Origin of the sequence: Thermosipho globiformans (assembly GCF_003990895.1) — a bacterium.
In the GTDB taxonomy this organism is placed as follows: Bacteria; Thermotogota; Thermotogae; order Thermotogales; family Fervidobacteriaceae; genus Thermosipho; species Thermosipho japonicus.
This window is the reverse complement of sequence record NZ_BHXD01000003.1, coordinates 1-213,313: the sequence shown is the minus strand read 5'-3', so window position 1 is coordinate 213,313 and position 213,313 is coordinate 1. Positions and strand designations below refer to the sequence as shown.

Below are 213,313 nucleotides of genomic sequence, written 5' to 3'. Positions count from 1 at the left end.
CTCAAAAGCCATATTATATGACTAAATATTTTTGTTTTTTTCTTTATCTCTTGCTTGACTCATTACCGGAAATCTTTCAAATTAATTTTAGTGTATATTTAATTTTTTTCAAGTCTTTAATGATAAAATAGTGTTTGAAGGGAGATGAAATTATTAAATTACAAAAGTATTTACAAATGTGTGGATTTGCAAGGAGAAAGGCGGATCAATATATAATTTCAGGTAGAGTGACAGTCAATGGAAAAGTTATTGACAAACCTTGGTTTGATGTAAAAGATGATGATATTGTAATGCTTGATAATAAAAAATCAAAGATAAATCAGAAATTTGAATATTACATTCTTCATAAGCCAAAAGGTTATGCAACAACTTTGTATGATCCAAAGCAGAAAAAGACAGTTAAAGAATTGATAAAGCATATAAAAACGCCAGTCAAGCCAGCAGGAAGACTTGATAAAGATGCAACGGGAGTTTTGATTTTAACAAACGATGGTAAATTAATAGATATTCTTACAAATGCAAAGTATGGAGTAAAAAAAGAATATATAGTTAAAGTTTCTGGTAGTGTAAGTTTTAATGATTTATTGAAGTTAAAGAAAGGAATATACGATGAAGGAGACTTTTTAAAAATGGAATATTTTGATATTTTAGAAAAAGGTTTTGATTATTCTATTATAAAAGTGGTACTTATAAAAGGCAAAAAACATGAGATAAAGAGACTTTTTAAATCAATAGGTCACAAAGTACTTGAGCTAAAAAGGATAGCTCATGGACCTATATCTATTTCAGTTGTTCCAAATGAAGGAGATTTAAAAAAATTAAAGGGAAAAGATCTAGAAAGACTTTTAAAGCTAAAAAAGGGGGAGGAGAAATAAAGTGACAATACTAGTTGCTGGAGGAGCAGGCTACATAGGTTCGCACGTTTGTAAGATGTTAAAAGAAAGGGGTTATGATGTTGTAGTAATTGATAATCTCTCTCATGGACATAAAAGTTTTGCAAGGTATGGAGAATTTGTTCTTGGGGATATTTCAGATGAAAATTTGTTGGATCTTGTATTTAAGACATATAAAATAGATGCAGTAATGCATTTTTGTGCATATATTGAAGTTGGAGAGTCTGTTGTTGATCCTTATAAATATTACCAAAACAATGTTTCAAATACTCTTACTTTATTAAATTCAATGCTAAAGCACGATGTTAAGTATTTTATTTTTTCTTCTACTGCTGCTGTATATGGAATGCCTCAGAAAATACCGATTAAAGAGGATGATCCAAAAACGCCAATTAATCCATATGGTAAAAGTAAATATATGGTTGAGCAGATCTTGGATGATTTTGATAGAGCATACGGTTTAAAAAGTATAAGGTTTAGATATTTTAACGCAGCAGGTGCAGATGAATCATTGGAAATTGGAGAAGCTCATGAGCCAGAAACTCACCTGATTCCTTTGATTTTAGATGCTGCACTTTCTGTAAGAGAAAGTATAAAGATTTTTGGAACGGACTATGAAACAAAAGATGGAACTTGTATAAGGGATTTTGTTCATGTAAATGATTTGGCTGATGCACACATTAAAGGCCTTGAGTATTTGATTAGTGAAAAGAAGACCGATTATTTTAATCTTGGAAGTGGTTCTGGATTCTCGGTCCGTGAAGTTATTGAAAAAGTAAAAGAAGTTACAAAAGTGGATTTTAAAGTCGAAGAAGTTGATAGAAGACCAGGAGATCCAGCATACCTTATCGCAGACAACACAAAAGCAAGAAAAATACTTGGATGGGAACCAAAATACGATCTTGAGAAGATTATTCAAACTGCATGGAATTGGCATAAAGTTTTGAGAAAAAAGTGAGGCGATATTGATGTCTGTATTAGATGAAATTAAAAAGGATATAAATAGAAATTATTTTATATCTGCATCAGCAGGAACTGGAAAGACATTTACAATAACAAATTATTATGTAGAGATACTTAAAAAGTATGAAAAAGAAAACTATCCAGAGATAGTTGATGAAATTGTAGTTGTTACTTTTACAAGAAAAGCAGCAGCAGAAATGAAAGAAAGAATTGTGAAACTTGTCAATGAAGAATTTTCAAAGTCTAAAAATAAAGAGTATTGGTCAAAGGTGAAAAATAATTTGTCAAGAGCTATAATCTCTACAATAGATAGTTTTTGCCAGAGAATTTTAAGAGAGGAAAATATTAATGCAAAGATTGATCCAAGCTTTTCTATAATAAGCAATGCAAAGATGGAAAAATACATTGAAAGAGCTGTTTTTTTAACTTTAAGATATGTATTTCAGTTATTTGATTTTGATGAAGTTAGTATAACTTGCAATATACCTAGTGAAAGAAAAAAACAGGTAAAAAATTATCTTGAAACTTTAAAAAAATACAAAGATGAAATAAGAAAATTGTTTGTAAATGAATATAAAGATCTTAACAAATTTATGGGCACTTTAAAAGATGTTCTTAAACATTGGAGAGTTGAAATGAAGAGGGCTTCAGTGCCTGAAAAGTTATTTAACATTGATGAAATAAGATCAAAGAGTCTTGAAGTATTTAAATACATGCTTCTTATTTCAAAAGAAATATATGAAGGATATACTATAGATAATTTTGAATTTGATTTTAAGGCGGTTCTAGAAAAGACATTGGATTTTTTAAAGCAAGATGAGATGAGAAAAAAATATCAAAAGAAATTTAAGTACATCATTGTTGATGAATTTCAGGATACAAATTATCTACAAAAAGAGCTTTTTGATAAACTTCATGGGGAAGATAATTATTTATTCTATGTTGGAGATAGAAAACAATCAATTTATAGGTTTAGAAATGCAGATGTCTCTGTGTTTTTAGAAACTCAAAATGAATTTGAAAAGCGTGGAGAAAAAGTTCTCGCACTCCAGGAAAATTGGAGATCTAACCATGTCTTAGTAAAATACTTTAACTTTATATCTGAAAAAAAGATATTTAGCAAGACTATAGTAAAAAATTCTAAAAATGAGGAAGTAGATGAATTTGAAGTGTTTAAGACGATCTCTCCAGATTTGTACAACAAACTTTGGTATAACAAGGAATTTGATGAATCAATTGCTAAGAGAGAATATGATGGAGAGGTTCCAGCTTTAAAAGATAAAAATTCAAGAATAAAATACGTGTTGGTTAATAATGGTGGTAAAAATAAAAAAGAAAAGGGAGAAAGTGAAGCATTGGTTGCAGCGTATATAATAAAAAATCTTGTTGGTAAAACTATGACTGTAAAAGAAAAAGATGGATATGTAAAGAGAAAGATAAAGTATTCAGATTTTGTTATTCTTCGATCAACTCTTAGTAATCAAGAAGAGGTATACAAGAATGTTTTTAAAAAATTTAATATTCCACTTCACGTTGTTTCAAGTAAAGGTTTTTTTGAAAGGCTTGAAATAAAGGCGCTTTTAAATGCTTTGTATGCTGTACAAAATCCAAATAATGATTTTTACTTTACACAATTTTTCTTTTCACCGCTGGTTCTCGGAAAGTTTGGAGATTATGTAAAGATTATTTCAAAAAATACTCAATTAAAAAAAGAAGGAAACTTAGATGAATCTCTTTTTCAAACAGCTAAAAAGATTAAATTTGATGATGAAAAAGTAAATAAAGCAATTGAAGTGCTAGAGAAATATTCCCAGCTTAAGTACTTTATTAGACCTGCTGAAGTTTTAAAAGGGCTTGTAAGAGAGCTAAATTACTTTGAAAAACTAGTCTATTTTGAAGATTTTCAAAACGCAATATTAAATGTAAAAAAGCTTATTTTAGATGCATCAGCAATTGATCAGATGGCAGAATCTTTTTCACAACTTGTAAAGTTAATTGAAAAGCTTTCTATGGAGAATGAATCTGAAGCAGCAACGGAAGATGAAAATTCAGATAGTGTAAAACTTATGACGATACATGCATCAAAGGGTCTTGAATTTAAGATAGTTATTTTGGGGGATCTTTATTCAAGCGAGAAACAATCTAATAGAAATGTAATGTTTTCAAAGGAAAGAGAAACGACATATTACATTTTAAGAAAATTTTTTGATGATTTAAAGAAAGAAACAAAGCATGATGAAAGAATATTTGAGGCGATAAAGGAATTTTACAAAGATGGAGTATACGACAAAACCGAAGATAGAAGAAAGCTGTATGTTGCTATTACAAGAGCTTCTGAAATGTTTATACCGATTATATTTAAAGATTCTAAGGATAATACCTTGGCAGATTATCTGAAACTTTCAGATCAGGAAAAAGAAGAATTAAAGGGGTTAATTGGTGATTTTGAGGAAGTAGAAATTGATGTTGAAAAAGATATAAATTTTGATGAAGAAAGCACAAAGCAAGTATTTGAAAAGAAGGATATACCGCAAGAGCACCTTAAAGATTTAAATGGATTGTCGTATAAGTCTTATATCTCACCTACTACTTTGTATGGATATCTTGGAAATGAAAAAGAGGCAAAAGAAGAAGATATTTTACTGTTATTTGATGAAAAAACTTCTGAAGGTTCAGATATACACAGAAAACTTTCTTCGGTGAATACTATTTCTCAATTAAGATACCTTGAAGAGGAAAAGATTTTAAAAGTGAAAATTTCAGATAAGTTGGAATCACTTTTTGAGGGAGCAAATGTTATTTCTGAGTGGAGAGTTGTAAAGCCATTTTTTGTAAATGATAGAAGATACATGCTTTTTGGAATTCCTGATAAGGTCTTATTTAAATCTAATAAGATATATGTTCTTGATTTTAAGAATGTTGACTTTAAAAACTCAAAAAATATTGAAAAGTACAAATTTCAAATAATGTTTTATATGTATCTTTTAAGAGATTTTGGTGTTCCAGAAAAGGGATATATTATTTCTACAAAAACAGGAGAATTTATAGAAGTTATCTTAGAAGAAAATTTTGAAGAAAAAATAAAAGCTGCAATTGAAAATTTTGAATCTTGCAAGAAGGTGAAAGCATGAGAAAGGCTATAGTTGTTGATATAGATAAAGGTCATTTTGATTATATGGCTAATGAAATGCTAAATTATTATGATCCATTTTCATTTTTGTTCATTGGCCCTACCGGATATTATGTTAGACAGATATCAGATAAATTTTCTCAGAAATTTGGCAAGGCGCTCAACAGAGATGCTTTTAGGGTTATAAATCAATACGTTGTAGAAACTCTTCTTAGAAATAATATGGATGCAGTATTCTTTGATAGGGATTTTTTTAAAGCTTTTATAGCACAGAAGATAGAAGAGTATGGAAATTCAGCCATTGATGATGAGAGTTACAGAGAGTTTATAAAAATTGTTTCAAAGTCAAAGGGAATTTTAGAATACATTCTTGATTTATTTGAAAAGGCATGGGAAATGCGAAACTCAAGTTTTGAAAAATTACCGCCCTATTATATGGAAATTAGTGAACTTTTAAATAATGAAAGTAACGTTGCAAGACTTATTAATGAGTTGTTAAAGGACATAAGTTTAACACTTCAAAAGAGTGAGATAGTATATGACCCAATTACTTCGTATAAATGGTACGTTGAAAATGCAAAGTTTGTTGAATCAAAAAGAAAAACACTTGTTGTAAGTGGATTTTTTGATATAACACCTATCTTGAGACAGGTTTTAAAGGAAATGTTTAATTATTTTGAAGATGTTTATTTTTATGTATGGAGAAAAATAGATGATAGAGCTTTTAGTCAACTTGATATGATATATGAATTTTTAGTCGAAAGTGGATTTGAGGTTGAAGAGTCAAAAACAGAAAAATTAAATTTAAAGGAGAAAACAGAAGTAGTTGGATACAAGAATGTTATAAGTGAAATTGTTAATGTTAGTGGAAAAGTGAAAAAGCTGATTCTTTCAGGGGTAAATCCTTCTGATATTGCTATAGTTGCTCCTAATATTCAAATAGCAAAACAAATTGCAGAAAAATTAGATGAAATGAAAGTTCCTTTTAATCTTTCAATGAGTGTAAAACTTTCAGAGAGTAAAGTAATTAAGATGATTCTTCAACCTTTTAAGACAAAATATTTTGGGTATGATTTAGAAAATATCTTTGCAACTTTAGAAACACCTTTTATAGACACATTAGGGCTTACAATGGATGAAATTGAATCCTTGTTTAAGGAATTTTCTATTGAAGAAGGAGATTTTTCAAAAAGTGTAATAGAAAAAATAAATGAAAGAATTAAAGAACTAGAAAATGTTGAAGATGAAGATGTAATGCAGCAAATAGAAGAAAAGAAAGAAGAGTATTTAAAGTTTTCAAAGGTATTAGAGAATGTATTTGGTTTGTTTGAAGAGATAGATAAAAATATAAAGGATGATTTTCTTGTCTTTCTTAAAAGATTTATTAAAGAAAAATTCTTAGATAAGTTTGAGATTTTTAATAATGAAGAATATATAAACATAATTCAAGAGGAAATTAGTGCCCTGTACAAATTTTCTGAAGTTATAGATAACCTCCTGCAGTATAACATGGGAAAAACCTCCTGGAGGAATATGTTTAAAATTTTAACAAGTATTGTAAATGCTGAAAACTACAGGCTTTCACCAAGAAAGGAAAATGCAGTTGATATAGTGGATGTTCAAATTGCTAGATTTGTAGAAAAAGAATACAAATTCTTTGTAAATGCGTTGGATGGTGTTTATCCTAGCTTTAATGTTAATCCACTTATCTTGCAAACACTTTCAGATCCAAACAAGTTGAAATCTTTTAATGAAGAAGTAGAAAGACGAAATTTTGTACTTTCGCTTATATTTTCTTCTCATAACTATATTTCATATCCTAAGGCAACACTATCAGGTGATCCTGTTGTCCCATCTATATATGCAACAGAGTTTGGAAAAATTAAAGAAGAAAGCGATGAAAGCTATATTTTGCTTGATCCAGAGATGATCTTTTCTGAAGAAGATAAAAGGATATATGAGGCATATTTTGGGGAAAGTAAATTGACATTAAATGAAGAATTTAAAAGTGATGTGGAGGTAAAAAGGTTAAGTCATAGTAGAATTTCAGATTATGTAAACTGTCCATTATATTATTATTTTAAACATGTTGCAGGTATAAGGTATTATAACCAAGATAAATCGAGCCTTTATAAAGGAATATTGTATCATAGGGTGCTGAAAAATTACTTTGAAAAAGAAATATCATTTAATAAAGAAAAGATAAAAAATTATGTAGAAGAGGCATATGATGAAATATATAAAGAAGAATTTGATAGGTATAAAATTCCAAGAGAAATAAAGGTAGAAGAGTTTACTCAAAAATTAGAAGAATTTATCGAAGGACTCTTCAGTGAAAGTTATCTAAAGATTGGAAGAAAAAATTTAGAGATTAAAGCCACAAAGTCTTTGGAAGAGGTGTATAAGGTTCATAGTTTATTTAATAGAAATGTGGAGTTTGAAGCAAGGATTGATAGAATAGATGAACTTGAAGAAAATTATACAAATTTTGTTGGTAAGAAAAGTTCTGAAGTTACTGATAGTATGGAAAAAATTGACAAAAAAGCTTATGCGATAGTTGATTACAAAACAACAGTTAAGTATTATAAATTAATTGAACAGTTGCTATTGTATGATTATGTAATAAGAGAAAAAAACGAAGAAGATTTTGATACTTATCTAGTATTTTTAGGTATAGAGGATAAAAAATCTTACTTTTTAAAGAGAGAAGACAATAGTTTGTATATTAAAAGAAAAGGTAAGGCAGCTGGCTTTGATAAAGTAGATTATAGCTTTTTTAAAGAGTGGATAGAAAATATATTGGATAAGATTCTTTCTGGCGAGTTTAAACCAATTTTTGTAGAAAGAGAATTTGAACCATTTTTGAATTATTTGGCAAAGAATAATTTTGAAGTTACTAAAAGTAAAGAAAAAACATGTACAGGGGATTATAAGTGCGAATATTCCGATATTTGTGGGGGTTTTGAAGTATATAAAGATATAAAATTAGTCAAGTAATTTTTTTCTTTAATGTTAACAAAAAAGTACAAAAAAATTAAATTCTTGTTGTTTATGTCTTTTGTTGTTATAATTTAATGTAACAGTTACATATAATAGGGGGGGTATGTATGGAAGAACTTTTATGTGCGGAAAATGTTGCAAGAATCATTACAAGGCTCAAACCTATTGATTTTAAATACGAGGAGCAATATAAGAACTTTTTTGACGTAATAAACATTTATCTTACAACAAAAGATGAGGAACTTGCAAGATACATTCTTGATGAAGAATTTGAGGACTTATTTGAAATTTTTAAAAAAATTATTTGTAAAACGAAATTTTTTAATTTTATAAATCCGACAAAAAGGTTATTTTATAAAACATTTGATATTGGTGAGAGAAAGGTAAAGATATACTTGAATACTCATTTTCATGTAAAACACAGAAATAAAGTCTTTTATTATTACATATTGCCTGATATGAGAGATTGGAATGAAAAGACTTTGAAACATTTTCATAGGCTGGGGAATGATATTTTAAATAGTAATCTTCCGCCTGATCAATCAGAATTTAGGATAGTAAATGTTATTAAAGGAAAGATTATTAAGGGTTGTAATGTAAGCTATAAGTATCATAGAGCTATTTCATCAGTTGTATATGAATCTTTTTCTAATGTATGAAAAATAGAAAGTTGGTGAATTTTATGGAAAAAATAGGAATTGTAGTTGATTCTGGATGTGATGTGGGAAATGTTGATTATCCTTTAAAGAAAGTTCCATTAAGAATATTTGTAGATGGAAAAGAATATAACGATGGAGAGATTGATGAAGAATATTTGTTTGAGAACTTAGATGGAGAAGTAAAAACTTCACTTCCTAATCCAGAAGCTATAAGACAAGCTATGCTTGATTTTATAAATGAAGGATATAAAAAGATAATAACTTTTAATATTTCAAGTAATTTAAGCGGTACATTTAATCTTTTTAGATTGATTAGCCAAGAGCTAATGGAAAAATTTAATGATGTAAAAATAGTAAATATAGATACACTTAATATTTCTGTAGGTTCTAGCCTTATTGTGAGAAGATGTATTGAATACATAAATTCTGGTAGTTCATTTGATGAGGTTGTAGAAAAATCAAAAGAAGATATTGAAAAATCAAAAGTTTTTTATGTTATTCCAACTCTTAAATATCTTGCAAGAGGTGGAAGAATAGGTAAAGTAAAGGCAATGCTCGGAGAACTTTTAAAAATGAAACCAGTTATATCTGTAAATAAAGAAGGAGAATATTATACGGTTGCAAAGGCTCATGGTTTTAAGAAATCTATTAATGCAATGTACGAGGAATTTTTAAAATTTGTTTCAAACAAAAAATTCATTTCGATAGTTGCTACAACTGGTAGTAGCGAAAGTGTAAGGCGAATAAAAGAAAGTTTACTTGAAAAAATTAAAAACATTGAAAATTGTGTTAGAGCTTTTGAATCAGAAGTTTCAACGGTACTTTCAGCTCATACGGGACCTGATCTTGTTGGAATTGCGGCTTTAATATTGGATTAAAAAAGGTGCCCTTCTTGGGGCACCTTTTTTCATTATTTGTTTACTTTTTCTTTTAATTCTTTTCCAGGTTTGAATTTTGGAACTTTTCTTGCAGGAATTTTAATTTTTTCTCTTGTTCTTGGGTTGACACCCGTTCTTTCTTCTGCTTTTCTTACTTCAAATGTTCCAAATCCGATAAGTTGAACTTTTTCCCCTTTTGCTAATGCATCGGAAATTGATTCAAATACTGCATCAACAACTGCTTTGATGTCTTTTTTCTTTAATTCAGGAATCTTTTCAGCGATCATGTTAACAAGTTCCTTTTTACTCATACCTTTTCCCTCCTCTTAGTTAATAGTGATAAGTACGATAATAATATATCATTTTTGGTGTATCAATTGCAAATAGTTTATTTATAAGGCTTTATAAAACTTTATAGTAAAAAAACGAGAAATAAGACAAAATAATCATTTTTTTAAGTTTTTTCTGTAAAAATCATCAATAATCTTTGAAATATCGAATTTTGTCTTGTTCTCGGAAGAAATTACTAAATCTGCCTTTTGTGAAAATATAGAATGCATCTCTTCAAAGATGTTATCAAGGTCTTTATCACTGTATTTTTTATTTACCTTTTTTAATCTTTTAACAAATTTTTCTTTTGGAATTTTAATGTATATTATTTTTCCGTTAAAAAGATCAAGGTTTGAAATGGTTCCAAGAGTAACTACAATTTTCTCTTCAAATTTTTTAAAACGTTTTAAAAATTTTCCTTCGAGTGATTTTATTGTTTGAAAGCCATTGTTTTTAATTACATCGTTGAATGATTTTCCTGTTTCAATTTTTAATATTTCATCAAAATCAACTACATCGTATCCAAAATCTTCTTTTAAAATTCTTCCCACAGCCGATTTGCCGCTTCCTGGGAGTCCAACTATATACAAAGGCAATTAAATCCCCCCTAATCAGATAATATTTTAATAAAAACTTTTCTCCTCCTTGGACCATCAAACTCGCAGAAGTATACCCCTTGCCATGTTCCAAGAACTAATTTTCCATTTTCTATTATTAAAGTTATACTTGGAGATACAAGTGTAGATTTTATATGAGAATCAGAGTTTCCTTCAATATGGGTATAATCCCAGTTTGCAGGTATTACCTTGTTTAAAGTTTTAACTATGTCGCTTTTCACTGAAGGATCAGCATTTTCATTTATAGTAACAGCTGCAGTTGTATGTGGAACAAACACCACACAAATGCCTGATTTAACACCAGATTTACTTATCGTTTCTTCTATTTTATGAGTTATGTCTATAAATTCATTTCTTGCTTTTGTAGGAATTTCGAAGCTGTAAAGCATCTTTATTCCCCCTTTTCAAAGCCTATTATATCATAAAAACTGTTTTACTTGCAATTTTACTTGATTTTTATAATTTTTTTTATTATAATATAAATGCAAATGATTTGCATTTGCAATTACTTGGAGGGAAAAGAAGTGCTGACAAAATGGAGGAAATTGGTTTTGGATGTTATAAATTCAAGTGAGAAACCACTTAATGCTGAAGATATTTATAGGTTGAATAATTTCAAACCTAATTTGTCAACCGTATATAGAGCTTTAAATTATCTTGAGAAAAAAAGCTATATTTCTTCTGTGTCCTTTGATGGAGGAACAAAGTATTATTTTTCAAAAGATAAGCATTTTCATTTTTTATATTGCACAAATTGTGGAAAAATAGAAGTTTTTGAAGAGTGTATGGCAAGTGAACTTGAAAAGAAAATTAAGAATAAATTTGGTTATCTTATAACAGATCATGTATTTTATTTTAAAGGATTGTGTAAAAAATGTAGGAAGGAGGTAAAAGGGCATGAAAAATAAGATATTATTTACAGTCTTTTTTATTTTGATTTCATCGCTTTCATTTTCTTTGATAGTTACAACTATTAATCCATACTATTTGATTGTTAAGCAAATTGTAGGCGAAAAAGATGAGGTACATTTGCTACTTGGTCCTAATGTAAATCCCCATACTTATTCATTAAGAGTAAGTGATGTAAAAATCCTTTCAAAAGCAAATATTATTTTTGCAAATGATGGAATAGAACCAGATTTAAGTAAGTTTGATGTTGTATATTTGAGAGATTATATTCCTTCTTTGTTTGTTGAATACAACAACCCACATTTTTGGCTTGATCCTTACTTTGTCAAGTTTTATATAATTCCAACAATTGTTGAAAAATTAAGTGAAGTTTATCCTCAGTACAAGAGTGATTTTGAGGCAAATGCAAAAATTCTTTTGGGTGAAATTGATGAATTTTTGAGAGAGTATAAGGCGTTAAATTTAAGTGGAACTGTACTTGTTCATCATCCAAGTTTTTACTACTTTTTTAAAGAGTTAAATTTAAAAGTCAAGTGGGTTGAGCAGGGGCACAATGTTTCAGTTGGTATGAAGAAGTTAATAGAAACTATAAAATCTGAAAATATTGTTGCAATATTCTCTGAGGTTCAGCAATCAAAAGATGAAATAAAAATTATCTCAAAACAACTGAACAAAAAATATTACACTTTAGATCCTCTTGGAGTAAATGCTAAAAAGTTCATAGATATTTACTATCAAAATTTTAAAGAGATAAGGAAGGCGTTAAATGATGGCAAATGATATAGCTGTAGTGGTTAAAGATTTAAACTATCTAATAGGGGAAAAATATATTCTAAAAAATATAAACTTTTCAATTAAAAAAGGTGAGTTTGTTGGAATTGTAGGTCCTAATGGAGCAGGTAAATCTACATTGATAAAGATTCTAATCGGTGAAATAGATAATTATGTCGGAGAAGTTATGATAAACGGGAAAATAGGATACCTTCCACAAGTACAAACATTTAATAGGGAGGTGCCTATTAACGCTTATCAATTTGTAAAAATGGGGAGCTACAAAAATAAGAAAAATGTAAAACTTATTGAAAAGCTAATTGAAGAAGTAGGACTTTCAGGAAAAGAAAAGCAACTTGTAGGGACAATGTCAGGTGGAGAGATCCAAAGACTTTCACTTGCAAGAGCATTGATTTCTGAACCAGATATTTTAATTTTAGATGAACCAGAAGCTGGTGTCGATCAAATGGGTAAGGCAAGGTTTTATGAACTTTTAGAAGAGTTTCAAAAACGACTTAATTTAACGATTATAATGGTTTCTCACGATATAGGTATGGTTTTTGAAAAGTGTACAACAGTAATGTGTTTAAATAAAACTCTTCATTGTCATGGGCCAACAGAAAAAATAAAACCAGATGAATTAAAATTACTATTTCCTGATTTTGATTTGTGGATAAGATCTAAAAACCATTATGAAAGGGAGCATGAACATGGAGATATTTGAATTTGACTTTTTAAGAATAGCATTTTTAGCCACTATTTTAGCTTCAATATCTTCAGCACTCATATCACCAATAGTTGTTTACAAGAGGATGGAGTTTATTGGTGATGGTACCGCCCATGCTGCCTTTGCAGGTCTTGCATTTGGTCTTTTATTTGGAGTTAACTATAGACTTATGGCAGTTTTAACTGCTATAGTATTTTCAATTATAATAAGCTATTTTACTAATAAAAGTAAGATTCATGAAAATAGTGCAATAGGGATGTTGCTTCCAGTATTTATGTCTGTTGGTGTTATTTTACTTTCAAAGAGTTCTACATACGTTCAGGACATAACAAGTTATTTGTTTGGAGACATATTATTAGTTAATATATATGATTTTTATTTTCTATTGTTTATAATAACATTGATAATCGTTTTTTTAGCTATTTACAGAGAAGAAATACTGTATTTTCTTGCAGATGAAAAGATGGCTTCTTTTTATGGGGTAAAAACTTCTTTGCTTCGAGCATTGCTTTTGGGCGTAATTTCTGTAATGGTAGTAGGTATAGTAAAGATTTCTGGGGTTATTTTACTTGGAGCGCTTTTAATAATTCCAGGTCTTGTTTCAAAGAGTTTTGCAAAATCGTACAAAAGTGTGTTTTTTATTTCGATTGTCTATAATGTCCTTGTATCTATTATAGGTTTTTACATTGCATATATTCTTGATATTTCACCAGGCCCTTCAATTGTTTTAACATCTTTTATAGTTTTTGTCTTTTTACTATTTTTCAAAAAAAAGTAATATCTACTCATTAATCTTATTATTGACATCAAAAATAAATTATGATATTATATTAGACGCGGCGGCGTAGCTCAGTGGCTAGAGCAACTGATTCATAATCAGTGAGTCATGGGTTCGAGTCCCATCGCCGCCACCAAAATAAAAAAGATAAGAGAATGGAGCCAATAGGCTCCATTTTTTTTTACAATGTTGAATTTTCTTTTTCTGAATATGAATTTGGTCAAACAACTTTAGTTATTAGTAGTAATTAAATTAAAGTTAAGAAAATAAAAATTCTTCCACTGACATTTACAAATGAGATCCACCTAAAAGGATTAAAAATTATTATTATTAGGTAAGTGATGGAGAGTACAATATTGTAAAATTTGAAAAAAGACCTGGTAATTTTTTATTAGTTAGATTTTATGTGATTTTTTTAGCTTTATACTATTTAAAGCTTTCAGATGGTGATATTGACTTTTAATCTCAATCGTGAAAAATTTCATGATTTTTGATTTGATGTTAAAATATTATTGGATAAATGTTAAAAAAATCACAAATTAAAAAGGGGGAACTTGCGTTGGAATTTCAACTTACGAAACTTCAAAAGTGGATTAAAAAGGCGGCAAGAGAGATAACTGAAAAAGAATTTAAGAATCTTGCAGCAAAGGTTGATGAAGAAGGTTATTTTCCAATGGAAAATGTTGAAAAGTTAAAAAAATACGGTTTTTTAGGAATGAATATTCCAAGAGAATACGGTGGAGCAGGAGCTGATGATTTATCTTATGTTATAGCAGTTGAAGAGATTTCAAGATATTGTGCAACTACAGGGGTTATTCTCTCAGCACATAATTCTTTAGCTTGTTGGCCAATATATTACTATGGAACTGATTATCAAAAAGAAAAATTCTTGAGGCCTCTTGCAACTGGTGAAAAACTTGGTGCATTTGCATTGACTGAACCAAATGCTGGAAGTGATGCTGCAAATCAATCTACATATGCAGTTAAAGATGGTAATAATTGGGTTATAAACGGTACAAAAATATTTATAACAAACGGTGGGGTTGCAGATATTTATATAATTTTTGCTTCCACTAATAAGGAACTAGGAGCAAAGGGTATAAGTGCATTTATAGTCGAAAGAGATACACCTGGATTTAGCATAGGAAAGATTGAAGAAAAGATGGGAATTAGAGGTTCTGCAACGGCGGAATTAATTTTAGATAATGTGGTAGTTTCTGAAGAAGATATGCTTGGCAGAGAAGGGCAGGGATTTAAAATTGCTTTAAAAACTCTGGATGGTGGACGTATCGGTATAGCAGCTCAAGCCCTTGGAATTGCACAAGGTGCTTTTGATGAAACTGTAAGATATATTAAGCAAAGAGAGCAATTTGGAAGACCAATTGCAAAGTTTCAGTCTGTCCAATTCATGATTGCAGAAATGAAAACAAAGATTGAGGCAGCAAGATGTCTTGTCTATAATGCTGCTTTGAAGAAAATGAAATCTCCAGATTATTCTTTGGAAGCTGCAATGGCAAAATATTATGCTTCAGATGTTGCAATGGAAGTTACAAGAATGGCTGTCCAATTACATGGTGGTTACGGCTATACAAAAGAATATCCAGTTGAAAGAATGATGAGAGATGCAAAAATAACCGAAATATATGAAGGGACCACAGAAGTCCAAAAGATAGTAATCTCATCAAACATACTAAAGTAAGGGGGAAACAATATGAATATTGTGGTTTGCATAAAGCAAGTGCCAGATACTACAGAGTTAAAGATAGATCCAATAACCGGAACACTTATTAGAAAAGGAGTACCTTCCATTATGAACTATGATGATAAAGCTGCTCTTGAAGAAGCTTTGAAATTAAAGGATCAAATTGGAGCTAAAGTTACTGTAGTTTCTATGGGACCAGAACAAGCAAAAGAAGTACTTGAAGAAGCTTTAGCCATGGGAGCAGACAATGCAATTTTGATTAGTGATAAGGTTTTTAGCGGTTCTGATACGTGGGCTACTTCTAATGTTTTAAGTAAAGCAATCAAGAAAATTGGATTCGACGTTATATTTACTGGAAGACAAGCTATAGATGGAGATACTGCTCAAGTTGGACCTCAAATTGCACAAAAACTTGGTATACCTCAGGTAATGTATGTAAGAAAGATTACATATAAAGACGGAAAATTTTTAATTGAAAGAGAAATGGATGATTATATTGAAATTGTGGAAGCAAAGCCTCCGGTTTTATTTTCCGTTGTTAAAGAAGCTAATAATCCAAGGTATCTGGATGTAAGAAGGTTAGTTGATATTTGTCAAGGAGATCCAATACAAATCTGGAATAACGATGATTTAAAAATTGATGAAAGCATAGTTGGATTGAAAGGTTCACCTACAAAAGTAAAGAAAACATTTACTCCAGTTTTTGAAAAAGAAACTAAAATAATTGAAGGAAGTATAGATGAAAAAGTTCAAATCCTCATTAAAGAACTTAAGGAAAAGCATTTAATATAAGGAGGAAAATAAAAATGAAAGAAATTTGGGTTTATATAGAAACATTTAATAAAAAGGTGAAAAAAGTTAGTCTTGAACTTTTGACAAAAGCAAATGAACTTTCACAGAAATTAAATGCAAAGGTTGTAGCAGTTTACATTGATAAACATGATTTGGAAGATACTATTTCAAAATATGGAGCAGATAAAATAGTTCATTTGTATAATAAAGATTTGCAATTTTACAATAGCCAAATATATACAGATGCATTGTATAATTTGATAAAAGATAACAGACCTCATATATTATTAATTGGTGCAACATCAATTGGTAGAGATTTAGCTCCAAGACTTGCAGCAAAGTTAAATACCGGTCTTACTGCAGATTGCACACAGCTTGATTTAGACGAAGATGGTTTATTACTTCAAACAAGACCAGCCTTTGGTGGCAATATAATGGCAACTATTATTTGTCCTGAACATATTCCTCAGATGGCAACTGTAAGACCAGGTATTTTTAAGGCAAAAAAATTAGAAAAAATTCCAGAAATAGAAAAAATTGAATTTGAACTTGAAAAAAATTGTATAACAAAAACTTTGGAAATTATGGAAAAAAACTCTCTTTTAAAAGATATTACCGAAAGTGATGTTATAGTTGCAGGAGGAAGAGGACTTTCAAAGAAGGAAGGATTTGATCTTTTAAGAGAGCTTGCAAAAGAATTAAATGGTACAATTGCAGCTTCGCGTGCAGCAGTTGAAGCAGGTTGGGCACCTCAAGAAATCCAAGTCGGTCAAACTGGAAAAACAGTAAAACCGAAAATTTATATAGCTTGCGGTATTTCAGGTGCAATACAGCATATTGCAGGAATGAAAGATTCAAAATGTATAATAGCTATTAATAAAGATAAAAATGCGCCTATATTTAAAATAGCAGATTATGCAATAGTTGGAGATGTATACGAAGTTATTCCAAAATTAATTGAAAAATTAAGGACTTTAAAACAATAAATTTTGAAGTAGTTAGAAAAGTGTGTATAATATAAATGGAGTTGTTTGCCTCTTCAACGTGAAGAGGCTCTTTTTTTATCTTTGGGGGTGGATTTTTGTGGAAACAAAAGGTGTTAAATTACTTCAAGGTGATCCAAAAAAAGCAATAGTAAAACTTTCTATTCCTATGATATTTGCAATGTTAGTTCAAACTATGTATAACTTGGTTGATGGTATATGGGTTGCTGGACTTGGGCCTGCGGCACTTGCAGCTATAGGTGCATTTTTTCCAATATTTATGATAATAATTTCTCTTGCATCTGGACTTGGCGTTGGTGCAAGTTCAGTTATAGCAAGAAAAATTGGAGAAAAAAATAAGCATGAAGCTGATAAAGCTGCTGTAAATTCACTAGCAATAGCTGTTATCTTTGGAGCTAGCTTTATGATTATATCTTTAGCTCTTATTAGACCTGTTTTAGAAGTATTGGGGACAAGCAAAGAAGTCTTAGATGAAACTCTAAAATATGCTTATATAATTATATTTTCCATTCCGCTTTTAATGTTTAATAACGTTTCAAATGGAATTTTGCGTGGAGAAGGTGACGCAAAAAAAGCAATGTATGCAATTTCGATTGGATCGATACTTAATATCTTTTTGGACCCACTTTTTATTTATACATTTAAACTTGGAATAAAAGGTGCAGCTTATGCAACTGTCTTTTCGATACTTGTTTCAGCTATCTTAATTGTTTTTTGGTTGTTTATAAAAAAAGATACATATGTTTCTATACATATCAAAGGAATGAAACTTGAAGCAAAGATAATAAATGATATATTAAGGGTTGGAATTCCTTCTTCGATAGCCCAAATTGCAATGTCTGTTGCAATGTTTGTGTTAAACATTTTTGCGGTTAAAGCGGGAAAAGATTTAGGAATAGCCGTCTTTACTAGCGCCTGGAGGATTATAAACTTTGGGACAGTACCGTTGATTGGGATAGCAACTGCAGTTACTTCAGTAACTGGTGCAGCATATGGTCAAAGAGATGCTGAAAAATTAAAGACGGCTTATTTGTATGCTATTAGATTTGGGGAAATAATCTCGCTGGTTGTTATGAGTTCTATTCTAATTTTTGCAAATTACATTGCAAAGGCTTTTACTTATTCGGAAAATGGCGCACGGATTTACAGTGAACTTGTAAATGCGCTTAGAATTTTATCATTATTTTTGCCGGGAGTGCCATTTGGAATGTTTACTTCCTCCATGTTTCAAGGAACAGGTTATGGAATAAGGAGTATGATTGTTTCTATAAATAGGACGATAATCATGCAAGTTTTATTTTCCTATTTGTATGTTTTTGTATTTAATATTGGTTTAAATGGAGTTTGGTGGGGGATTGTAACAGGAAATGCAATTTCCGCAGCTATTACATTTACATGGGGTATTTTTACAGTTAGAAATATAAAAAAAAGTTTTGACAAAAGATAGGAGGAAGAATAATGGAAATTACAATAAGAATTGATGAATTGAATAACAAGTTAAAATCTAAGTTTTTTATTGTTATACTGTCTAATGAAGAAAATTTAAAAAAATGCATTGAAAATAACATTGCAGGTTTTCCTGAGACCGATAATGGCATATGGGCTTATTTGGATATAAATGAAGGCGATTATGTTTCTTTTTATTATAACGGAAGAATTTTCAATTTGTACAAAGTAGAAAAAAAGCTTATTCCTGAGTATTATAGAAAATCAAATAATTCTATAGGAAATGAAAAATATGATCCAGTACCACTGAATAACGGTGACAAATGGAGAGCAATAATCACTAGAAAAGGAAATATTTATTTTCCATATAGGTTAACTTTGAAACTATTGGAGAAGACAGATTTTTTAACATCACTTGTTTTTAAATCTGGTTTTGAAAGATTTGGTATAAATTTGATACCAAGAGTTAGTTTAAAAAAATCTCATTTTCAGCTATCTTTAAATGATATTAATAAAATTTTTGGAATAGAAAGTTTAAGTGTGAGTTTAAGAAGTTTTACATTGAAAGATTTTGTTGAAGTATTTTCAAAGAATAAGGATATTAATAAGGAAAAATTTTCAGTTGAAAATATTGTTGACAAAGAAATATTTCTTCAAACATTAATAAAGCGTATTCTTGAAGCATCGATTTATAAATATAAAGAAGCCATATTTGACAAAATTAGCTTTGACAACGATAGTTTTGAATTTTTTTCGGAGCAAACTGTTTATGGTGGAGAAGCAGATATAGTAATAGCAAATAATTCAGAAAATATTGCCTTTATAGAAGTAAAAAATGGCATAATTTTAAAGAAGAATGGAGAATTTACTAGGATTGGTAGCGAAGCTTACAATCAAGTAAAATCGTACCAAGATATTATAGATCCAAACAAAAAATAAGAAAAATTATTGCAGGAAAGAAAGATTTTGGATCAAGAGATGTTTTGTTAAAAATATTCGAAAAAAAGCCTGAAAAAATTTTGGTTATTGAAGTTGATTCAAGATTTGAAATTTTATGAATGTTATATAATCATTTAATTATATAATCATTTAAAAAGAAAGGGTAAGTAATAAAAACAAATCGGGACTTGAAAGCCCCGATTTACACAATAACTGGCTCCGGCGGAGGGACTCGAACCCCCAACCTAGTGGTTAACAGCCACCCGCTCTGCCTATTGAGCTACGCCGGAATCCTTCGTTATCACTATATATTATACCATATTTCCTGTTTTTTGTCAATAATCACTTTTTATGGGATATATTACTTATAACACTAATAAAAATATATCACAAGTTGTAAAAATGTCAACTTTCAATTTCCTTTTTTAATATTTTTAAGCAACACAAATTTAAAGTTTTTACTCTTTACAAAATTTTATTTTAGATTTAAAATCAAGATGTAGGAGGGGGATACATGAAAGACAAAAAACTTTTAAGAATAAAATCATTATCATTTCTTTATTATATATTCCCGGTAAGGGAGCTTTGATTGTGCAAAAATGAGGAGCATTCTGCTCCTCATTTTCATTTTAAATGTGGAGGGGTGTTATGTGCGGAATAGCTGGTGTTTGGAACGTTGAAAAATCTTATAACGTTTTACATGATTTGTTGCTTGGATTACAACACAGAGGACAAGAAAGTGTTGGAATAGTTCTTGAAGATTTTAAAATGATAAAAAGCAAGGGACTAGTTTCTCAAATTTTGAGTGAGTCAAACTTTTTGATAGGAAATAGTGGTATAGGTCATGTTAGGTATTCTACATACGGTTCCAACACAGAGATTCAACCACTTATAGGTATTACATCAAAAGGAAAATTTGCAATAGCACACAATGGAAACATTCCAGATGCAGAATCTAGAATTAACTCACTTGTGGAGAAAGGTTCTGTCTTTAGTTCAACTCTTGATACTGAAATTTTCCTCCATTATATTTCTCTTGCCCCTTATTCTGATCCGATACTTTCAATTCAATGGGCATTTTCAAGAATTCCTTCGGCTTACTCTGTTGTTATACTTGGGAAAGACAAGTTAATAGCAGCAAGAGATAGGTTTGGATTTAGACCTCTTTTTTATGGAAAGTACAAAAACGGTTATGTTATAGCATCAGAAGACTCAGTTCTTTATTCAATAGGTGCAAGTAAAATTGTTGAGGTATTGCCTGGAGAAATAGTAATTTTTTCTGATAGTGGAATTGAAAAGGTAAAGTATGCAAATACTAACGTTAAATTTTGCTCTTTTGAATATATCTATTTTTCAAGGCCAGATAGTAACTTTTTGTATGGAAATGTACACAGGGCAAGATATAGAATGGGAGAAATTTTGTTTGAAGAAAGTAATATGAGGGGAGATATAGTTATTCCAATTTTAGATTCAGGATTTTCGGGAGCACTGGGTTTTTCGGCAGCATCAAAAATACCGATAGAGCTTGGTCTTATGAGAAATAGGTATCTTGGAAGAAGCTTTATTATGCCTGAAAATCGTGAGGAAATAATAAAAAGAAAGCTTGTTCCAATACCAGAAGTCATAAAGGATAAAGAAGTAGTAATAATTGATGATTCTATTGTTCGTGGAACAACGATGAAGCAGATAGTTAAGATGTTAAAAGAAAATGGTGCAAGAAAAGTGAAAGTTGGTATACATTCACCACCTGTTGTTGGACCATGTCCTTATGGTATTGATACTTCAAGAAAAAATGAACTTATAGCAAATCAAAAGAGTATAGATGAAATTTTAAGTGAAATTAATGCTGACGAACTTCATTATTTATCTGTTGAAGGGTTGAAAAAAGCAATTGGGGGAGATAATTTATGCCTGGGATGTCTCAATCTAAATTACCCCGTATAGTTGTGCTTGCATCAGGAAATGGTTCAAATTTTGAAACAATTGTAAAGGCACAAAGAGAGGGAAAATTAAGAGCAGAGATTTTGATGTTAATAGTAAACAAAGAATGTTTTGCAATTGAGAGAGCAAAAAAATTGGGGGTTCCCTATAAAAAACTTTCAAAGGATTGGAAGGGAGAATTATTTGCGCTTTTAGAAGAATTAAGTCCGGATTTGGTTGTTCTTGCAGGATTTATGAAAATTTTGCCTCCAGATATAGTAAATAAATGGAAGATAGTTAACATACATCCATCACTTTTGCCTGCTTTTAAGGGAAAAGAAGCAATAAAGCAGGCATATGAATATGGAGTTAAAGTTACTGGAATTACAATACATTATGTAGATGAAGGAGTTGATACAGGTCCAATAATTTTTCAGCATGCAATTAATATAGATGGAATGCCTTTGGAAAAGGTTGAAGAAGAAATACATAAAATAGAGCATAAATATTATCCTATCATTATTGATAAAATTTTGAATGATTAATTCTTGAAAGGAGTGAGTGGGGGTGTATCTGGAAAAATTTGATTTGGATTTAAGATATGGGGAAAACTCACATGAAAAAGCAGAAATTTTTGGAAAACCTGAGTTTGAGATTTTACATGAGGGTAAACAACTTTCGTACAACAACATATTAGATGCCGAAGCAGCCTATGTAATTGCAAATAATCTAAAAAAACTAAAAGGTTACGCGAGTGTAGTAGTAAAACACCAAACTCCATGCGGAGCATCTATAAAGAATGATAAGGTTGAATCGATTCTTTCTGCAATAGCAGCAGATGAAGAATCAAGTTTTGGAGGAATATTAGCCGTTAACTTTGAATTTGATGAAGAATGCGCAATGGCAATTAAGAAAAAATATCTTGAAGTTGTAGTTGCAGAAAGTTTTACTCAAAAAGCAATTGAAGCTCTTTCAAAGAAAAAGGTTAGAATTTTAAAGATAAATAATTATGAACCTAAGGTAGGAAAACCTGCATTTGGAGCATTTTTAGTTGGTGAGAGAAAACTTCCAGATTTAAAATTCACCCACGTTGCAGGTCCACAATTGGATGTTGAAGAATTAAACGAATTATTATTTGCTTTTATTGTAGTTGAAGGTGTAAAATCAAATGCGATTTTAATTTCAAAAGATATGACTACCGTAGGTATAGGAACCGGTCAACCTTCCAGAAAAAGAGCTGCATGGATAGCAACAGAGCTAGCGGGTGAAAAAGCAAAAAATGCATATGCTGCCTCTGATGCTTTCTTTCCTTTTCCAGATGGGCTTGAAATTCTTGCAAAGGCTGGAGTAAAAGCTGTTGTTTCACCAATGGGTTCAATTAGAGATGAGGAAGTAATTAATGCAGCTGAAAAAATGGGATTGTCATTTTACAAGGCAGAAGGAAGAGTGTTTAGACATTGAGGTGATAATATGAAGGTTTGTATAGTAGGCTCAGGTGGAAGAGAACATGCTATGGGATATGCTTTTGAAAAAGCTGGCTTTGAAGTTTTTTATACGCCAGGTAATGGATTAACTGGAAATAATATAGATTTTGAAAGTCTTAAAGATTTTGATGGATTAATAATTCCTGGATCAGAAGAATACCTTGCAAATGGAATTGCTGAAAAGTATGCTAATGTTTTTGGACCTGACAGAAAAGCTTCAAAGCTTGAAAGCTCAAAAATCTATGCAAAACAATTTATGAGCATTTACAATTTGACTACTCCAAGGTTTGAAATAGCATCTAATAGGGAGGAACTTTTAGAAAAAATAGAAAAGTTTTATCCACCATATGTTTTAAAAGCAGATGGTCTTGCAAAAGGAAAAGGTGTATTAATTGTTGAAAATAAAGATGAAGCACTTGAGCTTGGAAGTAAGCTAATCAGCGGAGAGCTGATTGATGGAGTTTCTGGTCCAATAGTTATTGATGAATTTTTACCAGGGAGAGAGCTTTCAGCTATGGCTGTTGTTAATGGTGATGATTTTTCACTGTTTCCGTTTATACAAGATTATAAGAAAATTAATACTGGAAACACTGGTCCTAACACTGGTGGAATGGGAAGTTTTGGACCCATTAAAATTGATGACGAATTAAAAAGAAAGATAGAGGAATTGTTTGCAAAAACACTTTATGGGTTAAAAAAAGAAGGTATTTTTTATAGAGGATTTTTATACCTTGGATTAATGATATACGAAAAAACTCCATATATCCTGGAATATAACGTAAGGTTGGGTGATCCTGAAACTGAAGTTATTGTAGCGACCAACCCAGAAAATTTTGTTGAATGTGTTCTAAAGGCTTATAACAAAGAAAATATTCCTGAATTTAACCCCAAATACTTTGCTCTTGATGTTGTACTTGCAAGCAAAGGTTATCCGGGAAAATATGAAAAGGAAAAAGAGATAAAAAATCTCTTCCCACTTCAAGGTGAAGATTTTGTAATATTTGGCGCGGGAGTAAAAAAGGAAAACGATAAATATTATACAAATGGTGGAAGAGTTTTGCATTGCGTAGCCTTTTCTGAAAATAAGGAAGAAGCAAAAAAGAGAGCATATGAAGTTGCAGAAAGGATAGATTTTGAGGGGAAAATATTTAGAAAAGATATTGGGGTGATTTATGCATGAAGTATACATATAAACAGGCGGGGGTAGATGTAAAAAAAGGAGATGAATTTGCAAAAGTTATAAAAGAAAATGTAGATATTCCAGAGTGGATTTTAAAAGAACCTACTGGATACGCAACTGTTTTGCTTTTTACTACACCACCAATTGCAGTTACTGCTGATGGTATAGGAACTAAGATTTTACTTCACATTGAGAATGGAACATTTGAAGAGGCAGCAAAAGATTTAATAGCTATGAATTATAATGATTTGATATGTGTTGGGGCAAAACCAATAGCATTCCTAGATTATATAGGTACACACAAGATTGGTGAAATTGAAAAGAAATTTATTGATGCACTTATTAAAGAGCTAAAAAATTGTGATATGTATTTGGTTGCAGGCGAAACAGCTGAGATGCCAGATATGTATCAAGAAAATCATTTTGATGTTGCGGGATTTGCAATTGGCACGCTTATAAAGAAATTTGAGCATTCTCATGTAAAGCCTGGTGATTACATTATGGCTTTAGATTCATCTGGTTTTCATTCAAATGGTTGGAGTCTTATTAGAAAGATAATTAGTGAAGAAAAGATAAATATAAGAGATTTGCCTTTTGATATACTAAAAGGAACAAGAATTTATAAGGAAATTATACCTTATTTTGATAAAATAAAAGCAATGGCTCATGTTACAGGTGGAGGAATTACTAGGGCATTGAGAAGATTGCTTGGAGGTTTAGGCTATGAAATAAACATTGAAAAAAAGGATTTTATTGATTGGATTTTAAAATATGTAGAATTTGACGAGGCTATTAATACGTTTAACATGGGATATGGTTTATTATATGTCTCAGAAACTGATGATCTTCCTGGAAAAGTAGTTGGGCGGGTAAAGGAAGGCGAGAGAATAATAAAGTTTTAAATAATTACATTCAAAAAAACATGGCTCAAAACGGGCCATGTTTTTTTATGTTGAATTATAAGAACATGGTTTTATGTTTTAACTTTTGAGAGTTGTTTCTTCCTTTTTTTGATCTATCCAAAATCTTTTCCATATTAAATTCCAATGAAATTATAAGAATTATCAAAAGAATTTTTAAATTCCCCATAGGTAGATTCTAAACATTTAAAAATGTTGCTTAATTTTTTGAGGTTATATCGTTTTCATTCCTCATAGGTAGATTCTAAACGAACTTGAGGAGTTTTTAAGAAATTTAGTGGAGACCGATGTTTTCATTCCTCATAGGTAGATTCTAAACGAAATTTTAGGCCGTTTTGGCCTTAAACAACGGTCATACAGTGTTTTCATTCCTCATAGGTAGATTCTAAACGCTATTTTGTTAACAGATGCAAAAATAAACGAAAATATTGAGTTTTCATTCCTCATAGGTAGATTCTAAACGGAGACAATTTCGCACAGTAGTGAACACAGACAAAGAAGTATACGTTTTCATTCCTCATAGGTAGATTCTAAACTTTAGTTTGTGTCGAATTTTCATATCTTCGAGCGCAATTTGTTTTCATTCCTCATAGGTAGATTCTAAACAATTTGTTATGATTGCCCATTTACAAAAAATTGCCCTGCAATGTTTTCATTCCTCATAGGTAGATTCTAAACACCAATTTCATCCAGCAACATTTATTGCAACATTTGATCCAAGGTTTTCATTCCTCATAGGTAGATTCTAAACATATTTATATCTTTAATACGCCTATGAGCAACTTCTGCATTTAAGTTTTCATTCCTCATAGGTAGATTCTAAACTAATAATAAGGAGGTGAAAATAAAGGTTCAAAAAATTAGTTTTCATTCCTCATAGGTAGATTCTAAACTTTTATTTTTTTGTCTGTACGCAAAGTAGGCCTACAGACAAGACGTTTTCATTCCTCATAGGTAGATTCTAAACCTACTCCTAGATTTATTTGTTGAAACACTTGTCTTCTTGTTTTCATTCCTCATAGGTAGATTCTAAACGGGATATGATGGTGAGACTGAGCAAAATTGATTTTCTGGAGGTTTTCATTCCTCATAGGTAGATTCTAAACTGGGCCCCTTGCCTTTAAATGACGTTTTATTTTCTACTGTTTTCATTCCTCATAGGTAGATTCTAAACTGGAAAAAGTGGAAGAATTACGCACAGATACTATTTGGGGTTTTCATTCCTCATAGGTAGATTCTAAACGAAAACATATGAAATCCTTGAAAAAATTTTAAACACAAAAACAGGTTTTCATTCCTCATAGGTAGATTCTAAACGTAGCTACTATTATTGGTACCTACCTATTCAGCAAAAAAGTTTTCATTCCTCATAGGTAGATTCTAAACAAAAATTTCTTAGTTGTGTTGAAGTAGAAATTGATGAGGATGAAGTTTTCATTCCTCATAGGTAGATTCTAAACAAATGTAAGAATCTATTTAGGAACAAACAATCTGTTAAGGTTTTCATTCCTCATAGGTAGATTCTAAACATGATACAAAACCATTTAAAAAAACAGAAATATGTTTATAGTGTTTTCATTCCTCATAGGTAGATTCTAAACAAAAAGAAGACGAAGTTGAAGATATTGGAGGAACAAAAGTTTTCATTCCTCATAGGTAGATTCTAAACCCACACAATCGATCTAATAGCAGATGCACTAAAAAGTGGGAAAGTTTTCATTCCTCATAGGTAGATTCTAAACCTATTAATATTCTCATAAATAAATATAACAAAGCAAAGTAACAAAACCTTTGAGCGGAAGTAAACTGTAAGTTAAATGTAGAATTTATACGCCTTTGCGATTATTCCTACTTAAAAACATCTCCTAAAAAATTACCTAATTTCGATTTGTTAACATAAACGTTACAAATATCGGAATAAGAAATTAGTAAAAAAGGAGCTTTTTGACATTGGTTACAATAATGTTAAGATACTTTTCTGTTTTAGAAACAGCAACTATAATTTTATTAGTTAACATTAAGTTGCTGTTTAGTTAATAAATTATTTCCAAAGACATTTCGGTATCTCGAGCTAAGCCCCTGGCCAAAGTAAAAAATAGGTTAAATTAGAATATAAAAAAAGGGCTACACCTGCTAAAATTGTTTTTGTACCAAAAATAATCTTTATCAAGGAGGTGTAGCCCCTGAAAAATATTCACTTCAATATTATTTTACCACAAAAATTACTCAATAAAATATCTAATCTTGTCTTTGACAAATCTAAAAGAATGTATCTAAGAAAGTATCCTGATCATATTTTTGTTTTGATTTTATCTCTTATGTATTTAACTAATATTCAATCTATGAGAAGACTATATGCTTATCTTTTGAATGGGAGAATAAAAATAAATAATCTACCTTCTAGACAAACAATACACTATAGATTGAAAAGATTATCAAAAAAGAAAGTAAGTAAGAAACTAAAAAGACTTTTTAGTACACTGCTAGTTATTGACAGTAGTGAAATTAGAGGAAAGAAAAAGAGACTTCATCTATTATATGAAGCAAAGAAAAAAGTGTTATTAGATTTTGAGATAGGAAATAATAGAGAAGTAGAACATGCAGAAATTATGTTAGAAGAAATAGAAGGTTCGATATTGTTAGCAGATAGAGGGTACTGGCAATGGGAGTTTATTGAAAAAATGAAAGAAAAGATGAAGTTATATGTAAGACCTAGGGGAAGAAAAGGGAAAGAATTTATGGAAAGAGAAATAAATAGGTTGATATATAGCAAAAGATGGGAAATAGAATGGTATATAGAAAGGCTGAAGCAGAGGATAAAGATGAGAGGAATGAATGAAAGGACGCTAAAGGCACAGATTACATATATGTTACTGGGGCAGCAGTTAACAATGTTAATAGACACACTCTCTGCTCATCCTAAGCTGATTAGATTGATTGAAAAATAATTTTTACATTGGCCAGGGTGACTATATATTAACATATTAGTTATTTTGTCTCCTGCGTAATAAAAAAGCTTGGCTTTTTGCCAAGCTTTAAATCAAAAACTTTATTGTATTTAACAATTAACTATTAATATTGTGAAATTTCTCCTCTTTTTCTAACTACGTTTGCAAAGTAATTAAATAAGATAATACCTATGAAAATATAGAGTAAAGAAGATGATATCATATAAATCCAATCACTAAATCTAAGTGAAGATCCTTCTATCAAATTTCTTAGTATTTTCATATAACCATTTGCTGGAACAATATATTTTACTATTCCTTTATAATCACCAAGCAAAAGACCTATAATAGCAAATTGTGCGATATTCAGTAATGCTTGAGTCCTTTTGAATCTGAGAGTTATACCTGCTAAAATAAGACCTATACCATAACCTTGGAGCATCATCAAAATTAAAGCGATTATAAAACTCATTGGTATAACTAAAGGTATACCTGCTATCTTAAAAACAACTATAAGTATTAAAAACTCAAAAGGGATCATAATTAAAAAATTAGAAAACTGGTAAAAAAGGTAGATTGTTGAAGGGCCGACTGGTGAAATAAATGCCTGCTCAATTAATCCTATACTCATTTCATTTATAATCGTCCACGACAAATCTGTAATGGTCCCTAAAAAAGTGAACCATACAATATAACCTATTGCAAGTGACTGAATACTTTCTCCTAGATTTGCAGGATTTCCAAACTTTGTTACTCCTAAGACCATAAAGTAAAACAGCATTGTCATAATTGTGAAGAAAGATATAGTATTTAAATAATATCTTTTAAGTTCTGAAATTACTCTCAAAACAGTTCCTTTAAACACATTAAGATAAACCATCTTCATCACCTCTTACTATATTTACAAAAACCTCTTCAAAGTTAACCATTACACTTTCAAGTCTCTTTATCTCAATGTTTTTGCTCTTAAAATGCTCAAGAACTTCATATAATTGTTCCATGTTATCAATTTGAATGTTTAAAATCTTTTCTCCGTTTTCTTCTACAACTGTTCCAAATTTTTCAAGCTCTTTGTGGCCATTATTGCTTAAAAAACTTATTTTAAATCTTTTTTTCTTGAATGCATCCAAAAGTTTTTCTTTTTTATCACTAACAACTACCCTACCTTTATTTATAATCAACACATGATTTGCCACTTTTTCAACAAGTTGCATATCATGAGTAGATAAGAGTATGGTCTTTCCATCTTTTGCAAGTTTTTCAAGCATTTGTCTTACTTTTAATGAAGACTCAACGTCCAAACCGAGTGTTGGTTCGTCTAAAAGTATTAGCGGAGTATCGGGCAATAAAGCTATTCCAATGGCTAACCTTTGCTGCATACCTCTTGAAAGTTTTCCGGCAAGTTCGTTCTTTTTTTCAGTTAACTCTACAAATTCTAAAATTTCAGAAATCCTACTTTTTAGGTATTTTCCTCCTAAACCTCTTATATGACCAAAGTACTTGAGGTTTTCATAAACTGTCATCTTCCAATGAATATTTCTATTTCCTTCTAAAACTGCAGAAACATATTTTAGTGCATGTGAAGGATGTTTGTGAACATCTATACCGTTTATATAGATTTCACCTTCGTCTGGGATTATAAGCCTTAATATAGATTTTATAGTTGTAGTCTTTCCAGCGCCGTTTGGTCCTAAGATTGCAAAAATTTCTCCTTTTTCAGTCTCGAAAGTTATTCCTTTAACTGCTTCTACTTTTTTCCCTTTTGAAACATATGTCTTTTTTAAATTTTTAACTTGCAGCATCAAAATCCCCCCCAGCTTTTGGTTCATATACCTGTTGTGGTGCAATAATAAAGAAAATAATAGATATAGCTAAGGCTAAAAAGTTAACTATTAAAAAAAGAACATGTGCGGCCACAACATCAATTAGAAATCCATATATGACCGCACCAAGTGGTACCATAATCTGAGAAAAAATTTCAAGCGTTGAAAAAACTCTTGACCTTATTTCAGAGGGGGTCATGAGTTGCAAATTTGTTGAAATTGGAATATTTACAAGAGTATTAAATGCACCAACTATAAAGTAAATAATAGATGTGAGCCAGAAAAATTTCCATATGGAAAATTTAACAAGAACGTTTGGGAAAATCAATATTGTAAATGCAAAAATTGATAAACTTTGAATAGATATTCCAGATATCATTAATGTTTTATTTTTTGCATTTTTTAAAAGAGACATTAGAAAGACGTTTCCTGCGAGCATCCCAATTGTAAAAAATGTTTGCACAAAACCATATTGTTGAGCACTCATTTTTACTATCTGTCTTAAAACATATGGCTCAACTACCTGGAATAATGGAGACATTAAAAAGTTAATTATCATTGCAAATGTAAATAGATATTTTAACCCTTCATTTTTAAAAATAAAAGTTAAGCCTTCTTTGAATTCACTGAAAAATGAAGAAACACTTAATTTTGACTTTTTAGAAAACTTTACTTTATATACAATAAACATTTCACTAATCGCTGATAGTACAAATGAAGTACCGTTGATTAAAAATACAGCAAATATTCCAAAAAGTCCATATATAATCCCACCTAAAATTGGTCCGATTATCATAGAAAAAGAATTAACACTACCAAGTACGGAATTTGCTGACCTTAGTTTATCCTCAGAAACTATATCAGGGATCATGGCTGTAGTTGCGGCTCCAAAAAAGCCATCAAACATTGCCACAAATGCCTGGATTATAAATAAAATTAATATACTAAGGCTATTAGTATATGAAAGTAGTGCAAGAAATAGTATTAAAAATCCGCGGATAAAGTCTGTGAAAACCATTATGTTTTTTCTATTAAACCTATCTCCCAAGACCCCGGCAAAAGGGGCAACCGAGAGTCTTGGAAGAATGCTAAGTAAAGTAAATATTCCCATTGCAGCTCCTGAACCTGTAACGTCTAAAATATACAAAGGAATTGCTATCATCTGTATTCCTGAACCTATTAAAGATACTAATCTTCCAACAATATAAAGCAAAAAATTTTTTGTAAAAAGTTTATTTGTTGAGTCTGTTCTCCTCACAGCTAAGCCACCCCGTATTCAATTTTCCGGTCCCCCAGATAACTTCGCACGTAACATTTCCTGATGATATAACTCCATTTAGTTCTATATTTTCGGCGCGTACATTTCCTGAACTAATTGATCCATCCTGATAAACTGTTATATTTTCAGCTTTTATGTTCCCCGTTTTTACAGTCCCCTCAACTATTAATTCTTCCGTTTCAATATTTCCACAAGAAATTGTGCCAATAGCTCTTATTTCATCTGCTTTTAAATTCCCACAGACTAATTTTCCTTTGACGATTACTTCTTCGGCTATAATATCATCGTCGGTTTTAAATTCTTTACCTTCTTCTACAATTAATGTTTCAAATTTTTGAGTCTTTTTAGACTTTTTAAAATTTCCATTTTTAATTTCAAGCCCTGACAAAAATGGTTTTAAAAATACTTTAAACAATCCCTTTAACAATAAATTGTTTACTCTTGTAAGTCCTCCCTTAACTTTTGGAGGAGTGCCTTCTTCTTTACTTGCTACAATATTTAAACTTCCGTTTATAATTCCCCCGTTCCATCTTACCCTTGAGCCGACAATATTCATGTCTCCTTTTACTTCACCAGAAAATGTTAGTTTTCCCATAACAATCGAACAATCACCATTTACAATTCCTTTTATAACAGCTTCTCCATTTACGATACTTATATCACCTTCAAATACCTCTCCCTCTTCTATTACTGTTATTTCTCCAACTTTTGTTTCACCATTTTCATCTGAACTTTCAAAATTTTCTTCTTTATAATCTTCTCTTTGTTTTATTGCCTCAATAAGTGCTTCTGCCTCTTCAGTTGTAATTTCTCCGTTTTTAAGAGCCTCTAAAACTTTTCTAATTTCTTCATTCATTTTTCTCTCCCCCTTTTCTCTTAATAATATTTAAAGCATCTTCCACTGAAATCAATTTTTTCTTTAATTTTTCAAAAACATCATCTTGATCATCAACTTCGGAATCTCCGATTGGTTTAAGTCCCATTTTATCGAGTAGCTTTTCAAGTCTTCCACGAAGGGTAAAATATCCAATTCCTGTTACACGTTCCATTTCTTTTAAATTCCCCCTACTTCTTAAAAACAAAATTATAAAATTCATGTCCTCTTCTTCTAAAAATGCAAGTGGTGAAACTGTGAACATTCCAGAAACTGTAACATTATCATGCACACATTTTAGTTGAGTTACTTTCATTGGTTTTCCGCAAACCGGACATTTTGGTAGCATTACTCTCACCTCCAAAAATTTTGAACAACGATTCAAAATTTTAAAATAATTAAATCGGCATCTTTAGTTTCTTCACTACTATTAATATGACCTATTTTTCGATTTTCTCTTTTCAAAATTTATTATACTCTTTTCAAAATTTTTTGTCAAATGACAAAAATTTTTGATTGTTATATGAAATATTTAAAAAATATATGTATTTTAATGCAAATTGCAGTTTATTGACAATAAATGTATTTTTGATAAAATTGCTATGAGGAGTAATAGCGCCAACGTAGCTCAACCGGTAGAGCGGCGCATTCGTAATGCGTAGGTTGCGGGTTCGAGTCCCGCCGTTGGCTCCATTCCCCCGTTGAAGGGGGAATTTTTGTTTTGGTAAAATAATTGTGAGGTGATATATATGCAAAAGGCAGATTTTATTGACAGAATAGTTATATATGTAAAAGGTGGAAAAGGTGGAGATGGCTCTGCAAGTTTTAGACACGAAAAGTACGTACCAAAAGGCGGCCCTGATGGTGGAGATGGTGGGAATGGTGGCTACGTGTTTTTAAAGGCTAATCCAAATCTTTCAACTCTTTTAAGTGTTTCAGAAAAGAAAAAATACATTGCTGAAAATGGTGAAAATGGAAAAGGAAAGAAAATGCATGGAAGAAATGGAAAAGACGTTGTAATAGATGTTCCAGTTGGCACCGTTGTGAAAGACTTTGAAACAGGGGAAATAATAGCAGATCTTGACAAGCCTGGAATGGTTGTCTGTGTAGCTCGTGGAGGAAAAGGAGGTCGTGGAAACGTCCATTTTAAATCTTCTACAATGAGAGCGCCAAAAATATCAGAGAGGGGTTTTGAAGGGGAAGAGAGAAGGTTAGTTCTTGAACTAAAACTTCTTGCAGATGTAGGACTTGTTGGTTATCCAAATGTTGGGAAAAGTTCATTTATATCAAAAATAAGCAACGCAAAGCCAAAAATTGCAAATTATCCATTTACAACCATTATACCTAATCTTGGTGTTGTAACGGTAAATGAACTACAGTTTGTAGTTGCAGATATTCCAGGACTTATAAAAGGTGCAAGTAAAGGAGCAGGACTTGGAAATGTATTTTTAAGGCATGTTGAAAGATGTAGTGTAATAGCGCATATTATAGATATTTCAGGGATGGAAGGAAGAGATCCTGTTCAAGATTATTTTGACATTAGAAATGAACTTGAACATTTTAGCAACGAACTTGCTCAAAAAGAAGAAATTATAATAGCCAACAAAATAGACCTTATATCCAAAGAGGAATTAGAAAAAAGACTTGAAGAATTAAGAAAAGAAACTGGAAAGCAAATTTTTCCTACAAGTATAATAACAGGAGAAGGAATAGAAAAAGTTGTTTACAAACTTGCAGAAATAGTTAAGGAAAGTAAAAAATTCCATACTCAATCGGAAGTTGTGAACGAACAAATTAAACGTCCAAAGCCTCTCTGGAAAGAACTGCCTGAAAGGTTCAACATTGAGATTATAAAAGAAGGCAATGACTTTATTGTTACTGGTACTTATGTCGAGGAATGGGCTAAGAGATTGAATTTAAATCAAAAAGATGGCTACAGAAAATTTATGGAACTTCTAGAAAAAAATGGTCTTGAAAAGAAACTAAAAGAGGCAGGGATAAAAGATGGCGATACAGTTTGGGTTGCCCAAAGAGCTTTTGAATACAAAGAATAGTCTTGTAATATTTGGAGGATCATTTAATCCTCCTCACAATGGGCATATAATAATTTCACAATTAGTAAGAGAAATGTTTAAATATGCAGATATGCATATTGTAACAAGTTCAAATCCACCTCACAAGCATGTTGATGTTGATTTTAAAACAAGATTTCAATTAACAAAGAAAGCATTTGAAAAGGTAAAAGGCGTTGAAATAAGTGATATTGAAAATAGACTTGGTGGTATAAGTTATGCAATTAACACTATAGAATATTACGAAAAATATTACGAAAGCATCTTCTTTTTGGTCGGAGAAGATGCTCTTTTTTCTATTGAAAAATGGTATAGATATGAAGACATTTTAAAAAAAGTAAAGATGCTTGTGTATCCAAGATACAAAGACAAAACTTTATATGAAAGAGCAAATAATGTGCTAAAGGAACTTTCAAGTTCTATATATATACTAGATCTTCCTCTCATTCAAATTTCATCAACGATTGTAAGGGAAAGGGTTAAAAATAAACAAAGTATATATGGTTTTGTCCCAGAAAGCATTATTGAATTAGTTGAGGAGGTATACGGTGATAGGTAAAATTGGTCTTGCTCCAATGGCCGGAGTAACTAACTGGAGCTTTAGAAAGATTTGCTTTGAATTTGGAGCAGAGTTTGCATACACAGAAATGATAAGTGCTGAAAGTGTAATTAGAAATTTAAAAATAAACGAGTATTATTTTCCAAAACCTGAGGAGAAAGACAAAGTAGCAATCCAAATTTTTGGTTCTGACCCATTTGTTATGGCAAAAGCTGCTTCAATGCTTGAAAATATGGGAGCATGGATTGATATAAATGCAGGGTGCCCTGTAAAAAAAGTTGTAAAAAAAGGTGCTGGTAGTGCCCTATTAAAAGATCTAAATAGGTTAAAAGATATCATTAAGCAAGTAAAATCAGCCGTTAGTTGTAAAGTTTCAGTTAAGGTAAGACTAGGATTTGAAAGAGATGAATTTGAAAAAATCTACGATACAGTTGTTGATGCTGGAGCCGATATGATCGCAGTGCACGGTCGAACCGCAAAACAAATGTACTCTGGGGAAGCTACTTGGAATATAAAAAACAAAGGTTACATACCACTTTATATTAACGGAGATATACATTCACTTTCTGATGCAAGACGTGCTATGGAAATTTCAAAAGCTGATGGAGTATTGATAGCAAGAGCAAGTATTGGAAAACCCTGGGTGTTTAGTGATAAAACACCTTCATTGTCTGAAATAAAAAAGATCATTTTGTATCATATAGATCTTCTTTACAATGAAATAGAAGAGCGTGCTGCCCAAGAATTTAGAAAATTTGTAGCAGGGTATACAAAAAAATTACCAAATTCAAGACAATTTAGAGCAAAAGTCATGAAAATAAATGACGTGGAGACTTTAAAGAAAGCTTTCGAAGAATATCTTACATCTATTTCATTTTAGAGTTTCATTCTTAAAGATTTTAAATTGGAAGTGAATTGAAAATCATAATAAAATATTAGTGAGGTGAAAATTTATGAAAAAAATAGTCATTTTTCTGTTGTTATTCTCATTTATTTCTTTTTCAAACATTGTTATATTTATATACCATCGCTTTGATGATGAAAGATACCCTACAACAAATACTTGGACAAACGAGCTTGAAATGCATATAAATCTTGTCAAAAAACTTGGGTATAAAATTTGGACGCTTAAAGATTTAGAAGATTATGTATATGGAAACAAAGAAGAAGAAAATGCAGTTATTTTCACTGTAGATGATGGATATGTTACCACATATACAAAGGCATTTCCTGTTTTTAAAAAATATAATGTTCCTTTTTCTGTGTTTTTGTATTTTGGAGGAGTAGGTATTTCAAAAGAATATTTAACATGGGATATGGTAAAAGAAATGGCGGATTGGGGTGTTGAGTTTGGTCATCATTCAACGACCCACGAAAAATTTCCGCTATTACTTAAAAAGATGGATCTAGAAAGTTTTAAAAAATATTTTGAGGATGATTTAGTAAAGGGTCAGAAAATTTGGCAAGAAAAAATGAATACAACTCTAAAGTATTATGCATATCCATACGGGTACTATAACGAGGAAATGATTGAAATATTAAAAAAACATGGTTTTAGGCTTGCGTTTATACAGCTTTCTGGTCCATACAACAGGCAAATTTCACCTTTTGAAATACCAAGAGAAGCACTCCTTGAAGATTGGGCAACAGAATCGCATGTTCGATACGTTTTAAGTAGAAAGCCACTTATTTTAAAAGAAAAGCCATATTTTTGGAAGGATGGAAAACTTTATGTAAAAGCTAAATTGGATCCTTATTATTCAAATCCAGTCGTATACATTAGAGAAAAAGGAATTGTTGAAAGTACTTTCAAAGATGGATATCTTCAAGCTGGACCATTTGAAATAAATAATGAAGTAAATAGTTTAATGATTAGTGTAAGAGGAAAAGATAGGAAAGAATATGTAAGATACTATTTAATCATAAAGTAGGGAGGTCTTTCAAGTGAATATTATAGATGAAATACCGTCATCTAAAACACTGGAAATAAATGCTCTTGCATCAAAATTAAAAAGTGAAGGAAAGGATGTTATCAATCTGACAGCTGGTGAGCCAGATTTTCCAACACCTGATGTTATAAAGCAAAAAGCACATGAGGCACTAGATATTAATTTTACAAGGTACACAGATAGTAAAGGAATTGTACAACTTCGCGAAACTATTTCAAAAATTATGCTACAAAAAGGACTTAATTTTTCAAAAGATGAAATAATTGTAACAAATGGAGGAAAACAGGCACTTTTTAATGCAGTTTTATCGATTGTCGACAAAGATGAAGAAGTTATATTGATTTCTCCTTACTGGGTAAGTTATCCTCCAATGGCAATGCTAGCTGGAGCAAACATAAAAGTTTTAAACACAACTTTTGAAGAAGGTTTTGTTCCAAACATAGAAAAATTGAAAGCGTTGATTTCAGATAAAACCAAGGCGATAATTATAAACTCTCCAAATAACCCAACCGGAGTTATCTATCCTGAAGAGATATTAAAAAGGATTACTGAAATTACAAATGAAAATAAAATTTTCGTTTTGGCAGATGATGTTTACGATTCTCTTGTATACGATGGGAAATATACATCAATTGCAAATTTTGTTGACCCAGAATACCTTATATATATCAATGCATTTTCAAAGTCTCATGCTATGACAGGTTGGAGAGTTGGATATATTGCTACAAAAAACAAGAAAATATACAAAAGAATAGCAAAAATTCAAGCTCATACGACTTCATCTGTAAATTCAATTGCACAATATGCAGCATCTTTTGCACTAGAAGCTGATACTTCATATATGTTTGAAGAATTCAAAAAAAGGAGAGACTTTACAATTGAGATGGCACAAAAAATTGGTCTTGAATTTGTAAAACCAAATGGTGCGTTTTACCTTTTCTTTAAATCTCCGGTGGAAAATGATGAGGAGTTCTGTAAAAAATTACTTGAAGAAAAGCTTGTTGCACTTGTCCCCGGGAGTGCATTTATGTCTCCAGGGTTTGTTCGAATGTCCTTTGCAAACTCTCTAGAAGCCATAAATGAAGCATTTAATAGAATAAAAGAATTTTTAGGATAAGGGCCAAAGATTGGCCCTTTATTTTTTGTGGTAGAATATCATTGAGGTGATTAATTTGTTAGATGTAAGATTTGTCCCGGCAAACATTAAAGATTATCAAGCTATAGTTGTAATAGATGTTTTGCGAGCTACCACAACAATGGTTACTGCTATCTCAAATGGTGCGCAATTTTTAGTTCCAGTGGAAACAGTTGAACAAGCAAGAAGTTATAGACAGGACGGCTTTCTATTATGTGGAGAAAGGGGTGGGGTAAAACCAGAGGATTTTGACCTTGGAAATTCACCTCTTGAATACACAAAAGATGTAGTTAAAGATAAAAAATTGGTTATAACCACCACAAACGGTACAAAAGCATTAGCAAAAGCAAGGGAGCATTCAAAAAATATAATTCTTGGTGCCTTTGTAAATTTTTCAAAAACTCTTGAATACATTAAAAAGTTTGATGATATACTATTTGTATGTTCGGGAAATGACGGAGAAGAGTCCTTTGAAGATACTCAGGTAGCAGGTGCATTTATTGAAAAATTAGTATCACTTAAAGAATATGAACTATCAGATAGTGCTCTAATATCTCTAAATTTTTGGGAATCAGTTAAAATGCCCACCTTTACAGGAAAGCACTCTCGTGTACTAAAAGCGTATGGTTTTGAAGATGATATTATCTTTTCCCAACAACTAGACATTTTCAACACAGTTGTTATTTACGATGGGGAGAAGGTAATTAAAGGAGAGTAGAAAATATGAAAAAAATTATATTCTTGATATCCTTAATACCTTTAATTTTGTTTTCAAATTCGTTTACATTGTTTACTGGGGACTCTACTACGATCAAAATTTTAAGCAAAGGAAATTTTAAAATTTCGGTAATAGATGTATTGGGAGGAGTTTTACCAGAGGATATTTTAATTGATGAGCTTTCTTTTAAAGATGTTGCGACTATTACGTATATAGCGCCAATTGTTCCAATGGAGGCTTATTTAAAATTAAAAGTTGGTAATAAAACTATTGACTATAACTTTAAAGTAGTAGAGCCTTTTTTCCCTCAAGATGCTACATTTGTAACGCTGGAAGAATTCAGTGGAAATGTAGCAATTTCCAAAGACGGTCAAAACTGGATTCCAGTCTCAAAAAAGGAAAAGTTATATGAAGGTTTCATCTTAAAAACTCTTGATAACTCTTATGCAGTAATTTCTGGAAGTTGGGGTAAGTTATATGTAAAACCAAATAGCACAGTGAAAATTTTGAGAAGTAGAAGCAACAGTAAGGATTTTGACTTTATTGTTGAAGTAGAAAAAGGTGAAGTAATTGCAGATGTTTTAAAGTTTATAATGTCAAAATCAAGGTTTCAGATAAAGAAAGATTCTGTAACAGCAGGTGTTCGTGGAACAAGGTTTGGAGTTAAAGATAATAACTGGTTTGTTTTTGAAGGAACAGTTTATCTTTTCAACGGAAATAGACTAATAAGCCTTGGTGCAAAAAAATTTGTAAAGGTAATTGAAAATACGTTTGAAAATCCCCAAGATTTTGAAGAAGAATTTGAAATATACATAGATGCTTTTGACAAACTATTTGAAAATTTAGAAGAGGAAATTGACAAGCAAATGGAGGAGTGGGACATTGAACTACCAGGTATTTAAAACCTCTGGAGCTCTTGCGACCAATACATATGTCTTTGAAAATGAGGGCAAGACCTATGTTGTAGATCCTGGATTTGGTATTGGCAAATTTTTATCTGACAAAGAAGTTTATGTTCTTTTAACCCATGGACATTTTGATCACATTATGGGGCTTTCTGAATTAAATGTTAAAAAAGTCTTTATCTCTAAAGAAGATAGAGAAATGTTGACTAATCCATCTTTAAATTTTTCACAATTGTTTGGTCAGAATTTTTCTTTTAATGGCGATGTTGAAGATATAGATGAACATTTTGAAACTATTAAAGCGCCAGGGCATACAATGGGATCGAGGATAATTATAATTGATGATCTAATTTTTACAGGAGATACGGTTTTTTGTAGTACAATAGGTAGAGTTGATCTTTCAGGCTCAAGAGAAAAAATGATAGAAACGTTGAAAACTTTGAACGAAAGATTTTCTAAGATGGACAAAAATTGTAAAATTCTACCTGGTCATAATGAGCAATGTACCATTAAAACTCTTTTTAAAATAAATCCATACTTTAAAATGGGGTAATACATGAGATACGTTATAGCTTTCTTAATAGGTTTTTCATTAGTGTTTTTTTCATTACTTTTCTTATACACAAATATCACTAAGAATCTTCCTGAGCCAGAAACTAAAATTCCATCCAGCCTTATTATAGAATATGCAGATGGAACACCTTTTTATTTTCCGCGAGCCTACTGGTACAACTTAGATGAATATCCAGAAAAACTCATTACTGCGCTCATAATTTCTGAAGATGAGGATTTTTTCAATCATCCAGGTATAGACATCTTTGGAACGCTAAGGGGTATCTTTTATACCGTTGTAAAAAAAGATGTCCAGGGGGGAAGTACACTAACTCAACAGCTTGCAAGAAGTTTATATTTAACACAAGCAAGAACAATTGAAAGAAAAATAAAGGAAATATTTATTGCCATTTATCTAGAGAAGATAAGGACAAAAGAAGAATTACTTGAATTATATCTCAACAGTGCTTATATGGGAAATGGAATATATGGGTTTGGTACAGCAGCAAAGTATTATTTTAATAAAGATCCAAAAGATCTTAATCTTGCAGAAATTGCCCTGTTGGTCAATACTGTAAAATCTCCTGAAAATTTTAACCCTCAAGATTTAAAAGGAAGATACAAAAGAGCAGAAATAGTGCTAAAAAGACTCTTAAATGAAGGTGTAATTTCAAAGACTGATTATGAAAAATATGCTAAAATGCTTCCAAATGTAAAATCATATAACGTAATTGAATCAAAATATAGCGAAGATGTCTTTTGGAGAGTTATTAGTGAGTTAGAAGAAATAGGTTTTTCACTTGATACACTTAGAAAAGGTTTCACTGTTAAAACCACACTCAACAAAGACTATCAAGCTTTACTTGAAAAAAACTTGGGTAAGAACAATGCTGGAATAATTTTAAATTATAGAACTGGAGAAATATTGGCCTATTATGGTAAAGGTGTTAATAACGGAAGAAGGCAAATAGGTTCTTTAATTAAGCCATTTTATTATTACAAAGCTTTGCTAGAAGGTTTTAATCCCGACTCAAAGCTTTTTGATTTACCTATTAAAATAGGAGATTGGACTCCAAAAAATTTTGAAAAAAATTACTATGGTCAAACTACTCTCAAGCAAGCACTTATTCATTCAAGAAACATACCATCGGTTAATCTGTATTTAATGCTTGGTGATATTGTTGTGCGTGATTTTTTGAAAAACAAATTAAAAATCTATGGTTATTATCCTGATGATTTAACCCTTGCACTTGGAACAATAGAAACATCACATGAGGAAATAGCAAAGGGCTTTTCTGGAATATTTAACAGTGGAGTTGTTGTAAAGCCGCACATTGTGGACGAAGTTATAAGCTACAATGGTATTGTACAATACAAAGCAAAGCCAAAAATAGTTAATGTAATTCCTTCATCAAAAAGAAGTACTATGGAAGCAAGTTATTTAATGATAAATCTACTCAAAGACGTTGTAAAATATGGAACAGGTGTTAGAGCATACATAGATGGTAGGGAAATTGCAGGGAAAACTGGTACGGCGGAGCAATTTGCATGGTTTATGGGTGCAGATGGAGAAAAAATGATGATTATTTCACAGGATGGAAAAGATCTACTGGGTGGAAGAGATGTTGCACCTATCTGGCGTAAAATTGCATTAAAAACAGATATAGGGAAAAATCCATTTGTAATAAGCTCAACATATAGAAAATTAAATGTTATTAGAAATGATCCTATGAAATACATTGACTATGAATACCTATACAACATGATAAAAGAAGGTACTCTGACAATTGAAGAGCTGGCAGATATCCTAAAAACTTTCGATGAAGATTCACTTCTTGAATTTCTTTCGTACATGAATACAGTCTCTCAGGAACTTACAATAACTTTATGGAATATGCTTGGAGGTGGTTAAGTTGAAGTTCTTTTATAATCTAAAAAAAGCAGATTTTGGAGAGTATGTAGTAATAGAAATTACAGATGACAAAAATATTGGAATTGGTGCAATCATACCTGAAAGATCAAAAGGAGAAAATTATAAAACGATCATGGGGGCTATTGAAGAATACAGATATATTGTAGAAAAAGCTAATATAGAAGATGCATTTGAAATACCATATAAACTTGAAAAGTATTTTCCAAATCATCCAAAGGTTATCTTTGCAATAGATGCAGCATTCAAAGAGCTTTATTCTAAAACATTCAATATTCCACTTGTTAAACTAATTGGACAAGAAAACATTCAAGAATGTAAAGAAGTTCTAGAGCAAGAAAAGGTCTTTCCAGAAGAATATGGATTTATTGATATAATAAGAGTTCTTCCAAGAGTTTATCTTGAAGATTCAACATTTGTTTTAACTAAATATCCAGAAGGAGAAATGTTTGAAGTTTTAAAGGCGCTTTCAACAAATTATAAATACGTGGAAGTTTTAAGCTATAAAGATAGGTTCATATAGAAGATAAATATTAACTAAATTTTGAGCATCCAATCTTGGATGCTCTATTTTTTTAAATATATGGCTTTTTATGTTTTAACTTTTAATTTTTTTATTTTTCTTTATACTAGCTTAACATTTCAGATTTTACCGGATTATAATTGTAAACATTTACATTGGTATAATTCAAATGTAGTTCTTAAAAGTATGAATTTTAAAGCCTATATTATACTTTAAAAGGAGGGGGTAGTATGAAAAAATTTTCACACTTTTGGTAATTTTGTCAGTATTTGCATTAGTTGTTTTTGCAGATGATGTTGTTTACAAAAGGGATGAGACATTGTATGCTGGAGGAGGTCTTTGGGCACCACCATCAAACTGGAATCCAATTACTCCATGGAATGCTGTAACAGGAACTGTTGGTTTGATCTATGAAACACTTTTTGCATATGATCCTTTAAGAGACGAAATGATTCCTTGGCTAGCTGAAAGTGGAAAATGGACATCAAGTAATACCTATGAAGTCAAAATTAGAAAAGGCGTAAGATGGCACGATGGTTACCCATTCACTTCAAAAGTGTGAAATTTACATTCGAAATTGCAAAAAAATACTCCGAAATTTCCTACAGCTCAATATGGACTTGGCTTTCAAAAGTAGAAACACCTGATCCTTACACAGTTGTCTTCACATTTGACTCTCCAAGATACCATGAATGGACCTATCAACTTTATCAACTTCCTATCATTCCTGAACACATTTGGACAAACCGTACAAAAGAAGAAATATTAAGTGGTTCAAATGAAAAAGCAATTGGTACAGGATCTTATCTATTTGAAACCTACAGTGATGATAGAATGGTCTACCTTAGAAATGAAGATTGGTGGGGAATTGATGTATTTGGAAAACCAAAACCCAAAAGAGTTGTATATCTAAGAGTTTTGAGTAATAATGTAGCACTTGGAATGATAATGAAAGGTGAACTTGATATTTCAAACTTCTTCCTTCCAGGTATTCCAACCTTGAAGAAGATGTACAGTACAGTACATACTTGGTATGATAATAAGCCATATATGCTTTCAGACAATACAGCTTTCTTATTCTTAAATACAACAAAGAAGCCACTTGATGATCCAAAATTAAGAAGGGCACTTGCATTTGCAATAAATCCAACAGTTATATCAGAAAAAGTATTTGAAGGGCAAGTTCTTGAATCAAATCCTGTTGGATTCTTACCAGTTAAGAGGGGTTGAAAAATCTCCTGCATCTAAAAATAGAGAAAAAGGTATAGAAAAATTTTTAAGAAAGCATAAAGATGTACAGGTATACTTTTCAGAACATAGTGGATATAATCCAAGCGACGGATATGAAGCAGTAGAAAGTTTTTTAAAAAATCATGGTTTAAAATTTACAGCCATTTTTGCTGTAAATGACTGAGCATCTATAGGTGCTTTAAGGGCATTGTACGATCATGGTCTCAGAGTTCCAGAAGATGTTTCAATAATTGGATACGATAACGGTCCATTCTCTGAGTACCTACATCCACCCCTTACAACAATACATCAACCAAGAAGGGAAATGGGGTTAACTGCAGCGCAACTTTTAATAGAAAGAATACTTGGAAAAGGTCCTAAGATACCAAGAAATGTTGTTCTCACTACAAAATTAATAGAGCGAATGTCTGTAAAGAAGGTGGAACCATGAGGAAATTTTTTAAATTCTTTACATTAATTTTGGCGGTGATTTCTGTGATGCTTTTAGGTGAAAATAAAAAGCTTACGGCATTTGATTACAATAAAATGATAGGTATAGGAATTAACATGGGAAATGCGCTTGAAGCACCGTTTGAAGGTGCATGGGGAGTGGTTATAAAAGATGAATATTTTAAAATAATAAAAGAAAAAGAATTTGATTCGGTTAGAATACCTATTAGATGGTCTGCGCATATTTTAGATAAACCACCTTATACAATTGAAAAAGATTTTTTAGAAAGAGTAAAACATGTAGTTGACAAGGCTTTGGAAAATGATTTGGTTGTAATAATTAATTGCCATCATTTTGAGGAGTTATATGAAAACCCTGAAAAATATGGAGAAGTTCTTTTGGAAATTTGGAAACAAGTTTCAGATTTCTTTAACGATTATTCTGACAAGCTTTATTTTGAAATTTATAACGAACCTGCAAAAAATTTAACCCCAGAAAAATGGAATAACTTGTATCCAAAAGTTTTAAAAGAAATTAGAAAAACAAATCCATCGAGAATTGTAATAGTAGATGTACCTCACTGGGGAAATTACAATTACATCAATCAATTAAAACTTATAAATGATCCATATTTAATCGTATCTTTTCACTATTATGAACCATTCAATTTTACTCACCAAGGTGCCGAATGGATAAACCCACGCCTTCCGGTGGGTGTAAAATGGGGTGCAAAAAGTTATGAAATAGAACAGATAAAATCACATTTTGAATATGTAGATTCTTTTTCAAAAAAGTACAATGTTCCAATATTTTTAGGAGAATTTGGTGCTTACTCAAAGGCAGATATGGACTCTCGAATAAAATGGACAAAAGCGGTAAGTCAAATTGCTAGAGAATTTGGATTTTCAATTTGTTATTGGGAATTTTGTTCTGGTTTTGGGCTTTACAATAAAATAACAGATACTTGGAATGAAGGATTGTTGGATGCTGTTTTTGGAAAATAAATTGATTTATATTTAAACTTTTAATCCAGCCAATATGGCTGGATTATTTTGTTGTATAATATTAATGTACTTATTAAATTGGAGGTGTAAATATGGAAAGAACTTTTGTGTATTTAAAGCCAAATGCAGTAAGAAGAGGTTTAGTTGGAGAAATAATAAAAAGATTTGAACAGAGGGGAATAAAAATAGTAGCATTAAAGCTTATATGGATGAGCAAGCAACAAGCAGAAAAACTGTATGAAATGCACAAGGGTAAAAGCTTTTACAATGATTTAATAGATTTTGTAACAGGTGGACCAATCGTTGCAATGATAGTAGAAGCACCAAGAGTAATTGAAATGGTAAGACATATAATTGGAGATACAGATCCGTTGAAGGCGGGAACTGGTACAATTAGAGGAGAATTTGCACTTACAATAACTAAAAACTTAATTCATGCGAGCGATTCAAAAGAAAACTTTGAAAGGGAATACAAAATCTTCTTTTCTGATGATGAAATTATAGATTACTACCTTGATGTACAAGACGATATTTAAAATAAGTGGCCAAGTGCCACTTATTTTTTTGAAAATTCTTTTCTAATTAGCAAGAGCATAATAATAAATGTTGCGATTGATAAATATAAAAGGTATAAAAAGTCATTTTTTATATTAACGCCATTAAGTTGATAATTTCTAATTGCATAAGTTAATCTATATGCTGGAGTGAAACTGGAAAGTTTGAACATGAATTTTGGGAGTGTAGTGACTGGCGTTATACTTCCGCTTGTAAAAAAGAAAAACATTGACAGAGAAACGCCAAATATATTCGAAATTGCCCTGTTTTGAGAAAGACAAGACATTATTAATGCAAGTGATGCATGAAATACTATTCCAACAATGGATAAAGGTAAGAATATAGAAAGTTCTATCTTTATTCCCAAAAAATATCCTGCTATGTAAACAGCTATAGATACGAATAGTCCTAGCAAGAATAGAGCCAAAAATTTATTTAATCCATATACGTACCACTTTTCATTATTTACTTTGAATATTGATATCAAACCAAGATCTCTGTCATTAACAACTGTCAACACACCAATAGATAAAATTATAAAGATCACTGATAAAAATAAAATAGCTGGTGAAAACAAATATCCAAAATTAGTTTTAAAATTTTTCGTTTTAGGAACAAAGTTTGGAGCAGGTGTTTCATTACTAACAAACATATACCTTAAAACCTGTGGGTTAAAAAATGGAGAACCACTTAAATCATTAAATACAGAATTTAAAACATTATATATACCAACGGAAAGTTGTAAATCAACAGGGCTAGGGATAAAGTCAATATTTACCTTTTCTCCTTTATACAGCGCGTCTGTAAAATTTTCAGGTATAACCATTACAGCATTTAATTCACCATTCTGCAGAAGATGTGAATAGTTTTCATCTACGTAGGTTAGAGTTCCTCCTTTGAAAAATGACATAACAAGCTTAATGGTAAATTTTGATAGAGGTGAATTATCTAGATTATATACTCCTAGCTTTATACTGGTAACTCCAAATCCGTTAAAAAATATTATACTTGCTATTGTTAAAACGACCGGCAATAAAATAATTAGAATTATATTTAGAGGTTTTCCAAGAAGTCTTTTAAATTCATACCATACTCTCACAAATAACCTACCCCTTTTACTTTAAAATTACTATTGAACTCCTTCCATATATTCTTACTGCATCTTCTATGAAATCGGGATTATGCTTTGAAGATAGAACGAATAGAACTCTTCTTTTTACAACAGGTACATCAACATGACCATCTGTAAATATAATAATTCCTTCAACATTGTGAGATTGTGCTAAATCAACTGCTGGTTGTAAGTTTGTCTCTCCTCCGCCGTATATTTCTAGATCTTTCCATTTTCCTAAAGTATACTCAGTAACCATAGTCACTGCTTGGTCAACTTGTATTAAAAGAAGTTTAGAATCGTATTTTGCTATTTTTTCAATTTCAGTTAGAAACTGATTTAATTCTTCTTCAATTATACTTGCGCTTGTGTCTACAATAACGGCAAGCTTTGAGTTGTATTCATATTTCCAACCAGGTTGGTCATCATATCTTCTGTTTGGCCTTAAAGGTGTCCTATATTTGTCTCCCTTTATACTAGCATTTGAAAATCTTCTTATTAAAGTTTCCCAGTCAAGAGTTGATTTTTGAAGTGAAATGTTGATATTTTGCTTTAATCCTGATTCAAGATCTTTTCCAAACATGTTGAATGCTTTTCCTACTTTGTCTTTGGTTATTTCTATTATCATTTCTACTGGCAAATCCGATTCAAAGTTATGGTCATCTAAGGAATCAGGCAAAGCTTCTATATCAAAGTCTCCTTTTTTTTCAAATTCTTTCATCATCCAATCAAAATATTCCTCGGCAGTTTTGTTGATCATAAATGGTGGTGGTGCTGCAAACATATATTCATTGTCAACGCCATGTCCTTCTTGAATCAATACATTTAAGGGAACACTTCTTGCATCGAGCTCTGGAATATATTGATTGATAGCAGCATCCATAGCAAGATCCCATATCTTTTTTTCTCTATTATTTTTTGGTTTTATCCTAAAATGTTGATTTATAATATGCATAAGTTCGTGTAATATCAATGATTCAACAAACCAAATTGGTTTTTTGTTCATTCTTTGGTTGTATAAAAAAAGAATTTCACCATTTTTGGTGAATTTAATTGACATTGTTCTAACATTATTATCTTCTTTTAAAACAATACCTAATAGAAGGTAAGCATAAAAAGGACTTTTTTTAATTAAATTTTGAAAGGCTTTATCAATAACCATTTGCTTCTACCTCTATTCCAAAGCTAACGAGTTGATTGTTGAAAAGTGGCAAAGAAAGATAATCAATCCATCTATACTTAAAACTCATTCCTAAAAAGATTCTTATATCTTCCATAAAGTATGATACAAGTAATCCAATGTTGTACCTGAAAATATCTTCAGTGTTAAAAATAGAAGGAAAACCAGTTTCACTTCCAGGATCGTAGTATAAATATACAGCAGAATATTCAAAATTAAAATCTAATCTAATATTTTTTGTAAAATAATATGCCGGAGTCATACCAACATATATTCTTCCAGTTTCTGTAGTTTCATCGTAATTTTCTGGGGCATGGAAAGAAGTTTTTACAAAAGATTTAAAGTAAAAATTGTTAATAGAAGTGTCAAAGAATACTTCTAGTAAGCTATTTGAGTTATTTAATAAATAGCCTATATTTACACCATATTCTAAGAATTCAGAGGGAATAATCAAACCGAACTGAGAATAAGGATAGCCTATCCTTATTCTAAAATTTTCTATTTTTTCAGAAAACCATATCCCTTGATCCGTTGAAAATCCAAATTTCATCGAAAAGGAGAAAATGGAGATAGTTATAAGAATAATTATTAATAACTTTTTCAAAGAAAGCCCCTCCTTTACCAACAAAAATTATATCATAAATTATAATGCAAGAAAAACTTAAAACAAAAAATCATTTATCATAGGAATTAATTTCTATTTAACCTGATCATTTTAGGATGATCAAAGAGTGTGTTTACTAACATTGTTAACTACTATCCTAGTAGCATATTTATAATATATGCTTTTAGTGTTTTCTCGTTTGTTCCTGTCATTTTAATCCACTGATTAATCTTTTACCATTCACTTTTCAGCTTTTGTTAAGGATTAACATATTTATTTTTCTTTTCGTAAAATTTTTTCTTTCCCCTAGGCTTTACATATAATTTTGCTTTTTTAACTACTTCATATAAAATAAAGCTTTTTTTCATTCCACTTCAAAAAATATTTTTAATTAGTCTTCTGAAACTTAAGTCTTCCCATTTTTTGAAAAAATTATTTCTTTCCTTTTTTTGGAGCAAGAGTTATTTTATTACTTTATTATTTTTTTCTTATTCATTTTCCGTCATTTTTAAATAAATTTTATCTTTTCTCAAATTATTTCAAATTTGGATTTTTAATTACTTTCTCGGCATTTATCTTTCAAATTAACCCTTATATAAGGTATGGCAAAATTGCTTATTCTTGCATCCTGGATTTTTCCATTATGGAATGAATCTACTTTCTCATCTATACGATACTTATACTTTCTCTAGTTCATACCTTACTTTACTTTTAGCTAGTTTAAATATTCTTCTTACTACTTGCAATTCCACCGCTATTAATAACTAATAAGATAGATTATTTATTGTAAATTCCATTGATAAGCGTGTAAAATATTAGTTAAGTATATAAGTTTTAAAATCAAGGGAAATTTGTCAAAGATGTAATTAAATGTTTTATTAAGTAACTTTTATAATCATTTAACTTACTCTAGTTTTTTCTTTAGCTCGAGATACCGAAATGTCTTTAGAAATAATTTATTAACTAAACAGCAACTTAACATTAACTAATAAAATTATAGTTGCTGTTTCTAAAACAGAAAAGTATCTTAACATTATTGTAACCAATGTCAAAAAGCTCCTTTTTTACTAATTTCTTATTCCGATATTTGTAACGTTTATGTTAACAAATCGAAATTAGGTAATTTTTTAGGAGATGTTTTTAAGTAGGAATAATCGCAAAGGCGTATAAATTCTACATTTAACTTACAGTTTACTTCCGCTCAAAGGTTTTGTTACTTTGCTTTGTTATATTTATTTATGAGAATATTAATAGGTTTAGAATCTACCTATGAGGAATGAAAACTTAATTTGGATGTCCCGCCTGAATTTGAACCTTTAAAGAGTTTATGTTTAGAATCTACCTATGAGGAATGAAAACAATTTATATCCTACTTTAATTACGCCGTTCGCATAAACAGCAATGTTTAGAATCTACCTATGAGGAATGAAAACTTAATCTTGCTTCTAAAGTATTTGGCGTGGCAGATAAAGTTTAGAATCTACCTATGAGGAATGAAAACCTACTTTTTTGTTCTTATTAATCGCATCCAACTGCTCTTCTAAGTGTTTAGAATCTACCTATGAGGAATGAAAACTTGACGTTGCCAACCAGGTTCTGTTATTAAAGACTCTGTTTAGAATCTACCTATGAGGAATGAAAACTTCTATCTCTTCTATCTCAAAACTCAGAAATTTTTTTAAGTTTAGAATCTACCTATGAGGAATGAAAACTAATTCATCCTCATCAGTTTCTATCTCTTCTATCTCAAAACTGTTTAGAATCTACCTATGAGGAATGAAAACAATCATATATTTTGTATAAAGAATCTGTAGAAATAGTTTAGAATCTACCTATGAGGAATGAAAACTCCCCTCCTTCTGTTTTAGTTTAGACTGTCTTCTATAAGCCCAGTTTAGAATCTACCTATGAGGAATGAAAACTAATATGGTTGGCCTTTAAGGCCAAAACGTCCTAAAATTTGTTTAGAATCTACCTATGAGGAATGAAAACAAACTTCATCAAAGAAATAATTAAAAAGAGGATATAGTTTAGAATCTACCTATGAGGAATGAAAACAAATATAAATTCACTTTTAATATCGAACAAGTACCTGCAGAAGTTTAGAATCTACCTATGAGGAATGAAAACTCTCCAAAAACCAGTAACTTCATATAATGTAAAACCGTCAAAGTATTGTTTAGAATCTACCTATGAGGAATGAAAACTTCGATTATTTCCATTGTTTTTTCTCTGTTTTTAAACAAGTTTAGAATCTACCTATGAGGAATGAAAACTTTCATCTGGGTTAAACTCGATTGTGTCCCCCACTTTGTATGTGTTTAGAATCTACCTATGAGGAATGAAAACAACGACACAAGTCGTCTTCACGCAGAACCGGGCTTATTTTTGTTTAGAATCTACCTATGAGGAATGAAAACTAGTTGGTTTAATGATTTGATATTTTGTGATGAAATAGATTAGTTTAGAATCTACCTATGAGGAATGAAAACTTATTTACATTAAATTTTTGTAATCGATTTATAAGTTTAGAATCTACCTATGAGGAATGAAAACGCTCGCGGGCAATAGGGATGCATGCTGTCGGTCTTTCGTGTTTAGAATCTACCTATGAGGAATGAAAACTTGTTAGTAGTACACTCTCTTGCCAAAAATGTAACTTAAGACGGTTTAGAATCTACCTATGAGGAATGAAAACGTATTATTAATGTTAACTATTGCGGCGGTAACGTTCCTTGTTTAGAATCTACCTATGAGGAATGAAAACTTTCAGCATCAATTATCGTTCCTTCATACGATATATAATGTTTAGAATCTACCTATGAGGAATGAAAACTTTCTTATCTTCTCAATCTCGCTTTCGATTCTTTCTTGTTTAGAATCTACCTATGAGGAATGAAAACACCCTTCCCTACTCAGATACAGGATGCTGTGTCTCATAAGAAATGTTTAGAATCTACCTATGAGGAATGAAAACCAAAACCTATTACATCTATTAACTTATCAAAGACCGTGAGTTGCGTTTAGAATCTACCTATGAGGAATGAAAACTATTTTACAAATATCGGCGCTATGCCTGTTTGCGTTGTGCGAAGTTTAGAATCTACCTATGAGGAATGAAAACTGGTAATTTCTCAAATTCCGAATAATTCATGTATAAATAAGTTTAGAATCTACCTATGAGGAATGAAAACTCCTGTATCTTTTCAGGTTCGAACGGGTGCCCTATTCGAACCTGTTTAGAATCTACCTATGAGGAATGAAAACTCAAATAATACCTATCTAAAACAGCGTCACAATCAATATCGTTTAGAATCTACCTATGAGGAATGAAAACTCAATTTTCAGCATATTTAATGAAAATGAATTTGATAGATATGTTTAGAATCTACCTATGAGGAATGAAAACTGGTTAATGCAAAGATTATCCATTCAATCACTTCCTGTTTAGAATCTACCTATGAGGAATGAAAACCCCAAAGGTATATAATTGGATAGAAAAAATAGATTGTTTAGAATCTACCTATGAGGAATGAAAACTCTACTTCTTCCATTGAAATCGTTTTACTCATTTTTTTATCTTTAAGTTTAGAATCTACCTATGAGGAATGAAAACTTCCATTGCATCTTTGAATCAGGCAAACCAATTTCAGTTTAGAATCTACCTAGAGTAATAGAAGAAAACCTATTTCTAAATCTAGCTATCAAAAGCGTTGTTTATGTTTAAAGTATGTCTATGAAGAAAGGAAGAGTTTTTATATTTTACATATTTTATAAAATCTGTCTTTGAAGAATAAGGTTATTAATACTATCTTTGATTAATGAAAAAGGAGAGTTTTTAACTCTCCTTTTGTTTTTTAATTTGATTTTTTTGTTAAAACAGGGCTTTAACACAAAAAAATTGATATTAAATGCCTTTATGCTAAAAAATTCACGTATTGACATATTCGAATTATCAGGTTAAAATAATCGTGAAAATAATAACGTTATATTTTTCACGAATAAAACAGGTGATTATATGGTTATAAAAATTTGTATGGGAAGTTCTTGCCATCTAAAAGGCTCGTATGAAGTGGTAGAAAAAATCAAAGAGATGAATCTTGAAGGTATTAAATTGTATGGTTCATTATGTTTTGGAAAATGTGCTAATGGAATAAACATTGAGATAGATGGAGTATTGATTTCTAATGTTACGCCGGATAATGTTAAGGAAAAAATTGAGAAATTTTTAAAAGAAGGGAATTAGTATGGAAAAGTATATTATTTCAAATCAAGCCAATTGTAAATATTGTTATAAATGCCTTAGAAATTGCCCAGTAAAATCCATATCATTTTCTGATAATATTTCAAAAGTTATTGATAATGAATGTATATTGTGTGGTAAATGTATTGAAGTTTGTCCTCAAGATGCAAAAAATTATTTATTTGAATATGAACGTTTGAAAGATTTTTTTGGGAAGAAATTTTTGGTGTCTATTGCTCCTTCATTTTTTTCCCACTTTGATGAACCTTTCAAAGTTATTTCTTATTTAAAGAAGAATGGAGCTATTGTTAGTGAAACTTCAATTGGTGCTGAATTAGTTTCGAATGAGTATAAAAAGTTATCAGGAATAAAGATTAGTACAGCATGCCCTGTAGTGGTTGATTTAGTAGAGAAATATTATCCTGAGAAAGTTAAATATTTATCACCAGTAGTTTCTCCAGCAATTTCCCATGCAAGGTTTTTGAAACAATGTTTTGGAGATTACCCGTTAGTTTTTATAGGCCCTTGTATTGCTAAAAAGCGTGAGCTTGAGGAAGAATATGATTTGGTTTTAACATTTGAGGAACTTGAAAAATTTTTAGAATCCGAAAATGTAGATGTATTTGATTTTAAAGATGATTTTCCACAGGAGCCATACCCAAAATTAGCAAGATTTTATCCTATTTCTGGTGGAATATTAAAAACTCTTGGAGAAACTTTTGATCAAGTTTTTAATATTGAAGGAGTAAAGAATATAAAAGATTTTTTAGATAGAGTTGATGATATAGATGGAAACTATTTTGTAGAAATGTCTGCTTGTGTTGGAGGATGTATAGAAGGTCCTGCATCGAGAAAAGATATAAGTCTTCTTGAAAAAAGAGTAAAACTCTCCCAAAATATTAAAAAAATTCCAGAAGGAAAGACAATAGAAAATGTTGAGATAGATTTAAAAAGAGAGTTCAAAGATAAGAAACATTATTACAACTACACGGAGCAACAAATTCAAGAAGTTTTATTCTCGATAGGTAAAACGGACAAATCTAAAGAGTTAAATTGTAGTGCGTGTGGTTATGATACTTGCAGAGAAAAGGCAATTGCAGTTCTTGAAAAGAAGGCAGAAAAGGAAATGTGTATAACTTACCTTATAGATAAAGTTTCTACTGTCAGTAATATGGTTGTAGAAGAAACACCAAACCTTATATTAATTGTAAAAGATGGAAATATAAATTACAAAAATAAAGCAGCACGCCTTACTTTTATGAGTTTATCTAACAAAAAGTTGTGGGAATTTTTAAAAGATGTAGAGCAAAGTGGATTCAAAGAGATAGCTTTAAATAACAAAAATTTGAAGTTTTTCGTTAAAAGATTTAATTTACCAGAGGATAGTGGTGAAGTATTTATTTTGACCGATGTTACAAAAGAGCTAGAACAAGAAGAAAGGGTAAAGATAATAAAGAAGCAGACAATTGAAAAGATTGAAGAGGTTTTAAATAAACAAATGCTACTAGCTCAAGAAATTGCAAGTCTTTTAGGAGAATCGATTGCAGAAACAAAGTCCCATTTTACGGAATTTAAAAGATACATGGAGGAAGAAAATGATTACTTGTGAGATAAATTATGCATCGAAGAATAAAAAGGGAGAATGGGTCTGTGGAGATTCTATAAAGATAAGAAGAAACGAAGAAAAGTGTGTAGTTAGTGTCTCAGACGGCTTGGGAAGTGGAGTTAAAGCAAATATATTATCAACACTAACAGCTACGATGGCAACGACTATGGTTTTTAATAACGTACCTATAAAAGAAGTTTTTACATCTATCATATCTACACTTCCCACATGTAAGGTAAGAAAAATAAGTTATTCAACGCTTGCTACATGTTTGATAGATTACAAGAAAAAAAGATGTACTATTTTTGAATATGAGTTTCCTTTGATTTTTTATTTTAGGGATGGTAAGCTTTTAAATTTAAAAAAGATTGTGAAAAAAGTAGAAAATAAAAAATTAACAGTTAGTGAAATAGATATCAAAATAGGTGACTCAATATTTTTAATGACCGATGGAATATCTCAAGCAGGAATGGGAACTGATATGTATCCATTTGGATTTGGAGAAGAAAATATAATTTTTGAGTTAAAAAATCTTTTAAAAAACAAGGTAGAACATGAAAATATTGTCAAGCATATGATTAAATTAGCAGAAAAGCTCGATAGGTATTCAAAAGGTGATGATGCATTAATAGCAGGTTTGAAAATAAGAGAAAAAAGAGTTTTGACCATAATGGTGGGGCCCCCTGAAGACGAGAGTAAGGATAGATTGGTTGTTGAAAAATTTTTAAATTCAAAAGGTAAGAAGGTTATATGTGGTGGAACAACTGGTCAAATAGTTGAAAGGATAACAGGAAAAAATATAGATGTAGATGTTAGAACAATTTCAAAAAATTCACCGCCAATAGGGTATATGGATGGAGTAGATCTTGTAACAGAAGGAATAATAACTTTAACACAAGTTTTTAGATATTATGAGAACCAAATAGAAGAACTTGGTGTCGGGGCAAAAAAATTAATTGAAATGTTAGAAGAAGCAGATGTAATAAATTTTCTTGTGGGAAGGGCAATAAATCCAGCACATCAAAATCCATTATTTACACACGATATTTCTTTAAAGTTTAGGCTGATAAATGATATTTCGAAAATACTTGAAAAAAGAGGAAAAATAATTAATCTCGAATATTTTTAGGAGGTGCAATGATGGAAAGAAATTTTGAAAAAGTTGAAGAAATTTTAAAAAAGCATGGATATGAAAAAAAGAATTTGATAAAGATACTTCTTGACGTGCAAAAAGAGTACAGGCATATTCCAAAAGAAGTTGTAAATTATCTTTCAGTTGCACTTGATATACCTCCTGCAAAGATATTTGGTGTTGCAACCTTTTATGCACAATTTTCACTTAAACCAAAGGGTGAATATACTATTTTAATTTGCGATGGAACAGCATGCCATATGGAAGGTTCTATGAGCCTCATAAAAGTAATTGAAGAAGAGGTTGGGGTAAAGCCAGGAGAAGTTACCCAAGATCTTAAATTTAGTTTAGATAAAGTTGGTTGTCTTGGAGCATGTGCACTTGCACCAGCAATGGTTATTAATGGTGAAGTTTACGGAAATCTCACTCCTGAGAAAACAAAAGAAATTTTAAGAAAACTTAAAGAAGGAGATGATAGATAATATGTTTAAGACAATTCAAGAAGCATTAAGCTATATAGAAAAACAACAAGAACTTAGAGAACAAAGATTAAAAGATAAGTCAATATATGTTTGTGTTGGAACAGGTTGTACTGCAAATGGTTCAAGAAAGGTATACAAGAAGTTTGTTGAAGTTATTAGAGAGAAAGGCCTTGATGTGAAAGTTGAAACAATAGATGATGATGAAAGTGATGTAGTAAGGAAAACAGGATGTTGTGGGCTTTGTTCGCTTGGACCACTTGTAAAAATAATGCCTGAAGGAATTACATATTCACATGTAAGGTTAGATGATGTTGAAGAAATAGTTGAAAAAACAATAGAACGCGGAGAAGTAATTGAAAGGCTTCTTTTAACGGATTCAGTTACAGGTCAAAAAGTAACTAAGCTTGAAGATGCAACATTCTTTAAAAATCAAACCTTCTACATTATGGAAGGTATTGGTACAAGCGAATGTGAAAAGATAGAAGATTACATGGGACGCGGTGGGTACAAATCACTTTTAAAGGTTTTATCTTCAATGAAACCAGAAGAAGTAATCGAAACGGTTAAGGCATCTGGACTTAGAGGAAGAGGCGGCGGAGGATTTCCTACTGGATTAAAATGGGAATTTACATACAAAGCAAAGGGTGATAAAAAATTTGTCGTTTGTAACGCAGACGAGGGTGATCCAGGTGCATTCATGAACAGAACACTTCTTGAAAGGGATCCACATTCAGTTTTAGAAGGAATGATAATTGCGGCATATACAGTTGGAGCACAAAAGGGATATGCTTACATTCGTGCAGAATATCCAATTGCCGTTGAAATGTTTAATAAAGCAATAAGTGATGCAAAGAAAATGGGGTTACTTGGAGAAAATATTCTTGGAACTGGTTTTTCCTTTGATCTAGAAGTAAAAGAAGGAGCCGGTGCATTTGTATGTGGAGAAGAAACAGCACTTCTTGCTTCAATTGAAGGAAAAAGAGGGGTTCCGAGACCAAGACCACCATTTCCTGCACAAAAAGGGCTGTGGGGCTATCCAACACTCATAAATAATGTTGAAACATATGCAAATATTGCAAAGATAATTAGAGATGGTGTTGAAAATTACAGAAAACGTGGTGTGGAAAAATCACCTGGAACGAAGATGTTTTCTGTTACAGGTCCACTTAAACTGACTGGAATTATTGAAATAGAATTTGGAACAACGATAAGATATGTTTTGGAAAATATTTGTGGGGGAACAATAGAAGGTAAAAAACTAAAAGCAATTCAAATTGGTGGACCATCAGGTGCATGTTTGCCGGAAAAGTATTTTGATTTACCACTTGACTATGATACGTTGAAATCTGTTGATGCAATGGTTGGTTCAGGAGGTATTGTTGCTATAACTGAAGATAGTTGTATGGTTGAAGTTGCAAGGTTTTTCCTTGACTTTACCAAGAGAGAATCATGTGGAAAGTGTGTGCCTTGTAGGGAAGGAACAATGCAATCTTATACAATTTTAGAGAAATTTACCCAAGGAAAAGCAACATATGAAGATCTTGAAAACCTTGAGAGCCTTGCAAAAATAGTAAAAACAGCTTCTTTATGTGGACTTGGAAAAACTGCTCCAAATCCAATTTTGAGTACTTTAAAACACTTTAGAGATGAATATATAGAACATATTAACGGAAAATGTCCAAGTGGAACCTGTACAGCACTCAGAAAGTACGTTATTAATCCAGAGCTTTGTAAGAGTTGTAGCCTTTGTGCAAGAGCATGTCCACAAGGAGCAATTAGCGGCGAGAGAGGCAAACCATATGTAATAGACCAGGAAAAATGTGTAAAATGTGGTATTTGTTTTGAAAAATGTAAATTTAATGCAATAGAATTGGTTTAATGGGAGGCGATCGTAGTGAAGATAATAGTTAATGGAAAAGAAACTATAATAAAAGATGATTCAAGGAATCTTTTAGAGGCATTAAGAGATGTTGGAATAGAGATACCAAATCTTTGTTATCTTTCTGAAACTTCAATTTACGGCGCCTGTAGAATGTGTCTTGTTGAAATAGATGGTCAAATAATGACTTCTTGTTCTATAAAACCATATGAGGGTATGAATGTTAGAACACATACACCAGAAATATACGAAATGAGAAGAGGGATTCTTGAGCTTATTCTTGCATCACACAACAGGGATTGTACAACATGTGAAAGAAATGGAAATTGTAAATTACAAAGATATGCAGAAGAATTTGGAATAAGAAAAGTGAGATTTGACAAACTTGACAAGTCAAATATTATAGATTATTCATCAATAATTATAAGGGATAATTCAAAATGTATTCTTTGCGGTGACTGTGTGAGAGTTTGTGATGAAATTCAATCTATAGGTGCAATAGACTTTGCATTTAGAGGATTTGAAGCACAAGTTATGCCAGCATTTGGTGAAGAACTTTCGACAACAAATTGTGTTCTCTGTGGCCAATGTGTGGCTCACTGTCCAACCGGTGCTTTGACATTTAGAAACGACCTTCAGAATGTATATAAAGCAATGGAAGAAGGAAAATACATTATAGGTATGATGGCACCTGCAGTTCGTGCGTCGATTCAGGAAGAACTTGGAATGGAAGATGATGTTGTTGTAGCAGGAAGAATTGTTAACTTTTTAAAATCTATAGGATTTAAAAAAGTATTTGATGTTGCATTTGCTGCAGATCTTGTCGCATACGAAGAAGCTCATGAATTTAAAGAAAGACTTGAAAAAGGTGAAAAACTTCCACAATTTACATCCTGTTGTCCTGGATGGGTAAAATTTGCAGAACATAATTACCCTGAATATCTTAACAACCTTTCAACTGTAAAATCACCACAGCAGGCATTGGGAAGTATTATAAAGAAATTCTATGCAAAAGAAATAGGAGTAAACCCAGAAAATATTTATCTTGTGTCTATAATGCCATGTACTGCTAAAAAGTTTGAAGCAGAGCGTGAAGAGCTTGCAGGGGAAGTTGATGCAGTAATTACAACAAGAGAATTATCACAGTTAATAAGATCAAGTGGTTTTAACTTAAAAAATGTTCCACCAGTTCCATTTGATAGGCCATATGGATTATCCTCTCAGTCAGGTTTAAGCTTTGGAAAAACTGGTGGAGTGTTTGGAAGTGTATTGAAAGTATTGGAAAGCGAAATTGAATTTGACGATATAAAGACTGAAGAAATTGAAAAAGGTATTCGTCTTACTAAGGCTACAACAAAAGATGGTAAAGAAATAAGTGGTATAGTCGTATTTGGTCTTGGCAACACAAGAAAAGTTATTGATTCAATTAAAAACGGTAAGTTAAAAGTGGATATAGTTGAAGTAATGGCTTGTGATTATGGCTGCATCGGTGGTGGAGGACAGCCTTATCCAAATGATACGAGAGTAAGAACGAAAAGAGCAGAAATTTTAAATGAGGTAGTTGGTATAGATGTTTTGATTTCACCAAATGAAAACTATCATATGCTTTCATTGTATGAAAAATATCTTGAAAAACCATTAAGTCATATTTCACATGAAGTATTGCACACAACATACAGAAATAGAAAAAGAATAAACGATGAAGATATTGAAATATTACCTCTTCCAGTTGAGGAAGATAAAAAAACAACGGTTAAGGTATGTCTTGGAACATCTTGTTATTCAAAAGGTTCATATGATATACTTTCAGACTTAATAGATGTAGTGAACAAAGAAGAATGGGCTAAAAATGTTGAAATAAAGGGCACCTTCTGTGTTGAAAACTGTGGTAAGTCTCCAAATGTTGTGATTAATGATACAATAGTAAGTGAGGCTACCACAGAGAAAGTGAAAGAGGTGCTCAAAAAACATGTCAAATCTGAAAAAGGATAAGAAACCTTTGGAAATACCAAAACCAACTTTTGAAAGATTAAAAAAATATCTTGCATTGCTTTTACAAGAAGAAAGCGAGTATATATCGTCTGAGAGTATTGCTGAAAAATTGAATATTACACCTGAACAAGTTAGGAAGGATTTTACTTACATTAACATTAAAGGAAAACCAAAGGTTGGCTATCATATCCCTCCACTCATAAACGAGCTGAGTGAACTTTTTGGAATTGGGGTCATGGACAACATCATAATAGTTGGAGCTGGAAATCTAGGAAGTGCTCTTGCAAAGTACGCTGGATTCAAAAAAATTGGAGTTAGAGTAGTAGCTATCTTTGATAACGACCCAGTTAAGATTGGCAAATTTGTGGGAGAACTCTCCGTTCTCCCTTTTTCTGAGGAAAATTTGAAAAGAGTTATAAAACGTTTTAAAGTAAAGATAGGTGTTATATGTGTTAGTGAAGAAAGTGCTCAAGAAGTTGCAAATGTGCTTATAAGAAATGGCATAAAAGCTTTATGGAATTTCGCACCAGTTACTTTAAAAGTACCACCGGGAATAGTGTTGGAAAATCAAGATATAACCACGGGTGTTTTAACAATAAAACACCTTCTTGAAAAAAAGTGAAAAAGTGAAAAAAGCCAACATGGACACCACACCATCCCAGCCCCCCAACCTCCCATTGGGGGGATTTAATTAATTGTAATTATCTGGAAGATCATTTTCAAATAGCACTACATCACCAGGTTGTAAGAAAGTTTTAAATTTTTCTATAACCTCGTTGAGATCTTCCACTATGAATATTTTACCTTCAAAGTTTGAATCAATCAATCCTTTGTATATTTTTTCTGTTCTTTTTTCACCTATTAAAAATACAACATCTGCATATTTTGCTATTTCTTTTCCTATTTTGTAATGTTCTTCATCTTCCTTTTCGCCAAGTTCTACAAATCCTGGAGTTACAAGGATTTTTCTTCTATTTTCAAAAAGCGAGAGATATTCAAGGGCCATTTTAAATCCTTTCGGATTTGAATTAAATGTATCATCTATAACGGTAATAGTATCATTTCTTACTATTTCAAGCCTGTGTTTTGGCTTTACAACATTTTTTGCCCTTTCTATTACTTCTTCTACTGGGACTTTCAACTCAAAGCTTGCAACTATAGCAAGAAGAAGGTTTCTAATATTTTCGTAGCCATATACATTTGTTTCAAAAGAAAATTTTTGATTATTTGGTGTAGTAACTACAAATCTAGCTCCATCTTTTGAAAGCTTTAGTTCTTCTACTTTATACTGTGCATTTTTTTCATTGATTGCGCAAGTAATTATTTCTTTTTTTGTGTCTATATTTTCTAAAACCTTTTTAATATTTTCATCATCTATGTTTGCAATAATTTTTTTCCCTGAGCGCTTATCAAGAATGAAGTTTTTAAAGTTTTGAATAATATTGTCCAGACTTTCAAATTCTTCAAAATGTTGAATCCCAATTGAGGTTAGAATAGATATTTGAGGTTTTACAAGTTCTAACAATTTATCATAGCCATAATTATCATTTTCGGCAAGCTCAACGATAAAAACTTCATGGGATTTATCTAATTTTTCGCGTATTGTTTTTGTTATCCCCATTGTTGTATTGTAACTTTCCGGCGTCATTAATGACTTATAATGCTCGGATACAAGATGGTAAAGATAGTACTTTGTGCTGGTTTTTCCATAACTTCCTGTAACTGCAACTGTTAAAGGATTAAGCCTTGATATTTTTCTTTTTGCATCTTTATAGTAATACTCATTAATTAGCCTTTCAATTGGGATTAAAATTCCGTTGGTTATATAATAAAAAAGAGAATTGAATAAAACAAACGTAAATGCTATGATTTCATAGGTTATGTTATTATATATAAATGTTAAGGATAAGAAAATTGCAAATAAGGAAAATGAGGTGTACATTAACCTTCTAAGTCTTTTTGTGAATACTAATTTTTTCTTTTTCTTTTTCAAAAGAAATAGCTTTAAATCAAGAAATATTGATATTAGTAATATTAAAGAGGCAATTAGTGGGTGAAAAAAGTATAATATAAAAGACGCTATTAGAAGAATGTTAATTATGTATTTATTTATATGTGTAAAAATCCACTTTATATATTTTTTTTCTGAGTATTCTTCTAATTGCAGCATATGAAGTGAGTAAAGAGATCTAATAACAAAATTAGCAGCTAAAAGTGATAAAAATACCTTATCCATTGTTGATCTCCCCTATAAATTTTTTAAAATCATATAGAAAACTATCAAAATTTTCCAAAAATGGGAAGTGACCTGCGTTTTCATAGACTATTAATTTTGAATTTTCAATATACTGGTTGAATTTGATTCCTACCTTGAGTGGAACTGCATCATCTTTTTTCCCCCATATTATTAAAGCATCCTTTTTGATCTTTTTTAATTCTTTTGATATATCTTCGCTGATAACATTTTTTAAAATTTCTCTCATAATACCTTTTGATGTTTTATAATCTTGTGAGCCAAATTTATTTCTTAGTTTTTCAAGACTTTTTTTTAGACCAAAGGTATAAAAAAATTTTGCAAGTAATTTATAAGTAAAAATTTTGAGCCTAGTCTTAAATTTTTTCTTAGTTTTAATCCCTGGTGAGGATATTATAACAACTTTTTCAAGCCAACTTGGGTTTTTGCTTGCAATTATTGAAGCAATTTTTCCACCAAATGAATGTCCAACCAAGATTAAATTATCTAAATTTAAATCTTTTATAAAACGTTCGATTAAATTGGCATAATCATAACTTGAATAAATTGAATTTGGAAGAGAGCTTTCACCAAATCCTGGTAAATCAATTAAAAATGACCTGCACTTTAATTCTTTTGCAACAGGCAAAAAAGAATTTAAATTTGCCCCCCATCCGTGTAAGAATAGGATGTTTTTTTCGCCATTTTCTATAACTTCGTAGTTTATTGTGATATCTAAAATTTTTTTCTTCATTTTTCCACCTTTAAATTGAATAGATTGGTATCTATGGAATATATTTTAGATTTTTTATCTTTAAAAGCTTCAAAAGCAATTAAAATCATGTTATCAATTACCTGCGAGAATGTAAATCCACTCATTTGCCATAGATAATATGAAAGTGCACCAGGAATGCTATTAACTTCGTTAACGTATATTTTATTATCTTTAGATAACAAAAAGTCAATTCTTATATTTCCATGGCATTCTAGTGCATTAAATGTATCACGAGCTATAGATTTTATGGTATTTTTTAAATTTTCATCTATTGGTGCAGGAATTATATGATTTGAAAATTTTTTACCTTTTTGAACGTATTTTTCGTTGTAATCAAAAAAATCTTTTTGTTTTTTTATTTCTTCTATTTCTGATACAACTATGTTTCTATATCCCATTACCGCACAATTTAACTCTCTAGAATCTATCCACTTTTCAACTATAATCTTATCATCAAAAGAAAAAGCAACTTCAATTGCTTTTTCTAGTTCGTCTTTATCATTTACTTTTTTTACTCCAATACTTGACCCCAGCCTTGCAGGCTTAACTATCATTGGATATTCAAGAACTTCTTTACAATGATTTAAAAAGTCATTTGTGTAATTTTTTTTGCTTGTGTATAGAAAATCAACTACAGGAATATTTTTTTCTTTTAAAATAAGTTTTGTTATAACTTTATCCATTGTGTACATTGAAGAGTACATTCCACAACCTGTATAAGGAACATTTAGAAATTCGAGCATTCCCTGAATGCTACCATCTTCACCGTTGCTTCCGTGAAATGTTAAAAGACAGACATCGATAGTAATTTTTTTTATATTGCTATGTAAGATTAATTTTCCATCTTTTGCAGAGATAGATGAAATTCGTTTTGCCTTTTTTTCAAGTCTTTCAAGGCTTTTAAAATTTTCAAAGTTTTCAAGAACCTTTCCCGTTAGCCATTTTCCATCTTTAGTAATATATATGGGAATTATATTGTATTTATTTTTATCAACAAAATTCAGCACTTGATGTGCTGTTATTATAGAAATCTCGTGTTCTACACTTTTTGAACCAAAGAATAATCCAACGTTTATCATATCTACCTCCAATTAGAGAAGATGTTTTTCAAGCATTTCAGCAACTATTGCTGAAGGGAATGGGGCAAGTTTTTTAAGATTTTGCTGTATTTCAATAGTACTTCCTTCAACACTTTTGTCAAGTGCAATTTTTATTGCACAAAATTCAACGTCGTTTTCATAACATACCTTTGCAATAGCAGCACTATCCATATCAACTAATTCAGCTTTTGTTTCGTTGAATATTCTTGTCTTTTCTTCTACTGAATCGACGAATATATCTCCACTTGCAATTGGTCCAAGTATAACCTTGTTATACACATCGGATATACGTTCGATAAGTGTTTGAGAGGCTTTAATTTTTTTAATTTGCTTTTGCCTGAATTTTATATCATGTTCAATATATTCAGTCCCACAGACTATATCGCCAATTTTTCTTTCACTGTTAATTATACCGGCACCTCCGCAATGTATAAAGTATTTTGGATGAAAATTATCAATAAGTGCTTGGGCCATCATTGCAGATTCGACTTTTCCTATAAGGCCGTAGACAAGGAGAACTTCGTTGGCACCTATAAGTCCTCTCATATATGGTCTTTTGAGAATTTCACCATTTTCCAAGACTGGCATCAGCTCTCTAAACGCCCCCACTATTTCTTCGCGCAAAACGCTTGTTATTACTATCATTATTTCCCCCCGCTTCTAATTACCATATGTATTTCAAAATCTCCTTCTGAGAAAATGTTTAAAGGAAGTTTTAGTATAACACCTTCGGCCGTAATTTGTATTTCTTTTCCTGTTATAACTGTTGGAGGTGTTATGTCGACTTTATAATTGTTTTTTTCAAGGTTCATTGCTATTGAACCACTTGCCATATTTCCAAGTTCTCCTAATGCACTTAGTGCAAGCTCGTCAAGATTGTCATATGGCATTCCCATCATTTTACTTACAACGTTTTTTGCAGTTTCTTCATTAAATGAGTAAATTAAATTTCCATCTATATCTCCGTTAAAACCTATAACTGTGACTATAGGGTATTTTGGATCTATTCCTTTTGCTATCTCTGGCTTTAAGACTTTAGGTTCTACCTGTAATACCATGTTAAAAGTTGAATTAACCGCAGTTATTAAAGAATTTATTATCTTTGCATCCATAGTTGCACCTCCTTGTCAAATGTCATTCTTCCAAATTTACCTTCCGCAACAGCCTTAAAAAAGTTGTTTTTTGCCCTTTCAAAGTCTACAAGTCCACCCTTTGCTAGATATCCGCGCTTTTTTCCGAAATTTTCTATAAATTCTTCAAATGTTTCCTTAATATTTAATTCATTACTAAAAATTTCATACGCACGTGTAATTATATCATATTTATCAACCGATTCTACAGGAATACTACCAATCAAAAGTAATTTTGCAGTCACATCTTTATTAAAAAGTTTTGAATATAGTATCCCAGGAGTATCAAGTAGCTTTACTTTACCAAGGTTTATCCATTGAAGCCCCCTTGTAATTCCAGGAGCCATTCCAGTTTTTGCAAGTTTTCTTCCAGAAATTTTGTTTATTATAGATGATTTTCCAACATTCGGAACACCAGCTATTAGTATCCTCGTCTCTTTTAATTTTTCCTTTGAATAGGTTTTAATAAACTTTTTAATTTTTTCAACTGACTCTTTCTTTGAAAATGTTATAACAGGATTAGTTTTACTAATTTCTTTAACCCAGAGGTTATTGTATGTTTCATCTGAAAGATCAGCTTTGTTTAAGACAAACAAAACATCTTTATTTGAAAATATATTTTCTTCGAAGGCGGTTGTTGCAAGAGGAGCTCTTGCATCAAGAATTATCATTATAGTATCGACAGCTTTTAGGTATTCTTTTATTTTCCTTTTTGCCTTACTTATATGACCGGGATACCACATTTATTTTGGCACCACCAAAGTACCAACATTTTCTTCTCTAATTGCACGCAGTAAATTTCCCTTTTTGAAGAAGTCCATTACCAAAATTTTCATATTATATCGTCTACAAATCGAAAATGCTTCTGTATCCATAATTTTTAATTCTTTTTCAATCGCATCATCAAAAGTTAATTTATCAAATTTTATTGCATCTTCGTATTTTTTTGGATCCTTATCAAATATTCCTGAAACTTTCGTACCCTTAATTAATATATCTGCTTTCATTTCAACAGCTCTCAAAGCTGCAGCAGTATCAGTTGTAAAGAATGGATTGCTCGTACCACCCGCAAAAATGACAAGGTATCCTGCATCAAAATAAAGATTTATATCATCATAATGAATAGGTCTAATTGATGGAAGAGAGGTAACCTGTGAAACTACAACAGTTCTTAGCCCGTGTTTTTCAAATAGATCCTTAAGGTATAATGCGTTGATTACGGTTCCTAACATTCCAATTTGATCTGCAATTGTGGGAGACAATTCCTTCATTTCTCTTCCCCTGAAAAGGTTTCCGGCTCCTATTACTATCCCAATATTAGTACCGTACTCCAGGACGGACTTTAATTCATCGATAAGGTAAATAATTTTGTCAATATTAAATCCTTTTTCACCTTCACCACTAAGTACTTCACCACTTAATTTTAAAAGAACCCTTTTGTACATCTTTTATCCCTCCAATATCAAGGCTTCTTTAAATTTATCTTTGAGCCTTTCATCGCTTGTTAATAGGATTATCTGTCTTCGTTTTGATTCTTCATCTAATATTTCCAGTGTTTTTTGTAATCTAGTATTATCATATCTTATAAGCGCGTTATCTATTACAAGTGGTAAGTTGTGCTCAGACATAGTTCTATATAGTGCTATTTTGTAGGCAAACAACAACTGGTCAAATGTTGCTGCACTTAAGAATTCACTTGGATTGAGCTTTTCACCATTAATGTTCAATCTAACTGATAGATTTTCTTCAACAATTAATGGCAGAGGTTCATTTGTAATAGAAAGAAGTATTTTAGTAAATTCTTCCTTAAATTTCTTACCATATGTTTCAACGTATTCTTCAAGATTTTTTTGAAGAATTTGTTTTGATATTTCAATTTTTGAATAATATCCTTTTAAAGTTTCAAGTTTCCTTGAAAGTTCATCTCGCTTTTTTAAATTTTCAAGTATTTCACTAAATTCTGGAGCTTTTTCAACGTCTTCTTGTATATCCTTTTCATATGAATTTAGTTCATCTTGCAATTTTTCAGTTTCATAGATTTTTGACATTATGTATTCTGGATATATTTCTTCTGAAATAATATTTTCAAATTTTTCAATTTCGGAATCTAGTTTTGTTATTGTTTCTTTAATTTTTAGATATTCATTAAAGATGTTATCAAAATCTTTGATTTCATCAATTGAAATTTTAAGTTCCTCCAGCATTTTGTTTAGATTGCTAAAGCTTTCTTCTTTTTTAGATCTCATTCTTTCTAATTCTTCGTTTAATTTAGAAATTTCTCTTTCGATAGAAGATTTTGAAAGGAGTAATTTTTGGATATCATTGTATAGTTTTTCAAGATATGCGATACCTGAATCTATTATTTGTGCTGCGCTTCCCAAGTTGAAATCTTTTAACTCTCTAAGTATTTCAGATTCTAAGTTTTTAAACTCTTCACTAACTTGATTATATTCTTTTTTTCTGGTTTTCCATTCTATAAATTCATAGTATTTTTGTCTTAATTCCTTTATTGATTTTAGATTATAGTCTTTTAAAATGCTCAAGTAGGTTGGACGTATCATTTTCTTCTTTGTAAGTTCCTGAATTTCTGCTTTTACTTCATCCATTCTTGATTCTATCTTTCTCCAAAGAATTGTTTCAAATAAACCTATAAAGCCGGTGAATGCTGCTCCAAAAAATAGCCATATATTTATATTTCTCATAACAAATCCAAGAAGTAAAGATATTATGGCAGCAAAAAAGAAGACAAACGAAAAGTCTTTATGAACTTTTATAGATGAATTCAATTTTTTTAGTACTTTTTCATTTTCTTCGATTTTATTTTGGATCTTTGCTTGATTTTCTCTATAAATTGCTTCTTGCTTTTCAACTTCTTCAATTATTTCTTCATTTTCTGTAAATAACTTCCAGAGAGGATTTTCTTCTAATATATTTTCAAGTTTTGCTTTCTTTTCATCATATAGTTTCTTTAAAAGTGATAAATTTTTGATCTTTAAATTTACCTTTTCAAGGTCTTTTTCATTTTCTATATTTAAGTTTCTCATCTTTTCATTAAGGGTATTTTCTATTGAAGAAAAGTTATTTTCAAGTTCTTCAAGCTGAGAAGAAATTGATTTGATGTTGTTTTCTAAAACCTCAATTGTTTCCAAGAGTTCCTTTGCTTGAGAAACTGTATCTCTGTCAATCTTTGAAAATTTGAGATATTCTTTGAGGTTTAAGTTAAGTTTATCTCTATCAGTTTTTAAAGAGTTTATCTTTTCTGTTATTTCTTGAATATACTCTCTTTTTAAGTTTGATATTTCTTCTTCTTTTTCTTCTAATATTTGCTTTAACTGCTCACTCTTTCTTTTTAGTTCATTTTTTTTCGATATTTTATTGTTATAATTTTTTATTTTTTCTTTTACTGAATCAATGTAGCTATCAATTTCAGATATTTGTTTGCTTATATTTTCAATACATAATTGAATTTCATTTGCATACTCATCGGTTTTGCTAATTGCATCTGTTAGTTTTAAGCCCCATTCATTTTTTTGCATCCTTTTTTTCATGTAACTTATTACAAAGGTATCTTTTTCTTTGATTGTATCGAGTTTTTCATCTTCCATTATAAATCCAATAGTTTCTAAAAGTTCTCTGTCGACTAAAGAGTTAAACTCCCCATTTAAAAAGTCGACTTTAAAATCACCTTCATCGGTTGAAATTTCTCCGCCGAATTCAAAATGATTCCATGGCTCGTACTTCTTTATTTCATTACCTGGTTTTGAAAGAGAATTTAATAGAAAATATGCTAGTGTTGTTTTTCCAGATGAATTTGGTCCAAAAATAACATTTAGACCTGGCTTAAATTTTATTTCTTTATTTTTTAATTTTCCAAATCCATTGATTTTAACTTTTTTGATCAACATACTTTATCACCTCTTAAAACCTTTAACAAGAAAGATTTTGTGGTGTCATCTTGGGTAAGATCTGTCACTTTTCTTTCAAGAAGGTTTTTGTATTCTAGCTTTTCAAAATCTCCTATTACAATATAATCTTCGGCTAATTTTTCATACTTTTTTTGATCAACAATTTGTTTTAAAACAATGATATTTTTTGAGTATTTCTTTTCAGGAAGATTTGAAAGATCAGAAGGATAAAAAATTCCAATTGTTTCAGTTTCAAATTTTTGCTTTTCATTATCTATTTGTATAATTGGTATATTGTTTATAGGGGAAGAGTTAAAATCAAGTTCTTCGTCAGTTATGCTGTAGTTGTTAAAATATGCTGAAAGAATTTCATTTACCTTATCATACATTCCAAACTCACCAAGAATGTTTGAAAACACAAAATGAGCGTTTTCGTATTGCTTTGATAGTTTGTCAAGAAGATTTATTTTTGCTTGAAAAATAAGATTCCAGAGGACACTTATTCCAAATGGAACACTAAATAATTCTAGATTAGAAACCTTTATTTCCATATATCTAAAACCCCCTTAGAGAAGATTTGCTGCTTCACTAGCAAGTAGTGAACGTTCGCCTTTTTTTAGAACAACGTGTGCAGATAATTTGCTATTTAAGAATTTTGTTGCAGCGTATACAAGTCCGTTGCTATCTTTATCAAGGTAAGGTGTATCTATTTGATATGGATCACCAAGGAGAACAACTTTTGTATTTTCTCCTGCTCTTGTAAGAATAGTTTTTATCTCATGTGGTGTTAGGTTTTGTGCTTCATCAATAATGATGAATTGATTTGGTATTGATCTACCTCTAATATACGTTAAAGCTTCTATATCTATTATTTCCTTTTTCATAAATTCTTTCATATTTATGTTTGAAATTTTGAAAAGATATTCAAGATTATCGTATATTGGGGACATCCATGGTTTCATTTTTTCTTCAATATTTCCCGGCAAATATCCTATGTCTTTTCCACCCATAGCGACAAGTGGCCTTGCAACAATTATCTTTTCGTATTTTTGTTCTGTTACAGTCTTTTCAAGAGCGCAAGCCAGTGTAATAAAGGTTTTACCAGTACCAGCTATTCCAATCAACGAAACAAGTTTAATATCATCATTTAATAATGCATCCATTGCAAAAAATTGCTCTCTATTTCTTGGTTTTACATTCCAAGCATGAATATGTTTTTTCATTTCAAGTAAATTTTCCCCATCATATCTAAAATATTTATCTCTGGAAATTATATAGGAATTAGGAAATAAATTTGATTTATCAAGCATATCAACGTTGGATGTTTCAAAATAACCAGGGTTTAGAGTTTCAAGGTCTGATCTATCAGTTAGATAATCTTGAGATGGGATTCCAAGAGCATCGGCTTTGACCCTTAAATTAATATCTTTTGAAACCAAAAAGGTGGGATTTTTAGAGTTTTTCATTACATGTAGTGTGTAAACTAATATCCAATTGTCGATGTACTTTTCATATAAAAAATCTATATTTTCGTGATCGCTTTTTTTTAGAGAAATTACCTTTAAAGTCCCACCATTTTTTAGTTTTATACCTTCTGAAAGTTTTCCAAGTTTTCTTAAATTGTCTAACTCTCTTATAGCATCTCTTGCAAATTTTCCAAGCCCCCCGGAATGTCTTTTCAAGTTATCTAATTCTTCTAAAACTGGAAGAGGTATTATTACATTATTGTCTTCAAAAGAATAAATTGATTGTGGATCATGTATTAAAACGTTTGTATCTAAAATAAAATTTTTAACCATTACCTATCCCCCCATATTCTTATAAATTCGTTTATGTTATTATAGCCTATTTTTTCGGAAAGTTTTAAAAAGACCTTCGCTGTTAATATAGCATCTTCTAGGGCACGGTGCGGTACTTTATCTGCTATTTTAAATTCTTTTACAAGGCTTTCCAAGCTTCTTTTTTTATTGTACAGTACCCGTGAAATTTCAAGTGTATCTATATATCTAAAATTTATCGGGAATTCCCCTATTTCTTTTGTAGCAATGTCTATAAAAGAAAGGTCAACATATGCGTTGTGCATTACAAAAATGGTGTCTTTTGCATATGCTCTAACATTTGAAATAATAGTTTCAAGCGATGGGGCATCTGATATTGCATCATTTGATATTCCGTGTATCTTTTCAGTCAAAGCAGGAATCCTTATATTTGGGTTTACAAGAGAGTGATAAATCCATTTTCTAACAATTTTATTTTTGTATACAGGTACAATTGCAATCTCGATTATCCTATCACCAAAATAAGGGTTTAATCCTGTTGTTTCTGTATCCATGACACAGTATACATTTTCATCTAACATTAAGTTTCCTCCTAAACTATTAGTTCTTCTCCTCCACCTCTTGCGATAACAATTTCTCCAGCTTCCTCAAGTCTTCTTACAACATTAATAATTTTTTGTTGTGCTTCTTCAACATCTTTAATACGAACTGGTCCCATAAATTCTAATTCATCTTTTAATAGTTGAGCAGCCCTCTTTGACATATTGTTGAATATCTTTTCTTTTAGTTCTTCAGAAGCACCTTTTAGTGCTACAGCAAGATCTCTTGTGTCAACTTCACGTAGAACAAGTTGTACGGATCTATCATCAAGTTTAAGGAGATCTTCAAAGACAAATAGTCTTCTTCTAATTTCTTCTGCAAGTTCTGGCGATTCATACCCGAGCTTTTCCATGATAGATTTTTCAGTGGCTCTATCAATGTTATTGATAATTTCAGCAGCAGTATCTATACCGCCAACCTGGCTTAATGTTTGGACACCAAGACCGCTGAATTTCTTTTCAAGATTCTTTTCAATCTCTCTAACAATATCAGGTGAAGCTCTGTCGAGCAGAGCAATTCTTTTAACAACTTCTGCTTGAATTTTTTCTGGCAGTGCAGATAAGACTTTTGCAGCAAGCGGTGGATCTAAAAAGCTTAATACCAAAGCAATAGTTTGAGGATGTTCTGATTGTAAAAAGTTAACGACTTGCATGGGATCTGCAAGTCTCATAAACTCAAATGGTTTAACTTGCAGGTTAGAAACAAGTCTTTCTATTACTTTCATTGCTCTTTCTGGACCAAATGCCTTTATTAGCATTTCTTTTGCGTATTCAATACCACCGGATAGTAACATTTCACGAGCTTTTGATAGTTCTTTAAATTCTTGTAAAACTTCTTGCTTTTCATCATCTTTAACATTTCCTAAATTTGCAATTTCTATTGTTAACTGTTCTACATCTGATTCGTCAAGATTTTTAAGTACATTTGCAGCATTTTCAGGTCCCATTAAAACAAGTAAAATAGCGGCTTTTCTTTTTCCAGGTATACTAGATTTCTCGGCCATATGTTCACCCTCTTTCCGAAATCCAGATCTTTATTATTGATGCTACTTCTTCTGGTGACTTAACTGCAAGTTGTTGGGCATAATTTCTAAGCTCTTCAATAACTTTTTGGGCTTCTGAAAGTATCTGTTCTGCTTCTTCACCAGTTTTTTCTTCCATAACCTTTTGAACTTCTTCTTCAAGCATTTTGTACCTTTGTAAGACCAGTTTTCTTGCCTTTATTTTTCTTAATTGTATTAAGAATCCATATGTTCCAAAAAATACAAGAATAGTAGCTATTAGCAAGAGACCTGCTTTGTAAAGAAACTCTTTTTGTTTTGTTTGTTGCTCTATTATTTTTGAAAATTCTTCTTCTGTTTCTCTACTAAATGGAATGAATGCAAGAGAGTATGAAATTGCAGATGGGCTTGAATTTGCGGCTATACTTTTTTCTATAACATCTGAAACCATTTTATTTATTTCATCTTTTGAGATTTTGTTGAAAACCGTTGAGGAGGAATCTATGATAACTGAAAGTGATATATTTTCTATTTCGCCTTCATTGTTTTGAACAATATTTTCAACAATTTGGTTTAACTCATAGTTTGTAATTTGATGACTCTTTTCATATAAGGTAACGTTTGAACCTTCAATGCTTTGGTAATACGTAGTAGGTATGTTTGATTCAGTTCCAACTGGTCCACCATCTGCAGGAGCTGTAGTACTTTTTTCCGTTTCTGTTTCTTGGCTTCTGATAAGACCGCCCTTTGGTGTGCTGTATGTTGTTATTGTTTTTTCTGCCTTTTGCCAGTTTAATTTTACATCTGGAATAACTTCTACTGTTCCAAAACCAAATACCGTTTCAAGTGCAGGTTGAATCTTTTTTTGTAGTAACTTTCTAATTGCATTTTTAATTCGACTTTTGTTGAAGCTGCAACTGTATTATCATCGAAATTTACTAAATCACTTAGAGCTCTTCCATAGTTGTCAACAACCTTAACGTTTTCTGGTTTCAAACCTTCTACTGCTCCAGTTAGAAGGTAAATGATGCCCTTAATTTGCTCTTTTGAAAGACTAACGCCTGGATCAAGCACTAACTGGACAGAGGCTCTTGTTTCTGCCATTTCACCACGAACATAGTATGTATATTTTGGCAAAGTAAGGTGTACCCTTGCAAATTTTACTCCATTGATTGTTGCAATTGTTCTTTCTAATTCACCTTGTAATGCTCGCTGATAATTTACTTGTTTGTCAAAGCTTGTAGCGCCAAAACTACTTTGGTCAAGTAGTTCAAACCCTTTAGTTGAAGATCCTAGAGCTCCGCTAGATGCTAATTTCATTCTTACTTCGTATACGTTATATGATGATGGAATAAATATTCTATTTCCAGCCTCTACCTTGTAAGGTATTCCTTGTGATTCAAGTTGTTGAATAATAGTTCCAGCATCTGTTTCGTTATTGGCTGAGATTAAGAGAACATACTTTGGAGCATTTAATATAACAGTTAAAACTATGGCAATTAAAATTGCCGCTAAGAGTGAAAGTATAGTAATTTTTTGATTCTTTTTTAAGCCTTTCCAAAAATCAGGAAACTTAGAAAATGAATCTAAAAATTTTCTAAACCACTCCAAACTCATCACCTCATATTGTTATACTAATGAATAAATTATCAAACTCTGGTTCAAATCCAAAGTTTATTCTCCAATATTTATTTCCATACCCTATAGAGATAAAAAAGTTACTTAAACTAAACCCTTTTGAAAAATCGTAGTATATTTCGTAGCTTTCGCCTATAGGTCTAAAATGAGAATAGCCAATTATTGGACCAATTGATATTTCATTTTCATAATTTAAATTATACCCCAAATTATATCCAATTACAAAAGAATCAAAGTGATTTATTCTAATGTAAGATTTTGTCCCCAATTCAATTGGAAAATAACCTTTTCTAAAATGAAGAGTTGAGGAAATATCAAAATAAACTATTCCTAGATAATCAAAAATGCTACCAAAAGAAAAAGCAGTGTAAGTTTGACTGGAATTTTCTGTGAGCGTTCCTTGTAAATATAAAACGTATCTATCGTACAGATAAGATTTTCTACTTATCTTTCTTGAAGCAGCAATTACTTTGTTTGCATATGCGTTGCCTTGTTCTATATATTTTCCTTTTTTGTAATTTGATTCACCTATATTGTATATAGCTAACACTTTATAGATGTCATTATATTTTTGATAATAATATCTTATCATCCTATCTGTACCCAAAAGTGCTTGCTGAGGATTCCATGCATTGAATACTCCATAATCAATTGCAGCATCAGCTTTGAATTGAGTTATACCCATTGCTCCTACATGAGAAAGTGCATGTATATTAAAACCAGATTCGATATATGCAAGTCCTTTTACTATTTCAGGGAATCTCATAGTATCGGTAAAACTATCAAATGAAACAATTTTGTAAACAAAGGGATTATATATGGAAATTTTACCACCTTTGTTATAAAATTGTAATTGTAGACCAATGTTGGATTTTGTTATATAATTTAAAGGATCAAATAAAAAAGATAAAGTTATTGTTGAGATAAATAAAATGACCAGAAAGAATATTTTCTTCATACACTTCCCTCCCATTATATAATACCATAAAAATGAAAAGATGAGGTGAATTAAATGAAATGGAAAATAAAAATAAAGGATATAATTGCTAAAAAAAATGTTAAGATTGAGGACTATTATGAAAGTGAATACATTGAGCTACATACAGGAACGTATAAAGTAATTGATAAAAGATTTAAAGTAAAAATTTCAATAGTATATTCAGATGATACAATTGTAGTTGGAGGATATGTTTCTGGAAAAGTTGAAAGACCATGCGATAGGTGTCTTGAAATGGCTATAATGCCTTTGGAAGGAACGATAGAGGCTGTGTATGACTTAAAAAATGAACCAAATTTTAAAAATTCTGAAATAGAAAATTTGAAAAATGTGATATACTACAAAGGAGAAGAGATAGATCTTGAGGAAAGAATACTTGAAGCACTTGTTGTTAGTGCTCCTGACGTTTTTGTTTGCAAAGAAGATTGTAAAGGTTTATGCCCTTTCTGTGGGGAAAATTTAAATGAACATCCAGATCATGTTTGCAAAGAAATGGAAGTATTTAATATAGATCCAAGATTTGAAAAGCTTTTAAAATTAAAAGAAGAAATGCAAAATAAGAATTGATATAAATTAAAAGGGAGGGATTTATATGGCAGTACCAAAGCAAAAAAGGTCAAGAAGCAGAACACATCACAAGAGGGCAAAAATATATAAAGCGTTTTCAGTTCCTGTTTCCGTATGTCCAAACTGTGGTGCACCAAAACTTCCTCACAGAGTTTGTTTAAATTGTGGATATTACGGTAAAAAACAAGTATTTGAAGTTGCAGAATAATTATGAAGAAAATAGCGATTGATTTAATGGGAGGAGATTATGCGCCAGCGGAAATTTTAGCTGGCGCTCTTTCCTTTGCAAAAGAAAATGAAGATGTGGAACTTTATCTTGTAGGAATTGAAGAAAATTTTAAAGACGTACAACTACCAAAAAATTGTGTAAAGGTAGTAACCGACGATTTTTTGCCAATGGATGTAAAACCCACAGAAGCGATTAGACGAAAAAAAAGTACAATGTATGTTAGCTGTCAACTTGCTAGAGAAAAGAAAGTTGATGCGGTTGTTAGTGCAGGGAATACTGGTGCACTATTGGCATGCGCAACTTTTGTCGTAGGAAGAATTAAAGGAATTGAAAGACCTACTCTTGCAGTACCGATTCCGACTAAGAATGATTTTTGTGTTTTAGCTGATGCAGGAGCAAATATAGATGTAAAACCTTCTAACCTTCTCCAGTTTGCCATTATGGGTGTTGAATATGCTAAGTTGCTTGGCAAAGATAATCCTACTATTGGACTTTTGAATGTTGGAACAGAAGAAAATAAAGGAACACAAAAAGAAAAAGAAGCATTCCAGATTTTGAAAGAAAGATTTGGTAATCAATTTATCGGAAATGTTGAAGGTAACGATTTAAATACGGGGAAAGTAGACGTTGTTGTTGCAGATGGTTTCCATGGAAATATAGCTATGAAGACCATGGAAGGTGCAGCAAAAATGATTACAGAGCTTATAAAGTCTGAAGTAAAAAGGAATATAATATCTGCCTTGGGTGCTCTTTTAATGAAGCCTGTATTTAATTCATTGAAAAATAAACTTGATCCAAAAAAATATGGAGGAACATTCTTTATTGGTGTAGAGGGAATAGTAGTAAAGGCCCACGGTAATTCAAATAGGACGGCGATATTTAACGCGTTAAAGGTTGCAAAAAAGGGAGTAGAAGAAGAACTTCCCTTAAAAATTAAGGAGGCACTTTTAAAATGTGCGGAATAGTGGGAATAATTGGAACGGAATTTAGTATAAAAGAGCTTGTTGATGATTTGCAAAAACTTGAATATAGAGGTTATGATTCTGCAGGAATAGCTTTTTATAAAGATGGGAGCATTATTATCCAGAAGGCTACGGGAAAAATTTCAAATTTAAGGGACCAAATTACAAATTCTAACACTTCAGTTGGTATTGCGCATACAAGATGGGCGACTCATGGAGCGCCTACTGATGAAAATGCTCACCCTCATACAGATTGTACTGGTAAAATTGCAATTGTTCATAATGGAATAATAGAAAATTATGCAGAGATAAAAGAAGAGTTAAAGAGAAAGGGACATAAATTCAAATCAGAGACTGATACGGAAATTATTGCACATTTGATCGAAGAAAATTTTGAAGGGGATCTCTATAAAGCAGTCTTAAAATCTGTGAAAATGCTTAAAGGTGCATATGCTATAGTTGTTATGCATTCTGACATGAAGGATACTTTAGTTGCAGCAAGAAAAGGAAGTCCACTAGTTTTGGGCAGGGCAGAAAATAAAGTTATTTTAGCCTCAGATGTTACACCAATTATAAAGTATACAAAAGATGTAGTATTTTTAGAAGATGGAGATATTGCATTGTTGAAAAATGGAGAGTATAAAATCACAGATGTAAATGGAAATATTGTTTTAAGAAAAGTTTATCATATTGATTGGGACGAGGCTTCTGCAGAAAAAGGTGGATACAAGCATTTCATGTTAAAAGAAATAAATGAAGAACCTGAAGCAATAGAAAGTGCATTTGTAGGTAGAATTACTAGTGAAGGACCAATACTTACGGAATTAAAAGAGTTTAATTTAGAAAAGGTTGAAAAAATAAAACTTGTTGCTTGTGGAACAAGTTATCATGCTGGGCTTGTTTTTAAGTATTTTTTAGAGAAACATTCAAATATTGATGTAGAAGTCGATGTAGCATCAGAATTTAGATACAGAAACATACATATAGATGATAAGGCGTTGGTAATTGCAATTTCTCAATCTGGTGAAACTGCAGATACTCTTGAATCAGTTAGACTCGTAAAATCAAAAGGTGCAAGAGTTGTTGCAATTTCTAATGTAGTTGGGTCAACTATTACCAGAGAAAGTGATGTTACAATTTTGATGAATGCTGGCCCAGAAATTGGAGTTGCTGCTACTAAAACTTACGTAAACCAACTTGTTGTTTTATACGTTCTTGGAATGTATATTCTAAAAGAAAAAAAATTGTGGAATGAAGAGCTTGAAAAAGATTTCGAATTTTTGAAAAAAGCGCCAGAAATTTTTAGAAAATTATTGAGCAATATAAACTTAGAAGAATATGCAGCATATTACAAAAATTACCATCATTTTATGTATATAGGTCGTGGGATCAATTATCCATCTGCGTTAGAGGGTGCTTTGAAATTAAAAGAAATTAGCTATATTAATGCTACCGCATATCCAGCTGGTGAGTTGAAACATGGACCGATTGCTTTGCTAGATCCAACATTTCCTGTTTTTGCTATTGCGCCAAAAGATAGATTGTTTGAAAAAACAAAAAGTAATATTGAAGAGTCAAAGGCAAGAAAGTCAAGAATAATTTCTGTAACTAATGAATCAAATAATGATTTGGAAGGTATTTCAGACGACATAATTTATGTTCCTGATAGCCCGGAAGACATGTATCCTCTTACGATTTCCCCTGTTATACAACTTTTTGCATATTTAATTGCTGATATGAGAGGTTATGACCCTGACAAACCAAGAAATCTTGCAAAGAGTGTTACTGTCGAATAAGATATTAATATACAAGAATTTGGAATTTTCAAATAAAATCAAAAGCAAACAGGGCTCTAGTGTTAATTAGAGCCCTGTTTTTATGATTCAAAAAATTATTTGTTTAAAAATTACCTTTTCATACTCGAGGCTGTTCTTAACATTTCATCAGCAGTTTGGATTGTTCTTGAATTTAATTCGTAAGCTCTCATAGCACTAATCATGTCAACCATTTCTTTAACTATATCTACATTTGACTTTTCTACATAACCTTGCAATATTGAGCCAAAACCATCTTGTCCTGCGGTGCCTTCAACCGGAGTACCACTTGCTGGTGTTTCTAAGAAAAGATTATCGCCAATTGCTTTTAATCCTGATGGATTTATAAATCTTACCAGTGTAATTGTTCCAAGGTTTTGTAGAGTTCCATCTTGAAGTTCAGCAGTAACTATACCATCTGGGGATATGCTTAGTGATACAGCATTTTGTGGTACAACTATATTTGGTGACAATAGATTACCGTTGCTGGTTATTATTCTTCCATTACCATCAATTTTAAATTGTCCATCTCTTGTGTATGCTATTCTACCATCTTGAAGTTGGATTTGGAAAAAGCCGTCACCGGAAATAGCCAAATCAAGAGAATTTCCCGTTCTTTCTAAATTTCCTTGAGTAAAAATTCTTGTGGTTGCTGATAATTTTGTTCCGTGTCCTACATATAAACCTGTTGGATGCAAAGAATTTTGTGCGGTTGCTGCTCCAGCATTTTTTGAATAATCATAAAGAAGATCTTGAAATTCTGATTTAACTTTTTTATACCCAGCGGTATCTACGTTTGCAATATTATTTGAAAGCGTGTCGAGTTTAAATTGTTGTGCCCACATTCCTGTTGCTGCTGTATAAAGTCCATTAATCATTTACTACACCTCCTACTTTAAATTACCCGCGGAATTAATAGATTTGTTAAGCAATTCATCGTGTACAGTTACAGCTTTTGATAAAACTTCGTAATGCCTATTTGCTTCTATCATTTTTACCATTTCCTTTACAATGTTCACATTTGATTTTTCTACATATCCTTGTAAAATCCTAAAATTTTCTTTTTCAATTTCTTGACCTTTGTAGTAGGTGTAACCAATCTTTCTTGGATTATCAAGATCTACAACTTTGATATTATTAATAAGATCTGATTTATCGGATACCTTAATTCTTTGATCATTTTTATCTAATACATAATATCCTTCACTTGTAACTAAAAAACCGTCGCTACTAATTTTAAAATTTCCTGCTCTTGTGTATAGCTTTTCTCCGTTTTTTTCTACCACAAAGAAGCCAGAACCGTCAATTGCAAAATCTAACATATTTTCAGTATGTTCAATATTTCCCTGACTGAAATCAGTTTTTACTTCATCTAAAATAACTGCTTGCTCGAACTTTCCAATATCCTTAATTTCGACCTTTTTTTCTTGAGGCATTGGTTTAAAAGAGTGTAATCTTTTTTCAAGATATGTCTTAAATGCCAAATTATCAGCTTTATAGCCAATAGTTTCTGCATTAGATATATTATTTGAAAGCGTATCAAGTTTTGTAATATCAGCTAACATTCCCATAGAAGCAAGGTAAACACCTTTGTACATTTTTAATCACCTCAAATTTTTATTCGTAGGTTTCGGCTACTTCATTTAATAATTCTTCATCATCCAATAAAATTCCTGTACCTCTTGCGACACAAGTTAATGGATCTTCAGCTACCTTGCAGGGAACGCCTATTTCATCGTAAATTGCCTTATCTATTCCTCTTAGTAGTGCTCCACCACCTGTAATTACTATTCCCTTTTCCATAATATCTGCAGAAAGTTCTGGTGGAGTCTTTTCAAGAACCACCTTGATCCTGGAAATAAGACTTTCAATAATCGGTTTTAGCATACCGTATACTTGTGATGAATTTAATTTATCCGTTCGGGGAAGGCCAGTTACTGCATCACGCCCTTTTACTTCCATTTCAAAGTCTTCTATATCTGGGTGTGCTTTTCCGATTCTTTTTTTAATTTCTTCTGCTGTTGAATCACCTATTATTAAACCAAGAAGTTTTCTTATACTTTTTACTATTGCATCATCCATGGCATCACCGGCAAGCTTTACAGAATCTCCTACAACAACTCCCCCAAGGCTGATAACTGCGATATCTGTAGTTCCACCCCCGATATCTATAATTATATTGCCTTCAGGTTTTGTAACATCAATGCCTGCACCTACTGCAGCTGCTAGGGGTTCAGAAACAACAAAAACTTTTTTGGCTCCTGCGCTTGATGCAGCGTCAAAAACAGCTCTTTTTTCCACGGTGGTTGTCTTTGCAGGTATTCCTATAACCATATTTGGTTTAAATAAAAATCCTTTAGTTACTTTTTTTATAAATATTTTTAAAACTTCAGAGATTATCGTATAATCTGCAATCACTCCATCTTTCATAGGTCTTACAGCAGTAATTGTATCTTCTGGAGTTTTTCCTAGCATTTCTTTTGCTTCTTCACCTATCGCAATTATTTTTCCATTTTTTTTAGAAATTGCTACAACAGATGGTTGATAAAGAACAATTCCTTTTCCTTTCTGATAAACCAGAAAATTTGCTGTTCCAAGGTCTATTCCTAGATCATTTTTTCCCATGATTTACTCCCCTTTCTTCAAATTTTTCAAATATTAAAAGTCCTATAATCACTAATATTATACCTGAAATAAGTAATATTGATGGAATCTTTTTGAATATTAAGCTTTCAAACACTGCTGTTACAACTGGAATTATATATACAGCATTTGTAGTGGTTCTATCTCCAAGTGTTTCAATTGCTTTATTCCAAAGAAGATATCCAATTGCTGAACATAAAATTCCTAGATAAAGCAGCGAAAAAATAATATTAAGATTTAAATTGAAACTGGTTTTAAAGAAGATAGTTTCAATAATAGTAAATGGAATTAATGTTATTACACCCCAAAAAGTAATTTCAAATACAGCTGTGATTGAGGAATGATCATCAAGCTTAATAATATGATGTGTATATAACACCCAGGAAATTGCTCCAAAAAAAGCAAGTAAATCACCAATAGGGTTTAACTTTAAAATAATTCTTCCATTTAAAATTACAAGCCCCACTCCAAAAAGTGCAATTAGAGATCCAACGTATTGTAGAGAATGAGTTTTTCTTTTATGAGCAATTTGTGTAAACAAGACGTACCAAATAGGTGCTGTTGAAACTATTAGAGCAGCATTGGTTGGAGTAGTAAATTTAAGCGCAAAATTTTCTGAGACAAAATAAATTGTAATTCCCCAAAATCCTGCAAGGACTTTGTGAATATTAAACAAGTTAATTTTTCTATCTTTTGGAATGACAAGTAGTGTCAAAAGAGCTATAGAAAATCTAATAAAAGCAGCAAGTAAAGGTGAAATATTTTGAACCACAATACTTGTTGCAATAAATGAAAGTCCCCAAACTATTATTACTAAAATAAGCGATATATATTGCATCAGCTACCTCCCAAGATTTTTTCAAGAATTTTTAAAATTTTATCTATACTATCTGCTATGTATACCTCTGAATGTTTCCTATTATCAAGATATTTTCCATCAATTAAAACATTTTGTATCCTATCAGTCCAACCACCTGTACCTTTGAATAAAATTAGAGGTTTTTTGTATGCGTAAGCTCCAAATATTTCAATTGCTGTGCCACATTCTCCGGCAATTGAAATAACGGCATCAGCATTTCTTAATATAATAAACGATCTTGTAGAAAAATCAAGACCTGTTAAAATTTCTATAGTGTTAAATTCATTTCCTTTTTCATCATATGGTAAAACGCCGATAGAAGTTCCTAAATTATTTTTAACTCCTTTTGAAACAGCTTCCATCACTCCATCTCTTCCACCTGTAATTACTATATAATTTTTTGACAGCTCTTTGCCAAGTTTTACACATAATTTTTCAAGATTTTCATCTATTTTTCCTGAAGAACCTATTACTGCTACTTTTTTCATTTTTTAATTCACTCCTTATTTGCTTTTAAACAATATATATTATATCATTTTCATCTTTTTTAAATGTTTTAAAGGTTAACTCTGAGTATAGACAAACCCCATCCTCGGTTATACCAGGATGGGGTTTTGTTACAACTAAGAATGAAGATTCTTGTTTCAAACATATTAGTTTTTTATTTTCTTTCACCTTTTAAAACAGCAGCACATCTTGGACATGTATTTGGATATTCTTCATCTTTTCCTGTTTCCTCACTATATTTCCAACATCTTTGGCATTTTTCACCACTTGCCTTTTCTACACTTACATTTGCAAATTCACCTTTAACTTTTCCTTCTCCAATTTCAACTTGAGAGACAATGAAAATTTCTTCAAGGTAATCTTTATACTTTAGAAGAATGTTGTTAATCTCTTCATTTACACCCTTTAAAGTTACTTTTGCATCTAAAGAATGACCTATTACATCATTTTTCCTTGCGTTTTCTAAAGCTTTTAGTACGTCATCTCTTACCATGAATAGTATTTTAAATTCATCCATTAGTTTTTCATCTACAAACTCTTTCCTAACTTGTGGCCAATACTCAAGATGTACTGTTTCAAATTCTTTAAGTGGACTTAATTGATAAGCCTCTTCTGTAGTAAATACAAGTACTGGAGCTAGCATTTTTATTAATGCATCTAAGATGTAGAACATGACAGTTTGTGCTGAACGTCTATATATTGAATCTTTTGCTTCAACGTACAACCTATCTTTTAATATATCAAGGTAAGTTGCACTTAATTCCACGGTGCAATATCTGTTTATAAGGCTGTATACCTTTGAAAATTCGTATTTTTCATAATGTTCTGTAACTTGAGATATTACTTCTTGGAGCCTTCCAAGAGCCCATTTGTCAAGTGGTAAAAGTTTATCAAATTCAACTAAATCATTTTTTGTAAAGTCATTTAAATTACCAAGTAAGAATCTAAGTGTATTTCTAATCTTTTTGTATACTTCAACTTGTTGTTGAATGATATTTTTACCTACGCGGATATTGTCAAAAAAGTCTATACTGGAAACCCAGAGTCTTAAAATATCAGCACCGTATTTATCAACAATTTCTTTTGGATCAATTACATTTCCTAGAGATTTACTCATTTTTCTACCATGTTCGTCTTTTATAAATCCATGTGTTACAACAGATTTGTATGGTGCTTGTCCTGTATGTGCAACGGACATAAAGATAGAACTCTGGAACCAACCTCTGTGTTGATCATCGCCTTCTAAGTATAAGTCAACTGGAAATTTTTCACCCTTTGATCTTATGACAGCTTCAAATGAACAACCTGAGTCAATCCAAACATCCAAAGTATCGTATGTTTTTTCAAATTCATTATGTCCGCATTTTGGACACTTAACATCTTCTGGAATAATCTCTTTTTCAGAAAGCTTAAACCATGCATCTGTTCCTTCTTTTTCAACGATTGTTATAAAGTTATCAATTACTTTTTCATCAATAAATACTTCACCACAATGTTTACATTTTATTGCAGGGATTGGAGTTCCCCATACTCTTTGTCTTGAAATTGTCCAGTCAGGTCTTTCTTTAACCATTGCTGTAATTCTATTTTCACCCCATTTTGGGTGCCATTCAACTTTTTTGATCTCTTCTAGAACTTTTTCACGCAAGTTATTTTTATCGACAGAAATAAACCATTGAGGAGTTGCTCTAAATATAATTGGATTTTTACATCTCCAGCAGTGTGGGTAACTATGTTCGATTTTTTGTGTCTTTATAAGTGCACCTAATTTTTCTAAGTCTTCTATAATTACTTTATTTGCATCCCAAATTTTTAGACCAGCATATTTTCCTGCTTCTTCAGTAAATATTCCTTCTTCATTTACTGGTGAAAGAACTGGTAGGTTATACTTTAAACCGGTTAAATAGTCTTCAGCACCGTGTCCTGGTGCGGTATGAACACAACCTGTCCCATCTTCGAGTGTTACATAATCAGCAAGCACAATTAATGATTCCCTATCTATGAATGGATGTTTTGCCTTTTTATACTCTAAATCTTTACCTTTGAATTTTTCAACAACTTCATAATTAATTTCAGTTTCTGCTGCAAATTTATTTAATAAGCCTTCAGCTACTATCCAGTATTCACCATCAACTTTAATTTTTACATAATCATATTCTGGATGTACTGCAATAGCAACGTTTGCAGGTAGTGTCCAAGGAGTTGTTGTCCATATTACAACATATGTATTTTCTTCACTAATTAATTTAAATTTTACGTAAATTGAAGGTGAAGAATGGTCATGATATTCAACTTCTGCTTCTGCAAGAGCAGTTTTACAAGTTGGACACCAATAAACAGGTTTGTTTCCTCTATATACATTACCATTTTTAACGAGTGTTTTAAAAATATTTAATATGTGGGTTTCGTATTTTGGATCTAGTGTTAAATATGGATTATCCCAATCACCTCTTACTCCTAATCTTTTGAATTGTTCACGTTGAATATTTACAAAGTTGAGTGCAAAATCTTTACATTTTTGCCTTATTTCGACAGGAGACATTTCTTTTATCTTTTCTCCCATTTCTACAGAAACTCTATGTTCTATTGGAAGACCATGAGTGTCCCAACCTGGAACATATGGGGCATAATATCCCCTCATAGTTTTGTAGCGAATAACTATATCTTTTAATATTTTGTTTGTGGCAGTTCCAATATGAATGTTTCCATTTGCGTATGGAGGACCATCGTGAAGAACAAATTTTGGCTTTCCCTCCCTTGATTTTAAGACCAAATTATAGTCGTCCATTTCTTTCCATTTTTTAAGCATTTCTGGTTCTTTTTTTACAAGATTTGCCCTCATGGAAAATTCTGTTGAAGGCAGGTTTAACGTTTCTTTGTAATCCATATAAACACCTCCACTTGATCTATTTGCTTTTAGGTATTAAATTAACAAAAAAGGTGGCCCTCCCGCCACCTTTTTTTCTTGGGGAGGGCAATGCCTTACATATTAATTATTTTTGCAATTGTGTCTTTTAATTCAGTTAAATCTGAAGATTTTACGACATATGCATCAGCAGCCCATGAAGCAAGATCACTCTTATAATGAGAATAAGCAGTTAAAATTATTATCTTTGCATCTTTTTTTATTTCTCTGATTTTCCCCGCAACTTCCAAACCATTCATACCGGGCATTTCAATATCTACAGTAACAAGGTCATATTCTTTTTCTCTGAATTTTTTAAGTGCTTCTTCACCATTTCTTGCTTCATCAACATCGTATCCGCTTTCTTCCAACTCTTCGGTTATTAAAAGTCTCATGTTGTCCTCGTCTTCAACGACAAGAATTTTTTTCTTTGACATATTATCACCCCTTAGAGTACAAAGTACACCATTCTAAATTATATCATATTATTTATTTTTGTACAAAACATATGCAGAAGTTCCTTCAAGTTTTATCTTACCAGAAACTTTTTCTATTATTTCCGTTCCTGCTTTTTGTCCGTTTACTACAACGTTCCATGTTCCTTCTGGAAGTTCATACTCAACTGGCCCAACATTTCCGTTGTATATAACTAAAATATCTTTCCATGGATCTCCACCAGCATTATCAACAAGCATGAATGAAACTATTCTTCTAGTTCTACTTGTTAAAAGCTTGAGGTGCTTTTTGATTTCTTCTGCTGTTCTTAATCTGAATGCTGGATGTTCTTTTCTTAGCTTAATTAATCCTTTATAGTATTCAAAGACATCTAAATATTCATATTTTCTTTGATAGTCAAGACCATTAATTGAAATTGGAGCATTGTAAGAATTTTCATTGAAGTTTTTAGTTCTTGCAAAGTCCTGACCAGCATGAATGAAAGGAATTCCTTGAGAAGTAAGTAAGATTGCTCCAGCAAGCTTTTGAGCATTTCTCAACATTTCATCGGTCCATTTGTATTTTTTATCGTATTTTGCAGCTAAATAGTTTTTATCCCAAAGTGTGTGATTATCATGACATGCAACATAGTTGATGGTTTCTTCTGGATCACTGGCAAAGCTTTTAATTCTTGAATCATAATAGATGCTTCCTACAACACCTCTTTTAACTCTAGTTTCTTTTCCTATTGCTCCCATTAAGAATCCTTTAACCTTTTCATTGAAGACAGAGCCTCTCAAAGCATCTCTAAACTCATCATTAAACGCGGCAATATGTGTTCCAGCTACATCTGATTTTCCAAATCTTATAGGTGCACCCCAACCACCCCAAGGTTCACCGTACAATATTATCGTTGGATCTATTGAGTGAACAGCTTTTTCTACTTCAAGCATTGTTTTTTTATCAATAAGTCCCATTTGGTCAAATCTAAAACCATCAACGTGGTATTCGTTTATCCAGTAAAGTAAAGTATCAATTATGTATTTTCTCATCATTGGTCTTTCTGATGCAATTACATTTCCACAACCACTTTCATTGAGATATGCCCCTGTTTTATCAATTCTATAGAAATAGTAAGGTACTGTTTGGTCAAATGGTGAAAGCTCTCCAATGCCAAAAGTGTGTGGAAATACCATGTCAAGAATAACTCTAATGCCTTTTTCATGGAATTTTTGAACCATTTTCTTTACTTCATTTATCCTAACATATGGATCTCTTGGATTTGTTGAATACCTTCCTTCTGGAACTGTAAATAAGTAAGGATCATATCCCCAGTTGTAACTTTTTTCAAAATCTTTATCTTCTTCATCCCCAGTGTAGAAATCAAATATTGGAAGTATGTGAACATGTGTTATTCCAAGCTCGACAAGGTGAGAAAGCCCTGTAGAAACTCCACCAGGCCCCTTTGTATTTTCTTCAGTTAATCCTATGTATGTTGCTTTGTTTTTTACTCCAGAGTTATCAAGTCCTGTCATATCGGCAATGTGTATTTCGTATATTATAGCATCTTCTAGTGCTTTCATTGCTGGTCTAATATCATTGTTCCAACCTTCTGGATCAGTCTTTTTTAGATCTACTACAGCACTTTTTGTTCCGTTTTTGTAGACTGCTTTTGAATAGTAGTCAACAGTTTCTCTAACTTTTCCATAGCTTTCAAATCTGTATTTGTAAAATACTCCGTCAAGATCTCCTTCAACTTCTGCTTGCCAGACACCATTTCCAACATATTTCATATCAACAACCTTGTAAGGCTTTTCATCTTCGCCATTTTTGAAGAGTAAAACTTGGGCCTTTTTAGATACAGGAGACCATACTTTAAAGATAGTTTTTTCTTTGCTATATAAGTATCCAAGTTTTCCATCATGGTAAATGTTATCTAAAACATCTAACATATAAACAGTAGACGGAGAGAAGCCCTCGATAAATAATTTTACATCTTTATTTAAATCTTCTTCTGTTAGAGCATCTTTTAAAATTATTCTAATATAGTTTGTTTTTGAAAGATCTGTAGGATCTGCTTTTTCTATCTTTTCAACTTGTAATTCTTTTCCATCAACAGTTACTTTGATGTTTTTAAATGTCTTAGTGTCGATTTTGTTTGTAAGGTATGCTTCTATTACGTTGTAATCTTTTGCTGCAGCGAAAAACACTCTTGGGCTTGTGTCTGGCTTTGTTGTGTATATTTCTTCGACTCCCTGCAAGATCCACACCTCCGCTTTTCCATCTTTTATTTTGATAAATCTATCTTTTGCAACATCTTTTGCTTGCCATTCGTTTAATCTTACTATTATTCCAACTTCATCTAAATCCATATCAAGTTCTATTTTTGCAACTACACCAAAATCATCAGTTTCAGTAAATTGGTAGGCCTTTCCTTCCATTGAAACAGGTTTTGAAGGCCATATCCAGAGATTCCATCCTGCATAATTATCATCAAATCTGTGATAATGGACGGTTATAACTGTTTTTGAAAATGCAACCAAAGAAATTAATACAAAAATTAAAAATAATACCTTTTTACTCATACTATCCCTCCCAAATTTACTCATTTATGATAATTAAAGCAAAATCACCCGCATTAAGTTTTAACCTTAAAATATTACTTTTCTCTAAGAAATATTCCTCAAAACCATTCCATAACTTTACACTTTTTATTTCGATTTGTTTTCCAACAGTTTTATCAAGGTGTATTTCAAACTCTCTTTCCCATGAAAGATCAAGGTTTCCAATGATCAATATACCTTTATCATCTTTCCAATATGAATAGTTTGCCAAAAATCCGTCTTGATAATTAAAATAAACATATTTAAATTCACCTGAAAGTATAAAATCTTCGTATTTTTTTCTATAAAATAGGAGATTTTTCAAGAAAGAATATACCTTTTCATCATAACTGTTCCAATGAAGCACGTAGTGATCAAAAAATGCAAGCTTTCCATAAAATTCATCATCGGGTGGAAGAACAGTTTTTCCCCAGATTGTATTGTCTAATCCTAAATTCATTGGTTGGATTTCTCCTATTTCTTGCCCTGAGTTAATGTAGGGAAGTCCGTTAGGTATAAAATACATTAAAAATGGCGAAAGAAATTTTAATTTATCCCCAAATTCTCTTGCCTTTATTCTAGGAGTATCTGGTGTTTCAACTGAAGCAACAAATGGGATTTTTAAATTTACAGATGTTTCTTCTACCAATTTGTACATTTCTTCTCTTCTTGCAACTGAATACCAGCTGTTACCTAGTATAACGTTGTAGCCTTCTTCCATTGCCTTTTTGTCATTTTTCATTTCAAGTTCTTCAGCTATAAACATAAATTCTGGATCATTATTTTTGGCTTTTGATATGATCATTTCTTGAAGTTTTTTAGGGAGTGCATGGCCCATATCAATTCTTGCACCGTCAATTCCAAATTTCTTTTGATAGTGAGGAATTATATCAGAAATATATTCCCAAAGTTCTATGTTTTCATCTTCACCTGGGAATTTACTAGATTTGATTACGTCAAACAAAATGTAAGGTTTTTGATCAGGTGATATATATGGTTTTGCAAGTTTTGGGTTGTCTAGGTACAACCTTAGGAATGTAACATCATCCCATGTTGGCTGAGTATCATTTATCCAGTCTGAAAATCCTGGGGGTGTAACTATACCAAATTCTTTTATTATGTTTACTAGAATATTTCCTTCCATTTTTTTTACCTTTTCCCATTTTTCTGGATCGATCTTATCTGGAGAATCGACAAATTTTTTTAGATGTTTTCGAACCTCTGCGTTTCTATAAATTACAGGTATATCTTCTGCATCTGGGATTTTAAACGGTAGACTATCAATGATTGGAGGTTTATATTCAGAAAGATCATCTACCTTTATCCAGTAGAACCAATCTGGATGTTCCCTTATTAAATCAGAATCTCTTGAAGCGGTTCTTGGAATAAAGTCAAGGACAACTCTAATACCAAGGATATGAGCTGCTTCTACTAACGCTTGAAATTCTTCTTCTACGTTGAATCCTTCAAGTAGAGGATCATGATAATTTTCATCAAGTTTTAAAGGATTTTTAACTGCGTAAGGTGAACCAATACTGCCTTTTTTGAATAAATTGCTAGATTGGCTTATGGGAAGCATGTAAAGTGTATTTACATTGAAGTGTTTAAGATAAATGAGTAAAGCAATCATTTTTAAAAATGTGCCTGATTCTTTAAAGCCCAATATATCTGTTTCTTCGAAATTTGCAAATCCCTTGTGATTGTATGCAGCTGTCATTCTTGGCAAACTACCATATATTATTGCCTTTTTATGCCAATCCTTTTCACCAGTTATATTAGAAATTGATTTTGAATATTCTACTTTTTCTTTTCTTTGCGAGTTTATATATGAAACAACTTTATAGAAAAACTCGTATGGATCAACAAAAATTGTATTTCCTTTTTCTTCAAATATATTTCCAAATATTTCTTTGCTAGAGTGTATCCAAAGCTTTGGTATTGCATAATTTTTATGCCCACTTATTTTACTTTTTAAATATTTTTCTAAGTCCTTTAACATCACGTCACCTCCATAGAAACGGTTCCAATTCGACCTAAAATATTATATCACATTAGAAAAGAATATCTATATTATTTTAGTATTCCAAATTTGATTATATTTATAACTTTTTCTATTTCTTCCATGATTTTTTCAAGGTTACTTTCAAATTCATAGTAATATTTTTTTGATAAATATTCCAAAATTTCAAAGGTTATTTTAAAGGAAAAGTTTTTGTCCATGTTTTCCTTTAATTCAAGTTTTTCAAATTTTTCAAAAAAATAAGGTATATATTTTGAATAAATTTCTTGGTTTAACTTGAAAATTTTTTCTTTTAGACTCTCAGGTATAGATTCAACTGTTTTAAAAAATTGAAGGTACTCAGGTTTTTCTTTAGCTATTTCAATTTTTTTATAGCTCCATTTTATTAAAAATTCAAAAAAATCAAGATGAGGATTTTTAGAATAAAATTTCAAAAATTCTTTTTCATATTCACCTTGGATTTTTTTAAAACATTCTATGTACAGATTTTCTTTACTTTTAAAGTGGTAAAAAATTGCTCCTTTTGAAACTTTTGAAGCTTTTGAAATTGTATTTGTGGAGGCAGCAAGAAAACCTTTCTCTGCAAATTCTTTTAGGGCATATTTAATAATTTTTTCCTTTTTTGTCATTTAGATATTGACATCCTTTCTAGTAAAGATTTTGAGCCCAAAAAAGGAAATTACAAAACCTATAAGTATAAGTATTATTGAATTATTTATATACACTACACTATTATTTATAGTATCACCAATTGAAATGTATTTGAAGATTGATAAATACCTTAAAAAAGAAAATTTTTCGTTTGCACTTCCTAGAATATCAATTATATACATTAATATAAAAGTTGAGAGCGATAATGATATAGAAAGCATTGTTTTTTGAAATATTACAGATAGAAAAATTGTTAAACAGCCAAAGAAAATTTCTATGACATATAGATATAGGGAATATCCAAATAAGATGTAAGGACTGTATTCGTAACTTACATATACCTTAAAAAGTACTAACACACTTGCGCAGAATATTAGAAAAAAGAGTGTATAGAAAATAAGAATAGCAATTAGTTTTTCAAGGTATATTTTTTTTCTACTTATTGGTTTAACAAGCAAATATTCTATTGTTTTATTTTCAAATTCATTGGCAAATAAATTTGATGCAAGTATTATGGAAAAAACCCCTGCAAATATTTGAGCCATCATCATTATTTTCATTCCAAAAAATCCTTCTGGAGTTATTGAATTTTCAGAAATGTTAAAAATTTTAACCATAAATTTTGGAAGTGATTTAATAAAATTTATCATTTCCTCTGAATCTTTCATTACGGTATCTATAAAAGGGGCGATCATGTAAGAAAATAAAAATAATACGAATGCCCAAATTATAAATAATTTTATATTAGATCTCAATTCTTTTTTTAAAATTAACATTTTCTGCGCCTCCCCTTAGATTGAAATATCATTATTTTTGAATATGTAATGTGATGAAATAAATAAAATTGTTGAAATAAAGATAATTGCAGCTACTGCACTGTAATTTATGGTCAGTTCTTTAAGTATATCTATTGTTGAAAAATAATAGAAAACGCTTATTTTTCTAAGAAATTCAAAGTTTTCTACACCTTCGGTAACTGAATTTAGAAAAAACATTAAAAATACAAACGATATAGATATAGTATTTACAAGCTTTCTTTTTCTAAATATCATAGATAAAAGCGTAGAAAATGATGCAAAGAAAATGGAAGAAATAAATATGTAAATAAAAAAATAATTCATAACCACCTTACTAAAATTTTTAACATAAAGTGGGAAGAATATATGCTCTGAAAGCAAGAAAGTAAATGAGAGTATTGTTATAAATAAAATTGTTGCTGCCATTTTTGATAAAAAAGTTTTAGTTCTACTAACTGGTTTAACAAGCAAATATTCTATTGTTTTATTATCAAATTCACCTGCAAAAATTTTACTTGCGATTATTGAGGAAAATATCCCAAAGAAGATAAACATAAATGTCATACCTTCGGTTCCAAAGATACCTTCCGGTTTGGATAAAACGTCAATTTCAATATTAAATGTTTTTAATAATTTTTCTGGCATATTTTGGATTATTTTTAAAGCAGGTGTATTTTCATCTAAAAAGAATGTTGTTGCAGCCGAAAACATCCAAATAAAAAGCGATATAACTATCATCCATATTAAGATGACTATTATATTTTGATTTATTTCTTTTTTTAATATATTCATATTTTCACCACCTATTTATAAAGTTTTAAAAAGACATCTTCAAGTGCAGGATTTTTGATCTCAATATCTTTGAACTCACAATTTAAAAGATCATTTAAAAATGTTTTTAATTCTATTGATCTTATTTCGAATGTGTAACTTTTTGAGTCTTTTTTGAAGCTGTATTTTTTTATCAAATCGCATTCCTTTAAGCCGTATACATTAACTAGTTTTATTGAAAAATCTTTTAAACTTTCTATATTTCCAAATTTTACAATATTTCCATCTTTTATCATTGCAAATTTATCACATAATTTTTCAACTTCTGATAATATATGAGATGAGAACAATATTGCCGCACCATTTTTTTTATGTTCTTCTAAAAGATCGTAAAATTTTTGCTGGACTAGTGGATCAAGACCACTTGTAGGTTCGTCTAATATTAAATATTTTGGTTTGTGTACTAGTGCTTGAAGAATTGCTATTTTCTTTTTGTTTCCAAGAGAAAGTTCTTTAAATTTTTTATTTAAATCTATTCCTAATGTTTTGATAATATATTTTTCATAATCTTGATCTATATTTTGATAAAATGCCCTGTTAAATTTTAGAAAGTCTTTTATTTTCATGTCGCCATAGAAATTTACTTCTCCTGGAATATATCCAATATTTTTTTTGACTTTGTCAATTTCAAATGGCATCTTTTTATTATCAATGTATGCTTCACCATTATCGGGAGTAAGAAAACCCGTTAAAATTCTAATGGTTGTTGTTTTTCCAGCACCATTAGGACCTATTAACCCAACTATTTCACCCTCTTTTACTTCAAAACTTACATCTTCAATACCGACATTTTTTCCATAATATTTTTTCAAATTTTTAATCTTAATCATTTAAAAATCACCTCCTAACTATTTGACCACATGGTCAGTTAAGATTATATCATATATTTATGATTAAAGTCAAAATATGGTAAAATAATCAAAAGAATAATAAAAGATTGAAGGGAGGTTTGTTATGTTTAAAAATTTATTGTACTTTTTACTTGGAGGAATTGTAATTCTTTTAGTTATTTTTTCAATTAATTCGTATTTAAAAGAGGATGGCCTACAAGAATTTTTGCCAAAACTTAAAGTTGATGGAGCACTTTTAGATGAAAGTTTTTTAACATTTAATGATGAAGACTTGCATGAATTTGAAGTTGTTTTAAATCAAAAAAATAAGTATATAGCATTTACGGTTACTGCAAATCAAGAAGTAAAAGTTTATCAAGACGGAAAATTAATATTTTCTTTAACTGGACCAGATCTAAATTCATGGCATAGGTATTATTATCTTCCATTAAATGGGACAACAAAATTTTTATTTTATTCAAAAAATGTCGGTGGTGTTGAATCAAGTTGGTATATAGGTGATTTGAAAGATGTTCAGGATGTGGTTGAAAAACATAATTTTGCTAACGAAATGCTTCATCATTTTACATCAGGTTTTGCAGTCGCTATATTTATATTAATGCTCCTTATGTATTTTGGAATAAGAGATAAAAGTTTATTGTTTGGAGCAATAACAGTTTTAAGCCCAGTTTTATTGTCTTTGGATGAAATGAATTTAATAATGTCTCCACTACTATTTTGGAAAAAGATTGTAATTTTAGGAGCTGCCTTATCCATGTACTTTGCATTAGAATTTGCATATAGCTTGTTTAAAATAAAGAAAAATATATTATTCAAGATTTATGTAATAATGTATTGGATTTTGTATATAAGAGTTTTATTTGCTGCAAATCTTTCAACTGCTAGAGAATATTATTCCCAATTCTATCTATTTGCAATTTTGGCTTTATTCTATATCTCATATATCTTCGTAAAAAATTCAAAGAATTTTTCAGAAAGAATAGTAACGCTAGGATTGGGAAGCGTAGTATTTGGAATATTATTGTCTATTTTTTCAATCTTAGGAATAGTTGAGATAAACTATATGTTTTTTAATCTTGCTCAAACAGGGTTTGGAATCACCCTTGGTATGTATGCTTTTGTAAAAATAATTGAAATTAACAATGAAACAAAAATTGCAAATGAAAAGATTAACAATTTGCTAGAAAAGGAAAGAGAGAACATGAAAATTCTTGAAAAATGGTCTCAGAAAGCAAGAGAACTTTCTCATGTTGTTTTTGATACAACTAAAAAAGTTCAGGAAATAGATTTGAGTTTATATGAGAATGCAAAAATTGTTGATAGTGATATAAATAATCTTTTATTTGTACTTGAAAAATTTAACGGATTTTTAAATGAAGTAGAGGAGAAGACAAACGAAATTTCAGAAAAGATCAATAAAGTAAGTAAAATAGGTGAAAAGATTGAGCAATCTTCCAGAGAAAATTTAGCAAATCTTTCAAGTGTACTGAAAATGACTAAAGATCTTATAAAAGTAAATGAATCTCTTAATGCATCATTTGTTGAATTTTCAAAGGGGATTGATATGATTGAAGATGTTACAACAAAGATTCAAGATATTGCAGAACAAACTAATTTGTTGTCTTTAAATGCTGCAATTGAAGCAGCAAGGGCAGGAGAAGCTGGAAAAGGATTTGCTGTGGTTGCAGAAGAGATTAGAAAGTTGTCCCAGGATACGGAAAGGTTGGTAGAGTCTATAAATGAAACAGTGGGCAGTACAAGAAGTACTTTTTCAAAAGTTAATTCGATAATTGTGGAATTGTCAAATAACCTTTCAACTGTAATTGATAAAAATCAGAGTGTTTTAAATTCAATTGATGAAAATACAAATGATATATCCGATATGTTTGAAGAATTTAAGATAATTGTAGAAATGACGGAAATGCAAAATCAACTTTCTCAAAATGTTCAAGAAGAAGTTCAAAAAATAGAAGCTATATCAAAAGAAGTTGAAGAGAAGTTCAAGGAATTAAGAAGAAAACAGGAGGAAATTTCACAAATGATTAAGCAAATATCTCGAAAATCAGATGAGTTAAGTAATTTATAGGGGGATGTTTCCCCCTATTTTTTTAAAGATTAGATTTTAAGATATATTCTCTTAAAGCATCTACCGCTGCACCAAATTCTATATTGTTTTTAAGCCCTCTGTACGTTAAAGATACTGGAAAAGTAGAAATGGAATTAATTTTTCTTTCAAGCTCATTTGAAAACCATTTTGTTACACCTTCACCAGAAAGAATTATTTTTTCAGGGTTGAAAAGCTTAAAAATATTGGTAAGAAAAATAGCAAGGTATTTGAAGGATTCATTGTAAATTTCTTTGGCCTTTTTTTCATATATCTTGTGCAAATTTCTAAGTTCGTCTAAGTCATTGTTGTATAACTCCTCATTTAGTATGAAATCTTCAATTTTTAAGTTTGAAAATTTATATCTTTTAAGATTTGCATAATCAGAAGCAATGGTTTCAAGGCAGCCAGTTGCTCCACAATAACACTTTTCATTTGTTCCTGCATAGAAATGCCCAAGTTCGATTATTTTTCTTTCACTTTTTTCGTATATTCCATGTGATTCATAAAAGCATGCACCAATTCCTGTTCCATAATTTACTACCAGTATCTTTTTTCCGCCGTGCTTTACAAATTCTTCAGTTGCGATTGCTTCAACATCGTTAAGTAGACTTACAGCTGTATTAGGAAGTAATTTTTTAATTATATAGAGTGGATTAAAGTTTTCGAGTTTTAAGATCTTAGAGTTTGCTTTGTCTTTATCTATATTTCCTGAAAGAGCAATTCCGATAGCCTTTATTTTATCTAAAAATGATACTTTTTTGATAATTTTCTCTATAATTTTTGATATATTTTCATTTCCAATATCATTTTTAGTTAACTTTATTGATATTTTCTCTTCTTCCTCAAAGTATCCATTAAAAACAGTCAAATTTACACTTTCTCTACCGATTCTAATTCCAATACTTTTCCAAAAATCCTTATCCATCTTGATTATATGTTTAGGTCTTCCTACAGTTTCACTTTCGCTTTTTAATACAGTAATATACCCTTTCTTTTTTAGATTATCTAATATATACGAAAGGGTAGAAGGAGTAACTTTTAAAGATTTTTGCAGTTGATTTCTGTAGGCTTCGTTTTTAAAGAGTAGGTTTAAAAGTATTTTTTTTGAATTATTTAATTTCAACTGATGACCTCCTTTATAACTTTTAAATACCTTTTTAGATGTGAAGTAGTTAAAAATTTCTCTTTAACTACTTTTCTAGCGTTTTTGCCTAATTGTCTCCTTAGACTTTCATTTGTTATTATTTCATATATTGCATCGGCAAGTTCTTTTATATCATTTCTTAAAAAACCGTTAAATCCATCTATTACTTGTACTTTTACGCCGCCTACTGGTCTTGCTACCACAGGATTTTGTTTCCAGAGCATTTCAGATATTACAAGCCCAAACCCTTCTTTTGTTGCAGTGTGCAATCCAACTGTTGATATAGTCTGGAAAGCATTAACTTCTATATGTCCAACGCCCTTTAGATCAGTTAAAAAGTGAATATCAGGATCAGTGCCAGCATATCTTAATATATCTTCGAATAATATCCATCCTTCGGGATCGTCTTTAGCCATGGCTGAAACAATAAGTAATTGTATGTCAACTTTTTCTTTTAAAATTCTATATACATCAATAGCGCTTTTTAAATCTTTCCATGGATCAAACCTTGCAACCACTGTAATAATAGGTCTATTTAGGTCAATATTATACTTTAAAGCAATTTCTTCAATTACTTTTTTTGAAAGTTGCTTGTTTTTATCACTTAACGGATCTATACTTGGTGGAAATTCAACAGCTATTTGTTTAAACGGTTCTTGAACATATTCATTTAAGTGAAATAAAGCTTTTGAGTATTTATCTGCTGCTTTGAAACTAATTTTATTCCAAACATTAAAATTTGGATTTGAAGTATCAATATGACATCTCCATATGTACTTTCCATCTTTAAATAAAGGTATAAAGAACGGTTGAGGATCATGAATTATAACAATGTCGGCATCCAAATTTAACTTTTCTGCATTATCTTTATTAACCTTTTCAAAGAGTTCAAATTCATTATCTGAAATATCAATATCGGCTCCTTGAAAAGCATTATGAAATTTTTTTGTAACATTAAAAAATTCATTTGGTGCTTCTAAAACTTCCCAAGATGCATTTAAACCTAGATCATTCATTAATGGAACTAAAGTATAGAGTAATTCTGCAACTCCGCCTCCATATGAAGTGGCATTTACGTGGACAACTTTAAGACCTTTTAATTCTTTTGAAAGTTCTATCAACTCTTCAACCTCTTCTTTTGCCACTGTATTGTAATCACTGATTTTCCTTACGGGAAGTTTTACTCTCATACTTTCTCCTCCTTTAATTCGAATTTCGAAAAAATTATATCACATTACAAAAGAAAACAAAAGTGATTAATCAAAGAAAATAATTAGAAAATTTCAGTTAGTTAAGTTATACCTGTAATAAAAAGATATTTTGCTTGCTTTTGAAAAAATATGTGTGTTGAAATGTAAACTTTTTCATTTTTCGTTTTGGTAAAATAATTTAAATTAGAGGCTATTATTTGATGTTATTTGCAAATATTTTGTTTTATTAATGGTTTAGAAAGATGTATGCAATATGATATTATAAGTTCGAAAATCGAAAAAATATTTATGATTTATTTCTAATAAGGAGGTGTAAGTATGAAGAGGTTATTTGTTTTATTTTCTTTACTTTTAGTTTTTGCTTTATCATTTTCAATTACCACTATTACTATGACTTCTGGAGGTGTAGGAAAGGAACTAGAAGTTTTGTATGCACAATTAAAAGAGTTTATGAAGCAAAATCCTGACATTGTTGTTACGGTAATTCCAATGCCTGATTCTTCTACAGAAAGGCATGATTTGTACGTTACTTATTTGGCTGCTGGTGAAAGCGATCCAGATGTTTTAATGTTAGATGTAATTTGGCCACCAGAATTTGCTCCATTTTTAGAAGACCTAACAGATGACTATAATTATTTTGAACTTGATAAATTTTTACCAGGAACTGTAAAATCTGTTACCGTTGATGGAAAAATTGTTGCGGTGCCTTGGTTTACTGATGCAGGACTATTGTATTACAGAAAGGATTTATTAGAAAAGTATGGATATGATCATCCACCTCAAACATGGGATGAACTTGTAGAAATGGCGCAAAAGATTTCCAAGGCAGAAGGTATTGAAGGATTTGTCTGGCAAGGTGCAAGATATGAGGGACTTGTTTGTGATTTTATGGAATATGTCTGGTCATTTGGAACAGATGTTTTAGATGAAAATGGTAATGTAATTATTAATAACCCAAAAGCTGTTGACGCATTAAAATTCATGGTTGATTTAATTTACAAGTATAAAATTTCGCCTGAAGGTGTTACAACGTATATGGAAGAAGATGCAAGAAGAATATTCCAGACAGGAAATGCAGTATTTATGAGAAATTGGCCATATGCATGGTCACTTGCTAATAGTGATGATTCACCAATTAAAGGTAAGGTTGGAATTGCTCCACTTCCAAAGGGACCTGGTCCAGATGGAAAACATGCAGCAACATTGGGTGGATGGAATCTTGGAATAAATGTATATTCTTCTCCAAAAGAAAAGGAAGCAGCTAAAAAACTTATAAAGTTCTTAACAAGCTCAGAGCAACAACTTTATAAGGCAGTAAATGCAGGCCAAAATCCAACAAGAAAAGAAGTTTATGACAAACCAGAATTAAAAGAAGCTAATCCATTTATGGTTGAATTGTTTGATGTATTTATTAATGCACTTCCAAGACCAAGAACAGCAAGTTATGCAGAAGTTTCCGATGCTATCCAAAGATATGTACATGCTGCATTAACCAGGGAATTAACACCTGAACAAGCAATTTCAAGATTGGAAAAAGAGCTAAAAATGTTGCTTGGAAAATAAATTTGTGGGGGGCTTTCCCCCCACAATTTATAAAGAGGTGAGATTATGCAGAAGAAGGAGCCTTTAATTGCTTTTTGGATGATTTTGCCAGCTATATTAGTTATCTCAGTAATTGCATTTTTTCCACTTTTTAAAACATTCTATGATAGTTTTTATTCATTTAGTCTAAATCCAAGATTTCCTAGGCAATTTGTTGGATTTGGTAATTATATAAGGCTTTTCAATGATTATAGATTTTGGGATGCACTAAAAACTACAATAATTTTTACTCTCGTTTCAGTTGCACTAGAAACAATTTTGGGTTTAATGATTGCCTTGATAGTTAATCAGGATTTTAAATTTCGTGGGGCTGTAAGGGCTGCTATGCTTATTCCGTGGGCAATTCCTACAGCAATATCTTCTCAGATGTGGAGATGGATGTTTAATGATCAATTTGGGATTATGTCCAGATTTTATGAAGCACTTCATATAATAGAACCTGGAACTCCAATTCTTGGAAGGCCTAATTTAGCACTTTGGGCTATTATACAAGTAGATGTTTGGAAAACAACTCCATTTATGGCTCTTTTAATATTGGCTGGTTTGCAATTGATTCCAGAGCAGTTGTATGAAGCAGCAAAAATTGATGGGGCCAATATGATTCAAAGATTTTTTAAAATTACATTGCCACAGCTAGCTCCTACCATAGCTGTTGCTTTAATTTTTAGAACATTGGATGCGTTAAGAGTGTTTGATGTTGTTTATGTTATGACTCGTGGAAGTGTAGGTACAGAAACTTTGTCAGTTTACAATAGAGTATTGTTGATGGATAGAGCATTTACAAGTGCTTCATTTGGGTATGGTTCTTCATTGTCAGTTATAATTTTTCTATTAATCTCAATTTTTGCAATTATTTATATTAAATCTTTAAAGCTCCAGTTTGATTAAGGAGTGTGAAAAAAATGCAGGCAAAAAAGATAATTTATAGATTTATATTGTATTTCTTGGTTGCTATCATTTTGATATGGTGTATTTTTCCTTTTTATTGGGCAATAATATCATCTTTAAAACCTGATAAGGATTTGTTTGAAGTTTATCCTTCTTTGTTTCCTAAAAGAATAACCTTTGAAAATTATATTAAAGTATTTACTGAAAGACCTTTTCATATTAATATTTTAAACAGTGTAATTGTTGCTGGTGTTACAACACTTGCCTCGCTTTTGATAGGTTCTCTTGCAGCGTACGCTATTGCAAGGTTAAGATTTAAAGGTAAAGTAATAGTAATGTCTTTGATATTGGCTGTTAGCATGTTTCCTCAGGTTTCCATATTGGGTTCCCTATTTGTCCTTTTGAGAAAAATGCATTTAATAAATACATATCCTGGTTTGATATTACCGTATATAGCTATTACTTTGCCATTAACAACATGGATTTTGCAAAATTTCTTTAGGGAGTTACCAAAAGAAGTTGAAGAATCAGCAGCTATTGATGGATGTTCAAGATTAAGAACACTATGGTCAATAGTTCTTCCTATGGCGGCTCCTGGACTTGTTGCAACTGGATTGTTGACCTTTATTTCAGCATGGAATGAGTTTTTATTTGCTTTAACGTTTATGCAACGTCCTGAAAAGTACACTGTTCCTGTAGCGATTGCCCTTTTTAAGGGAGCCTCACAATATGAAATTCCTTGGGGGCAAATAATGGCTGCTGCTGTAATTGTAACTACTCCGCTGGTTATTCTAGTTTTGATTTTCCAAAAAAAGATTATTGCCGGTCTTTCTGCAGGTTCTGTGAAAGGATGATATTTTGAAAAATTTAACTGTTAAGAAATTTAATGATTTGTACGATGAGGGTAAGATAACTTCTGAAAGATTGGTGGAGTTTTATCTTGAACGTATTTCAAAAATTCATTTAAACGCAATTCTTGAAATTAATCCTGATGCCCTTTTTATTGCAAGAGCTTTAGATAGAGAGCGAAGAAACGGTATAAAAAGAAGCAATTTGCATGGAATTCCTATTGTCATCAAAGGAAATATTGATACTAATGATAAAATGCAAACTACAGCTGGTGCTAAAGCTTTGGAAGGAAATTTTGCAAATTCCGATGCTTTTATAGTTAAAAAGCTAAGAGAGGCAGGATGTGTAATTATAGGCAAGGCAAATTTAACCGAATTTGCAAATTTTGTATCTTTTAAAATGCCAAATGGGTATAGTAGATTGGGAGGGCAGACTAGAAATCCGTATGGAGATTTTGACACAGGTGGTTCAAGTTCTGGCTCAGCAGTTGCGATAGCTGCAGATTTAGCGCTCCTTTCGATAGGAACTGAAACTTCGGGCTCTATTCTTTCGCCTTCTAGCATGAATTCTTGTGTTGGTTTAAAGCCAACTGTAGGTGCAGTAAGTAGGACAGGTATTATACCAATTTCATTCACACAGGATACTGCAGGACCAATAACGAGAACGGTAGAAGATGCTTTTGAATTATTTAAAGTGATCTTTGGATATGACCATCAAGATCCTGCAACATACTCAATTGAAAATTCTTCTTTTGATAGTAAAATAGAAATCATTCACGATTTACATGGTATGAAATTTGGCTATACAGATCAAATATTTGGATGGCTCGATAAAGAGATGGTAGATATATTTTTAGAAAATTTAAAAAGAATTGAAAAATTGGGTGGAAAGGTTAAAAAAGTAGAATTTAAAAATCTTGACAAAATAAATAACATAGAAGTTTTATATTATGAGTTTAAATTGGGGATTAACAATTATCTAAAAGATAAAAATTTAAAGGTTAAAACGTTGAGTGATATTATAAAGTATAATTTTGAAAATAGAGATGCTATACCCTATGGGCAGAATATCTTGCTTCATTCAGATGCAACTAATATTAAAGATGGTAAGTACATAGAATATCTTTTAAATGATAGAAAGTATGCAAAAGGTGAGATAGATAGAATATTTGATGAAACTGATCTTGATGCATTGTTATTTCCAGCAAATTATGGAGCACACCTTACAGCAAAAGCGCAGTATCCGTCAATTGTTGTTCCGGCAGGTTATACTGAAAAAGGCCCATTTGGCCTTACTTTTTCGGCGCGTGAATTTGAGGAAAGTAAATTATTTTCCATTGCTTTATTATTTGAAAAAAGTTTCCCAGAAAGAAAACTTCCAGATATAGATTAGATTTTAAAAATAAAACTTTTCAATATATTAGTAAAAAAAGGAATGGCAAAAGCCATTCCTTTTTATTTTATATTTACTTAATTTAATAAGAAATATCTTCTAATTTACTGTAGCCCTTTCTTCCGTCCTTTTCAATGAAAACTTCAATTGTGTGGGTTGCACTTGGTGAGTCACTTTCAAATGCAATTATCCAACTCGATTGAACATATTCTAATATTCCAAGACTTGTTAAATCAACATTTCCAGAAGAATCAGTATATTTTATTATACCACCTGTTTTTTGAACTATTTCTCTAGGATCATCTGGGGATGTATAGTCTGTCGTTGATTCGCTATACCAAACAGGTACAAATGCACCATGAACGGTAACATATCCTTGAATTGCTGAGATTACTTCATTTTTATCATATAATGTCTCACCTGCGGCATTACCTGGATTTATTTCTGATTTATAGTGTGCAGATGCATCAGTAATTAATATTATAATTTTCTGAGAAGAAGATCTCCAGGAAGCATTATTCCATGCATACATTATTCCAGCATATGGATTTTCAGGAAGATCATCTCCACCCGCACCATCATTAGGTATTTCATCTACAAAATTTCTTGCAGTGTTTAGATCAGTTAAATCTTGCCATGGTTTTGTGAGAGTTATATCTTTTGCAGGCGCTGCATCATCGTATGGTACTATTCCAACTTTAACATTAAGACCGCTAGCTTCCAATGTATCAATAAAGTTTTTTATACTACTTTTCACTCCTTCAATAGCAGGCCCCATACTACCTGTTGTATCAAGTACAATCATTATATCTACATTACTTCGTGTTTCTGACTCTTTGAAAACTAAAAATCCTTGTGCTTTGCCATCTTCAAAAACTTTTAAATTTTCTTCGGTTAAATTCGACAGCTCAGGAACACTGATCTTAACTCTTACATAGTCAGGTATTGATAATGGAACTAAAAATGGGTTTTTATCGCTTGAAATATAGACTTGTAAATCATTATACAAAGCTGGATCAGGCTTGGTTACACCCTCTGGATCAGCAGGTATGATTTGTGGAAGTGTTGGAATATTTGTACAACTAAATAATATTATTAAAAGTGATACAGAAATGGATATTATTAATAAAGTTTTTTTCATTATACTCACCTCCTTTTAAATTTTTAAAATGCAAGTCCTATTCCAAAGTTTACCGTGTATATCCCCGTGCTTAAAAATTGTGTGTTAAAAGTAGTTATTGCCTCTAAAGAAAATGCAATGCCTGTTCCAGATTTTATTCCTACTTTTGCATGGAATACTTCTTGAGAATAAAGTCCGACTTCACCACTTCCAACATTGGCAATTAATATGGGAGCTGCACCAACGTAAAGCTTTGTGGTAAGTATATTTAGAACAAGCAACAGATATGGATCAATTTCGACTAGTTGAATTTCTGAAAGATTAACATTTTTAAATGTGTCAATTTCTGAACCTGGAAGAGGGTAAAATACGTTTACTGAAAGTCCTAGTAAATTTTGATAAAATCCTAATTCAGCACCTAAAATGTATCTATTTTTACCACCTAGTTCTTTTCCACCAGTTACTCCTAGAAAGAATGGAAAAACTGATACTGTTAAACTTATGACTAAGACAATAAACAAAAGCTTTTTCATACTACTCACCTCCTTTAAATTGATAAATAAAATTAATTGTACAATGGTAAAAAATAGATAAAAAATTAAGAAACAATTTTTTCAAGTTCTGGGAAAACATTTGAGTAGAAGGATTAATGTGGGAGCCATTTGGAGGAAACCCCACCTTACCTTACTTTGTTGGTAAGGTGGGAATAATTTTTAATTAATTTTGAATTCTATTTGGTTGGAGGATACTTTTAGTACTTTTATGTTTAAATTTCTAAATGAGGTTACTATACTTATAATTTCTTCATTTTTTAAATTTGTATTTAGTGATAATATTCCATAATTTTCCTCTTTTTCGATTAATTCTACTTTTCCAAACTTTTCTGACAAATAATCTTTCATAATTAATAGGTATGTTGATCTTTCAAAATAAAATTTTAGATTTATTTTTCTTACTACATTAGATTTTTCTGTCGATGAGTAAGGCCTTTTAAGCTCCTCAACTAACTTGTCTATAAAATCAGAAAATTTTTCAGAATTTAGGATTTTTGATAAAGCGGCTTCTTTTGTAGCACCTGCTGCAACATCTTCAAAGTTTTCGCTTTTTACTATTTGTCCTGTCAATGTATTTATTATTTGAACGTTTAAGAATAATCTCATTGACCATATTTTATATTCACTGGAGTAAGCTTCACCATAATTTACTTTAATATTTATTACATATTTTGCAGCACTAAGGATTGCAAGTTTTGAGAGAATATTTGGATCTGAGTATTGTGCAAGTTTTCTTGAATATTCTTTTGATACTAAGTTTATGCCAGATTCTAAGAGTTTATTTTCGAGAATTGGTTCGATATATCCATATTGATCATTATTTACAACTATTACTGCATATCCAACTGGTTTTTGACTTATAATCTTGGTAACTAAATCCTTAAATTCATCTCTGTTGAAACTTACATTGATAACAATATTATATGTTTCATTTTCATACTTTTCATTTACAATTTCATATTTTAAGACCCCAAAAAGTGCATTAACTAAATCTTTATCGACTGGAATGGATAGTAATAAGTTAACATCTTGAGAAAATACAATTCCTATTGCTTTTTTTACAGCTAGTGTTAATGCTTCTTCAATTGCTTCGTTTCTTTGGGCTGCTACACCTTGTGATGAGATTCTAATTATCTCTCCTACTTCTTGAGAAGAAACGCCAGCACCTTCGCTGGTTCCTGGAGAGTATCTTTCAAAAATGAGATTTCCAAGTGCTACCTCAACTAAAATATCTTTATCTTTTACTATACCACTTAAAGTACCTTTTCCATCTTTTATGGTTACAAATTCAGGAAATTCTGCGTTTTTAGCTTTTACGTTAAATGTATAATTTCCTTTTATTTTTGGAGAAAGCTCCACAAAGATATCTATTCTTTGACCAACTGAGACTGATTTTGGGCCATTTAAAGTAATTTTTATATTTTTGACAAATGTTTTAGCCTTTTCTTTTAGATTTTCAATTTTATCTTTTGGGAAATCGATACATTGAGAACTTATTTTGTCAATTGATTCTAATAACTTTAAAGCATCTTCTACGGTTTTAATATCTTTATTTTCTAAATCATTGTAAAGTGAAAGTATATCATTCCAGCTTTTTTTGATTTTGGAAACAGTTGAAATAAGCTCTGAAACCTTGTTAGCTGGAAGTTTATCTTTATTTTCTGAAATAAGTTTCTCATATTCTAAAGCAACTTTTTGAGCTGAATATATCATCTTGCTTTCGAGCAACGATTGCCCTATCTTGACGGCAAAGTATGTTCTATATGCAAATAACGCAGTTTCTTTGTCAAGAAGACCTAACACTTTTGTATAGTATTGACCATTGATTAATCTTTTATCGATTAAAGTAAAATCAACACCAACTATTTCTATATTAGTTGTTGTGTTAACTATATTTTCAAGCTTTGTTTCAGCTTTTTCTTTTACTTGTTTATTTTCAATAATTTGTGTTAGGTTTTCTCTTAAGGTAGAATCGCTTTTTATTTCCACATAAATCTGTTCTGCAATTTTTCTTAAAGCATTTTTTTTAGCAATTTCTTCTGATTCAACATCTGTTTTTCCATATCCTTCTCCTACTGCTCCAATGAATCCGTATGGAATAACTACATTGTTTGTTGATGTTTTAGATTCACTAGTTGTAGAGTTATTATCACAAGAAAATAAAAAGAAGAGTAGAAGAAAGAGAAATACAATAAGTATTTTTTTCATTTGTTCACCCCTAATCAGAATGACATAAAGTATCCTACACCAATTTGTAAGAATGAAGTTGTATTTATCTCAAATAGAACATCATAAATGCTTCGACTTATATCGTCTGGAAAGAGCATAGAGTACCCAGCAATTGCAATAATCCCAGATTTAGGTTCAAATTCGTATTTAATTTGTATACCTGCATTTAAACCAAATATTGGTAAAAATGAATCATTACTATCATTATTTGTGTTGTAAATAGCTAAAATTTGCAAGCCACCATGAACTCCTGCAGAAATTTGTCCTGCTTCAATAAGATCAAATTTCCCTCCCGTTGTTACATAACCTGGTATATACCCTACAAATGATGAAAGAACTATCCCACTTTCAACGTATAAATTATTTTGCCATCCCACAATTCCAAGTGCAATTTTGCCAGAGTATAATCCAGCACTTATTCCACCAAACATTGAAGATACAGGATATTCTATTGCAGGATCGTAGACTGAAGGCATAACTCCATACTTAAATTTTGCAATTACAAGATTATTATTTCTGTCAATTCCTATTACCTCAGCGTACCCAACTTCTCCAGTAGAAGTTTCTAATTTGAATATAAAACCTTTTTTTGCAATTTTTGGATCGAGTCCTGCAAGGTAAATTTTGTTTCCCTCAATTTTTGAAACATATGCTTCTAATTTGAAATATTCTCTTAGTGATAACCAGATATCGTCGGCAGCAGACATAAGTACAGAATTAATAGCTTTCTGGGGAGTTTCTTCTTCAACGTAAGTTTCTTTTGCAAATGGTGTTGAAGCAAGAAGCTCTCCGTTTTTAAGATCGTATAATTTTAAAGAAAGTCTTAAACTTGCTGTATAGCCATTTTTTTCATAATTTGATGTAAGTTCTGTGAGTGTTAGTAAAATTGCATATCTTGCCCCCAAAATTTTTCCAGCTTCAAATGTTTGCTCAACAAGTCCTAGATCTCCAAGGTTTCTTTCTTTAACTATCATGTCTAAATCATTACGGGAGAATACTCTAAATCTTCCAAGTTCTAAAGCTTTTTGTTCTAGAATTGATATGAGAAAGTCTGCTTCATCCATATTCCAACCATTTCCAACTTTTGCAGGAAGTATTACTATTCCAGTTTTTTCTGAAACTGTGACAGCAAAAAACAAGGAAACTAGACTAAAGATCATTAAAAGTATACCCAATTTTTTCATTTTTCCGCCCCCTTAGATTTAATTTAAGAATAATATTATAGGATATAACGTTGATTATAGATTTTTCACCTCCTTTTTAACTGATATTATATCATAAATTAATTCTTAAAAAAAATATTAAAATCCAAATACAATACCTGATGAAAATCCTTTTTGAGAAATATCTAGGAAAAATCCAAAAATTTCATTTGAAAACAAAGAATATTTTTTTGCGGTATTTATTCTTAAAGCTGGCAAAAATTCAAATAATTCTTCTTTAGAATATAAACGTAAAATGGTATCGAAAATCCAAAACTTCTTTGAAATTTCAAATGTGTAATAATCACTGAAAATTCCAAATCCAACTGAAAAATTGTCGTTTCCTTTAATATTAAGGTTTCTAATATTAAAAAGAAGATAATAATCTTCAAAGTTTGATAAACCTATCATTGTGCTGATTCCAACTCTTAAGGGATATTTAAATGCTTCAGAAGCAAGAGAAAATTTTTCAATCTTTTCATCAAGAAGATAGAAAATATCTCCACTTGAGTTTGTGCCAAAAACATTAGTAATTTTTAAATAACCTTCAGTCCAGTGGTCATCTGAAATCCTAAATACTTGTCCGCATTTTATTCCAATGTTTTCTCCATCGTAGAGTTCAACTTTTAATTTTTCTACTTTTTTTACCATTGAAGAAAGCGGAAAAGCTTTTTTTAGAAGATTTTTAATGTCAGAAGAGAAGCTTTTGTATAAATTAAGTAAGTTGTCTATTTTACTTTCTGTTTTATAACTTTTAAATCTATCAAGTATTCTTATTTCTGGAAAGTGCAAACTTTTTTCTAGATATTTAGAATAAATTACTCTTGCTGTTTTTGTTTCTATAACGTTAAAGAGTATTGAGAAATATATATTCGTATATTTTAATTTATCGATAGATACAACGTCGTAAAAATTGGAAAATGTAGTGTATCTGTCCTTTTTCCATATAAAGTTTAAGATCTTTACATAATTTCCATTTTCTCTGTCCGGTATGTAATTTTTACCGTCAAAAGAATAATATTTACCAACTTCAACCTTGTATCCATTTGACAAGTATTGTCCATTCATATCGTTCCTAAAAAATAATATTTCATCTTGAGTTATATTATCCTGGTAGTTGCTAATATTTTTAACGGATATTATGTATTCAGGAACTCTAAATTTTAGCTCTATTTTTTTACCTATAAGATCTCTCAGTCTTAGTTCGTCAAATATGTAATATAGATATTTTCTATCATATATATTGTATCTATTATCTTCTTGAAGTTTTCCTAAAACAAACGCTTTTAGTTTATCAGGAATTTTTTCGTCAAAATCTACGACAATATCTATTTTATCTGGGTAGAATTTGTTTAGTTTTTTGTTTAAATTCATTAGTTGTTGATTTATATCACTTAATGATTTTACTTTGAAAACAAAAGGAGTAAATGATTCTAAAAATAAATTTTGGTAACTTATTTCTAGTATATAACCTGAAATATAGTAATATTCTTCTTTTATTGTTTTTTCTATTTTTTTATAAAAACTACTTTTTATATATTTTTGCTTTTCGTTCCTGGCCCAGTAGAAATGGCTTGCATATACGTATTGTCCATATTTATTATCTACTATGAATCTATCGTATTTAGGGTTATATGTATATCTTTGATGGTTGCTGGTGTAATAATAGTCTCCATTGTAATAAATGTAATTTCCGTATCTATCAGAATAAAATTCTACTTTTTTGCTTTGCACCAATTCTTTTTCAACTGAAAAAACATTTATTACTACAAAATCATTACTTTTGTCGAATAAATCACTATTTATGTCTAGCTTAAATCCACTTTTGTTAATAATTATGACTTTTGAAAATAGTGATAGTGACAGTATTAAAATTAAGATTACTACTTTTTTTACCATGAAAAACCACCACCAAAATTAAATGCCCTGTTTTGTAATGAATAATTAAACATCAGATCAAATAAATCGTACTTTATCATACCTCCTATTGAAAAATCATTTGATAGTAGAAGGTAAGTTTTTAGTTCATAAAAATCGAATATGTTATATCCAAGTGTAATTATGTAATTTTGAGTATTTGGCAAGTAATCTACAACTAAAAATGCCTTTTTATCATTGTAAACATCTCTTTGTCTTAGACCTAAAGAAAATTTCAAACCATTACTTGTGTAGTATATGCCCAGTGATATAGGAATGAATATATTTTTACTATCTTCAACTACTTGATCTCCAATTTCTATTTTTGAATGTTTTTTTAGGTAATAAAATTCTGCTTCTGAATAATTGTTTTCAACATTTCTTATAACTATTTGGCCTTTATTTTCTGCTATTGTAAATACTGTTCCAGGTAATACCCCATCATTTTTTCCTATGTTCAATATTACTCTGCCCTTTTTTAAATCATAGATTATTCCTTCTACTCTGTATGAATTTTTGATATTTTCAAGTAGCTTTGATTTTATTACTGATGCAATATACTTCAAAATTTCTATTTGACTATTTTCTTTTTTTAAAGGCTTTAAAAGCGTTTCATTCCATTCATACCATCTTTTTTTAATTTCTTTTGAAAAACTAAAAGAACCGTTTGCATATCCAAAAAGATTGTAAGATACTTTTCCACTAACTTTATATACTATCTCTTCATGAGAAAATTTTGTGTAAAAATTATTGAAGGTATAGAATTTTCCATCGTATCCTTTTATGTAATACCCCTCTTTTGAAGGAATATATCTTGAGGTATTTACATCATATGAGTAGTAGATTCCCTTTTGAACTTTAATGTATTTTTCACCTACTCGTATATAGTCTCCAGATTCATTGTTTACAATATAGTCTTTTTTTGTTTTTTCTTCTTTTATTTGCAAATTTTTTATTACAACATCAAAGTTTATAATTGGTTGTTTGCTTTCTTTTAATATAAAATTTTTGTTTGATAGTAAATCTTGAAGTCTGAGCTCTTGATACAATTTTTTAAGTTCTTCTTGCAAATAAAGTTTGAATTTCCCACTTTCTATAATGGAATCATAAATAGTTGCATTAATAATTTCTATATAACTTGGAGCAGTAATATTTATTTTAACGATTGGAACATTAGAAAATAATGTAAGACCAACTCCAAGAAATAATAAAATTAACTTTTTCATTGATCCACCTCCTTGTATTAATGAAATTATATCAAATTAGTGATATAATTTGATATGAAAAATAAAGTAGTAAAGGGAGGGGTATCTTTGTTGTTCAAAGACATATTATTTCAAATAGCGATAGTGTTAGTAGCATTGTTTGCAAGTCCAAAATACACATATGAATTTAGTGTTCCAAAGTATGCAATATTGACACTTTTTATGTCAATAATGTTTACTTATCTTGCATTTAAATGGATTAAAGAAAAAAAGATAAGTTTTTATATAACACCTGCACATATTGTATGGTTTTTATTTTCCATATCTTCTGTGATCTCATCTTTCAATGTTTTAAGAGATAATCCTTTTTATTTTAGAAGATCTATAGATATAGCATTGTATGTTGTTTTTAATGCGTTACTTGCAATTTTTATAAGCAGTGAGTATAAAGAAAAAAAGAGAATTCACATGTTCTTGCTAACATTTATGATTACCGGCTTTGTCATTTCAATTGATGCACTTTTAAATTTTTATGGCGGATATTCTATGTTTTTAGGTAATGTTGGTGAAGCATTTTCAAGGGCAGCAATAAAATCAACAGTTGGTAATGTTATATTTACTGCAAATTACATTGATATGCTTCTTCCAATTGCTTTGTATTTTATTCTTTCAAATGACATATCTTTTAAGAAATTCTGGCAAGTAGCTTTGTTGAAAATTTTTGCGTTTATTTCATTTACAATAGGATTTGTAGCAGTTATAGTATCACAGACAAGGTCTGAGTATCTTGCAATAATAATAATGACATCACTTTATGTCTTAATGTACTTTATATGGAGAAAAGACAAAAAGATCAATGAAGAAATTCCAAAGAAGGTAAGAGCTATTACAAGATATCTATTTGTAAGTTTAATTGTCCTTTCTACTATTATAGTGATTGTTTTTAATACTGATAATCCTTTAACAAATGGTGGTAAAGTAAGTATGACAAGCAGATTTTCTGCTATGAGCTCAGTTTCAAGTAAAGATGAAAGATTTTTGTCATGGTTTACATCTCTAGAACTTTGGGAAGATCACAAAATTTTTGGAAGCGGAATAGCAACTTATCAACTTTTATCAATATCAAAAATGGGGGAATACCTTGAAAAACACCCAGAACTTTATTATGGATGGAATAACTTTAAAAGAGCCCACAATGATTATTTTCAAGTGTTAGGTGAAACTGGGATAGTTGGTTTTTCATTGCTAATAGCCCTTTTAATTATCCTAGTCTATTACTTTTTTACTATACCAAAAAAAATAGAAGACAGGGATGATTTACTACTATTTTTATCACTTTCAATATCTATAGTTGGATTTGCAATTCAAAGTTTCTTTAGTTTTCCAGGGCATCTTTTACCGAATGCTCTTGCGGCCACTTTCTTTGCAAGTGTTGCTATTGGTCCATACTTTACTAAAAAGGAGTATAAGCAAATAAAGGGTATCTCAGCTGTTGTTGTTGCAGTACTTGTTGTTTTGTTAGTTTATACAACAACTTATTTAAGATGGAACAGATTTATTTCTGAAGTCAATTTTAAAAATGGTAATACAGCATACCTTACATATGCAAAAATAATGGAGGAGTATCCTAAAATTGATGCATATATCAATCAACTTGAAGGCAGGCTTAATGATTTAAACAATTTTAGAGGAGAATTTTCACAATTAAAACCTGAAATTTGGAAAGAGCTTAAGAAAAAAGAGTATGAAAGCAAGAATTTACCGAACAATGAAATTGAAATTGAAAACCAAAGAATAGCAGCAATAAATAACGTAAGGAATCAGATACTTTCACAGATTCAACAATTGAAAGAGCAAAAAGTAAAGCTTCCAAAAATGGCAAAACAATATTATGATACTGCAAAAGAGAAGTTATTGAAAAGTGTAAGTGTAGAACATACATATGGTAAATCATATTTTTATCTTGCAACTCTTTGTGTTCAAGACTTTAGAGTGCAAGAGATGAAAAATAATATAAAGACTAGTTATGAGAAGATATTTAATCAAGAGTACGATGATTATCAAAAGATAATTGCAGAGCAATATAAGTACAAATGGCTTTCAAAACTTACTCCGTTTATTAAACAACACATGGAAATCTTAGATAAATTTGATTTTGCTACAGCTCAAGCATTAATAGATTCTATTGGTATTTATGAAACATCACTTCTTGCATTTAATGAAAGAAATACCTACAAAGCAATTGCTATGAGGTACCATAGTTTACACAATCTCTTTAAAGAATTACTTTCGTATCTACCAAAAGATTCAGAATATTATGAATATATTAAAGATCTGATTATTAAGACTTTTGATGGATATGTTAATTATTCCAAAAAAACGATAGTTAATATGCCGGGGGGTTGGAATAGATTCCCAGATTGGAAAAATCCAAATATTTCAAAAGCATCAAGAGGTCAAGATATATACAGATTTTTTGCTGGTATGGTATTTAAATTGCAACCACCTACAATTCCATCAGTAGTTGAATTTTTAGATTGGCTTTCAAAGATGGAAATAAAAGCAGCAAAATATATGTCTTTAAAAGGCATTTGGGGTGTTCCAAATGGTGTTATAGATTTTATCCATGCAACTGCATTTGAATATTACAAAAATGGACAATTTATATATACGCTTGAGAAAATAAAGAATGAGTATAAGGAATCGTATGAAATAGCAAGAAAAGATGTTGCAAAATATGTTAAAAGTTTTGAAAATCAAATGGAAAGTTTAAAGGAATCTTATAGCAGGCAAATAGAAGATGTACTTTTGTCAAAAAATGTTCATCCACAGGCAATAAAGGTTATAGTAAATAAGTTTAAAGATACAGTTGATAAAATAAAAGAAGGATTTTTAAACTATAACTATCTATCACTTGAGGCAACGTATATGAAAACTTTAATTGGAAAGAATTACATAAGTTGGTATGATACGGCAAAAGATACTATTTGGCCTTCAATATCCGTAAAGTATTTAAATGAATTTTTATCAGAACTTCAAAAATTGGGGTTAAATACGGATTCGATAATTAGTATTAAAGGAAAAATTGAAGGAATAATAAATAACCCACCTAGTTATGCAATGGTATATGAAAGCTATGCAAGATTTATCGCACATTATAAATTAGTTGAAAATGATCTTAAATATAATGCAAAACAACTACTAAATAATTATAAAGAAATGACTGATAATATGTGGGAAGCAGTAATTTCGGATTGGTCAAATACATTGTTTGAGGCTACACCACTGAATACGAAAGAAGAAATTATTGAATATCTTGAAAATATAGTAAAAGAATAAAAGCCAAAAATTAAGACTCCGAAGCTAGCTAGCTTCGGAGTTTTTTTATCAGAATATAATCAAAAAATGAATAAAATTATGGTAAAATATTATTTGAAATGAATTACTACCTAAAAGGGAGGTGTGGATTATGAGAAAAATATTAGTTATTTCAAGTTTATTTATTATTTTATTTGCATTTTTTGGTTGTTTAAACTTGTTTGAAAAGACTACGACAGTTTCGGTACTTTTAACAGATAGACCAGTTTCAGATATTGAAAAATTGACAGTTGATATTTCTTCCTTTACATATCATTACGCAGTAGGTGATGAGGAAGGAGAATGGGCAACACCTACTAATGTTGCAACTACGATAGATATATTAAGTCTTGCAGGGACAGAAGTTTCATGGCTTAATATTGAACTTCCTGAAAATGCGTCATTAACTCAGTTAAGACTAACAATTGAAGAAGCTACTGTAACAGTTGGAGGAGAAGAATACCCTGTAGAAGTTAAAAATAAAGATGTTAAAGTAATTAAATCTGCATTAAACATTCTAAGTGGTGGGGAATTAGTACTTGATTTTGATTTAGCACGTTCTCTACATCAGAAAGGATCATCAAATGTATATATTTTAAATCCAGTGTTAAAACCAACATTTAGAAGAGGAAAGTTGTATTTTATAAAGGGTGAAGTTCTTGAATCAGGAAATCCTTTAAAATCGTCTATAGTAGCTTTAATGCCTACTGATGAATCAACTGTATTAAGAATTACGATGACTAACAAGTATGGAAAATTTAATCTTGGAAAGTGGAAAGATGGAGAATATCTAATAAAAGTGTATAAGAATGTAGAATTACCAGACGAAACTGAAGATTTGGATTTGTTAATGTTTACTGAAAATGCTTCTGAAATTGTAAATGTAAGTGGAGAAGATGTGTTCAGAACCATAAGTGTTAAATAATTGGTATTAAAAAATACAACAAAAGCAGCCGCACATGCGGCTGCTTTTTATTTTGCTATTGATATATTTATCCTCTTAAATAAATTAAGTATAGTACAAACAAGAATGCAAGAATCCAATTGAGCCAGTGAACATCTTTGGTTTTACCGCTGAATGTTTTTACGATTGGATAGACAATTAAACCGAGTGCTATACCATTTGCAATTGAATATGTAAGAGGCATTATTATCATTGTGATGAAGGCAGGTAGTGCTTCTGTTATATCATCCCAGTTAACACCTTTGAGACCTTTAAGCATTAACGCACCAACAAATATAAGAGCAGGTGCGGTAGCTGCAGCTGGAATGCTCATTCCAAGAGGTGCAAAAAACAGCATTAAAAGCATTAAAATTGCAACAACTACTGCAGTGAGTCCAGTTCTTCCGCCTTCTGCTATACCTGTACTACTTTCGATATATGTGGTAACTGTAGAAGTTCCAAATAATGCACCTACAGTTGTTCCAACTGCGTCAGAAAGGTAGGCTCTATTTGCCCTTGGAAATTCACCATTTTTAATAAATCCTGCACTTTCGGCAAGTCCTGTTAATGTTCCAAGAGTATCGAAAAAGTCAACAAAGAAGAAAGTAAATACGACTATCCAGAATGTTCCGCTTACAAGATCAGCCCATGAGAACTTTTCAAATAATTTGAAAAATGTAGGTGAGATATCTGGTATTTTTCCAACTACTCCTTGAAAGTTTGTTACATTAAAAGCAGGTATCATCCCTATAAATGTTGATGCTAGAATACCTATTAAAATTGAACCAGGAACTCTAAGTGCAAACAAAATAGCTATAATAAAAAATCCAATTATTGTTACTAAAGCAGTTGGAGAAGTTAAATCACCAAGTGTTACGTAAGTCACACCATCAGCAACTACGATACCAGCACTTTTGAGTCCTATAAATGCTATGAAAAGTCCTATACCAGCACTTGTTGCAAGTTTAATTGAATTTGGAATTGCTTTAACTACAAATCCTCTAACACCGCTAACTGCAAGTAAAATGAACAATATACCTTCTACAAATACTGCAGCAAGTGCAACTCTCCAGTCAATTCCAAGTTTTCCACAAACAGTGAATGCAAAGTATGCATTAAGCCCCATTCCAGGTGCAAGTGCAAATGGATAATTTGCCCAAAGTCCCATAATTAACGTTGCAGTTGCGGCGCCCAATATAGTTGCGACCATGAATGCACCAAAGAACTGTGCGTAAAGAGGACTATCAGGAGTTGCACCGGGAATAACGTTGATCAAGATGTTTGGGTTTACGAATATGATGTAAGCCATAGTTAAAAATGTAGTAATACCTGCAATAATCTCGGTTCTGACAGAACTGCCACTTTCTTTCAGCTTAAAGAACTTTTCCATACTCTCTCCTCCCCCTTGAGAAATAAAGATAGAAAAAAGTTTTATTTTATTTGGATTTTTGTTTTTCTAGCAAATTCTACCATAACCCCATCCACTATAATGTTATCTATATCCATATGCTCTACAAATTCTACGATCATTTCTTCTAATTCCTTTTTCTCTCTGTTTAATTCCTTTATTGTTTCTTTTACCTTTAAATATCTCCTGACTAATTCTTCGAGTGTGTTGTTTTCCATTTTATTCTACCTCCTCTATAGCCTCTTTTATTTTTTGAACAATTATTTCAATTTCTTTTTCTTCTAATTCTGGGAATATTGGTAGAGCAAGAGTTGTCTTGGAAAGTTCTTCTGATACAGGTAGACTTCCTTCTTTATATCCTAAATAAGCGAAACACTTTTGAAGATGAAGTGGAACCGGATAATAAAGGCTCGTTCCTATTTTATTTTCCGATAGATATTCTCTAACCTTTTCTCTTATTTTATTACTTTTGAATTTTACTACATATTGGTGGAATACGTGGTATTTGTAAGGTTTATTAAGAATTTTCGGATATATTACTTCTAATTTGTGTTTTTCAAATTCTTCTTTGTATTTTTTCGCAATTTTAATTCTATTTTCAGTCCATGAATTTAGATATTTAAATTTAACATTTAAAATTGCAGCCTGAATTTCATCTAATCTTGAATTAAAACCTATTTCTTCATGAAAATATTTCTTTTTTGCACCATGTACTCTAAGCATTTTTGCCTTTTCATATATTTTTTCATCGTCTGTTACGATCATTCCCCCGTCACCATATGCCCCTAAATTTTTAGTTGGAAAGAATGAAAAAATAGCAGCATCTCCTATGCTTCCACTTTTTTTGACTTGACCGTTCAAAATCCCTTCTGAGCCTATTGATTGAGCACAATCCTCAAGAATTTTTATGCCATACTTTTCTTTTAGATAATATAGCCCTTCAAGATCAACGGTTTGACCAAAAAGATGAACAGGGATTATACCAAATACTTTTTCCTTTTTTAGTACGTCTTCAACCTGATTTAGATCAATGTTATAGGTTTCGCTGTCAACATCTACAAATATAGGGATACCACCGTTTCTAACTATTGCCGAAGCTGTAGCAAAAAATGTATATGGAGTTGTTATTACTTTTTCACCTTCTTTAAGTCCCATTGCTTTTAATGCAATAACAAGTGCATCACTTCCATTTGCAACACCTATTCCAAATTTAACACCAATAAAATTTGCAATATTTTGTTCTAATTTTTCAACTTCTTGTCCTAGAATTACCCTTCCTTTTGAAATAACATTGTCAATTGCTTCAATTATTTCTGATTTTATTTTTGAATATTGTCTTGTAATATCAAATAAAGGTATCATCTTTTCCCCTCCCACTTGCAGTATTTTGAAATTGGGCATATTTTACAATTTGGAGATACAGGTTTGCACACTTTTTTTCCAAACTCCACCATAGAACCATTGATAGGCCCCCAAAGATTTTTAGGGAGTATTTCCATGAGTTTGAATTCAGTTTCTTCTGGAGTTTTTGTATTTACCCACCCAAGTCTGTTTGAAATCCTATGAACGTGAGTGTCAACTGCTAATGCCGGTTTTGAAAAAGAAACGTATAAAACTATATTTGCTGTTTTTCTACCAACACCTGGAAGTTTTAAGAGTTCTTCTAAACTATTTGGTACTATTCCAGAGTATTTTTCAACTATTATTTTTGAAATTTCTATGATTCTTTTTGCTTTTTGCCTGTATAAGCCTGCTGGTTTAATTAATTCATATATATCTTCTTCTTTTGCTTTTGAAAGTTCAAACGGTGTTTTATATTTATTAAAAAGATTTTCAGCGGCAATTTCGGTGTTTTCATCTTTGCTTCTTTGACTTAGGACTGTTGTTATTAAAACCTTAAAGGGATCTTTTTCTTTATGATCCCTTGGAAAATTCTCAATTATTAACTTTGCAACTTTTTCAATTTCCATATTTTTCCTCCAATAACTTTCTTGCCGTTTTTTCATCATTTTTCATTTGCTCAATTAAAGCATCGATACTATCAAATGTTGTTTCATCTCTCAAATATTCAAGAAGTTCAACTCTAATTTCTTTTCCATATAAATCTTCGTTAAAATCAAGAATATAAACTTCATATTTAACGCTTTTTGTTTTTTCAACAGTTGGCCTTAGTCCGATATTCATTAATCCAAAATGTAATTTTGGTGTGTAGACTTTACAAAGATAAACTCCAAATTTTGGAGTAATTAACTCTTTAGATCTTCTGATATTTGCTGTTGGGAAGCCTAATTTTCGCCCAAGTTGTTTGTCCTTGTATACTTTTCCATATATAGGATAATTTCTTCCAAGAAGATAATTTACCTTTTTAATATTGCCTTCTTTCAATAGCTTTCTTATTAAAGTACTACTTACTCTCTTACCATCTATGATTAGATCATTGACTACATTGAGATTAATATTTTTTTCTTTTGAAAGTTTCTCAAGTAATTTAATATCTCCTGCAGCATTTTTTCCAAATCTAAAATCTTGACCAACTACTATTGCTTTGGTGTCTTTTGAAATAAAATCAAAAAAATCGTAAGGTGAAAGATCTTTTATTTCATGGAGATTTAATGTATAAACGTTGCCGTACATTTCAAGTAGGGTAATTCTATCTTCAAGTGAAATTAAGAGACCATCAAAATTTCCTGTATAATATTCCATTGGAAAAACTATTGTATATATTTCAGGTGATGCATTATATTCCTTTGAAAGATTTTTTAGAGAGTTTAGAATTTCTTGATGACCTCTATGTACTCCGTCAAATACACCTACCGTTACTACGCGCATATAACCACCTCAAATTGATTATATCATTCTCATTTTACACGATAATATAGTAATTATTACACTTTCTTTAGTTTTGTAAATTTTCAGAATTTCCTTTTTTCTTAAAAATTTTCCTTATTAATTTGAAAGTATAATATACAATAACTGCAAAAGTAACACCAAATATAATGCCTGATAGGTCAATAATTACATCGTTTAATGAGGAGCCACGATTGTAATACTGCTGGGTATATTCATCTAAAACTGCTATAAGATTTGGGAAGGTTATAGCAAGTAGAATCGAAAAAATATTTTTAATAAGCAAATGAAAACCAAAAAAACTAAAAAAACCTAGTATAAAATATAGGCCAAAATGTGCGGTTTTTCTTACTAACATTTCCGCAGGAACGTATTGGGTTTTAAACCATAGCTTCTTTAAAAATATTTCCATCTTTTTAAACAACGTGGTATCTGAAAAGTCTATTATCTGATCTATTTTTCTTAATACCCTAGTGACAAAAGATGATTGTTGTGATGAATAAAGAGGATTACGTGAGGAAAAATAAAATATTAGTAAGATCCAAAGTATGATTATTATGAAAATAAAGATTGCTTTTTTCTTCATTTATTATCACCGTCATATTTAAAAAGTTCTAATTTGTATATTATAAAGATTGAAAAAAGAATGGAAATAACTAAAGAAGTATATGGATTATAAAGAAAATAAAATCCATTTAGTGAAAAGATCAAATATATTATTAGAAAAAGAAATATAGCTTTTCTTCTATCTTTTACCTTTTTAAACACTTTATCAAAGATATTGTTTTTCTCATCTTTTGCCAAGTGCTTTTTGTAGATTATTTTTCTAAATATACCAAGCGCTGTATCTAGTAGGTATGGGAGAAGAACAATGATTGAAGCAAAAAAGTATAAATATCCCTTTGAAAGGGAAGAAATTACTGAAATTCCAAAAATACTTCCAATAGCATATTTTCCTGTGTTTCCCAGGGAAACTTTCCTTATTGAGAAATTATAAATTACATACGCGATTAAAGAGCCAGAAATGGAAAGTAGAAAGTATTTATTGAATGGAACTGAGATAGTTAAAGCTAAAAAAAGTGAGGAGATTAAAAATACAATAGAAAGAGGCTTTCTTTTTCCCTCTTTATTTTGTATTGAGTTAACTATAAATATAAAGAACAAAATAGCTATTATTAGATCAACTGGATTTGATAAATATTGACTTGCCGCAAGATACCCTAATAATGCTTCTATTAGAAGCTTTATTAAATAATTTATTGTTTTTAAGTCAAGGTAAATACCTAAAAATCCAAATATAATAATATAAAATTTTTGAAAAATATTAAACGGTGTACAAAGTAATAGTGAAAAAATAATAGATAATCCACCAAAATATGGCATGGAACTTTTTTTATCAATAATGTTATACTTAATAGATATTTTTCTTATTATAGGAAGTGATATAAGTGATAATAAAAACGAAAGAATAAAAGACCAGAGCATTTTTTCCTCCTATACTTCGTTTTTTTCTAATTTTTCCGTATTCTTTAAAATTTGGTTGAAAATTTCCAATTTTTCTGACGCTTTTTCTACGTGTTTTCCTTCAAGTAAATCATATCTGATAGCATTGGAAAGCGATGATAATATTTCAAGTAAATCATCAATGTCGTCTCCTAAAATCTTTTTATCTTTGGTGGCGAGGTTAAATTCTTCAATAAATTTTTCAAATATTTTTAAGACATCAATAGATGCTATTGTTGAAAGCTTTTGGTTTATGAGTTTAAGCTTTATAATATCACTTTTTGTCACCTCTTGCTTTAAAAACACTTCTTCTAAATAGCTAAATAACTCATTATAAATGCTTGCTTTTAATTCAAGGATTTTTAAATTTTCTTCTTTAAGCATTTCTACTTCAGTTTGTTTGTTTAAAAGAAGTGATGTAATTAGTATGGTTATGACGGTTCCTGTAAGAGCGGCAAGAATTTCTTGGGAATAGGGAAAGTCAGAATTAGAATAATACATTTCTCTGAATAAGAAATATGTAATTATTGATAGAGCAACTGCCAATATCATCATCAAAAGATTTTTGTTTTTTAATGACAAATAGAACACCCTTTCTTTTTAGTTTTCAAACTCTTTATTATCATATTTTAAAAGAGACAGTTTAATTGTTAAAATAGTCAGCATAAATCCTGTAAGGAAAAGTGAAAGTTTATCGTATTTTATGTATAAAATACCTAGTAGGCAAAAAATAGAACTTATCAAAGCCATTGTGAAAAACGTTTTTCTTTTATCTTTTAATCTTTTGTAAAGTTTATCATAAATGTGATCTCTGTCACCTTCAAAAGGTGATTTTCCAGCAAGAACTCTTCTAGTCATACTTGTAAATGTGTCCAGGAAAAAAGGACTTAAGATTATTAGAGTTGCTATAGTGTGTGATAAACTCTTTGAAAAAGATGAAATAACGGAAACTCCTAAAATTGCTCCAATAGTGTAGCTTCCCATATCACCCATGAAAATTTTTGCTGGTGGAAAGTTGAATATAAGATAAGCAAGTAATGAGCCAATAAGTGATATTAAATAATATTTATCATTTGGAAATGTGACGGTCCATATAAGTCCAAATGCAGCTATGGTTGAAGTTATTGCACAAACTCCATCCATTCCATCCATCATATTTACAGAGTTAATCAAAAAAGCGTAAAAAATTGTGGCAATAATTATTTCAATAGGATTTGTTAAAAATCTTGTAGATACAAGAAATCCTATTATAAATTCTATAGTTAATCTTAGCCAAGGGTTGATTGATTTTAGATCGTCATAAAGTCCCATTAAACTAAGAACTACGATATACAGTTTTCTAAATAGGCTAAATGGTGTAAAAATCAGAAATGAGAAAACAAATGCTGCACCGCCTAAATAAGGAGTTGATTTTTCATGGTTTTTAAGTTTATTATCTGGTTTGTCAACTATACCAAATTTAAAAGCTATTTTTCTCAAAAAAGGTATTAAAATAAGTGTAAATATAAAAGAACCAACGAATGCATAGAGCATATAAAACCTCCTTAAAATTTAAAATATAAAGGATGTATTTACATATGATATTTTATCATAACTAAGATAAGAAAACTATTTTCTTTAAAATTTAACATTTATACTTGACGAATGATAAATGATGTTAGATAATATAAAATGAAAATATAAAGTTACTGAAAATAAGACAGGAGGTGAGAATATGCCAATGTATAGGTATGTATGTAAGAGTTGTGGTCACGAAAAAGTGGAACTTCATTCTATTAATGATAATCCCGATATAACCTGTGATGTTTGTGGTTCAAAAATGGAAAGAGCAATTGGAAGAGTTGGTATAGTTTTTAAAGGCAGTGGTTTTTATATAACAGATAGTAGAAAATCTTCTTCAAGTGCTTCAACTGATAGTTCTTCAAAATAAATTAAAAGCCCCCATTAAATGGGGGCTGATTATTATCCTACTTTAACTTTACAAATTAAAGAGGTTTTACATTTGCTGCTTGTGGACCTTTTTGTCCATCTTGAACGTCAAATTCAACTTCTTGACCTTCTTTTAATGTTTTGAAACCATCTGTTTGGATTGCACTCCAGTGTACGAAGATATCTTCTCCGTCCTCCTTAGTAATGAATCCATAACCTTTTTTTGCATCAAACCACTTTACTGTACCTTTCATAAAAAAACGCCTCCTCGTAAATCTTTTTACATTCCCCGTTTCCTTCCGGGGTTGATTAGAGTATACACCCATTATTATTTTTTGTCAACAATTTGTTTTTAAAAACAACAGTAATTTCTCCTTTTACACCTGATGAAAAGTGTTCTAGGGCCTCTGAAATTGTTCCTTTAAAATATTCTTGATGTATTTTTGTAAGTTCTCTTGCAATAAATATTTCAACATCTCCAATTATTTCAAGAATATCTTTTAGAGTTTTTAATAACCTTTCTGGACTTTCAAAAAACACGAAAACTTCTGCAAGATTTTCTTCTTTAATCATTCTTAAAAGTCTTCTTCTTTTTTTATCACGAGGCATAAACCCCAGGAATAAAAATCTATTTCCATAGAATCCACTAGCACTTAATGCTGTAATAGGTGCATTGGGGCCAGGGATAACATCCCAGGGAATATTATTTTCAAGGCATATATTTACTAGTTCTGTACCTGGATCAGATATAACAGGCATTCCAGCGTCAGAGATATATGCTACGTTTTTATTATCTTTTAATAATTCTAAAATTTTGTTTTTCTTTTTTATCGATGAATGTTCATTAAATGAATTTACGGGCTTTTTTATATCAAAAAAATTTAAGAGCTTTAAAGCTCTTCTTGTATCTTCAGCAAAAATATAATCTATCTCTTCTCGGAGTATTCTCAGCGCTCTCAATGTAATATCTTCCAAATTTCCAATGGGTGTTCCAATTAAATATAGCATTTAAACTTCATCCTTTCATTTTCAGCTAGGGAAATTATTTCATTTACTTTTTCGAATCTTTTAAGTTGAAATCTTTTACTAAACGATTTGTAGAGAGAATTCTTTAATTCTTCTATATCAACTTCTTTTGCAAGATCCAATCCATATTGGGTTATAGGCTCATTTCCATCTTTAAAACATTTTTCAATTCCTGTAGTTGTTTTAAGTACTATTGAACCATGCTGCAATACAAAACTTTTTGTTCTCATTTGTGCGCTTCCTATGATCTTTTTCCCATTAAGTACTATTTCATACCATGATGGAGCATCAAAGCATAATTGAGTATTTCCTCTACTAGAGTGAGAAACAATCTCAGCGGGGATGCCTATATTATTTAATGCCTCAACAATAATAGTGGAAATTTCTTTATAAAGCTTTAAAACAGAGAGTCTATACAATGGGTCGGTATTTGGAATAATAAAGCTATATGTTAGTTCTTCACTGTGTAAAACAGCTCTTCCACCTGTAGGCCTTTTAACGCAGTCGATCCCATTTTCTTTCAAATATGTAGTATTTACTACATCAACTGATTGATTTTTTCCGAGGGATAAAGTAGGATTTTTCCAAGTATATAGTCTAAAGTAAGAGCTTTGACTTTTACCCAAAACATAATCAATTGCCATATTCAAATCTCCAGGCATTTTCCATGTCTCTATATAAAACATTTACAACCTCCTAAATGCTTCTAAAACACTTTCAGCAATTGCTGTATATTTATCCTTTTCTATTGGAGCAGCTCCTATAATGCTTTCTTCTACATTTTTATATTCTTTGGTAAGGTGAGTTATTAAAAAGTTTTTTCCGGCTAAAGAAACTTCAGCTATATCATCAACAGATATTACAAAATCGTGTATGTTTTCAAGAGCATTTAAAACAGCATTTCCAATTACAATAGGTATATTTCTACTTGTTTTAGGCCCGGAAAATTCACCGGACATTTTTTCCTGCCCGTGTACGATTTCAACAGAAACTTTAATATTTTTACCTTCATCTTTTACGTCTAATTTTTCAAGTCTGTAAGGTAAAACTTTAGAAGTTTCAATTTTGGAATTTAGTTGTGCTATACTTATAACTTTTCTGTCAATTTTAATACCAAGGCTTGCAAATAATACTGTTTCTATATCTCGGACAATTTGCTTTGGAAGTTTTTCATCATCTGCAACTACATGAAGCTCAACAATTTCTTCATCTTCAACAACAGCTTTTGCAGCCTGAATTCCAGGAATCTTAGTTAATACTTCCTCGATGTTTGAAACATTAATCATAAGCTATCCCCCCATTTGAGCAACGAACCTCCTAAATTTTTCAAAATCGTCTATAAATTTTTCCAAAATTTTCCACTTTTCTTCGGAAAAAATTTCTTCTAATTCAAGCTTAAACGTTCCAACAACTTTGTCTTTAATTTCCATAACAGGATAGTATTTCCCAGAAGGCAGTTTATATTTTTCCCTTAAAAATCTGAAAAATTCGGCATATAGATTTTTATGTGGATCATTAATGATTCCGAAAAAATATATACCGTCGTCGGTTAATGACATTTTTAGAAATCCTATTTTTTTACCATTTACATTCATAATTTTTTCATAAGCTTCATTGTCAATTATTTTTGCAAAATTAAGCCAAGGCTTTCCAGTAATTTCTTCTGAAAACATTTCCTTTGATACAAGTGATTTTTCACCACCAACAGCAAGAAAATGAGTTTGAAGTGGAAACCTTATAATTCCAGCTTGAATCTTAGAAATTATGTTCTTATTAAAAATAGAGTTGTATAATGCTTCAAATTCTTCGTTGACATAATCTTTTATTTTGTATAGCGATGGAGATTTTAAAAACGGACTTGTGATTGAAATACCATAAAAAAACTTACCCTCAGGATTAAAGCCAGCACTTAATGCAAAATCATTATCGCTTGAAATAGAAACCAATATTAGATGTTTATGAAAAACATCCAATTTTTCTTTATAACTATTTAGAAAATCTAAGAGTTTTTCTTTGTCTCTGGATAGTATATTTTCCAGCTTTTTGCCAATATAACTTAACTTTTGAGGGCCAAAATATACCATCTTTCTTTTAAACTCCCTCTTGCTTAATTTCAACTATTTCGTTTTTTTCATTCATTATAATTACTTTTGGACCTTTATATTCATTGCTGTCATACATACCAAACGCCATTATAATTACTCTGTCTCCTTGTTCTACTAATCTAGCTGCAGCACCATTTACCACTATCTTTTTACTTCCTTTTTCTTCGGGAATGATGTAAGTTACAAATCTTTGACCATTATTTACATCGGCAACTAAAACTAGTTCATAAGGTTTCATTCCAGCCTTTTCTAACAGTTCTGTATCGATTCCTATACTTCCCATGTAATTAATGCTTTTGTCTGTTACTTTGGCCATATGAATTTTGGATTTTAACATTATCTCTTGCATACTAATCCTCCTTGTTTTCTAAAGGTAGTTCGAATATGAATCCATTCCCATTTTCATCAGGTTCAACCCATATTTTTCCATTATGTTCATCTTCAACTATTTTCTTACAAATTGGCAAACCTAAGCCCGTACCATGTACTTTTGTAGTGAAAAATGGAGTAAATAATTTTTCAAGAATATCTTTTGATATAGGTTTTCCTTCATTCCATATTTTTACTTGTACAGATTTTAATAATTTTTTGACCTCTATTACTATTTTACCACCAATAGGTGTCTCATCAATAGCGTTTTGAATTAAGTTTATTAAAACTTGCTTGATTCTAGACTTATCCGCATAAATTTCTATATTTTCTTGATCTGTCTTAAATTCAAAGAGTATGTTTTTTTCCTTAATCCTATCTTCGTGTAGAATGTAGACTTCAGAAATCAATTCGTTTAAATTGAATTCTGAAAATTCAATAATTTTTTTATCTCTACTAAATTCTAGAATTTCAGAAACAATACTTTCAAGTCTTACAATCTCGTCAGATATAATTTTTAAATATTTAGATCTTTTGTTTTCATCGTTTGCATATTTTTCAAGACGTTTTACAAATCCTCCAAGAACAGAAATTGGATTTCTTAGTTCGTGAACAACTCTTGCAGCCATTTCACCAAGTGCAGCTAATTTCTCTTGCTTCTTTCTTTCTTTTTCTAAAATAACTCTTTCTGAGACATCTTCAAAAGTGACAATAACTCCTTTAAGAGTTATTCTTTCAGAGTCCCATAACGGAGAAAAAGATACATCAAAATATTTTTCCTGTCCCATTACTGGTATTAGGTAATTTGAAAGTTTAATTTCTTCTTTCAGTTTTAGTACTTCTAGAGCCATACTTTCTATGTCTTCAAATTCCCCACCTAAATAGGCTAATCTTTTTTCTAACATTTGTTCTTTTGTTCTACCAAAGTAATATTCTGCTCTTTCGTTCCATTCGGTTATTTTACCATCTTTTCCTAAGACAACCACTGCTGCCGAAAGATTTTGTAGAATAAGATCTGAAAACTCTTTTAAATATTCTACAAGATTTTTTTGTTTTTCAAGATTCAATGTTTTTTCTTTTAACTCTTGGTAATTTATTGAATTTTCAATTGCAAGGCCAGCACTATCTGAGATAAGTCTTAAAATTTCTATATCTACACTATCAATTTCATGCTTTGAAAATTTATTGTCTAATATTACAACCCCGATTGTGTCATTCTTACCTATTAAAGGTACAATTACAAATTCATCTACTCCAAGAAGCGGTACTAGAAAATCTACTTCTTCTAATCCGTCTAAAATTTTTTTGTTAACATGAACAATTTTTCTTCTTAGAACAGCCCTTTCAAGAAATCTACTAGCACCATATGGAATAATCTTATCTTTAATTTGCTTAGTTAATTCTCCTTCAAGATCTAAACCTAAGGATTCTTCTCGAAGGTATTGAACTACGTCTGCATATCGCATAGCACGCTGATTTGCTTTTTTCCATATTGTTTCTACTTCCTCTTCATTTGCAGGGCCAATCCATGCTTTACCGATAAGTGAGTTTTTTTCAAAATCTTTTAAAAGTAAAAGTGCTCGATTAAATCCAAGGGTTCTTCCTGATGTAAGACCTATTAGTAATATCTTCAAGACATTTTTTGGATCACTACTACTTCGCATTGCTTGACTGATATAGTGAACTATGCTCATTTTTCGTAGTTGCTCTTTTTGTTCTTCTATTAACCTTTCGTGTTCTTTTTTTAGCTCATTTAGTTTGTCAATTTCATTTTGAAGCTTTTTATAATATACAAGTCTTGAGATTGCAAGTTGGAATCTTTTTACAGAGGCGACCACAAGTTCTAGATCAAAATCTTCATAACTTTTTTCTGGGATGTATCCTTCACCGTGTAGTTTGTTTATGAAAATCAACCACCCATCTTCTGTGCCGTTTAAAGGTATACTCATTACTGACTTTATTTTTACATTAAAATTTTTAAAATCTATATTGATGCTTCTCAAAATTTGTGGTTCACTTTTAAATACATTTATTGAAAAATCAGAAAAACCTGGTATTAAGCTTTCAGAAGGTTCAACCGGGTAGGAATATTCAATAAAATAATCTTCTCCTGCTTTTTTGGCTAAAAACACAAATTCACTTGGAATGTACTTATAAAGTTCTCCGACAAAATTTTTTTTAAGCTCTCCTAGACTATCACTTTTTTCAAATATGTCTGTAAGTTGTAGTATCTTCTCTAATTTTTCTTTTCTTCTATTAATTAAGAAAAGATCATAAACTAACGCAAAAAACTTTGAAAATTCATCTATAAAAATTTGATCTTTTTCAAAGTTTTCTCCCACTATTATTGCACCTATTTTTCTACCTTCAAATTCTAAAGGTATAATCTGTTTGTTGAAATTTTCATCATTAGCTTTTATTTTTTTTCCAGCATTGATACCAGCAACTATTCTGAAAATATTTTTTCTTTCTTCAAAGATTGCTAAACTTAATTCATTGACTTTAAGATGTTTTTTTAATGAATCGACTAATTTTTCCAAACTTTCATTTGGGTATCCTTTTTCAAATAAGTTGTATACAGCCTCATATATTAATGAATATTCTATCATTAAAATCACCCCAATCTAATTTTAACATAAAATATAACCTATTAAAAAAATAAAATGGCTTCGGAAGAGTCCGAAGCCATTAGAAATTTTGTATTAGATTTTAATTATTCCTGAAATTCATATAAAACAAATTTACCATCTTTTCCCTTAATTAACATATTAATTTCATCTGTTTCCATATTTCTAAAAACGAAGAATTCATGATTCATAACTTCCATTTGTGCGATTGCTTCTTCAACACTTGTTATCATTAGATTTACTCTTTTAACTGATGATATCTTTTCTTTAGACTCTTCTACAGGCATTTCGTCTGTAAAGACCTCACCGAGCCCCTTCAAATTTGATTTATTTCTAGTTCTTGCATATTCTCTTTCCCTTTTTAATTTTTTTTCGAATGCATCTGATAGGATATCAATTAAGTTATAAATATCATCGGAAGTTTCAGTAACTACAAGATCTTTGCCAAGATAATGCATCATTGCTTTTCCAATGAAACTAGTAGCATCTTTTTCTAATTTAATATCAAGATGTACTTCGTCTTCTAAAACCCTATCAACCTTTTGAAATCTTTTTTCAATATAATTTTTTACAGCATTTGTTAAATCAAATCCTTTTGCAGATACTCTGTAATCCATAAAACCACCTCCTAAAGTTCTTCTTTCAGATTTCTAAGTCTAAAGTTTACGTCTGGTGCTAATTCTAGCAAATAAAAAGTTAACGTTAATAATATGAACATAATTTTTAAAAATATATTACTTTGATGTATCTTTTTATCTATTGCTATTATTAATGATATCACAAGTGAACCGGAAATAAGAAATAACAAGGGAAAGAAATATGATAAAAAACAAAACAAAATAGATAAAATAACATAGTTATAGAAAATTAAAACATTATTTTTAAAAAATTCTGGTAAATTTGAGCACCATTTATATGCTATTAAAAGATAACCAAGGATCCCCACCAAGAATATCGTATTAGATATATAAATATTTTTATTTGTGAAACTGAAAAAGAAATTTGCAGCAAAGCCTAGTGAGAAAAATACAGATACAAAAGCTACGAGGTCATCACCAGGAAGGCTGGTTGAAAATAATTTAGAAAGGTTTTTTTCCATAATGTGGAGGATAATTCCTCCATTCCCCCCTTTCAAATATTAACTACTGACAACAAATCCAAATACTTCTGGACCAGTATGGATTCCGACTGCTGCACTTATTTGAGTAATATCCTTTATATTGAAATGTTGCACTAATCTATCTATATATTTCTTATATTCTTTACTACCATAGGCTGCTAAGAAATACGGATCACTTATTTGATGTTCTTTTAAGAAGCTTTCACCAAGCTCAATAAGCTTATTTACAAGTGAAGAAAGTTTTCTTTCCATTGCAATTGATTCTACGGCACCCGTTTCATCAACACTCAAAATTGGTTTTATTTTTAACATCTTTCCAAGTAAAGCCTTTGCTTTTCCAATTCGTCCGCCTTTTTCAAGGTATTTTAAATCCATAACGGCAAAGTACATTTTTAAATTTTTTCTTATCTTATCAACTATATCTTGTGTGAGTTCTATATCTTTTTCCGCATATTCAACTAGTTTTCTAAAAATTGCGTATGATTCTATGCTTGCGGTTTTTAAGTCTAAAACCTTTACTTTGTCTTTAAAATTCTGACTTATCATTTGGAACATATTAAATGTTCCGCTTAATTTGCTTGATAATGAGAGCATGTATATTTTGTCATATTCATCGTACAGCTTTTTAATTAACTCTTCAGTTTCTTTAGGATTAGGCAAAGAGGTTGAAAAACTCTCTGCATTTTTAAGCATCTCGTAAAATTGATCAACTGTTAAATTAACTTTGTCTACAAACTCTTTACCGTCAATTATAACCCTTAGTGGGGAAAAAAAAATTGGATATTTTGTTTTAACATTTGGCATATCAAAGGAAGAATCAGCTATGAATGCAATCATGTAACTATCCTCCCAAATACTTATGTGGATCTATTTCTTTTTTTATATCCTCTGTTACTATTATAACATTTTCTCCATCACAATGTAAAAAACCATCATCAATAACGTATTCATAAGTTTGTGTGTTATCTTTTGCAACAACCTTGTCAACTTTTAGTTTAGCAATTATAGGTGCACGCCTTTCAAGTAATCCCATTTCCCCTTCAACAGTTCTAACAGTTACCACGGTAACATCCTTTTCAAACATTAAACCGTTTGGCGAATAGATCTTTAGCTTCAAAACAATCCCTCCCATATAAAATGCGTGAGCAACTTGCCCACGCATTATTTTTTCTGTAATTGTTTTGCTTTTTCAACAGCCTCATCAATTGTTCCAACCATATAGAAGGCCATTTCTGGTAAGTCATCATATTTTCCTTCTAATATTTCTTTAAACCCTCTAATTGTTTCATTTATAGGAACATATTTTCCAGGAATGTTACTGAACTTTTCAGCAACGTGGACTGGTTGACTTAGGAATCTTTCTATTTTTCTAGCTCTTTGAACTATTAATTTATCTTCTTCAGAAAGTTCTTCCATACCAAGAATAGCAATAATATCTTGGAGATCTTTATATCTCTGCAATATTTCTTGGACACCTCTTGCTACTTCATAGTGTTCTTGTCCAATAATGTTAGGATCGAGCATTTTTGATGTTGAATCAAGAGGATCAACAGCTGGATATAGACCAAGTGCAGCCCTTCTTCTTGACAAAACAACCGTTGCATCAAGGTGAGTGAATGTAGTTGCTGGTGCAGGGTCAGTAATATCGTCTGCAGGAACGTAAATTGCTTGAACTGAAGTAATAGACCCTTTTTTGGTGGAAGTGATTCTTTCCTGTAATTCACCCATATCGGTTGCTAGCGTTGGTTGATATCCAACAGCAGATGGCATTCTTCCGAGTAATGCCGACACCTCACTACCTGCTTGAACGAATCTGAAGATGTTGTCAATAAATAACAATACATCTCTTCCTTCTACATCTCTAAAATATTCAGCCATTGTTAATGCAGTTAATGCTACTCTAAATCTTGCTCCTGGTGGTTCATTCATTTGCCCAAAAACAAGGACTGTGTTATCTAAAACTTCTGCTTCTTGCATATCAAGATACAATTCATTTCCTTCCCTAGTTCTTTCACCAACTCCTGCAAACATTGAAAATCCGTGGTGTTCAATTGCTATATTTCTAATAAGTTCCATAACCAAGACTGTTTTTCCAACACCAGCGCCACCGAAAAATCCTATTTTTCCACCTTTTGGGAATGGAGCAAGAAGGTCAATAACTTTTATACCAGTCTCTAAAATTTCAACTGATGTTGATTGTTCAGTGATTGAAGGTGGGGCTTTATGGATTGGCCAATATTCAACGTCTTTGATTTCATCTTCTTTACCATCTATAGGTTCTCCAATAACGTTAAACATTCTTCCAAGAGAACCTTTTCCAACGGGGACTTTAATTGGTTCTCCTGTGTTTTCAACCTCTAATCCTCTCATCAAACCATCTGTTGTATCAAGTGCAACAGTTCTAACAGCGTTATCACCAATTAGTTGTTCAACTTCAAGTACTAATTTTTTTCCTGTTTGTGGATTTATGACAACAAGAGCATCATATATATCAGGTAGATCTCCTTCTTCAAATTGCACGTCAACAACGGGCCCAATTACTCTTAGGATCTTTCCTTTAGACTTTTTTGACACTTTATATCACGCTCCTTTAAAATTATTCCTCTTGCAGTGCTTGAGCGCCAGAAACTATTTCAATAAGCTCCTGGGTTATTGAAGCTTGTCTTTCTTTATTGAACTCAAGAGTAAGTTCTCTAATCACTTCATCAGCGTTTTCTGTAGCATTTCTCATCGCATTTTGTCTTGAGTATAATTCACTAACTTTTGTTTCATATGCGTAAGAGTATATACTTGTTGCTACATAAAATACCAGAGCTGAATCTACTAGATTTTCTAGTTTAGGTTCGTATTCATATCTTGAAGATTTGGTGTTTTCAATTTCAATTGGGGTAAGTTGTACAATTTCAGGCTTTTGCATAAGTCTATTTTTAAATTTTCCGTATACTACAAAAATTTTTCCAACCCCATCATTTACTAAATCATTTGTTAATGTTTTGGCAAAATCAAATGTAGGAACATCATAAATTCTTTCATAAATTCTCCTGGTACTTTTATGTTTTTTAAAGAAGGGAATTGTTTTATTTCCTATCGCATAAACGTAATCAATACCTTCTTTTTCAACAAAATTCAATGCAGCTCTTCCTATTTCAGTTGGAAAAGCACCACACAAACCCATATCGGTTGAAATTACGACTAGAGCTTTTTTCCCTTCACCGGTTATAAATGGGTGACTACCTACAAATTCTATGTTTTCAAGAATTCGTTTTGTTTCATTTAAAAATTCTCTAACACCTTTCAAATTTTTTTCTATTTTCTTTACTCTGGCAGTTGCAACCATTTCCATTGCCTTGGTAATTTTTTTTAGTGATTCGGTTGATTGAACTCTCTTTTTAATTGAAAGTAGCTTTCCTCTACTCATTTAGCATCACTTCCCATATACTTTGACAAATTCACTTTTGAATTCTTCAATTGCTTCTTTTAGCATTTTTTCAGTTTCTTCTGAAAGATCTTTCTCCTCTCTAATTTTGTTTAAAATTTCTGACTTTTTATCTTTTAGAAATTCAATTAATTTTTTTTCAAAGAGTCTTACTTTTTCCACTTCAAGATCATCCAGATAGCCATTTATACCTGCATATAGAACAGCAACTTGTTCTTCAACTTCCATAGGAGCGTATTGTTCTTGTTTCATTAATTCCATTAATCTTTGACCTCTAGTAATTTGTGCTTGAGTTGCTGGATCAAGTTCTGTAGCAAACTGAGCAAATGTTTCAAGTTCTTGGTATTGAGCAAGATCTAGCTTTAATGACCCTGCGACCTTTTTCATAGCTTTAATCTGTGCAGCTCCACCAACACGAGAAACAGAAAGCCCTATGTTTACGGCAGGTCTTTGACCTGCATAGAAAAGAGATGGTTCAAGATAAATTTGTCCATCAGTTATTGAGATAACATTTGTTGGGATATATGCGGATATGTCATTTGCTTGAGTTTCAATAATTGGTAGAGCAGTTAAAGAGCCTCCACCGTATTTTTCATCTAATCTTGCTGCTCTTTCAAGAAGTCTAGAGTGTAAATAGAAAACATCTCCTGGATAAGCTTCACGTCCAGGTGGTCTTCTAAGTAAAAGAGAAAGTTGTCTGTATGCAACAGCATGCTTTGAAAGGTCATCATAAATTACTAGTGCATCTTTTCCGTTATAGAGGAAATATTCCCCCATTGCACAGCCTGCATATGGAGCTATGTATTGCAATGCAGCATTATCTGCAGCACTTGCAACAACAACTGTGGTATATTCCATTGCTCCTGCTTCTTTTAATTTACTAACTAATCTTGCAACAGCAGACGCTTTTTGACCTATTGCAACATATACACAATATACACCTTTTCCTTTTTGATTTATTATTGTGTCAATTGCTATTGCAGTTTTACCTGTTTGCCTATCTCCGATTATTAGTTCCCTTTGACCTCTTCCAATTGGAATCAAAGCATCAATTATTTTTATACCTGTTTGAAGAGGTGTATCAACTGGTTTTCTGTAAATAACACCAGGTGCTTTTACTTCAACATCTCTAAATTCTTTTGCTTCAATTGGTCCGAGGCCATCTACAGGTTCACCAAGTGGGTTTACGACTCTACCAAGGAGTGCTTCACCGACAGGAACTTGCATTATTTTCTTTAATCTTCTTACAGTATGTCCTTCTTTAATTCCTTTATAATCACCTAGAATTATTATACCTACATTATCTTCTTCTAAGTTAAATGCAACGCCTATTGTCCCGGTTTCAACAAACTCAACCATTTCATTGGCCATAACGTTATTTAAGCCGTATGCTCTTGCAATTCCATCACCGACTTGTATAACCTTACCAACATCTTCTAAATTAATTTCTTCTTTGAACCCTTCAATTTTTGACTCAAGTACTTTTACAATTTCTCCGGGATTTATTCTCAAGATTTCACCCCTTTCTTAAGAAAAAAACTTCCTTAGCAATCTTGTCCATTCTTCCCTTTATTGACACATCTATCATTTTTCCAGCAAATTCTATAACTGCTCCTGCAATTAAAGATTCATCAATTGTTTCTTCAATTACAGGGGTTTTACCGACATATTTTTCTACAAAATCATTTATAACTTTTATCTCTTGGTCTGATAACTTTACAGCAGTTTTAACATTAACCAATATCTTATTTTCAATATCAATAGCAGCGTATTTATAAAGTGTTTGCATTTGAGGAATAAACTTTTCTCTTTTGTTCTCAAAAACGATATTAATAAAATTAAAGAAGGGTTCATCAGGTGTTTCTTTAAAAACTTCCTCAAATGCTTGTTTTATTACAAGAACCTTTTGTTCTGATTTTACAATTGGATTATTGAAAAATGTTGCAAAATTTTCATAAATATCCTTTACAAAAGATAGAAATTCACCATATTTTTCAATTTTATTTAATTTTTGTCCAACAATCAATAACGCTTTAACATATTTGCCGGCAATAACAGAATATCTCATTTTTCAGACCCCTTTAAAACTTTCACAAGATATTCTCTCTTTGCCTTTTCATCTAAAGTACCTTTGAGAACTTTCATTGCAAGAGCAACCGCGATTTCTCCAACCCTTTGTTCCACTTCCTTTATCATTTCTGCACGTTGTCTTTCAATTTCATCTTTTGCTGCAGCTATGATTTTAGAAGCTTCATCTTCTGCTTTTTTCTTGGCATCGCTTATAATATTTTCAGCTTCGTCTTTTGCCTTTTTTATTATTGAATCAGCTTCGTTTCTAATTTTCCTTAGTTCTTCTGTTGCTTCATTTTTAAGCTCTTCAGCTTCTTTTCTTAATTGTTCAGCTTTTGCTATTTCTCCCTCTATCTTTTCTTTTCTTGCGTCCATAACCTCAAAATATTTATCGTAGAGGAATTTCTTTAAGAAGTATAAAAGTAACAAAAAACTCATCAGTTGTACAACTGATGTCAAATTAATTTCAAACATATCCATAATATCGCCTCACATTATAATGTAAGAAGTATTAAGAAAGCAATCAAAAGGGAGTAAATACCTGTTGATTCAGCAACAGCGTCTGCAAGTAACATACGAGTTGTGATTGTTCCGACCATTTCAGGTTGTCTTGCCATTGCATCCATTGCGTGTGCACCAATGTTACCTTCACCGATACCAGGACCAATAGCACCTATACCCATTGCAAGACCAGCACCAATTGCTTTACCCATAATGATTAATGCATCTGCCAAGCTTTTTTCCATAAGTACCAACCTCCTCTTAAAGATTTATGATATTTTTTCTGAAATATATGCAACTGCTAACATTGAAAACACTAGTGCTTGAACCAAACCAACAAACATACCAAAGTATCCCCAAAATACAACAGGCATAAATAAATACTTAACTAGATACGAAAGCATAAACGTTAAAATTGCACCTCCACCAATATTTCCAAAAAGCCTTAATGAGTGAGAGATTGGTTTTGCAAGTTCACCAATGATGTTCATCGGAAGCATTATTGGTGTTGGCTCCATCCATGATTTAAGCCATCCGCCAAATCCCTTTGCTTTAATTGCAAACGCATGGCTTATTACAAAGACCATTAATGCATAAGTTAGATTTGTATTCAGATCAGCGGTTGGTGAAAACCAAGTATCCTGGAAGAGAGTAAATTTAACGTGACCATCTACCACACTTACATTTATACCTGGAATTGCACCACCAATTATATTAGCGATTGATATGTAGATAAACAAGGTGGTTGCAATCATAAAGGTAGGCTTTACAAACTTTGGATCATCAATAACACTTTCTACAACTTCATACATAAAGTCCATTACTGATTCAGATAGAGCTTGCTTTCTATCAGGAATAACTTTAAAATTTTTTCCAACGCGTACTGCGAAAATAATAAGGCCTATAATTATAGCCCAACTCATTATTAGAGTTAGAGGATTAATTCGTGTGTACCAAGCTTTTGTATCAGAAAATTGTACTATCCATCTGTTGGCAAGTCCTTTTGTTACCTCAGCAGTGTCTTTCGGCACAAAGTAGATGGCATTGATAATTCCAACTACAGTATAAATTATTAAAAATATTAAAAGACCTGTGCTAATCTTTTTTTTCATGCCAGCCACCTCCAAATAAAAAGCCCACAAAATACGCAGAAATTTTTACATTTATCAATCCTAAAAAAGCACTAATAATTGCTGTGAGTTTTTCTTCAAAAATGACTCCCACTAAAAGAAAAATACTGGCTGAAAAAATGTAACGAATGTAGTATCCTTTTTTGCTGATTTTTCTTTTCAAATTCAGACTAATTATATCGTAATATAGCGAAATTATGTATAAAATTGCGCCAAGTGTACCTAAAATGTAACTTACTATAAACGTCGTTTTGTTTTTTGTAATAATACTACCAATAGCTATTACAATTAAAGCTATAAATATTATAACATAAATAAATTGTTTAACTATTTTTTCGTCTTTCATTTTTATCAACCTTTTCAACTTCTTTCAGCAGTTGCCGTATAGCATTATAAATACCGGATATAGCACCGAAAAACAGAAAAATAATTACGAATAATTTGTCTTTTTCAAAAATTTTATCAAGCCATTTTCCAATAAAATAGCCTATTACGATATTACCTATTACCGTTGCTCCAAAAAGAGTTAAAAGATTTAATTTGTTTAATTCTTTTACGACATTATCCTTTTTCATACTATAAAAATATCTCTTGGAAGACTACTTAAAACTTCACAGCCGCTTTCAGTGAGTAGAATATCGTCCTCGATTCTAATACCAAACTTGTTTGGTAAATAAATTCCTGGTTCTACAGTTACAACGGAATTTGCTGGTAATTTTTCATTGTTTAAATAACTTAATCTTGGTTCTTCATGCACTTCTAAACCAATGCCGTGGCCTAGTGAGTGCCCAAAATACTCCCCGTATCCTTCATTTTTAATGTGTTCTCTAGCAGCGAGGTCAATTTCAGCACCTGTTAAAGATGCTCTAGCAATTTCTATAGCTTTTTCTTGAGCTTTGTATACAACATTGTGAACTTTTTTGACTTCTTCAGAAGGCTCACCGATACAGAATACTCTAGTTAAATCACTTGCGTATCCTTTGTAAAATGTCCCCCAGTCAACAACAACAGGCTCGCCTTTTTCTATGTTTTTTTCACTTGCTATTCCGTGTGGAAGGGAACCACGCCATCCGGACGCAACGATTGTATCAAATGAAAATTTATCTCCACCAAGCATTTTAATTTGGTATTCAAGGTAAGCTGCAAATTCTTTTTCAGTCATACCAACTTTAACGATTTCTAGAGTTTTTTTGAAAGCTTCTTCTGCAATATAAATTGCCTTCCTTATTAATTCAATTTCCTCATCTGTTTTCACTGCTCTAAGTCTCAAAAGCTCTTGCGAGACATCTATAAATTTAACACCATCAAGCTTATTGATTAAATATTCCATAACTTTTGCTGACGTTTTATCTTTTTCAATTCCAACCTTTTTTGCTTTAATATCTTTTAGGAGTTCAACCATAAGATCTAAAAATTTTTTATCACCTTTGAACTTTACAAGATCAAATTCTGATTCCAATTTTACTTGCTGCCAATATCTTGAATCAGTTGCAATTATCCTTTTATCTTTTGAAAATATTACACCAGAAAAGCTTCCACTAAAACCAGAAATAAATCTTGTAGTTGGTTTGTTAGAGCCTTCAAAATTAAGAACTAATAAGGTATCTAATCCTTTTTCGTTTAGTAAATTTACTAAATTCATCATTTTCCCCCTTTCATTTTTTACTTGGTGTGCCTGGCGGGATTTGAACCCGCAACCTCTGGATCCGGAGTCCAGGGCTCTATCCAATTGAGCTACAGGCACTTACCTAGACTAATATAATTTTACCACCACTTTTCAAAAAATTCTTTCCAGTTTTTTCAAATTCTTTTTTTGTAATAACTATATTATATTTTTTGTCCAGTGTGTCGGGATTTGAATACGTAAAATTTCCAATACTTAAATGCAAAAAAGCTATTGAATAATCTTTAGTTAATGCGTCACCTTTAACCTTTTTTGAAGGTGGAACTTCATAAAATAATACGTTTTCTTCCTTTAGATTTAAATTTAAAAATTTTTCTTTTCTAAATTTTTGAGCAACACTTGGATTTTGTGCAAAGTCCATAAAGATTTGTCTTGCACTAAAAGCGTCGTCATCTTTAATACCAAAGGAGCTTGCCATTTTTGTAGTTAGCCGTTCATCTATTAAAAAAACGTCGTAGCCTTTTTCCAATAATTTATTTGCAAATGTTAGAACTTTAAGACTTTGTGTCGAATAATTCCCACTCATTGATAGTGGTATTCCCAATATTATTTTTTGACTTTGAGTATTTAAAATAAACTTCATTATATCTTTAGTTTTTACAGTGCCACTTTTTGAAATAAAATTGTTTCCAATTGCATATCCACATTTACTATTTCCATAGTCAATTGCTATTATCATTATACACCTCTATATCTCAAGATATGTATCATACATATCCCTTTCTTCTATCATTTTATAAATATCCTTTATTGAGTTGTTTAGTAAGAACATAGTGTATCTTTCAAAATATCTAAGTTCAAATTCACGTTCAACATTTCTGAGAATTTTCTTAATTTCTTTGTAATCTTTTATTGCTTGATTTAATATTTTAGGTGAAATTGATACATTTTTGGAAAACTCCAAAAATTCTTCTTTGTTTTTTATATTATTTTCAAAGAATTCTTTTACTACATTTTCTAGGTTTTCTGGAAATAGCTTTTTTAGATGTTCCATTCTTTTTTTAGCATCCTCTTCGTTGTAATAAAGTTGCAAAATGGTATATGAATCACCTGAAACTGCGTCTATCAATTCTTTAACAGAAAGTGGGAAATCAAAAAGTCTTATTTCTGAACCATTTGGAAGCATTGATGGAAGTCCATCAGAATTTGTTGATGATACTAATTTTTTTATTCTTCCTTTTTTAATAAGTGTACTTATAGCCTTTTTTTGGAAATCCTCTAAAATAGGGCTGTAGAATACTAAATCTTTAAATTTGTACCCCTTAGTAATTAATTTTTCATAGAATTTTGTTACGTAGTTATAGTTTGAAAACAAGAATGCAATAGAATCAACGTCATAATCGATTGTCTTTTTTGAATTTCTTCTATCTTCAAGTCCAAAATTTAGTTTTCTTTCTTCGCTGTACAAAGGAATGTTAGTATCAAATTTATAAAGGCTTGTGATTATTAATTTATCTTTTTTTAATTTTTTTAAAAGCTTTTCATACATCTCAGTAGAGAGAGCTGACAAAATATGTATTTCATTTAATACAATAAAGTCGAAATCATCAACTGGAATTTGTTCTTCAACTAACATTACTGCGTTTGTAATAACGTGATTTGAAATTTTTCTATTTAAAGAATTTACAAATGAAAGATCCTTAGGTGAATGTCTTGAGAGGCTTTCATATACATGAAGTGCTTCAATGTTATTTGGATTTACTATTAAAGTTCTTCCTTTTTGCATTAATAGCATTAAAAATGCATTCCTTGTCATTGGATCCATTTGTAAAACAAAAGGTCTTTGGACATGAAGATACTTTTCAACTTTTTCATACCTTTGAGAAAGCTCATCAAAAACTCCAAAGTGTTTAAATTCTTCTTCTTTTTGTGATTTCCAGTCATTTGTAAATGAATAGATAAAGTATTTGTCGTTGTAATCTTCTTCATGGATGGAAGAAATTTTAAAATCTAAAATATTTAAAATTGGACCGACTCCATTTTTTCTTATATTTGCAACAACATCTAATGATGTAAGAAATGCTTGAATTGCAGGTATATCATAATAATTTTTTCTAAGACCAAATCCGATACCTTCCACAGTTTGTTTGTTTTTTCCTTTAAGGATCATCCTTACGTTGGAGTTGGTATTTCCAAAGAATCGTATTCTATCAACAATACTATCTTTAATTAAGAAAACAGGTTCAGGATTTCCATGGCCAAATGGTTCCAAATACCTGAGAGAATCTATGATTTCATCATTTATATCATCGACTTCTAAAATAGAATCTATCTCAATTTTTGAGTCTACTTCGAAAAAAGTATTTCCAAATTTTTCTGATATTGCTTCGATTAATTCTGGTATTTTTTCATCCTTTATACTAAAGCCAATTGCCATTGGATGACCCCCAAATTCTTCAAAATAACTTGCAAAATCTGATAAAACTTCTAAAATATTTACACCGTCCACACTTCTACCTGAACCTCTTCCAATTCCGTTTTCCAAAGATACAACTAAAGAAGGTTTGTTATATTTTTGAACTAATTTTGTAGCCACAATTCCTAAGACACCTGCATGCCAGTTGTTGCCGCTTACAATTAAAATTGGCAGATCTTTAATTTTAGAATGTTCAATTTTTTCTATTGCCTCTTTGAAGATTTTGTTTTCAATCTCTTGTCTAGTAAAATTGTACCCCATTAGCATTTCAGCAAGTTGTTCTGCAGAAGATATATTATCGGTCATTATTAGTTTGTAAGCATCTTCTGCAGAATAAAGTCTTCCTGCTGCATTCAATTTTGGTGCAAGTCGATATCCAATATCTTGACTTGATATATTTGTAATATTTAATTTTTTCATAAGTTGTAAAAGACCAATTCTGTTAGTTGCGTTTAGTCTTTTTAAACCTTCTTTTACTATATATCGATTTTCATCTACCAAATCCACCATATCGGCTATTGTTCCTAGTGCAACAATATCTAATACTTCATCGACTTTATCACCTGGAATTCCAAGTTCTTGTGCAACAGCCGAAATTAATTTATATGCTACTCCAACTCCTGCAAAATCCCTGAAAGGGTATGTTTCATCTTCTCTTTTTGGATCAACCACAGCGTGAGCTTCAGGAATTTTATCTTTGATCGTATGATGATCGGTTATAATGACGTGCATCCCTAGTTTTCTTGCTTTTTCTACTGCTTCAAAACTTGTTATTCCGCAATCAACGCTCAGTAGAACTCTGTAGCCTTTTTTAAAATATTCTTCTACAACCTGTGGTTGTATACCATAACCCTCGTCAAGGCGGTTTGGAATGTAATAATCAACTTTCCAGCCGTATTTTGAAAGGAAAGTCACAAGGGTAGCTACACCAGTGATGCCATCTACATCGTAATCACCATAAACAAACACTGGAAGCTTTTTTTCTCTTGCTTCCAATAAATACTTAACAGCCTTATCCATGTCTTTTAGCAAAAATGGAGAGCGAAGGTGTTTTTTAGATGGGTATAGGAATTTTTCAATTTCTTCAAAATCTGTATAACCTCTTGTTACCAATAACTGAGAAGTTAAAAATGGAAGATTTAACTCCTCAGAGATCTTCTGAGCAAGCTCCTTATTAAATTTTTTTAATTCCCATTTCACTATCCTACTCCTTTCTTTTTTATTTTTTCTTTTGTAATTATTTTACCACAACTAAAATTTAATTAAAAGAATTTAATTTTTTTTAAAAAATGTTGTATAATATAATTGCATTTCTAGTTTTCTCTCCGTCTTTTTCTTTTTTCTTTTTTCTTATTGTGTCCCATGTTCCACCAGCAACATTTTGTAAACAGAAACAAGCTTTACCAAAAAACTTCATAGGAGGTGGAATTATGAGGAACACCCCTTACTATTGGCTAGTTCTTCTTGGAGAAAAAGAGTACCATATTTTACCAATACTTTTTGTTCCATCTCAATCCCATGTCGATAACATTCTTGAAACGATTTACAAAAACAAACTTATTGATTTTGAAGTCAAAAGGGTAATGTTTTCAGATAATTTTGAAGCAGTTAAGAGGGTTACTGAAAAATATCTTAATTAAGAAGGGTGGTTTTATATGTTGAAAAATGGTATTGCTTACAAGGCTCTTGTTAGGTTTTCAGTTATAGATAGTACACAAATTGTTAGGACTGCAACAGAAAAACATGGACTTTCTCCAATTTCTGCGGTAGCATTAGGAAGATTGTTGACTGGAGCTGCATTAATGATTCCTTGGCTTTCTGAAAAAGAAACATTAACCTATATTATAGAAGGTTCAAATCAAATAAAGTACATAGCTTCTCAAGCAAAAAGTGATGGTACTGTAAGAGGCTATGTTATCCCAAAGATAGTTGAAACAATGACAAACGAACTTGGAAAATTTGATTTAAAAAAGGCTATAGGAAGAGGTACATTAAAGGTAGTAAGAGATCTAAATTTAAAAACTCCATATGTTACACCAGTTGAGTTAGTAAGCGGAGAAATAGCAGAGGATCTTGCGCATTATTTTGCTGTTTCAGAGCAGCTCCCAACTGCTATAGCACTTGGAGTTTTAGTTGACAAAAATGGTATTAAAAAAGCCGGTGGAATAGTTATTCAAATTTTGGATAAAAATTTACCTGAAAGTGATATACTAGAAATTGAGAAAAAATTTAAAGAAGTTACTCCGATATCAAACTTTTTAGAGAATAATACTGCTGAAGATGCTGTAAAACATATATTTGGGGATAAAATTGAAAAAATTGAAGAAAGAGAAGTAGAATTCAAATGTAATTGTTCATATCAAAAGGCTGTTGAGTCATTAAAGCTTTTAAAAGTAGATGAGCTTAAAGAAATGTTAAATGAAGGAAAAGCTGAAGTTGAGTGTAAATGGTGTAGTGCAAAATATTATATTGAAAAAGAGGATATCGAAAAGATTTTGGAGGAAAAAGAGGGAAAATGAGTATTTCATCTAAAGTGACTTATATAACCACTGTTATTACAGCTATTACAATGGCAATAGTTTTAATTCTTTTATACTCAAGTATTCGGTTTATGATCTATCAGTCGACTAAAAAAGATCTAATTGAAAGTGTTAGACCATGGCTTGTTACACCAATGGGGAGGATGCACAATCCCAAAAATGATATTTATATTTCAAAAGATGGGGTTGTTGTTGTTGATCCTTACAAAATTGGGCCAGTAAATAAAATAGGAAAGTTTGAGATTAATGGTAGAACTTACCTTTTTTTAAAAGCAGAAAATTTGATAGTTGGAAAAGATATTACTCCTATAGTAAATTACTTAAATAACATAAAGAAAATTTTTGTGTATATTTTTGTTATTTCATTGTCACTTATTAGTTTTCTTACATACTTTATAACAAAGAAATCTACAAAGCATTTAAGAAATTTTGTCAGTGAACTTTCAAAAATTAAAGGTGATAATTTAAGTTATAGATTTATAAAGCCGAATACTCATGATGAGGTAGATGAACTTGTTGAAAAATTTAACGAACTTATGGATCGTGTTGAAAAAAATTACAAGCTTCAAGAAGAATTTGTATCAAATGTATCTCATGAATTAAAAACTCCAATAGCAAACTTAATAGGTTATTCGAAAATGCTTGAAAGATGGGGCCACAAAGATGAACAAATTTTAAAAGAGGCTATAGATTCTATTTCTCAAACTTCCAAACAGATGAAAGACTTGGTTGAAAATATGATATTACTTTCAAAAAATCTGGAACTTGATATGGAACAAATTAATTTGAGAACACTAGTTGAAGGGATAGTAGTAGGATATAAAGATAGTGAAATTAAAATAATCGGAGATGGAACAATTTTGGCCAATAAAGAAGCTTTAGAGATTGTAATTAAAAATTTAATTGAGAATGCTATATATCATGGAAAAGTACCTATTGAGATAAAATTGTACCAAGACAGAATAGAAGTAACAGATCATGGAGAAGGTATAAGCAATGATTTAAAAGAAAGGATATTTGAGAAATTTCATAAGTCGAGAAAATCTAAAGGTCATGGATTAGGACTATATATAGTAAAAAAACTTTGTGATCAAATGGGGCTTAATATTTACATTAAGGATGATAAATATACCACATTTGTAGTTGAAAGGAGTGAAAAAGATGAAAACTGATATTGAAATTGCAAGAGAAGCAAAATTGGAGAAAATAACAAAAATAGCAGAAAAAATAGACATACCAGAAGAATATGTAGAACCATATGGAAAGTACATAGCAAAAGTTGATTTAAAAATATGGGAAAAAGTTAAAAATAACAAAGATGGAAAGTTAATTTTGGTAACTGCAATGACACCAACCCCAGCCGGAGAAGGTAAAACAACAACAAGTATAGGACTTTCTATGGCGTTAAATAGACTCGGAAAAAAATCAATAGTAACACTTAGAGAGCCATCACTTGGTCCGGTATTTGGAATTAAAGGAGGGGCTGCTGGTGGTGGCTATTCTCAAGTTCTCCCGATGGAGAATATAAATCTTCATTTTACCGGAGATATACACGCAGTTTCAGCGGCTCATAATTTGATATCAGCAGTAATAGATGCACATATAAAGTTTGGAAATGAGCTTGGGATTGACCCCACTCGTATATATTGGAAAAGAACCATGGATATGAATGATAGGGCTCTTAGAAATATAGTTGTAGGTCTTGGAGGAAGTGCAAATGGACAACCACGTGAAGATGGATTTATAATTACTGCTGCATCTGAAATTATGGCTATTTTGTGTCTTGCTAAAGATCTTAAGGATCTAAAAGAAAGACTTTCGAATATAGTTGTAGCTCAAAGTTATGACAAAAAGCTTATTAAAGTAAAAGATTTAAAAATTGAAGGAGCACTTGCAGTTTTATTGAAAGATGCTATTAAACCTAATCTTGTTCAAACAATTGAAAATACACCTGCATTTGTACACGGAGGGCCATTTGCAAATATTGCCCATGGAACAAATAGTATAATTGCAACAAAATTAGCATTAAAGCTTTCTGATTATGTAGTAACAGAAGCAGGATTTGCAGCAGATTTAGGTGCGGAAAAGTTTCTTGATTTTGTTTCACCGACAGCAGGTTACGATGTGAATGCAGTTGTTGTAGTTGCTACAATAAAAGCTTTAAAATACCATGGTGGTGTAAAGAAAGATGAGCTTGACAAAGAAAATGTTGAAGCTATGTTAAAAGGTATGGAAAATCTTAGAGTTCATGTTGAAAATTTGAAAAAATATAACGTTCCAGTTGTAGTGGCTCTTAATGTGTTTGGAAGTGACACACAAAGAGAATTAGATGAATTTTCAAAGAATTGTGAAATTCCTCATGCACTTGTTTATGCATTTGAAAAGGGCGGAGAAGGTGCTATTGATTTAGCAAATCTTGTTCTTGAAAACATAAAAGAAGATCAATATAAACCTTTAATAAATGCTGGAATGAATCTTGAGGAGAAAATTGAAACACTTGCAAAGGAAATTTACAGGGCAGGGAACGTGATTTATACCGATAAAGCAAAAAGTAAATTAAAATTCTTAAAAAAGCATGGATATGATACACTACCGGTAATTGTTGCAAAAACACAATCAAGTATTTCTGATGATCCAAAAAAGATTAATGCGCCATCTGGTTATACTTTTACAATAAGAGACTTTGAACTTTCAGCTGGCGCAGGATTTATAGTAGCACTTGCCGGTGACATTATGAGAATGCCAGGGCTTTCAAAAATTCCAAATGCGGTTAATATAGACATTGATGAAGAAGGAAATATAATCGGGCTATCATAAAATAAACAGCTCCCGATCGGGAGCTGTTTATTTGTAAACACAAATTCTATCTTTTCCTGATTGTTTTGCCTTATATAAAGCTTCATCAACTTTTTTAAAGGTTGCTTCAGGATCATCTTTGCCATTATAGCTTACAACTCCAAAGCTAGCTTTTAGTTTTTCATTTTTAATTTTTATTTCATTAATAATTTTTTTAAGCTCTTTAGATAGTTTTTCAGCATTTTCTAAATTAGTGTTTGGCAATATGATTAGAAATTCGTCACCACCCCATCTAAAAAAGAAGTCAGTTTTTCTAAGCCTTTTTTGGACTTTTTCTGCTACCTTAATTAAAACTTCATCACCAAAGTGGTGACCATATTTATCGTTAATTCCTTTAAAGTTGTCAAGATCAAACATTATTAGTGAAAAAGTTTTTCCTTCCCTTTTACACCTATTTATTTCCTCTGAAAGTTTTAATTCAAAATAGTTTTTGTTGTATATACCTGTTAGTGCATCAGTAATTGCCATATTTAGAATTTTTTCAATCTTTCTTACATTTGAAATGGCAAGTCCGAAGACATCTTTGATAGTTACCAAAAAGTTTACGTATGAATCAAAATACTGATAGAACAAAAATTTTCCAACTTTTAAAAATCCATATATTTCATCGTTGTATTTGATTTTTACGATTATTTCAATGTTATTGTTTATTTTATATTCATCTCCTTTTAGAATATCATTCCCTTCAAATGGGAAATATTCTATTATTTCTGGAGAAAGTAATATTTTAATCTGATCGACTATTACACTTATTAGTTCATCTTCTTTCTCAATTTTTGAACTTGATATTCCCGATAAAATATCGAAAGCTGCCATGTAATTACTTTTTTCCATAGTAAGTTCTTTTATTTTCTTTGCAGCTTTTATTTCTGCCAAAATTTTATTTATTAAAAGTTCAAAATAATCAAGTCCTATGTCTTCTATAGTGTAAGGCAATTCAAGAAAATTTGAAAAATCTTTTAATATAGCTTCGATATTCTTTTCAACTTTTGTATTTAATAAGACTATTTTATTTGTGGTTTCTTTAAAAAAGCTTTGTGCAATTTCTTTATCAAAACCATATGAGGATAAATTTTCTTTCCACCTAACAAGCCACCCTGGAGTTACAAGATATGCTCCTTCACTAAGATATTTATCTATATTTGTTTTTCCAAACATGTAAAAGCAGTTTTCAAATTTGTATAGCTTTATTTGATTTAAATATTTTTCTGGTATCTTTTTTAAGATATCACAAAACTTACAGCAAAAAATAACTAAATTCTTGCTTTCCAAAAGTTTCTTTTTTATTTTATAATTTCTATTTTCCTTTTTTAAAGTACAAAAAGAAGGGAAAGTGATAATTTCAATTTTTTCATCTAACTTTTTAGATACTGTTTCAAACTCTTTCCTAAAATTTTCACAGATAAGGAAAGTAATTTTTTCCAATTATTTCACCCTCTTATTGGATATGCCCCATATTTTTGTACTGAGTCAGAAATTGAAAGTAATACCTCTTCACTTACATACCATGGAATTTCACCATGGGTATCACCTATTATAAATCCTCCTCCTTTTGCACCTTTTAGTATTAATTTTTTAACCTTTTCTTCAGCTTCTTTAACTGTCCAATGTCTCATTGATATGCAATCAAGATTTCCAACGAATGCAATTTTTCCTTTAAAAGTTTCTTTTAGTTTTTCTATATCATCGTCTATTCCAAAACTTACTACACTTACTTTTGGATCAATAATATCTTCTACAGAATCTGATACTCTAGCAGATGCCATATGTATGGCAATAGGGCCTGCAATCCTTTTAAACATTTCTTTTGCAACTAAAAAACCAGTTTCTTTAAGAACTTTTTTGGGCATTATTTCTGTTGATAGAAGAGGATCGAAATATACAATTATATCAGCACCAGCTTTTAATTGTATGTTTGCAAAAATTGTTGAAAATTCCATATTTTTTTTCATTAATTTCCAGAAATAATCTCTTTGAAAATATATTAATTCTATATATTTATCAAATCCCATTTGCATTATTGGAAGTGAAAATGGAGAAATTATAACCCCTATAACAGGGATATCGGTGTTTTTTAATGCATTTTCAGTCTCAAAAACCTTCTTCAAGACGGAAGAATTTCTTACATCTGGGATTTTTAAGTTATCAATATCTGAAAGTTTTTTAATAATAGGTTCTCCTGCATTTGGAGGACCATTGTCAATAAATATACTTTCTCCTCCAAATGCTTCCATTTCAAGAGAAGCATAGAAAAATGCATAATAAAAATCATGATTATATTTTTCTCTTAATTTTTTTTGGGCATATACAACATTTTCTGACTTTGAAAAGTACTCTTTTATTGTTATACCAAGTTCTTTTGCACCATAAAATGTAAAAGCTAAAAAAAGTGGCACTTTATCTGGCTCTTTATATGACAATGCTTTTAATGTTCTTTCTCTAGATGTTATATTTTTCATTTTCTACCATCCTTTTTACGATTTTTACTGCATCAGTTGCTGTTTCACCAAATTCATCTGCTTTTACCTCTTTCCACAAGCTTTTGTCGATTTTAAAAGGTGCACCTCCAACAACTATTTTTATTTCTGGATTTTTTTCTTTTAATTTTTCGGTTAGATCTTTTACTTTCAAAGCAGCGGGTAACATTAATGTAGATACCAGCAAGATATCAACTTTATCTTTAGCTGAAAGATTGACAACTTCATCAACCTTTCTTCCAATACCATAATCTTTAACTACAAAACCTGCTGAATTCAAAAATGATAGAACTATTTTTCTACCAAGTCCGTGATAATCTTCCAGAGTAACGATTGCAATATTTAAATTATTTTGCTTCTTTTTATTATTTGAGTTATTGTTTTTTTTGAAATATTTATTTACCATTTCTTCTGTAATAATGCCTATCAAATAATACTGTGCAAGAGAAATTTCACCTGTTTCCCACATTATACCGACCTTGTCCATAACTTCAGTAAGGATTTTTTCAGTGAAGACAAGAGCATCTTTTTTATTAAAAATATCTTTAAACAATTTTTCAGTCATTACTTTATTTCCTTCAAGCATATATTCTAAGAGTTTTTCAGAAATATTGTTCATCATATTCCTCCAAAATATTATTTTCAAAAATTATTTTATCATATATATAATTTAAAAAACAATTGTCTTCGAATTTATTATATTGTATAATTAAAAGACATTGAAAAATATTTTTGAAAAGGAGGATTTATATGAAAAGAAAACTTTTTGTTCTAATTTTAATGGTTATATCTGTACTTTCTTTTACCAATGTAACATTTAAAGGGATTACACCATTTTTAAGTAATAGTGATTACGTTCTTTCAAATGATAAAATTGTAGCAAGTTTTACTAAAGAAGGTATATTGGAAAATCTTGCACAAAAGGATGTAATGTATGATGCGATTGATAATTTATATTACGCACTAGATAAAAAAAGAGTGTATTTTAACAACTCACAAATACTTGATGATAAGTTAATTGCATTTGGTACTAATGGGGATAAAAGTGTTAAAGCTGAATATTCACTTGCTTCAAATGGTCTACATGTGAAAATTACAACTGATTCTACTTCACAAGAATTAAGAGTATTTTTCAAAGACAGTGATGTTAATCCTGTAATTTTAAAAGGCAAAAATTATCATTTTGTTCAAGGTAGCCATGTTGCATATGCAATTTCATTCCCAAATTCAATGTCTATGTACAGAATTGGGGCACTTATGATACTAAATAGAACTCCAAAAATAGACAACGGAAAATTTTCTTTTGAGTTTGATATACTTGTTGATAAAGATGTATTTAGCTTAAAAAAAGATCTTGATCTGGTAAAAGATACTTTTAATATGAAAGTTGTTGATGAAAAGGGACGCCCAATAAATGATTTAAAAGTAGTTGTTTTGAATAATTATACTCCTTTGGATATTTCAACTACATCAAAAGATGGTGAACTTGTCTTTTCATTACCACAAGGAAATTATAAATATCAAATTTTAAATCTTGATTTAGAAATTAAGGATGTTGAAGATGGAAAGATTATAATAAGCCTTCCTGAAAATCTTGGTTTTAAATGGAAACCGTATCTTACGTCTCTTTCGACTAATAGTGTTTATGTTGCTTTTAGAACAAACAAACCTTCTACCGCATTAGTTTTATTTGATCATAGCAAAGTAATTGATAACTTGTACGATACTTTCCATATGATTAAACTTGATAACCTTAAACCTATGACTACTTATGCAGCAACTGTAATTGTGGGAAATTCATTAATTGATAATGTATATTTTAAAACAGCTGGTCAGGAGAGATATAAATTTCTAGTATATGGTGATACAAGGACAAATAATGATTGGCATAAAGTAGTTTGTGATGAAATGGCAAAAGAGAATGCATTGTTTGTTCTTCACACAGGTGATCTTGTTGAAAGTGGAATTGTTCCAATTGATTGGGATAGGTTCTTTGATGCTGTACATGATCTTTATTCAACAACTCCACTTTTCCCAACTCTTGGGAATCATGAACACAATTCTATATTGTACTATCAAGCATTTATGACAGCCGAAGGTGGAGGCGATTTTCATAAGCAGTGGTATTCTTTTGATATTGGACCTGTTCATTACATTTTTCTTGATAGTGACGTAGAACAAAATACCGTCGAAGATTCAATCCAGACTGAGTGGTTAGAAAATGATCTAAAAAATACAAATAAACCTTACATCGTTGTTTTGTTTCATCATCCATTTTTCTCAAATGTGAAAAACAGAGGGCAACAATTTAGACCAACCTGGCATGATTTATTTGTAAAATATAAAGTTTCCGTGGTATTTAATGGACACATACATCATTATGAGAGATTTTACAAAGATGGTGTTATGTATGTTACAACTGGTGGTGGAGGAGCTCCACTTGGTTTTGGTCTATACTCAAGTGATGTTTCTTTCCTTCCATTTTCAAAGGCAGCATATGCAGGTTATTTACACTATATAATTGGGAATATAGAAGATGATCATATACAATTTATAGTAAAAGCGGTTGGAAAGCAAGAAAATAACAAGCTGAAAAAAGTAAATCAAATTTTAGATGAATTTATAGTTACCCCAAGAAAATAAATTCAACCAAAATATTGCCCCAAATGTCTGGGGCAATATTTTTAGTTAGTAAAATCAAGTAAAATTCCTTTATTTTTTACAAACTCAATAAATTTTTTGTAAGTTTGATGGTTTACAAGAGTTGATGAATCACCAATACAAATTAATTTTCTTTTTGAACGTGTAAGTGATACATTTAAACGTCTCAAATCTGTTAAGAATCCTAATTCTTTTCTCTGATTTGATCTAACAAATGAAATGATTATAACTTCCTTTTCTCTTCCTTGAAATCCATCAACTGTATTAACTTCTACTCCAAGATTGAAAGATTTAATTAAATCGACTTGGTCATCGTAAGGTGTTATAACACCAATATATTCTCTATTTAATCCAAGTTTTAGAAATCTTTTAACAATATCTTTTACAATATTTGCTTCAAGCTCGTTGAAATATGAAGTTGAATCCTTTTTTTGGCTTTCTGTCTTATCTTTTCTATTTTTTGTATCAATGAAAATAATTGCATTTTCAGGTTTTGTGATTTTATCATTTCCCTCAAATCCAAGATCTTTTAAAGTTATATTTCCAACGCCTGATTTGAGTTTTCCATTGTAAAATTCTTTATTTGGAAGTTCCATTATCTTTTCATTCATTCTATATTGAATATTGAGAAGTTCTTTCATGTGTGGATATTTATCAACGAGTATTTCAAATAACGTTATAGAAAGTTCTTTTGCTTTTTCAGAGATAATAGTTGGTGGAAGCTGTTTATGATCTCCGGCTAACACGAATTTTTTACCTTTTGAAAGTGGAATTAAAATACTAGGTATAGTAGTTTGTGCTGCTTCATCTATAACAACAACATCAAATTCAAATTCCTTTAAAATTTCTGAATATGAGGATGAGTTTGTTGAAAATACAACACTTGAGTTTTCAATTATATCTTTTGAAATCTCTTCTTCAAGTTTTTCCATTTCTTCTTTGATTTTCTCTATTTTATTGTTTAAAGTTAACCATTCAGCCATGGCATTTATCATTTTTAATGGTATTCCTCGTGTTGTTTTACCTTCTTTTGAAAGCTTCAGAATTTGTTCATCCGAAAGTCCGCGTCTCCACTTTTGTATAGGCTTTTGAAATTTCTCTCTTTCTTCTATTAAATTTGAAAACTTTTCTTTTAATTTATTGAGTTCTTTATATCTTTCATGTTTTTCTATTTTGAACAAAAGAGTAGAGGATAAAAGTTTTTTTGATACTCTTGAAGGATGACCAATTCTAACATGAGAAACTTTTTCGGAGAGTCTTTCAACAAGATTATCAACAGCCATATTGCTATCTGCCGAGACAAGAACTTTTTTCCCTCTATTTACTTCCTGTAAGATATATTCAACAAGTGTTCTTGTTTTTCCGGTTCCAAAAGGACCGTGAATAAGGAAAAAATTTTTGCTTGAAAGTGCTTTAGAAATAGAAAGTTTTTGAGAATAATTAAGATTTTCATCAAAAGGTTTAAAATCCATTTTTTTAATATCATCAAATTTGATATCTTTTAGAATGTAAGAAAGAACTTTTTTACCATTTTCAGATAAGTTTTTTAAATTATCAATTTGCCTTTTATATGTTACGTCACTTGCGTAGAGATCAATTCTAACTTCTTTAAAACTTTTTGGAAGGAGTTTGTCTAACGAAACTACTATAAATCTTGAACCTTTTTCAACTACAACACCTTTAAAATCATCTCTAACTTTTCCTTTATTTTTATTTATTAATACTTCATCACCAACATTAATTTCTGTTTCAATTATTTTACTTCTTCCAAATTTAATAAGATATAATCCAAGTTCTTCTCCGATTACTTTTGGTTTTAAATTTAATATTGCTCTTCCTTTTTTTTCTCGCTCAAAGCCAGATAAATTTTTTATTTCCCACTCCATTTTTCTTATTTCTTCATTTCTTTCTAATTGGACAAGTTTAATTAATTTTTCAATGTATTTTTTCAATTTTGATCACCTCACATTTTTTATTATATCATTAGAGTTTCTAAGGATTTTTTAAGGTTAAATATATATAATAAAGATGTAAAGTGCAAGGAGGTGAGAAAATGCATTGGTTCTTTCCAGTATGGCACCACAGCTTTTATGGATGGATTATTCCAATAATTGGTCTTGCTTTATTTATCCTAGTAGTGTTCTTGTTTTATAGAATATTAAAAAGCTTAATAAAAGATTTTAATGAAAAAACGTCTTCGTCGTACAATTTTTCAAATGATGAGAGTTTGAAAATTTTAAACGAGAGATTTGCTAGAGGAGAGATTAGTGAAGATGAATATAAAAGAATCAAAAATCTAATCCTAAAAAACTAATTTTTAAATAGGAGGTGGAAGTTATGAGAAAATTGGTATTTTTACTTGTTTCAATTGTATTTATAAGTGTATTATTTGCTTTCCCTTATAATTATCAAACAGCCAAGTCAGCAGATTATAAAAATGTATGGGAGAAGTTAAAAAATGCAGAAGTAAGTGAACCTGCAACATACACAGGTACAATAAAAGAAGTTTACATAGTAGCAAATCCAGGTTTTTCAAAGTCAAAAATTATACTTGAAACAGATGAAGGAAGCGATGTTGAGATATTTGTTGGACCTATGTGGAGATTTTTTGAATTTAAACCAGGAGAAAAAGTAGAACTTGAAGTAGTAAAAATTAATTTTAGCAAAGATTCATCATTTTATTTAGCATACAAACTTACAAGTGACGGGATTACAGTAGAAATTCCCTACAGACAAATGATAAAAACAAGAATTGAAAATTTAAAAAGGCTCAAATTTCAAACTAATGTGGCTCCAAGATTTCAAAGAAGGCCAGAACGACCATTTAGATCGATGATGCCACACTATGGTATTCCTTATGGGAATGGGTATCCTCCAATGAATAGACCACAAAATGGATGGAAATAAAAAGTAGGGCGCACATTAGCGCCCTACTTATTTTTTTGTAATATTTCGTAAAGTATTTTATCACAATTTTTGAAAAAATAAACATATCCTTTTAAAAGCTTTGATTAGTATATTAAAGAATTATGTTATATTCTTCAATAATTCAGTTTTATGTTAGGATTTTCACAAAATATAAAGTTTGATAAATATACTAATATAAGTGATAATTTAAATGTATTACAACGACATAGGGAGGTATTGAAAATGAGATTAAGTGAACTTGGTAGATTAGAAGCTCCTGGACCACTTTATAGAATGGCACAGCATCAATTTTTAAGAGCCGCAAAGCTCATGGATTTAGATCCAAACATTGGTAACTTTTTACTTTGGCCACAAAAATCACTAGTTGTTCATTTTCCAGTAGTAATGGATGATGGAAGAGTTGAAATATTTGAAGGATATAGAGTTCAACATAATACAGCAAGAGGTCCTGCAAAAGGTGGTATAAGGTATCACCCAGAAACAAATTTAGATGAAGTTTCCTCACTTGCATTCTGGATGACATGGAAATGTGCTGTTGTTAACCTTCCATACGGTGGAGGTAAAGGTGGGGTTAGAGTTGACCCTAAAAAATTGTCAGAAAAAGAATTAGAAAAACTTAGCAGAAGATTTTTCTCTGAAATTCAAATGATGGTAGGACCAACAAAGGATATTCCTGCACCAGACGTAAATACAAATGCAAAAATTATGGCGTGGTTTATGGATACATACAGCATGAATTCTGGAAATACTACACTTGGTGTAGTTACCGGAAAACCATTAGACCTTGGTGGATCAGAAGGAAGACCAGAAGCAACCGGTCGTGGTGTTTCAATTGTTGCATCTGAAGCATGTAAGGCAAAAGGAATGGATATTTCAAAAGTAACAGTAGCAATTCAAGGTTTTGGAAACGTAGGTTCTTACGCAGCAAAAATTTTACATGAAGAATATGGTGCAAAAATTGTCGCAGTAAGTGATGTAAGTGGTGGTTTATACAGTGAGGAAGGTTTCGATGTAAATGATCTTATTAGATACAGAGATGAAAATGGTGGAGTTATCAAAGGATATCCAAAAGGTAAACCAATATCAAACGAGGAATTACTCACATTAGATGTTGATATCTTAGTTCCAGCAGCACTTGAAAATGCAATTACTGGAGAGATCGCAAAAGATGTTAGAGCAAAGATTATAGTTGAAGGTGCAAACGGTCCAACAACAGAAGAAGCAGAAAAAATATTAATCGAAAAAGATGTTCTTATTGTTCCTGATATTCTAGCAAACGCTGGTGGAGTTACAGTATCATACTTTGAATGGGTACAAGACTTACAAAGCTTCTTCTGGGATATAGATGATATTAGAAAGAAATTGCACAAGATAATGACAAAATCTTTCAGTGAAGTATACGCAACAAAAGGAAAATACAACACAGATATGAGAACAGCTGCATACATTGTTGCAATTTCAAGGGTAGCAGAAGCAGTCAAAAAAAGAGGATATTTCCCAATGTAATAAGATCTATAAAAAATCAAGCCCCCTTCAAATTTGTGAAGGGGGCTTTTAATTTGTCTAGTAAAAATTAAACTCTTGTGCTAATTAAATCAATAACGTCTTTTACTGTGTTAATTTTTGAAAGATCGGAATCTTCCACTTTTACTCCAAATTCGTCTTCAAAAGCCATGACTAAATCCACCATATCTAATGAATCAGCACCTAAATCCTCAGTCAAACTCTTTTCATCTGTAACTTCTTCAATATCCACACCAAGCTGATCAGCAATAATTTCCCTTATTTTTTGAATTTTTTCCATTTTAATCACCTCCTGTCATAGGAAATGATACCACAGAGAAAAGTTAGTGTCAAGTAAAAAAGTTAATGTAAATTAATTTTTAAAACAAAAATAAATCCCGCAAAAATGCGGGATTTATTATACTTATATGTTTAATATAAATTTCATTAATTTGCCAAGGAAAGTACTTTCATCTAATTCGTACTGGGTTGGTTCATAACTTAATAGTTCCAAAATTTTTAAGATAAATTCTTCTAAATCATTTGGCTCGGTATAATTTTCCCAAAAATCTTCTAAAGAAGTTCTTTCAATTTCAAGCATGTGCTGGGCTTTTTTCATTAAAGGAAAATCATAGTCTGAAAGTACTTCTAAAGATTTATCTATTAAATCTTCAAAGTTTAGTTTTTCAAAGAGCCTTCCAAAATATATAATTTGAAAAACTTTGTAGAAGCTGACTATCTTATCAATTTTAAATAAAAGCATGGAAGATTTTACAAGGTTTTTTTCTATTAATATTGGATCTGCACCGGCAATATAGGCACTTGAAATTATATATGAAAGTTTTTGATTAAAATCTCTAACTTCTATTTTTGAAAATTCATCTAGGATAATTTCTCCTTTTTCATTCGTTAGATCAAATACTTTTTCTAGCTCGTCAAATTGAAAGTTTATATTGGAAAGTTTTTCTTCTAGTTTGTCTTTTAATTTAAAGAGTACTTTTTTCAGGAACTCAACATATTCAGGATCATATTTTGTTAATTTATCAAGGATTTTATTATCGTATCCTTTAGTATAGAGCAAAATTTTTAAATAATTTTCTTCATACTCTTCTCCTGCAAGTTTAAGGTTTTCCTCTGCATCTTCATACAAACCTAAATTTTTTTGTAGTAATCCAAGTTCATTATATACTTCTGGAGTTGGGTAATTATTTGCCAATTCCTTTAGGATCTGCAAAGCTTGAAAATGTTTTCCGAGTCTAATTAACGTATATGAAAGGTTGTATGCAATTTCAGGTTTGTACTCCACAGATAATCCATCTCTAAAAACTTTTTCAGCCTTATCAAATTTTTGAAGTTCATTATATAGGACTCCTAACCTCAAATATACCTGAGGTAGTTTTTCAATTTTTAAAGCAGATTTATATGCAATTTCTGCATCTTTAAATTGACCATTTTCAAAGTATGTATCTCCAATTTTTAAAAGAGGTAATGAAAATTCTTTGTTTAATTCAAATGCCTTCATGTACATTTCTATTGCTTCATCATAATCCTTTTTTAAATAAAGAACGTTCCCTAGTTCATAGTATCCAATATAGAAATTAGGATTTAATGATACTGCTTGTTTTAATTCAATTTCTGCGTTATCATAATCACCTAGTTTTGCAAATAATAGCCCATAGTAAAAGTGATATCTGTAATCATATAATACATTTTTTGCTTTTTCGAGTATTTTTCTTGCTTCTTCATATTTTTGTTCGTTAAGTAATTTTTTAAACTTTTCATAGTAAAAATAAACAAGGTAAGTTGCCCAATAATCTGTTTTTTCAACAGAATATTGGGCTTCAAGTCCTCTTACTATGACATCCAAAGGTATTCTATCCATTTCTGTAATAAGTGGCATATCCTCAACTAAAACAGGTAATTTGATTGGCAAATTCTGCTTTTTAGCAATTTCAGGTTTTATGGGCAAATATACTATAGCTTTAATCCTATCACTCCTCCTATTTTTTATCCAATTTTTCCCAGTTTTCTTCCGGCAATTATATGAAAATGTATATGTGGAATTTCTTGTCCTGCTTGTTTTCCATTGTTTTGAACAATTCTATATTCTTTAAAATTTAGTTCTTCTGATAATTTTTTAATTATATTAAATACTTTCCAAAATCTTCTTTGATCGTCTTCTGATAATTCGTGTATTACAGGAACGTGTTTTTTATAAATTACTAAAAGATGTATTGGGGCAACAGGGTTAATGTCTTTGATAACTATAAAATCTTCATCTTCGTATAACTTTTCGGATGGTATTTCATTGTTTATTATTTTACAAAACACACAATTTTCCATGTTTTCCCTCCCTACAATTTTATTATTTCTTCAACTTTTGGACCTATAGAAATATGTGTTATTTTTCTTTTTACGTGAGATTCAATAAAGCGTAAGTATTCATCAAATTCTTTTGAAGAGTGATTTACCCAACCATCGAGAGTTTCATATATTGGCTCTGCTTTTTCCAGGTCTTCTATTGAGTTAATTCTATCTATAATATTACCATCAATTTTGTATGCCACACAAACTTTAATTTTTTTCATGCCATTTAGTATATCTCCTTTAGTCATTACAAGTTCCGTAGCTCCAGATACGGTAACTGCATACTTTAAAAGAGGAAGATCAAGCCAACCACATCTTCTAGGGCGTCCAGTGGTTGCTCCAAATTCGTGACCTCTTTTTCTTATTTCTTCCCCTTCTTCTCCAAATGCTTCTGTTGGAAATGGTCCATTTCCAACTCTTGTCAAATATGCTTTAAAGACTCCTATATAATTTTCAGTTTTTACAGGAAAGCCAACACCATTTTGGATTCCAGTTGTATTACAATTTGCTCCAGTTACGTACGGATAGGTTCCAACATCTATATCCAGTAGTACACCTTGTGTGCTTTCAAATAATATTTTGTTTTTGTTTATTAGGTTAATAATTTCTCCGTGAGGAACTATATGGCTTTTTAGTTTCTCGTATGAGTTTAAAACATTTTCAACACTTTCGATTTCAATATTATATAAATTTTTGTAGATCTTTGAAATGTTCTTTAGTTTTTCAGAGAATTTATCTTTATTTTTAAAATCACTAAGTCTTATTCCTATTCTGTGTACTTTATCAGCGTAAGCTGGACCTATTCCGCGTTTTGTGGTCCCAACAGCATTTTTTCCTTTAATTTGTTCTAATTTTTCATCTAACTTCTTGTGATGTGGCAAGACGACATGTGCAAGTTCTGAAATGTAAAGTTTAGGATACGTACCTGTTTTAGTTTTAAATTCTTCAATTTCTTCGACTAATTGCTCTAAATCTAAAACAACACCATTAGAAATAATGGCTCCAACATTTTTTTTTACGTAAAATGAAGGTAGCAGGTGATGGATCAATTTAAAATCAGTGTATTCAACTGTGTGTCCAGCGTTACTACCACCACTGTATCTTACCACATAATCATAATACTTTGAAAAATAAGTTGTTACTTTACCTTTTCCTTCGTCCCCCCACTGTAATCCAAAAATAACACTTTTCAAGAAAATTCACCTCTCTTAATAATCTTCAATAGTTGATTTTTTATCACTAACAATATTTTCTATTTCTACCAATCTTTTCAACAATTTTGATTTTAATGCTTCGACTTTCTCTATTTTTGATTTATAAAGTTTTCCAACACAAAATGTATTTAATTTTAAACTTCCAAACTTAACATCTTTTCCATGAAAGTATACTCCTCTTTCAAATGTAACTTTTTCTACTTGAGAAAATCTTATTACAATATTTGAAAAATCACTAACTGCTAAAGACTTGGATCTGAGATTATAAATATTAATATTTGTTAGACCTTCCACTCTTGAATCAGTAGAGTCAATATTATTTAATATAACTTCTCTAGTATTTGAAATATTTAAATTCGTTATTGTTGAGTTTTCTAAAACTAAAAAAGCAATGTGTTTAGCGTTTATGTTAGAAATAACAGAATTTTTTATTACAACAACGTTAGTTTTTGAAACATTTACATTTTCAAGATGTGCATTTTCTATATAGACAAGTTGTCCTCCATCTGAGGAAATTTCGCCATCAAAATTTTTTGTTTTTGAGACAAATTTTCCATTTTCTGAAACGTCAAAACTAATATATCCAGAAAACGAAACATTTTCTGGAATATAAACTGTTCCTTTTATTGTTATTCCACTTTTTCCTATACTCTTTAATTCAACACCCGGTTCAAAAAAGAGTACTGCTTTCTCAGGAATTACAACGCGTCCAACAATTTTGTATGGAGATTTTGAGCTAAGTAAAATATTCTTATTATTTATTCCTGAGATAGGAGTTTTAGAGTCAAGTGGTGTTATATTGCTTATGCTTGGTGGAACAACGGAAAATCCCCCCATATTTTTTGCTTCATCCATATTACAAAATAAGAAGGGGGCTTTTTCATCTCTTTTAAAACTTCCGGTAATTTTTTCACCAAAGAAATTTATTCTATTTTCGTAATTAATTTTTAAAACTTCATTTTCTAAAATAACAAGATTTGGATCCCTTGTGGTAAATATGGTGGAAGTTGGTGGAATAGTGTCTATAATAACTTTAAACAAAAATTCCTGGTAACTTCCTACCAATCTTAAAGAATGAACTCCTTCTTCAAAATCAAGCCCGTTTATTTTTTTATCTTTTATAGCAACTCCATTAAAATATCCATCTAGATTTTCAAATTCAATTTCAACATCACTGCTTCCTATGTACCGTGGAATACTGAAAGAAAAAATTATTAAAGAAAAAAGTACTAGGAAAATTACAATAATTTTTTTCACTTTATACCTCCACACTTTCGCTAGGGTTTAGAATAATGCACTTAACCCCTAATTGTTCAGCACCCTTTTTAAATTTTTCTTCATCAGCGTTTATAATGTCCCATGTATTATAGTGCATAGGAATTACTACCTTAGGTTTAATCATTTCAACAGCTTTTAAAGCATCCTCAACATCCATTACAAAATTTCCACCAATTGGTAATATTGCAACATCAATACCATGTAAAAGTTCCATATCTTTTGTAAGACCTGTATCTCCTGCATGATATACAGATTTTTCAGAATAAATAACAAATCCCCCAGGATTACCTCCATATATTATATTGTCTCCTTCAATTATGCCTGATCCATGTAAAGCAGGTGTCATTTTTAATTTGCCAAATTCAAAATTGAAAGAACCACCAATATGCATTGGATGAACTTTATTAACACCTTTCTTTTGAAGATAATTGCATATTTCAAAGTTTGAAACAACAGTCGCATTATATTTTTTAGAAAGTTCTACAGTATCTCCAATGTGATCTCCATGGCCATGGGTTACTAGTATGTAATCAATTTTATCAAAAGAAAAATCTTTTGGAAATGCAGGGTTCCCAGTTATAAATGGATCAATTAATATCTTTTTGTTTGTTTCAATAAGAAAAACAGCATGCCCTAAAAATGTAATTTTCATATTTTTCACCTCCCTATCCATTTTTTACAACTAAATTATACTCTATAACTTATATAACTTGCAATATATTTTTTCAACTTTCGTGTTAAAATTTAAAAAGGGGGTGAATAAATTGAAGGTTGATTTAGTTTTTGCAGAAATTGGTTCAACTACAACTGTGGTAACAGCCTTTCATAATTTGGATGGAAAAGTAAAAATTTTGGCTCAGGGAGAGCATTGGACAACTGTAAATGAAGGGGACGTAACAATTGGAATAGAGAGAGCAATTGAAAATTTAAAAGAAAAACTAGGAGTCTCTAATTTTTCATGGGATAAATTTGCTGCTTCAAGTAGTGCAGCCGGTGGACTAAAAATGACAGTTCATGGTCTAGTATATGATATGACTGTTCGAGCCGCAAAAGAAGCTGCACTTGGTGCGGGTGCTGTAATAAAATATATTACGGCAGGAAAGATGGATGAATTTCATCTTCACAAGATAAAGCAGATTTCACCAAAATTAATACTTCTTGCAGGTGGAGTTGACTATGGAGAAAAAGAGACAGTAATTCATAATGCAAAATTACTGTCAAAGCTTGATTTGGATGTTCCTATTATTTATGCAGGTAATATCGCCGCAGCTGAACAGGTTGAATTTATTTTAAAAAACTCTGGAAAAACTGTTTTTGTAACTGAAAATGTTTATCCAAAAATAGACCAATTAAATGTTGAAGCTACTAGAAACATAATAAAAGAAGTTTTTGCAAAACATATTACTAAAGCACCTGGCATGGAAAAGATTTATGATGTTGTAGATTATGAAATTCATACAACCCCGGGTGCTGTAATGAAGGCGACACAACTTTTATCCGAAATTTATGGAGATGTGTTAACAGTTGATATTGGTGGAGCTACAACAGATGTAGATTCAGTAACAGAGGGAAGTAATGAAATTCAAGAGATTACAATTTCTCCAGAACCTGTTGCAAAGCGTACTGTTGAAGGTGATCTTGGATTGTTTGTTAATGCTCACAACGTTATTGATTTAATTGGTAAAGAAAATTTAAAGCACGAATTTGAAAATTTAGATGAGTTAATTGAAAGAATTTCACCTTATCCAAAAACAGACCAGGATGAATATTTTATATCAAAACTTGCCTTATATTGCTTTCAGCAAGGAATAAGAAGACATGTTGGTAAAAAAAAGCACATATACACTGCATTGGGAAGAAAATTAATAGCGGAAGGGAAAGATTTAACTGCTGTTAGATATCTTTTTGGAACGGGAGGTTTTTTAAGTCGTTCCAAGTATGCAAAAGATGTTTTGAAAACTGTGAATAATCTGTCCAAATTACATCCGATGGAACTTTTACCACAAAGTGAAGTTAAAATATTTAGAGATAAATATTACATTTTTGCTGCAATAGGTGTAATTGCTAGTGAAATTGATAAAGAAATAGCAAAAAAGATATTATTGGAAGACTTAGAAGAATTAGGAGGTTAAAAAAATGTACGAGAATGAAAAAGTTTTGGTTGTACCGACAGAAGATGTGGAAAGACTTTGTAATAAAAGGCATGGATTAATTTTTGTTAATGAGTATGATATAATTTCGTTAATAGAAAATAAAGGTTTTTTTGTTGATAGAAATTCTGCAGAAAATGATGAAAGTATAAGACAAGTTATACCGTATATTGTATTAAGAGAAGAAAATAAATTTTTGCTTTTTAAAAGAACAAGTAAACAGGGTGAAAAAAGATTACACAATCAAATAACGATAGGTGTTGGGGGACATATTAATACAGATGATTCATTAGAACCATTGGAAGCATTTAAAAATGGGCTTATACGAGAAATAAACGAAGAAGTTGACGTTGATATAAAATCATTAAACTATGTCGGAGTTATTAATGTTGTGGATACCCCTGTAAGTAGAGTTCATGTAGGTATATGTTACGTTGCAGATGTAAAATACAAGGGATTGAAAGAAAAAGACAAATTTATAGAATTGTTCACTAAAAATCCGAAGGAATATTTTGAGGAGATGGAAGGATGGAGCAAAACGGTAGTACAGTCGTTAGAGCTTATGCAAAAATAAATCTTTCTTTGGATGTGGTAAAAAAAAGAGATGATGGATATCATGAAATTACTTCATTATTTCAAAATATATCGCTTTATGATAGATTGTCGATTGTAAAGATAGATAGAGGACTTGAAATTAAATCAAATGTTGAAATTGAGAATAATATACTTTATAAAGTATGGGACTTGTTTTGTGAAAGATACAAAGAACCAGAATTTGGTTTTAGGATAGTTCTTGAAAAAAACATTCCAATGGAAGCGGGACTAGGTGGAGGAAGTGCTGATGCTGCAGCTTTATTATTTTTTCTTGGAAAAACTTTTAAAATTCCAACTTCTGAACTTTTGAATTTAGCAATAAAAATTGGTAGCGATGTTCCTTTTTTTCTGATAGGAGGTACTGCAATAGTAAAGGGAAAAGGAGAAAAAATTGAACCACTTCCAGCTCTTAAAGGCTATTATGTAGATCTTTTGACGAGTGAAAATGGTATATCAACAAAAGAAGCATATAGTCTTTTAAATCCTTCGTTGTTTAACAGAGCACCATGCTCTCCGTATGTTTTATACGAAGCATATAAAAACAGAAATGCAGGAGAAATTAAAAGATGTACTTATAATATTTTTGAAAAGGTTGTTGCAAATAACTATAAAGAAATTATGGTGAATATAAAAAGGTTAAGAAGGACTCATATAACAGCAGCTTTAACTGGTAGTGGAAGTGCTGTTTTTGGTATTTCATTTAGAGATGGTAAGTATAAGTTTGTTTCAAGGGGGGTTGAATATGAAGAAACTAAGTTATAATGATTTAAAAATAGATAATAAATTGTTTCCAAAAATTACTACTTCAAAAAATGTAAGTCCTTGTGATACGTTCATTGGTCGTGACAATGCTTTTGATTCTATGAATTTTGGGCTTTCAATGGACAAACCAGGCTACAATATATTTATTGTAGGTCCCAGCGGAACGGGAAGAAAGTCATTTGCACTTTCTGTTACAAAGAAATTTGCAAAATCAAAGAAAAATTATTATGATCTTGTTTATACAATTGATCTTGATGATCCGTATTCTGCAAAAGCAATTATGCTTCCTTCTGGGCAGGGGCGAAAATTAAAAGAAAAGCTTGAAAATTCAGCTGAGGAAATTTTTACAAATATTCAAAAGACATTTGAAAGTGAAGAATATGAAGAAAAAAGAAAAGAACTTGAAGAGGAATATAACGAAAAACGTGAAAGTATTATTAAAGAACTCTCTAAGAAAGCTTTAAGATTAGGTTTTTTAATAAAACTTGCTCCAACAGGAATAATTTATATGCCTCAGGTTGACGGAAAGGCATTGACTCCTGAAGAGTTCGAAAAGCTTTCAGAGGAAGTAAAACAGACATTTGAAGAGAATTCCAAAAAAGTAGAACATCTTATTTCAGGAGTACTACATCAGCTAAGAAAACTTGATTTAGAATACAAAGAAAAATTTAATGATTTAGATAAATATGCTACATTATTTTCAATAGAATCTTTGTTTGAAGAATTAAAAGCAGAGTTTAAATACAGCGAGAAACTTGTAACTCATTTTGAAAAACTTAAAAACCATATTGTAAAACATATAGGTCAAATAAAAAAATCTGATGATTGGAAAAATTATATTAAACATATCCTAACTATCAATTTAATAGTTGATAATTCTCAAGAAAATAGTGCACCCGTAGTTTATGAAAATAACCCTACATACCCTAATCTTTTTGGAAAAGTAGAGTACATTTCAAAATCTGGTGTTTTATACACAGATTTTTCAATGATAAGAGGAGGATCAATACATAGAGCAAATGGTGGTTATCTTATACTCAATGCGGAGGATTTGCTAAAATTTCCTTATGTTTGGGATAAATTAAAGAAAACTTTAATATCTAAGAAAATTCAGATTGAAAATCTGGATAGTGCTTATGGAGTTAGTCCAACAATAACTTTAAAACCAGAACCTGTTGACTTAAATTTAAAGGTAATTTTAATAGGAACACCGGAATTGTACTATATTTTATATGAGTATGATGAAGACTTTAAAAAACTTTTTAAAGTAAAAGTTGAATTTGATTGGGAAATGGATGCTACGAAGGATAACATTAAGCAATATTATTCCTTTTTGTCAAATGTTGTAGAAGCAAATGAATTGAATCCTCTTGATTCTTCTGCTTTAAAGAAGATAATCTGGTATTCTATGAGACTATCAGAAAGTAAAGAAAAAATATCGATGAAGATGGGAAGTATAGCCGATTTAGTTTTAGAATCTGATTATTATTCAAAATTAAGAAATTCTGAGACTATTTCAAAGCAAGATGTTGAAAAAGCTATAGTAGCTCGTGAAAATAGAACAAAACTTATAATGGATAAATATGATGAAGCATTGAAAAAGTATGAGATAATGATAGAAACTCATGGAAAGGTTGTAGGACAGATTAATGGTTTAACTGTAAGTCAATTTGGTGATTTTTCTTTTGGAATGCCGGTAAAGATAACTGCAAAAACTTATGTTGGAAATACAGGGATTATTGATATACAAAGGGAATCTGATTTAAGTGGAAACATTCACGGGAAAGCCGTGTTAACGTTAATGGGATATTTAGGAAGTAAGTATGCAAGAGAATTTCCAATTTCAATGGGGGTATCGATTAGCTTTGAACAGGTCTATGGTATGGTGGAAGGGGACAGTGCATCTCTTGCAGAGACAATCGCAATAATTTCTGCTATCTCAAATATTCCGATTAAACAGTCAATTGCTGTTACGGGATCTATAAACCAACATGGAATAGTTCAACCTATTGGTGGAGCAATTGAAAAAGTGGAAGGATTTTATAGATTATGCAAGCACAGGGGATTAGATGGATCTCATGGTGTTATTATTCCAGAATCAAATGTAAAAAATCTAGTGTTAAAAGATGAAATTTTAAATGATATTAAAAAGGGACTATTTAACATATGGGCTGTTAAAACTGTAGATGAAGCGATTGAAATTTTGATGGAGAAACCAGCTGGTAAATTAAATTCAAAAGGTAAATATCCTCGCGGCACTGTAAATTATATCGTTGAGGAAAGATTAAAAAGTATATATGAAAAGCTGGAAGGAAAAACCAAAAGTAGGAGGTCAAAATAATGAGAGTGCTTAGTGGAATGAGACCAACAGGAAAATTACATATCGGACATCTTTTTGGTGCACTTTCATCTTGGGTAGAACTTCAAGAACAAGGCCATGACTGTTTTTATTTTGTAGCTGATTGGCATGCACTAACTACTCATTACAATGACACCAAAGAAATTGTAAATAATTCAATAGAACTTGTCAAATCTTACCTTGCAGTTGGAATTGATCCAAATAAATCTACAATTTTTATTCAATCTGAGATTAAAGAGCATGCAGAATTAACACTATTATTTTCAATGTTTGTTTCAGTTTCAAGGCTTGAGAGAGTTCCAACTTACAAAGAAATAAAACAGCAACTTTCCGATAAAGATCTTTCAAATGCTGGTTTTTTAATTTATCCGGTTCTTCAGGCTGCTGATATTTTAATTTACAGGGCAACTGGTGTTCCAGTTGGTGAAGATCAAGTCTATCATATAGAACTTACAAGGGAAATTGCAAGAAGGTTTAATTATTTATACAAAGAAGTATTTCCAGAGCCTGAACCAATATTATCAAAAGTTCCAAAACTATTGGGAACAGATGGTAGAAAAATGAGTAAAAGTTATGGAAATATAATTCCGTTAGTGGCTAATGAAGAAACACTGAAAAAAATGGTTATGCCTATGATTACTGATCCTGCAAGGCAAAGGAGAACAGATCCTGGAAATCCTGAAAAATGTCCTGTATGGGACTATCACAAGGCTTTTGGAATTTCAAAGCAAGATGCTGAGTGGGTAAAAGATGGGTGTACAAATGCAAAAATTGGTTGTGTAGATTGTAAAAAGTTGTTGTTAAAAAATATGAAGGAAAGGCTAGAGCCTATTTGGGAAAGGTATAACAGTCTGACTGATGACTATGTGAAAGACGTAATAGTTGAAGGAAATAAAAAAGCAAGACAAGTTGCAAAAGAAACAATGGAGATGGTAAGGGATGCAATGCAGCTAGATTACAATTTTTTGAGGAAGTGAAAAAATGAAGGAAATATTTCAAAATTTTTGGGATGAGGTACTATTATCAATCATCTCTGTTTTAGTTGGTTATGTAGTTTATAAGTATCTAACTAAGATTATTCAAAAATCCTTAGAAGCTTTTGGAAAAGAGTTAAAAGCTCCAAAAACTGTAAAGTTTTTTGTTGGTGTTATTATTTCTGTTTTTGTAATACTTGCCTTGTTGAGTATTTGGAAAGTCAATCTTGTACCATATATAACTGGGCTTGGGATATCGGGTATAATTGTGGGTCTTGCTCTCCAGGAACCGTTGACTAATTTTGTTTCAGGGATTCTAGTTATGTCTACTAGAAAGTTATTTGAAGGGGAGGTTGTAGACATAAATGGAATTACAGGTATTGTTGATGAGATAAAGATTAATCACAGTTATATTAGAAGTTTTGATGGAAAATTAATTTTAATTCCAAATAAATCTGTTTGGAGTGGAATAGTTACAAAATTTTGGCCAGGTCCTGTTAGAAGAGTGACAATGGATGTTGGAGTTTCATATAACACTGATTTGGAAACTGCATTTAAATTACTTCAAAAAGCAATTGAAGAAGAACCACTTGTTGTAAAAAAAGGTGTTAGTAATTTTATTGCTTTTAAACAATTTGGAGCAAGTTCAATAGATTTTACTGTTTATTTTTGGGTTGAAAGAAGTACTTATTTTGATACTGTTAATTCACTTGCATTTAGAATAAAGAAAATATTTGATGAAAACAATATTGAAATACCATTTACCCAAATTGATGTTCATTTAGATTATCAAAATCTTGGAAAAGTTTTTATCCCAGAAGATAAAAAAATATAATAACTCTGCCAAGCAAAACTTCATAAATAAGACTATACAGTAAAGAAATTTTAACAATGAAAAAGTGTTAGGCTTTAATAATTAGATTTGGCCTTTTTGTTTTCCTCGCATTTTATTTTTTAATAAATAATGACCATACATTCTTGTTTTCCTGCCATTAATATTATTATTTCCACCGTGTGCTTCTTGATTTTTTTTAAAGATAAATTTATAAGTTTTTTGGAAAATTATTTTAGTAGTTTTTTTGATATTTTTTTATGGTAGAATATTTATGTACTGTAAAAGTCGGAATAAAAAGATAAATTTTAAATTATAATTATGATACTATTTATGAAATAATAAATTTTTTATGGAGGTGAAATTATGTTTAAAAATTTGTCAATAAGGGCAAAGCTATGGTTTCTTTTGATCCTATCTGCTGTCTTACCCCTTGCTATAGTTTCAACTGTAGCAATAGTTAATTCATACAATGTTGGAAAGGAATTAGGAACAACTTCTCTTTTGTCTATTGCAACTTCGGGAACAAAAAATTTGGAAAGTTTTCTTCAAGGATATGTAAATCTTGTAGATTTTCTTTCTACAGATGCTAACGTTGTTGGTGCAAAGGAAAATAAATATGATGAGGTTACATGGATGCTAAAAACTTTTAAAAATATTAAAGAAAAGTATAAAGATGCACTTTATGTTTATCTTGGAACAACTGACAAAAAGTTTTATATTTATCCTAATGTAGACATGCCTGAAGGGTATGATCCGACAAAAAGACCATGGTATATTGATGCTGTGAAAAACAAAGGTAAAGTGATTATAACTGAGCCATATATTGATGCGTCATCAAAAGATATAGTTATAACTGTTGCAAAGACTGTTATGAATAATGGGCAGATAGTTGGTGTAGTAGCACTTGATTTTAAGGCATCCGAACTTGCAGATTCACTTCTTTCAGCAAAATTTGGTGAACATGGATATTCTTATCTTTTATCATCTGATGGAAAAACATTGTTACACGTAGATGAAGAAAAAATTGGTAAATCCGTTGCTGATATGGATTGGTTCAAAAGAGTAGTTAGTAGTAAAGATAAATCAGGTGTTGTAGAGTATGTTTACGATGGAACAAAGAGAATAGCTGGATTTTCAAAAATGGATAATGGCTGGATCTTTGTAACTGCTGCTTTTTCAAAGGATGTTAATAAAAGGGCAACTGATATTATGATCTTGCTTGTTGTTATTTCAATCATTGCAATTGCACTTTCATTTATTTTTGGAAGCTTTACAGGAAGTTCAATAGTAAAACCTATAAAGTCGCTTGTTGAGGTAATTGAAAAACTTGGAAACGGTGATTTAACTCAAAGAGTTGAAATTAATTCAAAAGATGAAATTGGACATATGTCAGAACAGCTTAATAAAGCACTTGATAATCTATCAGTTCTTATTTCTCAAGTCGATCAAAATACTTTAAAACTTAGAGAAAATTCAGAAAAACTTACAACGCTTTCTGTGGAGCAGGAAAGTGAAGTAGAAGAACTTACCAAAAACATAGAAGAGATAAACTATGAAATCCAAAATGCATCATCTGCAATAGAGGAAACTACAAGCGGTGTGGAAGAGGTTGCAGCAAGTGCTCAAAACGTTTCAAAGACATCACAAGACCTAACTGAAAAAGCTACAGAAGTTTCTAATTCTGCAAAAGATAGTGAAAAAGCTATTGATACTATAGTTCAAATTATTGAAAACATAAAGTTAAAATCTCAATCTATGTCAGAAAAAGTTGATGATCTTGCAAGCAATGCTAACAATATTGGAGAAATAGTTGAAACTATTTCAAGTATAGCAGAACAAACAAACCTTCTTGCATTAAATGCAGCAATTGAAGCTGCAAGGGCAGGAGAGGCAGGAAAAGGATTTGCAGTTGTTGCTGATGAAATTAGAAAGCTTGCTGAAGAAAGTAAATCCGCAACTGATAAAATTACGCAGATATTGAAAAATATTCAACAACGTTCTGAGGATGTTAGAACAGAAACAGGAGATATGGTAGAAATAGTTTCTAATGCAAGTAAAGAAAGTGAAAATATTGCAAGTAATTTAAGGGGAATATTAAATCAAATAACAGATATTTCTGGAATGATTGAAAATCTTGCTGCAATCGCACAAGAACAGAGTGCGGCTGCAGAAGAGATGGCAAGTGCTATGGACGTTGCAAGTAGAAATGTAACAAGTGTTGCAGAAAAAATGGAATCAGTTGTTGATTCAACAAAGGTTCAAAAAGAAAGATCAGTTGAAGTTAAGAATGCGGGAGATGAAGTATCACAAATTGCTAACAAACTTTATGAAGAAGTTCAAAAATTTAAGTTTTAGTTGATTTTTATATATAACAAATTCCCTCCACAATGTGGAGGGAATTTTTAATTTTTTTACTTTTTTCCGATAAGTAATATTGGAGGTGAAAATGTATGGAAATTAAAAAAATAGGTGGATATGGGTATATTCAAGGAATAAATAGTAAGAATGCAGAAAAAATAAATAGGAAAAAAAATGGTAAAGATAAAGTTGATTTTTCAGCAACACTCGAAATCAAAAAACTTTTGTATGAATCAAAAAATATTCCTGAGGTTAGAGAAAAGTTAGTAGATGAATTAAAACAAGCGATTGAAAATGGAACGTTCAAAATTGATCCCGAAAAAATTGCAAGATCAATACTAGGAGGTTAAAAAATGAAAGATTTATTGAAAAATCAAATTAATTTGTTAAAAAGCATTATTGAATCTTTTAAGCTTGCAGAAAGAGCATTAATAGAGAAAGATGTACAAAATCTTTCAAGACATATTTCAAAAGTTGAAGAGTACTCTTTTAACTTTGAAAGACTTGAAGAAGAGCTAAATAAGGAAATAAATAAGAGGGGTTATACGTCAATAAAAGAATATATTGAAAAAACTAATGACAGTGAAGTTGCGTATTTGCTTGCTACTTTAGTTGAGAATCTTAATGAGTTGACTATTGTTATGTCAAACTTTAAGAATTTAGTAGATTTTGAAAATAAGTATTTTGAATTTATAAAATCATTGTTTTCTAATACTTCCACTACTTCAACTTATACAAAAAAAGGATATGGAGTGAATCAAAAATCATTAATTGATAGAGCATATTAATATAGAGGAGTGATTAAATGCCAGATATTAGCCTTTTTGGGGCTTTAAATACAGGATTATTAGGAGTTTATACTAGTAAACTTGCAATGAACGTTGTTTCACATAATATAGCAAATGCAAATACGCCAGGATTTTCAAGGCAGGTTCCAATTATTAGGACAATGCCTCCTATACCTGCTACAACGCTTACTCAACCTTCCATTCCTTTACAAATTGGTACAGGTTCAAAGGTGAAAGATATTCAAAGAATAAGAGATGAATTTTTAGATATACAATACAGACAAGTGAATAACAAATACAATTATTGGGATTCAATTACTGCAAATATGCATTTTGTCGAGCAGCTTTTTGCTGAGCCTGGAGATTCAGGTATTAGGTACCTTTTTGATTCAATGTGGTCTGGAATAGAAGAAATCATTACTGATCCAACAAATAGTGCAGCAAAGCGGGAACTTGTGAGTAGAGCAGAGGAATTAGTTAAAAATGTAAAAGATCTATATTCAAGACTCGAACAATTAAGAGAAGATCTAGATTATGAAATATCTCAAAGAGTTGAGCAGATAAATGGAATGGTAAAAAGACTTGCTGATATAAATTCAAAGGTTAGACTTTCTATGGCGTTGAAATCTACTCCAAATGATCTTTTGGACGAAAGAGATAGAATTTTAGATGATTTATCAAAATTTGCTGATATTTTTTATACCGAAGATGCATCGGGACAAATATCTTTGAGAATAGGAGATCAAATTGTATTGACCGGTAGTGATGTTAATGAGTTAAGAGCACTTGAAAGACCGTATGGAAAAGGATTTAAAGAAATTTTTGTAGGAAATTCAAAGGTTGATATACATGATGGAAGTTTAAAGGCAGCTATGGACTTGAGGGATGATATTATAGTCAAATATATGAATAGGCTTGATGAATTTGTTCTTTACTTAACTGATAAATTTAATTTGATTCACAAAGATGGATTTAACTCTGATGGAAGTGTAACAGGGTTGAATTTCTTTAATGAAATGACAGCTGATAATATAGAAAATTCTGTGTTATTTAGAATAGCAGGATCAAAGAGGGTTGAGGGTGGACCTATAAAGTATATCTCGGGGATGTCAAATAGGGATAATTTGAGCGATATAACAACAAAACAATTTATCGATCAGGGTGCAATTGTATTTTTTGATGGTTCAAGCAATGCCCAAACAATTTCGGTAAATGCTGGAGATACCATCCAGGATTTTATGAATACTGTCTCATCAAGTGGCTTGTGGTTTAACTTTGAAACAGCACTTCATAATGATTCTACTTATTTACTTAGGATGACAAGTAACACAACCGATTTGAAAGACACACTCGCGCTAGATTTTAACGGAAATATGTTCAATACTATGGGATTTAATACCAAAGATGTTGATATTTACGTGATAAACCAATCAGAGTTTAATATTCAAGAAGGTACTTACAAGATAAAAATTAACGGCACTGAGGCTAATATAAATGTAACAAGTGGATATACGATTAATGACCTTGCAAACGATATTAATTCCAACTTTTCATCCGATGTAAAAGCAGTTGTATATAATAATAAGCTTTTGATAATTCCTACAAAAAATAATAATTTTGATAGAAATTTAGTTAATATAGAGGATTCAAATGGGCTGTTTACTCAAGCAAATCTTCATGTCGAAACATATAAGGCATTAGATACGAGCAGAGAAACTTTGGATAATATTCTAGATCACACTTCACCATTTAAGATAACAATAGGTGCTACAAGTATTGAGATTGATCCGACTCAAACTACATTAAAAGAACTTGCAGATAAATTGAATGAGGTTGGAACAGGTATTTTGTTTGATGTTACACCTCACAATAAATTTGTAATTAGAGGGACAAGGTCTATGGATTTTAAAATTGATAAAACAATAAAAGGGCCAGAGGCATTATTTGTAAAATTAGGATTTATTGATCCAGACTCTGATCCAACAAACGATTGGGATGAGGATTATGTATTTTTAAATCCTTTTGACGAGCCAAAGTCTTTAAGAGAAAGATTTGCAAAAGCTGATACTCTGTTTGTTGATAAAATAACTACAAATGAGCCTTTTAGGTTTGTTGAAAAGTTTAATGTAAATTCAACCGTAAGTGTTAATCCTGAAACTATTGCAGTTGATTATGGTAAAATAGAGGATAACACAAATTGGGATGCAAAAGTATTTAGTCCAACTGGACAAGCAAATACAACAATTATGGAAATTCTTTCAAAAATGCGTTTTGAAAAGATCTTAAATGATGGAAGAGAGAGTTTTGCAGAGTATTTAGGTGGAATTGTTGCAGAGATGGGAGTTGAAGGTGAAACAGCGATGAAGATGAAAGATAATACGGATATAATAATGAAGGATATAAGTAATGAGAGAGAAAGAGTTAAAGGTGTTTCATTAGATGAAGAAATGGCAAATATGATAAAGTTTCAACATGCATTTAATGCTTCGGCAAGGGTAATGACTGCTGTTGATGAGATGATAGGTAGAGTGATTGATAGACTAGGAGTTGTAGGAAGATAGGGAGGGATTTAAATGAGAATAACTAATGGAATGATCAATGAAAGAACATTATTTAATATACAACATAGTTTGTATAGAATTTCAAAGCTTCATGATAAGCTTTCTTCAGGAAAGGAAGTCTCCTATCCTAGTGATGACGCAGTAGTTGCTACAAGAGCTTCTAATATTTCCAGCCGTATGAGGGAATTAAAGCAATTTAAAAGAAACGTTGAACATACACAAAATTTTGTGAATATATATGACTCTACGATACAAGAGCTTACAAATGTGTATCATAGAATAAAAGAACTTATTGTTAGAGGAGCTAATGGGACGAATGATGCTGCTGAAAGAGAAGCAATAGCTTCGGAACTTGAAAAATTAAAAGAACATCTTGAAGATATTGCAAATACGCAACTTGGCGGTGAGTATATATTTGGTGGTGCAAGAAGTGATCTAAAGCCTGTTGAAAACGGAAAAATTCAAACTCCTCCTGATGCAAATATAAAAAGAAAAGTAAATGCTATGGGGTTTACAATTGAGTATGGAGTAACCGTTTACGATGTTTTCAAGCTAGAAAATGGAAAGGACGCATTTACAGTTATAGATGATGCAATAAATGCATTAAGAGAAGGAGATAGTTTAAAGCTTTCAAATATTACTTTAAAGGAAGTAAATTTATTAGAAAATTCTACGATGGAAGTATTTGCTCAAATAGGTGCAAATTCGCGTACTTTAGAGCTTGTAAGTTCAAGGTTAACAGATATTGATACGTTTATGACTGAATATCTTTCAAAGGAGCAAGATGCAGATCTTACAAAGGTTTTAACAGATCTTTCTATGCAACAATCTGTTCTTCAAGCTGCTTTAAAATCAGCTGCACAGGTATTACAAAAAACTTTGGTTGATTTTGTATCATGATTAAATTACCACCATTTGATAAAAATCTTGGAAGGGATATTAAAACTATTGATATTGATGGACATAAGCCGACGCATGCGTCGGTATTTCTTTTGTGGTATTCATTACCAACAAGTGACATTAAAAGTGTTTGTGAATTAGGTAGTGGAACTGGATTTGTAAGTTTTGGGCTTTCAAAGTATTATAACTTAAAAGTTGCGGGAATTGAAGTACAAAAAGAACTTTTTAATGCTTCAGTAAGGGCTATAGAGTTAAATAATGTTTCTAATGTAGACTTTTTTAACTTAGATCTTAAAGATGTAAAAAAGAATTTTTCAGCGGAAAGTTTTGATATGGTAGTTTTTAATCCACCATACCATTTTTCTTCTAGCTCTGAAAATAAAATAAGGGAGATTTCGAGAAAATCAAATCAAGAACTTTTAGAAATTTTTATATCATCAGCTTCTTTTTTGCTGAGAAATAGAGGAACTTTTGTGACAGTTATTGCTCCTTATATTTTCCCTTTGTTTAACAACATCCTTTTAAAATATAGATTAACACCTCAGCAGATGTGTATCGCATATGGCAAAAAAGCTGAGCTAATTGCACTAAGAGGGCGCAAAAATGGAGGAATGCATTTTGAAATTGATGTACCGGTATATTTTTGATCAATTTGTGGTAGAATTGTAGTATGAAAATATTATATTATTTATCAGCGATTCTTCTTTTTGTTTATGGTTTATTTTTGTTGTTTCAAGTACCATTTATAGATTTTTTTGAGTTAAAAATTATGGATCTGTTTTATCGAATAAGGGGTTCAGTTAATATATCTCCTGACATTGTAGTTGTTGGAATTGATGAGTATTCTTTAACTTCCCTTGAAGCAGAAAAGGATGTATGGCCGTGGTCTAGACATCACTTTGGAAAGGTTGTTAAGAATTTATTTAATGCTGGGGCAAAAGTTGTTGTATTTGATGTGTCTTTTACAGAAGAAGATGAGACAAATCCAATGTATGATAACTATTTTGCAAGTATTATTTCAAAATACAAGAACGTGATTCTAGGAACCTATCTGATAAATGAAAAAGATACATATCAAAAGTACAATGAAAAGATCAAAGAAAAACTTGAAAATAATATTACATATCTAAATTATACCTACAAAATGAAAAACTTTAAAAGCCTAGATTTCATACAACCTATTGAAATTTATAAAGTTCGCCCTCCTATATTGAAGTTTTCATCACTTGTTCCTTCTGCAACATATGAAATTGGTGAAATAGATGTAGATGGAGTAGTAAGAAGTTTACCATTGTTTTTTAAGGAATTGTGGGCTAATGAAATGGGGATTTCTTCAGGATTTTTACCTCACATGGATGTTTTGGCGGTTGCAATGTTTAAAAATGCAGATTTAACAAATTTAATAGTTGACTTTGATAAAAGAGTAGTTGAAATAAGAGATCTAAAAATTCCTTTTGATTCAAATGGCCTTTTTAAGATTTTCTATTATGGAAATAATATATTTAAAGAAATTTCTTTTTATGATATTGAAACTGGGAATTTTAATAAAGATATTTTTAAAAATAAAATTGTGATTATTGGTTATACTGCAACTGCCAAAGGATTGTATGACCTTAGAATAACTCCATTTTCAAATAATACGCCTGGAGTTTATATTCATGCAACTGCTATTCAAAATATGCTATTAGGTGACACTTTAATTAGAGCATCGACTTGGTTAAGGTTATTATTTACTACATTAGCAATTATTTATGTTCTTTTGTTTTCAAGATCAAAAAATATAAAAATAAATATTTTGGCTCTTCTTTCTGTACCATTAATTTTCCTTGTTTCATATATGTTATTCTTAAATCAGATATATTTAGATAGCTTTTTTCCGGTAGTTTCCTGTATTATTTTAAGTACTACAAACATTTCAAAGAATCTTATTCAAGAGAATAAAGAAAAAAAGAAAATCAAAGAATATCTATATAGATATGTTCCAGATAATGTAGCTGATTATTTGATAAAAAGTGGAAAGTTAACCCTTGGTGGAGAAACAAGAAATATTGTTGTACTTTTTTCAGATATAAAGGGCTTTACAAGCCTTTCTGAAAAACTTGATGCAAAAGAATTAGTTGAGTTGTTAAATAGCTATTTAACCAGAATGAGTGACATTATAAAAAATAAATATAATGGAACAATTGATAAATTTGTTGGTGATGCTATAATGGCTGTTTTTGGTGCACCAATTAGTTTTGAGGATGATATTGAAAGGGCTTTAAAATGTGCACTTGAGATGCGCCAAGAATTAAGAAAATTTAACAGTGAGAATAATATAGATTTGGATAGCGGTATAGGAATTCATTATGGGCCAGCAATTGTAGGCAACATTGGAGCACCTTTTAGAATGGATTATACAAGCATAGGAGATACTGTTAATACTTGCTCAAGGATAGAACACTTAACGCGAGAATTGCCAGCAAATATAATTGTTTCTGAAAGTATTTATAAACTTGCAAAAGAAAAATTTGAATTTATCTTTCTTGGAGAATATCGTGTTAAAGGAAAGAGTATGCCATTAAAATTATATGAATTAAAGGGTGAGAAGAATGTTTGAATTTAAAAACTTAGTTATAGACAATTTTGGAAAAGCAGGCAAAAAAGTTATTTTAAAACTCGACATAAAAAATCATACTATAGAAATATATGATCTTCTTCCTGATTCTGAAACGCTTTATTTTCTTGCAAATTTTTTTGAAATTTTTGATCCAAAATTTTCAGAAAATATAATTTCGAAAATAATAAATTCCAACAATTTAGATGATGTTCTAAATGCTATGAAAAAAGCATGGGATCTTGATGATGTATTATATGATGAAAATAATTTTGAAATTGAATTTAGTAATAATACATTTTACTTTCCAATATATAGTAAAACTGCCGGTAGCCTTGGAACTGTTATTTTAAAAGGAAATTTAAATTCTGAGTTTATTATAAATTTTCTTGCAATTTCTGATGCTATAACTTCAATACTAGAAGGTTTTATATTAAAAATGAGAGTTTCTGAACTTTTATATAGTACTTTAGAGGCTTTATCTAAAGCACTTACTAAGAAAATAAACGTAGATGAAAAATTGCAAAAAGAGATAGAAAATAAGATTATAAGCCTCGGCGAAAAATTTAATATTCCAAAAGATATATTAAAGATTGCAAGTAAGATTTATGATTTAGGGAAAATAGGTATACCTGATTATGTATTTTCTAAAAAGGAGCTTAGTAAAGAAGATTTAGAAATTTTAAATAAACATGTGGAATATGGATATGAAATATTGAGTAAGATAGAAGATATTCCTGATCAAATTTTAAAAGCAGTTTTGTATCATCATGAAAAAAAAGACGGAAGTGGTCCATTAAAAGTTAAAGACGTTCCCCTTTTAGCCCAAATTATTGGAATAGTTTTGGAAGTTGTTGAAAACAAAACTCCAATTGATGCTTTGCAAGGGAAATATGATGAAAAGCTCATTGAGGAGATGAAAAAGAATGGATAGGTTCATACATTTGTTTCTTGGACATCTTGTTGGAGATTATGTACTTCAAAATAAATTTATAGCATCTCACAAGCAAAAAAATTTAAAAGTTCTTTTGATACACATTATTTTAATTTTCTTTAGTCAGGTTGCTTTTTTTGCAGGAAAAGACTTTAATATTAATTCAATATACATAATTTCTTTTGTAACACTTGCTCATTTTTTTATTGACTTTGTCAAATATAAAAATAATGACAAAACATTTTTTAAGAGTCCAAAGTACTATTTGATAGATCAATTGATGCATATTTTAGTACTTTTCATAGCTTCTATTTTTTCAACTCAAACCTTTTTTTATATTCCTGATAAACTTGCAGTAATTTTAATTTCTGTTATTTTTAACGCCTATTTTCTTGGAATTTACACTTTTATTCTCAAAAATAATGTTAAAGAATATAAGCGTGATATTGTAGGCTACATTGTTAGAGGACTTTGCCCTGTCTTTTATATTTTTGGCCCCATAGTCTATTCAGTATATACTTTATTGACAGGATTTTTTTCACTTTACTTTTTAAAAAGTTATCAGGTAATTTCCTGGGCGCTTTCAATTATATCAACCATAATTTTTTTGGAGGTGTTATTATGAAAAAAATACTTTTTCTCCTTATAGTTTTATTTTCAATTTCAATTTTTGCAAACCTTAAAGTTATACCTGATGCAACAGTTGTAGAAGTAGGAAGTTCGTTGGGATTAAAGGTGATTTCTGATAAAACAGTATATGTTGATTTTAATCTTGGTGGTTTTGAACCGGCTGATATAGTATTTGATGGAATTGTTGGAGAGTCATATGTTTATTACATTGCTCCTTTAGTTGAAGCAAGTGATACTATTACTTTTAAAACGTCAGATGAGTCAACATCGATAACTATATATTTTGTTAAAAGTAGCGAAGAGGTGAAAAATAAATCGTTTGCAAAGGTCAAAAGTTTTTCTGGGCACGTTGCAGTTAAGAGGGGAGACCTTTGGAATCCGATAACATCTGAGACTGTAATTGAAGAAGGAGACGAAATATTAACAATGGAAAATTCCTTTGTTGAAGTAGAGTTTGAAGATGGTAGTGTATCAAAAATACTAGGAAATTCTCAGGTATTATTTGAAAGAGTTAGATACGACAAAGGTGTAGTTGACATAGTAATGAACCTAAAAAAAGGAAAAAGTTATAATATAGTTCAAAAGCTTTTAAATAAGTTTTCAAAGTTTAGAATAAAAACCAAGAGTGTCACTGCAGGTGTTAGAGGAACAAGATTTGCTGTTTTTGAAAATGGAAAGATATTAACGTACGAAGGAAGAGTATTTGCTTATTTTTCAGACGGGAAGGTTTTACCGGTTACAGAAGGATACGCTTTAGAATCTTTTGAAAAACCGAAAAAGGTTGATGTACCAGAAGAGGAATTTGTTAAAGTGATGCCCGAAAAGCCAACAACTAAAAAAGAAGAAGTTAAGGAAAAAGAGAAAACAATGTCTGTACAACCGAGCGTTCCTCCAGTTTCTGTTGGACCTGTTAGAAAAGGTAATGATTATTATATGGTTTATTCGATAGCTCCTGAGTTTGATTTTGGTTTAGTAAGAGTTGGACTTGGATTTACTGCCTATTCTACTGATGTTTCGGGTAATTTGTATTATGGACTTCCTTCGGATAATCCAAGTACAAATATAATCAATGGACTTACGTTAAACTCTTTGGCTTTTAAAATTTTTAATGTAGATTTTAGATACGGTAATATGTTTCCAAAATCGCTTGGACTTGGATTTACAACAAGAAATTATTACAACCCATTTTCAAAGAGTTTTGATATTGAATATGATAGTGATAAATTTTTATTGTATGCTCGATTACCGTATGAACTTTCAAAGATTTATCCAATTGAACTTTTAACGTCTGATTCTATTTTCTTAGCAGAGGCTAGTATAAAATTTGATTTACCATTTATTGGAGAATCAAGCATTGGTTTAGGTATTACTATTGATACGCAGGCAAGTTCAGCTTTCCTAGAAGATATTTCTGCAACGCCGATTGAATCTGCATATTCACTGTTTTTGAAAAAGGAAATTTTTAAGAACTTTGATTTTGGAATAGAATTGTCTATGGAAAATGGCTTAAATGACTATTCATTAGGAAGTTTTGCAGGCTTTTATGGTAATTTTTCATTTGTCAATCTAACTGCTGGTGTATATTATTACCTGGATGGATTTGTACCTTTTTATTTTAATAATAATTACTCTTATTTAAAGAGTGCAAATAAATTACCGGCTATGGATAGTGAAGGTTCATCAGGATATCTTTCTGGCTTTGACTTTGATACAAGTTTTGCTAAGGGTAAATTATATCTATATGGAACATTAACCAATTTTTCAAGCCCTACTCTTGAAGGGCAAATTGAGATATCAATTCCTCAAATTGGAACTTTTAGTGGCTTGTCTATAGCTGGATATTACTTTGATAAAACACCATTTGAAGGAAGTTTGTTCAGTTTAGATACAACATCTTATCTGAAAATTATTTATCCTTTAGCTGGAGAATCGTTCTCGGCAGGAGTGATATTTATATGGGACGGAGAAAAGTGGAACGAAAATGTAATTATCGGAGTGGATCTATGGAGGTGATAGATTGTATGCACCTTACTGGGTATCTGGATACATAGTTGATAAGGAAATAATTGGAAAAAAAAGTAAAATAAAGGTTAATATAGATGATGTTGATTTTTATCTTTTAGAGAGAGAAATTAACTATTCGATTTTAAAGATGCTTGTGAGGCATGCAAAGAAAAAAAGTCTAAAAATATTGAATGATGTTGAGAAAGTTTCATTTATGGCTGCAAAACTTAATAGTTCATTGCGACTTTCTACTTTGCTAAAAAATATTCAGGAAAGTATATGCAATATTTTAGATGCAGAAGCTGCTTCTGTGTTACTTTTAAAAGATGATCACTTGCAATTTCTTGTTACTGTTGGAAAGGCAAGTGGCAAAATAGAAAGTATACCAGTTCCTATGGAATCAATTGCTGGAACGATTTATAAAAGTGGAAAAGCTATGGTTTTTAATGACCTTTCTAAGGCTCCACATTTTAAGAAAGTTGATAAGGTTTCAAAGTTTAAAACTAAAAATATTGTAGGTGCACCAATATATTCAGATCAAGAAAAAGTTGGAGTAATTGAGGTTTTGAATAAAGAAGGAGGATTTAATGAGAGAGATGCAAAGATAGTTGAATTATTTGCAAAGTTAATTGGAAAGAAATTGTTAAGCACATGGGAACATGAAAGATTTAGTAAACTGTTTAAAAACATAATTCTTGCGTTTTCTACAATGATAGATAAAAGAGATAAATATACACATATGCATTCTAAAAATGTAGCGTATATCTCAAGGTTAATAGGAGAAGAACTTGGTTTTTCTGAACATACTCTTGAACAATTGGAATATTCTGCAATTTTACATGATGTAGGAAAAATTGGAATTCCAGACAGCTTGTTGTTAAAAAAGGGGAAATTAACAGATGAAGAATACAAAATTATTCAATCACATACTATTATGGGTGCAGAAATTTTAGAAAAAATAAAGCATACAACTTATGACATTATTTCCGGAGCTTTAGAGCACCATGAAAGGCTTGATGGATCTGGTTATCCTTTTGGGAAAAAAAATGGTGAAATAAGTCTTTTTGGAAGAATAATTGCTATTGCTGATGTCTACGATGCTTTAACTGCAAAAAGGCCTTATAAAGAACCGTGGCCAAAAGAAAAAGTATTGAAAATTTTAAGGCAAGACAGTGAAAATGGAAAATTTGATATTAAACTTATTGAAATACTAGAAAAAATTGCCCCTTAATAGGGGCAATTTCTGGCTGGGAGGGGTGGATTCGAACCACCACTGGCGGATCCAGAGTCCGCAGTCCTGCCATTAGACGACCTCCCAATTACATATTTAATTTTATCATATAAAATGATAAAATCAAGATATAAAAAGTGAGGTGATGGATATGAGCCTTTTAAAAATTCTTGGCCCAGTGATGGTAGGGCCATCAAGTTCTCATACTTTGGGTGCATTAAAAATTTCAAGATTTGCTTATAAATTAGTTGGGAAGACTCCTGATAAAGTTACATTTTTACTTCATGGTTCGTTTTCAAAAACATACAAAGGCCATGGAACGGATAGGGCTCTTCTTGCTGGAATAATGGGATTCAAACAGGACGATCCAAGAATAAAGGATGCATTTAAAATTGCAAAAGAAAGAGGTCTTGAGTATTCTTTTGAAATTCAAGATTTGGGAGAAGTACATCCAAATACTGTGAGAATAAAGTTCGAAGTTGAAGGTATTGCTCATGAAATAGAGGGCTCATCAATAGGTGGTGGAGATATAAAAATTACAAATATAGATTCTGTCCCCTGTGATTTGTCATGGGACTACGACACACTTGTTATTGTTAACAAAGATATTCCAAAGGCACTTGAGAAAATTCTTGATGCGATAAATGTTAATGTGGCAAATCTATATTTAAGAAGGATAAATGCCTTGCTTGAGAGAGCGCTAACAATCGTAGAACTTGATGAACCTATTGATAATCTAGAAGAAATTAAAAAAATTCCATACGTTTATGAATGCTATTTTATTGGGAGGGACTATTAATGACCTGGAAAGAAATAAGTGAAATGTCAAAAAATATGGAGCTTCATGAAGTTATATTAACGCTTGAAATGCTTGAGAATGGTGAAGATCCAGTAAATCTTAAGAATATGCTAGGGGATATTTTAAAAGTAATTTTGGAAGAATCAGAAAAACAGTATGGTAAAAAACAAAAAACTTTAACGGGTCTTACCGGGGAAAATGCATTTAAATTTAGTAATTATTCTCCAAAATTAATGGGCGAGTTTAATTATATTGCTACTACAACAGCGCTTTCAATTGCAGAAAGTAACGCTTCAATGGGAAGAATAGCTGCGTGTCCTACAGCGGGTTCTTCGGGAATTATTCCAGGAGTATATTATTCCTTGTATAAATTGTTTAATCCAAGCTTTGAAGAACTTTTAAATTCATTTATAGTTTCAGGTGGTGTAGGAAACGTTATTGCAAAAAAAGCAACACTTTCCGGTGCGGCTGGAGGCTGTCAAGCAGAAATAGGTGCTGCTGCTGCAATGGCGGCTGCAGGACTTTCATATTTTTTTATAAAATCTGCTGATGTTGCAGGTAATGCAGCAGCACTTGCACTTAAATCACTTATGGGACTTGTTTGTGATCCAGTAGGTGGATTTGTAGAAGTTCCATGTGTAAAAAGAAATGGAAATATAGTTAATTTGGCAATTTCTTCTGCAGAACTTGCCATGTCAGGAATAAAAAGTGTAATTCCATTGGATGAAGTTATTGATGCAATGTATAAAGTAGGAAAAAGTCTTCCTGAATCTTTACGTGAAACTGGTGAGGGTGGAATTGCTGCTACTCCAACTGCAAGAAAATTAATTGATAATATTAAAAATAAGCTTTTTTAGCATGTTTATACGATATTATAATAAAATATTTTAAAATATAACGTTTTTACTCCTCCATACAACAGTTTACAACATTCTTTTATAATGTTATAATTTTTATTGAAAAAATATTTACTAAAAGTTTACAAAATTCTTAGTAAAAGGGGGGAGTAAGATGGTTGATGGAAATATAGAAAAGTTAAAAAAATGGTTAGATTCAAATCCGACCATTCAGGAGTTAAAATCTCAGGCAAGAATTTTGGGTTTAAAGGTAAAAAGGATGATGAAAAAAAGAGAAGTAATTAAACTAATAGAAGGCTATATTAATCAAATGCAAGAGCTTCAGGAAATTCAGAGACCTAGCTCAGCAAATTCTGCAAATAATGTTAAAGAAGATCAAGAAATTAAGCAAGAAGGGGATATTAAACTTCCAGAAAGTTACAATAAAAACAAACTTGTTGTTTTGCCAGTAAATCCAAATTGGTTACATGTTTATTGGGACTTTTCTGAGAAAACTAGAGAATCTTTAATGAATCTTCCAAATGGTTTTAGAACCGTATTAAGAATATATGATGTAACTTTCATAGATTTCAATGGTAATAATGCACATCGAACCTTTGAAATTTCGCTTGATTTAAGAACAATGAAAAATTACTATGTTAATGTTCCTATGCCGAATGCAGATTATCTTGCAGAGTTAGGATATGTATCCCCCGATGGAGAATTTCACCCAATTATGCGTTCCAATCTTTGTAAAACTCCTCCAAATTCTCCAAGTCAAAGTACCCGTGAAAGATGGCTGGATATAAGGAAAAAGAGAAAAATAGTTACTCCTTCAGATGGTGTTTTAGTAAAAGAAGTTGAAACCATTCCAGGATCTATTTTTAACAACAATCCTTTGTCCAAGGAAGAATCTATTTGGCAGCTCTTTAGCAGGCTCAGAAGCGGAAGGGGGATGTGATTATGCCAAAAGGGAATGTAGTATTTGTTTTACATGCACATCTGCCATATGTTCATCATCCAGAGTATAAATTCTTTCTTGAAGAAAATTGGTTGTTTGAAGCTATAACGGAGACGTATGTTCCACTACTTAGAATGTTTAAGCGACTTGAAAATGAAGGAATAAAATTTAATCTAACGATGTCAATTACTCCCCCTTTGATGGAAATGCTAGCAAATAAATCTTTACAAGAAAAGTACATAAATAGGATGACAAAGTTAATAGAACTTGCTGGAAAAGAAATAGAAAGAACAAAAAGTGAAAATCCAAAAAAACATAAAATGGCAAAGTATTATTATGAGGATTTAAAAGAAATATTGTATATATTTAAAGATGTATACAATGGAAACATATTGAACGGATTCAAAGAATACATGGAAAAAGATAGATTGGATATAATAACTTGTAATGCAACACATGGTTTTCTGCCATTAATGGAAATGTATCCTCAAGCAATTAGAGCTCAAATTGAACAAGGAATTAAAACGTATGAGAAACATATGGGGAGAAAACCTAGAGGAATATGGCTTGCAGAATCTGCTTATTTTTCTGGACTTGATAAGTATCTTAGTGAATATGGAATAGAATATTTCTTTGTGGATTCTCACGGTTTTTGGTATGCTGATGAAAGACCTAAATATGGTGTTTACAGACCTATAATTACTCCAAATAATGTCTTTGTATTTGCTAGAGATCCAGAAAGTAGTGAACAAGTTTGGAGTGCTGAAATAGGTTATCCTGGTGATGGGCGATATAGAGAATTTTATAGAGATATAGGCTTTGATAGAGAATTTGAATACATAAAACCCTATATTGATCCAAGTGGAGTTAGAATGAATACAGGAATTAAATATCATAAAATAACCAGTAAACAAACTCCTCAAAATCAAAAGGATTTTTACGATATAGATGAAGCAATTCAGGTAGCTAAAGAGCATGCCATGGATTTTTTAAGAAAGAAAGAGCAACAATCTAAAAAATTGATTAGCTTGTTTAATGGAATTGAACCAGTTATAGTCGCTCCTTTTGATGCAGAACTTTTTGGCCATTGGTGGTATGAAGGCCCAATCTTCCTTGAAGAATTTATGCGACAGGCTTCAAAAAGTTCTTTGGTAAGAACATTAAAGGCTTCTGATGTTGTAGATATAGTAGAAAAAGTACAGATTGCAACTCCTGCCACCTCTACATGGGGAGCAAATGGATACAATGAAGTGTGGTTAAATGGAACTAACGATTGGATTTATCCTCACCTTCATGAAATGGTAGAAAAAATGACTGAACTTGCACAAAAGTATCCTAACAAGGAAGAAGTTAAACCTGAAATAAGAAGAACCTTAAATCAAATGGCCAGGGAATTATTGCTTGCTCAATCAAGTGATTGGGCATTTATAATGACAACTAGAACAAGTGTAGAATATGCTGTTAATAGGACTAAAACTCATATAAAACGCTTTTTGGAGTTATATGACATGGTTAATAGCGGGAAAGTAGATACAAAAAAACTTTCATATTATGAATGGACAGATGATATTTTCTCTGATATTGATTATACAATGTATTTGAAAACAGAAAAGTATAATTAATTATGCTTTAGTTGTTAACAGAACAAAAACACATTTGAAACTTTTTTACGTTTGTAGAATATACTTTTAGGTGGTAAAATAGACATGGGAATACTTTCACATTATTGATATTTAGATGCAAACTATACTTGTTTTAGTGTTTAAAAATCTTTTTTGTAAGGAGGGAGATAACAGTGCCCGCAAAATATTTTGAGATTAGATGGCATGCAAGAGCAGGGCAAGGTGCAAAGAGTGCCTCCCAGATGCTTGCAGAGGCAGCTCTTGAAATGGGAAAATACGTTCAATCTTTCCCAGAATATGGTGCAGAAAGAACAGGAGCGCCAATGAAGGCTTTTAATCGTGTTGCCGATGAACCAATTTTGGTCCACAGTTCAGTTGAAAATCCAGATGTTGTAGTTATAATTGATGATACGATGTTAGGGCAACCAATGCTTACCGAAGGAACAGATGAAAACACTGTATTTATTGTAAATACCGTTAAAGATGTTGAAGCAGTTAGACAAAAACTTGGAGCAAAAGGGAAAGTTTGTACAATTGCTGCAACAGATATTGCACTTGAAGAAATTAAAAGAGGTATTCCAAATACCGTTATGTTGGGTGCTATTGCAAAGGTTACAGGAATAATAACACTTGAGAGTGTAGAGCAGAGAATAAGAAAAGCATTTGGTAAGAAATTTTCTGAAGAAATTGTAGAAGCAAATGTTAGAGCTCTTCGCCGTGGATTCGAGGAGGTGAAATGCAATGGCTGAACTCAAAGGATGGAAAGATATTCCAATTGGTGGAGTTATAGATAAACCTGCTACTGCAAAAGAATATCAAACAGGTACATGGAGAGTTATTAGACCAGTTCACCAACCAGAAAATTGTATTCACTGTATGATGTGTTGGCTTTATTGTCCTGATCAAGCAATTGTAATTGAAGTTGTAGATGGAAAGCCAAAAATGAAAGGATACAATTATTATTACTGTAAAGGTTGCGGACTTTGTGCAAATGTATGTCCAAAAACAAATGATAACCTTCCTGAAGAAAAAAGAGCAATTGTTATGAAACCTGAAACGGAATTCCAAGACTAAGGAGGTGCCTGAAATGCCAGAAGTAAAAAATAGACAAGCAGTTACTGGCGCGCAAGCAGTTGCAAATGCTATGCGTCAAATAAATCCTGATGTTGTTGCAGCTTACCCAATTACCCCTCAAACGCCTGTTGTCGAATATTTTGCGCAATATGTTGCAGATGGTGTTGTAGAAACTGAAATGATTCCAGTTGAAAGTGAACACAGTGCAATGAGTGCTGTTGTCGGTGCAGCAGCAGCTGGTGCTCGTGCAATGACAGCAACAGCAGCAAACGGTCTTGCTTTGATGCATGAAATTGTATACATAGCAGCATCTTCAAGACTTCCAATTGTTATGGCTGTTGCAAATAGGGCTCTTTCTGGACCAATAAACATTCACTGTGACCACAGTGATGCTATGGCAGAAAGAGATTCTGGATGGATTCAACTTTGGGCAGAAAATGCTCAAGAGGCATATGATCTTACATTAATGGCAATAAGAATTGCTGAACATGAAGATGTTAGATTGCCTGTTATGGTAAATTTTGATGGTTTTATTATTTCACATGGTGTTGAGGTAGTAGACTTTTTAGATGATGAGGTTGCAAAAAAATTTGTTGGCGAGCCAAAAGTTATGTATCCACTTCTTGATACAGAGCATCCAGTAACACATGGTCCACTAGATCTATATGACTATTATTTCGAACATAAAAGACAACAAATTGAAGCAATGAAACATGTTGAAAAAGTATTTAAAGAGGTTGCAGAAGAATTTGCAAAGATTTCAGGAAGAAAATATGATCTTCTTGATAAATATAAAGTTGATGATGCAGAGTATATAATGATTGCACTTGGTTCAACGGCAGGAACGATTAAATATACTGTTGATCTTTTAAGAGAAGAAGGCCACAAAGTAGGAGTAGTAAAGCCACAAATCTTTAGACCATTCCCAAAGAATGAATTGCAGGAATTGCTAAATGGTAGAAAAGGCGTTATTGTATTGGATAGAGCAGCATCATTTGGTGCAGAAGCACCTCTATATGAGGCTGTAAAGAGTGCACTTTATGAAGTAGCTGTAAGACCGCAAATTGGAAGTTATGTCTATGGACTTGGTGGAAGGGATATTAAGATTGAACATATTAGAAAAGCATTTGAAGATGCATTTAGTGGTAACTTAATAGCTGATGAAGAAAGATACCTAGGACTCAGGGAATAAGGAGGTGTAATTGATGGCTTTAAATATAATGCAACTTGCAACAATGTTTGCAGATAAACACCCTGGTATAACATCCGGTCACAGACTTTGTCCAGGTTGTGCTGCTCCAAATGTAGCAAAATTTGCCCTTATGACAGCAGAGGCACTTGGCTATACACCAATTGTTGGATTTGCAACGGGATGTATGGAAGTTTCAACTACAATTTATCCATACACAGCATGGAATATTCCATATATTCACAATGCATTTGAAAATGCCGCAGCAACAGTTAGTGGTGTAGAAACTGCATATAGGGCCCTTTTGAAAAAAGGAAGACTTGTTGATCCAAACAAAAAATATGCATTCTTTGCATTCGGTGGAGATGGAGGAACATACGATATTGGTCTTCAATCACTTTCTGGTGCAGTTGAGAGAGGACACAAATTTATTTATATAGTATACGATAATGAGGGTTATATGAATACTGGAAACCAGAGATCAGGTGCTACACCTCCAGGCTCTCAAACAACAACACAACCAGTAGGTAAAAAATTATCTGGTAAAATTCAACTTAAAAAGAACATTGTAGAAATTATGGCTGCTCACGAAAATGTATACGTTGCAACAGTATCTACTTCTGAACCAATGGATTTCTTCAAAAAAATTGAAAAAGCATTAAACTTTGATGGACCCTCATTTATAGCTGCGATGTCTCCATGTGTAAGATTCTGGAGAGTTAATGATGATAAAGCAGTTGAGATTTCAAAACTTGCAGTAGAAACTGGTTATTGGCCATTATATGAAGTAGAAAGAGGAGTATATAGAGTAACAAAGAAAGTAAAAGAATTAAAACCAGTTAGAGAATTTATTGAAAAGCAAGGAAGGTTCAGACCTCTCTTGAAGAGACCGGATGCAGATGAAATAATTAATGAATTGCAAGAATATGTAACAAGTAGATGGGAAAGACTTCTTGCACTTGAAGAAGCAACAAAAGATAAACCAATTAGATAATTTATCGAAAAAGTAATAAAAAGCAAGGCGTTATGCCTTGCTTTTTTTTGATATAATTGAATAGGATAATTATTGAGAGAGGTGGAAAGATGGGTGATTTATTTACTATTATTTTTCAAATTTTTTGGATGGTATTGATTATTTCAAGTTTTGCACCATTATTTAAAAGTATGTCTCTGCATTCTTCAAGAGATGGGTTAATAAGAGCTATTGAGAAAAAAAGAGGAAGTAGAGTTATAACATTGATACATAGGGAAGAGTCTATCAATTTCTTTGGTCTTCCTATTCGAAGGTATATAGATATAGAAGATTCCGAAGAATTGATAAGGGCTATTAAGATGACTCCAAATGATATGCCAATAGATTTAATCATTCATACTCCAGGTGGTCTAGTATTAGCTGCTGAGCAAATTGCAAATGCTTTGAAAAAACATAAAGGGAAAGTAACTGTATTTGTTCCACATTATGCCATGTCAGGTGGGACTTTAATAGCTTTGGCGGCTGATGAAATTGTAATGGATGAAAATGCAGTTCTTGGACCAATTGATCCACAGCTTGGGCAGTACCCGGCTGCTTCTATTTTGTCTGTTGTTGAGAAGAAAGATATAAACGAAATAGATGATCAAACGTTAATTTTAGCAGATGTAGCAGAAAAAGCAATGAAGCAAATGAAAGAATATGCAACTAATCTTTTAAAAGAAAAATATGAAGAAAATGCTGAAGAGTTAGCTGATAAACTTGTAAGCGGTTATTGGACACATGATTATCCAATTACAGTGGAAAAAGCTAGAGAACTTGGATTAAAGGTTTCTACAGATATGCCAAATGAGATTTATTTGCTTATGAGTCTTTATAAACAATCAGGGAAGAGAAGACCTTCAGTAAATTATGTGCCTGTTGATTATAGGGTGTTTAAAGACAATCAAAAGTGATATAATTTCTGATAAAAAAGTGGCTTCTTTAAAAAATGGAAGCCACTTTTTTTGTATGATAAAATAAACATAGAATCAAAAAATAATGAGGTGGTTTTTCTGTTATATCAAGTAGCTTTGTCAAATTCCTCTTTAAAGAAAACTTTTTACTGTCAATCAAACATACCATTGGAAAAAGGAGAAAGAATTATAGTAAAGTTTAAAGGGAAAAAAACAATAGGATATGTTTTGGGGAAAGTTAATAACAGTTTCAATAAAGATAAAGATACATTAGTTTTTCAATCAAGGTTAGATGGAAAAAGCTTTTTAAGAAGCTGGTTAGTTGATGCGTTAAAAGATGCAGCGTATTATTATAACACGCCTGTTGGAAAGCTTTTTGATTTATGTTTTCCAAAAGGTATAGAAAACTACTTTGTTCAAAAGGTAAGATTTAATAACCCTCTTTATGGTTTTGAAGAGTTTACATTGAATGAATTTATAAATAAATTTGGTGAAAGAAAATTACAGCAATTTTTAAAAGATGGAACAATATCTGTGTTTAAGGATTTTAAATTGAAAGTCCCCACTCCAAGGAAAGAAATTTATTTGGAGTTAAAGGCAGATTTAAAAGAGGTTAGCACTAAAAGATTGACAGAGAAACAGAAAAAAGTAATTGACTACCTTTTCTTGAATAAAATCGTTTCATATAAAGAATTAAAAGAGCTTTTAGATATTAATAAAGATGTAATTTTGCAACTTAAAAGGAAAGAATTAATTAAAATATATGAGAATATTCCAGAAAAGATTAAAAAAGTTGTTCTTAATGAGGAACAAGAGAAAGCTGTTGAAGAGGTTGTTAAGAGTAAGTCCAAAGTATTGTTACATGGTGTTACAGGTAGTGGTAAAACAGAAGTATATCTTTCAGTTATAGAAAGGCTAAATACAAAAGTTTTATATCTTGTTCCAGAAGTATCACTAATAGAACAAACACTTTCTAGAATTTATTCTAGATTCCCAGATTTGAAAGTAGAAGTTTATCATAGCTATTTAACAAAAAGCCAAAAGGTAGATGTTTGGCTAAAGGCTATAAAGGGTCAAATTGATGTTTTGATTGGTACAAGAAGTGCATTTTTTATACCTCATAATTATGAATTAATAATCGTCGATGAAGCGCATGATGAAAGTTATTATCAAGATGGTGAAGTAGTGTACGATATAAATTATCTTGCCGATAAGTTCCCTGGTCCAGTTATTTTTGGAAGTGCAACACCAAGGCTTGATCATTATTTAAAGGCAAAAGATAATAAGATGAAAATTTGTAAGTTAACAAAGAGATATGGAGCACATCTTCCTGATGTTGAAATTATAAATATGAAGAAAGAGGAAAAACTAACATATCATCTTTCTAAAAAGCTTGTAGATGAAATGAAAAATGAATTGGATAATTCAAAGAGTGTAATGTTATTTGTAAGGAGAAAGGGCTACTCACTTATTATGTGTACAAATTGTGGTCACGTAGTAAAGTGTCCAAGTTGTGAAGTTGCCTTAACTTATCATAAATCTAATGAAAAGTTGAAATGTCATATATGTGGTTATGAGACAGAAGTTATATCGACTTGCCCAGTATGTGGTTCAATAATGCTTTTAGAAAAGGGCGCCGGAACTGAAAGAATAGAAAAGGAGATTCAAAATCTTTTTCCTGCAAGAAATATTTCGCGAGTTGATACTGAAGTTATTCAAGATTATAGATTATTTCAAAAAATTTTGAAGGGCCTATACAATGGAGAGCTTAATATTTTAGTAGGAACGAAGATGATAACAAAAGGTTTGGATGTTCCTACTGTTAATTTAATTGGAGTAATTGATATTGATGCGATTCAAAGCTTGCCAGATTATAATTCTGCTCTTAATTTGTTTAGGCTTATTGTACAAGTTGTTGGCCGTTCAGGGAGAAAGGAAAAAGGTAAAGCGCTAATTCAGACATATGATCCTGAAAGTCTGGTATTGAAATATGCCGTTAAACAAGATGTAGAAGGTTATTATGACTATGAATTAAACCAAAGGAGGGCTCTCAATTACCCTCCATTTGTTGATATTATTCAAGTTGTTGTTTATTCTAATGAAAAGGAAAGTGGATTTAAAAATGCAGAGAAAATAGTTGAAGAGCTAAAAAATCACAGTATACAAATCCTTGGACCAACTGAATTTTTTATTCCAAAAATAAGAAATTTATATCTACATCATTTTATAATCAAAACAAATGAAGTGTTAAAGGTAAATCAGACTTTAAACGATATATTGGTTAAATTTCCAGCGAAAGTTAGTATAAGAGTCAATCCACCATCATTGTATTTTATTTGATCATATTTTCAATGGCAAGTTTTTCTTCTTTTTTCAGTACTTTTTCAACATCTAAAATTAAGATCATCCTATTTTCGAGTTTTGCAATTCCAAGCAAGAATTCAGCAGATACTCCGCTGTATTCCGGTGTTTGATCTATTTGATCACCGCTTAATGTAATAACTTCTTTTACATCGTCAACTAGAAAGCCCATCTTTTTGCCATTTTCTTCAAATCTAATAACTATTATTTTTGATTTTTCCTTATCTTGGAAATCTTCTAACATGAACTTTTTACGAAGGTTTATAATGGGGATAACTTCACCCATGAGGTTGATGATTCCTTCAACATAATCTTTGGAATTTGGCAGTTTAGTGGTTTTTTCATATTCTTTTACCCTATCTACTTTCATAATATCAATAGCAAATTCTTCATCTCCTAAAACAAAAGTTAAAACTTTTAATTCCATACTGTCACCTCCTCTGTATTTGATTATATCATATTAATTTAACTTTTATATGCCTTAATTGTTGATCTAAATCGATTATTTCAATATCTACAATATCATTAATATTTAGCTCTCTAGTTATAAGTTTTTTGTATAAGAATGCAGATTCTTTGAGCCCTATATCAATAAATGCTCCAAAGTCTGTTATATTTGTAACTTTTCCTTGTAACTTTAATCCAATTCTTAAATCTTCAAAGGTCAAGATATCATCAAATAATTTTGGTTTTGGCATAGACTCTCTTGGGTCTAATCCAGGATTTTTAATCTCATTTATTATGTCCTTTAAAGTTAATATTCCAACATTTAATTCTTTAGAAAGTTTTTCAATGTCAATATTGTCTAAATTAAGACTAATTATTTTATTTGCTATTTCATATTGTTCAGGGTGAATTCTGCTCTTTTCAAGTGGATTTTTTCCATCAATTATTCTTAAAAAACCAGCACATTGTTCAAATGTTTTTTCTCCGATCCCCTCTATGTTTAGTAATTGCTTTCTTTCTATAAATTTACCATGTTTTTCCCTGTATTTTACTATTTTTTTGGCGATTGAAGGTGTAATTCCTGATACGTATTCAAGAAGTTTGGCAGAGGCCGTGTTTAGATTAACACCTACCATATTAACGACATCTTTTGTAACGTTGTTTAGTTCTTCTTTCAACCTTTTTTGATTTACATCGTGCTGGTATTGTCCTACACCAAGTGATTTTGGATCTATTTTTACAAATTCTGAAAGTGGGTCTTGCACGCGCCTACCAATACTTATTGCACTTCTTATTGTAGGGTCTAGGTCTGGGAATTCTTCTATAGCTATTTTTGAGACAGAATATACTGAAGCTCCAGCTTCATTTGCAAAGATATACTTTACATCCAGATTAAATTTTTTTATTGTATTTACTATAAACTTCTGGGTTTCTCTAGATGCCGTGCCATTACCTATAACTATTAGGTTTAAATTGAATTTCTTTATCAATTCTATAACTATTTTTTCCGAATTTTCAATATCATTGTGTGGTGGTGTTGGGAAAATAATTGCTTTTTCAAGGAATTTTCCATTTTCATCAAGAACTGCAATTTTGCATCCAGTTTTATTTCCAGGATCTATAGCAAGGATTCTTTTATCTTTTAATGGTGGTGTGAGTAATAGTTGTTTTAGGTTTTTTGAGAAAATTGCAATGGCTCTATTTTCTGCCTTTTGGGTAAGTTGGTTTCTAATTCTTTTTTTTATAGAATCAAATAATTTTTTCCAACCCATCTCAAGCCCTTTTAATATAATTTCGTTTTTAAGGTCAAGCTTTGTGAGCTTGAATATTTCATTTTTGAATTTATCATCAAGTGCAATTTGGACTTTTAAAATATTTTCCTTTTCTCCTCTGTTTATAGATAGTACACTGTATCCTTTTAGGTTTTTAATTTTTTGAAAAAAATTTTCATAGGCGTCATATTTTGTTTTGTAATCAACTTTTTTAGTACATTTTAAATATCCATATTCAGACATAAGAAATTCTAATCTTTTCCTTATTCTCTCATCATGAGAAAAATTTTGAGCAATAATATTTTTCAAACCTTCTATTACTTTATCTTTTGTATCAAAGGTTTTGCTAAAATATTTTGGAATTTCTTTTTCAAAGCTTTCAGGATTATTTATTAGTTTATTGTAAAGCTCTAAAAGACCATTTTCAATTGCAATATCAGCCTTAGATTTCTTTTTCTTTTTGTACGGTAAATATATCTGTTCAAGTTCATCTAAATCGTACGAATTTTCTATTTTCTTTTTCAACTCTATTGTTAGTTTATTTTCTTTTTCAAGTGCTTTTAAGATTTTCTTTTTTTCTTTTTCTACTTTTTCGTAGTAATGAAGTAGGTTTTGTATTTTTCTTAATTGTTCTTCGTTTAATCCACCGGTTTGGTCTTTTCTATACCTTGCTACAAAATGAATAGTATTTTCTTTTAAAAGTAATAGTGCATTTTTAACTTGCCAGTTTTTTAGGTTCATTTTTTTTGAAATTAGTTTTTCCAAAATTTCACGCTCCTTTTCAGAAGAATTATATCAGAAAATAGATTTATTATTGAGTTATTACTTTTTAATTCCGACTCAATTATGATACAATTAAAATATATATAGAAAATTTATTATATTTTATGAAAGGGGTCGATATTGTGAGAGATAAACTTTTGGTGAAGTTGTTAATTCCATTGATTATTTTTGCAATTTTAATTGTAAGTATTTATATTTCCACTTTATTTATTACGGATCACCAAAAGTCTGATTCTGTTGTAATTAATCTTGCAGGAAGACAAAGAATGTTAACTCAAAGAATATCTAAAGATATTCTCATATATTCTATTTATGAGGACAAAAATATTAAGGAAGATTTACTAATATGTAAAAAAGCATTTGATGTTACTTTAAGTGCTTTGATAAACGGCGGAGAGGCTCCTTTTGATTTGAAAGGTACTGTGAAGGTAACACTTCCGCCGGCATCAGGTGATGTTAAAAATCAGCTTGAGAAAGTCAAAAAAATTTGGACATCATTTAAGGAACACATTGAAAAGTTTTTGTCCCTTGGAAAAGAAGATGATTTAAAATATATAATTGGCAATAATCTTGCTTTGTTGAGTGAGATGAACAAAGCTGTCACTTTATTGCAAAAAGATGCAGAGAAAAATGTTATTATGATGAAAAATATACAATTATTATCACTTGTTTTTGGTATAGGTGTTATAATTATTACATTGGTTCTTTACCACAAACAAATTTTGAAGCCAGTTAAGTATCTATTAGAGAGTGTGAAACAGCTTGCAAAAAGCAATGGTGATCTTACTAAAAAAATTCCAAGTTTTACGAATGATGAAATTGGTAAAACTTCTAGATATTTTAACGAATTTATTGATATGTTACGAAAATCTTTGCTAGTAATTTCTGATACATTTGGTAATGGAATAATTTCTTTAGGAAGTTTTGAGAGAATAATTGGGAAGTTTGATAGGGAATTTCAAGAATCTTTAGGAATGTTAGATTCAATTAAGACTAACTCTGAAAATGTTATTTCTTCAGTTAAAGATGCAAGTTATGGTATTGAAGAAATAGCTACAACTGGTCAGAAGTTAGCTGAAATTAGTCAAGAATTAAGTAGTTTGACATCGGAAATGTCGGATATGGCTCAAAATGGTCAAAATACAATTAGGTATGTTGGAGAAGCAATAGGATCAATTAGAAGTGAGATGGAAAAAGTATCACATGATATGGAAATGCTTAATAAAAATGCTGGAACTGTGAATATGGTTGTTGAGACAATTGCCAATATTGCCGAACAAACAAACTTACTCGCTTTAAATGCAGCGATTGAAGCGGCCCGAGCAGGAGAGGCAGGAAAAGGGTTTGCAGTTGTTGCTGATGAAATTAGGAAGCTTGCTGAAGAAAGTAAAAAGGCAACTGAAAGAATTTCGGATAATCTTTCAGAAATTGTTAGAGGTATAAATGATACTTCAAGAAATATTTTGGATATTTCAGGAAGTGTGAATGAAGCTACTCAAAAGATAGATCAGTCTATTGAAGAAATAGAAAAGGTTTTAGAGAAAACAAAGGATGTGGATGAAATAGCGATGAATGTTGCAGCTAGTGCCCAGGAGCAAAATGCAGCTACTGAAGAAATGACTTCAATTTCACAAAATATTACGAGTTTAATAACAGAGTTTTTCAATACTATGAATGTATTAGAAAAAACATTTGAAAATTTGGGAGATGAAAATAAAAAAATTGATGAACAAGTTTCTGGATTAAGCGAGAGATTTTTTAAGAGTTTTGAGGAATTTTTAAAACTTAATTTTTATTCTAAAGAAGATATAATTGAAAGGATTGAAAGAGCGATTGAAGATCATAACAATTGGATTAAAAAGCTTGAATTAGTAATTACTGAAAAAGAATATGATATAGGAGTTGATCCAGAAAAATGTGCTTTTGGAATGTTTTATAATATTTTAAAACCACCAGTGGAAATTCAAGAGGTTTGGGAAAAAATTGGTGAATTACATGTAAAACTTCATAATGAAGCGTCTGTTATATTAGAATTAGTTGAAAATGGAAATATAGAAGAGTCATGGAAAAAATTTGAAGAGGCTAGAAACATTTCAAACGAATTAAAAGAACTATTGAAAAAAGTTCGAGAAATGATTAATTCACTTTTATGAATAGTTTTTAAAATTATTCAATTATAGAAGTTGTTTGCAAAAAAAAGTCGAAAAGTGTTATAATAAATGTTGCTTGAAGGGTAAAATAAAAGTGTTAAAGTTTAACAATCATATTTTTTGTAAAATTCATTATGAAGGAGGGGAAAGTATATGAAAAAACTATTGGTAATTTTATTGTCACTTGTTGTTATTTTTTCGTTTGCAAAGACTAAAGTTGTATTTTGGCATGCTATGGGTGGAAATCATGGAAAAACATTAGAGCAGATTGTAAATTCATTTAATGAATCACATCCTGATATTGAAGTAGAAGCTATTTACGTTGGAAATTACGGTGCTTTAGCTCAAAAACTTCTTGCTGGTGCACAAGCTGGGGAACTTCCAACAATTGCACAAGCTTATTCAAACTGGACTGCAAAATTAATTCAAAGTGGTGTTGTCCAAAAGCTAAATGACTTTTTAAACGATCCGAAAATAGGACTTACAAGAGAAGAATGGGAAGATGTATACGAACCATTGAGAAAAAATTGTATGTGGGGCAATGACATTTACGCTGTTCCTTTCAACAAGAGTCTTTACATATTGTACTACAATGCAGATCTTCTAACACTTTACGGTGTTGATGTTCCAAAGTCAATTAATGAACTTTACTATGCCGCAAAAGTTTTAACTGAGGATGTTGATGGTGATGGTAAACCTGATCAATATGGATTTGGATTTAGAACAACTGCAGACTTGTTCCAAATTCTTCTTTCACTTAGAGGCGGTTCAGTTTTAAGGATGGAAAATGGAAAATGGGTATCAAATATAGATAGCCAAGAAACAAGAGATGTTTTAAGCTTTGTTAGAAAATTAGTTGATGAGGGTATTGCATATTATCAAGGTGGATACATGAATGATCCATTTGGTCAACAAAAGGTTGTTATGTACATAGATACAATTGCAGGAAGAAAATATGTTGAAAGCTCTGTAAAAGGTAAATTCAATTGGGGTTGGGCACCTGTACCAGTTTGGAAGACAAGACATGTTCCATTTGCAGGAACTGACGTTATTATGTTTGCAAATGCAACTGATGAAGAGAAAAAAGCAGCTTGGGAATTTATGAAATACCTTATTTCACCAGATGTTACAGCATTCTGGTCAGTAAATACTGGTTATATCCCAGTAAGGAAGAGTGCTCTTGAAACAAATATTTGGAAGGAAAATGTAAAATCAGATCCTCTTGCAGAGATTCCACTTTCTCAGATTAACAATGCAATATTTGATCCACAAATTGGAGTATGGTATGAAATTAGGAATGTTGTTGGAAACATGTTCTCAGATTTTGTAAATGGAAAAGTTGATATGGAAACAGCAATTAAAACGGCAGATGATCAAATTAAGAAATATTTGGCAGAAGAATACGGAGAATAATTTTATTCTGTAGAAATTGAAAGCAAAGCGTGGTCCTACCACGCTTTGCTTATTTTTTAATGAATCTACTTCCTGGTTTTTCAAGGGGAATATTTTTTTTACAGAGCGGGCATTCATTTGGAGAGTAAATTGGAAGTTCTAGTTTTATTAAATATTCATATGGAACATCGAATAGATTTGAACTAGATCTGTTAATGATTGAACCAATGCAGCAAAGATTTCCTTCACTCTCATTTACAATTTCGATTACTTCTTTTACTGATTTTCCTGTAGTTATTACATCTTCAACTATTGCAACGCGCTCGCCTTTATTTATTTTAAATCCACGTCTGAGAGTCATAATACCGTTTTCTCTTTCAGCAAAGATATTTCTAATATTAAGATATTTTGCGACCGAGTATGCAAGATGTATTCCTCCCATTGCAGGGCCAATTATTAAATCTGGTTTGTATTTTTCTAGCTTTTCGGCAAGCATTTTTGCCACCATATCACCGTATGTAGGGAATTCAAAGAGCCGTGCGCATTGGACATATTTTTCAGAGTGATTTCCCGATGAAAGTAAAAAATGTCCCGTCAAAAGTGCGCCAGTTTTTTCAAGGATTTCTTTTATTTCCATTTTAATTCCTCCTTGATTTTTTCAATTTTTTCTTTAGGATTTTCACTGAGGTAGATTTCTCTACCTAAAACTGCAAAGTCTGCAATATCTTTTATTTGTTCCAATGTAATGATATCTTTTTGATCATCTGCTTTGACTTGCATTCTTATACCGGGAACTAGAAATTTTCCATCGAGCTCTTTTCTTAAATTTATAGCCCAACGCCCAGGAAGAACAAATGAACTGTTGATGTTTTCTAGCTCTTCTATTGTCTTTAGATAGTCTGATAATTCTCCAACTTGAGAAGTTAGTTTGACTACTGAGAAAATGATTTTTTCTGTTGAATCAAGCGCTGCCTTAACACTTTCAATTCCCGCGGCACTATGGACTGTAAAACCTATTATAGCCGGATGTTCCCAGCTTTTAATTGATCTAGAAACTGTTGAAGGAATATCGCAAAATTTTAAATCTAATATTACTTTGACATTTCTCTTTTCAAGTTCATCTAGAATTTTTTTGCCATAAATAGCCAAGTTATGCCCTACCTTTACAACATTAAAACTTCCATATTTATCAATGAATTCTAAGGGTTTTTCCATATCTAAGCTCAATACAGGTATCATTTTCCCACTCCTTTCAAATAATTTCCAAGTTCTTCAACAACTTGAGGATCTTTAAATAATGCGCTTCCTACTGAAATAGCATCTGCTCCTACTAAAAGAAAATCATCTACATCTTTTTTTGTATATATTCCACCTGATGCTATTATATATATATCTTTTAGAACTTTTCTAACCTCATATATTGCTCGTAATGCTATAGGTTTTAAAATTGGGCCAGAAAGTCCTCCTGTAACTATTTTCCCATCTTTTATTAGAAGACCTCTAACACAGTTTATTAGTGTAAGGCCGTTCCATCCAAATTCTTTCACTTTTTTTGATAAAACTTCTACAAAATTTCCTTCAATACTTAATTTTGCTATTAAAAATGAATCCGGAAGTATTTTTCGAACATTTTCAAGAATTTCTTCCCATTCAGTTATATCTGAAAGAATTGAAAGTCCACCTTTTTTTACATTTGGGCAAGAAAAATTAAATTCAATTGCTTCAAATTTTTTAGCATGCGGTGCAATTTTTTCTGCAATTTTTATGTATTCATCTTTGCTATCTCCTCCAAGGCTGAGAATTGTTTTTGTTTCTTTAAGCACAAATTTTTCAATGTTTGATATAACGTATTCTATTCCAGGATTTTCAAGTCCGATGCTATTAATTATATAGTTTTCCGAATTTTCCATTCTTTTTGTTTTGTTCCCTGGCTTTGGATTTAAAGTTATGGTTTTTAATGTATATGCACCTACATATTTTGGGTTTATAAGGTTTAGATATTCTCCACTTCCCCCAGGTCCAGAAGCTATAACTAGAGGTGGGTTTAGATTCATAGTATATCCCTCCTAAATATTGGTCCGTCTGTACAGACGTGCTTAACACCATCTTTTGTAAAAACGGCACAGCTTTTACAAGCACCAATGCCACATCCCATATATTCTTCAAGTGATACAAAAACATTTTTGGATTCAATGTTTGAAAGAACAAATTCTTCCATTTGTTTTGAACCACTTACTAGATACCAATCATATGGCTTTAATGTTTTTATTTTTTTGGAAAAATTTTCATTTCCAACTACGCTTTCAAAAGGAAGTTCGAAATTTATTTTACTTTTGCTTCCAATAAGGACATCACAAGAATATTTTTCATGTAGAAGATTTGCTAAAGTAATACATGTTGGAGATGCTATAACTATGCCCTTGCCTGTAGGTGGTATGAATTTATTGCCTAACGGAAAGTGTGCTTTAAACTTTTTTTCTTCAAAGACGATATATTTTGTTCCTTCCCCTTTTATTTGAACTGATACAGCTATGTTGCCTTCCCATTTTCCAAGTATAAAAGGCTTTCTTGTTAGCGAAGGAGTTTGAATCATTATAAATTGACCTTCATCAAATTTAAATTTTTCATTGAAGGAAACTATGAATGTATCTTCATTTATTTGAATTACATCTTTCTTAGTCAAGTAAGTATTCTCCATTCCAAAACCCCCATTTTCCATTTATTTTTACTCCAACAATTTTTCCTTTTAATTTCATACCATCAAAAGCACAATTTTTGCCTTTACTGTAAAATTTTGTACTATCAACTATAAATTCTTGGTTTAGATCCACAACCACAAAATTTTCTGAATCAAATTTTGGTTTTATTTTTAATCGTCTTCTAGGAGAGTCACAAAGTTTATTGATTACGATCATAAGGTCTTCAATGGCAGTATAAAAAGCAGAAAAAGCGATTTCAATATTTGAAGTACCATATGGATCTTTTTCAAAGTCATTTTTTTTGTCAGGATGTGGGGCATGGTCAGTAGCAAGAATATCTATATCATTGTTTTTTACGGCCTCAATTAAAAATTCTCTTGTTTGTTGGTTGGCAAGGGGTGGGTTGATTTTAAAGTTTGAATTTTTGATATGCTCATTTGTTAATAAAAGGTGGTGTGGAGTTACTTCACAGGTTATATTTGCATATTTTTTTAAAAAGTTTATCATTTCCAATGTATAAATTGATGAAATGTGCTGAATATGAAAGTCTCTAAAACCAAATTCAATCCCTGTTAAGATAGTTCTAGCTACTGCAACTGCTTCATTAGTTATTGGCCGTTTAGGCAGATTTTCTATTTTTTTGTAAAAAATTCCCGGATGTTCAAACATTTGACTGTGATCAAGAAGAAGGTGTGGTTTTTTCTTTGAAAAATTTTCTACTAAATCATTGTAATTGTATTCAATGCCATCAGTGGAATAACATAGAATATCTATGTTGTTTGGTTCTTGGGAGCCAAAAAATGATGTTGTTCTGTAGAATCTAACGTATGGATTTTCAGAAAGTTTTTTGTGCCTTTCATGGACTTTACTATTTTCTAGTCTTGGTTTTGTGTTTGGTTGAATTAGAACTTCAGAAAATCCACCAGCTATACAAGCTTTTTTTAAAGATTCATAATCTTCTTGACCTTCTAATAATCTTACATGGGTGTGAAAATCAAAAAATGTTGGAACAACAACTAATTTCTCAGAACGTATGTTTTTTGGCAAAGAAATTTCCTCATAGAAAAGCTTTTTTTGGTAAGGATCATACACTTTTATTGAAATAAATCTCACCTCCCCCACAGCTAAAGAAAAAGGGGCCCAATAGTGAGCCCCTTTTTCAAGGATTTATGTGAAAAATATTAATTTTTAATTTTTGTTCGAAAGTTTTCATTTTTATACCCCCCATTGAACTTACCTTATAATTTTATATCATATTTGTGGAGATTAATCAAGTTGTTGAGTTTTTAAATAAATGATGTAGAATTAAATAGAGGTGAATTTATGAGGGTATTTTTAAACGTGGAAGAGTTAAAAAGAGTGTTAAAGTTAATAGATAAAACAGTAGGAACAGTTGAAAAAACAAATAGAATAGTTGGATTTAAATATGAAAACGGATTTTTAAATCTTTATGGTAGTGATGGCTGTCTAAGTTTAAAGGCAAAAGTTTCAGAAATGAATCCGACAACTCTTTCTTTTTCTGTTCCATTGGATATATTGAAATTTTTTGTATTTGAGCTCTCAGGTAACATCTCAATTTATTCTGATGGAAATTATGTTGTATTAAAAGCAAAAGACGAAAATTTGAAATTAAAGACAGAACGTTTTTCTTTCAAGAATTTTGAAGAAAGATATGAAGAATTAATTAATATTCCTATAAATGTATTTGTAAATGATCTAGATTTTGTATCAAGTCACTTAGAAGAAGGAAATTATGTGGATTTTTACTTTGGAAGTAAAGTAAGAATGGTAGCAGAAAATGGCGGAATTATTAATTATGTTGTAAGAGATAAGAAAAGTAAAGAATATTCTTGGAGAATTCCTTATTATTCAGCACGGCATTTAATAAAGGCTTTGTCTGAAATAAAAAGTGGAGAATTAAGTGTTGGTGAAGGACTTAATAAATTGGTTTTGTCATCAGATTATTTGTTTAATGTGTGTGGTGAAGAGCTTGATCACTTGGATCTTGTGCCATTAGAAAATGAAATTGAAAAGTCTGAAGAATTTTTAAGGGTTAGTTTAAAAAGTATAAGACGATTTTTAAGAAGAGCTATGATTTCTGGAAGATACTCAAGACTAAAAATATTTGGTAATGAAAAAGGGCTTTATTTTTATGCTTTTTCTGAAAATATGGAATATAGAGGGCATATAGATATTAGTAGTAAATATATTTTCCAAACAACAACAAACGCCTATTTTTTAAGAAGCGCTTTAAATAGAATAGGTAGCGAAACATTATTGTTCTTTAAAGGTGAAAAGTATTTAATAATATCAACTATGCAAAAAAGAAGATTTATTCTTCTTCCGCTTTTATAATATATTCTTCTAGAACTTGAAAAATTTCTTCTTTTTTGAAAGTTCCTACTATCTTTCCTTTATAGAATAGCAAAAATCCATTTTGAACTCCTGCAATTCCAATATCAGCATCTTTTCCTTCTCCAATACCATTTACAACGCACCCTAGAACTGCTATTTTTATGTTTTTTTCAACCTTTGAAAATCTTTTTTCAATAATACTAGCCCATTTTTCAACATCTATTGTGGTTCTAGCACAAGTAGGGCATGCTATTATTTGTATTCCTTTTCTGAGATTTAAAGATATTAAAAGTTTTTTTGCAGCCAGTACTTCTTTTACAGGGTCTCCTGCAATGGAAATCCTTATTGTATCACCTATGCCTTTATATAAAAGATAGCCCAAAGCAGTAGAAGATTTTATAATTGCCCATTCGTATGTTCCTGCTTCTGTAACTCCAATATGAAGTGGATAGTCCGTCATTTTTGAAATTTTTTCGTATGCTTTTATTGTTTCAATAACATCTGAGCTTTTTACGGAAATTACAATGTTTTCAAAGCCAAATTTTTCGAGTAACCTAACTTCTTTTAGTGCTGCTTGGCATAGCGCATCAATTTTAGGAAGCTTTTCAAATTCTTTTGGAATGGATCCTGAATTTGCACCTACTCTTATAGGAACATTATATTCTTTTGCGACTTTAATAATTTCTTTTACTTTTTCATCATTTCCAATATTTCCAGGGTTTATTCTAACTTTACTGGCTCCATTTTTAATGCTTTCTATTGCAAGCTTATAGTCAAAATGTATATCAGCTATAATTGGGATTGGAGATTCTTCGGTTATTGTTTTTAAAGCTTTAGCAGCTTCAAAAGTGGGGACTGAAACTCTAACTAATTCACAACCTGAGTTGTATAAATTTTGAATCTGTTTCAATGTGTTTTTTGTGTCTTCTGTTTTTGTATTTGTCATAGATTGTATAACAACCGGATTTTTCCCGCCAATTTTAACGTTTTTAATATTTATTTCTTTAGTCATTTTAATGCCTCCTTGTGATAAAATAATAGTTAAGAGGGTGATAATATGAGGTTAAAAGATGAATTAATATTATTGCTGAGAAAAGGTTTCTATGTTTTATTGATAGTATTTATTTTGATGTTTGTTACTATAACAATTTTACTATTTAATTTTGAAAAAAACAATCTAATTAACTTTGCAAATTTTGTAAAATCAGCGGTAGAAGAAAAAAGTTTTGATAGTAGTGAGTCGGTTATAGATTATACAAATAAGTTGATAGCAAATAAAGAGGAATGCCTGTTTTTTTCTCCTGTCAAGAAAAATAGATTGTTCTATGTTAGTGTTCCAATAAAGGTTTTAGATTATAATTTTGTAATTTGCAAAGATTTAAGATCAAGTTTTTTTAAACTTTTTATTGTTTTTGGAGTATTTTTATTGATGTTTTTGATTATATATTATAGATTGAAAAATTCGTATGTAAAATTTGCAAAAGAACTTGAAGAAGGACTTAAAATTCTTAAAAATTCTATGGACCATTTTCAAAATTATCTTGAGCTTAGTACTGTTAATAGAGAATTGAGAATTGTTGAATTAGATGAACTCAAAGAAAGGTTTAATTATCTTCAAAAGGTTGTATTGGACAATGAAAAAGAGCTACAGGAAATGTTTTATTCGGAAGAAAGATTAAGAAAAGAAGTTGAACAATTAAATAACTTACTTGTATCAGTTTATGATATACTCTCTAATATTATTCCTGAAGAAGATTTAGAGGAGATTGCTTATAAAATACTTAAAAAGTTGATTTCTATAATACCAGATGTAAATGCTGGAAGTATTATTTTAAAGGATGGTGGAAAGTACAGGTTTTATGCACAAATAGGTTATAGTGATGCTTTAAAAAATATAGTTTTTACAGATGAAGATGATGTGGTTGGTGTAAGGTATGAGGGATTTGTTAATGGGAAAATATTTAAGGAAATAAATGAAAAAAGCGTATTTAAAGACAAATTTGAAAAATTAGGTAGTAATAAAATAAAATCTTCGTATATAATTCCGATTTATGTTAATAACGAAAAGTTTGGTGGTATTTGTTTGGATTCATTTGTAAATGAAAAACTAGTTATACCAGAATATGCAACTGAAATATTTGGAAAACTATTTGGGAACTTTTTGTATCTAAAGTTATATGGAAAGAGAATGGAGAAATTATTTGAAGAAATTTTAACAATGCTTGTAGAAGTTGAAGAAAAGTTATCAAATAAAGAACATTCTAAAATGGTAGCAAATGTCTCTAAGATAGTAGCTAAAAAGATGGGACTAGATGTAGAAAAAGTTTACAGGGCTGCATATTTGCACGATATTGGAAAAATAATGGTAGACAAAGCAATTCTAAAAAAGCCCGGAAGGTTAACAGAAAAAGAAAGAAGATCAATTGAAAGTCATGTAGAGTATGGATATGAACTATTGAGCAAATTTGAAGGTTTTAAAGATATTGCAGAGATAGTTTTATACCATCATGAAAGGTGTGATGGAAAAGGTTACCCTAAAGGTTTAAAATGTGAACAAATACCTATAGAAAGTAGGATAATAAGTGCTGTGGATGTTTGTTGTACATTGATGATTAAAGGGTATGAAAAAGATGAGGTGATAAATTTACTTAGAAAAGATGTAGAAAACGGAAAATTGGATGGTAATATTGTTGGAATTTTGATAGAATTGTTAAGGGAGAATATAATTTAGGGGTGAAGTTATGAATAAAAAGGTATTGGTAGTTGATGATAGTAAGTTATGGAGAGAATTCTTAAAAAGTATAATTAAAGGTTTTGGGTGTACAGTAAAAGTTGCAAGTGATGGTTTGGAAGCTATAAATAAATTTTTTGAATTTATGCCTGAGATAGTTATAACTGACTATATAATGCCTAATATGAATGGAGTACATTTGACTAGGTTTATAAGATCATATCCTCAATTTAAAAATGTTGGAATAGTTATTTTGACTGCTGAAAATGAATCTATAAATTCATTTTGGGCAAAAGAAAGTGGTGCAAATTTATTTTTGCAAAAGACTTTAGACAGGGAGAAAATTATTGAAAAACTAAAAAAATTTTGTGAAAGAGATTATACGATAGAATGGTCTATGGAATTTTATAAAGTTAGAAAAGAGCCGTATGGAGAATTAGTAGATGTTCTTGAAGAAAGATTAAGAGATGAAATTATAACCTCAAAAATATTTAGTATGCTTCAGTACATTGAAGATGAAGAGTATCTTTTGAATAGTTTTTTTAATATGTCTGTCAGTTTTTTTGATCCAAGATCCATTCACGTTCTTTTAATAACCTTATCTGAAGGTCGTATATACAGCTATTCAAGAGATAATGAAAAATTTTCTCTTGATAATGTTAAAGAAAAACTTTTTAAAATTTTGAAAAAACCAGTAACTCCATCAAAATGGAAATATGTGGGTAATTTTTCAAAAGATGGAAGGTCACTAAATAACATAAAAAGTTTTGTTTTAATGCATAATGGTATTGAGCAAGGAGTAATTTTGTTTGAAAATGTTGAAAAGGATAATGATTTCAAAAAATATTTAAATGTTGCGTTAGAACCTTTAGGATTAGTTTCAAAAATTTTGAATGATTTTTCAGATTTTAAAATTAAAGTTGAAATTGATAATTTAACACAAGTGTTTAATAAACAGTTTATTATTTCAAAATTGAATGAACTTTTGAAAATGCATAGAAGGCAAAACTTACCGCTTTCGGTTGTAATGATTGATATAGACGATTTTAAGAAAATAAACGATACTTATGGTCATATAAAGGGCGACGAGGTATTGAAACAATTTTCTAAATTAATTAAAGAAGGACTTCGAGAAAGCGATTATTTGGGAAGATATGGTGGGGAAGAATTTTTAGTTATATTTCCTGCAACAAGCTGCTCTGATGCAAAAAAGGTTATGGAAAGAATTTTGAATAAAGTTAATAAGTATAACTGGAAAGAAGAGCATGGAATAGAAAAAATTACATTCAGTGCAGGAATTTGTTGCAATCTTTCAAAAACAGTACTTGGTCTAATAAATAAGGCTGATGAAAAACTTTATAGAGCAAAAAGAAATGGTAAAAATCAAGTAGTCGGAGGTGAGTAGTATTTTAATAACCATTATTTCATTTATTTTGGTTTTCATGTTTGTGGTTATAGTTCATGAATTTGGACATTTTTTGTTTGCAAAGATTTTTAAGGTTTCGGTCCTTGAATTTTCAATTGGTTTTGGACCAGCTATTTTTAAGAAAAAGTTTGGAGAAACTGTCTGGAAGATAAATATAATTCCCTTTGGTGGATACGTTAGATTAAAGGGTGAGGATTTTGATGAAAGTGAAGAAGATGGACTTTATGCAAAACCAGCATGGCAAAGGCTATTAATAGCGTTTGCAGGACCTTTATTTTCTATTTTGGCTGCATATATACTTTTTATACCTATAGTATTAAATTGGGGTGTTCCTGCTGTAACAATTGGGAAGGTAATAGAAAATTCACCCGCTCAAGAGTATGGACTTCAACCTGGAGATGTTATTTACAAACTTAATGGAAAAAGAATATTTGATTCTTATGAAGTTACAAATACAGTATCAAAGGGAAAAGTTGTAAAGATGGAGATTTTAAGAAATGGAGAAATAATTAAAAAAGAAATTCCTCCTAGAATTTCTCCACCTGAATACATTTTCTTGTTAGATGATGTGAAAGGAGATATAAATGGGAAAATAGTAAAAATAAATGGTTATAAAGTTGGAATTGATTTAAAACTTGAAAGTGGTACTTTTGTAGAGCTTGAAGATGAGTTTGGCAATACAATTTCTGGGGTATTAGTTCAATATTCTTATGTTCCAGAAAGACCAACAATTGGTTTTTATTATGCTGGGTTTAAGCCAGTGATTGAAAAAGATATGCATCCGTTTAAAAAAAGAGATATCCTTTTAAAAGTGAATAATAGAGAGATTGATGATTATATTTCTCTTGTTAATGTTATAACAGCCTTAAAACTTTCAGAAAATCAAGTGTATATAGATATCTGGGGACAGCAAATAAGAGAAAAAATTGTACCTTTAGGCAATAATTTAAATGTACTTGTATTAAGAAATGGAAAGGAAATTGCTTTGAATTTAGACAAAAAAGAGTTTTTAGATATAGTTTCAACACCTGGATTTTTCAAGCAAGAAAGTTATGTTATTAAACCAAAGAACTTTTTTGATGCAATCTCCCTTGCAATTGCAAGATGTAATTCAGCTGCAATATCTATATGGAAGGCATTTGGAAAATTGTTTACAACTGGGCAAGGTGTAGAACAAGTAGCAGGTCCTATAGGTATTGCAGTTATAGTTGGTGAAGCAGCAAAAGCTGGTTGGGAAACTATTTTAACGGTAGTAGCATTATTTACCCTTAACTTGGGAATATTTAATTTATTACCTCTTCCTGCACTTGATGGTGGAAGGATAGTATTTTCTCTGATTGAGATTATTTCTAGGAAAAAGGTAAATAGAAAGATTGAAGCAATAGTTCATACTATAGGATTCTTCATATTGATGGCTTTAGCATTTTATTTTATGTTTTCTGATTTTAGCAAGTTTTTTTAATATTGGAATTGGTCTTTTGCCTGGATGGACAAATTAAACTTGATTGATGAAGTACAGCTTACACATATATAAGTTGACTTTATAAGTAATTTTTGTTATAATATAATTGAACAATTATTCAATTATTCAAAGATAAAGGAGGGTTTAAAATGAAAAAAAAAGAATTTGTACTTGAAGGGTTAGACTGCGCAAGTTGCGCTGCAAAGATAGAAAATACTGTTAAAAATTTAGACAATGCAGATGATGTGGAACTTAATTTTATAACGAAAACTTTATCTATTAAAGTTAATGATGAAAGCGAAGTAGAAGAAATAAAGAAAATAGTAAAAAAAATAGAACCCGATGTAGAAGTTTATGAGAAAAATGATACAAAGATGAAGAACAGAAAGAAAAAAGAAACAGAGGAAGAGTTTGACAAAAAAATAGAAATAATCAGGCTAATTTCAGCATTTGGTATATTTATAACGGCTTTGTTTGTAAGAGAACCATTTTGGTTACAATTAACATTATATATAGTTGCATATTTAATTTCTGGTGGAAAAGTATTGTTAAGATCATTTAAGAATATTGTGAGAGGGAATGTTTTTGATGAAAACTTTTTAATGAGTGTTGCAACGATTGGAGCTTTTTCTATAGGTGAATTTCCAGAAGCCGTTGGGGTTATGGTGTTTTTTGAAATAGGTGAATTATTACAGGACATGGCAGTAGACAATTCAAAAAAATCAATAAAAGCATTGCTAGATATAAGACCAGATTATGCGAATCTCTTAAAAGAAGATAAAGAAATGAAAGTACCGCCAGAGCAAGTTAAAAAGGGTGACATAATTATAGTAAAACCTGGTGAAAGGGTACCTTTGGATGGAGTAGTTATTAAAGGAAATTCAATGGTAGATACTTCAGCATTAACTGGTGAGTCAGTTCCACGCTCCGTAAAAGAAAATGACGAAGTTATGAGTGGTTTTATTAATCTTAATGGCCTTATTACCATAAAAGTTGAAAAAGAATATTCTGAGTCTACGATATCAAAAATACTTGATATGGTTGAGAACGCAGCAGCAAAAAAAGCTAAAACAGAGAAACTTATTACAAAATTTGCTAAATACTATACTCCAGTAGTTGTTTTTTTGGCTATGGCATTAGCAACTTTACCACCATTAATTATTGGAGCACCATTTAATGAATGGTTATACAGGGCATTAATTTTTCTTGTTATTTCCTGTCCATGTGGACTTGTCCTTTCTATTCCACTTGGATATTTTGCAGGCGTTGGTGCATTGTCAAAGCAAGGTGTTCTTGTTAAAGGTGGAAATTATTTGGAACGATTAAAAAATTTAAATACTGTTATTTTTGATAAAACTGGAACATTGACAGAAGGAGTTTTTGAAGTAGTAGAAATAAAAACATTTAATGGATTTAAAAAAAATGAAATACTTAAAATAGCAGCTTATAGCGAAAAACATTCAAATCATCCTATTGCGGAATCGATAAAGAAAAAATTTGGAGAAGAAATTGATGAAAATCTTATAGAAGATTATGAAGAAATTTCGGGTTATGGTATAAGAGCAATAATAGATGGAAAAGAAATACTTGTAGGAAACAGAAAGTTAATGAACAAGTTTAAAATAAGAACACCTGAAATAAACTTTAGTGGAACTATAGTATTTGTTGCAGTTGATGGAAAATTTGCCGGTTATATTGGAATATCAGACAAAATTAAACCAGGAGTAAAAGATATAATGAATGACCTTAAAAATCTAGGGGTAAGAAAAACAGTTATGCTTACTGGAGATAGTGAAAAAGTTGCTCAATCAGTTGCCAAAGAAGTTGGAATTGATGAATATTACGCTGAACTACTTCCAGGTGATAAGGTTAACTTTTTTGAAAAGTTTGATGAGGGAATTTCTACAGCGTTTGTTGGTGATGGAATAAATGACGCACCTGTAATAACCAGAGCGGATGTTGGTATTGCTATGGGTGGTCTTGGATCGGATGCAGCAATAGAAGCAGCAGATGTTGTCATAATGGATGATGATCTTTCTAAGTTATTAGATTCAATAAAAATATCTAGAAAAACTTTAAAGATTACGTGGCAAAATATAACAATAGTTCTTGGAATAAAAATATTGTTCCTTATTTTAGGTGCATTAGGTAAGACAGATATGTGGGGAGCAGTTTTTGCGGATGTTGGAGTAACGATAATAGCAGTGTTTAACACATTAAGAATATTAAAAGTAAAAAAGAAATAGAAAAATTCCTAGAAGTTCTATATGTATTGAGTTTCAGAATTTTTAAAAGGTATACCCGATCAAATTATTTGAAAGAAAAATATAACATATCAAAAATAATGTAAAAGAATGCTTAAATAGTTACTAAAGTAAGGATTTGTGAGATAACTCATTTGCATATTTTAAATAATTAATCATGTAAGTAATATAGTAAAAAACGGAATTAAATTATTTGAAACTATGTTAGAAAAATAAAAGGAGACTTCTCATATGTGTGTATGGATTAGGAATGGGTCTGGCCTTTTCATAGGTAGTGGTTATAGAGTGGTAAGAAACTTTGTTTCGTTTATAATGTTGATAGTAATAATAGGGGTCGTATATTTCATATTTAAAGATTTTAAAAATAATTATGCGGGAAAAGATAAAAATGTTAGGATTGATAACTATGATGTGCTGAAAATTTCAAATGAAAAATCATGTAAAAAAGAAATTACGAAAAAAGAATATTTAAGAAAAAGGAAACTGGTTGAATAGAGGTGAAGAATAATGAGATATGGGATGTTAAAAGAAACAAATTATGGATTTGAAGAAGCAATATCAAAAAT

Annotated in this window: 192 protein-coding genes, 5 tRNA genes, 2 pseudogenes and 2 CRISPR repeat arrays; of the genes and pseudogenes, 100 read left to right on the top strand and 99 right to left on the bottom strand. The window is 30.8% G+C overall.

What is annotated here, in order from left to right; genetic code table 11:
• The first annotated feature begins 134 nt into the window (after positions 1 to 134).
• The 6 genes from EO083_RS04125 to EO083_RS04100 all read left to right on the top strand — a co-directional run bounded on the left by EO083_RS04125 (position 135) and on the right by EO083_RS04100 (position 9,523).
• Positions 135 to 875, top strand: coding sequence for a pseudouridine synthase (locus EO083_RS04125; RefSeq protein ID WP_126992920.1), 741 nt, complete (start codon positions 135 to 137; stop codon positions 873 to 875).
• Between the two features lies 1 nt (position 876).
• On the top strand, positions 877 to 1,851 hold the full coding sequence (gene galE, locus EO083_RS04120) for a UDP-glucose 4-epimerase GalE (protein WP_126992919.1): 975 nt from the start codon (positions 877 to 879) through the stop codon (positions 1,849 to 1,851).
• 10 nt (positions 1,852 to 1,861) lie between these two features.
• The gene (locus EO083_RS04115) at positions 1,862 to 4,987 is read left to right on the top strand and encodes a UvrD-helicase domain-containing protein (RefSeq protein ID WP_126992918.1); all 3,126 of its coding nucleotides are present in this window, start codon (positions 1,862 to 1,864) and stop codon (positions 4,985 to 4,987) included.
• Positions 4,984 to 7,983, top strand: a complete 3,000-nt coding sequence (locus tag EO083_RS04110; protein WP_126992917.1) for a PD-(D/E)XK nuclease family protein — start codon at positions 4,984 to 4,986, stop codon at positions 7,981 to 7,983. Before EO083_RS04115 ends, EO083_RS04110 begins: the two co-directional genes overlap by 4 nt.
• Before the next feature lie 110 nt (positions 7,984 to 8,093).
• Entirely contained in the window at positions 8,094 to 8,645 is a 552-nt protein-coding gene (locus EO083_RS04105; protein ID WP_126992916.1) for a hypothetical protein, read from the top strand.
• A 23-nt stretch (positions 8,646 to 8,668) separates the two neighbouring features.
• Positions 8,669 to 9,523, top strand: a complete 855-nt coding sequence (locus tag EO083_RS04100) for a DegV family protein (protein ID WP_126992915.1) — start codon at positions 8,669 to 8,671, stop codon at positions 9,521 to 9,523.
• Positions 9,524 to 9,555: 32 nt separating this feature from the next.
• Here EO083_RS04100 and EO083_RS04095 read toward each other — a convergent pair whose 3' ends face one another.
• From EO083_RS04095 to EO083_RS04085, 3 genes are all read right to left on the bottom strand, one after another.
• Positions 9,556 to 9,834, bottom strand: coding sequence for an HU family DNA-binding protein (locus EO083_RS04095; protein ID WP_004104645.1), 279 nt, complete (start codon positions 9,832 to 9,834; stop codon positions 9,556 to 9,558).
• A gap of 135 nt (positions 9,835 to 9,969) precedes the next feature.
• Positions 9,970 to 10,449 (bottom strand): shikimate kinase, encoded by a 480-nt coding sequence (locus EO083_RS04090; RefSeq protein ID WP_126992914.1) that lies wholly within the window; start codon positions 10,447 to 10,449, stop codon positions 9,970 to 9,972.
• Positions 10,450 to 10,460: 11 nt separating this feature from the next.
• Positions 10,461 to 10,859: a secondary thiamine-phosphate synthase enzyme YjbQ gene (locus EO083_RS04085; RefSeq protein WP_126992913.1), complete on the bottom strand. Its 399-nt coding sequence runs from the start codon at positions 10,857 to 10,859 to the stop codon at positions 10,461 to 10,463.
• 135 nt (positions 10,860 to 10,994) lie between these two features.
• Between EO083_RS04085 and EO083_RS04080 the strand changes: the two genes are divergently transcribed.
• The 10 genes from EO083_RS04080 to EO083_RS04035 all read left to right on the top strand — a co-directional run bounded on the left by EO083_RS04080 (position 10,995) and on the right by EO083_RS04035 (position 19,538).
• On the top strand, positions 10,995 to 11,378 hold the full coding sequence (locus tag EO083_RS04080; protein ID WP_126992912.1) for a Fur family transcriptional regulator: 384 nt from the start codon (positions 10,995 to 10,997) through the stop codon (positions 11,376 to 11,378).
• Complete coding sequence (locus EO083_RS04075) at positions 11,368 to 12,159, top strand: metal ABC transporter substrate-binding protein (protein ID WP_126992911.1); 792 nt, start codon at positions 11,368 to 11,370, stop codon at positions 12,157 to 12,159. Before EO083_RS04080 ends, EO083_RS04075 begins: the two co-directional genes overlap by 11 nt.
• Positions 12,146 to 12,874: a metal ABC transporter ATP-binding protein gene (locus tag EO083_RS04070; RefSeq protein ID WP_126992910.1), complete on the top strand. Its 729-nt coding sequence runs from the start codon at positions 12,146 to 12,148 to the stop codon at positions 12,872 to 12,874. Before EO083_RS04075 ends, EO083_RS04070 begins: the two co-directional genes overlap by 14 nt.
• Positions 12,861 to 13,655, top strand: a complete 795-nt coding sequence (locus tag EO083_RS04065) for a metal ABC transporter permease (protein ID WP_126992909.1) — start codon at positions 12,861 to 12,863, stop codon at positions 13,653 to 13,655. Before EO083_RS04070 ends, EO083_RS04065 begins: the two co-directional genes overlap by 14 nt.
• A 60-nt stretch (positions 13,656 to 13,715) precedes the next feature.
• A tRNA-Met gene (locus EO083_RS04060) sits at positions 13,716 to 13,791 on the top strand.
• A 423-nt stretch (positions 13,792 to 14,214) separates the two neighbouring features.
• Positions 14,215 to 15,354: an acyl-CoA dehydrogenase gene (locus EO083_RS04055; RefSeq protein WP_126992908.1), complete on the top strand. Its 1,140-nt coding sequence runs from the start codon at positions 14,215 to 14,217 to the stop codon at positions 15,352 to 15,354.
• 12 nt (positions 15,355 to 15,366) lie between these two features.
• Positions 15,367 to 16,149 carry an electron transfer flavoprotein subunit beta/FixA family protein gene (locus tag EO083_RS04050; protein WP_126992907.1) on the top strand — a complete coding sequence of 261 codons (783 nt, stop codon included), beginning with the start codon at positions 15,367 to 15,369 and terminating at the stop codon, positions 16,147 to 16,149.
• Positions 16,150 to 16,163: 14 nt separating this feature from the next.
• Positions 16,164 to 17,135: an electron transfer flavoprotein subunit alpha/FixB family protein gene (locus tag EO083_RS04045; protein ID WP_126992906.1), complete on the top strand. Its 972-nt coding sequence runs from the start codon at positions 16,164 to 16,166 to the stop codon at positions 17,133 to 17,135.
• Positions 17,136 to 17,232: 97 nt separating this feature from the next.
• The gene (locus tag EO083_RS04040; protein WP_126992905.1) at positions 17,233 to 18,600 is read left to right on the top strand and encodes an MATE family efflux transporter; all 1,368 of its coding nucleotides are present in this window, start codon (positions 17,233 to 17,235) and stop codon (positions 18,598 to 18,600) included.
• An 11-nt stretch (positions 18,601 to 18,611) separates the two neighbouring features.
• On the top strand, positions 18,612 to 19,538 hold the full coding sequence (locus EO083_RS04035) for a hypothetical protein (protein ID WP_126992904.1): 927 nt from the start codon (positions 18,612 to 18,614) through the stop codon (positions 19,536 to 19,538).
• 214 nt (positions 19,539 to 19,752) lie between these two features.
• On the opposite strand, the gene EO083_RS04030 is transcribed toward EO083_RS04035, so the two are convergent.
• Positions 19,753 to 19,828, bottom strand: a tRNA-Asn gene (locus EO083_RS04030).
• Between the two features lie 358 nt (positions 19,829 to 20,186).
• Here EO083_RS04030 and purF point away from each other — a divergent pair.
• The 6 genes from purF to EO083_RS04000 all read left to right on the top strand — a co-directional run bounded on the left by purF (position 20,187) and on the right by EO083_RS04000 (position 27,990).
• The gene (gene purF / locus EO083_RS04025; RefSeq protein ID WP_126992903.1) at positions 20,187 to 21,482 is read left to right on the top strand and encodes an amidophosphoribosyltransferase; all 1,296 of its coding nucleotides are present in this window, start codon (positions 20,187 to 20,189) and stop codon (positions 21,480 to 21,482) included.
• A complete protein-coding gene (purN, locus tag EO083_RS04020; RefSeq protein WP_126992902.1) occupies positions 21,446 to 22,003 on the top strand; it encodes a phosphoribosylglycinamide formyltransferase in 558 nt (185 codons plus the stop codon). Before purF ends, purN begins: the two co-directional genes overlap by 37 nt.
• Positions 22,004 to 22,025: 22 nt before the next feature.
• The gene (locus EO083_RS04015) at positions 22,026 to 22,919 is read left to right on the top strand and encodes a phosphoribosylaminoimidazolecarboxamide formyltransferase (RefSeq protein ID WP_126992901.1); all 894 of its coding nucleotides are present in this window, start codon (positions 22,026 to 22,028) and stop codon (positions 22,917 to 22,919) included.
• A 9-nt stretch (positions 22,920 to 22,928) separates the two neighbouring features.
• Entirely contained in the window at positions 22,929 to 24,122 is a 1,194-nt protein-coding gene (gene purD / locus EO083_RS04010) for a phosphoribosylamine--glycine ligase (RefSeq protein ID WP_126992900.1), read from the top strand.
• On the top strand, positions 24,119 to 25,024 hold the full coding sequence (locus EO083_RS04005) for a phosphoribosylformylglycinamidine cyclo-ligase (RefSeq protein WP_126992899.1): 906 nt from the start codon (positions 24,119 to 24,121) through the stop codon (positions 25,022 to 25,024). The genes purD and EO083_RS04005 overlap by 4 nt, the downstream gene beginning before the upstream one ends.
• Before the next feature lie 172 nt (positions 25,025 to 25,196).
• Positions 25,197 to 26,784: direct repeats of the CRISPR family, unit length 30 nt; unit sequence GTTTTCATTCCTCATAGGTAGATTCTAAAC.
• Positions 26,785 to 27,309: 525 nt separating this feature from the next.
• Positions 27,310 to 27,990 (top strand): transposase, encoded by a 681-nt coding sequence (locus EO083_RS04000; RefSeq protein ID WP_241229962.1) that lies wholly within the window; start codon positions 27,310 to 27,312, stop codon positions 27,988 to 27,990.
• Positions 27,991 to 28,114: 124 nt separating this feature from the next.
• On the opposite strand, the gene EO083_RS03995 is transcribed toward EO083_RS04000, so the two are convergent.
• Genes EO083_RS03995 through EO083_RS03975 form a run of 5 tightly spaced genes read right to left on the bottom strand, consistent with a single transcriptional unit; the run spans position 28,115 to position 32,315 of the window.
• Positions 28,115 to 28,870, bottom strand: coding sequence for an ABC transporter permease (locus EO083_RS03995; protein WP_126992898.1), 756 nt, complete (start codon positions 28,868 to 28,870; stop codon positions 28,115 to 28,117).
• On the bottom strand, positions 28,857 to 29,792 hold the full coding sequence (locus EO083_RS03990; RefSeq protein WP_126992897.1) for an ABC transporter ATP-binding protein: 936 nt from the start codon (positions 29,790 to 29,792) through the stop codon (positions 28,857 to 28,859). Before EO083_RS03990 ends, EO083_RS03995 begins: the two co-directional genes overlap by 14 nt.
• A complete protein-coding gene (locus tag EO083_RS03985; protein ID WP_126992896.1) occupies positions 29,779 to 31,071 on the bottom strand; it encodes an MFS transporter in 1,293 nt (430 codons plus the stop codon). The genes EO083_RS03990 and EO083_RS03985 overlap by 14 nt, the downstream gene beginning before the upstream one ends.
• Entirely contained in the window at positions 31,046 to 31,948 is a 903-nt protein-coding gene (locus EO083_RS03980; RefSeq protein ID WP_126992895.1) for an SHOCT-like domain-containing protein, read from the bottom strand. Before EO083_RS03980 ends, EO083_RS03985 begins: the two co-directional genes overlap by 26 nt.
• The gene (locus tag EO083_RS03975) at positions 31,941 to 32,315 is read right to left on the bottom strand and encodes a DUF2089 domain-containing protein (RefSeq protein ID WP_012579780.1); all 375 of its coding nucleotides are present in this window, start codon (positions 32,313 to 32,315) and stop codon (positions 31,941 to 31,943) included. Before EO083_RS03975 ends, EO083_RS03980 begins: the two co-directional genes overlap by 8 nt.
• A 268-nt stretch (positions 32,316 to 32,583) precedes the next feature.
• Between EO083_RS03975 and EO083_RS03970 the strand changes: the two genes are divergently transcribed.
• The 16 genes and pseudogenes from EO083_RS03970 to ndk all read left to right on the top strand — a co-directional run bounded on the left by EO083_RS03970 (position 32,584) and on the right by ndk (position 45,530).
• Positions 32,584 to 32,659: transfer RNA gene (locus tag EO083_RS03970), tRNA-Thr, on the top strand.
• 56 nt (positions 32,660 to 32,715) lie between these two features.
• On the top strand, positions 32,716 to 34,020 hold the full coding sequence (gene obgE, locus EO083_RS03965) for a GTPase ObgE (RefSeq protein ID WP_126992894.1): 1,305 nt from the start codon (positions 32,716 to 32,718) through the stop codon (positions 34,018 to 34,020).
• The gene (nadD, locus tag EO083_RS03960) at positions 33,971 to 34,597 is read left to right on the top strand and encodes a nicotinate (nicotinamide) nucleotide adenylyltransferase (protein WP_126992893.1); all 627 of its coding nucleotides are present in this window, start codon (positions 33,971 to 33,973) and stop codon (positions 34,595 to 34,597) included. Before obgE ends, nadD begins: the two co-directional genes overlap by 50 nt.
• On the top strand, positions 34,587 to 35,477 hold the full coding sequence (locus EO083_RS03955; protein WP_126992892.1) for a tRNA dihydrouridine synthase: 891 nt from the start codon (positions 34,587 to 34,589) through the stop codon (positions 35,475 to 35,477). Before nadD ends, EO083_RS03955 begins: the two co-directional genes overlap by 11 nt.
• A 73-nt stretch (positions 35,478 to 35,550) precedes the next feature.
• Complete coding sequence (locus tag EO083_RS03950) at positions 35,551 to 36,528, top strand: polysaccharide deacetylase family protein (RefSeq protein ID WP_126992891.1); 978 nt, start codon at positions 35,551 to 35,553, stop codon at positions 36,526 to 36,528.
• 13 nt (positions 36,529 to 36,541) lie between these two features.
• A complete protein-coding gene (gene aspC, locus EO083_RS03945; protein ID WP_126992890.1) occupies positions 36,542 to 37,663 on the top strand; it encodes an aspartate aminotransferase in 1,122 nt (373 codons plus the stop codon).
• A gap of 55 nt (positions 37,664 to 37,718) precedes the next feature.
• Positions 37,719 to 38,399: a 2-phosphosulfolactate phosphatase gene (locus tag EO083_RS03940; protein WP_126992889.1), complete on the top strand. Its 681-nt coding sequence runs from the start codon at positions 37,719 to 37,721 to the stop codon at positions 38,397 to 38,399.
• Positions 38,400 to 38,404: 5 nt separating this feature from the next.
• On the top strand, positions 38,405 to 39,301 hold the full coding sequence (locus tag EO083_RS03935) for a FecR family protein (RefSeq protein ID WP_126992888.1): 897 nt from the start codon (positions 38,405 to 38,407) through the stop codon (positions 39,299 to 39,301).
• A complete protein-coding gene (locus EO083_RS03930) occupies positions 39,282 to 39,857 on the top strand; it encodes an MBL fold metallo-hydrolase (protein WP_126992887.1) in 576 nt (191 codons plus the stop codon). The genes EO083_RS03935 and EO083_RS03930 overlap by 20 nt, the downstream gene beginning before the upstream one ends.
• 3 nt (positions 39,858 to 39,860) lie before the next feature.
• Complete coding sequence (locus tag EO083_RS03925; RefSeq protein ID WP_126992886.1) at positions 39,861 to 41,768, top strand: transglycosylase domain-containing protein; 1,908 nt, start codon at positions 39,861 to 39,863, stop codon at positions 41,766 to 41,768.
• Position 41,769: 1 nt separating this feature from the next.
• Entirely contained in the window at positions 41,770 to 42,309 is a 540-nt protein-coding gene (locus EO083_RS03920) for an enolase-like domain-containing protein (RefSeq protein ID WP_126992885.1), read from the top strand.
• Between the two features lie 448 nt (positions 42,310 to 42,757).
• Positions 42,758 to 43,539: pseudogene (locus EO083_RS03915) on the top strand (ABC transporter substrate-binding protein).
• Positions 43,496 to 43,723, top strand: coding sequence for a type 1 periplasmic-binding domain-containing protein (locus EO083_RS09975; RefSeq protein ID WP_241229961.1), 228 nt, complete (start codon positions 43,496 to 43,498; stop codon positions 43,721 to 43,723). Before EO083_RS03915 ends, EO083_RS09975 begins: the two are co-directional and overlap by 44 nt.
• A 6-nt stretch (positions 43,724 to 43,729) precedes the next feature.
• Complete coding sequence (locus tag EO083_RS09970; RefSeq protein ID WP_277600361.1) at positions 43,730 to 43,990, top strand: substrate-binding domain-containing protein; 261 nt, start codon at positions 43,730 to 43,732, stop codon at positions 43,988 to 43,990.
• Positions 43,987 to 44,994, top strand: a complete 1,008-nt coding sequence (locus EO083_RS03905; RefSeq protein WP_126992884.1) for a glycoside hydrolase family 5 protein — start codon at positions 43,987 to 43,989, stop codon at positions 44,992 to 44,994. Before EO083_RS09970 ends, EO083_RS03905 begins: the two co-directional genes overlap by 4 nt.
• A gap of 92 nt (positions 44,995 to 45,086) precedes the next feature.
• Positions 45,087 to 45,530, top strand: a complete 444-nt coding sequence (gene ndk / locus EO083_RS03900; RefSeq protein ID WP_126992883.1) for a nucleoside-diphosphate kinase — start codon at positions 45,087 to 45,089, stop codon at positions 45,528 to 45,530.
• Positions 45,531 to 45,550: 20 nt separating this feature from the next.
• Here ndk and EO083_RS03895 read toward each other — a convergent pair whose 3' ends face one another.
• From EO083_RS03895 to EO083_RS03885, 3 genes are read right to left on the bottom strand one after another with little or no spacing between them, the layout of a single operon-like run.
• The gene (locus EO083_RS03895) at positions 45,551 to 46,648 is read right to left on the bottom strand and encodes an ABC transporter permease (protein WP_126992882.1); all 1,098 of its coding nucleotides are present in this window, start codon (positions 46,646 to 46,648) and stop codon (positions 45,551 to 45,553) included.
• A 16-nt stretch (positions 46,649 to 46,664) separates the two neighbouring features.
• Entirely contained in the window at positions 46,665 to 47,822 is a 1,158-nt protein-coding gene (locus EO083_RS03890) for a vWA domain-containing protein (protein ID WP_126992881.1), read from the bottom strand.
• Complete coding sequence (locus EO083_RS03885; RefSeq protein WP_126992880.1) at positions 47,812 to 48,444, bottom strand: hypothetical protein; 633 nt, start codon at positions 48,442 to 48,444, stop codon at positions 47,812 to 47,814. The genes EO083_RS03890 and EO083_RS03885 overlap by 11 nt, the downstream gene beginning before the upstream one ends.
• A gap of 1,254 nt (positions 48,445 to 49,698) precedes the next feature.
• Positions 49,699 to 52,060: a CRISPR direct-repeat array (repeat unit 30 nt; unit sequence GTTTAGAATCTACCTATGAGGAATGAAAAC).
• 372 nt (positions 52,061 to 52,432) lie between these two features.
• On the opposite strand from EO083_RS03885, the gene EO083_RS03880 reads away from it, so the two are divergent.
• From EO083_RS03880 to EO083_RS03850, 7 genes are read left to right on the top strand one after another with little or no spacing between them, the layout of a single operon-like run.
• Positions 52,433 to 52,690: an NAD(P)H-dependent oxidoreductase subunit E gene (locus EO083_RS03880; protein WP_277600360.1), complete on the top strand. Its 258-nt coding sequence runs from the start codon at positions 52,433 to 52,435 to the stop codon at positions 52,688 to 52,690.
• 1 nt (position 52,691) lies between these two features.
• Positions 52,692 to 54,296, top strand: coding sequence for a [Fe-Fe] hydrogenase large subunit C-terminal domain-containing protein (locus EO083_RS03875; protein ID WP_126992878.1), 1,605 nt, complete (start codon positions 52,692 to 52,694; stop codon positions 54,294 to 54,296).
• Positions 54,283 to 55,422 (top strand): SpoIIE family protein phosphatase, encoded by a 1,140-nt coding sequence (locus tag EO083_RS03870; protein ID WP_126992877.1) that lies wholly within the window; start codon positions 54,283 to 54,285, stop codon positions 55,420 to 55,422. Before EO083_RS03875 ends, EO083_RS03870 begins: the two co-directional genes overlap by 14 nt.
• An 11-nt stretch (positions 55,423 to 55,433) precedes the next feature.
• On the top strand, positions 55,434 to 55,907 hold the full coding sequence (locus tag EO083_RS03865; protein ID WP_126992876.1) for an NADH-quinone oxidoreductase subunit NuoE family protein: 474 nt from the start codon (positions 55,434 to 55,436) through the stop codon (positions 55,905 to 55,907).
• A gap of 1 nt (position 55,908) precedes the next feature.
• The gene (locus tag EO083_RS03860) at positions 55,909 to 57,786 is read left to right on the top strand and encodes an NADH-ubiquinone oxidoreductase-F iron-sulfur binding region domain-containing protein (protein ID WP_126992875.1); all 1,878 of its coding nucleotides are present in this window, start codon (positions 55,909 to 55,911) and stop codon (positions 57,784 to 57,786) included.
• 15 nt (positions 57,787 to 57,801) lie between these two features.
• The gene (locus EO083_RS03855; protein WP_126992874.1) at positions 57,802 to 59,778 is read left to right on the top strand and encodes a [Fe-Fe] hydrogenase large subunit C-terminal domain-containing protein; all 1,977 of its coding nucleotides are present in this window, start codon (positions 57,802 to 57,804) and stop codon (positions 59,776 to 59,778) included.
• A complete protein-coding gene (locus tag EO083_RS03850) occupies positions 59,756 to 60,400 on the top strand; it encodes a redox-sensing transcriptional repressor Rex (protein WP_126992873.1) in 645 nt (214 codons plus the stop codon). The genes EO083_RS03855 and EO083_RS03850 overlap by 23 nt, the downstream gene beginning before the upstream one ends.
• A gap of 69 nt (positions 60,401 to 60,469) precedes the next feature.
• Here the strand turns inward: EO083_RS03850 and EO083_RS03845 are convergent, their stop codons facing one another.
• From EO083_RS03845 to EO083_RS03780, 14 genes and pseudogenes are all read right to left on the bottom strand, one after another.
• Positions 60,470 to 62,014: a Mur ligase family protein gene (locus EO083_RS03845; RefSeq protein WP_126992872.1), complete on the bottom strand. Its 1,545-nt coding sequence runs from the start codon at positions 62,012 to 62,014 to the stop codon at positions 60,470 to 60,472.
• Complete coding sequence (locus EO083_RS03840; RefSeq protein WP_126992871.1) at positions 62,007 to 62,765, bottom strand: alpha/beta fold hydrolase; 759 nt, start codon at positions 62,763 to 62,765, stop codon at positions 62,007 to 62,009. The genes EO083_RS03845 and EO083_RS03840 overlap by 8 nt, the downstream gene beginning before the upstream one ends.
• Entirely contained in the window at positions 62,762 to 63,865 is a 1,104-nt protein-coding gene (locus EO083_RS03835; protein WP_126992870.1) for a D-alanine--D-alanine ligase family protein, read from the bottom strand. Before EO083_RS03835 ends, EO083_RS03840 begins: the two co-directional genes overlap by 4 nt.
• 12 nt (positions 63,866 to 63,877) lie before the next feature.
• Positions 63,878 to 64,531 carry a 5'-methylthioadenosine/S-adenosylhomocysteine nucleosidase gene (locus EO083_RS03830; protein WP_126992869.1) on the bottom strand — a complete coding sequence of 218 codons (654 nt, stop codon included), beginning with the start codon at positions 64,529 to 64,531 and terminating at the stop codon, positions 63,878 to 63,880.
• Entirely contained in the window at positions 64,531 to 64,998 is a 468-nt protein-coding gene (locus EO083_RS03825; protein ID WP_126992868.1) for a chemotaxis protein CheX, read from the bottom strand. The genes EO083_RS03830 and EO083_RS03825 overlap by 1 nt, the downstream gene beginning before the upstream one ends.
• Positions 64,983 to 65,759 carry a ribosome biogenesis GTPase YlqF gene (gene ylqF, locus EO083_RS03820; protein WP_126992867.1) on the bottom strand — a complete coding sequence of 259 codons (777 nt, stop codon included), beginning with the start codon at positions 65,757 to 65,759 and terminating at the stop codon, positions 64,983 to 64,985. Before ylqF ends, EO083_RS03825 begins: the two co-directional genes overlap by 16 nt.
• Positions 65,760 to 66,461, bottom strand: a complete 702-nt coding sequence (pyrH, locus tag EO083_RS03815) for a UMP kinase (protein WP_126992866.1) — start codon at positions 66,459 to 66,461, stop codon at positions 65,760 to 65,762. It lies immediately after the preceding gene.
• Positions 66,462 to 66,464: 3 nt separating this feature from the next.
• Positions 66,465 to 68,921 (bottom strand): ATP-binding protein, encoded by a 2,457-nt coding sequence (locus tag EO083_RS03810; RefSeq protein ID WP_126992865.1) that lies wholly within the window; start codon positions 68,919 to 68,921, stop codon positions 66,465 to 66,467.
• Positions 68,915 to 69,472, bottom strand: coding sequence for a hypothetical protein (locus EO083_RS03805; RefSeq protein WP_126992864.1), 558 nt, complete (start codon positions 69,470 to 69,472; stop codon positions 68,915 to 68,917). The genes EO083_RS03810 and EO083_RS03805 overlap by 7 nt, the downstream gene beginning before the upstream one ends.
• Before the next feature lie 15 nt (positions 69,473 to 69,487).
• Positions 69,488 to 70,720, bottom strand: coding sequence for a PhoH family protein (locus EO083_RS03800; protein ID WP_126992863.1), 1,233 nt, complete (start codon positions 70,718 to 70,720; stop codon positions 69,488 to 69,490).
• Positions 70,720 to 71,280 (bottom strand): 3'-5' exonuclease, encoded by a 561-nt coding sequence (locus EO083_RS03795; protein WP_126992862.1) that lies wholly within the window; start codon positions 71,278 to 71,280, stop codon positions 70,720 to 70,722. The genes EO083_RS03800 and EO083_RS03795 overlap by 1 nt, the downstream gene beginning before the upstream one ends.
• A gap of 11 nt (positions 71,281 to 71,291) precedes the next feature.
• Positions 71,292 to 72,302: a flagellar motor switch protein FliG gene (fliG, locus tag EO083_RS03790; protein ID WP_126992861.1), complete on the bottom strand. Its 1,011-nt coding sequence runs from the start codon at positions 72,300 to 72,302 to the stop codon at positions 71,292 to 71,294.
• Positions 72,303 to 72,306: 4 nt separating this feature from the next.
• Positions 72,307 to 73,910, bottom strand: a pseudogene (gene fliF / locus EO083_RS10135) (flagellar basal-body MS-ring/collar protein FliF).
• 10 nt (positions 73,911 to 73,920) lie between these two features.
• Positions 73,921 to 74,895, bottom strand: a complete 975-nt coding sequence (locus EO083_RS03780) for a lytic transglycosylase domain-containing protein (RefSeq protein ID WP_126992860.1) — start codon at positions 74,893 to 74,895, stop codon at positions 73,921 to 73,923.
• Between the two features lie 54 nt (positions 74,896 to 74,949).
• Here EO083_RS03780 and EO083_RS03775 point away from each other — a divergent pair, with 54 nt between their 5' ends.
• The 4 genes from EO083_RS03775 to glmS are packed head-to-tail and all read left to right on the top strand — an operon-like array spanning position 74,950 to position 78,488.
• Positions 74,950 to 75,501, top strand: coding sequence for a YceD family protein (locus tag EO083_RS03775; RefSeq protein WP_126992859.1), 552 nt, complete (start codon positions 74,950 to 74,952; stop codon positions 75,499 to 75,501).
• A gap of 25 nt (positions 75,502 to 75,526) precedes the next feature.
• A complete protein-coding gene (gene rpmF / locus EO083_RS03770; RefSeq protein WP_126992858.1) occupies positions 75,527 to 75,709 on the top strand; it encodes a 50S ribosomal protein L32 in 183 nt (60 codons plus the stop codon).
• A 2-nt stretch (positions 75,710 to 75,711) separates the two neighbouring features.
• Positions 75,712 to 76,695: a phosphate acyltransferase PlsX gene (gene plsX / locus EO083_RS03765; protein ID WP_126992857.1), complete on the top strand. Its 984-nt coding sequence runs from the start codon at positions 75,712 to 75,714 to the stop codon at positions 76,693 to 76,695.
• Positions 76,683 to 78,488 carry a glutamine--fructose-6-phosphate transaminase (isomerizing) gene (glmS, locus tag EO083_RS03760; RefSeq protein WP_126992856.1) on the top strand — a complete coding sequence of 602 codons (1,806 nt, stop codon included), beginning with the start codon at positions 76,683 to 76,685 and terminating at the stop codon, positions 78,486 to 78,488. The genes plsX and glmS overlap by 13 nt, the downstream gene beginning before the upstream one ends.
• A 110-nt stretch (positions 78,489 to 78,598) precedes the next feature.
• Here the strand turns inward: glmS and flgG are convergent, their stop codons facing one another.
• The 13 genes from flgG to EO083_RS03695 all read right to left on the bottom strand — a co-directional run bounded on the left by flgG (position 78,599) and on the right by EO083_RS03695 (position 93,587).
• A complete protein-coding gene (gene flgG / locus EO083_RS03755; RefSeq protein WP_012579812.1) occupies positions 78,599 to 79,384 on the bottom strand; it encodes a flagellar basal-body rod protein FlgG in 786 nt (261 codons plus the stop codon).
• A 12-nt stretch (positions 79,385 to 79,396) separates the two neighbouring features.
• A complete protein-coding gene (locus EO083_RS03750) occupies positions 79,397 to 80,104 on the bottom strand; it encodes a flagellar hook-basal body protein (RefSeq protein WP_126992855.1) in 708 nt (235 codons plus the stop codon).
• Between the two features lie 19 nt (positions 80,105 to 80,123).
• Positions 80,124 to 81,131 carry a rod shape-determining protein gene (locus EO083_RS03745; RefSeq protein WP_126992854.1) on the bottom strand — a complete coding sequence of 336 codons (1,008 nt, stop codon included), beginning with the start codon at positions 81,129 to 81,131 and terminating at the stop codon, positions 80,124 to 80,126.
• The gene (locus EO083_RS03740; RefSeq protein WP_126992853.1) at positions 81,118 to 81,987 is read right to left on the bottom strand and encodes a DMT family transporter; all 870 of its coding nucleotides are present in this window, start codon (positions 81,985 to 81,987) and stop codon (positions 81,118 to 81,120) included. The genes EO083_RS03745 and EO083_RS03740 overlap by 14 nt, the downstream gene beginning before the upstream one ends.
• Positions 81,987 to 82,496: a TIGR00725 family protein gene (locus EO083_RS03735; protein ID WP_126992852.1), complete on the bottom strand. Its 510-nt coding sequence runs from the start codon at positions 82,494 to 82,496 to the stop codon at positions 81,987 to 81,989. Before EO083_RS03735 ends, EO083_RS03740 begins: the two co-directional genes overlap by 1 nt.
• Positions 82,497 to 82,669: 173 nt before the next feature.
• Positions 82,670 to 85,402 (bottom strand): isoleucine--tRNA ligase, encoded by a 2,733-nt coding sequence (ileS, locus tag EO083_RS03730; protein ID WP_126992851.1) that lies wholly within the window; start codon positions 85,400 to 85,402, stop codon positions 82,670 to 82,672.
• Positions 85,403 to 85,497: 95 nt separating this feature from the next.
• Positions 85,498 to 85,857, bottom strand: coding sequence for a response regulator (locus EO083_RS03725; protein WP_114702990.1), 360 nt, complete (start codon positions 85,855 to 85,857; stop codon positions 85,498 to 85,500).
• 48 nt (positions 85,858 to 85,905) lie between these two features.
• A complete protein-coding gene (gene pulA / locus EO083_RS03720; protein ID WP_126992850.1) occupies positions 85,906 to 88,440 on the bottom strand; it encodes a type I pullulanase in 2,535 nt (844 codons plus the stop codon).
• Between the two features lie 16 nt (positions 88,441 to 88,456).
• Positions 88,457 to 90,457 (bottom strand): alpha-amylase family protein, encoded by a 2,001-nt coding sequence (locus tag EO083_RS03715; RefSeq protein ID WP_126992849.1) that lies wholly within the window; start codon positions 90,455 to 90,457, stop codon positions 88,457 to 88,459.
• A gap of 71 nt (positions 90,458 to 90,528) precedes the next feature.
• Complete coding sequence (locus EO083_RS03710; RefSeq protein ID WP_126992848.1) at positions 90,529 to 91,107, bottom strand: TetR/AcrR family transcriptional regulator; 579 nt, start codon at positions 91,105 to 91,107, stop codon at positions 90,529 to 90,531.
• A complete protein-coding gene (locus EO083_RS03705) occupies positions 91,108 to 91,905 on the bottom strand; it encodes a DUF2705 family protein (RefSeq protein WP_126992847.1) in 798 nt (265 codons plus the stop codon).
• Between the two features lie 15 nt (positions 91,906 to 91,920).
• Positions 91,921 to 92,718: a DUF2705 family protein gene (locus EO083_RS03700; protein ID WP_126992846.1), complete on the bottom strand. Its 798-nt coding sequence runs from the start codon at positions 92,716 to 92,718 to the stop codon at positions 91,921 to 91,923.
• Positions 92,719 to 92,729: 11 nt separating this feature from the next.
• Positions 92,730 to 93,587: an ABC transporter ATP-binding protein gene (locus tag EO083_RS03695; protein ID WP_126992845.1), complete on the bottom strand. Its 858-nt coding sequence runs from the start codon at positions 93,585 to 93,587 to the stop codon at positions 92,730 to 92,732.
• Between the two features lie 124 nt (positions 93,588 to 93,711).
• Here EO083_RS03695 and EO083_RS03690 point away from each other — a divergent pair, with 124 nt between their 5' ends.
• A complete protein-coding gene (locus tag EO083_RS03690) occupies positions 93,712 to 95,694 on the top strand; it encodes a methyl-accepting chemotaxis protein (RefSeq protein WP_126992844.1) in 1,983 nt (660 codons plus the stop codon).
• 22 nt (positions 95,695 to 95,716) lie between these two features.
• Here the strand turns inward: EO083_RS03690 and EO083_RS03685 are convergent, their stop codons facing one another.
• Positions 95,717 to 96,838, bottom strand: coding sequence for an ROK family transcriptional regulator (locus EO083_RS03685; protein WP_126992843.1), 1,122 nt, complete (start codon positions 96,836 to 96,838; stop codon positions 95,717 to 95,719).
• Positions 96,835 to 98,049, bottom strand: coding sequence for a glycosyltransferase (locus EO083_RS03680; RefSeq protein ID WP_126992842.1), 1,215 nt, complete (start codon positions 98,047 to 98,049; stop codon positions 96,835 to 96,837). Before EO083_RS03680 ends, EO083_RS03685 begins: the two co-directional genes overlap by 4 nt.
• A 339-nt stretch (positions 98,050 to 98,388) precedes the next feature.
• On the opposite strand from EO083_RS03680, the gene EO083_RS03675 reads away from it, so the two are divergent.
• From EO083_RS03675 to EO083_RS03660, 4 genes are read left to right on the top strand one after another with little or no spacing between them, the layout of a single operon-like run.
• Positions 98,389 to 99,633, top strand: a complete 1,245-nt coding sequence (locus tag EO083_RS03675; protein ID WP_126992841.1) for an ABC transporter substrate-binding protein — start codon at positions 98,389 to 98,391, stop codon at positions 99,631 to 99,633.
• Positions 99,634 to 99,678: 45 nt separating this feature from the next.
• Positions 99,679 to 100,560: a carbohydrate ABC transporter permease gene (locus EO083_RS03670; protein WP_126992840.1), complete on the top strand. Its 882-nt coding sequence runs from the start codon at positions 99,679 to 99,681 to the stop codon at positions 100,558 to 100,560.
• Positions 100,561 to 100,574: 14 nt separating this feature from the next.
• Positions 100,575 to 101,414, top strand: coding sequence for a carbohydrate ABC transporter permease (locus tag EO083_RS03665; protein ID WP_126992839.1), 840 nt, complete (start codon positions 100,575 to 100,577; stop codon positions 101,412 to 101,414).
• Between the two features lie 4 nt (positions 101,415 to 101,418).
• Positions 101,419 to 102,801: an amidase family protein gene (locus tag EO083_RS03660; protein WP_126992838.1), complete on the top strand. Its 1,383-nt coding sequence runs from the start codon at positions 101,419 to 101,421 to the stop codon at positions 102,799 to 102,801.
• An 82-nt stretch (positions 102,802 to 102,883) separates the two neighbouring features.
• On the opposite strand, the gene EO083_RS03655 is transcribed toward EO083_RS03660, so the two are convergent.
• The 6 genes from EO083_RS03655 to EO083_RS03630 all read right to left on the bottom strand — a co-directional run bounded on the left by EO083_RS03655 (position 102,884) and on the right by EO083_RS03630 (position 111,049).
• Positions 102,884 to 103,942 (bottom strand): VWA domain-containing protein, encoded by a 1,059-nt coding sequence (locus tag EO083_RS03655; protein WP_126992837.1) that lies wholly within the window; start codon positions 103,940 to 103,942, stop codon positions 102,884 to 102,886.
• A 23-nt stretch (positions 103,943 to 103,965) separates the two neighbouring features.
• Positions 103,966 to 104,454, bottom strand: a complete 489-nt coding sequence (locus EO083_RS03650) for a hypothetical protein (RefSeq protein ID WP_126992836.1) — start codon at positions 104,452 to 104,454, stop codon at positions 103,966 to 103,968.
• A gap of 180 nt (positions 104,455 to 104,634) precedes the next feature.
• Positions 104,635 to 106,683: an LPP20 family lipoprotein gene (locus EO083_RS03645; RefSeq protein ID WP_126992835.1), complete on the bottom strand. Its 2,049-nt coding sequence runs from the start codon at positions 106,681 to 106,683 to the stop codon at positions 104,635 to 104,637.
• A 14-nt stretch (positions 106,684 to 106,697) separates the two neighbouring features.
• The gene (locus EO083_RS03640) at positions 106,698 to 107,888 is read right to left on the bottom strand and encodes a CsgG/HfaB family protein (RefSeq protein WP_126992834.1); all 1,191 of its coding nucleotides are present in this window, start codon (positions 107,886 to 107,888) and stop codon (positions 106,698 to 106,700) included.
• A 117-nt stretch (positions 107,889 to 108,005) separates the two neighbouring features.
• Entirely contained in the window at positions 108,006 to 109,805 is a 1,800-nt protein-coding gene (locus EO083_RS03635; protein ID WP_126992833.1) for a hypothetical protein, read from the bottom strand.
• Positions 109,799 to 111,049: a hypothetical protein gene (locus EO083_RS03630; protein ID WP_126992832.1), complete on the bottom strand. Its 1,251-nt coding sequence runs from the start codon at positions 111,047 to 111,049 to the stop codon at positions 109,799 to 109,801. The genes EO083_RS03635 and EO083_RS03630 overlap by 7 nt, the downstream gene beginning before the upstream one ends.
• Positions 111,050 to 111,136: 87 nt before the next feature.
• Between EO083_RS03630 and EO083_RS03625 the strand changes: the two genes are divergently transcribed.
• Positions 111,137 to 114,367: an O-antigen ligase family protein gene (locus tag EO083_RS03625; protein ID WP_126992831.1), complete on the top strand. Its 3,231-nt coding sequence runs from the start codon at positions 111,137 to 111,139 to the stop codon at positions 114,365 to 114,367.
• Positions 114,368 to 114,497: 130 nt separating this feature from the next.
• Positions 114,498 to 115,310 carry a DUF4382 domain-containing protein gene (locus tag EO083_RS03620; RefSeq protein WP_126992830.1) on the top strand — a complete coding sequence of 271 codons (813 nt, stop codon included), beginning with the start codon at positions 114,498 to 114,500 and terminating at the stop codon, positions 115,308 to 115,310.
• Between the two features lie 67 nt (positions 115,311 to 115,377).
• Here the strand turns inward: EO083_RS03620 and EO083_RS03615 are convergent, their stop codons facing one another.
• The 9 genes from EO083_RS03615 to EO083_RS03575 form a co-directional block, all read right to left on the bottom strand.
• Positions 115,378 to 116,718, bottom strand: coding sequence for an NCS2 family permease (locus tag EO083_RS03615; protein WP_126992829.1), 1,341 nt, complete (start codon positions 116,716 to 116,718; stop codon positions 115,378 to 115,380).
• Positions 116,719 to 116,759: 41 nt separating this feature from the next.
• Positions 116,760 to 116,954 carry a hypothetical protein gene (locus EO083_RS03610; RefSeq protein ID WP_004100515.1) on the bottom strand — a complete coding sequence of 65 codons (195 nt, stop codon included), beginning with the start codon at positions 116,952 to 116,954 and terminating at the stop codon, positions 116,760 to 116,762.
• 1 nt (position 116,955) lies between these two features.
• Positions 116,956 to 118,098 (bottom strand): DegT/DnrJ/EryC1/StrS family aminotransferase, encoded by a 1,143-nt coding sequence (locus tag EO083_RS03605; protein ID WP_126992828.1) that lies wholly within the window; start codon positions 118,096 to 118,098, stop codon positions 116,956 to 116,958.
• A complete protein-coding gene (gene nth / locus EO083_RS03600) occupies positions 118,095 to 118,706 on the bottom strand; it encodes an endonuclease III (protein WP_126992827.1) in 612 nt (203 codons plus the stop codon). Before nth ends, EO083_RS03605 begins: the two co-directional genes overlap by 4 nt.
• Entirely contained in the window at positions 118,696 to 119,565 is an 870-nt protein-coding gene (locus EO083_RS03595) for a bifunctional riboflavin kinase/FAD synthetase (RefSeq protein WP_126992826.1), read from the bottom strand. The genes nth and EO083_RS03595 overlap by 11 nt, the downstream gene beginning before the upstream one ends.
• Before the next feature lie 67 nt (positions 119,566 to 119,632).
• Positions 119,633 to 120,169 carry a VanZ family protein gene (locus EO083_RS03590; protein ID WP_126992825.1) on the bottom strand — a complete coding sequence of 179 codons (537 nt, stop codon included), beginning with the start codon at positions 120,167 to 120,169 and terminating at the stop codon, positions 119,633 to 119,635.
• Positions 120,166 to 121,068 (bottom strand): MraY family glycosyltransferase, encoded by a 903-nt coding sequence (locus EO083_RS03585; protein WP_126992824.1) that lies wholly within the window; start codon positions 121,066 to 121,068, stop codon positions 120,166 to 120,168. Before EO083_RS03585 ends, EO083_RS03590 begins: the two co-directional genes overlap by 4 nt.
• A 9-nt stretch (positions 121,069 to 121,077) precedes the next feature.
• Positions 121,078 to 121,668 carry a hypothetical protein gene (locus tag EO083_RS03580; RefSeq protein ID WP_241229957.1) on the bottom strand — a complete coding sequence of 197 codons (591 nt, stop codon included), beginning with the start codon at positions 121,666 to 121,668 and terminating at the stop codon, positions 121,078 to 121,080.
• An 18-nt stretch (positions 121,669 to 121,686) separates the two neighbouring features.
• Positions 121,687 to 122,619, bottom strand: a complete 933-nt coding sequence (locus EO083_RS03575) for a glycosyltransferase family 4 protein (protein ID WP_126992823.1) — start codon at positions 122,617 to 122,619, stop codon at positions 121,687 to 121,689.
• A 181-nt stretch (positions 122,620 to 122,800) separates the two neighbouring features.
• Here EO083_RS03575 and EO083_RS03570 point away from each other — a divergent pair, with 181 nt between their 5' ends.
• Positions 122,801 to 123,016 (top strand): FmdB family zinc ribbon protein, encoded by a 216-nt coding sequence (locus EO083_RS03570; protein ID WP_126992822.1) that lies wholly within the window; start codon positions 122,801 to 122,803, stop codon positions 123,014 to 123,016.
• A gap of 55 nt (positions 123,017 to 123,071) precedes the next feature.
• Here the strand turns inward: EO083_RS03570 and EO083_RS03565 are convergent, their stop codons facing one another.
• The 24 genes from EO083_RS03565 to recJ form a co-directional block, all read right to left on the bottom strand.
• A complete protein-coding gene (locus EO083_RS03565; RefSeq protein ID WP_004100538.1) occupies positions 123,072 to 123,269 on the bottom strand; it encodes a cold shock domain-containing protein in 198 nt (65 codons plus the stop codon).
• A 55-nt stretch (positions 123,270 to 123,324) separates the two neighbouring features.
• Positions 123,325 to 124,023, bottom strand: coding sequence for a 16S rRNA (cytidine(1402)-2'-O)-methyltransferase (gene rsmI / locus EO083_RS03560; protein WP_126992821.1), 699 nt, complete (start codon positions 124,021 to 124,023; stop codon positions 123,325 to 123,327).
• Positions 124,011 to 124,727, bottom strand: a complete 717-nt coding sequence (locus tag EO083_RS03555) for a lipoate--protein ligase family protein (protein ID WP_126992820.1) — start codon at positions 124,725 to 124,727, stop codon at positions 124,011 to 124,013. The genes rsmI and EO083_RS03555 overlap by 13 nt, the downstream gene beginning before the upstream one ends.
• Entirely contained in the window at positions 124,728 to 125,327 is a 600-nt protein-coding gene (locus tag EO083_RS03550) for a hypothetical protein (protein WP_126992819.1), read from the bottom strand.
• 3 nt (positions 125,328 to 125,330) lie between these two features.
• On the bottom strand, positions 125,331 to 126,125 hold the full coding sequence (locus EO083_RS03545) for a DUF4895 domain-containing protein (RefSeq protein WP_126992818.1): 795 nt from the start codon (positions 126,123 to 126,125) through the stop codon (positions 125,331 to 125,333).
• A 7-nt stretch (positions 126,126 to 126,132) separates the two neighbouring features.
• Positions 126,133 to 126,495 carry an aspartate 1-decarboxylase gene (gene panD, locus EO083_RS03540; RefSeq protein WP_126992817.1) on the bottom strand — a complete coding sequence of 121 codons (363 nt, stop codon included), beginning with the start codon at positions 126,493 to 126,495 and terminating at the stop codon, positions 126,133 to 126,135.
• A gap of 1 nt (position 126,496) precedes the next feature.
• Positions 126,497 to 129,124, bottom strand: a complete 2,628-nt coding sequence (locus EO083_RS03535) for a GAF domain-containing sensor histidine kinase (RefSeq protein WP_126992816.1) — start codon at positions 129,122 to 129,124, stop codon at positions 126,497 to 126,499.
• Between the two features lie 104 nt (positions 129,125 to 129,228).
• Positions 129,229 to 129,759 (bottom strand): ribosome hibernation promotion factor, encoded by a 531-nt coding sequence (locus EO083_RS03530; protein WP_126992815.1) that lies wholly within the window; start codon positions 129,757 to 129,759, stop codon positions 129,229 to 129,231.
• A gap of 11 nt (positions 129,760 to 129,770) precedes the next feature.
• The gene (locus tag EO083_RS03525) at positions 129,771 to 130,241 is read right to left on the bottom strand and encodes a hypothetical protein (RefSeq protein WP_126992814.1); all 471 of its coding nucleotides are present in this window, start codon (positions 130,239 to 130,241) and stop codon (positions 129,771 to 129,773) included.
• A 39-nt stretch (positions 130,242 to 130,280) separates the two neighbouring features.
• On the bottom strand, positions 130,281 to 131,099 hold the full coding sequence (locus EO083_RS03520) for a DegV family protein (RefSeq protein WP_126992813.1): 819 nt from the start codon (positions 131,097 to 131,099) through the stop codon (positions 130,281 to 130,283).
• A gap of 4 nt (positions 131,100 to 131,103) precedes the next feature.
• Positions 131,104 to 131,379, bottom strand: coding sequence for a F0F1 ATP synthase subunit epsilon (locus EO083_RS03515; RefSeq protein WP_004100557.1), 276 nt, complete (start codon positions 131,377 to 131,379; stop codon positions 131,104 to 131,106).
• Positions 131,380 to 131,423: 44 nt separating this feature from the next.
• Entirely contained in the window at positions 131,424 to 132,836 is a 1,413-nt protein-coding gene (gene atpD, locus EO083_RS03510) for a F0F1 ATP synthase subunit beta (RefSeq protein ID WP_126992812.1), read from the bottom strand.
• Between the two features lie 22 nt (positions 132,837 to 132,858).
• Positions 132,859 to 133,680, bottom strand: a complete 822-nt coding sequence (atpG, locus tag EO083_RS03505) for an ATP synthase F1 subunit gamma (protein ID WP_126992811.1) — start codon at positions 133,678 to 133,680, stop codon at positions 132,859 to 132,861.
• Positions 133,681 to 133,686: 6 nt separating this feature from the next.
• Positions 133,687 to 135,210, bottom strand: a complete 1,524-nt coding sequence (atpA, locus tag EO083_RS03500) for a F0F1 ATP synthase subunit alpha (protein ID WP_004100563.1) — start codon at positions 135,208 to 135,210, stop codon at positions 133,687 to 133,689.
• A gap of 4 nt (positions 135,211 to 135,214) precedes the next feature.
• Positions 135,215 to 135,766 carry a F0F1 ATP synthase subunit delta gene (locus tag EO083_RS03495; protein WP_126992810.1) on the bottom strand — a complete coding sequence of 184 codons (552 nt, stop codon included), beginning with the start codon at positions 135,764 to 135,766 and terminating at the stop codon, positions 135,215 to 135,217.
• Positions 135,763 to 136,248: a F0F1 ATP synthase subunit B gene (gene atpF / locus EO083_RS03490; RefSeq protein ID WP_126992809.1), complete on the bottom strand. Its 486-nt coding sequence runs from the start codon at positions 136,246 to 136,248 to the stop codon at positions 135,763 to 135,765. Before atpF ends, EO083_RS03495 begins: the two co-directional genes overlap by 4 nt.
• 14 nt (positions 136,249 to 136,262) lie before the next feature.
• Positions 136,263 to 136,514 carry a F0F1 ATP synthase subunit C gene (locus EO083_RS03485; RefSeq protein ID WP_004100570.1) on the bottom strand — a complete coding sequence of 84 codons (252 nt, stop codon included), beginning with the start codon at positions 136,512 to 136,514 and terminating at the stop codon, positions 136,263 to 136,265.
• 24 nt (positions 136,515 to 136,538) lie between these two features.
• Entirely contained in the window at positions 136,539 to 137,381 is an 843-nt protein-coding gene (atpB, locus tag EO083_RS03480) for a F0F1 ATP synthase subunit A (protein ID WP_126992808.1), read from the bottom strand.
• Positions 137,365 to 137,745, bottom strand: coding sequence for an ATPase (locus EO083_RS03475; protein WP_126992807.1), 381 nt, complete (start codon positions 137,743 to 137,745; stop codon positions 137,365 to 137,367). The genes atpB and EO083_RS03475 overlap by 17 nt, the downstream gene beginning before the upstream one ends.
• Entirely contained in the window at positions 137,723 to 137,974 is a 252-nt protein-coding gene (locus EO083_RS03470) for an AtpZ/AtpI family protein (RefSeq protein WP_126992806.1), read from the bottom strand. Before EO083_RS03470 ends, EO083_RS03475 begins: the two co-directional genes overlap by 23 nt.
• Positions 137,971 to 139,041: an aminopeptidase P family protein gene (locus tag EO083_RS03465; protein ID WP_164723691.1), complete on the bottom strand. Its 1,071-nt coding sequence runs from the start codon at positions 139,039 to 139,041 to the stop codon at positions 137,971 to 137,973. The genes EO083_RS03470 and EO083_RS03465 overlap by 4 nt, the downstream gene beginning before the upstream one ends.
• 25 nt (positions 139,042 to 139,066) lie before the next feature.
• A tRNA-Arg gene (locus EO083_RS03460) sits at positions 139,067 to 139,143 on the bottom strand.
• 4 nt (positions 139,144 to 139,147) lie between these two features.
• The gene (ruvX, locus tag EO083_RS03455; protein ID WP_126992804.1) at positions 139,148 to 139,762 is read right to left on the bottom strand and encodes a Holliday junction resolvase RuvX; all 615 of its coding nucleotides are present in this window, start codon (positions 139,760 to 139,762) and stop codon (positions 139,148 to 139,150) included.
• Positions 139,763 to 139,771: 9 nt separating this feature from the next.
• Positions 139,772 to 142,699, bottom strand: coding sequence for a single-stranded-DNA-specific exonuclease RecJ (recJ, locus tag EO083_RS03450; protein WP_126992803.1), 2,928 nt, complete (start codon positions 142,697 to 142,699; stop codon positions 139,772 to 139,774).
• 230 nt (positions 142,700 to 142,929) lie between these two features.
• On the opposite strand from recJ, the gene EO083_RS03445 reads away from it, so the two are divergent.
• From EO083_RS03445 to EO083_RS03430, 4 genes are read left to right on the top strand one after another with little or no spacing between them, the layout of a single operon-like run.
• Complete coding sequence (locus EO083_RS03445; protein ID WP_126992802.1) at positions 142,930 to 143,139, top strand: hypothetical protein; 210 nt, start codon at positions 142,930 to 142,932, stop codon at positions 143,137 to 143,139.
• A gap of 15 nt (positions 143,140 to 143,154) precedes the next feature.
• Positions 143,155 to 144,018, top strand: a complete 864-nt coding sequence (gene hslO, locus EO083_RS03440; protein WP_126992801.1) for an Hsp33 family molecular chaperone HslO — start codon at positions 143,155 to 143,157, stop codon at positions 144,016 to 144,018.
• On the top strand, positions 144,015 to 145,211 hold the full coding sequence (locus tag EO083_RS03435) for a HAMP domain-containing sensor histidine kinase (RefSeq protein WP_126992800.1): 1,197 nt from the start codon (positions 144,015 to 144,017) through the stop codon (positions 145,209 to 145,211). The genes hslO and EO083_RS03435 overlap by 4 nt, the downstream gene beginning before the upstream one ends.
• Positions 145,201 to 146,856: a formate--tetrahydrofolate ligase gene (locus tag EO083_RS03430; RefSeq protein WP_126992799.1), complete on the top strand. Its 1,656-nt coding sequence runs from the start codon at positions 145,201 to 145,203 to the stop codon at positions 146,854 to 146,856. The genes EO083_RS03435 and EO083_RS03430 overlap by 11 nt, the downstream gene beginning before the upstream one ends.
• Positions 146,857 to 146,883: 27 nt before the next feature.
• On the opposite strand, the gene EO083_RS03425 is transcribed toward EO083_RS03430, so the two are convergent.
• Genes EO083_RS03425 through EO083_RS03415 form a run of 3 tightly spaced genes read right to left on the bottom strand, consistent with a single transcriptional unit; the run spans position 146,884 to position 149,991 of the window.
• Positions 146,884 to 148,320: a diguanylate cyclase gene (locus tag EO083_RS03425; RefSeq protein ID WP_126992798.1), complete on the bottom strand. Its 1,437-nt coding sequence runs from the start codon at positions 148,318 to 148,320 to the stop codon at positions 146,884 to 146,886.
• Positions 148,321 to 148,325: 5 nt separating this feature from the next.
• Positions 148,326 to 149,354, bottom strand: coding sequence for a uroporphyrinogen decarboxylase family protein (locus EO083_RS03420; RefSeq protein WP_126992797.1), 1,029 nt, complete (start codon positions 149,352 to 149,354; stop codon positions 148,326 to 148,328).
• Entirely contained in the window at positions 149,335 to 149,991 is a 657-nt protein-coding gene (locus tag EO083_RS03415; RefSeq protein ID WP_164723690.1) for a cobalamin B12-binding domain-containing protein, read from the bottom strand. Before EO083_RS03415 ends, EO083_RS03420 begins: the two co-directional genes overlap by 20 nt.
• 131 nt (positions 149,992 to 150,122) lie before the next feature.
• Here EO083_RS03415 and EO083_RS03410 point away from each other — a divergent pair, with 131 nt between their 5' ends.
• Positions 150,123 to 152,015, top strand: coding sequence for a metallophosphoesterase (locus EO083_RS03410; protein WP_126992795.1), 1,893 nt, complete (start codon positions 150,123 to 150,125; stop codon positions 152,013 to 152,015).
• Between the two features lie 41 nt (positions 152,016 to 152,056).
• Here EO083_RS03410 and EO083_RS03405 read toward each other — a convergent pair whose 3' ends face one another.
• On the bottom strand, positions 152,057 to 153,985 hold the full coding sequence (locus tag EO083_RS03405) for an IGHMBP2 family helicase (RefSeq protein ID WP_126992794.1): 1,929 nt from the start codon (positions 153,983 to 153,985) through the stop codon (positions 152,057 to 152,059).
• A gap of 101 nt (positions 153,986 to 154,086) precedes the next feature.
• Here EO083_RS03405 and EO083_RS03400 point away from each other — a divergent pair, with 101 nt between their 5' ends.
• From EO083_RS03400 to EO083_RS03390, 3 genes are all read left to right on the top strand, one after another.
• Entirely contained in the window at positions 154,087 to 154,347 is a 261-nt protein-coding gene (locus EO083_RS03400) for an SHOCT domain-containing protein (RefSeq protein ID WP_126992793.1), read from the top strand.
• Positions 154,348 to 154,370: 23 nt separating this feature from the next.
• Positions 154,371 to 154,940 carry a hypothetical protein gene (locus tag EO083_RS03395; protein ID WP_126992792.1) on the top strand — a complete coding sequence of 190 codons (570 nt, stop codon included), beginning with the start codon at positions 154,371 to 154,373 and terminating at the stop codon, positions 154,938 to 154,940.
• A gap of 243 nt (positions 154,941 to 155,183) precedes the next feature.
• Positions 155,184 to 156,467: a Glu/Leu/Phe/Val family dehydrogenase gene (locus EO083_RS03390; protein WP_126992791.1), complete on the top strand. Its 1,284-nt coding sequence runs from the start codon at positions 155,184 to 155,186 to the stop codon at positions 156,465 to 156,467.
• A 67-nt stretch (positions 156,468 to 156,534) separates the two neighbouring features.
• Here the strand turns inward: EO083_RS03390 and acpP are convergent, their stop codons facing one another.
• From acpP to EO083_RS03360, 6 genes are all read right to left on the bottom strand, one after another.
• Complete coding sequence (gene acpP, locus EO083_RS03385) at positions 156,535 to 156,765, bottom strand: acyl carrier protein (protein WP_126992790.1); 231 nt, start codon at positions 156,763 to 156,765, stop codon at positions 156,535 to 156,537.
• 123 nt (positions 156,766 to 156,888) lie between these two features.
• Entirely contained in the window at positions 156,889 to 158,433 is a 1,545-nt protein-coding gene (locus EO083_RS03380) for a tetratricopeptide repeat protein (RefSeq protein WP_241229956.1), read from the bottom strand.
• Between the two features lie 38 nt (positions 158,434 to 158,471).
• The gene (locus EO083_RS03375; protein WP_126992788.1) at positions 158,472 to 158,807 is read right to left on the bottom strand and encodes an HIT family protein; all 336 of its coding nucleotides are present in this window, start codon (positions 158,805 to 158,807) and stop codon (positions 158,472 to 158,474) included.
• An 11-nt stretch (positions 158,808 to 158,818) separates the two neighbouring features.
• On the bottom strand, positions 158,819 to 160,024 hold the full coding sequence (locus EO083_RS03370) for an adenylosuccinate synthase (protein WP_126992787.1): 1,206 nt from the start codon (positions 160,022 to 160,024) through the stop codon (positions 158,819 to 158,821).
• Between the two features lie 15 nt (positions 160,025 to 160,039).
• Positions 160,040 to 161,302, bottom strand: coding sequence for a hypothetical protein (locus EO083_RS03365; RefSeq protein WP_126992786.1), 1,263 nt, complete (start codon positions 161,300 to 161,302; stop codon positions 160,040 to 160,042).
• A 1-nt stretch (position 161,303) separates the two neighbouring features.
• Positions 161,304 to 161,975 (bottom strand): metal-dependent hydrolase, encoded by a 672-nt coding sequence (locus tag EO083_RS03360; protein WP_126992785.1) that lies wholly within the window; start codon positions 161,973 to 161,975, stop codon positions 161,304 to 161,306.
• 112 nt (positions 161,976 to 162,087) lie between these two features.
• On the opposite strand from EO083_RS03360, the gene EO083_RS03355 reads away from it, so the two are divergent.
• The 17 genes from EO083_RS03355 (at position 162,088) to EO083_RS03275 (ending at position 182,999) form a co-directional block, all read left to right on the top strand.
• Positions 162,088 to 163,455 (top strand): GlmL-related ornithine degradation protein, encoded by a 1,368-nt coding sequence (locus EO083_RS03355; protein ID WP_126992784.1) that lies wholly within the window; start codon positions 162,088 to 162,090, stop codon positions 163,453 to 163,455.
• 4 nt (positions 163,456 to 163,459) lie between these two features.
• Positions 163,460 to 164,047, top strand: coding sequence for an NUDIX domain-containing protein (locus tag EO083_RS03350; RefSeq protein WP_126992783.1), 588 nt, complete (start codon positions 163,460 to 163,462; stop codon positions 164,045 to 164,047).
• Positions 164,002 to 164,829 carry a 4-(cytidine 5'-diphospho)-2-C-methyl-D-erythritol kinase gene (gene ispE, locus EO083_RS03345; protein WP_126992782.1) on the top strand — a complete coding sequence of 276 codons (828 nt, stop codon included), beginning with the start codon at positions 164,002 to 164,004 and terminating at the stop codon, positions 164,827 to 164,829. The genes EO083_RS03350 and ispE overlap by 46 nt, the downstream gene beginning before the upstream one ends.
• Complete coding sequence (locus EO083_RS03340) at positions 164,810 to 167,170, top strand: AAA family ATPase (RefSeq protein WP_126992781.1); 2,361 nt, start codon at positions 164,810 to 164,812, stop codon at positions 167,168 to 167,170. The genes ispE and EO083_RS03340 overlap by 20 nt, the downstream gene beginning before the upstream one ends.
• Complete coding sequence (gene trpS, locus EO083_RS03335) at positions 167,170 to 168,165, top strand: tryptophan--tRNA ligase (RefSeq protein WP_126992780.1); 996 nt, start codon at positions 167,170 to 167,172, stop codon at positions 168,163 to 168,165. The genes EO083_RS03340 and trpS overlap by 1 nt, the downstream gene beginning before the upstream one ends.
• Before the next feature lie 4 nt (positions 168,166 to 168,169).
• Positions 168,170 to 168,997 carry a mechanosensitive ion channel family protein gene (locus tag EO083_RS03330; RefSeq protein ID WP_126992779.1) on the top strand — a complete coding sequence of 276 codons (828 nt, stop codon included), beginning with the start codon at positions 168,170 to 168,172 and terminating at the stop codon, positions 168,995 to 168,997.
• A 363-nt stretch (positions 168,998 to 169,360) separates the two neighbouring features.
• Positions 169,361 to 171,352: a methyl-accepting chemotaxis protein gene (locus tag EO083_RS03325; protein WP_126992778.1), complete on the top strand. Its 1,992-nt coding sequence runs from the start codon at positions 169,361 to 169,363 to the stop codon at positions 171,350 to 171,352.
• Between the two features lie 95 nt (positions 171,353 to 171,447).
• Positions 171,448 to 171,705, top strand: a complete 258-nt coding sequence (gene flgM / locus EO083_RS03320) for a flagellar biosynthesis anti-sigma factor FlgM (RefSeq protein ID WP_126992777.1) — start codon at positions 171,448 to 171,450, stop codon at positions 171,703 to 171,705.
• A 3-nt stretch (positions 171,706 to 171,708) separates the two neighbouring features.
• Entirely contained in the window at positions 171,709 to 172,143 is a 435-nt protein-coding gene (gene flgN, locus EO083_RS03315; protein ID WP_126992776.1) for a flagellar export chaperone FlgN, read from the top strand.
• A gap of 17 nt (positions 172,144 to 172,160) precedes the next feature.
• Positions 172,161 to 174,704, top strand: a complete 2,544-nt coding sequence (gene flgK / locus EO083_RS03310) for a flagellar hook-associated protein FlgK (protein ID WP_126992775.1) — start codon at positions 172,161 to 172,163, stop codon at positions 174,702 to 174,704.
• Positions 174,705 to 174,716: 12 nt separating this feature from the next.
• On the top strand, positions 174,717 to 175,604 hold the full coding sequence (gene flgL / locus EO083_RS03305; RefSeq protein ID WP_126992774.1) for a flagellar hook-associated protein FlgL: 888 nt from the start codon (positions 174,717 to 174,719) through the stop codon (positions 175,602 to 175,604).
• Positions 175,601 to 176,251, top strand: coding sequence for a tRNA1(Val) (adenine(37)-N6)-methyltransferase (locus EO083_RS03300; protein WP_126992773.1), 651 nt, complete (start codon positions 175,601 to 175,603; stop codon positions 176,249 to 176,251). The genes flgL and EO083_RS03300 overlap by 4 nt, the downstream gene beginning before the upstream one ends.
• 23 nt (positions 176,252 to 176,274) lie before the next feature.
• The gene (locus EO083_RS03295; RefSeq protein ID WP_126992772.1) at positions 176,275 to 178,203 is read left to right on the top strand and encodes a CHASE2 domain-containing protein; all 1,929 of its coding nucleotides are present in this window, start codon (positions 176,275 to 176,277) and stop codon (positions 178,201 to 178,203) included.
• Positions 178,196 to 179,134 (top strand): HD-GYP domain-containing protein, encoded by a 939-nt coding sequence (locus EO083_RS03290; RefSeq protein ID WP_126992771.1) that lies wholly within the window; start codon positions 178,196 to 178,198, stop codon positions 179,132 to 179,134. The genes EO083_RS03295 and EO083_RS03290 overlap by 8 nt, the downstream gene beginning before the upstream one ends.
• Positions 179,127 to 179,759, top strand: a complete 633-nt coding sequence (locus EO083_RS03285; RefSeq protein WP_126992770.1) for a DUF3307 domain-containing protein — start codon at positions 179,127 to 179,129, stop codon at positions 179,757 to 179,759. The genes EO083_RS03290 and EO083_RS03285 overlap by 8 nt, the downstream gene beginning before the upstream one ends.
• Positions 179,756 to 181,777: a FecR family protein gene (locus EO083_RS03280; RefSeq protein ID WP_126992769.1), complete on the top strand. Its 2,022-nt coding sequence runs from the start codon at positions 179,756 to 179,758 to the stop codon at positions 181,775 to 181,777. The genes EO083_RS03285 and EO083_RS03280 overlap by 4 nt, the downstream gene beginning before the upstream one ends.
• Positions 181,778 to 181,781: 4 nt before the next feature.
• Complete coding sequence (locus tag EO083_RS03275; RefSeq protein ID WP_126992768.1) at positions 181,782 to 182,999, top strand: HD domain-containing phosphohydrolase; 1,218 nt, start codon at positions 181,782 to 181,784, stop codon at positions 182,997 to 182,999.
• Between the two features lie 13 nt (positions 183,000 to 183,012).
• On the opposite strand, the gene EO083_RS03270 is transcribed toward EO083_RS03275, so the two are convergent.
• A tRNA-Gln gene (locus tag EO083_RS03270) sits at positions 183,013 to 183,086 on the bottom strand.
• A gap of 64 nt (positions 183,087 to 183,150) precedes the next feature.
• Between EO083_RS03270 and sdaAB the strand changes: the two genes are divergently transcribed.
• The 10 genes from sdaAB to priA all read left to right on the top strand — a co-directional run bounded on the left by sdaAB (position 183,151) and on the right by priA (position 193,746).
• Entirely contained in the window at positions 183,151 to 183,798 is a 648-nt protein-coding gene (sdaAB, locus tag EO083_RS03265; RefSeq protein ID WP_126992767.1) for an L-serine ammonia-lyase, iron-sulfur-dependent subunit beta, read from the top strand.
• The gene (sdaAA, locus tag EO083_RS03260; protein WP_126992766.1) at positions 183,798 to 184,655 is read left to right on the top strand and encodes an L-serine ammonia-lyase, iron-sulfur-dependent, subunit alpha; all 858 of its coding nucleotides are present in this window, start codon (positions 183,798 to 183,800) and stop codon (positions 184,653 to 184,655) included. Before sdaAB ends, sdaAA begins: the two co-directional genes overlap by 1 nt.
• A 154-nt stretch (positions 184,656 to 184,809) precedes the next feature.
• Positions 184,810 to 185,595 (top strand): DUF4912 domain-containing protein, encoded by a 786-nt coding sequence (locus EO083_RS03255; RefSeq protein WP_126992765.1) that lies wholly within the window; start codon positions 184,810 to 184,812, stop codon positions 185,593 to 185,595.
• 2 nt (positions 185,596 to 185,597) lie between these two features.
• Positions 185,598 to 187,217, top strand: coding sequence for a glycoside hydrolase family 57 protein (locus tag EO083_RS03250; protein WP_126992764.1), 1,620 nt, complete (start codon positions 185,598 to 185,600; stop codon positions 187,215 to 187,217).
• Positions 187,218 to 187,390: 173 nt separating this feature from the next.
• Positions 187,391 to 187,966 carry a 2-oxoacid:acceptor oxidoreductase subunit gamma family protein gene (locus EO083_RS03245; protein ID WP_126992763.1) on the top strand — a complete coding sequence of 192 codons (576 nt, stop codon included), beginning with the start codon at positions 187,391 to 187,393 and terminating at the stop codon, positions 187,964 to 187,966.
• The gene (locus EO083_RS03240) at positions 187,959 to 188,291 is read left to right on the top strand and encodes a 4Fe-4S binding protein (RefSeq protein ID WP_004100655.1); all 333 of its coding nucleotides are present in this window, start codon (positions 187,959 to 187,961) and stop codon (positions 188,289 to 188,291) included. Before EO083_RS03245 ends, EO083_RS03240 begins: the two co-directional genes overlap by 8 nt.
• Before the next feature lie 13 nt (positions 188,292 to 188,304).
• A complete protein-coding gene (porA, locus tag EO083_RS03235; protein WP_126992762.1) occupies positions 188,305 to 189,483 on the top strand; it encodes a pyruvate synthase subunit PorA in 1,179 nt (392 codons plus the stop codon).
• 13 nt (positions 189,484 to 189,496) lie between these two features.
• The gene (locus EO083_RS03230; protein ID WP_126992761.1) at positions 189,497 to 190,474 is read left to right on the top strand and encodes a thiamine pyrophosphate-dependent enzyme; all 978 of its coding nucleotides are present in this window, start codon (positions 189,497 to 189,499) and stop codon (positions 190,472 to 190,474) included.
• A gap of 89 nt (positions 190,475 to 190,563) precedes the next feature.
• A complete protein-coding gene (locus tag EO083_RS03225; RefSeq protein ID WP_126992760.1) occupies positions 190,564 to 191,406 on the top strand; it encodes an SDH family Clp fold serine proteinase in 843 nt (280 codons plus the stop codon).
• Positions 191,407 to 191,457: 51 nt separating this feature from the next.
• Entirely contained in the window at positions 191,458 to 193,746 is a 2,289-nt protein-coding gene (gene priA / locus EO083_RS03220; protein ID WP_241229955.1) for a replication restart helicase PriA, read from the top strand.
• On the opposite strand, the gene EO083_RS03215 is transcribed toward priA, so the two are convergent.
• The gene (locus EO083_RS03215) at positions 193,739 to 194,194 is read right to left on the bottom strand and encodes a chemotaxis protein CheW (RefSeq protein WP_126992759.1); all 456 of its coding nucleotides are present in this window, start codon (positions 194,192 to 194,194) and stop codon (positions 193,739 to 193,741) included. The two genes, priA and EO083_RS03215, sit on opposite strands and share 8 nt — an antisense overlap.
• 28 nt (positions 194,195 to 194,222) lie before the next feature.
• Entirely contained in the window at positions 194,223 to 196,250 is a 2,028-nt protein-coding gene (locus tag EO083_RS03210) for a helix-hairpin-helix domain-containing protein (RefSeq protein WP_126992758.1), read from the bottom strand.
• A 140-nt stretch (positions 196,251 to 196,390) separates the two neighbouring features.
• Here EO083_RS03210 and EO083_RS03205 point away from each other — a divergent pair, with 140 nt between their 5' ends.
• Both EO083_RS03205 and EO083_RS03200 read left to right on the top strand, forming a co-directional pair.
• A complete protein-coding gene (locus tag EO083_RS03205) occupies positions 196,391 to 198,421 on the top strand; it encodes a methyl-accepting chemotaxis protein (protein WP_164723689.1) in 2,031 nt (676 codons plus the stop codon).
• Between the two features lie 150 nt (positions 198,422 to 198,571).
• On the top strand, positions 198,572 to 199,831 hold the full coding sequence (locus EO083_RS03200; protein WP_126992756.1) for an ABC transporter substrate-binding protein: 1,260 nt from the start codon (positions 198,572 to 198,574) through the stop codon (positions 199,829 to 199,831).
• A gap of 49 nt (positions 199,832 to 199,880) precedes the next feature.
• Here the strand turns inward: EO083_RS03200 and pyrE are convergent, their stop codons facing one another.
• Genes pyrE through EO083_RS03175 form a run of 5 tightly spaced genes read right to left on the bottom strand, consistent with a single transcriptional unit; the run spans position 199,881 to position 203,622 of the window.
• Entirely contained in the window at positions 199,881 to 200,447 is a 567-nt protein-coding gene (gene pyrE, locus EO083_RS03195; protein ID WP_126992755.1) for an orotate phosphoribosyltransferase, read from the bottom strand.
• A complete protein-coding gene (pyrF, locus tag EO083_RS03190) occupies positions 200,438 to 201,049 on the bottom strand; it encodes an orotidine-5'-phosphate decarboxylase (RefSeq protein ID WP_126992754.1) in 612 nt (203 codons plus the stop codon). The genes pyrE and pyrF overlap by 10 nt, the downstream gene beginning before the upstream one ends.
• A complete protein-coding gene (locus EO083_RS03185) occupies positions 201,046 to 201,864 on the bottom strand; it encodes a tRNA-dihydrouridine synthase (protein ID WP_126992753.1) in 819 nt (272 codons plus the stop codon). The genes pyrF and EO083_RS03185 overlap by 4 nt, the downstream gene beginning before the upstream one ends.
• A complete protein-coding gene (locus EO083_RS03180) occupies positions 201,861 to 202,508 on the bottom strand; it encodes an iron-sulfur cluster-binding protein (RefSeq protein WP_126992752.1) in 648 nt (215 codons plus the stop codon). The genes EO083_RS03185 and EO083_RS03180 overlap by 4 nt, the downstream gene beginning before the upstream one ends.
• Entirely contained in the window at positions 202,486 to 203,622 is a 1,137-nt protein-coding gene (locus EO083_RS03175; RefSeq protein WP_126992751.1) for a dihydroorotase, read from the bottom strand. Before EO083_RS03175 ends, EO083_RS03180 begins: the two co-directional genes overlap by 23 nt.
• A gap of 210 nt (positions 203,623 to 203,832) precedes the next feature.
• Here EO083_RS03175 and EO083_RS03170 point away from each other — a divergent pair, with 210 nt between their 5' ends.
• On the top strand, positions 203,833 to 204,864 hold the full coding sequence (locus EO083_RS03170) for a hypothetical protein (protein WP_126992750.1): 1,032 nt from the start codon (positions 203,833 to 203,835) through the stop codon (positions 204,862 to 204,864).
• Here EO083_RS03170 and ispG read toward each other — a convergent pair.
• Positions 204,842 to 205,876 (bottom strand): flavodoxin-dependent (E)-4-hydroxy-3-methylbut-2-enyl-diphosphate synthase, encoded by a 1,035-nt coding sequence (gene ispG / locus EO083_RS03165; RefSeq protein WP_126992749.1) that lies wholly within the window; start codon positions 205,874 to 205,876, stop codon positions 204,842 to 204,844. The two genes, EO083_RS03170 and ispG, sit on opposite strands and share 23 nt — an antisense overlap.
• A gap of 45 nt (positions 205,877 to 205,921) precedes the next feature.
• Between ispG and EO083_RS03160 the strand changes: the two genes are divergently transcribed.
• From EO083_RS03160 to EO083_RS03140, 5 genes are all read left to right on the top strand, one after another.
• On the top strand, positions 205,922 to 207,595 hold the full coding sequence (locus tag EO083_RS03160) for an HD domain-containing phosphohydrolase (protein WP_126992748.1): 1,674 nt from the start codon (positions 205,922 to 205,924) through the stop codon (positions 207,593 to 207,595).
• A 10-nt stretch (positions 207,596 to 207,605) separates the two neighbouring features.
• Positions 207,606 to 209,000, top strand: coding sequence for a GGDEF domain-containing response regulator (locus EO083_RS03155; protein ID WP_126992747.1), 1,395 nt, complete (start codon positions 207,606 to 207,608; stop codon positions 208,998 to 209,000).
• Positions 208,993 to 210,483 carry a M50 family metallopeptidase gene (locus EO083_RS03150; RefSeq protein ID WP_277600358.1) on the top strand — a complete coding sequence of 497 codons (1,491 nt, stop codon included), beginning with the start codon at positions 208,993 to 208,995 and terminating at the stop codon, positions 210,481 to 210,483. The genes EO083_RS03155 and EO083_RS03150 overlap by 8 nt, the downstream gene beginning before the upstream one ends.
• Positions 210,484 to 210,632: 149 nt before the next feature.
• The gene (locus EO083_RS03145) at positions 210,633 to 212,729 is read left to right on the top strand and encodes a heavy metal translocating P-type ATPase (RefSeq protein ID WP_126992746.1); all 2,097 of its coding nucleotides are present in this window, start codon (positions 210,633 to 210,635) and stop codon (positions 212,727 to 212,729) included.
• Positions 212,730 to 212,978: 249 nt separating this feature from the next.
• A complete protein-coding gene (locus EO083_RS03140) occupies positions 212,979 to 213,242 on the top strand; it encodes an SHOCT domain-containing protein (protein WP_164723688.1) in 264 nt (87 codons plus the stop codon).
• Positions 213,243 to 213,313: the final 71 nt, after the last annotated feature.

Coding starts and splice junctions, on each gene's coding strand:
- EO083_RS04115 (WP_126992918.1), top strand. CDS start 1,862: ATGTCTGTATTAGATGAAATTAAAAAGGATATAAATAGAAATTATTTT.
- EO083_RS04110 (WP_126992917.1), top strand. CDS start 4,984: ATGAGAAAGGCTATAGTTGTTGATATAGATAAAGGTCATTTTGATTAT.
- EO083_RS04105 (WP_126992916.1), top strand. CDS start 8,094: ATGGAAGAACTTTTATGTGCGGAAAATGTTGCAAGAATCATTACAAGG.
- EO083_RS04100 (WP_126992915.1), top strand. CDS start 8,669: ATGGAAAAAATAGGAATTGTAGTTGATTCTGGATGTGATGTGGGAAAT.
- EO083_RS04095 (WP_004104645.1), bottom strand. CDS start 9,834: ATGAGTAAAAAGGAACTTGTTAACATGATCGCTGAAAAGATTCCTGAA.
- EO083_RS04085 (WP_126992913.1), bottom strand. CDS start 10,859: ATGCTTTACAGCTTCGAAATTCCTACAAAAGCAAGAAATGAATTTATA.
- EO083_RS04075 (WP_126992911.1), top strand. CDS start 11,368: ATGAAAAATAAGATATTATTTACAGTCTTTTTTATTTTGATTTCATCG.
- EO083_RS04070 (WP_126992910.1), top strand. CDS start 12,146: ATGATGGCAAATGATATAGCTGTAGTGGTTAAAGATTTAAACTATCTA.
- EO083_RS04065 (WP_126992909.1), top strand. CDS start 12,861: ATGGAGATATTTGAATTTGACTTTTTAAGAATAGCATTTTTAGCCACT.
- EO083_RS04050 (WP_126992907.1), top strand. CDS start 15,367: ATGAATATTGTGGTTTGCATAAAGCAAGTGCCAGATACTACAGAGTTA.
- EO083_RS04045 (WP_126992906.1), top strand. CDS start 16,164: ATGAAAGAAATTTGGGTTTATATAGAAACATTTAATAAAAAGGTGAAA.
- EO083_RS04035 (WP_126992904.1), top strand. CDS start 18,612: ATGGAAATTACAATAAGAATTGATGAATTGAATAACAAGTTAAAATCT.
- purF (WP_126992903.1), top strand. CDS start 20,187: ATGTGCGGAATAGCTGGTGTTTGGAACGTTGAAAAATCTTATAACGTT.
- purN (WP_126992902.1), top strand. CDS start 21,446: ATGCCTGGGATGTCTCAATCTAAATTACCCCGTATAGTTGTGCTTGCA.
- purD (WP_126992900.1), top strand. CDS start 22,929: ATGAAGGTTTGTATAGTAGGCTCAGGTGGAAGAGAACATGCTATGGGA.
- EO083_RS04005 (WP_126992899.1), top strand. CDS start 24,119: ATGAAGTATACATATAAACAGGCGGGGGTAGATGTAAAAAAAGGAGAT.
- EO083_RS04000 (WP_241229962.1), top strand. CDS start 27,310: ATGTATCTAAGAAAGTATCCTGATCATATTTTTGTTTTGATTTTATCT.
- EO083_RS03995 (WP_126992898.1), bottom strand. CDS start 28,870: ATGGTTTATCTTAATGTGTTTAAAGGAACTGTTTTGAGAGTAATTTCA.
- EO083_RS03990 (WP_126992897.1), bottom strand. CDS start 29,792: ATGCTGCAAGTTAAAAATTTAAAAAAGACATATGTTTCAAAAGGGAAA.
- EO083_RS03980 (WP_126992895.1), bottom strand. CDS start 31,948: ATGAATGAAGAAATTAGAAAAGTTTTAGAGGCTCTTAAAAACGGAGAA.
- EO083_RS03975 (WP_012579780.1), bottom strand. CDS start 32,315: ATGCTACCAAAATGTCCGGTTTGCGGAAAACCAATGAAAGTAACTCAA.
- obgE (WP_126992894.1), top strand. CDS start 32,716: ATGCAAAAGGCAGATTTTATTGACAGAATAGTTATATATGTAAAAGGT.
- nadD (WP_126992893.1), top strand. CDS start 33,971: ATGGCGATACAGTTTGGGTTGCCCAAAGAGCTTTTGAATACAAAGAAT.
- EO083_RS03950 (WP_126992891.1), top strand. CDS start 35,551: ATGAAAAAAATAGTCATTTTTCTGTTGTTATTCTCATTTATTTCTTTT.
- EO083_RS03935 (WP_126992888.1), top strand. CDS start 38,405: ATGAAAAAAATTATATTCTTGATATCCTTAATACCTTTAATTTTGTTT.
- EO083_RS03925 (WP_126992886.1), top strand. CDS start 39,861: ATGAGATACGTTATAGCTTTCTTAATAGGTTTTTCATTAGTGTTTTTT.
- EO083_RS03905 (WP_126992884.1), top strand. CDS start 43,987: ATGAGGAAATTTTTTAAATTCTTTACATTAATTTTGGCGGTGATTTCT.
- ndk (WP_126992883.1), top strand. CDS start 45,087: ATGGAAAGAACTTTTGTGTATTTAAAGCCAAATGCAGTAAGAAGAGGT.
- EO083_RS03890 (WP_126992881.1), bottom strand. CDS start 47,822: ATGGTTATTGATAAAGCCTTTCAAAATTTAATTAAAAAAAGTCCTTTT.
- EO083_RS03875 (WP_126992878.1), top strand. CDS start 52,692: ATGGAAAAGTATATTATTTCAAATCAAGCCAATTGTAAATATTGTTAT.
- EO083_RS03870 (WP_126992877.1), top strand. CDS start 54,283: ATGATTACTTGTGAGATAAATTATGCATCGAAGAATAAAAAGGGAGAA.
- EO083_RS03865 (WP_126992876.1), top strand. CDS start 55,434: ATGGAAAGAAATTTTGAAAAAGTTGAAGAAATTTTAAAAAAGCATGGA.
- EO083_RS03860 (WP_126992875.1), top strand. CDS start 55,909: ATGTTTAAGACAATTCAAGAAGCATTAAGCTATATAGAAAAACAACAA.
- EO083_RS03850 (WP_126992873.1), top strand. CDS start 59,756: ATGTCAAATCTGAAAAAGGATAAGAAACCTTTGGAAATACCAAAACCA.
- EO083_RS03845 (WP_126992872.1), bottom strand. CDS start 62,014: ATGGATAAGGTATTTTTATCACTTTTAGCTGCTAATTTTGTTATTAGA.
- EO083_RS03840 (WP_126992871.1), bottom strand. CDS start 62,765: ATGAAGAAAAAAATTTTAGATATCACAATAAACTACGAAGTTATAGAA.
- EO083_RS03835 (WP_126992870.1), bottom strand. CDS start 63,865: ATGATAAACGTTGGATTATTCTTTGGTTCAAAAAGTGTAGAACACGAG.
- EO083_RS03830 (WP_126992869.1), bottom strand. CDS start 64,531: ATGATAGTAATAACAAGCGTTTTGCGCGAAGAAATAGTGGGGGCGTTT.
- EO083_RS03825 (WP_126992868.1), bottom strand. CDS start 64,998: ATGGATGCAAAGATAATAAATTCTTTAATAACTGCGGTTAATTCAACT.
- ylqF (WP_126992867.1), bottom strand. CDS start 65,759: ATGTGGTATCCCGGTCATATAAGTAAGGCAAAAAGGAAAATAAAAGAA.
- pyrH (WP_126992866.1), bottom strand. CDS start 66,461: ATGTACAAAAGGGTTCTTTTAAAATTAAGTGGTGAAGTACTTAGTGGT.
- EO083_RS03810 (WP_126992865.1), bottom strand. CDS start 68,921: ATGTTGATCAAAAAAGTTAAAATCAATGGATTTGGAAAATTAAAAAAT.
- EO083_RS03805 (WP_126992864.1), bottom strand. CDS start 69,472: ATGGAAATAAAGGTTTCTAATCTAGAATTATTTAGTGTTCCATTTGGA.
- EO083_RS03800 (WP_126992863.1), bottom strand. CDS start 70,720: ATGGTTAAAAATTTTATTTTAGATACAAACGTTTTAATACATGATCCA.
- EO083_RS03795 (WP_126992862.1), bottom strand. CDS start 71,280: ATGTTAGATGAAAATGTATACTGTGTCATGGATACAGAAACAACAGGA.
- fliG (WP_126992861.1), bottom strand. CDS start 72,302: ATGGCCGAGAAATCTAGTATACCTGGAAAAAGAAAAGCCGCTATTTTA.
- EO083_RS03780 (WP_126992860.1), bottom strand. CDS start 74,895: ATGAAGAAAATATTCTTTCTGGTCATTTTATTTATCTCAACAATAACT.
- EO083_RS03775 (WP_126992859.1), top strand. CDS start 74,950: ATGAAATGGAAAATAAAAATAAAGGATATAATTGCTAAAAAAAATGTT.
- rpmF (WP_126992858.1), top strand. CDS start 75,527: ATGGCAGTACCAAAGCAAAAAAGGTCAAGAAGCAGAACACATCACAAG.
- plsX (WP_126992857.1), top strand. CDS start 75,712: ATGAAGAAAATAGCGATTGATTTAATGGGAGGAGATTATGCGCCAGCG.
- glmS (WP_126992856.1), top strand. CDS start 76,683: ATGTGCGGAATAGTGGGAATAATTGGAACGGAATTTAGTATAAAAGAG.
- flgG (WP_012579812.1), bottom strand. CDS start 79,384: ATGATTAATGGACTTTATACAGCAGCAACAGGAATGTGGGCACAACAA.
- EO083_RS03750 (WP_126992855.1), bottom strand. CDS start 80,104: ATGTACAAAGGTGTTTACCTTGCTTCTATGGGAATGTTAGCTGATATT.
- EO083_RS03745 (WP_126992854.1), bottom strand. CDS start 81,131: ATGGGAAAAAATGATCTAGGAATAGACCTTGGAACAGCAAATTTTCTG.
- EO083_RS03740 (WP_126992853.1), bottom strand. CDS start 81,987: ATGCAATATATATCGCTTATTTTAGTAATAATAGTTTGGGGACTTTCA.
- EO083_RS03735 (WP_126992852.1), bottom strand. CDS start 82,496: ATGAAAAAAGTAGCAGTAATAGGTTCTTCAGGAAAAATAGATGAAAAT.
- ileS (WP_126992851.1), bottom strand. CDS start 85,402: ATGGATTACAAAGAAACGTTAAACCTGCCTTCAACAGAATTTTCCATG.
- EO083_RS03725 (WP_114702990.1), bottom strand. CDS start 85,857: ATGTCAAAGAAAAAAATTCTTGTCGTTGAAGACGAGGACAACATGAGA.
- pulA (WP_126992850.1), bottom strand. CDS start 88,440: ATGAGTAAAAAGGTATTATTTTTAATTTTTGTATTAATTTCTTTGGTT.
- EO083_RS03715 (WP_126992849.1), bottom strand. CDS start 90,457: ATGTTAAAGGACTTAGAAAAATATTTAAAAAGTAAAATAAGTGGGCAT.
- EO083_RS03710 (WP_126992848.1), bottom strand. CDS start 91,107: ATGACAAAAAAGGAAAAAATTATTAAATATGCCCTAAAAGAATTTGCA.
- EO083_RS03705 (WP_126992847.1), bottom strand. CDS start 91,905: ATGTTAATTTTAAAAAAAGAATTGAGATCTAATATAAAATTATTTATA.
- EO083_RS03700 (WP_126992846.1), bottom strand. CDS start 92,718: ATGAATATATTAAAAAAAGAAATAAATCAAAATATAATAGTCATCTTA.
- EO083_RS03695 (WP_126992845.1), bottom strand. CDS start 93,587: ATGATTAAGATTAAAAATTTGAAAAAATATTATGGAAAAAATGTCGGT.
- EO083_RS03690 (WP_126992844.1), top strand. CDS start 93,712: ATGTTTAAAAATTTATTGTACTTTTTACTTGGAGGAATTGTAATTCTT.
- EO083_RS03680 (WP_126992842.1), bottom strand. CDS start 98,049: ATGAGAGTAAAACTTCCCGTAAGGAAAATCAGTGATTACAATACAGTG.
- EO083_RS03675 (WP_126992841.1), top strand. CDS start 98,389: ATGAAGAGGTTATTTGTTTTATTTTCTTTACTTTTAGTTTTTGCTTTA.
- EO083_RS03670 (WP_126992840.1), top strand. CDS start 99,679: ATGCAGAAGAAGGAGCCTTTAATTGCTTTTTGGATGATTTTGCCAGCT.
- EO083_RS03665 (WP_126992839.1), top strand. CDS start 100,575: ATGCAGGCAAAAAAGATAATTTATAGATTTATATTGTATTTCTTGGTT.
- EO083_RS03655 (WP_126992837.1), bottom strand. CDS start 103,942: ATGAAAAAAACTTTATTAATAATATCCATTTCTGTATCACTTTTAATA.
- EO083_RS03650 (WP_126992836.1), bottom strand. CDS start 104,454: ATGAAAAAGCTTTTGTTTATTGTCTTAGTCATAAGTTTAACAGTATCA.
- EO083_RS03645 (WP_126992835.1), bottom strand. CDS start 106,683: ATGAAAAAAATACTTATTGTATTTCTCTTTCTTCTACTCTTCTTTTTA.
- EO083_RS03640 (WP_126992834.1), bottom strand. CDS start 107,888: ATGAAAAAATTGGGTATACTTTTAATGATCTTTAGTCTAGTTTCCTTG.
- EO083_RS03635 (WP_126992833.1), bottom strand. CDS start 109,805: ATGGTAAAAAAAGTAGTAATCTTAATTTTAATACTGTCACTATCACTA.
- EO083_RS03630 (WP_126992832.1), bottom strand. CDS start 111,049: ATGAAAAAGTTAATTTTATTATTTCTTGGAGTTGGTCTTACATTATTT.
- EO083_RS03620 (WP_126992830.1), top strand. CDS start 114,498: ATGAGAAAAATATTAGTTATTTCAAGTTTATTTATTATTTTATTTGCA.
- EO083_RS03615 (WP_126992829.1), bottom strand. CDS start 116,718: ATGGAAAAGTTCTTTAAGCTGAAAGAAAGTGGCAGTTCTGTCAGAACC.
- EO083_RS03610 (WP_004100515.1), bottom strand. CDS start 116,954: ATGGAAAACAACACACTCGAAGAATTAGTCAGGAGATATTTAAAGGTA.
- EO083_RS03605 (WP_126992828.1), bottom strand. CDS start 118,098: ATGATACCTTTATTTGATATTACAAGACAATATTCAAAAATAAAATCA.
- nth (WP_126992827.1), bottom strand. CDS start 118,706: ATGGAAATTGAAAAAGTTGCAAAGTTAATAATTGAGAATTTTCCAAGG.
- EO083_RS03595 (WP_126992826.1), bottom strand. CDS start 119,565: ATGCGCGTAGTAACGGTAGGTGTATTTGACGGAGTACATAGAGGTCAT.
- EO083_RS03590 (WP_126992825.1), bottom strand. CDS start 120,169: ATGAAGAAAAAAGCAATCTTTATTTTCATAATAATCATACTTTGGATC.
- EO083_RS03585 (WP_126992824.1), bottom strand. CDS start 121,068: ATGCTCTGGTCTTTTATTCTTTCGTTTTTATTATCACTTATATCACTT.
- EO083_RS03575 (WP_126992823.1), bottom strand. CDS start 122,619: ATGCTCTATGCATTCGTTGGTTCTTTTATATTTACACTTATTTTAATA.
- EO083_RS03570 (WP_126992822.1), top strand. CDS start 122,801: ATGCCAATGTATAGGTATGTATGTAAGAGTTGTGGTCACGAAAAAGTG.
- EO083_RS03565 (WP_004100538.1), bottom strand. CDS start 123,269: ATGAAAGGTACAGTAAAGTGGTTTGATGCAAAAAAAGGTTATGGATTC.
- rsmI (WP_126992821.1), bottom strand. CDS start 124,023: ATGCTATATTTAATTGGAACACCCATTGGAAATTTGGAAGATATTACA.
- EO083_RS03555 (WP_126992820.1), bottom strand. CDS start 124,727: ATGTTTTATATAGAGACATGGAAAATGCCTGGAGATTTGAATATGGCA.
- EO083_RS03550 (WP_126992819.1), bottom strand. CDS start 125,327: ATGATTAATGTTTCAAACATCGAGGAAGTATTAACTAAGATTCCTGGA.
- EO083_RS03545 (WP_126992818.1), bottom strand. CDS start 126,125: ATGGTATATTTTGGCCCTCAAAAGTTAAGTTATATTGGCAAAAAGCTG.
- panD (WP_126992817.1), bottom strand. CDS start 126,495: ATGCAAGAGATAATGTTAAAATCCAAAATTCATATGGCCAAAGTAACA.
- EO083_RS03535 (WP_126992816.1), bottom strand. CDS start 129,124: ATGATAGAATATTCATTAATATATGAGGCTGTATACAACTTATTTGAA.
- EO083_RS03530 (WP_126992815.1), bottom strand. CDS start 129,759: ATGGATTACAGAGTATCTGCAAAAGGATTTGATTTAACAAATGCTGTA.
- EO083_RS03525 (WP_126992814.1), bottom strand. CDS start 130,241: ATGGAAAAAAACCTTTCTAAATTATTTTCAACCAGCCTTCCTGGTGAT.
- EO083_RS03520 (WP_126992813.1), bottom strand. CDS start 131,099: ATGATTGCATTCATAGCTGATTCTTCCTTTGATATGCCAAATGTTAAA.
- atpG (WP_126992811.1), bottom strand. CDS start 133,680: ATGAGTAGAGGAAAGCTACTTTCAATTAAAAAGAGAGTTCAATCAACC.
- EO083_RS03495 (WP_126992810.1), bottom strand. CDS start 135,766: ATGAGATATTCTGTTATTGCCGGCAAATATGTTAAAGCGTTATTGATT.
- atpF (WP_126992809.1), bottom strand. CDS start 136,248: ATGGATATGTTTGAAATTAATTTGACATCAGTTGTACAACTGATGAGT.
- EO083_RS03485 (WP_004100570.1), bottom strand. CDS start 136,514: ATGGAAAAAAGCTTGGCAGATGCATTAATCATTATGGGTAAAGCAATT.
- atpB (WP_126992808.1), bottom strand. CDS start 137,381: ATGAAAAAAAAGATTAGCACAGGTCTTTTAATATTTTTAATAATTTAT.
- EO083_RS03475 (WP_126992807.1), bottom strand. CDS start 137,745: ATGAAAGACGAAAAAATAGTTAAACAATTTATTTATGTTATAATATTT.
- EO083_RS03470 (WP_126992806.1), bottom strand. CDS start 137,974: ATGAAAAAGGATAATGTCGTAAAAGAATTAAACAAATTAAATCTTTTA.
- EO083_RS03465 (WP_164723691.1), bottom strand. CDS start 139,041: ATGAATTTAGTAAATTTACTAAACGAAAAAGGATTAGATACCTTATTA.
- ruvX (WP_126992804.1), bottom strand. CDS start 139,762: ATGATAATAGCAATTGACTATGGAAATAGTAAATGTGGATATGCAATT.
- EO083_RS03445 (WP_126992802.1), top strand. CDS start 142,930: ATGAGGAACACCCCTTACTATTGGCTAGTTCTTCTTGGAGAAAAAGAG.
- hslO (WP_126992801.1), top strand. CDS start 143,155: ATGTTGAAAAATGGTATTGCTTACAAGGCTCTTGTTAGGTTTTCAGTT.
- EO083_RS03435 (WP_126992800.1), top strand. CDS start 144,015: ATGAGTATTTCATCTAAAGTGACTTATATAACCACTGTTATTACAGCT.
- EO083_RS03430 (WP_126992799.1), top strand. CDS start 145,201: ATGAAAACTGATATTGAAATTGCAAGAGAAGCAAAATTGGAGAAAATA.
- EO083_RS03420 (WP_126992797.1), bottom strand. CDS start 149,354: ATGAAAAATATAACATCTAGAGAAAGAACATTAAAAGCATTGTCATAT.
- EO083_RS03415 (WP_164723690.1), bottom strand. CDS start 149,991: ATGAACAATATTTCTGAAAAACTCTTAGAATATATGCTTGAAGGAAAT.
- EO083_RS03410 (WP_126992795.1), top strand. CDS start 150,123: ATGAAAAGAAAACTTTTTGTTCTAATTTTAATGGTTATATCTGTACTT.
- EO083_RS03400 (WP_126992793.1), top strand. CDS start 154,087: ATGCATTGGTTCTTTCCAGTATGGCACCACAGCTTTTATGGATGGATT.
- EO083_RS03395 (WP_126992792.1), top strand. CDS start 154,371: ATGAGAAAATTGGTATTTTTACTTGTTTCAATTGTATTTATAAGTGTA.
- EO083_RS03390 (WP_126992791.1), top strand. CDS start 155,184: ATGAGATTAAGTGAACTTGGTAGATTAGAAGCTCCTGGACCACTTTAT.
- acpP (WP_126992790.1), bottom strand. CDS start 156,765: ATGGAAAAAATTCAAAAAATAAGGGAAATTATTGCTGATCAGCTTGGT.
- EO083_RS03375 (WP_126992788.1), bottom strand. CDS start 158,807: ATGGAAAATTGTGTGTTTTGTAAAATAATAAACAATGAAATACCATCC.
- EO083_RS03360 (WP_126992785.1), bottom strand. CDS start 161,975: ATGAAAATTACATTTTTAGGGCATGCTGTTTTTCTTATTGAAACAAAC.
- EO083_RS03350 (WP_126992783.1), top strand. CDS start 163,460: ATGTACGAGAATGAAAAAGTTTTGGTTGTACCGACAGAAGATGTGGAA.
- ispE (WP_126992782.1), top strand. CDS start 164,002: ATGGAGCAAAACGGTAGTACAGTCGTTAGAGCTTATGCAAAAATAAAT.
- EO083_RS03340 (WP_126992781.1), top strand. CDS start 164,810: ATGAAGAAACTAAGTTATAATGATTTAAAAATAGATAATAAATTGTTT.
- trpS (WP_126992780.1), top strand. CDS start 167,170: ATGAGAGTGCTTAGTGGAATGAGACCAACAGGAAAATTACATATCGGA.
- EO083_RS03330 (WP_126992779.1), top strand. CDS start 168,170: ATGAAGGAAATATTTCAAAATTTTTGGGATGAGGTACTATTATCAATC.
- EO083_RS03325 (WP_126992778.1), top strand. CDS start 169,361: ATGTTTAAAAATTTGTCAATAAGGGCAAAGCTATGGTTTCTTTTGATC.
- flgM (WP_126992777.1), top strand. CDS start 171,448: ATGGAAATTAAAAAAATAGGTGGATATGGGTATATTCAAGGAATAAAT.
- flgN (WP_126992776.1), top strand. CDS start 171,709: ATGAAAGATTTATTGAAAAATCAAATTAATTTGTTAAAAAGCATTATT.
- flgK (WP_126992775.1), top strand. CDS start 172,161: ATGCCAGATATTAGCCTTTTTGGGGCTTTAAATACAGGATTATTAGGA.
- flgL (WP_126992774.1), top strand. CDS start 174,717: ATGAGAATAACTAATGGAATGATCAATGAAAGAACATTATTTAATATA.
- EO083_RS03300 (WP_126992773.1), top strand. CDS start 175,601: ATGATTAAATTACCACCATTTGATAAAAATCTTGGAAGGGATATTAAA.
- EO083_RS03295 (WP_126992772.1), top strand. CDS start 176,275: ATGAAAATATTATATTATTTATCAGCGATTCTTCTTTTTGTTTATGGT.
- EO083_RS03290 (WP_126992771.1), top strand. CDS start 178,196: ATGTTTGAATTTAAAAACTTAGTTATAGACAATTTTGGAAAAGCAGGC.
- EO083_RS03285 (WP_126992770.1), top strand. CDS start 179,127: ATGGATAGGTTCATACATTTGTTTCTTGGACATCTTGTTGGAGATTAT.
- EO083_RS03280 (WP_126992769.1), top strand. CDS start 179,756: ATGAAAAAAATACTTTTTCTCCTTATAGTTTTATTTTCAATTTCAATT.
- sdaAB (WP_126992767.1), top strand. CDS start 183,151: ATGAGCCTTTTAAAAATTCTTGGCCCAGTGATGGTAGGGCCATCAAGT.
- sdaAA (WP_126992766.1), top strand. CDS start 183,798: ATGACCTGGAAAGAAATAAGTGAAATGTCAAAAAATATGGAGCTTCAT.
- EO083_RS03255 (WP_126992765.1), top strand. CDS start 184,810: ATGGTTGATGGAAATATAGAAAAGTTAAAAAAATGGTTAGATTCAAAT.
- EO083_RS03250 (WP_126992764.1), top strand. CDS start 185,598: ATGCCAAAAGGGAATGTAGTATTTGTTTTACATGCACATCTGCCATAT.
- EO083_RS03240 (WP_004100655.1), top strand. CDS start 187,959: ATGGCTGAACTCAAAGGATGGAAAGATATTCCAATTGGTGGAGTTATA.
- porA (WP_126992762.1), top strand. CDS start 188,305: ATGCCAGAAGTAAAAAATAGACAAGCAGTTACTGGCGCGCAAGCAGTT.
- EO083_RS03230 (WP_126992761.1), top strand. CDS start 189,497: ATGGCTTTAAATATAATGCAACTTGCAACAATGTTTGCAGATAAACAC.
- EO083_RS03225 (WP_126992760.1), top strand. CDS start 190,564: ATGGGTGATTTATTTACTATTATTTTTCAAATTTTTTGGATGGTATTG.
- EO083_RS03215 (WP_126992759.1), bottom strand. CDS start 194,194: ATGGAATTAAAAGTTTTAACTTTTGTTTTAGGAGATGAAGAATTTGCT.
- EO083_RS03200 (WP_126992756.1), top strand. CDS start 198,572: ATGAAAAAACTATTGGTAATTTTATTGTCACTTGTTGTTATTTTTTCG.
- pyrE (WP_126992755.1), bottom strand. CDS start 200,447: ATGGAAATAAAAGAAATCCTTGAAAAAACTGGCGCACTTTTGACGGGA.
- pyrF (WP_126992754.1), bottom strand. CDS start 201,049: ATGATACCTGTATTGAGCTTAGATATGGAAAAACCCTTAGAATTCATT.
- EO083_RS03185 (WP_126992753.1), bottom strand. CDS start 201,864: ATGAATCTAAACCCACCTCTAGTTATAGCTTCTGGACCTGGGGGAAGT.
- EO083_RS03180 (WP_126992752.1), bottom strand. CDS start 202,508: ATGGAGAATACTTACTTGACTAAGAAAGATGTAATTCAAATAAATGAA.
- EO083_RS03170 (WP_126992750.1), top strand. CDS start 203,833: ATGAGGGTATTTTTAAACGTGGAAGAGTTAAAAAGAGTGTTAAAGTTA.
- ispG (WP_126992749.1), bottom strand. CDS start 205,876: ATGACTAAAGAAATAAATATTAAAAACGTTAAAATTGGCGGGAAAAAT.
- EO083_RS03160 (WP_126992748.1), top strand. CDS start 205,922: ATGAGGTTAAAAGATGAATTAATATTATTGCTGAGAAAAGGTTTCTAT.
- EO083_RS03155 (WP_126992747.1), top strand. CDS start 207,606: ATGAATAAAAAGGTATTGGTAGTTGATGATAGTAAGTTATGGAGAGAA.
- EO083_RS03145 (WP_126992746.1), top strand. CDS start 210,633: ATGAAAAAAAAAGAATTTGTACTTGAAGGGTTAGACTGCGCAAGTTGC.
- EO083_RS03140 (WP_164723688.1), top strand. CDS start 212,979: ATGTGTGTATGGATTAGGAATGGGTCTGGCCTTTTCATAGGTAGTGGT.